The 188,832-nt window shown below is 64.4% G+C and carries 169 protein-coding genes, 2 tRNA genes and 1 pseudogene (1 of these 172 only partly in view); 58 read left to right on the top strand and 114 right to left on the bottom strand.

The genetic code is table 11. The features are described from left to right. Window positions 1–149 precede the first annotated feature (149 nt). The 4 genes from DXK93_RS15030 (at window position 150) to DXK93_RS15015 (ending at window position 5,418) form a co-directional block, all read left to right on the top strand. Entirely contained in the window at window positions 150–1,553 is a 1,404-nt protein-coding gene (locus DXK93_RS15030) for a DKNYY domain-containing protein (RefSeq protein ID WP_119450479.1), read from the top strand. A 172-nt stretch (window positions 1,554–1,725) separates the two neighbouring features. Continuing rightward, entirely contained in the window at window positions 1,726–3,624 is a 1,899-nt protein-coding gene (htpG, locus tag DXK93_RS15025) for a molecular chaperone HtpG (protein WP_119450478.1), read from the top strand. A gap of 262 nt (window positions 3,625–3,886) precedes the next feature. Beyond that, window positions 3,887–4,156 carry a helix-turn-helix domain-containing protein gene (locus DXK93_RS15020; RefSeq protein ID WP_119450477.1) on the top strand — a complete coding sequence of 90 codons (270 nt, stop codon included), beginning with the start codon at window positions 3,887–3,889 and terminating at the stop codon, window positions 4,154–4,156. After that, a complete protein-coding gene (locus DXK93_RS15015; protein WP_119450476.1) occupies window positions 4,153–5,418 on the top strand; it encodes a type II toxin-antitoxin system HipA family toxin in 1,266 nt (421 codons plus the stop codon). The genes DXK93_RS15020 and DXK93_RS15015 overlap by 4 nt, the downstream gene beginning before the upstream one ends. A gap of 39 nt (window positions 5,419–5,457) precedes the next feature. On the opposite strand, the gene DXK93_RS15010 is transcribed toward DXK93_RS15015, so the two are convergent. The 6 genes from DXK93_RS15010 to DXK93_RS14985 all read right to left on the bottom strand — a co-directional run bounded on the left by DXK93_RS15010 (window position 5,458) and on the right by DXK93_RS14985 (window position 12,977). Beyond that, window positions 5,458–7,575, bottom strand: coding sequence for an acetate--CoA ligase family protein (locus tag DXK93_RS15010; RefSeq protein WP_119450475.1), 2,118 nt, complete (start codon window positions 7,573–7,575; stop codon window positions 5,458–5,460). Between the two features lie 17 nt (window positions 7,576–7,592). Next, window positions 7,593–8,588: an acryloyl-CoA reductase gene (locus DXK93_RS15005; protein WP_054459308.1), complete on the bottom strand. Its 996-nt coding sequence runs from the start codon at window positions 8,586–8,588 to the stop codon at window positions 7,593–7,595. 18 nt (window positions 8,589–8,606) lie between these two features. Next, window positions 8,607–9,770, bottom strand: a complete 1,164-nt coding sequence (locus tag DXK93_RS15000; RefSeq protein ID WP_119450474.1) for an acyl-CoA dehydrogenase family protein — start codon at window positions 9,768–9,770, stop codon at window positions 8,607–8,609. Window positions 9,771–9,773: 3 nt separating this feature from the next. Continuing rightward, complete coding sequence (locus DXK93_RS14995) at window positions 9,774–10,745, bottom strand: tripartite tricarboxylate transporter substrate binding protein (RefSeq protein ID WP_119450473.1); 972 nt, start codon at window positions 10,743–10,745, stop codon at window positions 9,774–9,776. An 18-nt stretch (window positions 10,746–10,763) separates the two neighbouring features. After that, entirely contained in the window at window positions 10,764–11,747 is a 984-nt protein-coding gene (locus DXK93_RS14990; protein WP_119450472.1) for a tripartite tricarboxylate transporter substrate binding protein, read from the bottom strand. Between the two features lie 63 nt (window positions 11,748–11,810). After that, complete coding sequence (locus DXK93_RS14985) at window positions 11,811–12,977, bottom strand: acyl-CoA dehydrogenase family protein (protein WP_119450471.1); 1,167 nt, start codon at window positions 12,975–12,977, stop codon at window positions 11,811–11,813. A 184-nt stretch (window positions 12,978–13,161) separates the two neighbouring features. On the opposite strand from DXK93_RS14985, the gene DXK93_RS14980 reads away from it, so the two are divergent. The 4 genes from DXK93_RS14980 (at window position 13,162) to DXK93_RS14965 (ending at window position 17,484) form a co-directional block, all read left to right on the top strand. Then, complete coding sequence (locus tag DXK93_RS14980; protein WP_119450470.1) at window positions 13,162–13,959, top strand: IclR family transcriptional regulator; 798 nt, start codon at window positions 13,162–13,164, stop codon at window positions 13,957–13,959. Then, complete coding sequence (locus DXK93_RS14975; RefSeq protein WP_119450469.1) at window positions 13,949–14,722, top strand: IclR family transcriptional regulator; 774 nt, start codon at window positions 13,949–13,951, stop codon at window positions 14,720–14,722. The genes DXK93_RS14980 and DXK93_RS14975 overlap by 11 nt, the downstream gene beginning before the upstream one ends. 186 nt (window positions 14,723–14,908) lie before the next feature. After that, a complete protein-coding gene (locus tag DXK93_RS14970) occupies window positions 14,909–16,108 on the top strand; it encodes an MFS transporter (protein WP_119450468.1) in 1,200 nt (399 codons plus the stop codon). 260 nt (window positions 16,109–16,368) lie between these two features. After that, window positions 16,369–17,484: a hypothetical protein gene (locus tag DXK93_RS14965; protein ID WP_147400247.1), complete on the top strand. Its 1,116-nt coding sequence runs from the start codon at window positions 16,369–16,371 to the stop codon at window positions 17,482–17,484. 180 nt (window positions 17,485–17,664) lie between these two features. On the opposite strand, the gene DXK93_RS14960 is transcribed toward DXK93_RS14965, so the two are convergent. Genes DXK93_RS14960 through DXK93_RS14945 form a run of 4 tightly spaced genes read right to left on the bottom strand, consistent with a single transcriptional unit; the run spans window position 17,665 to window position 21,827 of the window. Beyond that, complete coding sequence (locus DXK93_RS14960) at window positions 17,665–18,975, bottom strand: MFS transporter (RefSeq protein ID WP_119450466.1); 1,311 nt, start codon at window positions 18,973–18,975, stop codon at window positions 17,665–17,667. Window positions 18,976–19,017: 42 nt separating this feature from the next. Next, the gene (gene dgoD / locus DXK93_RS14955) at window positions 19,018–20,166 is read right to left on the bottom strand and encodes a galactonate dehydratase (RefSeq protein WP_054459324.1); all 1,149 of its coding nucleotides are present in this window, start codon (window positions 20,164–20,166) and stop codon (window positions 19,018–19,020) included. Continuing rightward, window positions 20,163–20,816, bottom strand: coding sequence for a 2-dehydro-3-deoxy-6-phosphogalactonate aldolase (locus tag DXK93_RS14950; RefSeq protein WP_054459326.1), 654 nt, complete (start codon window positions 20,814–20,816; stop codon window positions 20,163–20,165). Before DXK93_RS14950 ends, dgoD begins: the two co-directional genes overlap by 4 nt. Before the next feature lie 9 nt (window positions 20,817–20,825). Next, entirely contained in the window at window positions 20,826–21,827 is a 1,002-nt protein-coding gene (locus DXK93_RS14945; protein ID WP_054459328.1) for a 2-dehydro-3-deoxygalactonokinase, read from the bottom strand. Between the two features lie 334 nt (window positions 21,828–22,161). On the opposite strand from DXK93_RS14945, the gene DXK93_RS14940 reads away from it, so the two are divergent. Next, window positions 22,162–22,980 carry an IclR family transcriptional regulator gene (locus DXK93_RS14940; protein ID WP_054459330.1) on the top strand — a complete coding sequence of 273 codons (819 nt, stop codon included), beginning with the start codon at window positions 22,162–22,164 and terminating at the stop codon, window positions 22,978–22,980. Between the two features lie 17 nt (window positions 22,981–22,997). On the opposite strand, the gene DXK93_RS14935 is transcribed toward DXK93_RS14940, so the two are convergent. The 4 genes from DXK93_RS14935 to DXK93_RS14925 form a co-directional block, all read right to left on the bottom strand. Then, window positions 22,998–23,618, bottom strand: a complete 621-nt coding sequence (locus DXK93_RS14935; RefSeq protein WP_054459332.1) for a glutathione S-transferase family protein — start codon at window positions 23,616–23,618, stop codon at window positions 22,998–23,000. A 16-nt stretch (window positions 23,619–23,634) separates the two neighbouring features. After that, the gene (gene ampD / locus DXK93_RS14930; protein ID WP_119450465.1) at window positions 23,635–24,213 is read right to left on the bottom strand and encodes a 1,6-anhydro-N-acetylmuramyl-L-alanine amidase AmpD; all 579 of its coding nucleotides are present in this window, start codon (window positions 24,211–24,213) and stop codon (window positions 23,635–23,637) included. A gap of 72 nt (window positions 24,214–24,285) precedes the next feature. Next, complete coding sequence (locus DXK93_RS32000) at window positions 24,286–24,549, bottom strand: PP0621 family protein (RefSeq protein WP_158598561.1); 264 nt, start codon at window positions 24,547–24,549, stop codon at window positions 24,286–24,288. A 1-nt stretch (window position 24,550) separates the two neighbouring features. Then, entirely contained in the window at window positions 24,551–25,393 is an 843-nt protein-coding gene (locus DXK93_RS14925) for an inner membrane protein YpjD (protein WP_054459338.1), read from the bottom strand. Between the two features lie 106 nt (window positions 25,394–25,499). Here DXK93_RS14925 and ffh point away from each other — a divergent pair, with 106 nt between their 5' ends. Continuing rightward, window positions 25,500–26,906 carry a signal recognition particle protein gene (gene ffh / locus DXK93_RS14920; protein WP_054459340.1) on the top strand — a complete coding sequence of 469 codons (1,407 nt, stop codon included), beginning with the start codon at window positions 25,500–25,502 and terminating at the stop codon, window positions 26,904–26,906. Between the two features lie 341 nt (window positions 26,907–27,247). Here the strand turns inward: ffh and lysM are convergent, their stop codons facing one another. The 5 genes from lysM to trmB form a co-directional block, all read right to left on the bottom strand. Beyond that, on the bottom strand, window positions 27,248–27,694 hold the full coding sequence (gene lysM, locus DXK93_RS14915; RefSeq protein WP_054459342.1) for a peptidoglycan-binding protein LysM: 447 nt from the start codon (window positions 27,692–27,694) through the stop codon (window positions 27,248–27,250). Between the two features lie 43 nt (window positions 27,695–27,737). Then, window positions 27,738–28,055 carry a hypothetical protein gene (locus DXK93_RS14910; protein WP_054459343.1) on the bottom strand — a complete coding sequence of 106 codons (318 nt, stop codon included), beginning with the start codon at window positions 28,053–28,055 and terminating at the stop codon, window positions 27,738–27,740. Window positions 28,056–28,337: 282 nt separating this feature from the next. Continuing rightward, window positions 28,338–28,538, bottom strand: coding sequence for a sulfur carrier protein ThiS (gene thiS / locus DXK93_RS14905; RefSeq protein WP_054459345.1), 201 nt, complete (start codon window positions 28,536–28,538; stop codon window positions 28,338–28,340). Between the two features lie 14 nt (window positions 28,539–28,552). Further along, complete coding sequence (gene pip, locus DXK93_RS14900; RefSeq protein ID WP_054459347.1) at window positions 28,553–29,491, bottom strand: prolyl aminopeptidase; 939 nt, start codon at window positions 29,489–29,491, stop codon at window positions 28,553–28,555. Beyond that, window positions 29,491–30,315, bottom strand: a complete 825-nt coding sequence (trmB, locus tag DXK93_RS14895; RefSeq protein ID WP_175180506.1) for a tRNA (guanosine(46)-N7)-methyltransferase TrmB — start codon at window positions 30,313–30,315, stop codon at window positions 29,491–29,493. Before trmB ends, pip begins: the two co-directional genes overlap by 1 nt. Window positions 30,316–30,500: 185 nt before the next feature. On the opposite strand from trmB, the gene DXK93_RS14890 reads away from it, so the two are divergent. From DXK93_RS14890 to DXK93_RS31845, 5 genes and pseudogenes are all read left to right on the top strand, one after another. Continuing rightward, window positions 30,501–30,574: transfer RNA gene (locus tag DXK93_RS14890), tRNA-Gly, on the top strand. 241 nt (window positions 30,575–30,815) lie between these two features. After that, window positions 30,816–32,099: pseudogene (locus DXK93_RS14885) on the top strand (tyrosine-type recombinase/integrase); the annotation flags it as partial. Window positions 32,100–32,436: 337 nt separating this feature from the next. Then, entirely contained in the window at window positions 32,437–33,549 is a 1,113-nt protein-coding gene (locus DXK93_RS14880; RefSeq protein ID WP_147400246.1) for a DUF2971 domain-containing protein, read from the top strand. Between the two features lie 325 nt (window positions 33,550–33,874). Beyond that, window positions 33,875–36,547 (top strand): TrlF family AAA-like ATPase, encoded by a 2,673-nt coding sequence (locus tag DXK93_RS14875; protein WP_119450462.1) that lies wholly within the window; start codon window positions 33,875–33,877, stop codon window positions 36,545–36,547. Between the two features lie 132 nt (window positions 36,548–36,679). Next, window positions 36,680–36,913, top strand: a complete 234-nt coding sequence (locus DXK93_RS31845; RefSeq protein ID WP_147400245.1) for a hypothetical protein — start codon at window positions 36,680–36,682, stop codon at window positions 36,911–36,913. Window positions 36,914–37,393: 480 nt separating this feature from the next. Here the strand turns inward: DXK93_RS31845 and DXK93_RS14870 are convergent, their stop codons facing one another. From DXK93_RS14870 to DXK93_RS14830, 9 genes are all read right to left on the bottom strand, one after another. After that, window positions 37,394–39,505, bottom strand: coding sequence for a 3-hydroxyacyl-CoA dehydrogenase NAD-binding domain-containing protein (locus DXK93_RS14870; protein ID WP_119450461.1), 2,112 nt, complete (start codon window positions 39,503–39,505; stop codon window positions 37,394–37,396). 40 nt (window positions 39,506–39,545) lie between these two features. Next, the gene (locus DXK93_RS14865) at window positions 39,546–40,727 is read right to left on the bottom strand and encodes an acyl-CoA dehydrogenase family protein (protein WP_119450460.1); all 1,182 of its coding nucleotides are present in this window, start codon (window positions 40,725–40,727) and stop codon (window positions 39,546–39,548) included. Between the two features lie 12 nt (window positions 40,728–40,739). Then, window positions 40,740–41,951 carry a CaiB/BaiF CoA-transferase family protein gene (locus DXK93_RS14860; protein ID WP_119450459.1) on the bottom strand — a complete coding sequence of 404 codons (1,212 nt, stop codon included), beginning with the start codon at window positions 41,949–41,951 and terminating at the stop codon, window positions 40,740–40,742. Window position 41,952: 1 nt separating this feature from the next. Continuing rightward, window positions 41,953–42,756 carry an oxepin-CoA hydrolase, alternative type gene (locus DXK93_RS14855; protein WP_119450458.1) on the bottom strand — a complete coding sequence of 268 codons (804 nt, stop codon included), beginning with the start codon at window positions 42,754–42,756 and terminating at the stop codon, window positions 41,953–41,955. 17 nt (window positions 42,757–42,773) lie between these two features. After that, window positions 42,774–43,955 carry an acetyl-CoA C-acyltransferase gene (locus DXK93_RS14850; RefSeq protein ID WP_119450457.1) on the bottom strand — a complete coding sequence of 394 codons (1,182 nt, stop codon included), beginning with the start codon at window positions 43,953–43,955 and terminating at the stop codon, window positions 42,774–42,776. A 142-nt stretch (window positions 43,956–44,097) separates the two neighbouring features. Further along, a complete protein-coding gene (locus DXK93_RS14845) occupies window positions 44,098–45,282 on the bottom strand; it encodes an acyl-CoA dehydrogenase family protein (protein ID WP_119450456.1) in 1,185 nt (394 codons plus the stop codon). A 44-nt stretch (window positions 45,283–45,326) separates the two neighbouring features. Beyond that, window positions 45,327–46,292: a nitronate monooxygenase family protein gene (locus DXK93_RS14840; protein WP_119450455.1), complete on the bottom strand. Its 966-nt coding sequence runs from the start codon at window positions 46,290–46,292 to the stop codon at window positions 45,327–45,329. 16 nt (window positions 46,293–46,308) lie between these two features. After that, window positions 46,309–47,295 (bottom strand): tripartite tricarboxylate transporter substrate binding protein, encoded by a 987-nt coding sequence (locus DXK93_RS14835; RefSeq protein ID WP_119450454.1) that lies wholly within the window; start codon window positions 47,293–47,295, stop codon window positions 46,309–46,311. Between the two features lie 25 nt (window positions 47,296–47,320). Then, on the bottom strand, window positions 47,321–48,460 hold the full coding sequence (locus DXK93_RS14830; RefSeq protein WP_119450453.1) for an acyl-CoA dehydrogenase: 1,140 nt from the start codon (window positions 48,458–48,460) through the stop codon (window positions 47,321–47,323). A 228-nt stretch (window positions 48,461–48,688) separates the two neighbouring features. On the opposite strand from DXK93_RS14830, the gene DXK93_RS14825 reads away from it, so the two are divergent. Next, on the top strand, window positions 48,689–49,618 hold the full coding sequence (locus DXK93_RS14825; protein WP_119450452.1) for a LysR family transcriptional regulator: 930 nt from the start codon (window positions 48,689–48,691) through the stop codon (window positions 49,616–49,618). A 341-nt stretch (window positions 49,619–49,959) separates the two neighbouring features. On the opposite strand, the gene DXK93_RS14820 is transcribed toward DXK93_RS14825, so the two are convergent. Further along, window positions 49,960–50,586, bottom strand: a complete 627-nt coding sequence (locus tag DXK93_RS14820) for a tyrosine-type recombinase/integrase (RefSeq protein ID WP_119450451.1) — start codon at window positions 50,584–50,586, stop codon at window positions 49,960–49,962. A gap of 241 nt (window positions 50,587–50,827) precedes the next feature. Here DXK93_RS14820 and DXK93_RS14815 point away from each other — a divergent pair, with 241 nt between their 5' ends. After that, window positions 50,828–53,812, top strand: coding sequence for an RNA-directed DNA polymerase (locus DXK93_RS14815; RefSeq protein ID WP_119450450.1), 2,985 nt, complete (start codon window positions 50,828–50,830; stop codon window positions 53,810–53,812). A 215-nt stretch (window positions 53,813–54,027) separates the two neighbouring features. Here the strand turns inward: DXK93_RS14815 and DXK93_RS14810 are convergent, their stop codons facing one another. The 3 genes from DXK93_RS14810 to DXK93_RS14800 all read right to left on the bottom strand — a co-directional run bounded on the left by DXK93_RS14810 (window position 54,028) and on the right by DXK93_RS14800 (window position 56,360). Continuing rightward, window positions 54,028–55,272 carry a type II toxin-antitoxin system HipA family toxin gene (locus DXK93_RS14810; protein WP_119450449.1) on the bottom strand — a complete coding sequence of 415 codons (1,245 nt, stop codon included), beginning with the start codon at window positions 55,270–55,272 and terminating at the stop codon, window positions 54,028–54,030. After that, window positions 55,269–55,634 carry a helix-turn-helix domain-containing protein gene (locus DXK93_RS14805; protein ID WP_119450448.1) on the bottom strand — a complete coding sequence of 122 codons (366 nt, stop codon included), beginning with the start codon at window positions 55,632–55,634 and terminating at the stop codon, window positions 55,269–55,271. The genes DXK93_RS14810 and DXK93_RS14805 overlap by 4 nt, the downstream gene beginning before the upstream one ends. Window positions 55,635–55,901: 267 nt before the next feature. Then, a complete protein-coding gene (locus tag DXK93_RS14800) occupies window positions 55,902–56,360 on the bottom strand; it encodes an Lrp/AsnC family transcriptional regulator (RefSeq protein ID WP_054459352.1) in 459 nt (152 codons plus the stop codon). A 179-nt stretch (window positions 56,361–56,539) separates the two neighbouring features. Between DXK93_RS14800 and DXK93_RS14795 the strand changes: the two genes are divergently transcribed. From DXK93_RS14795 to DXK93_RS14775, 5 genes are all read left to right on the top strand, one after another. Beyond that, window positions 56,540–57,499 carry a LysR family transcriptional regulator gene (locus tag DXK93_RS14795; protein WP_054459354.1) on the top strand — a complete coding sequence of 320 codons (960 nt, stop codon included), beginning with the start codon at window positions 56,540–56,542 and terminating at the stop codon, window positions 57,497–57,499. A gap of 217 nt (window positions 57,500–57,716) precedes the next feature. Beyond that, the gene (gene metC / locus DXK93_RS14790; RefSeq protein ID WP_119450447.1) at window positions 57,717–58,937 is read left to right on the top strand and encodes a cystathionine beta-lyase; all 1,221 of its coding nucleotides are present in this window, start codon (window positions 57,717–57,719) and stop codon (window positions 58,935–58,937) included. A gap of 40 nt (window positions 58,938–58,977) precedes the next feature. After that, the gene (locus DXK93_RS14785; protein WP_119450446.1) at window positions 58,978–59,913 is read left to right on the top strand and encodes a 4-hydroxy-tetrahydrodipicolinate synthase; all 936 of its coding nucleotides are present in this window, start codon (window positions 58,978–58,980) and stop codon (window positions 59,911–59,913) included. A 130-nt stretch (window positions 59,914–60,043) separates the two neighbouring features. Further along, window positions 60,044–60,823 (top strand): SDR family NAD(P)-dependent oxidoreductase, encoded by a 780-nt coding sequence (locus DXK93_RS14780; RefSeq protein ID WP_054452198.1) that lies wholly within the window; start codon window positions 60,044–60,046, stop codon window positions 60,821–60,823. Window positions 60,824–60,933: 110 nt separating this feature from the next. Beyond that, entirely contained in the window at window positions 60,934–61,953 is a 1,020-nt protein-coding gene (locus DXK93_RS14775; RefSeq protein ID WP_233564554.1) for a tripartite tricarboxylate transporter substrate binding protein, read from the top strand. An 84-nt stretch (window positions 61,954–62,037) separates the two neighbouring features. Here the strand turns inward: DXK93_RS14775 and DXK93_RS14770 are convergent, their stop codons facing one another. Continuing rightward, window positions 62,038–64,356, bottom strand: coding sequence for a molybdopterin-dependent oxidoreductase (locus tag DXK93_RS14770; RefSeq protein WP_119450444.1), 2,319 nt, complete (start codon window positions 64,354–64,356; stop codon window positions 62,038–62,040). Window positions 64,357–64,606: 250 nt separating this feature from the next. Here DXK93_RS14770 and DXK93_RS14765 point away from each other — a divergent pair, with 250 nt between their 5' ends. Beyond that, window positions 64,607–65,863: a D-amino acid dehydrogenase gene (locus DXK93_RS14765; RefSeq protein ID WP_119450443.1), complete on the top strand. Its 1,257-nt coding sequence runs from the start codon at window positions 64,607–64,609 to the stop codon at window positions 65,861–65,863. A gap of 67 nt (window positions 65,864–65,930) precedes the next feature. Here the strand turns inward: DXK93_RS14765 and DXK93_RS14760 are convergent, their stop codons facing one another. From DXK93_RS14760 to DXK93_RS14750, 3 genes are all read right to left on the bottom strand, one after another. Further along, window positions 65,931–66,893: a bifunctional GNAT family N-acetyltransferase/nucleoside diphosphate kinase regulator gene (locus tag DXK93_RS14760; protein ID WP_054452190.1), complete on the bottom strand. Its 963-nt coding sequence runs from the start codon at window positions 66,891–66,893 to the stop codon at window positions 65,931–65,933. A gap of 96 nt (window positions 66,894–66,989) precedes the next feature. Beyond that, window positions 66,990–67,508, bottom strand: a complete 519-nt coding sequence (locus DXK93_RS14755) for a hypothetical protein (protein WP_147400244.1) — start codon at window positions 67,506–67,508, stop codon at window positions 66,990–66,992. A 74-nt stretch (window positions 67,509–67,582) separates the two neighbouring features. Next, window positions 67,583–68,647: a GlxA family transcriptional regulator gene (locus tag DXK93_RS14750; protein WP_119450441.1), complete on the bottom strand. Its 1,065-nt coding sequence runs from the start codon at window positions 68,645–68,647 to the stop codon at window positions 67,583–67,585. A 91-nt stretch (window positions 68,648–68,738) separates the two neighbouring features. Here DXK93_RS14750 and DXK93_RS14745 point away from each other — a divergent pair, with 91 nt between their 5' ends. From DXK93_RS14745 to DXK93_RS14715, 7 genes are all read left to right on the top strand, one after another. Then, on the top strand, window positions 68,739–69,524 hold the full coding sequence (locus DXK93_RS14745) for an alpha/beta fold hydrolase (RefSeq protein ID WP_119450440.1): 786 nt from the start codon (window positions 68,739–68,741) through the stop codon (window positions 69,522–69,524). Between the two features lie 27 nt (window positions 69,525–69,551). Then, window positions 69,552–70,535, top strand: a complete 984-nt coding sequence (locus tag DXK93_RS14740; protein WP_119450439.1) for a tripartite tricarboxylate transporter substrate binding protein — start codon at window positions 69,552–69,554, stop codon at window positions 70,533–70,535. A 176-nt stretch (window positions 70,536–70,711) separates the two neighbouring features. Then, on the top strand, window positions 70,712–71,692 hold the full coding sequence (locus DXK93_RS14735; protein WP_119450438.1) for a tripartite tricarboxylate transporter substrate binding protein: 981 nt from the start codon (window positions 70,712–70,714) through the stop codon (window positions 71,690–71,692). Continuing rightward, the gene (locus DXK93_RS14730; RefSeq protein WP_119450437.1) at window positions 71,689–72,936 is read left to right on the top strand and encodes a CaiB/BaiF CoA-transferase family protein; all 1,248 of its coding nucleotides are present in this window, start codon (window positions 71,689–71,691) and stop codon (window positions 72,934–72,936) included. The genes DXK93_RS14735 and DXK93_RS14730 overlap by 4 nt, the downstream gene beginning before the upstream one ends. Beyond that, window positions 72,933–74,096: an acyl-CoA dehydrogenase family protein gene (locus DXK93_RS14725; RefSeq protein WP_119450436.1), complete on the top strand. Its 1,164-nt coding sequence runs from the start codon at window positions 72,933–72,935 to the stop codon at window positions 74,094–74,096. Before DXK93_RS14730 ends, DXK93_RS14725 begins: the two co-directional genes overlap by 4 nt. Window positions 74,097–74,107: 11 nt before the next feature. After that, complete coding sequence (locus DXK93_RS14720) at window positions 74,108–75,115, top strand: acyl-CoA dehydrogenase family protein (protein ID WP_119450435.1); 1,008 nt, start codon at window positions 74,108–74,110, stop codon at window positions 75,113–75,115. Window positions 75,116–75,139: 24 nt separating this feature from the next. Continuing rightward, on the top strand, window positions 75,140–75,925 hold the full coding sequence (locus DXK93_RS14715) for a crotonase/enoyl-CoA hydratase family protein (RefSeq protein WP_119450434.1): 786 nt from the start codon (window positions 75,140–75,142) through the stop codon (window positions 75,923–75,925). Between the two features lie 47 nt (window positions 75,926–75,972). Here the strand turns inward: DXK93_RS14715 and DXK93_RS14710 are convergent, their stop codons facing one another. From DXK93_RS14710 to DXK93_RS14665, 10 genes are read right to left on the bottom strand one after another with little or no spacing between them, the layout of a single operon-like run. Then, window positions 75,973–76,785: an SDR family NAD(P)-dependent oxidoreductase gene (locus DXK93_RS14710; protein WP_082400839.1), complete on the bottom strand. Its 813-nt coding sequence runs from the start codon at window positions 76,783–76,785 to the stop codon at window positions 75,973–75,975. A 23-nt stretch (window positions 76,786–76,808) separates the two neighbouring features. Further along, on the bottom strand, window positions 76,809–77,894 hold the full coding sequence (locus DXK93_RS14705; RefSeq protein WP_119450433.1) for a CoA transferase: 1,086 nt from the start codon (window positions 77,892–77,894) through the stop codon (window positions 76,809–76,811). Then, window positions 77,887–79,221 (bottom strand): phenylacetate--CoA ligase family protein, encoded by a 1,335-nt coding sequence (locus DXK93_RS14700; RefSeq protein WP_119450432.1) that lies wholly within the window; start codon window positions 79,219–79,221, stop codon window positions 77,887–77,889. Before DXK93_RS14700 ends, DXK93_RS14705 begins: the two co-directional genes overlap by 8 nt. Then, window positions 79,175–79,858, bottom strand: coding sequence for a TetR/AcrR family transcriptional regulator (locus DXK93_RS14695; protein ID WP_054452167.1), 684 nt, complete (start codon window positions 79,856–79,858; stop codon window positions 79,175–79,177). The genes DXK93_RS14700 and DXK93_RS14695 overlap by 47 nt, the downstream gene beginning before the upstream one ends. A gap of 23 nt (window positions 79,859–79,881) precedes the next feature. Then, the gene (locus DXK93_RS14690) at window positions 79,882–81,045 is read right to left on the bottom strand and encodes an acyl-CoA dehydrogenase family protein (protein WP_054452166.1); all 1,164 of its coding nucleotides are present in this window, start codon (window positions 81,043–81,045) and stop codon (window positions 79,882–79,884) included. Beyond that, window positions 81,042–82,025 carry a branched-chain amino acid ABC transporter permease gene (locus DXK93_RS14685; RefSeq protein WP_119450431.1) on the bottom strand — a complete coding sequence of 328 codons (984 nt, stop codon included), beginning with the start codon at window positions 82,023–82,025 and terminating at the stop codon, window positions 81,042–81,044. The genes DXK93_RS14690 and DXK93_RS14685 overlap by 4 nt, the downstream gene beginning before the upstream one ends. Continuing rightward, window positions 82,025–82,897 (bottom strand): branched-chain amino acid ABC transporter permease, encoded by an 873-nt coding sequence (locus DXK93_RS14680; RefSeq protein ID WP_054452164.1) that lies wholly within the window; start codon window positions 82,895–82,897, stop codon window positions 82,025–82,027. Before DXK93_RS14680 ends, DXK93_RS14685 begins: the two co-directional genes overlap by 1 nt. After that, window positions 82,894–83,634: an ABC transporter ATP-binding protein gene (locus tag DXK93_RS14675; protein ID WP_225590391.1), complete on the bottom strand. Its 741-nt coding sequence runs from the start codon at window positions 83,632–83,634 to the stop codon at window positions 82,894–82,896. The genes DXK93_RS14680 and DXK93_RS14675 overlap by 4 nt, the downstream gene beginning before the upstream one ends. After that, window positions 83,631–84,389 carry an ABC transporter ATP-binding protein gene (locus DXK93_RS14670; RefSeq protein WP_054452162.1) on the bottom strand — a complete coding sequence of 253 codons (759 nt, stop codon included), beginning with the start codon at window positions 84,387–84,389 and terminating at the stop codon, window positions 83,631–83,633. The genes DXK93_RS14675 and DXK93_RS14670 overlap by 4 nt, the downstream gene beginning before the upstream one ends. After that, complete coding sequence (locus tag DXK93_RS14665; protein ID WP_054452161.1) at window positions 84,386–85,543, bottom strand: ABC transporter substrate-binding protein; 1,158 nt, start codon at window positions 85,541–85,543, stop codon at window positions 84,386–84,388. Before DXK93_RS14665 ends, DXK93_RS14670 begins: the two co-directional genes overlap by 4 nt. 306 nt (window positions 85,544–85,849) lie before the next feature. Between DXK93_RS14665 and DXK93_RS14660 the strand changes: the two genes are divergently transcribed. From DXK93_RS14660 to DXK93_RS14635, 6 genes are read left to right on the top strand one after another with little or no spacing between them, the layout of a single operon-like run. Next, window positions 85,850–86,611: an SDR family NAD(P)-dependent oxidoreductase gene (locus DXK93_RS14660; RefSeq protein ID WP_119450491.1), complete on the top strand. Its 762-nt coding sequence runs from the start codon at window positions 85,850–85,852 to the stop codon at window positions 86,609–86,611. An 18-nt stretch (window positions 86,612–86,629) separates the two neighbouring features. Beyond that, window positions 86,630–87,412, top strand: coding sequence for a crotonase/enoyl-CoA hydratase family protein (locus tag DXK93_RS14655; protein ID WP_119450429.1), 783 nt, complete (start codon window positions 86,630–86,632; stop codon window positions 87,410–87,412). A 60-nt stretch (window positions 87,413–87,472) separates the two neighbouring features. After that, the gene (locus tag DXK93_RS14650) at window positions 87,473–87,799 is read left to right on the top strand and encodes a Zn-ribbon domain-containing OB-fold protein (protein ID WP_233564553.1); all 327 of its coding nucleotides are present in this window, start codon (window positions 87,473–87,475) and stop codon (window positions 87,797–87,799) included. Next, window positions 87,796–88,947 (top strand): thiolase, encoded by a 1,152-nt coding sequence (locus tag DXK93_RS14645; protein ID WP_054452158.1) that lies wholly within the window; start codon window positions 87,796–87,798, stop codon window positions 88,945–88,947. Before DXK93_RS14650 ends, DXK93_RS14645 begins: the two co-directional genes overlap by 4 nt. A gap of 7 nt (window positions 88,948–88,954) precedes the next feature. Next, window positions 88,955–89,824 carry a MaoC/PaaZ C-terminal domain-containing protein gene (locus DXK93_RS14640; protein WP_119450428.1) on the top strand — a complete coding sequence of 290 codons (870 nt, stop codon included), beginning with the start codon at window positions 88,955–88,957 and terminating at the stop codon, window positions 89,822–89,824. Then, entirely contained in the window at window positions 89,821–90,900 is a 1,080-nt protein-coding gene (locus tag DXK93_RS14635; RefSeq protein ID WP_119450427.1) for an NAD-dependent epimerase/dehydratase family protein, read from the top strand. Before DXK93_RS14640 ends, DXK93_RS14635 begins: the two co-directional genes overlap by 4 nt. A gap of 21 nt (window positions 90,901–90,921) precedes the next feature. Here DXK93_RS14635 and DXK93_RS14630 read toward each other — a convergent pair whose 3' ends face one another. The 14 genes from DXK93_RS14630 to DXK93_RS14565 all read right to left on the bottom strand — a co-directional run bounded on the left by DXK93_RS14630 (window position 90,922) and on the right by DXK93_RS14565 (window position 107,642). Further along, entirely contained in the window at window positions 90,922–91,896 is a 975-nt protein-coding gene (locus tag DXK93_RS14630) for a tripartite tricarboxylate transporter substrate binding protein (RefSeq protein WP_119450426.1), read from the bottom strand. A gap of 53 nt (window positions 91,897–91,949) precedes the next feature. After that, the gene (locus DXK93_RS14625; protein ID WP_119450425.1) at window positions 91,950–92,966 is read right to left on the bottom strand and encodes a cyclase family protein; all 1,017 of its coding nucleotides are present in this window, start codon (window positions 92,964–92,966) and stop codon (window positions 91,950–91,952) included. A 417-nt stretch (window positions 92,967–93,383) separates the two neighbouring features. Further along, complete coding sequence (locus tag DXK93_RS14620; protein ID WP_233564552.1) at window positions 93,384–94,715, bottom strand: M20 family metallopeptidase; 1,332 nt, start codon at window positions 94,713–94,715, stop codon at window positions 93,384–93,386. Between the two features lie 54 nt (window positions 94,716–94,769). After that, complete coding sequence (locus DXK93_RS14615; RefSeq protein ID WP_119450424.1) at window positions 94,770–95,972, bottom strand: amino acid aminotransferase; 1,203 nt, start codon at window positions 95,970–95,972, stop codon at window positions 94,770–94,772. 44 nt (window positions 95,973–96,016) lie between these two features. After that, complete coding sequence (locus tag DXK93_RS14610) at window positions 96,017–96,928, bottom strand: fumarylacetoacetate hydrolase family protein (protein ID WP_054452151.1); 912 nt, start codon at window positions 96,926–96,928, stop codon at window positions 96,017–96,019. A gap of 47 nt (window positions 96,929–96,975) precedes the next feature. Beyond that, window positions 96,976–97,959: a tripartite tricarboxylate transporter substrate binding protein gene (locus DXK93_RS14605; protein WP_119450423.1), complete on the bottom strand. Its 984-nt coding sequence runs from the start codon at window positions 97,957–97,959 to the stop codon at window positions 96,976–96,978. 176 nt (window positions 97,960–98,135) lie between these two features. Continuing rightward, a complete protein-coding gene (locus tag DXK93_RS14600) occupies window positions 98,136–99,776 on the bottom strand; it encodes a hydantoinase B/oxoprolinase family protein (RefSeq protein ID WP_119450422.1) in 1,641 nt (546 codons plus the stop codon). A 15-nt stretch (window positions 99,777–99,791) separates the two neighbouring features. Then, entirely contained in the window at window positions 99,792–101,810 is a 2,019-nt protein-coding gene (locus DXK93_RS14595; RefSeq protein WP_119450421.1) for a hydantoinase/oxoprolinase family protein, read from the bottom strand. After that, window positions 101,807–103,135, bottom strand: coding sequence for an aspartate aminotransferase family protein (locus DXK93_RS14590; RefSeq protein ID WP_119450420.1), 1,329 nt, complete (start codon window positions 103,133–103,135; stop codon window positions 101,807–101,809). The genes DXK93_RS14595 and DXK93_RS14590 overlap by 4 nt, the downstream gene beginning before the upstream one ends. Window positions 103,136–103,154: 19 nt before the next feature. Next, window positions 103,155–103,850, bottom strand: coding sequence for an ABC transporter ATP-binding protein (locus tag DXK93_RS14585; RefSeq protein ID WP_054452146.1), 696 nt, complete (start codon window positions 103,848–103,850; stop codon window positions 103,155–103,157). After that, window positions 103,837–104,616: an ABC transporter ATP-binding protein gene (locus DXK93_RS14580; RefSeq protein ID WP_054452145.1), complete on the bottom strand. Its 780-nt coding sequence runs from the start codon at window positions 104,614–104,616 to the stop codon at window positions 103,837–103,839. The genes DXK93_RS14585 and DXK93_RS14580 overlap by 14 nt, the downstream gene beginning before the upstream one ends. Then, window positions 104,613–105,593: a branched-chain amino acid ABC transporter permease gene (locus DXK93_RS14575; protein WP_054452144.1), complete on the bottom strand. Its 981-nt coding sequence runs from the start codon at window positions 105,591–105,593 to the stop codon at window positions 104,613–104,615. The genes DXK93_RS14580 and DXK93_RS14575 overlap by 4 nt, the downstream gene beginning before the upstream one ends. A 2-nt stretch (window positions 105,594–105,595) precedes the next feature. Further along, a complete protein-coding gene (locus DXK93_RS14570; protein WP_054452143.1) occupies window positions 105,596–106,471 on the bottom strand; it encodes a branched-chain amino acid ABC transporter permease in 876 nt (291 codons plus the stop codon). 28 nt (window positions 106,472–106,499) lie between these two features. Then, window positions 106,500–107,642, bottom strand: a complete 1,143-nt coding sequence (locus DXK93_RS14565; protein ID WP_119450419.1) for an ABC transporter substrate-binding protein — start codon at window positions 107,640–107,642, stop codon at window positions 106,500–106,502. 199 nt (window positions 107,643–107,841) lie between these two features. Between DXK93_RS14565 and DXK93_RS14560 the strand changes: the two genes are divergently transcribed. Next, window positions 107,842–108,627, top strand: a complete 786-nt coding sequence (locus DXK93_RS14560; RefSeq protein ID WP_119450418.1) for an IclR family transcriptional regulator — start codon at window positions 107,842–107,844, stop codon at window positions 108,625–108,627. Here DXK93_RS14560 and DXK93_RS14555 read toward each other — a convergent pair. Then, the gene (locus DXK93_RS14555; protein WP_119450417.1) at window positions 108,624–110,210 is read right to left on the bottom strand and encodes a diguanylate cyclase; all 1,587 of its coding nucleotides are present in this window, start codon (window positions 110,208–110,210) and stop codon (window positions 108,624–108,626) included. The two genes, DXK93_RS14560 and DXK93_RS14555, sit on opposite strands and share 4 nt — an antisense overlap. 108 nt (window positions 110,211–110,318) lie before the next feature. Beyond that, a complete protein-coding gene (locus DXK93_RS14550; RefSeq protein ID WP_119450416.1) occupies window positions 110,319–111,233 on the bottom strand; it encodes a LysR family transcriptional regulator in 915 nt (304 codons plus the stop codon). Window positions 111,234–111,375: 142 nt separating this feature from the next. Here DXK93_RS14550 and DXK93_RS14545 point away from each other — a divergent pair, with 142 nt between their 5' ends. Next, on the top strand, window positions 111,376–112,395 hold the full coding sequence (locus DXK93_RS14545) for a tripartite tricarboxylate transporter substrate binding protein (RefSeq protein WP_082400824.1): 1,020 nt from the start codon (window positions 111,376–111,378) through the stop codon (window positions 112,393–112,395). 66 nt (window positions 112,396–112,461) lie between these two features. Further along, window positions 112,462–114,066 carry a gamma-glutamyltransferase family protein gene (locus DXK93_RS14540; RefSeq protein WP_119450414.1) on the top strand — a complete coding sequence of 535 codons (1,605 nt, stop codon included), beginning with the start codon at window positions 112,462–112,464 and terminating at the stop codon, window positions 114,064–114,066. A 160-nt stretch (window positions 114,067–114,226) separates the two neighbouring features. Here the strand turns inward: DXK93_RS14540 and DXK93_RS14535 are convergent, their stop codons facing one another. Then, window positions 114,227–114,913, bottom strand: coding sequence for a LytTR family DNA-binding domain-containing protein (locus DXK93_RS14535; RefSeq protein WP_119450413.1), 687 nt, complete (start codon window positions 114,911–114,913; stop codon window positions 114,227–114,229). Between the two features lie 113 nt (window positions 114,914–115,026). On the opposite strand from DXK93_RS14535, the gene DXK93_RS14530 reads away from it, so the two are divergent. After that, window positions 115,027–116,106, top strand: coding sequence for a sensor histidine kinase (locus DXK93_RS14530; protein WP_054452137.1), 1,080 nt, complete (start codon window positions 115,027–115,029; stop codon window positions 116,104–116,106). Between the two features lie 10 nt (window positions 116,107–116,116). On the opposite strand, the gene DXK93_RS14525 is transcribed toward DXK93_RS14530, so the two are convergent. From DXK93_RS14525 to DXK93_RS14500, 6 genes are read right to left on the bottom strand one after another with little or no spacing between them, the layout of a single operon-like run. Next, complete coding sequence (locus DXK93_RS14525; protein WP_054452136.1) at window positions 116,117–116,536, bottom strand: Lrp/AsnC family transcriptional regulator; 420 nt, start codon at window positions 116,534–116,536, stop codon at window positions 116,117–116,119. A gap of 14 nt (window positions 116,537–116,550) precedes the next feature. Beyond that, window positions 116,551–117,291, bottom strand: coding sequence for an arylmalonate decarboxylase (locus tag DXK93_RS14520; RefSeq protein ID WP_119450412.1), 741 nt, complete (start codon window positions 117,289–117,291; stop codon window positions 116,551–116,553). After that, window positions 117,288–118,091 (bottom strand): ABC transporter ATP-binding protein, encoded by an 804-nt coding sequence (locus DXK93_RS14515; RefSeq protein ID WP_119450411.1) that lies wholly within the window; start codon window positions 118,089–118,091, stop codon window positions 117,288–117,290. Before DXK93_RS14515 ends, DXK93_RS14520 begins: the two co-directional genes overlap by 4 nt. 2 nt (window positions 118,092–118,093) lie before the next feature. Further along, a complete protein-coding gene (locus DXK93_RS14510; RefSeq protein ID WP_119450410.1) occupies window positions 118,094–119,071 on the bottom strand; it encodes an ABC transporter substrate-binding protein in 978 nt (325 codons plus the stop codon). A 22-nt stretch (window positions 119,072–119,093) separates the two neighbouring features. Continuing rightward, a complete protein-coding gene (locus DXK93_RS14505; RefSeq protein ID WP_054452132.1) occupies window positions 119,094–119,849 on the bottom strand; it encodes an ABC transporter permease in 756 nt (251 codons plus the stop codon). A gap of 54 nt (window positions 119,850–119,903) precedes the next feature. Then, window positions 119,904–121,064 carry a Xaa-Pro peptidase family protein gene (locus DXK93_RS14500; RefSeq protein ID WP_147400243.1) on the bottom strand — a complete coding sequence of 387 codons (1,161 nt, stop codon included), beginning with the start codon at window positions 121,062–121,064 and terminating at the stop codon, window positions 119,904–119,906. A gap of 110 nt (window positions 121,065–121,174) precedes the next feature. Between DXK93_RS14500 and DXK93_RS14495 the strand changes: the two genes are divergently transcribed. Next, a complete protein-coding gene (locus DXK93_RS14495) occupies window positions 121,175–122,059 on the top strand; it encodes a LysR family transcriptional regulator (RefSeq protein WP_158598560.1) in 885 nt (294 codons plus the stop codon). Window positions 122,060–122,085: 26 nt separating this feature from the next. Here DXK93_RS14495 and DXK93_RS14490 read toward each other — a convergent pair. Beyond that, window positions 122,086–122,160: transfer RNA gene (locus DXK93_RS14490), tRNA-Cys, on the bottom strand. Between the two features lie 82 nt (window positions 122,161–122,242). On the opposite strand from DXK93_RS14490, the gene DXK93_RS14485 reads away from it, so the two are divergent. Together DXK93_RS14485 and ptsJ are read left to right on the top strand one after the other, a co-directional pair. Beyond that, window positions 122,243–124,507 (top strand): Orn/Lys/Arg decarboxylase N-terminal domain-containing protein, encoded by a 2,265-nt coding sequence (locus DXK93_RS14485; protein WP_119450409.1) that lies wholly within the window; start codon window positions 122,243–122,245, stop codon window positions 124,505–124,507. Window positions 124,508–124,602: 95 nt separating this feature from the next. Next, window positions 124,603–125,898: a transcriptional regulator PtsJ gene (gene ptsJ / locus DXK93_RS14480; RefSeq protein ID WP_119450408.1), complete on the top strand. Its 1,296-nt coding sequence runs from the start codon at window positions 124,603–124,605 to the stop codon at window positions 125,896–125,898. Window positions 125,899–125,910: 12 nt separating this feature from the next. On the opposite strand, the gene asd is transcribed toward ptsJ, so the two are convergent. Further along, on the bottom strand, window positions 125,911–126,756 hold the full coding sequence (gene asd / locus DXK93_RS14475) for an archaetidylserine decarboxylase (RefSeq protein ID WP_119450407.1): 846 nt from the start codon (window positions 126,754–126,756) through the stop codon (window positions 125,911–125,913). 119 nt (window positions 126,757–126,875) lie between these two features. On the opposite strand from asd, the gene hisC reads away from it, so the two are divergent. After that, a complete protein-coding gene (gene hisC / locus DXK93_RS14470) occupies window positions 126,876–127,958 on the top strand; it encodes a histidinol-phosphate transaminase (protein ID WP_054452126.1) in 1,083 nt (360 codons plus the stop codon). A gap of 23 nt (window positions 127,959–127,981) precedes the next feature. On the opposite strand, the gene DXK93_RS14465 is transcribed toward hisC, so the two are convergent. Together DXK93_RS14465 and DXK93_RS14460 are read right to left on the bottom strand one after the other, a co-directional pair. Then, window positions 127,982–128,554 (bottom strand): redoxin domain-containing protein, encoded by a 573-nt coding sequence (locus DXK93_RS14465; RefSeq protein ID WP_119450406.1) that lies wholly within the window; start codon window positions 128,552–128,554, stop codon window positions 127,982–127,984. A gap of 61 nt (window positions 128,555–128,615) precedes the next feature. Next, the gene (locus tag DXK93_RS14460) at window positions 128,616–129,161 is read right to left on the bottom strand and encodes a carboxymuconolactone decarboxylase family protein (RefSeq protein WP_054452124.1); all 546 of its coding nucleotides are present in this window, start codon (window positions 129,159–129,161) and stop codon (window positions 128,616–128,618) included. Between the two features lie 122 nt (window positions 129,162–129,283). Here DXK93_RS14460 and DXK93_RS14455 point away from each other — a divergent pair, with 122 nt between their 5' ends. The 6 genes from DXK93_RS14455 to DXK93_RS14430 all read left to right on the top strand — a co-directional run bounded on the left by DXK93_RS14455 (window position 129,284) and on the right by DXK93_RS14430 (window position 134,212). After that, window positions 129,284–130,150 (top strand): AraC family transcriptional regulator, encoded by an 867-nt coding sequence (locus DXK93_RS14455; RefSeq protein ID WP_054452123.1) that lies wholly within the window; start codon window positions 129,284–129,286, stop codon window positions 130,148–130,150. 107 nt (window positions 130,151–130,257) lie between these two features. After that, window positions 130,258–131,100 (top strand): YggS family pyridoxal phosphate-dependent enzyme, encoded by an 843-nt coding sequence (locus DXK93_RS14450; protein ID WP_119450405.1) that lies wholly within the window; start codon window positions 130,258–130,260, stop codon window positions 131,098–131,100. A gap of 5 nt (window positions 131,101–131,105) precedes the next feature. Next, entirely contained in the window at window positions 131,106–131,378 is a 273-nt protein-coding gene (locus DXK93_RS14445; RefSeq protein ID WP_119450404.1) for a cytoplasmic protein, read from the top strand. An 11-nt stretch (window positions 131,379–131,389) separates the two neighbouring features. Continuing rightward, a complete protein-coding gene (locus tag DXK93_RS14440; RefSeq protein ID WP_054452120.1) occupies window positions 131,390–132,085 on the top strand; it encodes a glutamine amidotransferase in 696 nt (231 codons plus the stop codon). 261 nt (window positions 132,086–132,346) lie between these two features. After that, entirely contained in the window at window positions 132,347–132,832 is a 486-nt protein-coding gene (locus tag DXK93_RS14435; RefSeq protein WP_054452119.1) for a cupin domain-containing protein, read from the top strand. Between the two features lie 33 nt (window positions 132,833–132,865). Next, window positions 132,866–134,212, top strand: a complete 1,347-nt coding sequence (locus DXK93_RS14430; protein ID WP_119450403.1) for an MFS transporter — start codon at window positions 132,866–132,868, stop codon at window positions 134,210–134,212. Here DXK93_RS14430 and DXK93_RS14425 read toward each other — a convergent pair. The 4 genes from DXK93_RS14425 to DXK93_RS14410 form a co-directional block, all read right to left on the bottom strand. Then, a complete protein-coding gene (locus DXK93_RS14425; RefSeq protein ID WP_119450402.1) occupies window positions 134,184–134,861 on the bottom strand; it encodes a GntR family transcriptional regulator in 678 nt (225 codons plus the stop codon). The two genes, DXK93_RS14430 and DXK93_RS14425, sit on opposite strands and share 29 nt — an antisense overlap. Window positions 134,862–135,005: 144 nt before the next feature. Further along, window positions 135,006–135,749 carry a GntR family transcriptional regulator gene (locus tag DXK93_RS14420; RefSeq protein ID WP_119450401.1) on the bottom strand — a complete coding sequence of 248 codons (744 nt, stop codon included), beginning with the start codon at window positions 135,747–135,749 and terminating at the stop codon, window positions 135,006–135,008. Window positions 135,750–135,794: 45 nt separating this feature from the next. Further along, window positions 135,795–136,760: a tripartite tricarboxylate transporter substrate binding protein gene (locus tag DXK93_RS14415; protein WP_158598559.1), complete on the bottom strand. Its 966-nt coding sequence runs from the start codon at window positions 136,758–136,760 to the stop codon at window positions 135,795–135,797. A 104-nt stretch (window positions 136,761–136,864) separates the two neighbouring features. Next, the gene (locus tag DXK93_RS14410) at window positions 136,865–137,311 is read right to left on the bottom strand and encodes a cupin domain-containing protein (RefSeq protein WP_054452115.1); all 447 of its coding nucleotides are present in this window, start codon (window positions 137,309–137,311) and stop codon (window positions 136,865–136,867) included. Between the two features lie 173 nt (window positions 137,312–137,484). Here DXK93_RS14410 and DXK93_RS14405 point away from each other — a divergent pair, with 173 nt between their 5' ends. Both DXK93_RS14405 and DXK93_RS14400 read left to right on the top strand, forming a co-directional pair. Then, entirely contained in the window at window positions 137,485–138,366 is an 882-nt protein-coding gene (locus DXK93_RS14405; protein ID WP_119450399.1) for a dihydrodipicolinate synthase family protein, read from the top strand. Further along, complete coding sequence (locus DXK93_RS14400; protein WP_119450398.1) at window positions 138,363–139,328, top strand: tripartite tricarboxylate transporter substrate binding protein; 966 nt, start codon at window positions 138,363–138,365, stop codon at window positions 139,326–139,328. Before DXK93_RS14405 ends, DXK93_RS14400 begins: the two co-directional genes overlap by 4 nt. A 12-nt stretch (window positions 139,329–139,340) precedes the next feature. Here DXK93_RS14400 and DXK93_RS14395 read toward each other — a convergent pair whose 3' ends face one another. Both DXK93_RS14395 and serC read right to left on the bottom strand, forming a co-directional pair. Continuing rightward, a complete protein-coding gene (locus DXK93_RS14395) occupies window positions 139,341–140,246 on the bottom strand; it encodes a LysR family transcriptional regulator (protein WP_119450397.1) in 906 nt (301 codons plus the stop codon). A gap of 40 nt (window positions 140,247–140,286) precedes the next feature. Further along, window positions 140,287–141,369: a 3-phosphoserine/phosphohydroxythreonine transaminase gene (serC, locus tag DXK93_RS14390; protein ID WP_119450396.1), complete on the bottom strand. Its 1,083-nt coding sequence runs from the start codon at window positions 141,367–141,369 to the stop codon at window positions 140,287–140,289. Between the two features lie 131 nt (window positions 141,370–141,500). Here serC and DXK93_RS14385 point away from each other — a divergent pair, with 131 nt between their 5' ends. Then, complete coding sequence (locus tag DXK93_RS14385; RefSeq protein ID WP_119450395.1) at window positions 141,501–142,994, top strand: PLP-dependent aminotransferase family protein; 1,494 nt, start codon at window positions 141,501–141,503, stop codon at window positions 142,992–142,994. A gap of 6 nt (window positions 142,995–143,000) precedes the next feature. On the opposite strand, the gene DXK93_RS14380 is transcribed toward DXK93_RS14385, so the two are convergent. From DXK93_RS14380 to DXK93_RS14350, 7 genes are all read right to left on the bottom strand, one after another. Beyond that, entirely contained in the window at window positions 143,001–144,299 is a 1,299-nt protein-coding gene (locus DXK93_RS14380; protein WP_305000460.1) for a serine hydroxymethyltransferase, read from the bottom strand. Between the two features lie 39 nt (window positions 144,300–144,338). After that, window positions 144,339–145,538, bottom strand: a complete 1,200-nt coding sequence (locus tag DXK93_RS14375; RefSeq protein ID WP_054452108.1) for a benzoate/H(+) symporter BenE family transporter — start codon at window positions 145,536–145,538, stop codon at window positions 144,339–144,341. A gap of 157 nt (window positions 145,539–145,695) precedes the next feature. Then, window positions 145,696–146,556, bottom strand: a complete 861-nt coding sequence (locus DXK93_RS14370) for a patatin-like phospholipase family protein (protein ID WP_119450394.1) — start codon at window positions 146,554–146,556, stop codon at window positions 145,696–145,698. Continuing rightward, a complete protein-coding gene (locus DXK93_RS14365; protein WP_119450393.1) occupies window positions 146,557–148,554 on the bottom strand; it encodes an NAD(P)/FAD-dependent oxidoreductase in 1,998 nt (665 codons plus the stop codon). A 42-nt stretch (window positions 148,555–148,596) separates the two neighbouring features. Further along, the gene (locus tag DXK93_RS14360; protein WP_054452105.1) at window positions 148,597–149,562 is read right to left on the bottom strand and encodes a tripartite tricarboxylate transporter substrate binding protein; all 966 of its coding nucleotides are present in this window, start codon (window positions 149,560–149,562) and stop codon (window positions 148,597–148,599) included. A 34-nt stretch (window positions 149,563–149,596) separates the two neighbouring features. Beyond that, window positions 149,597–150,589 carry a ketopantoate reductase family protein gene (locus DXK93_RS14355; protein WP_119450392.1) on the bottom strand — a complete coding sequence of 331 codons (993 nt, stop codon included), beginning with the start codon at window positions 150,587–150,589 and terminating at the stop codon, window positions 149,597–149,599. Window positions 150,590–150,637: 48 nt separating this feature from the next. After that, the gene (locus DXK93_RS14350; protein WP_054452103.1) at window positions 150,638–151,396 is read right to left on the bottom strand and encodes a class II aldolase/adducin family protein; all 759 of its coding nucleotides are present in this window, start codon (window positions 151,394–151,396) and stop codon (window positions 150,638–150,640) included. A gap of 297 nt (window positions 151,397–151,693) precedes the next feature. Here DXK93_RS14350 and DXK93_RS14345 point away from each other — a divergent pair, with 297 nt between their 5' ends. Then, a complete protein-coding gene (locus DXK93_RS14345; protein WP_119450391.1) occupies window positions 151,694–153,232 on the top strand; it encodes a class I adenylate-forming enzyme family protein in 1,539 nt (512 codons plus the stop codon). A gap of 16 nt (window positions 153,233–153,248) precedes the next feature. Here the strand turns inward: DXK93_RS14345 and DXK93_RS14340 are convergent, their stop codons facing one another. Then, complete coding sequence (locus tag DXK93_RS14340; protein WP_119450390.1) at window positions 153,249–154,157, bottom strand: LysR family transcriptional regulator; 909 nt, start codon at window positions 154,155–154,157, stop codon at window positions 153,249–153,251. Window positions 154,158–154,292: 135 nt separating this feature from the next. Between DXK93_RS14340 and DXK93_RS14335 the strand changes: the two genes are divergently transcribed. Then, window positions 154,293–155,819: an argininosuccinate lyase gene (locus DXK93_RS14335; protein ID WP_054452100.1), complete on the top strand. Its 1,527-nt coding sequence runs from the start codon at window positions 154,293–154,295 to the stop codon at window positions 155,817–155,819. 19 nt (window positions 155,820–155,838) lie between these two features. Here the strand turns inward: DXK93_RS14335 and DXK93_RS14330 are convergent, their stop codons facing one another. The 16 genes from DXK93_RS14330 to DXK93_RS14255 form a co-directional block, all read right to left on the bottom strand. Continuing rightward, entirely contained in the window at window positions 155,839–158,319 is a 2,481-nt protein-coding gene (locus tag DXK93_RS14330) for a heavy metal translocating P-type ATPase (protein ID WP_119450389.1), read from the bottom strand. A gap of 102 nt (window positions 158,320–158,421) precedes the next feature. Continuing rightward, window positions 158,422–159,156 carry a cytochrome c biogenesis CcdA family protein gene (locus DXK93_RS14325; RefSeq protein WP_119450388.1) on the bottom strand — a complete coding sequence of 245 codons (735 nt, stop codon included), beginning with the start codon at window positions 159,154–159,156 and terminating at the stop codon, window positions 158,422–158,424. Window positions 159,157–159,171: 15 nt separating this feature from the next. Further along, a complete protein-coding gene (gene ccmI / locus DXK93_RS14320; protein ID WP_119450387.1) occupies window positions 159,172–160,026 on the bottom strand; it encodes a c-type cytochrome biogenesis protein CcmI in 855 nt (284 codons plus the stop codon). After that, a complete protein-coding gene (locus DXK93_RS14315) occupies window positions 160,023–160,481 on the bottom strand; it encodes a cytochrome c-type biogenesis protein (protein WP_082400815.1) in 459 nt (152 codons plus the stop codon). Before DXK93_RS14315 ends, ccmI begins: the two co-directional genes overlap by 4 nt. Beyond that, window positions 160,478–160,999 (bottom strand): DsbE family thiol:disulfide interchange protein, encoded by a 522-nt coding sequence (locus DXK93_RS14310; RefSeq protein ID WP_054452096.1) that lies wholly within the window; start codon window positions 160,997–160,999, stop codon window positions 160,478–160,480. The genes DXK93_RS14315 and DXK93_RS14310 overlap by 4 nt, the downstream gene beginning before the upstream one ends. After that, a complete protein-coding gene (locus DXK93_RS14305; RefSeq protein ID WP_119450386.1) occupies window positions 160,996–162,972 on the bottom strand; it encodes a heme lyase CcmF/NrfE family subunit in 1,977 nt (658 codons plus the stop codon). The genes DXK93_RS14310 and DXK93_RS14305 overlap by 4 nt, the downstream gene beginning before the upstream one ends. Beyond that, entirely contained in the window at window positions 162,969–163,436 is a 468-nt protein-coding gene (gene ccmE / locus DXK93_RS14300; RefSeq protein ID WP_054452094.1) for a cytochrome c maturation protein CcmE, read from the bottom strand. The genes DXK93_RS14305 and ccmE overlap by 4 nt, the downstream gene beginning before the upstream one ends. After that, window positions 163,429–163,611: a heme exporter protein CcmD gene (gene ccmD, locus DXK93_RS14295; protein WP_370126740.1), complete on the bottom strand. Its 183-nt coding sequence runs from the start codon at window positions 163,609–163,611 to the stop codon at window positions 163,429–163,431. The genes ccmE and ccmD overlap by 8 nt, the downstream gene beginning before the upstream one ends. After that, window positions 163,608–164,342: a heme ABC transporter permease CcmC gene (gene ccmC, locus DXK93_RS14290; RefSeq protein WP_042795263.1), complete on the bottom strand. Its 735-nt coding sequence runs from the start codon at window positions 164,340–164,342 to the stop codon at window positions 163,608–163,610. Before ccmC ends, ccmD begins: the two co-directional genes overlap by 4 nt. 7 nt (window positions 164,343–164,349) lie before the next feature. Continuing rightward, window positions 164,350–165,018 (bottom strand): heme exporter protein CcmB, encoded by a 669-nt coding sequence (gene ccmB / locus DXK93_RS14285; RefSeq protein WP_054452339.1) that lies wholly within the window; start codon window positions 165,016–165,018, stop codon window positions 164,350–164,352. A gap of 12 nt (window positions 165,019–165,030) precedes the next feature. Next, complete coding sequence (gene ccmA, locus DXK93_RS14280; RefSeq protein WP_054452093.1) at window positions 165,031–165,645, bottom strand: cytochrome c biogenesis heme-transporting ATPase CcmA; 615 nt, start codon at window positions 165,643–165,645, stop codon at window positions 165,031–165,033. 189 nt (window positions 165,646–165,834) lie between these two features. After that, complete coding sequence (locus DXK93_RS14275) at window positions 165,835–166,653, bottom strand: copper resistance protein B (RefSeq protein ID WP_370126803.1); 819 nt, start codon at window positions 166,651–166,653, stop codon at window positions 165,835–165,837. Between the two features lie 233 nt (window positions 166,654–166,886). After that, complete coding sequence (locus DXK93_RS14270) at window positions 166,887–168,722, bottom strand: copper resistance system multicopper oxidase (protein ID WP_119450385.1); 1,836 nt, start codon at window positions 168,720–168,722, stop codon at window positions 166,887–166,889. A 42-nt stretch (window positions 168,723–168,764) separates the two neighbouring features. Beyond that, window positions 168,765–169,256 (bottom strand): plastocyanin/azurin family copper-binding protein, encoded by a 492-nt coding sequence (locus DXK93_RS14265; protein WP_042795260.1) that lies wholly within the window; start codon window positions 169,254–169,256, stop codon window positions 168,765–168,767. A 78-nt stretch (window positions 169,257–169,334) separates the two neighbouring features. Continuing rightward, a complete protein-coding gene (locus DXK93_RS14260; RefSeq protein ID WP_119450384.1) occupies window positions 169,335–170,717 on the bottom strand; it encodes a heavy metal sensor histidine kinase in 1,383 nt (460 codons plus the stop codon). Next, window positions 170,714–171,388: a heavy metal response regulator transcription factor gene (locus tag DXK93_RS14255; RefSeq protein ID WP_119450383.1), complete on the bottom strand. Its 675-nt coding sequence runs from the start codon at window positions 171,386–171,388 to the stop codon at window positions 170,714–170,716. The genes DXK93_RS14260 and DXK93_RS14255 overlap by 4 nt, the downstream gene beginning before the upstream one ends. 286 nt (window positions 171,389–171,674) lie before the next feature. Between DXK93_RS14255 and DXK93_RS14250 the strand changes: the two genes are divergently transcribed. Continuing rightward, window positions 171,675–172,817 (top strand): glycosyltransferase, encoded by a 1,143-nt coding sequence (locus DXK93_RS14250; RefSeq protein ID WP_119450382.1) that lies wholly within the window; start codon window positions 171,675–171,677, stop codon window positions 172,815–172,817. A 25-nt stretch (window positions 172,818–172,842) separates the two neighbouring features. On the opposite strand, the gene DXK93_RS32310 is transcribed toward DXK93_RS14250, so the two are convergent. Together DXK93_RS32310 and DXK93_RS14245 are read right to left on the bottom strand one after the other, a co-directional pair. Then, a complete protein-coding gene (locus tag DXK93_RS32310; protein ID WP_233564551.1) occupies window positions 172,843–172,965 on the bottom strand; it encodes a putative transporter small subunit in 123 nt (40 codons plus the stop codon). A gap of 28 nt (window positions 172,966–172,993) precedes the next feature. Beyond that, window positions 172,994–174,685 carry a sodium:solute symporter family protein gene (locus DXK93_RS14245; RefSeq protein ID WP_119450381.1) on the bottom strand — a complete coding sequence of 564 codons (1,692 nt, stop codon included), beginning with the start codon at window positions 174,683–174,685 and terminating at the stop codon, window positions 172,994–172,996. Window positions 174,686–175,297: 612 nt separating this feature from the next. On the opposite strand from DXK93_RS14245, the gene DXK93_RS14240 reads away from it, so the two are divergent. After that, window positions 175,298–176,500, top strand: a complete 1,203-nt coding sequence (locus DXK93_RS14240) for an amidohydrolase family protein (protein ID WP_119450380.1) — start codon at window positions 175,298–175,300, stop codon at window positions 176,498–176,500. Here DXK93_RS14240 and DXK93_RS14235 read toward each other — a convergent pair. Continuing rightward, entirely contained in the window at window positions 176,484–177,356 is an 873-nt protein-coding gene (locus DXK93_RS14235; protein WP_119450379.1) for a LysR family transcriptional regulator, read from the bottom strand. The two genes, DXK93_RS14240 and DXK93_RS14235, sit on opposite strands and share 17 nt — an antisense overlap. Before the next feature lie 129 nt (window positions 177,357–177,485). Between DXK93_RS14235 and DXK93_RS14230 the strand changes: the two genes are divergently transcribed. After that, on the top strand, window positions 177,486–178,157 hold the full coding sequence (locus DXK93_RS14230) for an ankyrin repeat domain-containing protein (RefSeq protein ID WP_119450378.1): 672 nt from the start codon (window positions 177,486–177,488) through the stop codon (window positions 178,155–178,157). Window positions 178,158–178,227: 70 nt separating this feature from the next. Here the strand turns inward: DXK93_RS14230 and prpF are convergent, their stop codons facing one another. The 8 genes from prpF to DXK93_RS14190 all read right to left on the bottom strand — a co-directional run. Next, window positions 178,228–179,412, bottom strand: coding sequence for a 2-methylaconitate cis-trans isomerase PrpF (gene prpF / locus DXK93_RS14225; protein ID WP_119450377.1), 1,185 nt, complete (start codon window positions 179,410–179,412; stop codon window positions 178,228–178,230). A 62-nt stretch (window positions 179,413–179,474) separates the two neighbouring features. Then, window positions 179,475–182,084, bottom strand: a complete 2,610-nt coding sequence (gene acnD, locus DXK93_RS14220) for a Fe/S-dependent 2-methylisocitrate dehydratase AcnD (protein ID WP_054452082.1) — start codon at window positions 182,082–182,084, stop codon at window positions 179,475–179,477. Then, window positions 182,081–182,791 carry a GntR family transcriptional regulator gene (locus DXK93_RS14215; RefSeq protein WP_054452081.1) on the bottom strand — a complete coding sequence of 237 codons (711 nt, stop codon included), beginning with the start codon at window positions 182,789–182,791 and terminating at the stop codon, window positions 182,081–182,083. Before DXK93_RS14215 ends, acnD begins: the two co-directional genes overlap by 4 nt. A gap of 130 nt (window positions 182,792–182,921) precedes the next feature. Next, window positions 182,922–184,724: an NAD(P)/FAD-dependent oxidoreductase gene (locus tag DXK93_RS14210; protein ID WP_119450376.1), complete on the bottom strand. Its 1,803-nt coding sequence runs from the start codon at window positions 184,722–184,724 to the stop codon at window positions 182,922–182,924. A gap of 218 nt (window positions 184,725–184,942) precedes the next feature. Further along, the gene (locus tag DXK93_RS14205; RefSeq protein WP_119450375.1) at window positions 184,943–186,835 is read right to left on the bottom strand and encodes a sigma-54-dependent Fis family transcriptional regulator; all 1,893 of its coding nucleotides are present in this window, start codon (window positions 186,833–186,835) and stop codon (window positions 184,943–184,945) included. 107 nt (window positions 186,836–186,942) lie between these two features. Then, window positions 186,943–187,914, bottom strand: coding sequence for a tripartite tricarboxylate transporter substrate binding protein (locus DXK93_RS14200; RefSeq protein ID WP_054452078.1), 972 nt, complete (start codon window positions 187,912–187,914; stop codon window positions 186,943–186,945). A 31-nt stretch (window positions 187,915–187,945) separates the two neighbouring features. Beyond that, window positions 187,946–188,734: an alpha/beta fold hydrolase gene (locus DXK93_RS14195; RefSeq protein WP_054452077.1), complete on the bottom strand. Its 789-nt coding sequence runs from the start codon at window positions 188,732–188,734 to the stop codon at window positions 187,946–187,948. Beyond that, on the bottom strand, window positions 188,731–188,832 hold the 3' portion of the coding sequence (locus DXK93_RS14190) for an amino acid synthesis family protein (RefSeq protein WP_054452076.1). It continues 492 nt past the right edge of the window; the window shows 102 of its 594 coding nt (coding positions 493–594); the start codon falls outside the window, past its right edge; its stop codon occupies window positions 188,731–188,733. The genes DXK93_RS14195 and DXK93_RS14190 overlap by 4 nt, the downstream gene beginning before the upstream one ends.

Here is a 188,832-nt window from a genome sequence, read left to right as displayed (position 1 = left end):
GGGTAGGGGAGGAAAGTGCGGGATTTTAGCGGGGAAGGCCCCGTGCCGTCCGGGGACGGACCGGGAGGGGGCGCAGGCGCGGGCCGGGATCTCCGCCGCTGGTTAGAATCCCTGGTCGCCAATCAACGGCAGGTCAGCCCCGCCACTCCATGCAAAAACGCGCCAAATGGGCCTTGATCACGCTGGTTCTGATCATCGCCGCGCTGCCGATGTTCCTGTTGTTCTGGTTGATGGACGGCGACGACTTCGCGGCCGTCGACCGTGGGCAGTCTTACGGCAACAGCATCTATAAGAATTATCAGGGCGGCGTTTACGCCGCGGTCCCCAGCAACGGCTATTACCGCATGGACGAGGCCGATCCAGCCAGTTTCGCGGCCTTCGATACCGGGGCTTTCGATGGAAGGCAGGCGGCCAGGGACCAGCGGCACGTGTATTGCGGCAACCAGCTCCTGCCGGACATGAAGCCGGCGTCGGCACGCTACCTGGGCAACAGCTATTTCAGCGACGGCGCGGTTACGGTTTTTTGTTCGATGCACAGTGTGCGCAACGAGGAACTGGGCATGCTGGACGAGTTCTGGCAGAAGATCCAGTACCGGGCGGACGCCGGCCCCAAGCCGCAGACCTACCTGTATCCGTTCGTCGTCCTGCCGGCCAGCGCCCGGCCCTACCGGCCGTTGCTGGACCGCGAGCTGGCCACCGACGATGTACGCGTGTACTACCGCGGCCGCGAAATGCCGCAGGCGGCGCCCGCTTCGCTGCGCCGCCTGCCTGCAGGCCGGGATGGCGACGTGCGTTCCAGCGACGATTTCTTCGCCGATGGCCGCCGCGTCTATTTCCACGAACAGTTGCTGCCGCTGTCGGATGATCCCGCGCTGCACACCTTCATGGTGGGCGACCTGTACCGCCAGCCCTATCTGCAAGACCCCCGCGACGGCATGGTGTATGTGGGCGCGCAGCCCTTCGACGCGGCGCATGCGCCGTACCGCCTGCTCAACGAGCACGGCCGGCATGTGTACCAGGCGCTGTTCCGCAGCAAGGACGGCATCTTTTTCTACAACACGCAGACGCGGCAGGTGGAACGGGCTGGCGACGATCCCTTCGCCTCGGGATCCTTCACCGAGCTGTCGCCATACGTGTACACGGACGGCAAACAGACGTTGTTCCTGCAGGCGCAGGAAGTTTGGGCCCGCAACTCGCGGGGCGGGGGCGGCGGGCTGGTGTCCCGTTCCACGCTGGTCAACCAGCTGGCGGATGCGCCGGCTGGGGAATGGATCAAGCGCGGCGTGGTTTATCACAACTTCGGCACGGTCTGGCAGAAGGGAGAGAAGCTCTATTACCTGGATGAGCTTGGACCCTCGCAGCTGATTTCCCATTCGATCTATCAGATCATGGACCGCGGCGCGGCGGATTTCCTGCTGAGTTCGCAAGAAACACGGCAGATCACGGCTGCCGACATACGCAAGCTGGTCCGGGCCGGCAAGCTGGCAGTGCCGCAGTATGAAGCCGTGCTGGAAGCCAAGACACGTTACCGCAAGGTGTTCTCGATTTTCTGAGGCGCTGCCGCCACTCCCCAAAAGGGGAGGCTAGAACCTGCGGGGGTTTTTTTGCCCGCCCTTGAAAGTGCGCCATTGGCCCCCACATCAGTAGGGTTTCCCGGCGGCCGCGGGGGCCAGATGTCCCGGCAGCCAATAACCGTCCCTAATTTTTACCTAGCCACGTAGAACTATGAGCCAAACCGCCACGCCTTCCACGTCCGAAACCCTGGGGTTCCAGGCAGAGGTGAAGCAGCTGCTGCACCTGATGATCCATTCGCTGTACAGCAACAAGGAAATCTTCCTGCGCGAGCTGGTGTCGAACGCATCGGATGCCTGCGACAAGCTGCGCTTCGAGGCCATCGACCAGCCCGAACTGCTGGAAGGCAATGGCGAACTGGCCATCACGGTCAGCTACGACAAGGCCGCCCGCACCATCACGATTTCCGACAACGGCATTGGCCTGTCGCGTGAAGAAGCCGTGGCCAACCTGGGCACGATCGCGCGCTCCGGCACGCGGGAATTCTTCTCGCAGCTGACCGGCGACAAGCAGAAGGATGCGCAGCTGATCGGCCAGTTCGGCGTGGGCTTCTATTCGTCGTTCATCGTGGCCGACAAGGTCACGGTGGTCAGCCGCCGCGCCGGCGCCACGGACGCGATCCAGTGGGAATCCGACGGCCAGGGCGAATTCACCATCGCCGCTGCCGAGAAGGCCACGCGCGGCACGGACGTGACGCTGCACCTGCGCGCCGACGAAGACGAATTGCTCAACGGCTGGAAGCTGCGCGAGATCCTGCGCCGCTACTCGGACCACATCTCCCTGCCCATCCGCATGGCCAAGGAAGAGTGGGACCAGGAAAAGGGCGAGCAGGTCAAGACCGAAGAACTGGAAACGGTGAACCAGGCCAATGCGCTGTGGGCCCGCAGCAAGTCGGACGTCACGGAAGAGCAGTATCGCGAGTTCTACAAGACGGTGTCGCACGACTACGACGACCCGCTGGCCTGGACCCACAACCGCGTCGAAGGCCGCAGCGAATACACGCAGCTGCTGTACGTGCCCAAGCATGCGCCCATGGACATGTGGGACCGCGAAGGCCGCCACGGCGTGAAGCTGTACGTCAAGCGCGTCTTCATCATGGACGACGCCGACCAGCTGCTGCCGTCGTACCTGCGCTTCGTGCGCGGCGTGATCGACTCGGCCGACCTGCCGCTGAACGTGTCGCGTGAAATCCTGCAGGAAAGCCGCGACGTGCGCGCCATCCGCGAGGGTTCGGCCAAGCGCATCCTGTCGCTGCTGGAAGACATGGCGGAGAACAAGCCGGAAGACTACGCCACGTTCTGGTCCGAGTTCGGCCAGGTGCTGAAGGAAGGCGCGGGCGAGGACTCGGCCAACCTGGAACGCATCGCCAAGCTGATGCGCTTCGCCTCGACCCACACGGGCGACCAGGCCCAGACCGTGTCGTTCGCCGACTACGTGTCGCGCATGAAGGAAGGCCAGGACAAGATCTACTACGTCACGGCCGATACCTTCGCCGCGGCCAGCAACAGCCCGCATCTGGAAATCTTCCGCAAGAAGGGCATCGAAGTCCTGCTGTTGTCGGACCGCGTGGACGAATGGATGCTGTCCTATCTGCGTGAATTCGACGGCAAGTCGCTGGTGTCGGTGGCCAAGGGCGGCCTGGACCTGGCCGAGCTGGCCGACGAGGAAGAAAAGAAGCACCAGGCCGAAGTGGCCGAGGACTTCAAGCCGCTGGTCGAGCGCCTGCAGAAGACGTTGGAAGACCAGGTCAAGGAAGTGCGCGTGACGCTGCGCCTGGTGGACTCGCCGGCGTGCGTGGTGGTGGGCCAGAACGAACTCAGCCCGCACCTGCTGCGCATGCTCAAGGCCGCCGGCCAGGAAGCGCCCAACGTCAAGCCGGTGCTGGAAATCAACCCGGAGCACCCGCTGCTGGCCCGCATCCGCGCTGCCGAAGACGGCGAATTCGACCAGTGGGCGCGCCTGCTGCTGGATCAGGCGCTGCTGGCCGAAGGCGCGCAGATCGCCGACCCGGCCGCGTTCGTGAAGCGCTTGAATGCGTTGCTGCTGAAGTAAGCGGCGCATCCGCTTGAAGGAAGAAAGGCGCCCCTTGGCGCCTTTTTTCTTTTGGGAGACGTTTCACAAGCAGTGATTAAAAAATTACCGATCGGTAATTTTGTACAAAAAATCCGCTTGGATAGAAAAAATTATTCCCGTTCGGTAATTTTTTCACCGTAGAAAAATGTGCCGCGACAAATTTTTCCCGCTCGGTAATTTTTTTCCTGCGCCAATCAAATTTTTATCCTAAAATTACCGATCGGTAATTTTGGAGGCGGCCATGCCCTCGCAAGATATTCCTGCCGAGCTCGCAGGCGGGGCCGGCGTAACGATCCGCACATCGACCGAATTGGGCGAATTGGTGAAGGCCGTGCGGCGCTCGCAGGGCTTGCTGCAAGCGGACTTGGCTGGCCTGTCTGGCACCGGCAACCGCTATGTGGTGGATCTGGAGCGCGGCAAGCCCACGCTGCAATTGCAGAAGGTGCTGGACATGCTGGATCTGCTGGGCCTGGAAGTGCAGGTAGCGCCCAAGCGCCCGAGGCTGCCATGACCGTCGCTGACGCGCTGGACCTCTATCACGCTGACCGCAAGGTCGGCCGCTTGTTCGACGAGAGGCCGTTGCGCTTCGTGTACGAAGATGCCTGGCTGAATTGGTCTGGCGCGCATGCCATTTCGCCGTCGGTGCCTCTGCGCAGCGGCGATCATGCGGGCGATGCCGTGCATGCTTTTTTTGAAAACCTGTTGCCCGAAGGGCATGTACGCAAGTTTCTGCAGGTCAGCCGCCATGCCACCACGGTCTTCGGTCTGCTGCGCAGCGTGGGCGGGGATACCGCCAGCGGGTTGACGATACTGCCGCAAGGGGAGCGGCCCGCGCCGGCGCGCCACCGGGTTGCTACATGGCAGGACGTGACAAAGCGCCTGCAAAACGTGGCCGTGCCCGCGCTGGCGGCGGAGAACGCCGAGGGCGCCCGCATTTCTCTGGCCGGGGCGCAGGACAAGCTTCTATTGACGGTCATGCCCGATGGTTCGCCAGCGATACCCGAGGGGGCTGCGCCGTCCACGCATATTCTGAAGCCGGATATTCGCGGCCTCGATGGCGTATGGTCATCGGCCCTGAACGAAACGCTGGTCATGCAGTTGGCCGCCAGAATGGGCCTGGGCGTGGCGGAAGTCCGCTATCAGCCCGATACGCGCGCATGCCTGATTACCCGGTATGACCGCAAGCCTGACGGCAAGGGTGGTTTGCTGCGGCTGCATCAGTTGGATCTCTGCCAGCTGGCTGGCAAACCGTCCGACGTGAAGTATGAGTCCGATGGCGGTCCGTCGCTGCAGCAATGTCGGGAGCTGTTGGGAAGCATGGGCATCGGCGCGGCGGATTTGAAGCGATTCCTGCAATGGATATTCTTCAACTTGTGCGTCGGCAACAACGATAGCCATGCCAAGAACCTGTCCGTGCTGCAGACGCAAGATGGCCGATACCGGCTGGCGCCCTTTTATGACCTGATGTGCACGGGCATGTACTCCGGGCTTGCTCGCAATTTCGCGTTTGCGATCGGCGGTGAAGTGAAGCCGGGCAGCATCGGCGCGGAACATATCGCGACCATGGCTAGGGAGTTGGGTTTTGCCCTGCGCTACGTCAGGGCAGCAGGGGAGTCGCTGGTGGATGCGCTTCCCGTCGCCTTGGATGAGGTGCAGGCAGGACTGCTGGCGCAGGCGCCGGGGGGCGCGGAGCGCACGTTGATCGAGCGCTTGGGGCGTTGGATCAAGACCAACACCCGCAAGCATGCCAGGCGGTGGGGGATGGACGCGTAGCCGCCCGCGGCCGCATCGGCGCCACCGTCTGGGTGGCGCCTAGCCCCGCATCACCACCGCATCCAGTGCCACCACCCCTTGTCCCTCGGGCAGCGCCAGCAAGGGATTGATCTCCATTGAACTGAAGTCCTCCCGCCGCGCGTGGGCGTAGCGGGATAGCGCCGCCAGCGCGTCAGCCAGCGCATCGACGTCGCAAGGAGGCGCGCCGCGCGCGCCTTGCAGCAGCGCGTAGCCCTTGATCTCGCGGATCATCGCCAGGGCTTCCTCGCGATCGAAGGGGGCCAGGCGGAAGCTTACATCCTTGAGCACTTCGACGAAGACGCCGCCCAACCCGAACATGACGACCGGGCCGAACACCGGGTCGCAATGCACGCCGGCGATGCATTCCACGCCCTTGGGCGCCATGGGCGCGACGAGCACGCCGTCGATGCGGGCGTCGGGCCGGTGCTGGCGTACGGCGGCCATGATGTCGGCATAGGCCTGCCGCACGGCGGCTTCGCCGCGGATGTTGAGCTTCACGCCGCCTACGTCGCTCTTGTGCGTGATGTCGGGCGATACCACCTTGAGCACGACGGGAGCGGCGTCGCCGTCCGTAGCAGCCAGCTCGGCGACGGCGCGCACCGCCGCGTCCACGTCGGCGGCCAGCGTGCAGGGCGAGGCCGGCAAGCCGGCCTGGCGCAGCAGCGCCATGGCCTGGACTTCGTTGTAGGCGTCCAGCAATGGCGGTGTGTGCGCCGCGGGCATCGTGGGAGCATCGTCAACCACGTCGCTACCCGTATGAGCAGCCAGCCCGGCCACCGCGCCTATCGTGCGGATGGCGGCGCTGGGATCAGTGAACACCAGGCAGCCCAGTTGCTCCAGTTCCCGGCGGCGCGCGGGCGGGAACAGCGCGCTGATGGCCAACGGCACGTCCGGATGGCGGGCCTGCATCTGCCTTGCGAAAGCCTCGAAGGTAGGCCACAAGGCTTCGGAGGATCCAGCGGCGGCCAGGAAGACGGCCAGCGCGTCGTAGCGTCCATCGGCCAGCATGTCGTCGGCGGTGGCCAGCAGCAGCCCGGGTTCGGACACGGCCTGGCCGGTGACGTCGACGGGATTGCGGCCGCTGGCGAAGGGCACGCGCTCCAGCAGGCGGGCTTGCGCTTCGGCGGCGGGCTCGGGCAGCGCCAGGCCAGTGTCGTCGGCCTCGTCGGCCATCAAGGCGCCCACGCCGCCAGAGATGGTGAAGATCCCCAGCCGGCGGCCCTGCGGCGGCTGTTTCCAGGTGTCCAGCGCATAGCCCAGGTTGAAGAATTCCTCGATGGTGCGCGCGCGCAGGGCGCCGTATTGGCGGAACAGCGCGTCGTAGACGGCGTCATCGCCGGCCAGCGCAGCGGTATGCGAAGCTGCGGCTTGCGCGCCGGCCTGGGTACGGCCGATCTTCGTGACGACGACGGGTTTGCCAGCCGTGCGCGCCGCGGCCAGGGCGAGGCGCAGCTTGGCGCCGTCGCGGCAGCCTTCCATGTAGGCCATGATGACGCGCGTATCGGCGTCGCGAGCCAGCCATTCGATGCAGTCGGCCACGTCGATGTCGGCCTCGTTGCCGGTGCTGATCCAGTGCGACAGGCCCAGGCCGCGCTCGCGCGCCATGCTGTAGGCGTAGGCGCCGAATGCGCCGCTCTGCGACACCATGCCAATGCCGCCGGCGGCGACGATGCCGTTGGCGGGGGCGGGCGAGAACGTTGCGTAGACATTGCGCCGCACGTTCATGAAGCCCAGGCAATTCGGCCCCAGCAGGCGGATGCCGCGCTCGCGCGCGATGGCGCAGAGCCGTTCCTGTTGCGCGGCCCCTTGCGCGCCGGTCTCGGAAAAACCCGAGGTGAACACCACGGCGGCGCCTACCTGGCCGGGCCGGGCGCGTTCCAGCGCCTGCGCGGCATGAGCGGCCGGCACGGCCAGAATGGCCAGGTCCACCTCCGCGTCCAGCGCGTCCAGGCCGGGTACGGCCGGCAGGCCGGCGATTGCGTCTGCGCGCGGGTTGACGGGGATGATGCGGCCGCCGTAGCCGTGCTGGAGCAGCAGCTTCACCGGCATCGCGCCGATCTTGCCGGGCGTGGCCGAGGCGCCGACGATGGCGATGCCTTGCGGATTGAAGAGGCGGGACAGGGAAGAGTCAGTCATGATGTGGCGATGAAAAATCAGGAGTAGCGCACGACGCTGCGGCCCGTGCTGCCGCGTTCGAGCATGGCGGCCAGCGCTTGCGGCAGCTGGCGGGGTTCGATGACGCGCGCGATCAGGTCCAGGTGCGCGGGGCGGTATTCGGCGGCGAGCTTGTTCCATACCTGGCGCCGCAGCGGCATGGGGCTGTTGGCGTTGATGCCCAGCAGCTTGACGCCGCGCAAGATGAAAGGGATGACGGTGGTGGGCAGTTCCGCGCCGCCGGCGTTGCCGAAGGCGGCGGCCACGCCGTCCGGCTTCAGGCTGGCCAACGCGTGGGCCAGCAGCGGCCCGCCCACGGAGTCGACCACGCCGGCCCAGCGCGCGCTCATGAGCGGCTTGATGCCGGCCGACAGGTCGGGCGGGGCAATCACCTCTTGCGCGCCCAACGAGCGCAGATAGTCCGCCGCATCCGGCTTGCCGGACATGGCGCAGACGCGATAGCCGCGCTGGCTCAGGATGTCGATGGCGACGCCGGCAACGCCGCCGGTTGCGCCGGTGACCAGGACCTCGCCTTGTTCCGGCGTCAGTCCGCAATGCTCCATCCAGTGCAGCGAGAGCGCCGCGGTGTAGCCCGCAGCGCCCAGCACGGCCGCATCGCGCAGTCCAATGCCGGCGGGCAGCGGCAGCACCCAGTCGTGGCGCACCCGCGCATACTCGGCATAGCCGCCGTCGCAATCCACACCGATGCCGAAGCCATGCACCACGACCTCCTGGCCGGGCGCGAGCGCAGGGTCGGCGGAATGCACAACGGTGCCAGAAAGGTCAATGCCGCCGATGCGCGGATACTCGCGGATGATGCCACCGCGGCCGGCCTGGGCCAGCGCGTCCTTGTAGTTCAGGCCGGCATAGGCCACCTTGATGAGCGTGTCGCCCGCGGACAACTGGTCCGCGGTCAGCGTGTCGAAACGGCCCTGCGGCGGTTCGCCCGCCGCGCCTGCGTGCAGGCGGTAGGCCTGGAATTCGGGATTTTCCATGTTCGTCTCCTTAAGGGCTCAGGCCAGCAGCCGGCGCGCCAGCGTGGCGCGGTGCAATTCGTTGGCGCCGTCATAAATGCGGAAGGGGCGCATCTCCTGCCAGACCATGGATACGGGCGTGTCGTCCGACAGGCCCGATGCGCCCATCATCTGTACGGCGCGGTCGGCCACGCGGTTCACGGCCTCGGACACGAAGACCTTGGCCATGGCGCTGTGCTGTTTCACCGACAGGCCTTCGTCCATGCGGGCTGCGCAGTCCAGCGTCATGAGGCGGCTGGCATGCAGGTCGATGTGGGAGTCCGCGACCATGGCCTGGATCTGTTGCAGGTCCGCCAGGCGTGCGCCGAAGGATTCGCGCCGCACCACATAGGCCTGCGCCGTCTCCAGCGCGCGCCGGGCGCGGCCGATGTAGCGCATGCAATGGGACAGGCGGGCAGGCTCCAGCCGCAGCTGCGCATATTCCAGGCCGCAGCCGGGCTCGCCCAGCACGGCCTCGTCACCGACCTCGCAGTCTTGCAGCAGGATTTCGGCGTGGCCGCCGATCTGGTAGCCCGTCACCATGCCGATGTCGCGCACCACCTGGTAGCCCGGCGTGTCCGCCGGCACCAGGAACAGCGTGGCGCCGGTATCGGTGCGCGCCAGCACCAGCGCGAAATCCGCACCCACGCCGCCGCTGATGAATTGCTTATGGCCGTTGAGCACCCAGCGTCCGTTGCGCCTTTCGGCGCGCGTGCGCAGCATGGACGGATCGGAGCCGGCGCCGGGGGCGGGCTCGGTCATGGCGAAGCAGGCGCGCTGTTCGCCGCGCACCAGCGGCGCGAGGAAGCGCTCCTGCTGGGCGGTGTCGCCCAGGCGCAGCAATGTCAGCATGTTGGGCTGGTCGGGCGCGGCGCAGTTCAGCGCGGCGGGGCCCAGGAAGCCGCGCCCCGCTTCTTCCAGCACCTGGGCCAGGGCGCGCCAGCCCAAGCCCAGTCCGCCCCATTCCTGCGGCAACTGGGGCGCATACAGGCCGGCCTCGCGGGCCTGTATGCGCAATTGGGCGACGCAGCGATCCAACGCGGCCACGTCGCGGGCAATGGCGGGGGACTCGGCCGGTATCGCCACCTCGTCGACGAAGCGGCGCACGCGCGCGCACAGGTCTTGCAGGGCGTCGCCGCCGTTGCGTTCTGGCTTGGACTGCATGGTTTATTCCTCGATCTTGACGCCGGCCTGCTTGACCACGGCGCGCCATCTGTCGGTTTCGTCGGCGATGTGCCGGCCGAACGCTTCGGCCGTGCCGCCCGTGGCTTGCATGCCCAGCCCGTTGAAGTAGCTGCGCACTTCCGGATCGGCCAGCACGGCGTTGATCTGCCGGTTCAGCAGGGCGACCACGTCCTTGGGCGTACCGGCGGGCGCCATCACGCCCCACCAGGACGAGGCCGACATCGGCACGCCCAGTTCAGCCAGCGTGGGCACGTCGGGCAGCTCGGGATTGCGCGTTTGCGAGGCGATGGCGACGGCGCGCAGACGTCCCGCCTTGACCTGCGCATACACCGGCGGCAGGTTGTCGAAGCTCATCTGGACCTGGCCGCCGACCAGTGCGGTGGCGGCTTCGCTGCTGCCCTTGTACGGAATGTGCCGCAGCGCGATACCGGTCTGGTGCGCGAACTGTTCGCCCGCCAGATGGGGGATGCTGCCCGTTCCCGCGGTGGCGAAGGTCAGCCCCTGCTGTTGCGCGGCGGCGCGTTTCAAGTCTTCCAGGCTGCGTATCGGGCTGGCTGCGGGAAGCAGCAGGTAGACCGGTACGTCCGTGGCCCAGATCACGGGCGTCAGGTTCTTCTTCACGTCATAGGGCAGCTTGGCGTACAGCACACTGTTGGTCGCCAGGTTGGCGGTGCCCATCAGCAAGGTGTAGCCGTCGGGCGCGGCGCTGGCGACAAAGGCGGTGCCGATCTGCGTGGCGCCGCCGGGCTTGTTTTCCACCACCACGGGCCGGCCCAGCAAGGGGGCCAGCTTGCGGGCGATCATGCGCGCCGCGGTGTCGGTGCCGCCGCCGGCCGCGTAGGGCACGATCAGGCGCACCGGTTTGTCGGGGTAGGCGGCGGCCTGCGCCGCCCCGGCCGCGCCCAGCAGGGCCACGGCGCACAGTGCGCGCAGCGTTCGGATCAAGGCTTGCATGGCGGTCTCCCGGCGGGTTTACTGGATGCGGGTGCCGGTGGACTGCACCAGCTTGCCCCACCAGGCGGTTTCGTCGGCGATCTGCTTGGCGAACTCGGCGGGCGTGCTGGCCAGCGGTTCCGCGCCCAGCTCCTGGAAGCGGGTGCGCAGCTGCGGGTCTTGCAGCGCCTTGACCACGGCGGCGTGCAGCCGTTCGATCACCGCGGGGTCGGTGCCGGCAGGCGCCATCAATCCCTTCCAGGCCATCACCACAAAGCCCTTCTGGCCGGCTTCATCGAAGGTGGGGATGTCGGGCGCGGCGGTGGCGCGCTGGTCGCTGGGCACCGCCAGCGCGCGCAGGCCACCCGCCTTGACCTGCGGCAGCAGCGCCGGCATGTTGTCGATCATGAAATCGATGTGGCCGGCCACCAGGTCGGTGATGGCGGGGCCGGTGCCTTTGTAGGGCACGTGCTCGGCCTGGATGCCGGTCTGCTGCTTGAGCAGTTCGCCAGCCAGCTGCGCGGGCGAACCGTTGCCGGGAGAGCCGAACGACAGTTTGCCGGGGTTGTTGCGCGCGTACTGCAGGAACTCCTCTAGCGTCTTCACCGGCATGGACTTCGTCACCACCATCAGGTTGTGTTCGCGTTCCAGGCAGGTGATGGGCGCCAGGTCCTTGGCCGGATTGAACGGCATGTTGGCGTACAGGCTGGGATTGATGACGGTGGGACCGGCAGCGGCCAGCAGCAGTGTGTAGCCGTCGGGCGCGGCGCGGGCCACGAAATCGCCGCCGATGTTGCCGCCAGCGCCGGGCTTGTTCTCCACAATGACCGGCTGGCCCAGGATGGGATGCAGCGCCTCGGCCAGCAGGCGGCCCAGGATGTCGGTCGAGCCGCCCGGGGCGAAGGGCACGATCAGCCTCACGGGCTTGTCGGGATAGGCGGCCGCGGCTTGCGGCGGCAGCGCCGCGCAGGCGAAGGCGGCGGCCATGGCGCCGATCCACTTCGGCAGGTGCTTGTGCAGCATGATGGAAGTCTCCTTTGGTTTGGCGGGCCGCCGGCTTCTTGCGGCTGCGGTCCCTGTATTGCCCTAGCGGCCGGGCGTGTAGCCCGCCTGGCTCAGCGTATGGCGGGCGATGTTCAATTGATGGATCTGGCTGGTGCCCTCGTACAGGCGGAACAGGCGCACGTCGCGGTAGAAGCGTTCGATGCCGTGATCGGCGATGTAGCCGTACCCGCCATGCATCTGCACACATCGGTCCGCCACGCGGCCACACATCTCGGACGCGAAGTACTTGCAGATCGAGGCGTTCAGCGTCACGTCCTCGCCCGCATCGCGCTCTCGGGCGGTTTGCAGAACCAGCGCGCGGGCGGCCTGGATCTCGGTCTGGCAGTCGGCCAGCATGGCCTGGATCAACTGGAAGTCCATCAGCGGCTTGCCGAACTGCTGGCGCTCGGCCACGAAGCGCAACGTGTCGTCCAGCATGCGGATCGCCGGGCCGATGCACAGCGCGGCCAGATGGATGCGCTGCTTGTTCAGCACCTTCATGGCCGTCTTGAAGCCCACGCCTTCCTGGCCGCCGATGATGCAGTCTGCCGGCACGCGGCAGTCCTCGAAATGCACGGCGGAAACCGGCGATCCGGCCTGGCCCATCTTGTCGTAGGGCTGGCCGGTGGACAGGCCCGGCGTGCCGCGCTCCACGATGAATGCGGTGATGCCCTTGGCGCCCGGCGCATCGGGATCGGTGCGCGCCATGACGGTGAACAGGCCCGCCAGCGGGGCATTGGTGATGAAGCACTTCTCGCCGTTCAGCACGTAGTGGTCGCCGTCGCGCACGGCGGTGGTGCGCAGCGCAGTGGCGTCGGAACCCGCCTGCGGCTCGGTCAGGGCGAAGCAGCCGGTCAGTTCCCCGGAGGCCAGCCGCGGCAGGTAGCGGGCCTTCTGCGCGTCGGTGCCGTCCGCCACCAGCGCCTCGGAGCCGATGCCCGTGTTGGTGCCGACCCGGGCGCGAAACGCCACCGAGCATTGCGACAGTTCCATGGCCGCCAGGATCAGCTCCTCGGTCGTCATGCCGGCGCCGCCGTATTGCTCCGGGATGGAATAGCCGAACAGTCCCTGCGCGGCCATACTGGCGACCAGGTCCTGCGGCACCTCGTCCAGGCGGGCGACCTCGGCTTCGCGCGGCGCCAGTTGCTCTCGCACGTAGCGGCGCAGCGATTCGAGGAATTGCGGGAATCCGTCAGGGTCCCTGATCATGGCTAGTCTCCGTTTCATCATGGGCGCTGATGCGTGCCGCGCCGTGTTGAATCCAGGCTAGCAAAAGGCCGCGGGATTTGAGACAAGTGTTTTGATATCTTGAACGCATGGCGGGCCGTCGCTGCTCTATGATCGGCAGGGACAGACCGCGCATTCCGCGCGCGCCGCGCCCAGGACCTCCACCATGACCACCCGCCCCGGCGAGCGCCATGCCGACCCCGCCTTCGCCACCACGCTGGCGCACGGCTTGTCAGTGCTGCAGGCGTTCCGGCATGGCGAACCCGCGCTCAGCAACCGCGAACTGGCGGACCGCACCGGCCTGTCCAAGGCCACGATTTCACGCTTGACCACCACGCTGATGCAGCGCGGCTTGCTGCGCTACGACGGGGGCTTGCGGCGGTACCGGCTTGGTACGGCGGTGTTGTCGCTGAGCTATCCGCTTCTGGCCAGCATCAAGGTTCGCCAATTGGCGCGCCCGCTGATGAAGCGCCTGGCCGATGCGGCGGGCGGCTCGGCCTCGCTGGGCATGCATCACGGCCTGAACATGGTGTACGTGGAAACCTGTCGCGGCCATGACGCCGTGTCGTTCCGGCCGGACATCGGCGCCTTGCTGCCGCTGCTGCCTTCGGCCATGGGGCGCGCCTGGCTCGCGCAGGCGCCGGCGGACGAGGCTGAGCCCTTGCTGGCGGCGCTGCGGCGCCAGGATCCCGCCGTCTGGCGGCGTCACGCGCCGGACTGGGAGCAGGCTCAGCGCGACTACGCGGAGCATGGCTATTGCGTGGGCCAGGGCGACTGGCACTCGGACGTGCACGCGGTGGCGGTACCCATGCGCACGCGGGTCGACGGCCAGGCGCTGGTGTTCAACTGCGGCGTGCCCGTGACGCGGCTGCGGCCGGGCGACCTGCGTGGCCGCATCGCGCCGCGTCTGCTGACGCTGGTGGCGCGCGTGGAAAAAATGCTGGAGCGCCAGAATGACGCATGACCAGGACCGGGAATTCACCACCACGCTGGCGCGTGGTATCGACATCCTGGCGTGCTTTCGCGCCGACCGCCCGGTGCTGGCGAACAAGGACTTCGCGCAGCAGACCGGCCTGTCGCGCAGCGCTGTGGCGCGCTTGACGCATACGCTGGTTGAATTGGGTTTTCTGCAACGCGAGGGCGAGCCGGCGCGCTACCGGCTGGGCGCCTCGGTGCTGGCGCTGAGCTATCCCTTGCTCGCCAGCATGCAGATCCGGCAATTGGCGCGGCCGCTGATGAAGCAACTGGCCGACCACGCGCGCGGCGCCGTGTCGCTGGTGGTACGTGACCGCCTCCAGATGGTGTACGTGGAGACGGCCCGCTCCAACGAAGCCTTGCAGACGCGGCCCGACATAGGCGCGGCGCTGCCGCTGTTGTCCAGCGCCGCCGGCAAGGCTTGGCTGGCGCGGGTGTCGGATGAGGAGCGGGCGGTCGTCCTGAACCAGCTGCGCGTGGCGGATCCCCGGCACTACGATGCCCACTTCCCCAGCCTGGCGGCCGCGCGCCGCGATCTGGAGCGCAAGGGATATTGCGGCAACAACCTGGAGTGGCGGCCGGACGCCTATGGCTTTGCCGCGCCGCTGGGCAGGCCCTATCAGTCGTTGCTGTATGTCTTCAATTGCGGCGTGCCGGCGCAGGACGGGCCTTACCGCGAGCGCGCGGCCGACATCGGCCCGCGCCTGGTCGCCCTGGCGCGCGAGACGGAAAGGTTGCTGGGACTGGCCTGAGACGAATCGGCCCCTTTTCCGGATTCATGACTCCAGGTCAAAAGTGTTTCGCTGTTTCCTGCCTTTTTTCGCAAGGATGACGGCGGCATACTGGACGCCTGTCTTCCGATCCGGGTTTTCCCGCGTTCCGGCCCCTTTGCGCCGGCCCGCTCTCCCGGTCGGCGCAATCGAACCCAAGGAAACCAGATGAATCCCCAGGACTCCCAGCCGGTGAAGGCCGGCCTGCCATTGCTGGCGCTCGCCGTCGGTGCCTTCGGCATCGGCGTGACCGAGTTTTCTCCCATGGGCCTGTTGCCCGTCATCGCCGAAGGGGTGGACGTGTCCATACCCAGCGCCGGCATGCTGATCAGCGCCTACGCCATCGGCGTGATGGTGGGCGCGCCGCTGATGACGCTGGCGCTGTCGCGCTGGTCGCGCCGCAACGCCTTGCTGGTGCTGATGGCGATCTTCACGGTGGGCAACGTGCTGTCCGCGCTGTCGCCCAACTACACGACGCTGCTGTTGGCGCGCCTGGTCACCAGCCTGAACCACGGCGCCTTCTTCGGCCTGGGTTCGCTGGTGGCGGCCAGCGTGGTGCCGCGCCACAAGCAGGCCAGCGCCGTGGCCACCATGTTCCTGGGGCTGACCATCGCCAACGTCGGCGGGGTGCCCGCAGCCACGTGGCTGGGCCAGGTCATAGGCTGGCGCATGTCATTCGCCGCGACCTCGGTGCTGGGCCTGATCGCGATGCTGTCGCTGTGGTTCGCGCTGCCGGCCGGCGAGGCCGGACGCCGTCCCGACATCCGCCGCGAGCTGGCCGTGCTGAAGAGCCCGGTGGTGCTGGTGGCCCTGCTCACCACGGTGCTGGGCGCGGGCGCGATGTTCACGCTTTACACCTACGTGGCGCCGACCCTGGCCGAACTGACGGGCGCATCGCCCAACTTCGTCACGGCGATGCTGGTGCTGATCGGCATCGGCTTCACTATCGGCAATACGGTGGGCGGGCGTTTTGCCGACCGTTCGCTGGATGGCAGCCTGATCGCCTTCCTGGTGCTGATCATCGCCGACTTGCTGGCATTCCCGTGGCTCGCTACGACGCAGACCGGCGCCGCCATTGGGCTGCTGATCTTCGGTTTCGGCACGTTTGCGGTGGTGCCGCCGCTGCAGATGCGCGTCATGCGCGCCGCCACCGATGCGCCGGGGCTGGCGTCGTCAGTGAACGTGGGCGCCTTCAACCTGGGTAACGCGGTAGGCGCCGCAGCGGGCGGGGGCGTGATCTCGGCGGGCATGGGCTATGCCGCGGTGCCGGTCGCCGGCGCAATCATCGCCGCAGCGGGTCTGGGCCTGGTGCTGTGGCAGCGCGCCAGCAACCAGCGCCAACGCAAGCTGGCGATGCAGGGCTGCTGATGTGAAAGGCTGCTGGAAAAGGCGTCCGTATATTGGCCTATCGTTGAAAATCTGAGCAGAAATGAATGTTAAATCGGCGACCCTGTGGTCGCCGATTTAAAGGGATTTCGGGGGCGTGTAAGCCTTGTCCTTAATAGAACATTTAACATGCCGTAACCACAAGGAAAGCACGCTCCCACCAAAGAATGCCACGGTTGAAAAAATGGGATGGCTCAGCGCCATAGGGCGTCAAGTGGCTTGAACCCAACAACGGCCAAAAAATGTCAGAACATTCGACTATCGTGCTGCCCTCCAGCGCAATCTATTCGTCCCGCCCTAAGCCTCTCCTGCTGAAGCAGCTCGCGGATCTTTCAGCGCGCATTTGGGATTTTACTTGTGCACATCCCGCAATGGCCAGCGCCATTACTGGCACGGTGGGAGCCCTCACGCTGCTGACCTACTTTCTCCCGCTTGGCTTCCTTCCTGATTTCGACTTTAGCGACATAACAGGGCTCCTGGTCGTAGCGGCATTCTTCGGCATAACGCAACTTCTGTGGCTCGGTGCGATTTTGCTCTTACCCACCATACTGGGAATATCTAGCACCTTCGCATTTCGACGCTCGGGCAGTCGCCTTTCTTGGCGGACTTCGACGATTGCAGCAATTCTTAGCCAACTGCTCTGGCTTGCGATGCTCTGGTACAACGTCGCAAACGATGAAATTTGGATCGGTGGAGTCTTGATTGCAACGCTGATCTTGACGGTGATATGCGCAACATTTAGGAAATTGGAGGGCCTCGTAAGCATCCTCCTTGCCTTCAGCTTACAAGGGGGAATCTGCGCGCTTGGTGTGTTGCTGTTTCGTCCTTCGCCGGGTTCTTTCCTTTTCGAGCTCGAGGATTGGATGCAGTGGGTCGCACTTGGCATCTGGTGCATCGCGATTTCCGGTGCAAACGTGGTGCTAGCTAAAGATCCACGGCCAACGCTTCCAATGACCGTGGGTGTCGGGGCGTACTTGATCTACATGCTAATACTAACGACCCACAATCTAGGTTATGTGCATGGCCTTGCCATACGGGCACTCGGTCTTGGTGACATAAGGGGGGTGGTTGTCACCGTAAGCGACACGGGCGCCTCAGTACTGAAGGCCGCATGCCATATCAAGTCTGCTCCGCCGGCCTGTCAAGCAGAACTATTTACAGCAGGCGAAGTAACGGGGCATGCCTATTCAAACGTCACGATTCTCTCGCGCATGGGGCGACAGCAGTATCTTCAGCTGTGCAGTCTGACCGACAAGATCGGACCTTGTGCCACAACTGAGGGCTTGAGAGTAGTGTTAGATAAGAAGGAGATACTGGGCTGGTCGACGGCGGGCGTGGAGGATAGGAAAGGGGCGTAACGTGGAATCAATCTCAAGGGACACTGAAGTCCCGCCCACACATGCAGTAGCCGTTCACATTCGACATTCCGTAGCCATAGGATTGCGCAACTGGAAATTTCCAGGCGCGCGTGATCGATGTGCTCGCAGGAACGTGGCGCACCCACGACTTTAGTGCTGACCATTGGAATTTGAGGCGCTTCAAGCCTCGATCCGTTCCACCTTCCCCACCAGCAGGATGTACGACAGCGCACCCAGCAGGGCCAGCGACGACACGTACACGATGGCGGGCGCGAAGCTGTCCTTCGTCACCAGGAAGCCGATCACGATGGGCGTGCAGATCGACGACAGGTTGCCGACGAAATTGAACACCCCGCCCGTCAGGCCCAGGAGGCGCACCGGCGCCAGCGTGGACACCAACGACCAGGTGATCGACGCCAGGCCGTTGCCGAAGAAGGCTACGGCCAGGAAGAAGATCACCCAAGGCGTGGAGTCGGTGAAGTTGGCGCCGATCATGGACGTGGATATCAGCAGGCCCAGGATGATGGGCAGCTTGCGCGCCAGGCCGACGGTGGCGCCGCGGCGGATCAGGAAGTCGGACAGCACGCCCGAGCACAGCACGCCGATGAAGGCCGCCAGGAAGGGCACCGACGCCAGGAAGCCGGACTTGATGAAGTCCATGCCGCGGTACTTGACCAGGTAAGTGGGGAACCAGGTCAGGAAGAACCACAGCGTGGACGTCAGGCAGAACTGGCCCAGGTACACGCCCCACAGCTTGCGCTTGCTCATGACTAGGCCCAGGTCGTTCCAGTTGAACGGGGCCTTCTTTTCCTTGACGCTGCGGTCCAGGTCGACCACGCCGCCGCCTTGCTGGATCAGCTCGATTTCCGCCGCGTTCGCGCCCTTGAACTGCCGCGGCTCGCGGTAGATCATGAACCACAGCACGCCCCACACGATGCCCAGCAGGCCGGTGCTGACGAACACCATATGCCAACCGTAATGGTGCTGCAGCCAGGCCAGCACCGGCGTCAGGAACGCCAGGCCGACGAACTGGCCCGAGGTATAGAAGCCGATGGCGGTGGCGCGTTCGCGTTCCGGGAACCAGGTGGTGACGACGCGGTTGTTGATCGGATAGGCCGGGGCTTCCAATGCGCCCACGGCCAGGCGCAGCACGAACAGGATGACGAAGCTGCCGGCAAAGCCCATGAAGAACGTGGCTGCCGACCACAGGATCAGCGCGGCCGCGTACAGCACGCGCGGCGACACGCGGTCCACCAGCCAGCCGCCGGGGATCTGCATGGCGGCGTAAGTCCAGCCGAAGGCCGACAGGATCAGGCCTTCATGCACGGTGTCCAGGCCGAACTCGTCCTTGAGCGCGGGTGCTGCGATCGACAGGTTGCTGCGGTCCAGGTAGTTGATGACGACGGTGATGAACAGCATCACCATGATGAGGTACCGGCTGCGCGTGGGGCGCTGGGCGCCCTGCAGGCCGGCGTGGGTGGCAGTGGACAAGGGATGTCTCCTCTTTCTCTCTATCGGCTGATTTTTATCGGCTTACCATTCGGCGAAGCTGCCGTCGGCGTGGCGCCAGATCGGGTTGCGCCAGCGGTGGCCCACGGCGGCGCGTTCCTTCACGTATTCCTCGTTGACCTCGATGCCCAGGCCCGGGCCTTGCGGAATCGCGACCATGCCGTCTTCGTACGCGAAGACTTCGCGGTTGCTGACGTAGTCCAGCAGGTCATTGGCGGCGTTGTAGTGGATGCCCAGGCTTTGTTCCTGGATGAAGGCGTTGTAGCAACCGGCGTCGATCTGCAGGCAGGTGGCCAGCGCGATCGGGCCCAGCGGGCAGTGCAGCGCCAGCGCCACGTCATAGGCCTCGGCCATGGCCGCGATCTTGCGGGTCTCGGTGATGCCGCCGGCGTGCGACGGGTCAGGCTGGATAATGTCCACATAGCCTTCGGACAGCACGCGCTTGAAGTCCCAGCGCGAGAACAGGCGTTCGCCCAGCGCGATCGGGGTGGAGGTCAGCGGGGCCAGTTCCTTCAATGCTTCGTAGTGTTCGCTCAGCACGGGTTCTTCGATGAACATGAGCTTGAACGGGTCCAGCTCCTTCATCAGCACCTTGGCCATGGGCTTGTGCACGCGGCCATGGAAGTCCACGCCTATGCCTACGTTGGGGCCGACCGCGTCGCGCACGGCGGCCACGTTCTCCAGGCACTTCTCGACCTTGTCGAAGGAATCGATGTACTGCAGTTCCTCGGTGCCGTTCATCTTCACGGCGGTGAAGCCACGCTCCACGGCGCTCTTGGCGGCCGCGGCGGTGTCGGCCGGGCGGTCGCCGCCGATCCACGAGTACACGCGGATGCGGTCGCGCACGTTGCCGCCCAGCAGCTGCGACACGGGTACGCCCAGGTCCTTGCCCTTGATGTCCCACAGGGCCTGGTCGATGCCGGCCAGCGCGCTCATGTGGATGGCGCCGCCGCGGTAGAAGCCGCCGCGGTACAGCACGGTCCAGTGGTCTTCGATGTTGCGGGGGTCTTTGCCGATCAGGTAGTCGGATAGTTCCTCGACGGCGGCGGCGACCGAATGGGCGCGGCCTTCGACGACCGGTTCGCCCCAACCTACGATGCCGGCGTCCGTTTCAATCTTCAGGAAGCACCACCGCGGCGGCACGATGTAGGTGGTGAGCTTGGTGATCTTCATGCTTGGGTCTCCTGGGCGGGATAGGCGCGTTGCCAGGCCGCGATGAATGCGCGCGCGTTCTGGCCGACTTGGGCGGCCGACAGGCCGGGTTTGTACAAGGCGGAGCCCAGGCCGAAGCCGCTGGCGCCCGCCTGGGCGTAAATCGCGATGTTGTCGGGCGTGATGCCGCCCACGGGCGCCAGCGCGATCGGCGGGCGCAGCACGGCGCGCCAGGCCTTCAGCACGACGGGGCCGAGTTGTTCGGCCGGAAACATCTTCAGCACGTCGGCGCCGGCCGCCAGTGCGGCGTAGGCTTCGGTGGGCGTGGCCACGCCGGGGCAGGAGGCCATGCCTAGCGCCTTGGCCGCGCGGATCACTGCGGCGTCGCTGTGCGGCATGACGATCAGTTCGCCGCCGGCCTGCTGCACGCGGGCGCAGTCCTCGGGATCCAGCACGGTGCCCGCGCCGATCAGGCAGTCGGTGGGCAGCGCCGCGCGCATGGCGCGGATGCTGTCCAGCGGATCGGGCGAATTCAGCGGCACTTCGATCAGGCGAAAGCCCGCGGCATAGAGTTCCTGCCCTATGGCTTCGGCCTCGGCGGGCTTGATGCCGCGCAGGATGGCGATCAGGCCGCAATGGGCCATGGCGGTTTGCAGACCGGGATGGTTCATGTTTGGTTCCTATTCCGTGGGGGGCGAGGCGATCAGCCCGGCGCAGATGGCCAGGTGCCACAGGCCGCGCTCGGTGGCGTTCTGCGCCTGTTCGGGCGTGCCCAGGCCGTAGTGCTGCATGGCCTGGATGTAGCGCCGGCACAGCGCGGGGTCGCCGCAAAGCACGATGCGGGGCAGTTCGCCCTGCTGCTGCAGCATGTCGGCAAGCGCCGCGATTTCATGGCCGATGAGCAGGCCCGACAGATAGTCAGCCTGCGATTCGGGCGCCAGTTCGCCGGTCAGGCCGAGCGCGCGCGTGCTGAAGATGGTGGACAGCACGCCCGCGCGGCCGGCGGGCGCTCCGGCAACTTTCAGGCCGCGCTCGAAGGCGGCCATGTCGGCGCTGGCGGCGTCGGCCATGGTCCGGCCCAGGATGGTGTGGCCGCGCAGCGCCGCGTAGACCTCGCCGGTCATGAAGGTGTCGAAGTGGGTGACGCGGCCGCGGCGGGCGCTGACCCACTTCGAATGCGTGCCGGGCAGGCCTATCAGGACGCTGTCGGCGCTGCGGGTCGCCTGGTCCGCCATCACGCCGACGACCTGGGTTTCTTCGCCGCGTATGACGTTGGGCAGGCCATGGCGCTGGATCAGGCCGGGCACGATGTGCAGGGCAGGGCCGTCCTCGCGTTCGACCTTGGTCAGCAGCGTGCCGATGCGCTGCAGGTCGACCGGCACGTCCAGGTAGGCGGCTTCCTTCCAGCCCTGGGCGCTGCCGACCATGCCGCAGGCGATCACAGGCAGGGCCGGTTCGGCGCGCAGCCAATCGCCGCAAGCCTGTTCGAAGGCCAGCTCGAAGCCCGACAGGGCGGTGGTGGCGGCGCCGTCCTGCAGCGGCTGCGGCAGGCGCATGATGCCCCAGGGCAGATGGCGCGTATCCAGCGTGCGGCCGGCGGCATCCAGACGGTAGGCGCGCAGCGAGGAGGTGCCCCAATCCAGCGCGATAAGCGCCGCGCGGGCGGGAGATCCGGTAGTCATCAGAAGCTGTCTCGTTTCCGGCCGCAAACCGGGCTGCGGACGCGCGGTGAGGCTGGCGCGGGGGCAGGGCTCTGCGGACCTTGTTGTCTCAGGCCCGCCGGATGTTCGTGAGCACGCGGCGGGCGATGGGAAAAATTCTAGATCAGCGCTTGAAAAATCTCAAAATATAGAATTAAATCCCACATACAGGGAAAGAATGGTGATGAGACGCGCTCCCTGCGCCTGGAGCATCCTCCGGGCATATCGCCCGGAAAGCGCGCCTTTTCCCCGCATCTCGCTGCGATGGTGGCGGTTATGCTTGCAATCGTTCTCTTTGTCGCCCGGCCCCGCTTTCATGACCTCTACGCAGACTCCCGACCGTACGCCCACCCTGGACCCCGATGGCGCCGCGCCCGCCGGCACGCAGACGCTGATGCGCGGCCTGGCGGTGGTGCAGGCCGTGTCCGGCGGCGCGCGCGACCTGAAGGAAATCTGCGCCCGCATCGGCGTGGCGCGCAGCACCACGCACCGGCTGGCCAGCTGCCTGGTGCAGGAACGCTATCTGCGGTCCCTGCCCGGCGTGGGCTATGTGCTGGGGCCGAAGCTGATCGAACTGGGTTTCCAGGCGCGCGAAGCCTTTCCGATGGCGACGCTGGCGCGTCCTTATCTGGACAGCCTGGCGGAACAGACGGGCGACACCATCCACCTGGCCGTGCGCGACAACGACGAAGTCCTGTACCTGGAAAAGATCCCCGGCAAGAAGGGGCTGGAGATGCGCTCGCGCGTGGGGCACCGCATGCCGCTGGCCGCCACGGGCGTGGGCAAGGCCTTGCTGCTGGATACCGAAGAACCGCAGTGGAAAGCGCTGTACCGTGTCGGCGCGCCGGTGTCGTCGCGCGCGGGAGGCGGCAGCCAGACCTGGGAGGCCTTCCGCGACCGTATGCGCGACTATGCCGCCCACGGCTACGCGTTCGACCTGGAAGACAACGAACCGTCGATCCGCTGCGTGGCGGCGCCCGTGCGCGACGCGTCCAGCGGCATCGTCGCCGCCATCAGTGTGTCCAGCACGGTGCCCTATATGTCGCTGGATCGCATGCGCGACATGGTCGCCGTGGTGCAGGGCGCCGCAGCGGGGATTTCAGCGGAACTGGGATGGAAGGTGGACCGCGGCTGAGGCCGCGGCCCTGTGTCTTATTCCAGCGGCAGCGTCAGCACGCCCTGCGGGGCCGGACGCATCATGACGCGGCGGTACCAGGCCGACAGCGCCGGCGTGTCCGGTCGTTCGATCGGCAGGGCCAGCCAGCGGTGGGCGGAGCAGACCAGGGCGATATCACCCATGGTCAGTTGGCGGCCGGCGATGAACTCGCGGCCCTGCAGGGCCTGGTCCAGGATCAGGGCACGGGCATTCGAACGCTTGACCGAGTTTTCGATGGCGGCGCGGTCGCGCTTTTCCTCGGGTGTGCGGATCAGGCCCAGGAACGCCGGACCCATGACGCCCTGCCATTCGGTGGCCTGCCAGTCCATCCAGCGGTCGGCGTCGGCGCGCAGGCATACGTCTTCCGGCCACAGGCTGCCGACGCCGTAGCGCGCGGACAGATAGCGCACGATAGCGTTCGATTCCCACAGCACGAAGCCGCCGTCGTCGATGACAGGGACCGTACGGTTGGGATTCAGCTTGGCGAATTCGGGCGTATCGACCACGCCGAACGGACCGCCAGCCTGCGTGAAGGAGTGCGGCAGGGCCAGTTCGCGCACCGCCAGCATGACTTTCTGAACGTTGACGGAAGTCAGGCGTCCCCAGATCTTCAACATAACCATTCCTTTAGTGTCAGACGGGCGGCAGCTGCCGCCGTGCAAAGCCGCTGTCGCGCGAGAAGCGCGTCCAGTTGAAAGCGGGTCCGGGATCGGTCTTGCGGCCCGGGGCGATGTGTTCATGGCCCCAGGCGGCGGCCAGCGGATGGCGCGCGCGCAGAGCCGGCGTCAGCTTGCGCAGCGCCAGGTATTGCTCTTCGGCATAGGGCAGGGTATCCGTGCCCTCGAGCTCGATGCCGATGGAAAAGTCATTGCAGCGTTCGCGGCCGGCAAAACGCGACACGCCCGCATGCCAGGCGCGTTCGTCGGTGGACACGAACTGGATGATGCTGCCGTCGCGGCGGATGAAGAAATGCGCCGACACGCGCAGGCCGCGCAGCCGTTCCAGCCAGGGATGCGAACCGTAGTCCAGCGTATTCAGGAACAGCCCCGCGACTTCAGGGCCGCCGAATCGCCCCGGCGGCAGGCTGATGTTGTGCAGCACCAGCAGCGACGCCTGCGCGCCGGCAGGGCGCGCGTCGCAGTTGGGGGAGGGCATGAGCGAAACACCCGGGGCTGGCGCCAGCCAGCCATGACGATCCAGAAGCAAGGCCATGGGAAGAGAGCATGCGTGTGGTTTCCAACACGCATTATGCCGTGCAGGGCGGCAAGCCTCTAATCAGGCGGATCAGTGCCGGGCCGGGCCCAGGCGCGCGTGTTCCGAGCTGCACCAGGTCTGGCCGTTCTGCTGCAAGGCTTCGGACCGGGGCAGATGGATGCCACAGTGGGCGCAGCGCACCATGGACTCCAGCGGCTTGGGGCCGCGCGCATCGGCCTTGGGCTTTTTCGCGCCCTGCTGGCCGGCTTGCCGCGCCGCGGCCATGCGGCCCGCCAGACGGGCCACGAACAGCACCAGGATGATCAGAACAATCCAGAACAGCAACTTGCCCACGTCAACCTCGATGCAGAATCATTTCCAGCACGAACCGGCTGCCGGTATAGGCCAGAATCAGGAACCCGAAACCCGTCAGCGTCCAGCGCAGGGCGACGCGGCCGCGCCAGCCCCAGACGTGGCGGCCGGCCAGCAGCACGCCGAAGGTCAGCCATGACAGCAGCGTGAACACGGTCTTGTGGTCGAAGGGCAGGATCTTGCCCGTCAGCTTCATGGACGCCACGGAACCCGTGCCCACGGCCAGCGTCAGCACGATGAAGCCGATCCAGATGATGCGGAACAGCAGCTGTTCCTGCACCAGCAGCGGCGGCTGGGAGTCCAGCACGCGGCCGACGATGCTGCGTTCGGCGGGAGCTTCCAGCGGGCGATGCAGATGGCGGTCCAGCAGCGCCATCATCATGGCGTGCAGCGCGGCGATGGTGATCAGGCCGTAGGCCGCCAGGGCGATCAGCAGGTGGACGCGCAGCCACGCGTCGTTGGCATGGGGCACGAATTGGCCCTGGGGAAAGATTGCGGCCAGGCCGCTGGCGATGGTGGCTGCCGGCAGCAGCAGCAATTGCAGGCCGTCTATGCGCACCAGCAGGCTTTCCAGCCAGAACACCACCATGCCCAGCCAGATGGCCGCGGACAGGGCCAACGCCCACCCGATGAACAGATGCTGGGCCCCCAGCATCGATTGTTGCAGCCCGATTCCATGGAGAACCAGGGCACCCAGCAGGCACAGGCGGGCGATTTTGCCGGTCTGTTCCACGCCGCCGCCACGGGCCAGGCGGATCCAAAGCGACCCTCCCAGCACCGCGTACGCCAAGGCAGCCGCCGTGTGAAATACAATGCCTAGTGACATAGAAACCGTTGTCTGGATGGGGCCTTGGGGCGCATGCCGCCCGAAAGCGCAGAATCCGCGCCTGCGGCCACCGTTCAATCAACTAGTTTAAGCGGAAACGCCTCTCATGCTCGATAACCTAACTCAACGCCTGTCGCGCGTCGTCAAGACGCTGCGCGGGGAAGCCCGCCTGACCGAGGCCAACACCCAGGAGATGCTGCGCGAAGTGCGCATGGCGCTGCTGGAAGCCGACGTGGCACTGCCCGTCGTGCGCGAGTTCGTCGCGCGCGTGAAGGAAAAGGCGCTGGGCGAAGAAGTCGCCAGCAGCCTCAGCCCGGGCCAGGCCCTGGTGGGCGTGGTCCACAAGGAACTGACCGCCCTGATGGGCGGCGACCTGGGCGCCGACTCCGGCGAACTGTCGCTGGCGGTGCAGCCGCCTGCCGTCATCCTGATGGCAGGCCTGCAGGGCGCCGGCAAGACCACCACCACCGGCAAGCTGGCGCGCTGGCTCAGCGAAGGCCAGCACACCCAGCACGGCCGCAAGACCGGCAAGAAGAAAGTGCTGGTGGTGTCCGCCGACGTCTACCGCCCGGCCGCTATCGATCAGCTGAAGAGCGTGGCAGCACAGGTGGGCGTGGACTTCCTGCCGTCCGACCCCAGCCAGAAGCCCGAGGACATCGCCCGTAACGCGGTGGACCACGCGCGCCGCCATCACTATGACGTGCTGATCCTGGACACGGCCGGCCGTTTGGGCATCGACGAAGCCATGATGCGCGAAATCCGCGCGCTGCATGACCTGGTCAAGCCGGTGGAAACGCTGTTCGTGGTCGACGCCATGCAGGGCCAGGACGCGGTCAACACCGCGCGCGCCTTTGCCGAAGCGCTGCCCCTGACCGGCGTGGTGCTGACCAAGCTGGACGGCGACGCCCGCGGCGGCGCGGCCCTGTCGGTGCGCCACGTTACCGGCAAGCCCCTGAAGTTCGTCGGCGTCTCGGAAAAGCTCGATGGCCTGGAGCCGTTCTATCCCGAGCGCATGGCGCAGCGCGTGCTGGGCATGGGCGACATCGTCTCGCTGGTCGAACAGGCCCAGAAGAACATCGACATCGCCGAAGCCCAGAAGCTCGCCGCGAAGATCAAGTCGGGCAACAAGTTCGACCTGAACGACTTTCGCGACCAGCTTGGCCAGGTGAAGAAGCTGGGCGACATGGGCTCGCTGCTGGAAAAGCTGCCCGCCCAGTTTCAACAGGCTGCCGGCCAATTGCAGGGCGGCCAGGCTGAAAAGCAGCTGCGCCGCACCGAAGGCATCCTGAACTCCATGACGGCGGCCGAACGCGCCAAGCCCGAGCTCATCAAGGCCTCGCGCAAGCGTCGCATCGCGGCTGGCTCCGGCGTGCCGGTGCAGGAAGTCAACCGCCTGCTCGCGCAATTCGACCAGATGCAGGGCATGATGAAGCAGATGAAGAAGGGCGGCATGGCCAAGATGATGCGCGCCATGGGCGGCATGAAGGGCCTGGGCCGCTTTGGAATGAAATGATGCCCCACGGCGCGCGCACTGCGTGCGCTTCCTGCCCCCCCCGAGGGGGTTCTTTTTCCTTGGGGCGGCCCGGCGGGAAAAGATGCCCCCACGCTTCGCTCACTGCGTGAGCTCTCTGCCCCCCGAGGGGGTCTTTTTCCTTGGGGCGGCCCGGCGGAAAAAGGCCTTCTTGCATCGGACAGGAATGCCCCGAAAGGGGCATTTTTCATTGGAGACGCAGGCAAAAAAAATGGCCAGACATTGCGTCTGGCCAAGTAATCGCGGCTAGCAGGGGGCGCCTGCCGCGATGCAAGCCGGAAAGCGCATGGGTGCCTTCCAGCCTGTCCGATTTACGGCAATGATCAGGACAGGGGCGGGATACGCAGCACCTGGCCCGGGTAGATCTTGTCGGGGCTGGTCAGCATGGGCTTGTTGGCTTCGAAGATCAGGTTGTTCTTCGCGCCCTGGCCCTTGCCGTATTGCGCTTCGGCAATCTTCCACAGGTTGTCGCCCTTTTGCACCGTGTACATCTTGGCTTCCGGGGTGGCCTGCTTCACCTTCAGTTGGTTGTCCACCTGGGCCACGCCCACGGTGTTGCCCAGCGCCAGAGTGATTTTCTCCGCCGCTTCAGTGCTGAGGGCCTCGCCCGCCACCGTGACCTTGTCGCCATCGACCGAGATCTGCAAGCCGTCGGCATTCAGGCCGTGCTTATCGAGCTCTTTCTTCAATTCGTCCGCCGTCGCGGCCTTGGCCTCGCTGGCGCCGAAGAGCTTTTCTCCAACGTCCTTGATGAAATTGAGCAGACCCATAGTGTTTCCTTTATCTATGTTGCGGTGAGAGAAACAAGTGCCATCAGGGCTTTTGGCCCATGAACATTTTGCGCACGATGCCGGCGATCAAGGTCAGCACGGCGCCACCGACGCCGCCGCCGACCACGCTGCTGGCGATCGCGGAAAGATCCAGTCCCGTATTGCCTGCTGCAACCGCGTTCGCTCCGGCGGTGATCATCGGAGCCAGCCAGGAACCCCCTGCCAGGCCGCCGATGGCGCCTGCGATGGTATTGCCCAACGGACCCAGATTGAACTGCTGGAGCATCTTTCCCAAGCCATTGCCTGCGGCAGCGCCGGCGACAAGCTGGATGATCAGGTTGATGATGACTGCGGTGTTCATGATGCCTCCTCTGCCCCGCGAGGGCGATGTGCAACGCTAGAACAACAGCAAGACGAACGTACGAAACCAGCAGGAACGATTATGACTCGCACATTCCCCGGGCGACGAGGGGTTAACGTGTAACAGGTTGCTAGCCTGTCGGCAGACTACGCAAGAATGCTGGTCAGTTTGCAGGGAATGCGCCGCGATCGGTCTAAACCGCATCGGGCGCGCGGCTACATGCGACAAGGGCCGCTATCGCAGCGGCCCTTGTCTTGGCAGTGTTTCAGCGCGGCGCCGGTGTCAGCCGCCGCCCACGGCCACCACGATTTCGATCTGGTCGCCGTCCGTCAGCGCGGTCTGCGCGTGCTGGCTCTTGGGCACGATTTCGCCGTTGCGTTCCACGGCCACGCGCTTGCCGGCATAGCCCAGGGCTTCCAGCAGCTCGTTCACGGTCGTGTCCAGGGGAAACTCCCGTGCGTCTCCGTTCAGGGTGATGTGCATGCAGGTCTCCTCAGTTATCGCGCATAGCCGTCGGTGGCGGCGATCAGCCGCGCCAACGTGCCGGGTTCGTCAAACGCATGGCCCGCATCCGGGACCAGGTGGAATTCGGCTTCGGGCCAGGCGCGGTGCAGGTCCCAGGCGGTGCGCGCGGGCGTGCAGACGTCGTAGCGCCCCTGCACGATGGTGCCCGGAATGCCGCGCAGCTTGTGCGCATCGCGTATCAGCTGGCCTTCTTCCATGAAGCCGCGGTTCACGAAGTAGTGGTTCTCGATGCGCGCGAACGCCAGCGCGGCGCGGTCGGCGGCATGGCTTTGCTGGTGGCGCGGGCTGGGCAGCAGCGTGATGGTGCTGTCTTCCCATTTGCTCCAGGCCTTGGCGGCGCGCAACTGCTCGGCCGGGTCGTCGCCCGTCAGGCGCTTGTGATACGCCGCGACCAGGTCGCCGCGCTCATCTTCCGGAATCGGCGCAAGGTACTCTTCCCAGCGGTCGGGGAACAGCCACGACGCGCCTTCCTGGTAGAACCAGTGGATCTCCGCGCGCCGCAGCCCGAAAATGCCGCGCAGCACCAGTTCGCTGACGTGGGACACGTGCGTTTCCGCATAGGCCAGCGCCAGCGTCGAACCCCAGGACCCGCCGAACACCAGCCACTTTTCCGCGCCCATGACCTCGGTGCGCAGACGTTCGATGTCGGACACCAGATGCCAGGTCGTGTTGTTCTCCAGGCTGGCGTGGGGCTGCGAACGGCCGCAACCGCGCTGATCGAACAGCAGCACGTTGTAGCGCTGCGGATCGAACAGCTGCCGGTGCACGGGCGAGCAGCCGCTGCCGGGGCCGCCATGCAGGAACACGGCGGGCTTGCCCTGCGGATTGCCGCAGAGTTCCCAGTAGATCTGGTGGCCGTCGCCGGTGTCCAGCGTGCCTTGGCGGTAGGGTTCGATGGGCGGGTATAGCATCAGGCGACTCGCTTGAAGATCAGGTCCCAGACGCCGTGGCCCAGTCGCAGGCCGCGGTTCTCGAATTTGGTCAGCGGGCGGTAATCGGGGCGCGGAGCGTAGCCGTCCGCGGTATTCGCAAGCTGCGGCTCATTGCCCAGCACTTCCAGCATCTGCACCGCGTAGTCTTCCCAATCGGTGGCGCAATGGATGTAGCCGCCCGGCGCGATGCGGCTGGCCAGGAGCGCGATGAACGCGGGCTGGATCAGGCGGCGCTTGTGATGGCGCTTCTTCGGCCACGGATCGGGGAAATAGATATGCACGCCGGCCAGCGAATCGGGGGCGATCATGTCGCGCACCACTTCCACCGCGTCGTGCTGGATGATGCGCAGGTTCGGGATATTGGAGTCTTCAATGCGGCGCAGCAGCGAGCCCACGCCAGCGTTGAACACCTCCACGCCCAGGAAATTGTCGTCCGGGCGCGCCAGCGCGATCTTCTCGGTGGTCTCGCCCATGCCGAAGCCGATTTCCAGCACCGTCGGGGCCTGCCGGCCGAAGGCGGCGGCGGGATCCAGGCGGCGCGGCGCATAGGGAATGGACCATTGGCCCATCAGGCGCTCGAGCGCGGCCAACTGGCCCTGGGTGATGTGGCCGCGGCGGTGCACGAAACTGCGGATATGGGTCGCGCCCGGGCTGTTGGGCGCGTGGGCGGTACTGGCCAGCGCCGCCTGCGTTTCCGGGGAGACGGCGGCAGCCGAGGGCTCGCCGCCAGGCGTCGCGGGGGCGCTTGCGGCAGCCGGGGCCGAGGCGGCTGCGGGGTTGTTTTCGGGGGTGTTCGTATTCATAGCCCGAATTGTAGTGGCAGGTCCGGCATGCCGCTGTCGCCCAGATGCACTAAATTGGGGACATATTTACAACCTTGAGGCTGAGGGCCTGTTGCAGCAGGGCGGCGGCGGCCAGCGGCGATGAAAAAAGGCGCGCTATAATCGCCGCCTCTGCTTCGGCTTTGCGCCGAGGGCACGACACCCGAGCGGGTGTAGTTCAATGGTAGAACGGCGGCTTCCCAAGCCTCAAGCGTGGGTTCGATTCCCATCACCCGCTCCAAGTAGCGCTCCATACCCGGTTTGTCACTTTGGGAAGTGATTCCAAGTGATTGAATTACAATGATATTTTTTCATCCCTGATGCTGTCGGGATCGGAAAAATGCCTCTCTAGCACCCCTATTCAGGTACATTTTTTGGCCCATCAGTACGGGGGCCGGCATGTCGCATTGTTTCTGTCCGCCGCGCGACGCTGCGGCGACCATGGCTCCGATCCCGTCTAATTTGGGATTTGGGGAGCAGGCGTGGTGCTGACTGACGTACATATCCGAAACGCCAAGGCAACGGGGAAGGTCTACACACTGGGCGACTACGACGGCTTGTCGTTGTTCGTGTCGGCCCAGGGCAGCAAGGCCTGGCATTTCCGCTACCAGTGGCTCGGCAAGCGGTCACGGATGTCTTTCGGTACGTATCCCGAACTGAGCTTGCGTGAGGCGCGGGCCATGCGGGTAGAGGCGAGGGCGATGATCGCCAAAGGCATCAATCCCAGGCTTGCGCGAAAAAAGAAGCAGCAGGCTGCTCGGCTGGCGGGCGAGTACACCTTCATGCGGGTGTATGAGAAGTGGCTGGCGCATCGGATGCTGGTGCTGGAGGAGGGGCGGCAAAGCACATTGCAGCAGATCCGACGGGTGTTCCAGAAAGACGTGATCCCGGCGCTGCGCAGAATGACCATTCATGAAATTACGCAGCATCATCTGCTGGAGGTAATCGGGCGCATCGAGGCGCGGGGTTCGCTGTCAGTCGCAGAGAAGATGCGCACGTGGCTGCGGCAATTGTTCGAGTACGCCGTGGTGGTGGTACCCGACATGGAGAACAACCCTGCACGGGACTTGCACGTGGTGGCGGTCCCGCTGCCGCCGGTTCGGCACAATCCGTTCTTGATAATCAAAGAGTTGCCGTCGTTCTTGAGGGACTTGCGTGTCTACCAGGGAAGAAAGGTGACGCAAATGGCAGTTCGGCTGTTGCTGTTGACCGGCGTGCGTACGGGGGAGTTGCGGCTGGCCACGCCTGACCAGTTCGACCTGGCACGTGGCTTGTGGATCATACCTGCGGCCTCGCTCAAGCAACGCAACATGCTGACTAGACGGCGGCGTGTGCGGGTCGGTGATATTCCACCGTACATCGTGCCGTTATCTCTTCAGGCGCAGCAGGTTGTTCGTGAGGTGCTGGATGCGTTCAAGCCTGCACAGAAATATGTGTTCGCGGGCGTGGCACGGCTGACGGACCGCATGAGCGAGAATACCGTTAACTTTGCATTGAAGCGCATGGGGTACGACGGTCGCCTGACTGGACATGGACTGCGAGCCACGCTGTCGACAGCGTTAAATGAAATTGGCTATCCGCGGGTATGGGTGGATGCACAGTTGTCGCATGCCGATCCGAATCGGATCAGAGCGGTTTACAACCATGCGCAATACGTGGAGCAGAGAAGGGTGACGATGCAGGACTGGGCGAACCGGTTGGATTTGTTCGAACAGGGTGAGGTGGAGGCTGCGAGCCGGCATTTGATTGTGCATTTGCAGGGAGTGGCGGAGATGGCGTGGCGGGGTGATAAAACTCCACAGCGCTCGAAAATTTATGCGCCATATCCCATGGAGGCTTGTGGACAACAAACCATGCAGGACTCGACGGAGCGGATAAGTCTCGGATTGCTACGCATACGGGCTCCGACGTAACTGTCAGCCTCTGATGTCTAACCTTATTGGTTTGAGTAGTATGTTCTTGCCGTGAGCGGGATGTAGGTAGAGCAAGATGTATTCAATAATGAGCGTCTGCTAACGGCCAGGAGCAGTTATTCCATCAGTGGCCCTTGATGACTCATAATAAGTACTAGTCTCGAAACCTAAATTTAGTTAGACCTCACTCATGCACCGTATCAATTTAAGTCTGTTATCCACTAATAAGTGTGCCGAGCACGGCGTCATCGGCCAGCTTCCTTGTGCATTCCCTGGATGCACCAATGGAGTTCGTGAGGATGAATTTGAGGAGGAGCCTCTGATTGCAGGCAGTAAGGCAACGCGATGGAAGAGACGAGAGTGGCATTCTCCGTTGGGCAGCGCCTACTACAGCTGGGAAAGTAGCACTCTACCGAACTGGTTTCAGACAACTCGAATATTTTGGGATGAGGCTAGACGACTGAAGCTAGTTCCGAATTCCTTTCCGGCCACGGTCTACCATTACACCTCACTGGAAGGCTTTGTCGGCATCGTGAGTAACCGATCTGTCTGGATGACCGAGTTCGCTTACTTGAATGACCGTCGTGAGGTGCGCTATGGACTGGACCTTGTCCTTGAGACCGTGAGCGCCTTACTCGAGACTGAATCCGACGAAAGTGTCCGCGATCTCCTCTCGACTTGGAAGGAGCAGCTTGGCGGTGACAGACAGCGGATTTACATTACGTCATTCTCGGGCGAGGATGACAGCCTTAGTCAGTGGCGTGCGTACGGTCCTATTGCTGTTGGATTCCCAGTGCAATCTCTATCGCTCCACGTAAATCAGGGTTTGCTTCAAGCAGTTGAGTACGACCCAAGCACTCAAAAGAAGCTGGTAGAAATCTATGTTCACCACCTTGTTTCCGCGTTTCAAGCGGACTTGCGGGGGAACAGACTCGAACGCATTCCTGACGTGTATCACACGCTAGATAAGTTAGTTGAACTTGCCACTATCTTCAAAGATCCAGCCTTCCGAGCTGAAAACGAGTATCGACTCACGTTCATTGACATGCCTGAGCTCTTTAAAAAGCTCGGAGAGAAAAGCCCTAAACGCTCTTTTCGAGCTGCGCGCGGCAAGCTCATCCCTTACCTTCCTTCGACGCAGGTCCTCCCATCCGAGCATCGTGATTTCCCATTGGAAATCTCCGAAGTAGTGCTAGGTCCAGAAAGCGATGATTTGTTAGAACAAGGTGTACGAGAATTTCTCGACGAAAACGGACTGGAGCAGGTGCAGGTTCGTAGATCACTTGTACCTTTGCGCTCATAACCTCGACTTCTAACAGATCAGTCAACTCGGATACCTATGCTTCAGTGGTTTAGATGTCAGCTCAGGGTCGATTGGAGCCGGTCACGACGGGCTGCTACCGACCCAAAGTGGCCCTTCGAAACTTGTCACGTCGGGCGTCCCAGTTTCTAGACAGCTTCAAGTTGGATTTTCGTCTGGCCGATAGGCGTAGTGGTGTCGACAAAGGACGTTCCGAATAGCAGAACAGGGGGCTTTCAAACGTAATGGTCATCCAAGAGCGCCTGTAGCCAGACAAGCAGCATGAAGACTTGGTAACCTTCTGATACTTTCCAAGGGGGGAAAAGCCGTGTCCTTGCTACAAGAAATTCAGAAGGAATCCAACGGGGCGCTGTTTCGGCGCGCGGACCTTCACATCCATTCGTTCGGGCCCGAAGGTTCCTACGATGTTTCGGATGCACAGATGACGCCCGAAGCTATCGTGGACACGTCTATCGCTGAGCGGCTCGACGTTATCGCCATCACAGATCACAACCAGATCGGGAATGTTCGGTCGGCGCTGAATTACGCTCAGGGCAAAAACCTACTTGTTGTGCCCGGCGTCGAACTGTCCACGCCCCAGGGACACCTACTTGTCTACTTTGAAACTCCTGACCAGCTACAACGCTTCTATGGCAAGCTGACGATCTCGGATGACCGGAAGGTTTGCCACAACACCGTCCCGCAGTGCCTGCAATTTGCGGCCGAATTCAACGGCTTCGGCATTTGCGCGCACATTGAACTGGATAGCGGCCTGGAGAAGGCGGCTCCGAAATTCGATGCATTCAAGCAGGCAGTTTTCAACTGCGCCAACCTGCTGGGCTTGGAAATTGCCAACGCATCTAACAGCGCGATGTTCTCCCACGACGATGCCGACCCAAACCGAAGGAACTGCGCCGTCGCACGATGCGCGGCACTCGGTCTTGAGGAAGGGGTAGACTTAGCGAAGGTAATGTCGTCAGATGCGCACACACTCAACGCGCTCGGCCGCAACGCCAGCGGCAACAGGAAGCTGACCAGGTTGAAGATGGAGGCTCTAACCTTCGCCTCGCTGCGGATCGCCCTCAAGGACGCGACCGCGCGTGTGCGACTCGAAGATCTTATCCCCGCATCCGTACCGAGGTTCGTGGGGATAAAGCTGGAAGGTGGTTTCCTCAAGAATCAGGTTGTGCATTTCAGCCCGAATCTGACCTGCGTCATCGGTGGGCGTGGGGCGGGGAAGTCAACGCTCCTAGAATCACTTCGTGCGGCGTCTGGAAACGCCGCGGAAAGCTCGATCATTGACTCGGAGGTCTGGCCCGACGCCATCTCGCTCGTGTACGAGGACGAGGTGGGAGAACGCCATACGCTGACGCGCAACAAGCTTTGCGATGTGACGAATTCCGATCCGGAAGGACCGACGGCCGTTGCGATCGAAAGCTATGGACAAGGCGAAACGGCTGACACGATCCAGCACTGCGACACCGACCCGTCCATCCTCCTCCGATTCCTGGACGGATTTATCGACTTTGGTGAACTGCGCAAGCAAGACGAGTTGCTACGCGAGGCGATCCTAGCAAACCAGACGTTACTTGAGACGCTGCAGCAGAGCATCAACCAGATAGAGCCTACGGAAAAGGCCAAGGGTATTGCGGACACGCAGGTGGCGGCCTTGAAAAAGCAGAACGCAAGCGAGGTAGTGGAGCTGGAGGAGAAGCTGGCAAAGGAGCGGCGCTTCCGCGACGGCTTGAAGCGCAATCTGTCCGAGCTTCTCACCTCCATCACCGACAGCCTTGGAGGTGGGGGGCTGCGCAGATTAACGGCCGACATTGATGGCGAAGCCCTTGCTGTCGGCAAGGCAGAGTTTGACGTGGTCAAGGCGCTCGTTGACGGTCTTGCGACTGAAATCGACATGCTCGCTGGCGATCTTAAGCAGAAGGTCGTCGTCGCGAACGATAAGATCGCAGCGCAGCTTCAAGGCTGGGTCACGCGCGAAAAAGCGACCCAGGAAAGGATCGAAGAGATACGCCGCGATTTGGAGAAGCAGAATGTCAAGCTGGACATGGCATTCATCCGCAAGGTCACGAAGGATGCCGCCGATTTGCAAGCGCGACTGACCGAGCTTAAGAAGATCCAGCCTAAGCAACTGGAAGCCTTCAAGGAGCGCCGGCGCCTGATCCAGGAGCGCTCCACCCTCCGCGCCAGGATATTCAATGCTCGTCAGGCCTTCGCGACGACGATGAATGGAAACTTGGCCGCTGCAGTAGTCGATTACCGCGTCAAGTTCCAGTTCTACGAAGGCTTGCTCTCTCCCGATATGGAAGAGCTGATCAAGACCACGATGAACTGGCGAACTTCTCAGGTTCCACGTTCAGCGCTCATTGCCGCCATGATTTCGCCGGCTCAACTCCTTGTTGCCGTCAATGCGAAGGATGCATCGATACTCGAACAGTTGAATGATACTAACGGCAACCGTGTGTTCTCGAAGGCCGACGCTGGCGACATCATTGCGAGGCTATCAGAGTGGGAGGCCAAATGCGCATTGGAGCGCATCGCGTTTGAAGACCGACCAGAAATCAAAGTGACGCAGGTTGTCGAGAATGCCGACGGCACCAAAGGCTATCGGGTCCGCGACTTCGCCAAGCTTTCGCTCGGCCAACAGCAGGCAATCCTTTTGACGGTACTGCTGTTCTCCAAAAGCCGAGTGCCCTTGATCATCGATCAGCCGGAAGACAACCTCGATGGCGAGTTTATCTACAAAACGGTTGTTCGATCGCTGCGCAGCATCAAGGAGCATCGGCAGGTCATCATCGTGACGCACAATCCCAACATTGCAGTGCTTGGGGACGCTGAGCTAATCATTCCGCTGCGCGGTGCCAGCGACGTGTCGGTGGTCAGGGACCGTGGGTCAATCGACACCACTGAGACCAAAGATATTGTCTGCACTATTCTTGAAGGTAGCCAGAAGGCTTTCAAACGTCGACAAGAAGTCTATGGGTACTGACATTGCACCACAGTCGGTTTTTCATTAGCTGGAATCGGGACCTTTGAATGTACAGTTGGGACAACGAGTTGCGGAAGGGACTTAAACCCATACTTCTGGCAAATTGTTCTAGTCGGATCTTCGGGCGTGCTAATGAATCGATCCTATGCTTGGGTTTCGATCGGCGTAGAAGATGCGGCGAATGGAAATTTCATGACGAATGACTTTGCAACGAGCCGCACGACCATGAATGACTATGCCAGCGCCGACAAGGCAGACGCATTGCTTTGGGAAGTGCTAAATATTGCGCTTAACGAATGGGACGTCGATCCGGCAATTGCTGCCCTACATAAAGTTCGCAAAACGGTAAAGCCAGCCGGCCGCTAACCAAAGTCGAATGCAGGTCCATCGGTGGTGCTAACCCCTCAGCGACACTGTCCATGGACCTCGGCGTCCAGGTCCCGCCTTGCAAGAATCGGCATTAGCCGGGTTGGCCACGCGTCATTCGCACAGATCCTCGAACATTAACGGTTGTCGATAAAAGGACGCTGCCCGAGTCAACTCGACGCCGGATCGGGCTCATTTCCCGTCGCCTCATGGCGACTTAGTGTGCGAAGTTGGCATTCTATCTCGAGCATATAAGGATGATCGCTACGCGACCGCCCATCTTGCCGAGCTCGGCCCATGGACAACCCTGCTGGACAAACGGTGGACAGGCTACGCCTGGCCACGCGCTTGCCCACAGGGTATGCCCACCGGCTCCTGGGCTTCACCTACATACCCAACGGCCCTCATCAATTGTCAATTTGAAAAATTGACTTCACGACAAGCTTGCTTGTGGTCACTTCGCTTCAACTAGGCCACACCTCACAGCCTGTTTAAGCTCCCGAAGTCATGACCCCGAGCCACGAGCTGAACCAGCAGGTCGGCGGGCTTCCAGAATTCCGCATCTTCCCTTGCGTACGCTCGTAGATCATCCAGCACCCCGCCCAAGCCTTGCATATCCGCCCATTTCATCGGACCGCCACGATAGCGGGGGAATCCGTACCCATGGACGAATGCGACGTCGATATCCAAAGGACGCAGTGCGATGCCTTCTTGCAGCACCTTTGCTCCTTCGTTGACCATCGCCACCATGTATCGGCGAACGATCTCTTCGGGTTTGAATTTTCTCGGGACTATTCCCTTGCGGGTGCGTTCAGAGTCGATAATGGCCAGTACTTCCGGATCGGTCCAGCCCGAGCGAGAGCCGTTCGGATAAAGATACCAACCGCGCTGCGTCTTCTGCCCAAACCAGCCACGTTCGCACAGTCGGTCCGCCACTTCGACGTATCGGGCTTTCGGATCTCGCGTTAACGCCTTGCGTTTGCGCGTAGCCCAGCCTATATCACCGCCTGTCAGATCGGCCGTGCGATATGGGCCCATTGCATATCCGAATTCTTCGAGTGCGGCATCGATCTCATATGGCGAGGCGCCGTCTTCAAGCATGAAATTCGCGGCCTCGCGATAGACATATAGAATGCGGTTTCCGATGAAGCCATCGCAGACCCCGGCACGGACAGGAACTTTCTTGAGTCTTTTTGCCATTGAAAACGCCGCGGCGACCACTTGTGGCGACGTTTTGTCCGCCACGACGATCTCCAGCAATTTCATGATGTGGGCTGGGCTAAAGAAGTGAAGCCCGATCACGTCTTGTGGGCGGCTGGTCACGGCCGCAATATTATTAATGTCAAGATATGACGTATTCGTCGCGAGGATTGTGCCGGGGGGACAAACAAGGTCGAGTTTCTTGAATACGTCCGTCTTAACGTCCATGTTTTCGAACACGGCTTCGATAACCATATCCACGCCCGCGAGGTCCGCGTAGTGGGTGGTGGTTCCAAAGCGGCACATGATTTCGGCCTTGGCCGCAGCAGTCATCCTCTCTTTGTTGACAAGTCGGTCGTAGACCTGCTCAACGTTTTCCCTGCCTCGTTTAGCGCTCTCTTCATCACGCTCCAGCATGGTGACGTGCAGGCCGGCGTTCAGTGCGGCGACTGAAATGCCAGCGCCCATGGTTCCCCCGCCGATGACCGAAATACGATTTACGATGCGATTGGATCCTGCCCGCGCCTCGGGGACTTTCAACACCTCCCGTTCCGAAAAAAATGCATGGACCAAACCCTTGCGCTGCGGACTATCCATGCATTCAAGGAATAACTCTCGCTCGCGTCGCAAACCTTGGTCGAATGGCATTTCGACGGCAGCCCGCAGGCATTCGATGATCTTCCTCGGAGAGAATAGCCCGCGTGCTTGTTTCGACGTTTGCAGTTCCAGCGTTGCCAATTTGGTGGCCGCAGCCGCCTTATCGGCAACTTCGATATCCCGGGTTCGGCGAATCGGTGTATCGGAATTAAGGAGCCGCTTGGCATACGTTATGCCCACGGATTGTTGATTAGCCCCTTCGGCTATCTCGTCTATCAATCCCGCTCGTAGTGCTTCCCCGGCGGTCATCTGGCGGCCGCTGAGAATTACTTCGGCGGCGGCGACCACGCCCATCAATCGTGGCGCACGTTGGGTTCCGCCGGAGCCGGGTAGCAGACCGAGAGTCACTTCTGGTAGTCCGAACCGCGCTTCGCGGGTGGCGACACGGTAGTGAGCAGACATTGCTATCTCTAAGCCGCCACCCAACGTGGCACCGTGTAGAGCCGCTACGACCAGCTTTGTCGAGGATTCGAGCGCGTCACACACCTCGGGTAGCGAGGGTGCTGAAGGTGGGCTACCAAACTCACGAATGTCTGCACCCGCGATAAAGCACCCACCTTCTCCAACGATTACGACCGCGCGCACGGAATCATTAGTCTGGGCGTTCTGAATAGAATTCAGTAGACCAACACGCACGTCCAGGCTTAGTGCATTGACTGGGGGGTTATTGACATGAATGCACAGAATCTCTCCGTGCAATGAGGTCTGTACAGACGGACTTTTATCTTGGGGCATGAGTTTAGGAGTGCTTTTCAATGGATGGAAATGCAGCGAGTTACGGTAGTGCGTCAATGTCTTTGAGCAAGGTGCGTCCAATGATGACCTGCTGGATCTGCGTCGTGCCTTCGTACAGACGCAACAGGCGGACATCGCGGTAGAGGCGCTCAATTGCAAATTCGCTCATGTAGCCGCTCCCTCCATGGATCTGTACGCCGCGGTCAGCTACTCGGCCCGCCATTTCGGTTGCAAACATCTTGGCACTGGAGGTCATCACGCGCATTGCGGGGTCTGGACTTCCGAGAGGAAGCTCATCAAATCGCCGGGCCGTCTCCTGTACAAGCGCCCAGGCGGCCAGGAGCTCGGCCTGGCTGTCGGCGATCATCGCTTGAACCAGTTGAAAGTCGCCGATCGGCCTGCCGAACTGGCGCCGATCACGTGCATAGCTCACCGATTCGTCTAGCGCGCGTTTGGCCATGCCGCAGGCGACAGCAGCCAAATGCAACCGTGCGCGATTCAGGACTTTCATTGCCGTCTTGAATCCGAGGCCCGGCTCTCCGCCGATGATGTTCGATGCTGGTACACGAACTCCCTCGAGAATGACGTCGCAAGTCTTTGTCCCCCGCTGCCCCATTTTTTTATCTGGCTTTCCCAGAGACAAGCCGGGAGAGTCGGCAGGCACAAAAAATGCAGATATGCCGTCGTTTTGCACCCCGCCAGTACGGGCCATAAGCGTGAAGGCGTCAGCGTTTGGGGCATTTGAAATGAACCGTTTGGTACCCGTTAGCACATAGTAGTCGCCCTCGGCAACGGCGACAGTTTTTATGGCAGCTGCGTCCGTACCCGCATCGGGTTCCGTTAGGGCAAAGGCCATTTGAAGCTCGCCACTTGCGACGCGTGGCAGAATGGTCTCCCGTTGCTCTTGGGTGCCATCCATCAGGATCCCCTGAGAGCCGATTCCAATATTGGTCCCAAATACCGATCGAAACGCCAGCGAAGTCTGACCGATTTCGAATGCAACCTGGCATTCCTGGCTCATAGAGAGTCCGAGACCGCCATAGGACTCCGGGATAGACAACCCGAACATACCGAGTTCGCGCAGCTCCTGGATCACTTCCTGCGGAACGCTGTCGGTTTCTTCGACCAGATGTTCGAGCGGCATTAGACGCTCTCTGATGAAGCGATGCACTGAGTCGATGAAGATGCTGAACGACTGTTCGTCGATTCCGTTTTTCAACATGGCACTGTTCTCCTACAAAACTGCGGTATGACGCAGTTCAGCAATTCGCGCGGAATTCATGCCTAGGAGGGTCTCGAGAATGTGGTCCGTATCTTCGGCCAACATCGGTGGTGCGGCCCGTACAGGTGCGCGGTCTCCGTCGATTCGGTAGGGAGGCGCCATGACGGGGACAGTGCCTGCTTCGGGATGGGGCATGTCCTGAAAGAGTCCGGCGGATGTCGAACGTTCGGATTGCAATGCTTGCAAAAGCGTCTGCACCTTTCCGCAGGGAATTCCTACGCCAGAAAGTCGCTCCAAGAGTTCGTCTCGGCGGTGTCCTCGCAATACGTCATTCAACTGAGGAATCAGCACATCGCGATGTTGGGAGCGAGCAGTATTGGTCAGGAAGCGCGGATCACTAGCCCAATCCGGACGGTCTATGACGTCAACGCAAAATCGTTGGAACTGCGCGTTGTTGCCGACAGCGATCACGATCGGCCCGTCCTGAGCCTCGAATACACCATATGGAACGACAGAGGGATGCGCATTGCCGAACTTTTCGGGGTCCTGTTCTTGCAGGAGCGCTTCCATACTGAAATACGAAGTGATCATGACGCCGCAGTCGTATAGAGCCAACTCGACGTGTCGTCCTTTCCCGTTGCGTTGACTGTCGAACAGTGCTGCCAGTACAGCTTGAGCGGAATACATTCCGGTAAACATATCCACGGCAGCCACGCCGAACTTCAGCGGTCCCTGACCTTTATCCCCGTTTACCGCCATCAGTCCGGACTCTCCTTGTATGACGACGTCATATCCAGGGCGCGCGGCCTCCGGTCCGTCGGTGCGATAGCCGGTGATGGAGCAGTAGACTAGGCGTGGATTCACTTCCTTCAAGGTTTCATAATCAAGTCCCAACTTCTTCATGCCGCCAAATTTGAAATTCTGAATGAGCACATCGCTCTGCTTGGCCAGCTCCAGGACGATATTCCGCCCTTCCGCGGTTTGGAGGTTAACCCCAATAGAGCGCTTGTTTCGATTTGCGCTATTGAAGTATGCGGTGTTCGTGGAACCTATCCGCTTGCCCCAGTCGCGCGTGTCGTCGCCACGCTGCGGATGTTCTACTTTTATGACATCCGCTCCGAGATCGCCCAGCACCTGCGCACACAAGGGGCCGGCAAAGATCCGAGAGAGGTCCAATACTCTGACGCCGGACAGCGGTAGGTTGCTGGTTGAAGAATGCTTCATGTTAGACCCTCAAACTAGAAAAGTTCGGCGAACGCCTTTCGAAAAAGGCAGCTATTCCTTCGGCTGACTCGCTGCTGCCCTGTGCCTCCACCATAAAGCCTGCTTCCTTTTCTAATTGCTCATCCAGTAGAGCCGAGTCGGCAGTCCTGCATAAGAACTTGATCCTTTGCATGGCCCGAGCAGGGCCTGCCGCCAGCTTCGTGGCCAGTTCCACCGAGTCCTGCAATGCGCTTCCGGGCGCGGACAAGACATTGATTGCACCAAGCGCGGCTAGGCGTTGCGCTTGTATCGGCTCCCCAGTCAAGCAGAGTTGTGTGTACAGCTGCCGCGGAAGAATCTGAGCGAGCAAGCCCGTGATGCCACCGTCGGGAGTCAATCCGACTTTGACATAGGCGGCCGAAAAGCTAGCGTCATTCGCGGCCACAACTAGGTCGCACGCCAGAGCGAGTGACCATCCCGCGCCCGCTGCTCCACCTTCGATCGCGGCAACGATAGGCTTGTGAAAGTCACGCAGGGTTCGAACTACATGATTGAGTTCATCGAGGCGCTCCCTTCGCTGCTCTTCCGATTGCTCCCGACGTTGCATCAACTGCTTCAGATCGCCACCTGCGCAAAAGTAGTTGCCAGTACCGGTGAGCACGACTGCGCCGATGCTGCTGTCGGCGCCGGCTTGTTGTAACGAACTTGTCAGGCTCCGAAAAAGGCCGGCCGTAATGGCGTTGCGCCGAGCTGGATTGTTGATCGCGAGTACTAACACCTCACCGACGCGACTCTCCAGCAGGCCAGCATCTTGTAGCTGAGTCATGAATAGCCCCTTGGAGACTAAAAGATTTCGATCAGACCGGCTGCACCCATGCCCCCGGCGACGCACATAGTGACGACGCCCCACTTTGCTTTTCGGCGGCGCCCTTCCAGGAGGATGTGGCCAACGAGCCGGGATCCGGTCATGCCGAAGGGATGGCCAATTGAAATTGCCCCGCCATTGACATTCAGGAGTTCGGAGGGAATTCCAAGTCTTTGTTGACAATAGATCGCTTGCGATGCGAAGGCCTCGTTCAGTTCCCACAAGCCGATATCTTCGATGCGCAGCCCATGACGGGCTAGCAGCTTCGGTACGGCATACACGGGACCAATCCCCATCTCATCCGGCTCGCATCCGGCTATGGCAAGGCCCCGGAACGCGCCGAGGGCTTCGACGCCTTGCCGTTGCGCTTCGGCAGCCTCCATGAGCACACACGCACTTGCTCCGTCCGACAACTGGGAGGCATTTCCTGCTGTTACAAATTTTCCGGTACCTTTCACGGGTGCCAGCTGCGCCAATGACTCATAGGTTGTTGAAGGGCGGTTGCAGGTATCCTGATCCACCGTTACTTCGCGCAAACTGCTTTCGCCGGTGACGCGATCGGTGACGCGCATTGTCGTGGTGACAGGTACGATTTCTCCACTGAAGACGCCTTCCCGTTGAGCTTTGGCCGTGCGTTCCTGACTGAGCAGCGAGAATCGGTCTTGGGCCTCGCGCGTGATGCCATATCGGGCTGCCACGATATCGGCGGTCTCAATCATCGGCAAGTAGAGATCCGGTTTGTGCTCCGCAATCCACGGATCAATGCCGCTCTTTCCATCGTCGCGAGTGGAAATCCCGGAGATACTCTCCACACCGCCCGCGATCATGGCGGGCGCGCCATCAAGAACAATTCGACCGGCGGCGACGGCTATCGCCTGCAATCCAGACGCGCAGAATCGATTAATGGATGTGCCCCCAATAGTCAGCGGCAGTTGCGAACGGACGACGGTCTGTCGCGCGATGTTTCGGCCGGTTGTCCCTTCAGGATAACCACAGCCCAACACCATATCTTCAATGAGTTCGGGGTCTAGTCCAGCGCGTTGTACCGCCGCTCGCACGGCGAAACTTGCAAGGGTCGGACCGGGAGTAACGTTGAATTCGCCACGATGCGACTTAGTGAGTGGCGTTCGGGCGGTAGAAATGATCACTGCTTCGCGCATTTGAGTGCCTATATGAGTTGAAAATGTAATTGCAGGCTGACGGCCAGCAGCCAGCCGGCCCGAGCTGAGCACGGCGCCAGGCTTTTCATTTGAAAACTGAGCTATTGAAAGGGACCGTCGGACCGACGGCGAACAAAGGTAATCAGCGGCTTAGGCGTGCCACTATATTCTTGTGTACTTCAGTCGTCCCGCCGACGATGGTCAGCTTACGGTTGTAGAAATACTCTTGGGTGGCATGGAAGGCAGGGAATGATTGACCATAATCTGTTTGGTCGGAGCAGGGCTGCCCCGCAATGATTCGAGCCAACGTGGAGATTTGCTGCTGCAGCTCGGCGCCTCGAATCTTCAGTATCGACGTTTCCATATCCACTGGTTCTCCGGCGCAAAGGGCTTGTAGCATTGCCCAGTTGTTAGTTCTGAGATTGTTCAGATCGATTTCCAACTGTGCGAAGCGCTGCCATAGCATGCGAGACCGATTTGCATGCTGATTCGTTGCTCGGTGGTTTTGAGCTTTCAGCATCTTGCGGACTCTTTCTAGTGCTGCGGTGGCCGTCCCGATACCCGCAATGTTGCTGCGTTCATGTCCCAGAAGATGCTTCGCGCAGCGCCAACCTTCGTGCTCAGTGCCAACTAGGTTGGTTGCGGGAACGCGCACATCCGTGAAAAAGACTTCGTTAAGAACATGCGATCCTTCAAGCGTCTTGATTGGACGCACCTCCACTCCTGGACTTGCCATGTCCACAAGGAGGAAGCTGATGCCATGCTGTTGTTTGTCGGATTTCTTTGTACGGACAAGACAGAACATCATGTTGGCGTAGTGGGCATATGAGGTCCAAATCTTCTGCCCATTCAGCACGTACATCTCTTCGCCAGCGGTGCATTCGCGTACGGCATTCATCCGCAGCGATGACAAGTCGGACCCGGACCCTGGCTCCGAAAAGCCCTGGCACCACCAATCCGAGCCGTCTAGGATTCGGGGCAGCCACTGCAGCTTTTGCTCGCTGGTTCCATATCGCAGCAGAACGGGACCGAGCATATCGATACCGAATAGAAATGGAGTTACGCGTGGAGCGCCAGCCATCGCGCACTCCTCGTCGAACACGAATTTCTCAAAGACGGTCCAACCAGGACCTCCATGCTCTTTTGGCCAATGAGGGGCTAGCCATCCGTTCCGGGCAAGAAACTTCTGCCATAGAACAAAATCTTCTCTAGTCAGGGCTGCGCCGCAGTTGAACTTGTCGCGCAATCCGGGTAGCAATTCGGCTTGTAGCTTTTGCCGGATTTCCGCCCTGAACTCTTCTAGCCCGTTATGGATGGTATCTTTCATGCTTTCAGTCGCCGCTATGTAGCAGCTTCCTTTTCAATTTGCATTCATGCGAAGCGCTGCAGCGCTACTTCGAGGCTTTGGCGGCATTCCGTCATCACACGTTCGATCAGTTCCGAACATGTCGGTATGTCATCAATTAGCCCAATGCACATACCAGACGTAATGACTCCGTCGTCCACTTCCCCCGATTGAAGGGCGGCTTTGCCGCGGGTGCCAACGACCAAAGGACGGATTTCGTCAAATGTGGCACCCCTGTGTTCACGTTGCACCACCTCTTCAGAAACGGGGTTGCGGAATACGCGGGAAGTATTCTTCATGGTGCGAAGAATCAGCTTGGTGTCACGTTCGGTTGCGGCGACCAACGCCCGTTTGATGTCCATATGAACTGGTGCTTCTTGCGTAACCATGAAGCGCGTACCCATAGTGATACCTTCTGCGCCAAGTGACATGGCCGCGGCCAAGCTTCGGCCGCTCGCCATGCCGCCTGAAGCAATCAGTGGTATTTCCAGTGCCTTTGCGGCCAACGGGATAAGGATCAGTCCAGGGATATCGTCTTCACCGGGATGGCCCGCGCATTCGAAGCCGTCGATAGAGACAGCGTCTACGCCTGCCTTCTGGGCAGATACCGCATGACGAACTGCGGTGCACTTGTGGATGACTTTGATGCCAGCTTGCTTGAAACGCGTTACGAAATCGCGTGGACTGTTGCCTGCAGTCTCCACCACTGGCACCTTGCCTTCGATGATGGCATCGACATATTCGGCGTATGGCGGCGGGTTAATGGTTGGAAGAATCGTCAGATTCACGCCGAACGGCTTATCCGTCATTTCGCGCGTCTTCCGGATTTCATCCGCGAGATTTTGTGCGGTCGGTTGAGTGAGGGCCGTTAGGACGCCCAGTCCCCCTGCATTGGAGACTGCGCTTGCCAATTCAGCAAGACCCACCCATTGCATTCCTCCTTGGATGACGGGATACCGGATGTTCAATAGTTCGGTGACGCGAGTTTTCATAGCTGTCTCTTTCAGGTCAATCACCGGAGATGCCATTCTTGCGAATGACATCTCCCCACTTGTCGAAGTCGGTGCGCATGCGCAGTGTGGTGTCTGCAGAATTTTTGAAGTCCGCGACTACACCCATTTTCGCGAACGATTCCTGCACATCTGGCTCCGCCATGATCTGTTTAATCTCTCGCTCCAGCTTTGCAACTAGCGTCCGTGACGTGTTCGCTGGAGCAAGAATGCCACCCCATGACACCGCACTGAAACCGGAGAAACCTTGTTCGGAAATAGTTGGGACGTTCGGAAAGAAGTCGACGCGCTGAGGTGAGGCGACAGCGACGGCGCGCAGATTTCCCGCCTCGATCTGCGGTCGGGCCACTACGGCGTCGGCCATCATTACCGGAATCTGCCCACTAATGACATCCACCAAAGCGGCCGATCCACCGCGATATGGCACATGCTGCATATCGAACTTGGCCGTCGCTTTAAGTAGCTCCATGGATAGGTGTCCGAAGCTGCCTATCCCGGAACTCGTGTATGCGAGATCTCGTGGCTTCTTTTGTGCAACCGCAATCAAATCGGCTAGCGTGTTCACGTCTGGAAGTACCTTGGGGTTCACAACCAGGAAAAGGGGTAGATCGTAGAAGCTCGCTACCGGTACGAACCCGTTGATAACGTCGTATTGCGTACCGCGAATCATGTGCTGCGCGAGCAATCCAGGTGAAGCTAGCGTCATCAAGTTGTAGCCATCGGGAGGGCTCTTGGCGATAGCGATGCCAGCGATCGTCCCAGAAGCGCCGGTGCGGTTCTCAACCACGAATGGCTCTTTGAGCCGCTGCGCCAGCTTTGCCGCCAGCACGCGAGTCGTGGAATCTGCCGAACCGCCAGCACTAAACGGCACGACGATCTTGACTGGTTGGCTTGGGTAGCCGTCCTCTGGTTGCGCCGCGAACGACGCCGCTAGAGGCAGCGCGCCCGCTAACGTGCATCCGGCCAAGAATTTTCTTCTGTCCATGAGTCTTGTCTCCTTAGTTATTGAATTAGTACCCGCTCAACTGCATGTATTGCGACAGACTCCACGTCTCGTCGCCAAACTCATGTTCGATCATCACCAGCCTTTTCGCGTAATGGGATATTCCGGCCTCCCAGGTCATCCCAATTGCGCCGTGCAACTGAATGCAGTCCTCGGCGACGATTCTTCCAACGCGGCTGACGGTGTACCTAGCTGCTGCAAGCGCTCTGTCGCGCACTTGACTACTGCCTTGTTCCATCAATTGGGCGGCACGGTGGACGCTGCCGACGGCCTGAAAATATTCCACGTCAAGATCCGCTAGCCTATGCTGAAGCGCCTGGAATTCTTTTAGTGGGCGGCCAAACTGGTTTCTCGTTCCCAGATATGCCTTCGTCGCTTCGATTGAGGACTTCATAAGGCCCAATGATTCGCCGCAGAGCGCGAGCGTCTCTATCGATTGGATGTTGTCCATCAGCCCATCTGCAGCGCTAGAGCGTGCAATTAGACAGTGTTCTGGAATGAATACTTGATTGAGCGAAGTGTCGCTTGCTGTCCCTCCGGCCAGGCAGGGGCGTGGCTCGCTTTTGAGGCCAGGCAGGTCGGTGGCAACGATGGCAAGGGCCGACTCTATCGGACCGCTTGATTGCGCTTCCGATATGCGTACCGAGAGGAGGAGCCAGTCGGCACTGAATCCTTGGCGAACGAGTATCTTTGTTCCATTCAGAATCCAGCCGCCCTGGACTTTCTGGCAGGTTGTCTCCGGGAGGGTTTCGCAATCTACGTTCAATGCTTCTCGAGGCGCCCATGCGGCGACTGCACTGCCCTCGACGAGACTTTCGAGCAGCGGCACGTGCTTCGATTCGTTGATCGCCTTTAGTACGTGTGTAAGTATCAGATTTCCGAGGATGGGCTCTACCACTAGGGCGTATCCAAGCGACTCGAAGATTTTTGCAATTGCATTGCCTTGATTGCCGAAGTCCTCTTCAGTCGAGGTCATCGCCTCGACTACGCCCAACTGGCAAACTTCCGAATGCACGTCGCGACTGAATCCGATGCTTCCATAAGCGCCAGAGTTGCGATGGTCGAGTGTGTATCGCTCCCGCAGGTATCGATCGAGCGACTCGGTCAACATTTTCAGATAGTCGCTTTCGTTTGGCAGGGCCTTCATTTCTACTTCTCATTCCAAAGGTGCTTTGCCACGTTCGGGACGGGCGTCGCATGCGGGTCAAGGAAACGGTTGCGCTGGTACGGGCGGACCACTCGAACACGGCCGTGCGCGACATTGAGGTTGCATAGACAGCATTCTTGTGAACAAGCTCATCGAGATCAAATTTTCATTTGACATAGGAGCTATTAGAATTCGCTATAGCTGAAGAAAATTTCATATGGATGAGACATGAGCTTCGACATTCGTCCTCTGCGTTGTTTTGTGGTCGCAGCGACTACCGGTTCTGTGTCGAAAGCAGGCGAGGTTCTTCACCTGGCACAGCCTGCTGTAAGCCTGCAGATCAAGGGATTGGAGGAACGCCTCAATGTTCAGTTGCTGTATCGAACTGCCCGGGGAGTTCAACCCACAGAAGCAGGACTGCGCTTGTTAGAACATGGTCGGGAGATACTTAATCGAATCGACATTGCTTGGGAGGATGTCCGAGAAGCAGCGCGTAATCCCAGCGGCACCGTGACCATCGGTCTGCCACAGTCCATAGCGATACGCTTGACGGTCCCTTTGCTCAGCGCGGCGCTTCAACGCTGGCCGGATGTGCGTTTGAGAGTGTCTGAGCAGAGTAGCGGCTACATTGCAGGACAGCTCGTAGCCGGAGAGTTGGATATAGGCATCACCTATCAATTCGACGAGTCCCTGGGGCTATTTACGCAGCATGTGATGGATGAAGACTTGGTGTTGGTGGGCCCATCCGGAGCCTTGTCGACCGCTGGTGCCGAGTCAGGACTGATCTTGCGAAATGTCATGCTCGAGGAGTTGGTAGGCTACCCGCTGTTTCTTCCCGATCCGCGGCACGGAGCCCGCATGCTGCTCGACCAGTACTTCTCAAAGTATCAAGTCAAGGTAGACATTCGCGCTGAAGTGAATGTGTTGTCTCAACTCATTCAACTCGCCGCACGCGGCCTGGGGTACACAATCGTTGCTAGGAGCTCGGTCATGTTGGAATTGAAGCGTGGTGAGATCTCAGCGGCTAACATCATCGCGCCTAAGGTCGAACGGCCAATCTTCATTTCTAGGGTGGCGGGAAAACCGCCGACCATTGCAGCAGCTGCTGCCTTCGATTTGATTGTTTCGATGCTGCGGCTGGGGCTTGGGGAAAGCTAAACTCGAATCCCGTTTTGCCCATCGGGCTGCAGGCGTTCCTGACGGCAGAAGCTCGTCGTCCATATCACTAAAGTCTTGCTCGTCCAGTTTGGTGCGCCTGGGTTTAGGTTGGCCGAAAGTGCCGTCAGCGGGTCTTTGCCGCTCGAGGCTTTCAACTCGACCGGTCGAGCGTCTTCGCTGCGCCAACCTGCGTAGGAGCTTTGGCGGCAATTTGGCGGATTTGAATGTATCTAGTTGGACTATCAGCGAGTGAGGGCCGGCAGTCTAGGGCCTGGCATTCGCAACATCGCCCCGGACGACGGTTCATGGCCGGCAAGCGACCGCTTGCCGGCCAGGATGCATCAAACCTCTGTTTGTTCAGCCATCTCAAGAGCATCGTCGACCTCGATGCCAAGGTAGCGAACTGTGCTTTCCAGCTTCGTATGCCCGAGCAGCAGCTGTACCGCCCGAAGATTCTTGGTCCGACGATAGATCAGCGAGGCTTTAGTACGGCGCATAGTGTGGGTGCCATACGCGGTATCGTCGAGGCCAATCGATGCGACCCAGCGATGCACAATCCGGGCGTACTGCCGCGTCGACAGATGCGGCGACGTATGCAAACGGCTCGGAAACAGAAAATCCGCCGCCTTTAGCCCTCGTGCCTCGATCCATGTTTCAACGCTCCCACGGGTTTGCTCCGTGATCTCGAATTGCACCGGACGCTGGGTCTTTTGTTGCATGACGGTGGCTCTCGCGGCCACGTGGCTTCCGTGACGGATGTCCTGCACCTGCAACCGCGTGAGATCGCACGCTCGAAGCTTGCTATCGATTGCGAGATTGAACATTGCGAGTTCCCGGACGTTCGACGCCATCCGCAGTCTCGTTCTGATTGCCCAAATTTCTCCTAGCTTTAGAGGTGGCTTCTGCCCGGTGAGTTTGTCCTTGTTCCATGGCACACGACGGCCAACGGCGACATTCGCGGATTCCATGACAATCTCCTTTCGCGTAAAGGAAGATTCAGTGTGCTCCTACGGAGGGTCGTTATCCGACCCATTGCGGACGTTCGAGAAGATAAAATCAACACCCGCTGATGACTGTTTAGGCGCATGGAAACATGTCAGTGCCTGATTTGCAGCGCCAGGAATGAGAAGAAGTAGACCAGGGCCCGGCCACTATTAAGTAGCCTGTGGACCTCAGCAAGGGAGGCATATGCCAGCATCGCGGTCAGAAATGTTCAGTCTGGGGAATTTGTACATCGCATATCGAAAGGCGAAGGCAGAGGCGTTTTATGAGAACACGCACTTTCATGCCTTAGCCTTCACAAAGTATGAGCAGACTCTAGATGCCAATCTTCGCCGGCTCCGGTCGCGCCTGTTGGAACGCCCTGTTACGTGGTCGACAGACCTGGATTTCATTGGTGATCATGCGTATTTGCCGAAGTCGGTAGATTGCAGTGCATGGGACGCGAACAATGATGGACACTTCCGTGCGCTTGATCCCAGGAAGGATTGGCAGCACCGCTTCGACGAGTCAGGAGAGAGAGCTCATGCCGCACTTCGGCTTGTCATTAGGCCGACGGTCGATTTCCAGATTGTGTCCGCTCTGTGGATCATTTTCGTAGGACATCTTTTTGATGCCGCATTGGATCGAACAACCTCTTTTGGCAATCGGCTTAGGAGATCAAGCAGCGGGCTTCCCGACGAGAGAATCAGTGATCCTGGGGTAAACCTCTCCACCCCAGGGCTGTTCATTCCATACTTCTCTGCTTATCGAGATTGGCGTGAGCGCGGGCTGTCGTCCATGGACATTGCCCTTGAGGCTGGTAAGAGCATTCTGGCCATCACGATGGATATCGAGAAGTTCTATCACCGCGTTTCGCCGAAATTCCTGCTGAGAAAGGCCTTCCTGGAATTCATCGGACTGGAACTGACGACAGCGGAGAAGCGATTCACTGAGCGATTGCTTGAGGCCATCGAAACTTGGTATCAGAGCACACCGGATTACCATCATCGGCCAGCCGGCGCAATCCCGGTTGGGCTGTCTGCTTCGAAGATTATCGCGAATGTCTTGCTGGCTGAGTTTGATCAGACAATTGCCGCCAACCTCCAACCCCTCTACTACGGGCGATACGTTGATGACATTTTTCTGGTGTTGGACTCAACAGATGAAGACCACGGCGCTCAACGCGTAACCGCGCGCATTGCAGAAATACTGACCCCACTTGTGTCAGTCATGAAGGGCGAGGGAGGCCCTGATTCGCTAACTTTAAAGTTGCCATATGCGAAGGATTCCGAGCTGGTTTTCACAGGTCCGAAGCAGAAGATTTTTGCACTCTCGTCCGCGCATGGCTCAGACCTCGTCCATCACATTAGAGATCAAATCCGGCAGCAGTCAAGCGAGTACAGGTTGTTGCCATCGGTGCCCGAGTCGGGAATTGCAATGGCATCTCGGGCCTTGCTTGCTACTCCGAATGCTGCATTGCAGGCCGATGCGTTAAGAAGAGCCGATGTGGTTTCCGTGCGGCGACTTGGCTTTTCTCTTCTTCTTAGTGACATTGAAACGTACGGTGCAGACTTGGCGCCGAGTTCATGGAAATCGCTACGTGAGGAGTTCTATGGTCTCGTAAGTCGACACGTGGTGACACCCGTAGGGTTCTTTGACTACTTCGGCTATATCCCGCGCATTTTTGGCTTGATGTTGAGCTGTGGCGACATTCAACGAGCCAAGACGTTAATTCTTGATCTCGCCGCGATTTCTGCGCTCCTTCAATCGACAACTACGTTCGGCCAATCGGATCAGAAAGCCGGATTCCAACTCTGCCTTCAGCAGTACGCACTTGCCTTGCTGCAGGCGGGGCTGCAGGCTGGCACACTCAGGTCTGTAAATTTGACTCCTGGGTACCTAGGTGTTCTTCGGAAGCTCAAACTGTTGAGCAGCAGCGTCAGAGTTCCATCTACCGTTCGGTCACTTGAGTCTTTGGTGAACCAGGTGCTGCTTTCGGACTGGGGGCGCCGACCATACAAAGAGCACTGGTTCCAACATCAGCAGGTCGATGAGGAGGGCCCGAAGGTTCCACGCGAAATGGAAGTGCGACGGCAGCTGCGACTCGGCGCAATACGACGATTCCGGCTAGACGCTACGGATCTCAAAGTTCCGCATTGGCCCGCACTGGCATTTCCTACGCGGCCGCTTCGTATCGACGAGATCGGGCTTGTGGCGCCGGCTGTCCTATCTGACTCGGCTCTCTTCCGGAACGTCATTCGTTTCCTTCGTGGCGCAGAGGTGGTCACTGCCAGTTCGATAGGGTTTTCGCACGATAAAGGCTCGCCAATTGCTCACTTCATTGCCCCAGGCCGACCAAGGGAACGTGTTCGAGTTGCAGTAACAAGTCTGGAGACGTCTGATGCCCAGTGGGCTGCAGCCGCGCGCGGAAAGCAGGACAGGTCAGCAAGCCGATATGTTGCCTTCAACGGATTGATCAACCGAATATTGAAGGAGCAGAAGAGGCCTGATTACATTGTTATGCCGGAGCTAAGTATTCCGTTGCGATGGGCACTACGTGCCGCGCGCAAGCTAGCGGCCAACGGGGTCTCGATGCTGGCAGGAGTCGAATACCACCGTGATCGGGTGACCAAGAAGCTGAGGAACGATAGCCTGGTGTCACTGACGACCTATTGGCCCGGGTATGCAAGCAGCGTTGTGGTTCTGCAACCCAAGTTCGAGCCAGCGCACGGCGAGCGACAGGAGCTGAAGAGGTTGCTTGGAAAGACGGGGGTAATTTACAAGCCAACTGGCGCGAAAGCGAAGCCGACATTGTACGTGCATCGCGACTTCCACTTTTCGCTGCTCATTTGCAGCGACCTCACAAATATCTCGCATCGTAATTGGCTGCGAGGAGAGATAGACGCACTATTTGCTTTGGAATGGAACCCAGACACAAAGACCTTTTCTGCCCTTGTTGAATCAACTGCCAACGACCTGCATGCCTTCGTTGTACAGGCCAACAATCGCAAGTTCGGCGATAGTCGGATCAGAGCACCTGCGATTCAGGAATACGCCCGAGATGTAGTGCAAGTGAAGGGTGGTATCAGCGACTACTACGTGCTGGGAGAGATCGACTACGAGCAACTTCGGGGCGAGCAACGTCGTAAGGTGAAGAACCGGCAATTCAAGCCTGTGCCAATTGGCTACGTGATGTCGCGGTCCAGGAAATAGTTGAGCACCCTCTCTCAGAGCGCGGCGTCCAATATTTATTCTTGTTGATGACGACGTCTAGCGTTGCTGCTTCGACATACGCTTTCAGCGTTATCGGTGCGAAGATGTGTGCCTGAACTTTGGCCTACCGCTAGATTGGGAGCGGTCATTCGAACCTGCTCCATCGAACGACTGCTCCTGGCCGAAAGCAGACGCCCGTCAGGCAGCCTTCTTCCCTATGCTTTATTTACCGAGAACGCCCCTGCGGTCAAATCAATATCCGCACCACTAATACGCATCCGACGAGCAGCGTCCTGCCAATGATTCACAGCCGCGACTACCCCATCCACAATTTGCCTAGCCTGCACGTCGCCCAGCCCATAAAAAGCGGCCGTGCTGAGAACAGTCTCTAGGCTAGGTCGATTGTCGACATCGTCAATATTCAAAACATGCTCCGCCTTGTCGATATTCGGATTGACGTCAAACGCGGGTGCAAGTCTCCATCCTGTCTTGCCAAGCACGAATCCGTGATTGCGAAGGTGGTCGTCGCGGTTGCCAACCGCGACGTTGAATGCCGCTCGCCGGAATAGTTGTTCCAAGTCTGCATCCGCATGCTCGGCATCGCCCTGAGCGCGAATGAACTGCGCCAATTCCAAATAGCTCGTACCTTCACTTTGAGTTTTGCGAAGCAATGTCATTGCCGAGGCATAGAAGCGTCGCGAACCGTTGGTGCGATCGAAGCGTTGGACGCAGAAGGTATGGAAGTCGTTGTTTAACTTGATGAGCTTCGCAGGCGGTACGTCTATCCCCGCTGCTTGTGCGAGTTGGTGTACAACATACTCCCAAGCTCCGACGTCTCGATCGTCATCTCGGGACGGAAACTTGCCGATCCAGAGTGACCCGTCGGCTTCGGTAAAGTTGGCCTTTGGCCTTGCTCCACCCAAAGACGCGCCAGGTGCGACGAGCACGGCGAGCCATTTTCGTAGTGCATCTAGATCGTCGATACGCCGGTTGCTGAGTTGGTAGGCCACGGCTTCCAATTCTCGTAGCGTCGTCACCGGCGGAGCCGCCATTTTCTCTTCGCCGAGAAACGCCTCCGTACCTGGCCGGCGAAAGCGCAGGGCGCCTTGACGAGTGAGGTCTTGCACGCCGATCAGGAAGTCCCAGGCGTACAGCGTACGGGGAGAGCGCTGCTCATCCTTTGCCTGTAGGGCCTCTCGCCGCTTCATCAGTGTTTGTCCCCATCGGTCTGGTGACGAATCCAGGAAGATGCCGAAGTTGCCTAGCTCAGGCTTGGGAAAGAAGGGGTGTTCGTCCAGAGAGAGGTCGGGGTCCAGCGCGAAGGCGCGAGGGTCTTGTAGCCAATCGCGTTCGTAATGGAAGCGGATCTGGCCGCGGTCATGGGCGAGTGTGCCGACCTGAAGTGCAGGGCCGCGGTCGTCGTCAAGCCACACCTCCAGGGTGTTGTCCGGCGTGCTCATGTGGGCTCCTCATCGTTCGAGGCTGATGAGGGCTTGACCGTCTTGGCGCGGGTAGCGGTGCGGCGATTGGGCGCTGGCTCCAGCGCCAGATCCTGCAGTTTCCGACCAACTCTGTCGTCGGCCCCAAGCTGATTGAGGTCGCCCTCAAGACCTAGCACGGCCAGAACCCGAACATAGGACCCCAGGGTGGCCCCAGGATCACCCGCCTCAACCTTGTACAAGGTGGTCCTTGAAATTCCTGCTCGTTGCGCTACGACGGCATTGCTTAGCTTGCGTCGCTTACGGGCAAGGCGCAGCCGCTCTCCCAGGGCGGACAGGAGACGCTGTTCTTGAGGGAAGACGATAGGCGGTTTGCGTGGCATGTTCGCTATTATGGTCTATATAAGTCCAATTTGTCCATAATAGCGTGAAACACAATTTTTGTGTTAGCGCCTAAGGAGAGTGGACAGCAGCCGCCAAACTGGTCCAGAATGCGGTACATCCTCGCTTCCAAGGCGGTGGTGTCACCTTATTAATCAAAGAGTTGGATGCTAAGTTCTGTTCCCATCACCCGCTCCAATTACGCGCCACGTCCAATTCCTCGGTTTGGGATGCAATTCCCTCAGACTGGGGCTTGTCGCGCCTGCGCATCAAAGATGGTCAAGTGGCAACGCCGTGGTGTACTTGAGTTCCTCCATCGCAAAACTCGAACTGACGTCAAACAGTTCAGCGACCTGGATGAGCTTCTTGTAGACGAAATCGAACCCGGCGATATCGGGCACCACCACCTTGAGAAGGTAGTCGGTGTCGCCGGTCATCCGATAGAACTCCATGACCTCCGGCATATCCTTGACGCCGAGCGAGAATTTCTCGAGCCAATTCAGGTCATGGCGGTTCGTCTTTATCGACACGAACACAGTCACGCCCAGCCCCGCCTTGTTGTTGTCCAACAGGCAAACCTGGCGGCGAATAAGGCCGGACGCCTGCAGATGCTGAATCCGCTTCCAGCATGCGGTCGGGGACAGGTGGACCCGTTCGGCGATTTCATTGTTCGAGAGGCGCGCATCAGTCTGAAGCAACGCGAGGATGCAGCGATCTTTCTTGTCCATGGCTCACTCAACTTACCCTCCCTTTTGCGCAGCGTACATACCTGTATGCCGTTGCCGCCGCGCGGTTCGGAGGCCAAACCTGAGGTCGATGTTATAGGCCGCTACCCCCGGGGGCGATACAATTCATCGAGCCAAACCTACAAGAAATTTTATATTTGAGCCGGCGAGCCGGAGGCGCGATGCAAGAGGTGGACCTTACTCTCACGCAGACTTTTTTCCTTGTCGCACAGGAGGGCACGTATTCCGCCGCGGCGCGCCGGCTGAACATCACCTACCAGTCGGTGGCCAATCACATCCGGCGCCTCGAGCAGCGCGTCGGCGAGAAGCTGGTGGTGGCTGGGCGCGGCGCCAAGTCGATCAAGCTCACTCCGCGCGGCACCAGCCTTTACCGGCTGCTGGCGCCGGAATTCGACGTCATGCTGACGCGCCTGGGCAACCTGATCGACAAGGAACGGCCAGTCATCCGTATCGGGATGCCGCACGCGATCTTCTACTACCTGCTGCCGCCGGTGCTGACGAAGTTTCGGCGCATGTATCCCAACGTCGAGATCGTCGGCTACGAAAAGGACGTCTCGCTGCCGGAGCTGATTCGCAACGGCTCGCTGGATGTCTGTTTGAGCGAGCGCTATTTCGGCGACACCGTGATTCCGCAGCGCGTTATCTGCCACTACCAGCCGGCGCTGGCGTTCCCGTCGAGCTGGCCGGCGCCAGCCGATGAGACGGCTGTTCCGGAATGGGCGCTTGGACGGCCGCTGGTGACATATGAACCGGGCCAGATGCTCCGCAATATCGCACTGGACTATTTGTCGGTCGGCAACGAGCAGCCCAAGGTCGCGGTGTCTACTTCGACCAGCATGAGCGTCAAGCGTTGCGTCGATGAAGGCCTGGGTTTCGCATTGCTTCCCACGTGGTGCATCGACGAGTCGGATCGGCGCCTGAGCTGCATCGCGCTTCCCAACGCGCCGAGGATTCCCATCTATTTCGGCGAAGCCATGTTCCTGAAATCGAATCCATTCGTGCGTTCGCTTCACAAGCTTTGCCTGGAGATTTTTCCCTCCACCATCGAAGAACGCGCGGGCCGGTGGAATTCCCTTGACGCAAGCAGGCCGAGACGCGCGCGCGCCGCTGCCCGAAGCTGAGGCCTTTCCTCCCCCGGGTCTGAGCTGACCCGGCTTAGCCAGTCCGCCTTCGCCAGATTGTCAGGATTCGGCGGTGATTATTTTTCTCTTTTTGCCTCCGGAAGGGGTAAAAAATCGAAGAGTTTTCACCCACTCTCCTCATAGACTTGATCACGTCATCAGTGGTCATCGACTTCCCCTGGAAGCGCTGGCCGTGCATCCACGGAGATTGAAGTTCATGAGGCAAAGCACTCAACTCGTCAGCGCAGGCCGGCATCCGGAACGTTTTGGCGGCCTGGTGAATACCCCCATCTGCAGGGCATCGACGATACTCGCGGGCAGCATGGCGGAATGGGAAGGAATGAAGCGCGCCCGCGCCGCGCAAGAGCCGGGCGCCACCACCTATGGCCGCTATGGAACCGCCACCACCCACGCGTTCGAGGAGGCCATGGCCACCCTGGAAGGCGGACACCGCTCCCTGGTCTTTCCCTCGGGCCTGGCGGCCATCGCCACGACGCTCACCGCTTTGCTCAAGGCCGGCGACCATATCCTGGTTTCGTATAGCGCCTATTCCCCGACCCGCTCCTTCCTCGATCGCGTGCTCAGCCGCTTCGGGGTTGAGGTACAGGTCTACGACCCTGCTTGCGGCAAGCGCATCGAATCGCTCATGCAGCCCAATACGCGCGTCGTATTTGTCGAATCGCCGGGTTCCGAAACGCTCGAAATCCAGGATATTCCCGCCATCGCGGCGGCCGCGCACGCGCACGGCGCCTTTGTCGTCATGGACAACACCTGGGCCACGCCATTGTTCTTCAAGGCTTTCGACCATGGCGTCGATGTGTCCATCCATGCCGCGACCAAGTACATCGTGGGTCATTCGGATGCCATGCTGGGCGTGGTGACCTGCAACCAAGCCACCTGGCCCAAGGTCAGGGAGACGACGCAGGAAATGGGCCAGACGGCCAGTCCCGACGATATCTTCCTGGCATTGCGCGGGCTGCGCACCATGGACGTGCGGCTGCAGAAGCATATGGCGTCGGGAATCCGCGTGGCCCAGTGGCTGGAACAACAAGCCGAGGTCGAGGCCGTGGTGCATCCCGCGCTGCCGTCGCATCCGGGCCATGCCATCTGGAAGCGTGATTTCAAGGGGGCAAGCGGCCTGTTCACGGTAGTCCTGCGCGCCAGCGACGACGAATCAGTCGCCGCCTTTGTCGATGCCTTGCATCATTTCGGAATCGGCGTGTCCTGGGGCGGATATGAAAGCCTGGCCATACCGTTCACTCCGGGAAAGCACCATGGTGATCGCTGGCCTCACAAGGGCAAGGCAGTACGCATGCATGTGGGACTGGAAGACCCGGAAGACCTGATCGCCGACTTGAAGCAAGGTTTGGCTGCGATGGTTGCCTGCCAGGACGCGCAGCAGCAAGATACTCAGAAAGAAGTCGCCCGCTCGGTTTGAGCTTCCACCATTTTTGACTCGTCCATTACTGGAGATACACATGAGCAAGATGAAGATCACCGGGTCCTTCGTGGCCCTGATTACGCCCTTCAACAAGGATGGCAGTCCCGATTACGAAGCCTTCCGCGAACTGCTGAAGTTCCAGGAAGACAACGGCACCAGCGCCGTGCTCATCATGGGATCCACGGGCGAGGTTTCCATGCTGTCACAAAAAGAGCGCCAGGACATCATCGTGGAAACCGCGAAGATGAAGACCGGCAAGATGAAGCTCTTCTATGGCTGCACCGGCAACAACACCGAGGCCACCATGGATTACCTGCGCTTTGCGCGGGCCAACGGCGCCGATGGCGCCATTCTGGCAGCGCCTGCCTACATCTGCGCCTCCGAAGCGGACATCGAAAGCTATTTCCTCGAGATAGCCGACGCCACCGATCTGCCGCTGGGCATCTACAACAATCCGCCGCGGGTCAAGAGCGATCTGCACTGGGATCAGCTGCTGCGCATCTTCAAGCACCCGAACTACGTGGTCCACAAGGAATCCACCACGCGCGTGGGCCAGGTGGCGCAGGTGCTATACGGCGCGCCCGACGTATCCGTGATGTGCTGCGATTCGCCCAATCTGGGCCTGGTCGTGCCGACCATGAGCCTGGGTGGCCATGGCACGGCCAACATGACCGGCAATATCGCGCCGGCAGAGTTGACGGAAATTTCCCAGCCCTGGACCTCGCCCGAGGTCAGCTTCAGCTTCCGCGAATCCTATTTGCGCAATCTGCAATTGCTGCACTACTCGTACTCGGCCATCAACCCCGTGGCCATCAAATCGCTGATGAAGGCCGTGGGCCTGCCGGCAGGCGAACTGCGCAAGCCGCTGCGCGCACTGGAAGGAGAGCCTCTGCTCAAGGGCCTGCGCGCGGTCAAGGCGCTGGGGCTGGACAAGAAGTACGGCTGGAATTCGCTGCAACTGAAGGCCGCCTGATCCCTTGCAGGATGGGGCCGGAAAGAACGCGCGTTGGGAGATTGTCCGCCTTGCGGCTTCCTGCTGACTGAATTCCTTTCCGGCCATTTCATGTCATGGATCCGGCTGCGCCTTTGCAATAGGAAACGCTATGGATTTGGGAATTCGAGGCCGCCACGCGCTGGTTTTCGGCGGCAGCAAGGGAATGGGCCGCGCCTGCGCCCATCAGTTGGCAAGCGAAGGCGTCAACGTGACCATCGCGGCGCGCACGGAAAGCACGCTGGCCCAGGCCGCTGAGGAAATCACGGCGGCCACGGGAACCCGGGTCCGATACGCAGTTGCCAATATCACCACGGATGAAGGGCGGGAGGCGGCGCTTGCGGCGTGTCCCGCGCCCGATATTCTGGTCAATAACGCAGACGGCGCGCCGCCCGGCGACTTCCGCCAGTGGACCCAGTCCGACTGGCATGCGGCCCTTGATGCCATGGCCCTCGGGCCGATCGACATGATCCGGCGGGTCGTCGACGGCATGATGGAACGCCGCTTCGGCCGCATCGTGAACATCGTTTCACGCAGCGTCAAAACCCCGCAGCTTGAACTCGGCCTTTCCAATGGTGCGCGCTCCTGCCTGGTGGGCTTTGTTGCGGGCCTGGCCCGCCAGACGGTGCGGCACAACGTCACCATCAACAACCTGCTTCCGGGCGTCTTCGCCACCGATGCGCAGCGGCATCACATAGAAGGAATGCTGGAGCCAGGCGGCAAGAGTTTTGAACAGCTGTGGACGGAGCGCGGATCCAACAATCCTGCCGGCCGCTACGGCGAGCCCGAGGAATTGGGCGCGCTTTGCGCATATGTCTGCGCGGCCCAATCCGGCTATATATGCGGCCAGAATATCTTAATAGACGGCGCAGCCTATCCAGGCACCTACTGATTCGCCTACGATCATCCCCGCTTTCCACGCCGGCCTTTTTTCATGTATTGCGGGGCCGAAGAGGGGGGGCGGTATTCGTTGCCCAACCATTTTCAATGAGATCGTTCGTCATGCGTAATACCCCTATTCGTTCTCGCCGCCTTTGCATGAAAGGCATTGCGGCAGTTGTCGGTGGATTGGCCGTGCTGGGTTCGGTACAGGCGCAGTCGAAGGCGGATGCCTCCTATCCCAGCCGCCCGATTACCATCGTGGTGCCTCATCCTCCTGGCGGCTCCGTCGACGGCCTCGCCCGCATATTTGCCGTGAAGCTGGGCGAGGAGCTGAAGCAATCGGTCATCATCGACAACAGGGCAGGCGCGTCCGGGATGGTGGGCGCAGGCGTGGTCGCCCGTTCGGCGGCAGATGGCTATACGTTGTACCTGAATGCCTCGATCCACAACATCAACCCGCTGCTCTATGGGAAGAAGATGACCTTCGATGCGGTGAAGGATTTCACCCCCATCAGCGGTCTGGCGCAAGGCGCATTGATATTCAGCGTGAACAACGATGTCCCCGCGAAGACCGTGCAGGAGTTCGTCGGTGTGGTGAAGGCAGCTCCCAACAAATACAATTTTGCAACCACGGGCTTTGGCTCGGCGGGGCACCTCGCCATCGCGCAGTTTGCATATGAAGGCGGTCTTTCCGATCTGAAGATCCCGATCGTCCTCTATAAAGGCGGCGGTCCCGCCTTGACTGATCTGATCGGCGGACAGGTTCACGCGCTGGCCGATCCAATGCTCTCCTCGCTGCCGATGGTCAAGTCAGGCAAGATACGCGCGCTGGCGGTAACCGGCGACAAGCGCAGCCCCTTGCTTCCGGACGTTCCCACGATGCGCGAAGCCGGGCTGAAGAATTTCGAGTTTTATTCCTGGTATGGCTTGTGGGCGCCAGCCAAGTTGCCGGAGCCGATACTCAGGAAGCTGGAAGTCGCCACGCAGAAAGTCATGACGTCCGCCAGCATGAAGGAGCAACTCGACAACCTCGGCTTTGAAAGCTCCTACCGGAACAGCGCGGACTTCGCGCAGTACATCCAGGCCGAGACGGACAAATACAGCGCCATCATCAAGCAGGCCAATATCACCGCGGAATAAGGCGTTTTCCCAAGAACCAGAGCGCCCCATCGAGGGGCGCTCCGGGCGCTTGGGAAAAGCCGTGTCCGGACCCGGGCCAGACGGCTATGCGGCACGATCCAATTTGGCAATTGCCGGCACCTCCAGGGCCCGGACCGAAGGCGCGGCTTCTTCCCAGCGCATTACCTCCACCAGCGCGGACTGGGCACTGCTTCCCTGAGTCAAGCGGGAAGTGCCCACGTCGATCGTCAATACGTTGGGGTTGCCGTGTATCTCCAGCTCCTCGTCGGCAGCGTCAAACCATGCTCCCGTAGGCAGCGCCACCACGCCAGGCTTGAGGTCGGCGTCGATAAGCGCGGTGGCAAGGCACGCGCCACGGTCGTTGTAAATCTTGACGAGATCATGCTGGCCGATGCGGCGCGCTTGCGCATCCAACGGCGAAATGCGCAGGGCCTCCCGGCCATTGACCTTGAGGTCCACCGATGCCTTGCCGCCATCCATTTGGGAATGGAGCTTGCCCGCGGGCTGCGGCGTGAGCAGATGCAGCGGCCACCTTGCAGCCTTGGGTGATCCAAGCCATTCGTCCGGCGTCAGCCAGCTGGGGTGGGGCGGGCAATCGGCGTAACCGAATCCGGCGATTTTTTCCGAATACAGCTCGATGCGTCCGGACGGTGTACGCAGTGGATGTTCCTCGGGGTCGCGACGGAACTCTTCGAACAGCACGAATGGCTTTTCAGGCTCGGGAATTTCCACGAACCCGCGGCTCCAGAATGCATCGAAATCAGGGGCCATATGGCCGCAGTCGCGCCATTCCTTGGCCATTGATTCGTAGATATGCCGTACCCACTCCATCTCGCCTCGGCCTTCGGTAAAACCATGCTCGTAGCCGCCCAGCGCGGCCAGTTCCCGGTATATGTCGAAGTCATTGCGGCTGGAGCCGATCGGCGCCAGGGCCTGATGCATGGCGAACACGTGACGATCGCGCGTCGATCCGCCGATGTCATTTCTTTCCAGCGTGGTGGTGGCCGGCAGCACAATGTCCGAGCGCCGAGCCATGGGTGTCCACCAGATCTCATGGGCGACTATCGTTTGCGGCCGGCTCCACGCCCGGCTGAAGCGGTTCAGGTCCTGCTGGTGATGGAAAGGGTTGCCGCCGGCCCAGTACACCATCTTGATGTCTGGATAAGTACCTTCCCGCCCATTGAATTCATAGTGCTGGCCAGGATGCAGCAGCATGTCGGTGACCCGGGCAACAGGAATCACCGAGCCGGTCGGGTTGCGTCCCGATTCCATGGCCGGTCCCGCGATCTCCATGCGCGGGTTTCCCGCGCCATTCATGGACGCATGCCCAAACGCAAAGCCCCCGCCAGGCAGCCCGATATGCCCCAACGCAGCGGCTAGCGCAATGCTTGCCCAATACGGTTGTTCGCCGCGATGAGCCCGTTGCAACGACCACGCGCAAGTCAGCATCGTGCGAGTGTTGCGTGCCTGACGCGCGAGTGCGCGGATAGTCTCGGCCGGCACATCGCAGATCGCCTGGGCCCATTCCGGCGTCTTCGGGATTCCGTCCGTACTGCCTTCGAGATAATCGCGCAAGGCCGGAAATCCAACGCAGTGGGTCTGGAGGAACGCTTCGTCGTGGACGCCATCAACGATCAGCGCCTGGATCATTGCCAGCATCAAGGCCGCGTCCGTGTTGGGACGAATGGGAATCCAGCGCGCACGCACGCCGGCAGGGACATCTCCCCGGGTCGGGCTGATGACCACAAGCTCCATGCCAGCGGCTACCGCCCGTTCGAGCTGCCCGGGCACGGGATGGTCCCCGGCGCCGCCCGATGTGATCTGCGTGTTGCGCAACGGCATGCCGCCGAATGCGATCAGCAGCCGCGTATGACTGGTGACACTGTTCCAGTCCGTCACACGGCCGGTAACCGGCGTATAGGTGCCGATCACATGGGGCAGCAGGAACTGCGCGGTGCCCCAGCTATAGTTGCCCGCTTGATTCGTAAAGCCGCCGCCGGCGTTCAGGAAACGGTGCGTCTGGGTGCGCGCATGGTGCAAACGGCCCGCCGATGACCAGCCATACGAGCCGCCAAAGATGGCCTCGCTGCCATGCTCTGTCCTCACTCGCTGGAGTTCCGAATGGACCGCCGCAAGGGCCTCGTCCCAACTGACCTCAACGTAGTCGTCACGTCCGCGTTCGCTCCCGTCGCACAAGTGCCGGTCGCGCAGCCATCCCTTCCGGATGGCTGGCCGGTTCACCCGTAGCGGCGAGTGGACCATGGCAGGCATCGATTGCAGGATGCCCGAGGGAGCGCTGTCGCGGGCGAACGGTTCGCAATCGATCAGCTGGCCGCCTTGCGTGACCGCGGTGAATGCGCCCCAATGAGAGAGCGAGGGGAAGCGGCGAATCTGTTCAGACATGATTTGACGAGGTTCCGGCCCAAGGCCGCGCATATCAAAGGCGCGGACCGATTGCGAATGTTCAGCACGCCATTAATGCTAGCAATACAGCTGGTGAATTTTCTTTCCATTCGCGCGGATTGGCGTCAAAACAATGAAATAAATTTCACTCCGGCACCCTTTATTCTTGAATCCGGTCCGGCCTGGCATCGCCGGGCAGCGCCTTCCGGCTACGCCGCAGACATCACGATCGACCAAGACAACCACGCCCATGAAAGTTCTCATCCTCGGATCCGGCGTAGTCGGCGCCACAACGGCCTACTATCTCTGCCGCGAAGGCCATGACGTCGAAGTTGTGGAACGCCACTCGGCGGCGGGAATGGAAACCAGCTTCGGCAATGCGGGCGGTCTGTGCCCGAGCTTTGCGGCGCCATGGGCCGCGCCGGGAATGCCGATCAAGGTATTGAAGATGGCGTTGCAAGCCGATGCCCCGGTGCGCTTTTCGCTTTGGCCCGAATTTGAAAGGCTCCGTTGGACCAGGCGATGGCTGATGGAATGCAATGCGCCGCGGTTTCGCGTCAACAAACTGCGCATGCAGCGCGTGGCTCACTACAGTCTCGCTTGCCTGAAGCAGCTCATGGCCGAGACGCCGATCGCGTTCGATTTTCATGCGGGCGGCGTGTTGCAGCTGTTCCAGACCGTAGCGGAGTGCCGGTATGGCGATATTGCCGCCAGCGCACTGAGGGAATTCGGCATTCGCCACAGTGTGTTGAACGGGCGCGATGCGCTGGCGGTCGAGCCGGCCTTGCGAGACGCCACCGCCAGGATCGCGGGCGGCCTTCATTTGCCGTCCGATGCCTCGGGCGATAGCCACATTTTCTGCCAGGCATTGACCGCCTGGCTTCAGCATGCGGGCGTGAAGTTTCGCTTCGACACCGATGTGCGGCGATTGCTGCATGAGGGCGGTCGGGTGGTGGGCGCAGAGACCTCTGGCGGCATACTGAAGGCCGATGCCACGGTTGTCGCCTTGGGCAACCAGGCTCCGGCACTGCTTGCGCCGCTGGGGATCAAGCTTCCCGTATATCCGCTCAAGGGCTATTCGATTACCGCGCGGGTGACCAATGCCGATCAAGCGCCCAATATGTCGGTCATGGATGAACACAACAAGGTCATGATTTCACGGCTGGGCAATAGAATCCGCGCGGCGGGCATGGCCGAACTGGTCGGCCACGACTTGTCATTGAAGGCGGCCCGCAAGGATGTGCTGGTCCGGACGGTGCGCAGCCTGTTCCCACATGGTATCGACTACGCCAACGCTACCTTCTGGGCGGGTCTGCGCCCCATGACGCCAGACGGCCCCCCGATTCTCGGCGTCTCTGGTTGGGGCGGGCTGTTTCTCAACAGCGGGCATGGCTCGAACGGCTGGACCCAGGCTTGCGGAACGTCCCGGATCGTGGCGGATCTGGTCTGCGGCCGCAAGCCTGAAATCGACCTCGAGGGACTCACGATCGAGCGTTTTCGAAGGTAGCATTGACGGCACGCGAAGTTTCGCCATCCCTGTCGAGGTTGTTCGCGCCAGACAGACGAACGCCGATCTAGAGATGGAAATCGCCCGCGGCTTCCGGCTGGTAAAGCACTTTCCTGATCCCGATCCGGCGGGTCCGGTCCGAAATCCGCCAATCGATGGAATCCCCCTCCTGGTAGCCCAGGATGGCGGCCCCGACATCGGAACAGACAGAGAGCTTTCCTGCGCTGCTGTCGGCGTCTTCAGGGTAGACCAGGGCCACTTCCATCTCTTCGTCGTCCAGCTGCAGCAAGGCACGGGAGTTCATCGTGACCACGTCCCGCGCCACTTGCTGCGGCTTGACGACGATGGCGCGCTCCAGCTCGTGCTCGAGCTCGACAATAGTCGGACCCTGCTCGAGTTCTATCAGGCTCTTGAGCCGGGCCTTGTCGATTTCAGTGATGTAGATATCGGTGGAGTCGACAACGGCGCCTTCGCGCAACAGTCGTAGATAACGCCCCGCAGTCATGGAAAACGACTTCAGCGTCGGTGTTTCGTTTTCAAGCAGAAAGCCGCTGCGCAGAAAGGTCTTCAGCGAACGCGCGTTGTCCGGGTGGATCTTGGCGATGAGCTTTTCGGCCCGCATGTCGAGGAAGGCCAGCTTCATGCCTTCGCGGATCGTGCTGGCGCCCAGGTTCCGGCCCCAGTTGTCGCAGTCTCCGATCACCAGGACGATCTCGCAATCTGGGCCGGTCTTGACGAGGCGCACGAAGCCCACCGGGGCGTCATGCCTGTCATAGGCCATGAAGAACCGGCCGCCCTGGTTGAACAGATGGGTCAGGATCGGCAGCTGGGTCCGATCGATGGCTTGCTCGATGAAACGGGAGACATTGCGCGAATCGCTCAGATAGCAGGTCACGCGCTCATCTTCCAACCAATCCATCAGCGTCAGCGCGTGCGTCCGGGTGATTTCCGGGCACAGCGAAATGAAAGGCTTGTTCATCTTCACCACACTCATTCGTAAAGGATGAAAGCCCTTCATGGCGATGGCCATGACGGTTCTTTCGGCAAACCGCGCATTTTAGGATGGAATGCGGATGAGTGCAGGGCAGGCCGGGAACGGGCGCCGCTTGCAAGGCCCGGGGCCGTGTCAGATCGGATGAACCCTGCGCCTGCGCATGAGCCACTGCCAGAAATCCGCGAACAGCTTTGCTGACACGGAAAAAGCGATCAGCACGGCCGCGCCAGCAAGCGTGGGCCATCGATCAGCCCAGGCCTGCTCGAATACCAGGAGGACAAACATATGCCCCAGCGCGGCCATCAATGGCGCGCCGATCAACCATCCCGCGACAAACCAACAATCGTGGCGGGTAAAGACCTTCGTGAAACTGAGGTGATAGGCCGCGCGTGCCACGTAATAGGACAGCACCAGGGTCAGGAAAATGAGTGCGATGCCAGCAAGCGTAAAGTCTTCGGATACGCGGACCTTGTGCCAGCTTTGAAGTATCGGGTCGCCGATCAGAATCCACTGGTCTATCGGCGGATCGTAGTGCGCGATCGGAATGATTCCGACACCGCGTGCAAGCCACGACAATCCGTGGAAGCAATACCAGGCAAAGATGATCGAAGCTGCTGCGCCGAACAGCATACGCAGCTTGTGGCTAGCCATTGCAGTAATTCCCATCGCGCTCGAAGTTCCCTGAGTATTCCACGCATGTTCCTGGCGTTCTCGGCAGCCAGTCTCTAAACCTCTCTTCCATACTGCTCCATTTTCCACCGAGCCCGCGGCCCCCGCTGCGTGTACTCGCGCCGGTAATCCGCCGGCGTTACGCCGAACTTGCGCTTGAAGGCGCGACGGAAGGCCGCCACGTCCAGATAGCCGCAGTCATTGGCTATGTCCTCCACGGAGCGCAGCGTCACTTCCAGCCACATCTGGCTCTTTCTCATCCGTATATCGGTGAGGAATTCATGCGGTGTGATCGCCAAGTGCGTCCGGAAAAGGCGTGCCAAGGTTCTTTCGCTGACGGCCGCATGTTGTGCGGCGTCGCCTATCGTTATCGCTTCCTGGGCATGTGCCAGCAACCACTGGACGGCCCTGTACAGCGGGCTGTCGCGTGTGAGACCGCTGACCTTCTCTATGGGCAGCGTCGAAGCGATGATCTGCCGCGCGGGATCGAAGACGAGCTTGTCGCGCGATGCGCCGGCCAGTCCGGCGATGCCCGTGCGGTCCATCAGATCGAGCACGCAGTCATAGGCCAATGAAGGCGTCCCGGCAAGCAGGATGCGCTCGCTGGCCCAGACAATCGGATCGTTGGCGATGGCCAGGTCCGGATGGGTCCGCGCGAAGCCCGACTGGTACGCCCATTGCACCGGCGTCTGCATCTTGTCCAGTACGCCTGCCGCCGCGACCAGCCAGACGCCGGTGCCCACCGCGCAGACGTAGCGCCTGTCCGCCACGGCGCTGCGGATTTCGTGCAGCACGGCGTCGTTGTTTGCCACGCTGGCGCGCAGTTGCGGCACCGAGACCGTTTCCAGGGGCGGAACAAAGACGGCGCGCTCCATTGCCGAATCCGGCGCGCCGGGCGGCATGAAGCTCAGATGTTCGGACGCCGAGTCCGTTTCCGCCGAAAGGGCTGCGCCCACGCAGCGCCACGTCACCACATGGCCGCTCGCTTGCCCGCTGCGGCTGCGGGCAATGCCGTTGGCGGTGCGGAACGTATCGATCGCGGCATGGATGGGGCCGTTCAACCTGCCAGCGGGCAGCAGCAGTTCCACATGCAGAGGGTAGTTGTCTGGAGCGGCACCCATGATGTCTGTTTGGAGCGCGGTCTTTCCGCAGAGGATCGAACAAAATCAACACGCAAATATTAGATCAACCGCGCCCTCCAAGGAGCCATCCGTGCCATACGCAACCGCGTCCGACGACACCCGCATCTACTACGAAACCTATGGCGACGGCGCGCCCGTCCTGTTCATCCATGGCGGCGGCGGCAACACCATATGCTGGTATCAGCAGGTGCCTTTCTTCGCCAGCAAGTACAAGGTCATCGTGATGGACTTGAGGGGCTTCAAGAACTCTCCCTGCGTGCCGGAACGCAACCATCCGCGCCACTACCCCGCCGATGTGCTGGCCATACTGGAACAGGAAGGCATAGGAAAAGTAAACCTCGTGTGCCAGTCGCTGGGCGCATGGGCAGGCTTGCCGCTGGCCGTGAAGCATCCGGAGCGCGTCCAGACGCTCTTCATCAGCGGCTCGCCGACGCCGGCCTATTCGCCCGAGACCTGGGAAATTCTGCGCAAGGCCGGCAAGACCTTCGATGACGGCCGCCACGATCTGCGTAGCAAGAGTATCGGCTGGAACCGCAAGAATGTCGAAGCCCGGCCCGAGATGCTGCATCTGTACGGCTGCATCAAAGCGCTCAATCCCAAGGGCTTCCTGGCGCTGACCATGCAGGCCGACGACGTCAAGATCCATCCCGCCGAGTTCGAGGGCTACCGCGTGCCGACCTTGATGACCGGCGGCAGCCACGACGATTTCCTGACCCCGGAAAGCCACCATCTGGTCGCGAAGCTGCTGCCGGGCAGCCTCAAGTACACCTTTGAAGATTCGGGCCATTCTCCTTATTTCGAAACGCCGGACGAATTCAACCGCGTGGTGCTTGAGTTCCTGGACACGCACAACTAGTTCCTGATCCTGCAAGAAGGAGACAACATGGCCGCCATCAAAAAAACACTGGCGTTCGGGCTGGCTGGCGTCATGGCGCTGGCCAGCGTCGCCGCCATGGCGCAAACCGATTATCCGAACCGGCCCATCCGCTGGATCGTTCCCTCGCCGGCGGGCGCGCCTATCGACGCCATCGGACGCAAGCTGGGCGAACTCATGTCCGCGCGGCTCGGCGCGCCCGTCGTGATAGAAAACAAGCCCGGCGCCGGCAGCACCATCGGCGCCACCGAGGTCGCGCGGGCCAAGCCCGACGGCTATACCTTGATGCTGAGCGTGGGCGACGCGCTCATCTCTTCGGTCGTGACCATGAAGGTGCCTTATGACCCGCAGCGCGACTTCACGTTGATCAGCAAGATAGCCGCGTCAGGTCCCGTGCTCATCGCAAACAGGTCGATGCCGGCCGGCGACCTGGCCGGGGCGGTCAAGGAGGCCCGGGCGGCGCAGGTTCCTCTGGCCTATGGGTCGTATGGTCCGGGCTCGTACCCGCAACTGATCATGGAGAGCCTGGCCACGCAGTCTTCGGTGAAGTTCATCGAAGTCCCCTACAAGGGATCTCCGCCGGCGATGACCGACCTGCTGGGCGGGCAGTTGGCATTTACCTTCACATCAACCAGCATTGCGGCGCCCATGATCGCGGACGGCAAGGTCAAGGCCATCGCCGTTATCGGCGACAAGCGCTCGGCGCTGCTGCCTGGGGTCCAGACCTTCGCCGAAGCGGGATACGACGCCTTCATATTCAAGAACAAGGCCTGGGTCGGCCTGAGCGGCCCCGCCGGCATGCCTGCGGACGTGGTGCAGAAGCTTGCGGCGGCGGCTCAGCAGGTGGTGCGGGATCCGGAGTTCGGCAAGTATCTGGAGAACATCGGCTTCGACGCGGTGGGCAATACGCCGGAGGAGTTCCTGAAGGAGTATCGGGAGGAGTATTCGGTCGTGCCGGGGCTGATCAAGGAGCTGGGCGTGGCGGCGCATTGATCAGCGGGCTTATTTGATGGCGGGTGGAAATCGATGGTTCCTGATATTCATTCGATATCAAATCTCAAATTCTTAATATTAGACAGCCCCATCAAGCACGCCTAAAGTCATCCGCTGGACCATATGGCCAGGACCGCCGCCTAGAGCGGCCGGCCATCCACGCAAAGGAGACTTCCATGCAACACCGCAGAAAGATGCTGACGGCCATGTTGGCCGTGGCCTTGCTTGGCGCCGCCGGCCATCAGGCCGTCGCGCACGCCGAGACCTTCCCCGCCCGCCCGATCAAGTTCGTGGTGCCGTTCGGCCCAGGCAGCGGCACCGATACCTCGGCCCGCTATTTCGCCCGCCAGCTGCAGGAACTTACCGGCCAGCCGGTAGTAGTGGAGAACAAGCCGGGCGCCAATGGTTTCATCGCGGTGAAGAACGTGTTGTCGGCGCCGGCGGATGGCTACACGGTGTTCATCGGCAGCAATTCGACGCTGGCGGTCAATGCGGCGCTGTTCAAGGCGCTGCCCTACGATCCCGTCAAGGATTTCGCGCCGCTGACCATGATGATGCGCTCACCCGCCATGCTGGCAGTCAGTCCGCAGGCGCCGTACGGCACCCTGAAGGATCTGATCGCCTACGCCCAGGCCAATCCCGGCAAGGTGAATTTCGGCGCGGGCTCTGCCGGCTACCAATTGATGGGGGAGTTGCTGAACGACAGCGCCGGTCTGAAGACGGTACATGTGCCGTTCAAGGGCGCCGGCGATGCCATCATGGCTGTGGCCGGCGGCACGGTGGACTACACGTTCGCCGAGGTGACAGCGGTGCAGGAGCTGGCCAAGGACGGCCGCGTGAAGGTGGTGGCGGTGGCGTCGGACCAGCGTGTCGGGACTTCACCCGATGTGCCGACGGCGACCGAGGCCGGCCTGCCCGGATTCGAAGCCTATACCTGGGTGGGCGCGATGGTCAGCGCCAAGACGCCGGCCGAACAGACCGAGCGCCTGGCCGAGCTGTTCACGCGCATCTCCAAGATGCCCGAAACCCGCGCCTTCTATGAACGCCTGGGCGCCACGCCGATGACGGGCGGTCCTGCGCAGATGCACGAATTCCAGCAGAAGGAAATCGCGCTGTGGCAGCGCATCGTCAAGAAGGCGAACGTTCCCCAACAATGAAGGAAGAGGCGAGCATGACGTCGCAAGCCCTGCAGAATGTGAAGGTGCTCGATCTGTCGCGCGTGCTGGCCGGCCCCTGGGCCGCCCAGACGCTGGGCGACCTGGGCGCTGAAGTGATCAAGGTGGAGCGGCCGGGCACGGGCGACGATACGCGCGCCTGGGGGCCGCCCTACGTGACCGATCCGGCGGGGCAGCCCACGGGCGAGTCCGCCTATTACATGTGCGCCAACCGCAACAAGCAGTCGGTCAGCATCGATTTCACCAAGCCCGAGGGGCAGGAACTGGTGCGGCAGCTGGCGCGGCAATGCGATGTGCTGATCGAGAACTTCAAGACCGGGGGCCTTGCGCAATACGGGCTGGACTATGCGTCGCTGAGCGAGCTGAATCCCAGGCTGGTGTATTGCTCGGTCACCGGCTTCGGCCAGGACGGTCCGTATGCGCATCGCGCCGGCTACGACTTTTTGATCCAGGGCATGGGCGGCTTGATGAGCATCACGGGGCATCCCGACGGCATGCCCGGCGGCGGTCCCATGAAAGTGGGCGTGGCGTTGACCGACATCCTGACGGGACTGTATGCCAGTACCGCCATCCTGGCAGCGCTGCAGGCGCGTGCGCACACCGGGCGCGGCCAGCATATTGATCTGGCCTTGCTTGACGTGGGCGTCGCCTGCCTGGGCAATCAGGCGATGAACTATCTGTACGGCCAGCAGGCGCCGCGCCGCATGGGCAACGCGCATCCGAATACGCTGCCGTATCAGGATTTTCCGACCGCCGACGGGCATATGATCCTGGCCGTCGGCAACGATGGGCAATTCGCCCGGCTGTGCGTCGCCATAGAACGGCCGCAATGGGCCGAGGACGAGCGCTTTGCGCGCAATGCGGCGCGGATTGCCCATCGTGAGGAACTGATCGAAGGCTTGCGCGCCATCACCGTCACCCGCAGCACGCGCGACTGGGTCGCGCTGCTGGAGCAGCACGGCGTGCCTTGCGGACCCATCAACACCGTCGCGGACGTATTCGAGGATCCGCAGGTCCAGGCGCGCGGCCTGCGCATGAGCATGCAGCACCCGAAGGCGGGCGAAGTGCCGCTGGTCGCCAGCCCCATCCGCCTGTCGGACACGCCGGTGAGCTACCGCCACGCGCCGCCGCAACTGGGCCAGCATACCGACGCAGTCCTGGCCCGCCTGCTGGGCTTGAGTGCGGAGACCCTGCATACACATCGAATCAATGGAGTCCTGGGATGAGCAGTCTGAATTCACTGGCGTTGCCGCTGACGCGCATTCCTCCCGAGGACGAGGCCCTGCGTCCCGCCGTGCGCGCCTTCCTGCAGGAAGCCGTGCGCGACATGCCGGCGCATATCCGGGCGCGTTCCTGGGGCGGCTACGACACCGCGTTCAGTCGCCGCGTGGGCGAGCTCGGCTGGATCGGCCTGACGCTGCCGCGCGAATACGGCGGGGGCGGACGCAGCGCCTTTGCGCGCTATGTGCTGGTAGAGGAATTCCTCAATGCCGGCGCGCCGGTCGGGTCGCACTGGATCGCGGACCGGCAGAGTGCGCCGCTCATCCTCAAGTACGGCACGGAAGCGCAGAAACGCTTTCATGTTCCCCGGATCTGCCGCGGCGAGTCTTTCTTCTGCATAGGCATGAGCGAGCCCAACTCGGGGTCGGACCTGGCCAGCGTGCGCACGCGCGCGGCGCCGAACGACCGCGGCTGGCTGCTCAACGGTCAGAAGATCTGGACCACCAACGCCCATCACTGCCAGTACATGATTGCGCTGGTGCGCACCTCGGGCGGGCCGGAGGATCGCCACAAGGGCCTGTCGCAGGTGATCGTCGACCTGTCCCTGCCCGGCGTGACGGTGCGGCCGATCGAGGACCTGTCGGGAGACAGCCACTTCTGCGAAGTGTTCTTCGATAACGTGCAGTTGGACGCCGATGCGCTGGTGGGCGACGAAGGGCAGGGCTGGGAGCAGGTCACGGCCGAACTGGCGTTCGAGCGCAGCGGCCCGGAACGGCTGTATTCCAGCATCGTGCTGTTCGATCAATGGCTGGACTATGCGCGCCTGCCCGCCAATCGCACGCCCTCGTCCCGGCGGCTGGCCGGCAAGGTGCTCGGCCAGCTGACGCCGTTGCGGGCCATGTCGCTGTCGGTGCAGGAGAAGCTGACGCGCGGCGCCAGCCCCATCGTGGAGGCGGCGCTGGTCAAGGAGCTGGGCACCACGCTGGAACAGATGATTCCGGCCTGGATTGCGGAAGACCTGTACTCGCGCGAGGCCGAGGACATTCCGGTGGAACTGCTGATGACCTTGAAGTACGTGACGGAGGCCTCGCCCTCGTTTTCCCTGCGGGGCGGCACCCGCGAGATTCTGCGCGGCATGATCGCGCGCGGCCTGGGCCTGCGCTGAAGGAGCATGACATGAGCGATAACGATCTTTACGCCGATGCCGCGCGCCAGGTGCTGGCGGACCATTGCACGCCGCAGGCGGTGCGCGATATCGAAGCGGGCGGCGACGCCGCCGGCAGGCTCTGGCAACAGCTGGAGGACACCGGCCTGGCCGACGCGCTGGTCGGCGAGGAAGAGGGCGGTTCCGGGCTGAGCCTGGAGCAGGTGTTCGGCGTGCTGGAGCAATGCGGCGCTCATGCGCTGCCCTTGTTGCTGGGCGAGACCATGATCGCGCGCGCGCTGCTGCCGGCGGCGCAGCGGCCTGCTGGCAGCATTGCATTGGCACGCGGCGTGCAACAGGCGGATGGCGCCTGGCATTGCGCGCTGGTGCGCGGCGGCGCGGTGGCTGACAGTGTGCTTGTGCAGACGGGCGATGCCTGGCGCCTGCTGGACGCCGCGCAGGCGCATAGGGAGCCGCAGGCGCTGGCATTGGACGCCGCCCTGAGCTGGACCCCGGCCCAGGTCGCGGCTGCGCCGTTGGCGCCGATGGACGCGGCTACCGACGTCCGCACCATGCAGGCCTGCGTGGTCGCGCCGCAGATGGCGGGCGCGCTGGGCAGCGTGCTGGAGCGCACCCTGCAATACGCCAATGAGCGCCAGCAGTTCGGCCGGCCCATCGGCAAGTTCCAAGCCATCCAGCATCAGCTGGCCGTCATGAGCGAGCATGTCTGCGCCGCACGCATGGCGGCGCAGCTCGGCTGCCATGCCGACGGCGTGGCGCCGGACCGGCTGCGGGTGGCGGTCGCCAAGGCGCGCTGCAGCGAGGCGGCGCTGGTGGTGTCCGAGCTGGCGCACGCCGTGCATGGCGCGATCGGCTTTACGGAAGAATACGATTTGCAACTCTACACGCGCCGCCTGCATGCCTGGCGTCAGACCGCAGGCAGCGAAGCCTACTGGCATGACGTGGCGGGCGAGGCGCTGCTCGCGCATGCAGGGCCGACGCTGGACCTGGTGCGTACGATTACCGACGTCCCGGCGTAAGCCCGGCTCTCAGGAGAAACTTGCATGGCTTTTCTGCAGATAGAACGCGAGGACGGCATCGTCGTCGCCACCATGAACCAGCCGGAGACTCGCAATGCGCTGACCGGCAACACCGCCGTCGAAGAGATCGTGCAGCTATGCGCGGACATCCGCCAGGACGCCAGCGTGAAGGTGCTGATCCTGACCGCCGCCGGGCCCATTTTCAGCTCGGGCGGCAACGTCAAGGACATGCGCCGCTTTTTCGACGATGCGCTGACTCCCGAGCGCATCTGCGAGGAATACCGGCAGGGCATCCAGCGCATTCCACTTGCGCTGCATGGCCTGGACGTGCCCGTCATCTGCGCCGTCAACGGTCCGGCCATCGGGGCGGGACTGGACATCGCCTGCATGTGCGACATCCGCATCGCGGCCGACACGGCCACGTTCGCCGAGAGCTTCGTGCGTGTGGGCATCGTGCCGGGCGACGGCGGCGCCTGGCTGCTGCCGCGCGCCGTGGGCATGGCCCGCGCCAGCGAAATGGCCTACACGGGCGAGGCCATCAGCGCGCAGGACGCGCTGGCGTGGGGCCTGGTCAGCCGGGTGGTGCCGGCGGCGGACCTGCTGCCGACCGCCATGACCCTGGCCGCAAAGATCGCCGCCAATCCCGGCGGCGTCATGCGCATGACCAAGCGCCTGCTGCGCGAAGGCCAGCACAGCAGCCTGGCGTCCTTGCTGGAGCTGTCGGCCAGTTATCAGGCGCTGGCCCACAAGACTGCTGAGCACCGCGAGGCGGTCACCGCGTTCATCGAGAAGCGCGCGCCGAAGTTTTGAAGGGCGGCGCTGCGGATGCATTTGCGCATCGGCAGCGCCGGATGGCGTCAGTGCGCGTCCATCATGTGCAGGCCGCTGCCCAGATGCGCAGCGCCATCGATCTGGAGCAGCTGGCCCGTCATCAGGTGGCCAGCCGGCGTGGCCAGGAAGGCAACCAGCTCCGCGACTTCTTCGATCGATGTGGCCCGGCCCATGGGCGTGGCGGCGACCAGGCGGTCCAGCATGGCCTGCGCAGCCTCGCCGGCCAGTCCTGGCGTGATCACCGCTCCGGGGCCGATGCAATTGAGCGCGATGTCATCAGCAGCCCATTCCAGGGCCAGGGTCCGAGTCAGGCCCAGCACGCCGGCGCGTGCGGCGATGGAATGGGCAATTCCCATGGAGCCGCGGTCCACGCCCGAGAGCGAGATGTTCACCACCGTGCCTTGGCGAGCCTTGAGGAAGGGGTAAGCTGCCTTGGTTACGACGAACACGGCGTTCAGATTGGTGTCGATCACCGCATCCCAACCTTTGCGGCTGATCTGCGCGGCGGGCGCGAAGAATTGGCCGCCGGCATTATTCACCAGCAGGTCGATGCCCTGGCGTTCGCCCACTTCGGCGATCAGCGCCTCGATGGCGGCGGTGTCGCGGATGTTGGCGCAGGCATAGCTGAAGTCGCCGGTCAGTTTTTCTGCCATTCCGGCGGTCTCCGCCAAGGGATCTTCGCGCCGTCCCACCCCGAACACGTCCATGCCCAGCGCCAGCAAACGCAGGGCGATGCCACGACCGATGCCAGAGCCGGCGCCAGTGACCAGTGCGCTGCGGCCGACCAGAACGCCGGGCCGCATGACCTGGGTGGATTCCATGCAAGTTTCAGATTTCATGAGGTTCACCTGGAAGTAGGAATTCAAGAGACCTGCCGCCGCCCGCCGCCGATGGCCGGCGTGGGGCTGCGGGGGATGCGTTGACCGTCGAACAGGGCGGGAAAGGCCGGCACGTGTTCGCCGTTGGCGAGTTCCTGCGATACGGCCCCAGGCCGCAGGCCGCGGATGAGCGTCAGCGCTTCGGCCGGCGCCCGGACGTTGCCGGCCGGGATCTGCATATCCCGCATCTGCCGGAGCACGGCTTCGCGGGTCTGCGGTAGGGTCCAGGCTTCCACCTGGGCGTCGAAGTGCGCCGCGCGGCGAATGCGTTCCTTGATGGGCGCATCGTCCGCGCCGATCAGCGGGCGCAGGCGCGCCCAATAGCTGTCCAGCCCGCCCAGGATGTAGACATGGCCGTCTGCGCAGCGATATATGCTGGAAGGCGCCGACGCGCGGTCGCGGTTGCCCATGGGCGGATCCAGTGTTTCGCCTTCGCTTAGCGCCAGCGCCGCCGGCCCCAGCAGCATTGCGGACGCCACCTCCATCATGGAGAGATCGATCAAGCGCCCGCGGCCTTCGAGCATCGCCATCGCGCAGGACAGTCCCGCGTACATGCCGCTGAACATGTCCACGGGCCAGCTCGTGGTCAGGCGCGGCGAGCCGTCCTCGTCGCCGTTCAAGAGGGCGAAGCCGGATTCGCATTGCGCAATGGTGTCCATGCAGATGCGGTCGTCCTGCTGTCCATAGCCGGAGATGAGCACGACGGTCAGGCGGGGATGGCGTGCGCATAACGCCGGGCCTTGCAGGTCCAGACGGGCGAGCGATCCCGGGGCCAGATTGCAGATGAAGGCGTCGGCCTGCGCCAGCAGCGTCTCCAGTGCTTCTCGTCCGTCCGGCGCGGCCAGGTCCAGCACCTGGCTGCGCTTGCCGGTGTTGAAGCTGCGAGCGTAGAAGCTGCCGAAGCTATTTCCCGGCAAGGTACGCACGCCATCGCCGCGCGGCGGCTCCACCTTGACCACGTCGGCGCCGAAATCCGCCAGGTACTGCGCGGCGGTAGGGCCGGCGATGAACTGCGACAGCTCGATGACGCGCTTGCCGGCAAGGGGGCGTGGAGTGTCGGCCTCAGGCATGGATCACCCGCTTGGCTTTGTGGACGGTGCGCGGCAGAGTGCCGTTTTCCACCACTTCCACGTGAAAGCGCACCTGCAGGCGATCGCGCAGCAGTTGCGACAGCCTTTCGCCGAGGTCGGCGCTGGCGCCGGGTTCGCGTTCGACGCGCAGCTTCACGCCGGTCAGGAAGCCCGTGCTCGGATCCTTGACGCTGTCGTCGATGATGATCACGTATTCATTGCTGACGCCGGCAAAGCTACGGACCACGTCTTCGATGGCGGACGGGAACAGATTCACGCCGCGCACGATCAGCATGTCATCGGCGCGGCCGAGCACGCCGCCAGGCAGGCGGGCATGGGTGCGGCCATCGGGGCCCGGGCGGCTGTCGCGCACCACGATGTCGCCAGTCCACCAGCGCACCAGCGGGCAGGCCTGCTTGTCCAGATGGGTGAGCACCAGCACGCCGCGTTCGCCGTCGGCCACCGGCTCATGCGTGTCGGGGTGCAGGATTTCGACGTAGATGAAATCCTCGGCCAACGTGGGGCCGAGCTGCGCGGCGGTATCCCAGCCTATGGGTTGGCATTCCAGGGCGCCGTAGCAGTCGAACATCTTGGCGCCCCACAGGCGCTCGATGCGTTCGCGCGTGCCGGCCACGCTGGCGCCGGGCTCGCCGCCGACGCAGACCATGCGCACGCGGGATTCGCGCAGGTCGCGTCCCATGGATTGGGCGGTCTCGGCCATGTGGGCCATGAAGGACGGGGTGCCGATGACGCAGTCCGTGCCGTACTGGAAGATGGTTTCCACCTGGCGTTGCGTGTCGCCGGAGGAGCCCGGAATCACCAGCGCGCCGACCCGCTGCGCGGCCAGGGTGGCGCCCAGGCCGCCGACGAACCAGGCGTAATTGAACATGCATTGGAAGACATCGCCGCGGCGCAGCCCCTGGCCGTAGAGATAGCGTGCGTACAGCTCGGCCCAGCGGTCCACGTCATGCTGGGTCCAGAGCACGGGAGCGGGCTGCGCCGTGGTGCCGGAGGAAAAGTGCACCCGCACGGCCTCGCCGGGCTGGACCGCGGCCAGCGTGCCGAAGGGCGGCGCGGCGCGCAGGCCTTCGAGATAGTCGCGCTTGTGGGTGAAAGGCAGGCGTCTCAGGTCTGCCAGGGTCTTGAGGTCTTCTGGAACGAAGCCCGCGTCCGCGAACACCTTGCGGTAGTGCTCGCTGGTATCCGCGACGCGCCGCAACTGCCGGCGCAAGGCTTCGAGCTGGAAGGTCTCGATGCGGTCGCGCGACCAGGTTTCGACCTCATCCCAGATGGTACTGGAATAGGGGAGTTGCTCTTGCTGCTTCATTGTTGGAGTCCTTGAGTAGCCCCCGCAGCGCATAGGCCGCGAGGGTGTGCGCGATATCGTCTATCGCCGCGTCGCTCTGCAGACGCCGCTGGCTGTACCACACGGTGGCCCAGTTCAGCGCGCCAAAGAAGGGTTTGCTCAACATCCTGGCGGGAAGGTCCACGAAGTCACGTTCGCGGATGCCGTCATCGATCACCTCGACGAACATCTGCTCGTAGTCATCGCGCATCTTCACCACGGACCGCAGCCGCTTGGCGGCCGCGGACGCCTCGAGCAGGTGACGCTCCAGCCCCTGCACCGCCACCTTCTGCATCGGCAATTCCTTGAGCAGGATCTGGGTATGGCGCAGCGCCATGGCCGACAGGCGTTCGACCGCCTTGCCGCCGCCGCGGGCGATGGGGTCGATCTCGTCCGTCAGCCGGGTCATTGCCGCCACCTGCACGTCGAAGAACAGGTCGGCCTTGCTCCGGTAGTGGTGATAGATGCGGCCCTTGGTGGCGCCCAGGCGTTGGGCGACCGCGTCGATGGAAGTGGCCGCATAGCCGAACTCCATGAAGAGTTCCGCGGCCGCCTGCAGGATTTCCTCGCGCGACTCGCCGCCGCCCACTTCTGCCGGGTTCTGTTGTGCACTCACCATTGCTACCTCTTTTCGGAATCGGGTCAAATAGCCAGCTCTTCCGCCTCCTTGCGTACCGCGCGCGACAAGACCAGCCGCTGGATTTCGGAAGAGCCCTCATAGATCTCGAGTATGCGCTGGTCGCGGTACAGCCGCTCGGCCACCGTAGGCTTGCAGTAGCCCAGCCCGCCCCAGATCTGAACGGTATTGTCCACTACCCGGTGCGAAACCTCCGAGGCGAACAGCTTGGTCATGGCGCCCAGGTTGGAGACGTCTTCCTGGCGGTCATAGGCTTGGGCAGCCTGGTACAGCATCATGCGGGCAGCCGAGATTTCCGTGGCCATGTCGGCAAGGCGAAAGCCGATGGCCTGGTTGTCCCCGATGGGTTGGCCAAAAGTCCGGCGCGCCACGGCGCGGGCGGCGGCCTCGCGGTAGCTCGCCAGCGCCACGCCCAGGGACTGGGCGGCGACCATGATGCGGCCGACATTCAACGTCTGCAACGCCAGGCGCAGCGCGCGGTTGAGTTCACCGACCTGGGCGCTTTCGGGCACGACCAGGTCGAGTTTCAGGTTCGAGGTCTGGGTGCCGCGGATGCCCATCTTGTCGGAGAGTTCGTCAATGACCGCGCCCGGCTGCTCCTTGTCGACCATGAAGGCGCTGATGCCGCGTCCTCCTGCCGCCGGGTCGGTCTTGGCAAAGACCACGTAGTAACGAGACGCGCCGCCATTGCCGATCCAGTATTTCTCCCCGCGCAGGCGCCAGCCGCCGCCTTCGCGCACGGCCGTGGCCTCGATGGCCGCGGCATCCGAACCGGCGATGCGCTCGGAAAGCGCAAAGCTGGTGGCGCGGCCCTCGGCCATTTCGCGCAGATAGAAGGATTTCTGCTCGTCCGTGCCGGCCAGCAGCAGGGGGAACGCGCCCAACTGATAGGCGCACATGATGGCGGCGGTCGAAGCGCAGTGCGTGCCCAGGGCTTCGACCGCCGCCACGGTGGCGACCAGGTTGGCGCCCTGGCCGCCCCATTGCGTGGGTAGGAACAGGCCGGTGAACTTGTTTTCCACCAGGGCGGCGATGGTCTCCCAGGGATAGCGTTGTTCACGGTCCAGTTCGGGGGCGAGCGGCGCGAAGCGCTCGGAGCCCAGCTTATGGGCCAGGGCCTGCCAGCGGGTGGCGGTATCGTCCAGTGTGGGATTCCAGATAACAGTCACTTCGAGTTCTCCAGTGTGGTCGCCATGGCCTTGGGACGCTTGCGACGTGTCGCCAGCAGGCCCATCAGCCCTTGCGGAAAGAAAGCCAGAACAAGGATCAGCAGGCTGCCGAGCACGATTTTGTCGACATAGCCTCCGAACGAGAAAAACTTTTCCTGGATCAGGATCAACGCGGTGGCCAACAGCGGCCCGAGCAACTGGCGGCGGCCGACCAGTACGACGGCGGTCAGCATCAGGATGAGGAAGTAGGTTTCAAGGATGTCGGCGCTGACGTAGGCGCGCTGATAGGCATACAGCCAGCCCGCGCAGGCCGTGATGGGCGCCGAGAACAGGAAGACCTGCAGGCGCACCCTGAGCGGATCGATGCCGTTCATGGTGGCCAGGCGGGGATTCAGGTGCACCATCAGCGCCGCCTGGCCCAGGCGCGAGTGGCGGAAGCGGTCCACCAGGTAGAGCGTGATCGCCAGCAGCGTGAACGCGTAGGGCCAGAGCGTCTGGTCATTGCCGGCACTGAGCGTCCAGCCGCCGATGGACACGTCCAGCGTGGGCAGGCCGCGGATGCCATCCGAGCCGCCCAGGAAGGCCCAGTTGGCTGCCAGGGTCATGGCGACCACGGCGACCGCGTACGTCACCAGCGAAAAGACGAACTCGCGCAAGCGCAGGGTGGCCAATCCGATTACTGCCGCCAATCCCAGGGCGACCGCAATCGACGCGGCCAGCGTCAACCAGGCGCTGGCGCCGGAGCGGGTAGCCAGCAACGCCGTCACATAAGCTCCCGCGGCGAAGAAGACAGTATGTCCCAGGCTCACCTCGCCCAGGTCCGAGACGATGACATCCAGCCCGTAGGCCATGACGGCCATGATGGCGATCAGCACGGCGGCGCTGTAGAGAGCCTGGCTGCCGCCCAGCCAGGAAGGCAGGAAGAATACGATGACGGCGCCCGGTAGCAGCGCGAGACGCGAGGCGGAAAGCGTGGCCATCAATGGACTCCTTTCATCGAGCCGGCGGTCAGGCCGCCAGGGCGCAGCACCAGCACGCCAATCAGTACGACGAAGGCCGCGGCGGTTGCGTATGCGGGCGACACCAGGGCGCTGAACAGCGCGGTGAAGACGCCCAGTGCGACACCCGCGACGTAACTGCCGGTCACGCTGCCGATGCCCCCCAGCACGACCACCACGAAAGTGATGATCACCTCTTCGAAACCCATGGAGGTCAGGATCGGCGTGCGCGGGGCCACCAGCCCGGCGGCCAGGGCGACCGCCGCGCCTTCGAAGGCGAACACGCCGTAGTAGACCTGCCGTACGTTGATACCCGCCAGTTGGGCCAGCTTGGGATCCTCGGCCACCATGCGCACCAGCCTTCCGGCGCGGCTGCCGTCGAGCACGCGCTTGAGCAGCAGGAACAGCAGGATGGCGGCGGCGACGATGGCGGCATCCTGCCAGGTCAGCCACAGGTCGCCGATCTCGATATCGCGCTGCGACCAGGCGGTATCCAGAATTTGTCCTGTCGAGCCGAAGGCCAACGACGCTGCGCCGTGCATGACATAGCCAAAGCCGAGCGTCATGATCATGATCGACACAAGGTTCTGTTCGAACGTGGCGCGCAGCATGATGCGCTGCATGATGATGCCGATCAGCGCGCCGGCCGCCATGGCCAGCGGCAAGGCCAGCAGATAGGGCAGGCCGGCGGTGGTGGTCGCCCACCAGGTGACGAAGGCGCCCAGCATGTACATCTGGCCGTGGCCGAAGTTGACCAGCCGGGCAACGCCCAGCAACAAGGTCCAGCCGATGGCGATCAGCGCGTAGGCATGGCCCAGCACCAGGCCATTTATCAACTGTTGCAGCAGGCTCATGTCGTATGTGCTCCCAGATAGGCTTGCGCGATGCGTGGATCCGCGCCGACCTCTGCTGCGGGGCCTTGCAGCACCAGCCGGCCGCGCTCGAGCAGCAGCAGACGATCGACCACCTGCAAGGCGGCGCGTACGTTCTGTTCCACCAGCAGGATGGCCAGGCCGGCGCTGGCGAGCGAGCGCAGGCTTTGCAGCACTTGCGTCACCAGCATGGGCGCGAGCCCGATGGAAGGTTCATCCAGCAGCAGGGCGCGCGGCCCCATCATGAGCGAGCGGCCGATGCCCAGCATCTGCCGCTCGCCGCCGGAGAGCTGACCGCCCAGGTGCAGGCGGCGTTCGCGCAGACGGGGGAATAGATCGTAGACATCGTCGCGCTTGTAATAGCGGCGCGACGAGTCCTCGGCGGGCGTGATGGCGGGGGCGAGATTCTCTTCCACCGTCATGCGTGAAAAAACCAGGCGAGACTCCGGCACCAGCAACAGTCCCGCGCGTACGCGCTCATGTGTCGGCAGGCCGTCGATGGGCCGTCCCGAAAGCTGGACCTCGCCGCTGACCGCGGGCTGACCGCGCGACCAGCCCAGCAGGGCGTTGACCAGCGTCGACTTGCCTGCTCCATTGGCGCCTATCACCCCGACGATCTCTCCGGCCCGCAGGTCCAGCTGGTCAAGCTGGAGCACGCGATTGCCGGCATAGGCGACATCGAGACGCCGCGCGCTGAGTACGTGTGGCGTGGACATCATGAATCGCCTCCGAGATAGGCCTGGAGCACGCGCGGGTCGCGCTGGATCTCTGCCGGCGTGCCGCAGGCCAAAGTCTTGCCGAGGTTGAGGACGCAGATGCGGTCGGCGACGGACATGATGAGGTCCATGTGATGCTCGATCACCACCACGGCCACGCCTTCGGCCTTGAGCGAGCGCAACAGCGAGGTCAGGGCTGCCATGTCGGCGCCGCCCAGCCCCGCGGCGGGTTCGTCCAGCAGCAGCACGTCGGCGCCCGAGCCGTAGGCCAGCGCGATCGACAGCATGCGCTGCATGCCGTACGAGATTTCATGCGGCTTCAGATCGTGGCAATCGGGCGGCAGGCCGAAGCGCTCCAGGCGCTTGGCGGCCTGGTCGCGCAGGGCCTGCGCCTGCCGGCCCGCCGTCAGCGGGCGCAGGATGCAGGCGCCGAGGCCGGCCGTGCCGCCCAACGCCGCCACCATGTTGTCGCGCACGCTCAACTGGTCAAAGAAGGCGTTTTGCTGGAACGCGCGTTTGATGCCCAGCCGCGCCAGCCCGTGGGCCGGCACGGCGCTGATGTTGCGCCCGCGCAGATGCACGCTGCCGCCGCGGGGGACCAGCGCAGACACGGCGTCGTAGCACGAGCTCTTGCCGGCGCCGTTGGGGCCGATGATGCCCAGCAATTCGCCGGCGCTGACTTCCCAGCTGACGTCTTCCAGGGCGACCAGCGCGCCGTAGCGCACGGCCAGGCTGTCCACGCGCAAGGCGGCAGTCATGGCTTGACCACGATCTTTCGGTCTTTGACCGTGAACAGGTAATAGTGCGACTGCAGCTGGCCGTTGGGCTCGAACGTGACGTCGCCCATGAGCGTGCCCTTGAAACTGCCGCCGCGTATGCGCTTGGCCACAGGTTCGCGATCGAGCGTCTTGAGCTCGTTGACCGCCTGGGCCCAAACCTGCAGCGAGGTCGCGCCCAGCGCCATGAACTTGTCCGGCGTGTACTTGAACATCTCCTGCGTCTTGGCGACGAAGCGCTTGTTGGCGCTGTTCGAGGCGAAGGGCTCGACGTCGGGGAAGTAGATGTCCGCGCCTATCAGGCCGTCCGAGGCATCGCCCGCTACGTTGATGACGCTGGGGGCCACGGTGCCGACCGCGCTCACCAGTTGGCCCGGCAGGCGTGATTGGCGGGCCTGGCGGATGATGGCGGGCATGCCCAGGCCTTCGTTGGCGTTAATGGCGACGGTGATGTCTGGCTTGGCGGCGCGCACGTTGGTCATGGCGACGCGGAAGTCGGCTTGGGTGAAGGGGAATTTCTCCTCGGCCACTTTTTCATAGGTGTGCCCGAGAGCCTTCAGCGCCTTCTCGATGGATTCCTGCGCACCGTTGCCGTAGGCGTCGTTCTCGGTAAGAAAGGCGACGCGCTTGGCGCCGGCGGTCTTGGCGATGTATTCGGCGATGACCGTGCCGTCCTGTGCGTTCGAGCTGTTCAGCCGGATCGCCAGCGGATTGCCTTCGCCGGAAAGAATGGGGTCTGCCTTGGAGATTGCGGTGATGTCCAGCACGCCGGCGCGGGCGATCACGGGCTGCATCGCCAACGTCACCGGGCTGTTCCAGCCTTCGATGATGACCGACACGCCGGCGCTGATGAGTTCGGTGGCGCGTGACACGCCGACCGCCGGCGTGGATTCGTCGTCGCGCGACACGATCTCGATCGGACGGCCGAGCACGCCGCCGTCTTCATTGATCACCGCCGCCATGGCCTGAATCGCTTGCGTGACGTGCTGGCCTTGCGGACCCGCGCCGCCCGACAACGGGAAGATGACGCCTACCTTGATGGGCGCGGGGGCCGCCCCGACGGGTGCGCACAAGGCCATCGAGGCCGCCAGCGCCAGGGGCGATGCCATGCGCAATAACTGTTGTATCCGCTTCATGCCTGTCTCCTGATTTTTGTGACACCGGTCTGCGCCGGCGCTGCGGCGGCCATGGCCGCCGTGCTGCATAAATGGGGACTGCGTGGTGCAACGGTTGACGGAGGCCGCGGGCCGGTAGGTCTCCGGCACTCTGAATCGGCTGTCGGAGTAAACATACCATTCGGTATTTTGATAGGTCAACGGCGTAAATAAAGTTTGATTCTAGGCATTTTCCCTAGGTAAAAAATCAGTTTTTTGGTTTTTATTGATCAGATACTCATTGGTATGTACTATGAAATTTCCTTTTTCGTCACTGAGGGCTTTGGCATGAAGACAGAAGGCAACAGCGCGCTGGTGACAGGCGGCGCATCCGGGCTGGGCCTGGCGACGGCGCAACGCCTGGTCGCGCAGGGCATGAAGGTGGTGATCGCGGATCTGCCTGGTTCAGCGGGGGAGATAGCCGCCCGCGATATCGGGGCGCTGTTCGCTCCCACGGATGTCACCCGGGAGGCCGACGTGCAGGCCGCGTGCGAACTGGCGGCCACGCTCGGCCCCTTGCGGGTGCTGGTGCATTGCGCGGGCCGCGGCGGGCCGGTGCGTCTCATCGACAAAGAAGGAAATCCCGGCTCGCTGGAAACCTATACGGACATCGTCCGCATCAATCTGATCGGCACTTTCAACACCCTGCGCGTGGCGGCGGCCCATATGGCGCGCAACCCGGTGGACGACGAAGGCGAACGGGGCGTCTGCATCCTGACCGCTTCGGTGGCGGCGTACGAAGGCCAGATCGGCCAGATCGGCTATGCCTCTTCCAAGGCCGGCGTGGTGGGCATGACCATCGTGGCCGCGCGCGACCTGGCCAGCAAGGCGATACGCGTCTGCACCATCGCGCCTGGAATTTTCGATACGCCCATGCTGGCTCGCGTTTCTGACGATGCCCGCAAGACCTTGTCAGCCTCGGTGCCGCACCCGGCGCGCCTGGGCATGCCCGCGGAATACGCCCTGCTGGCGGATCACATCATTGCCAACCCCATGCTCAACGGCGAAACCATCCGTCTGGATGGCGCCTTGCGCATGGCCCCCCGCTGACGTGTAGAGGAGATAACGATGACCGAGAACAAGACGGAAAGCGACGAGGTATTGCTGGAGAGCAGCGACGGAATCCTGACGATCACCATCAACCGGCCGCAAGCGCGCAATGCGGTGACCCTTGCCGTGGCGCGGGCCATCGCCGCAGCCGTGGATGAACTGGATGACCGCGAGGACCTGCGCATAGGCATCCTGACCGGCGCCGGCGGTTCGTTCTGCGCCGGCATGGACCTGAAAGGCTTTCTACGCGGCGAACGGCCCAGCATAGATGGGCGAGGATTCGGCGGGCTGACCATGCGCCCGCCGAAAAAGCCGCTCATCGCGGCGGTCGAGGGATATGCGCTGGCGGGCGGCTTCGAGCTGGTGCTGGCTTGCGATCTGGTGGTGGCGGCCGAGAATGCGCAGTTCGGCGTTCCGGAGGTCAAGCGCGGGCTTGCGGCCACAGCCGGCGGCCTGGTCCGCCTGCCGCGGCAGTTGCCTTGCCGGGTGGCGATGGAGCTGGCGTTGACCGGCGACATGTTTCCCGCAGCGCGTGCCTTGAGCTACGGCCTGATCAACCAGGTGACTGCGCCCGGAGAGGCCCTGCAGGGCGCGCGGGAGCTGGCGCGCCGCATCGTCGCCAACGGGCCCCTGGCCGTGGCAGCCAGCAAACGCGTCGTCGCCGAGTCGCAAGGCTGGCCGGCCGACGAGATCTGGAGCCGCCAGGCCGAACTGACCGAGCATGTCTTCACGTCGGCCGATGCCCGCGAAGGTTCCGCGGCGTTTGCCGAGAAGCGCGCGCCCGTCTGGCAGGGGAGGTGAGGTATGGCTGGCGATGCGCGTTTTGACGGGCCCGGACCCGACGTCCGCCATCAGGCGGGTTTGCGGGAGGGCCGTATCCTGTTGCAGCACTGCGACGACTGCGCCAGCGTGCGCTTTCCTCCGGCGCTGGTCTGCCGGGCCTGCGGCAGCCCCCGGCTGACCTGGCGCGAGTCGCCGGGCGCGGGCGTGGTCTATTCAACCACGACGGTGCGCGACCGCGCCGGAGACTACAACGTCTCGCTGGTCGAAGTGGAAGGCGGGGCGCGGATGATGACCCGCGTCGAGGGCGTGGACGCGCCTGCCATCGGTTCAAAAGTGCGCGCGCGCATCGTCGCGGGCGACGACGGGGCCTACGTCGTATTCGACGCCCCGGGAGAACGCTCATGAGCGCCCGCTTGCGAGGCCGTTGCGCCATTGCCGGCATAGGCAATACGCGGCGCTGGAATGCGCCCGGCCGTTCTCCCTTCGATCAGCTGCAGGAGGCGGCGATCCTTGCGCTGGAAGATTGCGGCCTGGGGATGAAGGATGTAGATGGTCTGTACTGCGCCATGTCCACATCCGGCCTGCCGGTGCTGAACGTGGCGGAACGGCTGGGCATACAGCCGCGCCAGGCCGATGGCACGATGGTCGGCGGTGCGTCGTTCCTGTTCCATCTGCAATCGGCGATGGCTGCGCTGGAAACCGGGCTTTGCGATGTCGCGCTGATCTGCTACGGGTCGAACCAGTTGACCGCAGGCGGCAAGCTGGCATCCATGCCTGACCCGCAGCCCTACGAGACGCCGTTCGCGCCGCGTTATCCGATCTCGAGCTATGCGTTGGCCGCGGCGCGGCACATGCATCGGTATGGGACCACGCGCGAGCAGCTGGCGGACGTGGCGGTGGCGGCGCGCCTGTGGGCGCAGCGCAATCCGGATGCCTATGTGCGCGGCGAGTTGACGCGCGCGGATGTGCTGGCCTCGCGCATGGTCAGCGACCCGCTCAGCAAGGCGGATTGCTGCCTGGTGACCGACGGCGGCGCCGCCGTGGTGCTGGTCAGCGCGGATCGCGCGCGCGACCTGCGCAGGCCGCCGGTCTATGTGCTGGGCACCGGCGTGGCGACGAGCCACAGGCAGATATCCTGCATGCCGGATCTGGCTACCACCTGCGCGGTCGAGTCAGGGCAACGCGCCTACGCCATGGCCGGGCTGTCGCCGCGCGACATTGGCCATCTCATGGTCTATGACGCGTTCACCATCAACACGATCCTGTTCCTGGAGGACCTGGGCTTCTGCGCCAAGGGGGAAGGGGGCGCCTTCGTCGCCAGTGGCGCCATCGCGCCTGGGGGCTCCCTGCCGGTCAATACCAACGGCGGCGGGCTCTCCTGCAACCATCCTGGCATGTACGGCCTGTACACCTTGCTGGAGTCGGTGCAGCAGTTGCGCGGCGAGGCGGGCGAGCGGCAGGTGCCCGACGTGCAGGTGTCGCTCGCCCATGCCAATGGCGGCGTGCTGTCCAGCCAGGCCACGGCCATACTCGGCACCGCCGACGTTTTGTGAGGTTCGCATGCCCATCGATCCGGCAACACTGTTGGCTGCGCGCATCCCCGAGCGCATCCAGGAATACGACTGGCGCGACTGCGCGCTCTACGCCCTCGCGCTCGGCGCGGGCATGAATCCCGTCGACGAGGAGGAGCTGTCCTACGTCGATGAAACCCGGCTGAAGGTCCAGCCGACCCTGGTCAACGTGTTGGCGGACCCGGGCTTCTGGCTGCGCGATCTGCCGCTGGGGCTGGATTGGCGCCGCACGGTGCATGGCGAACAGTCCATACGCCTGCACCGGCCCCTTGCCCCCAAGGGGCGGGTAAGAGGCGTGACTCGCATCGTCGACCTGGCGGACAAGGGCGCCGGCAAGGGCGCCTTGCTGTACGTCGAGCGTGAACTGTTCGATGCCGCGGACGGTGCCTTGCTGGCCACCCTGCAGCAGACCGTGTTCTGCCGTGGCGATGGCGGTTTCGGCGGGCGGGCGTCGGCGCGGCCGGCGCCGCCGGCGATGCCGGCGCGCGAACCCGATGCGGCTGTCGATTGCCCTACTTCGCCGCAGGCCGCCCTGGTCTACCGGTTGTCGGCAGACCTGAACCCGCTGCATATCGATCCCGCGGCCGCGCGGCTGGCGGGCTTCAAGCGGCCGATCCTGCATGGCATGGCCAGCTTTGGCGTGGCCGGTCTGGGCCTGGCGCGCCTTTGCTGTCCGGGAGAGCCCGAGCGGGTGCGCGCCATGAGCGGGCGTTTTCGCGCGCCGGTCTATCCGGGCGAGAGGCTGCGGGTCGATGTCTGGCGGGAGCAGCCGGGACTGGCGCGCTTTCGCGCCGTGGTTGTGGAGCGCGGCGAGATCGCCATCGACAACGGCGCATTCGAGTTCGGAGAGTCGCAATGACAACAAAAAAGGTGCTGGTGGTGGGCGCGTTGGGCGTGGTGGGGCGGGCGGTGATGGAGCATCTGCATGGCCGGCCGGACGTGCTGTGCGCAGGCTTGTCGCGACGGTGGGCCGACTTTGCCAGGGATGCGATATGGATTGCGGCCGACCTGCGCGATGCGCAGGCAACGCGGCAGGCCTTGGCCGAGCACGGCGATGTGACGCATCTGGTCTATGCCGCCTTGAACGAGCAGCCGGATTTGCTCAAGGGGTGGCGGGATCCGGAGAACGTCGCCATCAATACGCGGATGCTGGCCAATACGTTGGCGGCATTGGACGGCGCGCCGCTGGCGCATGTGACCCTGATGCAGGGGACCAAGGCCTACGGCGTGCATACGGGGCGGGCCATGCGCATCCCCGCGCGCGAGCAGGACGCCGTGCGCGACCATGCCAATTTCTATTTCGACCAGCAAGACATGCTGGAACAACAGGCGCGGCGGCAAGGGTTCGGATGGACCATATTCCGCCCGCAGATCGTGCTTGGCGTTGCCCTGGGTAGCGCCATGAATCCGGTGGCGACGCTGGGCGCCTACGCCGCGCTGTTGCGGGAATCGGGCCAGCCGCTGGCCTATCCCGGACATCCGGAGCTGTTGACGGAATGCACGGATGCGCGTCTGATCGCTCGCGCGGTCGAGTGGGCCTGGGATGCGCCGCAAGCCTGGGGTGAGGTCTTCAATATCGCCAATGGCGATGTGATGGCCTGGCGCCATCTGTTTGAGCGCCTGGCCGAATTCTTCGGCATGCCTGCAGGGGAGTTGGTGCAGACCCGTATGCGGCAGGCCATGCCCGCCGAAGCCCAGGTCTGGCGCGAGATGGCGCGGCGGGAGGGCTTGCATGTGAACGAGCTGTCGGACCTGATCGGGCTGTCATGGCAGTACGCGGACGCGACCTGGTCGGCGCAACACCCCTTGCCGTTCCCGCCGCTGGTATCCACTATCAAGCTGCGCCAGGCCGGCTTCGGCGATTGCATCGACAGCGAGCTGTCGGTGCTGGAAAATCTGCGCAGGATGCAGGCGCTCGGCTACTTGCCGCGCTGAGCCGGGCGCCCGCGATCCCGCCTATTGCACGGGCGGGATCTTCAACTTCTCGATCAGCGCGCCCCAGCGCTGACTCTCCCGCAACGTGATATCGTGCAGTTCCGCCGGACTGCTGCTGCGCGGTTCATTGCCGATCTGCTGCATGGTGCGCACGAACTGTGGCGAAGCCGTGATCTTGCGCAGTGCGGCGTTGAGCTTGTCGACCACTGGCGCCGGGGTCCCGGCCGGAGCGAACACGGCGTACCAGGTTTCGCCGACCACGTCCGGATAGCCCAGCTCGGCGAATGTGGGCACGTCGGGCAACAGCGGTTGACGCTGCGGACTCAGCACGGCCAGCGCCCGGTACTGCCCGGCGCGCACATTGGGAACGGCGCTGGTAAGCGCCTCCACGTTGGAGTCGACCACGCCGCCTATCATGTCCACGGTGGCGGGCGCCGCGCCCTTGTAGTGGACCTGCGTCACGTCCACGCCCATGCCCGCTGCAGCCAGCTCGCCCAGCAAATGGACCATGCTGCCGAGACCGTTGGTGGCGTTGTTGACCTTGCCGGGATGAGCTTTGGCATAGGCGGCGTATTCGGCCACGTTTTTTGCGGGAAAGTCCTTCTTCACCACAAAGGCGAACGGCACGGTGGCGACAGCGGAAACCGGCGCGAAGTCGTCCAGCGTGTACGACATCTGGGTCATCAAATGAGGCGTGACGGTGAAGGTGCTGCCGGAGGAAAGCAGCAGGGTGTATCCGTCCTTGGGTGCGCGCGCCACGAAGGTGGCGCCTATCATGCTGGATGCGCCGGCCTTGTTGTTGACGACAAAGGTCCCTCCCAGCTCCTCGCCCAACTGCATGGCGAGTTGCCGGCCCACCACATCGCTGGTGCCGCCGGGGGGAAAGGGAATGACGAGCGTGACGGGCTTGTCTGGGTAGCTGGGTGGGGCGGCCTGCGCAAGTGGGGCGAGGCTGGCCAGGGCCAAGGCGGCCCAGGCCGGAATGCGATTCAGCATTGCGGTCTCCGGCAAAGAGGTGAGAGCCGCGGGCGTCGCGCCCGCGGCCGGCTTCAGACGGTGGCGACGGGAGTGACGGGCGAACCTACCGCGCCGGGCAGGCGCAGCGGCGGCGCCGTCAGCAGGAAAGTGCTGCGGCCATGCTCGCGCAGCCATTGCGCCAGCTCTGCGAAGTACCAGAGTTCGCCGAGATGCAGCCCAAGCTTGAAGAGGCAATGCGCGTGCAGGGGCAGGCCGGGATAGTGCCCACCCTTGCCTGGCGTGGCCGGATAGGCTTCCACCGCGAAGTTGTCGGCGCAGATTGCCACGATGCCGGAGTCGGTGATCCATTGCAGCAGGCGTTCGTCGCGGCCGTCCAGCACGGCGCACGAGCGCGCCAGGACCTCGCCGTCCGGCTGCTTGTTCATTTCCAGGATCAGGTCGGCAAAGCCCGTATAGAGGCAGAGAAAATCGCCGGGCAGTACCGCGACGCCGTCCAGGGCTGCCATCAGCTCGTCATAGCCGATCAGCGCGCGTTCGCGCCCGTAGCGGCGTTCCAGGTCGATCAGCACGCCACGCCCCTGGACGCCGGCGGTGGCCATGCGTTCGATACCGATGGCCTTGGCGCCCAGGCCGCTCTTTGCGTCATCGGGCCCGATCACGTCCAGGCCGCCGCGATAGCCGTTGTAGTAGACCTTTTCGGGCAGCCCGTCGCCGTTCGCATCGAACATCTGTCCAACATGCCCCAGTCCGTCCCATTGGGTCGAGTACTGCAGGAACATGAGGACGGCGTCGTCCGAAACGACGTCGTTGAAGCAGGGGCAGACCTGCGACAGCCGATAGTTGTAGTTGTGGCCGTCGCCGCGCTTGTCGTAGGAGAACTGCGGTTCCCGGCGATGCTGGAACAAAGTGTTCCCGCCTGGATAGTCCAGCGGCAGGCTGAGGCAGAACGCCCGGCCTTCCTGCACCTCGCGGAACGCGCGCAAGCGCGTTTGCGGGGTTAGCAGATTCATGCGCCCGATCTGATCGTCAGGGCCGAAGTCTCCCCAATTCGATCCTTCCGGGCGCTGCTTCCAACGTGGGGTATCCATATTCTTAGACATCCTTGCCATGGGTTGGTGAGCCTGCGTGCAGACCGTCCGCCGATTGTCTCCTTCAGCGGCGGGCTGCATTCTTTGGGCAAACATACCATTCGGTATGTTTTTATGTCAATCGCGTTTTCCCATATAAAAAATCCCGGTTTTTAATGCTGAGATTTTTGTTTTTTATGAGCAATGAAAAATACCAATCGGTATCTTTATGGGGGTTGGGAGCAAGGAAAGACCCTGCCGCGCCACGCTCGTGCGAGCACGAGCGTGCTAGGGGACGGTCGGAAGGCTGGGATGGAAGACATGGTCCGTTCGGGAACAGAACGAACAGGGCACGATCAGCTCCCCGTATCGGGGGCATTGGAAGGAACGCCCGGTGCGCGTAGCGGCGCCGGGCGGGATCGGGATGTGGGGGGCGGCCTACTGCTTGTCCATGTACGTCAGCGCGGAAGCCACCAGCGCGCGTACACCCACGCGCAGCGCGTTTTCGTCGATGGCGAACTCCGGCGAATGGTTGGGCGCGCCGCTTTTGTCGCCCAATGGCGAGGCATTAATGAACCAGAAGACCGAGGGCACCTTGCCGCTGACGCCATATGCGCCGAAGTCCTCGCTGCCGGTGGATGGCGCGGGCATTTCAACTGTCTTGCCGGCGCCGGCCGCTTCCTGCCATGCAGGTATCAAGCTGCCGGTCAGGGATTTATCGTTGTCGACGACCTCGTAGCCGGTGTAGATGTTCACCTTGGAGCTCAGGCCATAGGCCTGCGCAATATGCTCGGCGCGTGCGCGGATGGCCTCGTGGACGATGCGTTGGTTGTGCGACGAAAGCGAGCGTACCGTGCCCGCCAGTTCGGCGCTTTCGGGCAGGATGTTTGCGCGCCGTCCGCTCTGCAACATGCCGATGGACAGTACGGTGACGCCGTCGGATTGATCCACCTTGCTGCTGGTGATGCCCTGCAGCGCCAATGTCAGTTCTGCCGCGGGTACGAGCGCGGGATTCGCGGTCCATGGGCGTCCGCCGTGTCCGCCCTTGCCGTGCAGTGAGATCTCGAAGCGGTCGCCGCTGGCCATGGTAGGGCCGGCGCGATAGGCGATGGTGCCGGAGGGGGCGCCGGCGCTGATGTGCTGGCCGAAGACCACGTCCACTTTGGGATTCTCCAGCACTCCCTGCGCGATCATGGCCCTGGCGCCGCTGGGCTCTTTGTCGGGTCCCCATTCTTCGACGGGCTGGAATAGGAAGACTATCGTGCCGGGCAGGTCGTCCTGCATCGCCGACAAGGCCTTGGCCGCGCCCAGCAGCATTGCGACATGAGTGTCGTGGCCGCAGGCGTGGGAAACCGATACCTGTTCTCCGCGCCAGACGGCCTTGGCCTGCGAGCGGAATGGCAGGTCATTGCGTTCCTCGACGGGCAGGGCGTCCATGTCGGCGCGCAACGCCACCACCGGTCCTGGCTTGCCGCCCTTGAGCACGGCCTTTACGCCTGTGCGCGCTATCCCGGTCTCGACGGTGATGCCGGGCATGGCGCGCAAGGCGTCGGCGATGTACTTCGCGGTTTCGGTCTCCTGGTACGACAGCTCAGGATGCTGGTGTATGTGGCGTCTCCATGCGATCACTTCAGACTCGGTCTGGTCCGCCCGTTGCAGGGCCTCCTGCAGCAGGCCGGCATCGGAGGCGGCCTTGGCCACCGGCAGTGTCAGTCCCAGGGCCAGCATCAATCCGGAACTCGCGGCCATAAGCCGGTTGGGTAGGGCCATTGCCTTGCTCCTATCAGTGGGGCGCCTCGGACTTGCGGGCGCAGGGAGAAATGTTCAGCGCTGCGCGCAAGCGGCGATGGCGCGTGCGACATAATCGATGTTGCCGTCGGTCAGGCCGGCAACGCAGAGTCTGCCGGACTTCAGCAGATACACGGCATGTTCGCGGCGCAGCGATTCGACCTGCTGGGGGCTCAACCGCATGTAGGAGAACAGTCCTTGCTGTCGCTCGATATAGTCCCAGGCTTCGCGCGCGCCGGTCAATTGCGTCAGCGCGTTGGACAAGCGGGCGCGCAGGCTGACGAGCCGTGTCCGCATCTGCTCCAGTTCATCGGTCCAGACTTGCCGCAACGCGTCATCGCTCAGAATGGCGGCAACCAGGGCGGCGCCAAACGTGGGAGGCGTGGAGTAGTTTCCACGTATCAGCAGCTTGAGCTGGCCCAGCGCGCGGTCGGCGGCGGTTTCGTCGCGGCACACGATATTCAGGGCGCCGCAGCGTTCGCCGTACAGGGAGAAGTTCTTCGAGAAGGAACTGGCGACCAGGCATTCCACGCCCGCCCGCGCCATTGCCCGGATTGGTTCGGCGTCCGCATCCAGACCTAGTCCGAACCCCTGGTACGCCAGGTCAAAAAAGGGAATCAGGCCCTGGCGCGCAAACAGTTCGGTCAGTGCCTCCCACTGATCTGCAGACAGGTCCACGCCAGTTGGGTTGTGGCAGCTGGCGTGCAGCACGACGATGGACCCTGCCGGCAGAGCCTGCAACGCGTCATGCATCTGCGCAAAGCGCACGGTGGCAGTTTGGGCGTCGTAGTAGGGATACTCATGCACCGCGAAGCCCGCCTGGCGGAAGATCTGAGCATGGTTCTCCCATGTCGGATCGCTGACCCAGACCGTCGCTTTGGGGCAGATATGGCGCAGCAAGTCCGCGCCCAGCTTCAAGGCGCCGGTGCCGCCGACACTTTGGGTCGTCACCACGCGCTCAGGCTCGGGGCCATTGGCTCCGAAGATCAACGATCTGGCTGCGTTGCGGTATGAGGCCGAGCCGGGGATGGGCAAGTAGGGATGCGGCTTTCCCGCCTGCACAAGCATGTCGCGGGCCTGGCGCACGGCGCGCATCACAGGGATGCTGCCGTCTTCGGCAAAGTAGGTGCCGATGCTGAGACTGACTTTGTGTGGCGCAGGGTCGTTCTGAAAGGCTTCAACCAGCGCGAAGATGGTGTCGCCGGCTGTAGCGGGCAGGGGAGAGAAAAGAGACTGCATGGAACTGCCTCATTGGAAAGGTGCGGCCGGGGCCGGCCAGGATGTCAGCGCGATGCCTGGATCTGTACCGCCAGCGTGCCGATGTCCTCGATCGTTGCGCTGATTTCGTCACCGATCTTGAGGAACGTGCCTTGTGGCGCGCCCACGCCGGCGGGCGTGCCCGTCAGTACTAGATCTCCGGGTTCCAGCGTCATGATGCGACTCAGGATTGCCAGCTGCTCACGGATGTCGAAGACCATGCCGCTGGTACGGGCGTTTTGCTTGATCTGGCCGTTGACGCTGAGCTTCAGGCCCAGGTCCATGGGGTCGCGGATGAACGCCGCCGGTACCAGCCTGGGTCCGAGCGGGCAGCTGGTGTCATGCGCCTTGCCGGCCACCCAGTCCAGCTTGTAGAAGGTGTCGGGCGCCTTGTTGAGGTCGCGCGCCGACATGTCGACCGCGACGGTGTACGCCGCCACGTGGTCCAGCGCATTTTCCGGCAGCACATTCCTGGCCGTCTTTCCTATCACCAGCGCCAGTTCGATCTCCCAGTCCAGGCGCTGGCAGCCTATGGGCATGTGTACCGTGGCACCCTCGCCGACCACGGCCTGGCGGGGCGGCTTGAAGAAAAAGAACAGGCGCTGTGCGGACTTGTCCTCGGCGTTCGGGACGTTCATTTCCGCCAGGTGGTCATGGTAGTTGGCCCCGGCGCAAAGCACCTTGCCGGGATACTGCAGCGGAGCCATGTGGCGCACCGGTCCGGAGACCTCATGGCCGTCGAGCGCGGAGCGGCGGGCGGCTGCCTGCTCAAGCAGCGCCAGCGAGCGCGGCCAGTCTTCGAAGAGATCGCGGACGGAGGTATCCAGGGCGGGCTGGTCCAACACCTGGGCACAGGTGGCCAGCGGATAATTCCGCCCTTCGATTTCCAGGCAGGCAACGGGACGAGAGGCGATGTCGAGGGTGGTCAATGCGAACATGGGACTTGATCCAGTGAGATCAGAAAATGGGTGGCGGGCGGCGCAGCTCAATCGACCACGAAGCCGGACTGGGCCACGGTATCGCGCCACTGCTCGAGCTGCTGGCGCGCCAGCGCGTCGACCGCCTGCGGTGTGCCGCCGGCCGGCCGCATGCCCAGCTCGGAAAGACGCTTGGCGACGTCGGGAAGGGCGAGGATGTCGTTTACCGCCGAATTCAGCTTGCGGATGGCTGGCTCTGGGGTGCCGGCCGGTGCATACAGCCCAGCCCAGCCCGAGGTCTCGAGTTCGCCCAGCCCGAGTTCGCGCATGGTCGGCGTTTGCGGCAGCGCCGGTTCGCGTTGTGCGCTGAAGGTCGCCAGAACGCGCAGCTTGCCAGCCTGCGCCAGCGGGACCACTTCGCCCGCATCCATAACGATGGCATTGATGTGTCCGCCCAGGAGCGCGGTCACGGCGTCCTTGCCGCCCTTGAACGCGATGTGCTCCAGCGGCGTACCTAGGCGCCTGGCCAGTGAAACGCCCAGGAAATGCTGCAGGCTGCCGGTGCCGGATGTACCGTAGAACGCCTTGTCCGGATTCTGCCTGGCCCAGGTCTGGAACTCGTTGAACGAGGTGACGGGGCTATCGGCCGCGACGGCGAGCACGATGTCCCAGCTCACCAGCTGCGTCACCGGCTTAAGGTCGGCGAAGGGATCGTAATTGAGCTGTCGGAACAGGTGCGGGTAGAGGAAGATAGCCACGCCCGGCGCCACCAGCAAGCTGCTTCCGTCGGGCGCGGCGCCCTTGACCGCCTGAATGGCAATGCGCGTCTGCGCGCCGGGGCGGTTCTCCACCACCACGGGCCGCTCCAGATGATTGGGAAGCTTCTCCGCCACGATCCTGGCCACGGTATCGAACGATCCGCCGGCCGGTAAGCCGACGACCAGCTTTGCCGGCTGCTGCGCGTGGCCGGAGGCCGCCATGAACAGGCCGGCCAATGCCAGGTACTTGAGTCGGGTGAGAACGGAGGTCCCGCCAGGAACGGCTGTCTTCATCTTGTCTCCACGGTCTTTTTATTTGAGTTGACCCTGGCGAGGATTGTAGGCGCGTGGTGAAAACCGTCTAATGAAGATTAGTCATCGGATGAAAGCCAATAGGAATTACAGAAATAGGAACGGCGCCGCGGACCGAAGTCCGTGGGCGCCACGGCCGTCCCGTGCGGGACGGCGCGTCAGCCGGGGTAGTAGCCCTGCCGTATATCGTTCTCGCGGGCGAGTGTCGAGCGCCGCGCGGGATCGCCATAGCCGCCGCCGCCGGGCGTGTAGACCTCGATGACGTCGCCGGCCTGCATGACGATCCCCTGATCCTTGGATACATGGGCTGGCACATAGGCTGCGCCGTCGCGATAGACCGTGACGCGGGTACGGCCGCCTTCCTGCCCACCCGCCGCGCCGGGGGGACCGAATTTTCCGTGGTCCATGACCATGGAAGCGCGCGCCGAGCCTGCCCTGAGACGGATCCGGTAATGGATGCCCATGCCGCCGCGGAACTCGCCCAGTCCGCCGGATCCTTCGTGGATGGCGTAGCGCTCGAAGAGCACCGGATACAACTGTTCCTGGACCTCCACCGGCGCGGCCTTGGAGATGCCGATGGTGGAGCAGCCGTTGGTCAGTCCATCGCCTGCGGGATGGCCTCCGTAGCCGCCGCCCGAGATGACGTACATGACATAGGAGCGCCCATGCATGGGGTCATCGCCGCCGATGGCAAGATTGGCGGTGGTGCCGGCGGGCGCCGCGAACAAGCGCTGGGGGATTGCTTTCTGCAAGGCGTCGAATACGGCTTCGGCGATGCGCTGGCTGACCTCCGCGGCGCAGCCCGATACCGGCCGGGGATACTTCGCATAAAGGAAGGTGCCGTCGGGATCCTCGATGCGCAGCGGTTCGAACAGGCCCGCATTGATGGGCAGTTCGGGGAAAACATGCTTGATCGCCAGGTAGATGGATGAGCGCGTCGTGGCGATGACGCTGTTCATCGGGCCGGCGCAGGGCGGGCTGGATTCGCTGAGGTCGAAGTGCATGAGCTCGCCTTTCTTGCGGATGCGCACCGCCACCTTCAGCGGCTGGTCCTGCACGCCGTCGGAATCCAGGAAGGCTTGTCCAAGATACTCACCGTCAGGAATCGCGGCGATCACGGCGCGGGTCTGGACGGAGGCCTGGCGTTTGAGTTCTTCGATGGCGGTGTCGACGGTGTCCTGGCCGTAGCGGTCCAACAGCTGGGTCAGCCGTCGTTCGCCGATGGCCAGCGCGGCCGCCTGGGCCTTGATGTCGCCGATGCGTTGCTCGGAGATGCGGATGTTCGACATCAGGATGGACAGGATTTCCGGATCCAGCTCCCCCTTCTTGTAGAGCTTGACTGGAGGAAGACGCAGTCCTTCCTGCTCGATTTCGGTGGCGTGGGCAGAGAATCCGCCGGGCACCATGCCGCCCATATCGGGCCAGTGGCCGGTGTTGGCGAGCCAGGCGTACAGCTTGCCGCGATAGAAGTAGGGTTTGACGAAGCGCACGTCCATCAGGTGGGTACCGCCCAGGTAGGGATCGTTGACCATGAAGATATCGCCGGGGGCGATGTCCTTGGCCCGTTCGATCACGGCCTGGGTGGAGAACTGCATGGTGCCCACGAAGATGGGCAGGCCCAGCTCTCCCTGGGCGATCAGTTCGCCGCTGTCGCGGTGGTAGATGCCGTTGGAGCGGTCCTGAGATTCCGAAATGATGGGTGAGAACGCCGCGCGGCAATGCGCCAGGTCCATTTCATTGCATACCTGATGCAGCCCGCTCTGGATGACGGTCAGCGTGACGGGGTCGATGTGGGTCATGGGAGTGCATCTGCCCTAGAGAGTGATGATGAGGTTGCCGTAGCCGTCGCCGCGGGCGTGCGCGCCGGGGTCGATGACGGTGGTGGCGTCCAGTTGTTCGATGATCGCGGGCCCGTTCAGGCCTTCGGCGGGGATGTGCTCGCGTGGGTAGATGGGCGTGTCGGTCCAGCCCGTTTCCGCGAACCACACCGGACGCCGCCGTGGCGGCGCAGCGGCCGTTCCTGTGCTGCGCAGCGAGTCCAGCGATATGGCGTGGCGCTTGCCGACGAGGCTGGTGTCCAGCGTCACCAGAACCGGTCGCAACTCGGAGAGTTCGACCTGGAACCGTTGCCAATAGGCGCGGGCGAAAGCCTCCTGCAGCTGCGCGACGGTGGCGGCGCCGGTTTCGACGGCCACTGTCAACAGATGGCTTTGGCCCTGGAACTGCATCTGCGCGTGATGGAAGATTTCGATGTCGGAGACGGCGATGCCGTCGCGCTCGATGGCGGCATGCCCCAGGGCGATCTGGTCATGCAGGCAGGCCTGCAGATCGGCGTCCGTCAGATCCTTGAGCGGCCGGTTGAAAGACTTTACGAAGTCATGCCGCACATCCGCCACCAGGCAACCCAGGGCGTTGGTCAGTCCGGGGCGCACCGGAATGAGGACGGTCGGTATGGCGAGTTCGCGCGCCAGCGCGACGGCGTGCAGCGGCCCCGCGCCGCCGAAGGCGAAGAGCGCGAAATCGCGGGGATCGTAGCCGCGGGCCAGGCTGACCAAGCGCACGGCGCCGGCCATGTTGTTGTTGCCGATCTGCAGAATGGCCGCCGCAGCCTGCACCGCGTCCAGGCCCAGCGGGCGACCGATGTGCTCCTCGATGCGCGCGGCCACTTCGTCCACGGTGACCGCGCGATCCACGGAGAGCAGGCGATCGGGGTCGAGCCGCCCCAGCACCAGATTGGCGTCGGTCAGCGTCGGCAGTTCGCCGCCGCGTCCGTAGCAGATGGGGCCGGGGCGCGCGCCCGCGCTGTCGGGGCCGACGCGCAGCATGCCGCCGGCCTGCACCCGGGCGATGGAGCCGCCGCCCGCGCCGACGGTATGCACATCGACCATCGGCACGTGCAGGGGCATGCCGTACTCCAGCTCCAGCTCGCTGGATACCTTGGGCACGCTGTTCTCGATGAGCGCGACGTCGGAAGACGTGCCGCCCATGTCATAGGTGATCAGATTCGGGTACCCGGACATCCGGCCGGAATAGGCCGCGGCCATGACGCCCGACGCCGGCCCGGACATGACGGTGTTGATGGCGGCGCGCGCGATGGTGCGCGCCGATACGGTGCCGCCGTTGCCTTGCATCACCAGCAGGTCGTTGCGAAAGCCCGCCGCGGTGAGGCTGCTCTGCAAGCGGTCGATGTAGCGGTCCAGGATGGGCTGGACTGAGGCGTTGACGGCGGCGGCGGTTCCGCGCTCGAACTCGCGGAACTCGGAAATGATGGTGTGGCCGGCGGTGATGTAGTCGTTCGGCCAGTGTTGGCGCGCCAGTTCCAGGGCGCGCAGCTCGTGGGCGGGATTGGCGTAGCTGTGCAGGAAATGTATGACCAGGGCTTCCGCGCCGGTCTGTGCCAGTTCCCGGACCCGGGCTACGAATGCCTCCTCGTCCAGCGCAGTCAGCACCTTGCCTTGGGCGTCCATGCGCTCGGGAACTTCACGCCGCAGCTCGCGGGGGATGAGCGGCACGAAACTGCCCGTCAGTCCGTAGGCGTGCGGCCGGGTGCGCCGGCCGAGTTCGAGCACGTCGCGGAAGCCGTCGGTGGTGATCAGCCCGACCTTGGCGAGCTTGCGTTCGAGTACGGCGTTGGTGGTGGTGGTAGTGCCGTGGACGATGCTGTCCACCCGTTCCAGGGGGACCTCGGTGCGGCGCAATGCCTCGAGCACGCCGAAAGCCTGATTCTCCAGCGTGCTGGGGACCTTGGAGATGCGCACGGCGCCGGATTCGTCATCGACCAGAATCAGATCGGTGAAGGTGCCGCCTACGTCTATGCCTACGGTGACAGTCATGCCAACACCTCTTCGCGGCGCAAGACGTTGAGCGCTGCATGCGCGGTCTCGACGATCTGGGCGATGTCCTGATCCCGCATGGGCGTGGACAGGGCAATGAGTCCATAGCTGGCCATCAGCACGCCGCGGTTCAGCATTTCGCGATTGAAGCGTGCCATGGCCTGAGCCTGTTCCGGACTGGGATAGGCATCGCGGTAGCTGGTCAGCGTCTGCGCCTTCAGATGCAGCTTGACGAGCGATCCCAGCCCGGTGGCCTGGCCTGCGATGCCGGCGTCGGCAAAGGCCTGGTTCAATCCCTGCCGCAGCATGTCGCCGTGACGGTCGAGCTGGGCATAGGCTGCGTTATCCAATAATTGCATGGCGGCCAGTCCGCTCACCATGCTGACGGGGTTGGCCGAGAAGGTGCCGCCGTGGGGTACCGCCGGACGGCCGGCGCTGGGATCGAATACCGCCATCACGTCCGCGCGTCCGGCCACGCCTCCGACGGGAAAGCCGCCGCCCATGATCTTGCCGACGGTAGTCAGGTCCGGCGTGACGCCCAGCCGCGTTTGCGCACCGCCTGGCGCCAGGCGCAGCGTAATGACTTCGTCGACGATCAGCAGGATGCCCAGCTCCGTCGTGACTCGCCGCAGCATGCGCAGATACTCGGGGCTGGCGGGAATCAACCCAACCCGGTTGGGCAGCAGGTCGATCAGCACGCCGGCCAGGCTGGCGGCGTGCGCGCGCAGCAGGGCTTCGGTGGCCTGGCAGTCGTTGAAGGGCAGGATCACGACGTCCGCCGTCACGCCTGCCGGCGTTCCCTGCGAGTGCGCCACCGAGGCGGGCGCGGTTGCCTCACCCCAGTTCGCGGGGCTGGCGTCCAGGCTGGTTTCGGCATGGTCATAGGAGCCGTGGTAGGCCCCCTCGACCTTGGCGATCTTGGGGCGACCGGTATAGGCGCGAGCGGCCTTCAGCGCCATCATCACGGCTTCAGTGCCGGAGTTGGTGAAGCGGATGTGTTCAATGCCCGGCACGCGTTCGGCCAGCAATTCGGCCAGCGCGATTTCGCTCTCGGTCGGCATGCCGAAGGCGGTGCCCAGGTCGATCTGGCGGTGCGCCGCCGCGGCCAGCGCCGGGTGCGCATGGCCGTGGATGAGTGCCGTGAAGTTGTTGATGCAGTCGATCAGCTCGTTGCCGTCGACGTCGCGGACGCGGCAGCCGGCGCCCTGCGCCGCGTAGACGGGGTAGGGCGAAAGATAGACGGTCGTGCGCGTGTTGCCGCCGGGCAGGCTGCGCTTGGCGCGCGTGTGCAGCGCCTGTGAACGGGAGGAAGGATCGGGATACATGGTTTCTCTCAAGCAGGAATTAGCGGCCCAGGTAGGCGTCCCGGACCCGCGGGTGCAGACGTAAGGTCTCGGCCGTGTCGGTCAAGACGATGCTGCCGTTTTCGATGACATAACCGCGGTCGGCCACGCCGAGTGCGAGCACGGTGTTTTGTTCGACCAGCAGGACGGTCATGCCGCCCTCATTGATGCGGGCGATGCGGGCATAGACTTCTTCGGCCAGGCGCGGCGCCAGGCCAAGCGAAGGCTCATCGAGCAGGAGCAGGCGGGGGCGCGCCATCAAGGCGCGGCCGATCGCCAGCATTTGCTGTTCGCCGCCAGACAGGGACCAGCCCAGCTGGCTGGCGCGCTCCTTCAGCCGGGGGAAGAGGTCGTAGACGCGGTCGAAGTCATCGCTGCTGCCGCCACCGCGCACCGAGCCCCCGACTTCCAGGTTCTCCTTCACGGTTAGGCCCGGAAATATTCTGCGGCCTTCCGGGACATGGGCGATGCCCGCCTTTACGCGGCGCTGGATCGGCAGCGTGTCCAGGGAACTGCCGTCGAAGTTCAGTTCACCGGTGGTGGGAAGCAAGCCGGAGATCGCGCGCAGCAGCGTGGTTTTTCCGGCGCCGTTGACGCCAATCAGCGCCACGGCCTCGCCAGCGCGCACATCCAGATCGATGCCGCGCAATGCGACGATGTCGCCGTAGGCCGCGCCCAGGTTTCTACACTGCAACATGCTGGTAGCCTCCTCCAAGATAGGCTTCGAGCACCGCGGGATCGGACTGCACCTCGGCGGGGGTGCCTTCGGCCAGCTTGGCGCCGAAGTTGAGCACCGCCACGTTCTCGGCCAGCCGCATCACCATGCCCATGTTGTGCTCGATCAGCACGACCGATAGCCGGTGCTGTTCGCGCAGGCGCCGCAACAGGTCCATCAGTTGTTCGACCTCGCCGGAATTCAGACCGGCCGCAGGCTCGTCCAGCAGCAACAGCCGCGGCCGCGCGACCATGACTCTGGCCATCTCGACCAGGCGGCGGTTGCCGTAGGACAGCGAACCTATGCTGCGGTCGGCCAGCGTATGCAGGTCGAACTGGCGCAGGGTGTCGTAGGCGGCATCACGGGCGGCGCGTTCGCGCTCCCGCGTGGATCGGGGGCGCAGCAGCAGCGCGCTCAGCGAGCGCGGGTCGCGCATGGCGGCGCCCAGCATGACGTTTTCCAGGACGCTGAGGCGCGTGAACAGGCGGCCGCTTTGGAAAATCCGGCCTATGCCCGCGTGGATGATCGCGTGCGTGGGCAGTCCGGTCAGCACTTTGCCGTCGAAGCTGACCTGTCCGGATGTGGGGGGAACCAGGCCGGTCATCACATTGAGCAGGGTGCTTTTGCCGGCGCCGTTCGGGCCGATGATGGCGTAGAACTGGTTGGCGCCGATCTCCAGGCTGACGTTCGACAGCGCCTGCACGCCGCCGTAATGCTTGCTGATGTTCTGTACTTGCATGAGGCTCATGACAGGCTGCCTCCATGGACCACGCCGCGCCGGCCGCTGCGTTTGGCGCGCCGGCGGTAGGTGGCCGGGTCGACCAGGCTGATCAGGCCGCGGGGCAGCACGATCAGGATGACCAGCACCAGAACGCCGAAAACCAGCAGATAGGCGTTGCCGACGCCGCGCAGCAGTTCGGGCAGCAGGGTCACGCTTACCGCGCCCAGGATCGCGCCGACGATGCTGCCTTCGCCGCCCACGACCAGCATGGCCAGGTAGATGATGGAGTGGGAGAAGTTGAAGTCCTCGGGCGAGACAAAGCGGATGTGGAAGGCGAACAGGCAGCCGGCCACGGCCGCGTAGGCGGCGCCCAGCGTGAAGGCCGCCACCTTGACCTCGGTGACCGGCAGTCCCGTCATGGCCGAGGCCAGCTCATCGTCGCGCACCGCCATCAGCGTGCGGCCCGCATGCGAATGGCGGATGCGCGCGGCCAGCAGGGCCAGCAAGGTCAGCACCGCCAGCGAGAACAGGTAGAAGCTGGGTTCGTCGTCGAGCTTGATGGCGCCCAGCGAGAGCGGCGCAATGCCGGAGATGCCGTTCGTGCCCCCTGTGACGTCGATCCAGTTGGAAACGACGATGGTGAAGCTGACGTTCAGCCCCAAGGTTGCCAGCGCCAGGTAATGCCCCTTCAGGCGCAGCAGGATACGGCCGGTGACATAGGCGGTCAGGCAGGTGGCGGCAATGGCGAGCAGCGCCGCCAGCCAGGGATTCCAGCCGTGGGACGTGGTCAGGACGGCCACCAGGTACGCGGCCACGCCCATGAAGGCGGCGTGCGCAAGCGAGATGAGGCCGGCATAACCGAACACGAAGTTCAAGCCGATGACGGCAATGGCCGAGATGACGGCGGTATTGGCAAGACGGTTGCCGTAGCCCTGGGTATAGAGGGGCAGGGCGGCGGCCAACGCCAGGACGGCCAGACCGCAGAGCAGATGGGATCGTTTCATGGTCAGCCCCGATCGGCGATGCGTTCGCCGAAGATGCCCTGCGGCCGCAGCAGCAGGAAGAGAATCATGATTCCAAAGGCCAGCAGGTCCTTGTAGGTGGAGGACAGGTATGCCGCGCCAAGAATTTCTATCAAGCCCACCACCAGCCCGCCCGCGATCGCGCCGGGTACGCTGCCGAATCCGCCGATGATGGTGGCGGCGAAGGCCTTCAGCGCGACGGCATCGCCCATGTTGACGTCGGCGAACCACATGGGCCCCACCAGCAGGCCGGCAAAGCCCGCGAACACGGCCGCCAGCAGCCAGGCGAAGCCCAGCAGCAGGCGCACCGGCAGGCCCATCAGTCTCGCGGTCTCGACGTCCTGCGCCACCGCTCGCATCGAGCGGCCGATGGAAGTACGGTGCAGCAGCGCGTAGAGACCGGCGATCAACAGCAGCGTGATGATGATGGTGGCCAGGGCGTGCACCGTGATGACGCCGCCGGCCAGGCTGATGGTGCCGTCGCCGAAAGGCGACGGCATGCGGAAGGGCCAGGCGTCCCAGATCAGCAACGCGCCGTTCTGCATGGCGATGCCGGCGGCCACCGTGCCGATGATGACCGTCACGACGGGACGGTTCTGCAGCGGCAAGTGGACCAGGGCATAGAACAACAGGCCGAAGACCGCCATCATCGCGATGGCCACGGGATAGGCCAGGGCTGCGGGCCACTGGGCCTGGATGATGGTGCTGACCCCGAAGAAAGTGCCCAGCATGACGAACTGGCCGGCGGCGAAGTTCACCACGCTGGTGGCCGAATACACGATGACGAAGCCCAGCGCGGCCAGGGCGTAGACGCTGCCGAGCGCGACGCCGTTGACCAGCAGTTGGATCATTTCCTGCATGGAGTTCCCCTTGTGGCGCCGGCCATGCTCAGTCGACCTTGATGGTGCTGATGAACTGCATGTCCTTGCTTCCCTTGGCGAACTTCACGATCGCGACATCGTGCACGCCGTTGCCTTTGGCATCGAAGCTGTAGACGTGCGAAACGCCCTGATAACCCTTCAGGTCCTTGAGATAGGCCTGGAGCTTTTGCGGTTCGGCGCCGACGGCGTTGATGGCCTGGGCCATCAGCATCGCGCCGTCGTAGTACGCGGCGCCATAGGGATCGGCGTCCATGGAGAAGCGTTGCTTGAAGCGTTCCGCGTAGTTCTTGCCCTTGTCGGTCGCGGGCAGATAGGTGTCGATCACGCCCCAGACGTTGTCCAGATCGGCTGGCGACAACAGTTGCATGGCGGCCGGGACAAAGGCAGCCGACGAGGCCACCACGGGCTGCTTCAGACCCAGCATCTTGATCTGGCGCAGCACCATCGCGCCGTCCTGCGGGTAGACGAAGGCGAGGATGACGTCGGCGCCCTTGTTCTTCAGGCTGAGAATCTGCGCCGACATGTCCTTGTCGTTCTGGCCATAGGCTTCCGTGCCGACGGGGGTGATGCCCTGATCCTTCAGGAAGGCCGCCGCGGCATTGGCGCCGCCCTGGCCGAAATCATTCTGGATGTAGAGGATGCCGGGCTTGGACAGCTTGAGCTCATCCTTGACGAAGCGCGCCATGGCGACGGCCGCCGTGCTGTCCTGCGGGCGGATGCGGAACAGCCAGGGATTGCGCAGATCCGCGACGGCATCGGCGCCGCCGGCGTACATGGCAGGAATGCCGGCCTTCGCCACTTCCGGCGCGACGGCCATGTTCTGGGTGCTGTAGCTGGTGAGAAAGGTGAAGGCGGGCTTGTTCTCCTGCGCCAGCTTCACGTAGGCATTGACGGCCGTGCCGTTGGACGCCTGGGCGTCCTCGAACACGAACTTGACCGGCTTGCCTTGCAGGCCGCCCGCCTTGTTGATGTCGTCCTCGGCCAGCTTGAGGGAATTGAAGTATTGCTTGCCGGTCAGCGACAAGGGGCCGGTGAGGGGCACGGTGGCGCCTACCACCACGTTCTGGGCGTAGGCCGCGTTGGCAAGGCTTGCCAGGGCGACGGCCGGTAGAACGCGGCGGGCAAGGGTGAGGATGTTCTTGAAAGACATGATGCTGCGCTCCTGTAACGATCAACGTTGAAGGCGGGGCGGCTTTCCCCAGGGTTTTTGATGGCTTTCTCGTCGTTCCGAAAATCGGTACAACGTTCCTTTTTTCGGTATAATAAAAAACAGCCGGCAAGGACAGCAAGACCGGGTTTTCCCGGCATGGGCGTTCGGCCGCCCTACAATGCGCGTCCAAGGAACGCCTATGAGCCAAGATTCCAAACTCCCCCCCCTAGAGCGCTACACCCGCATCCTCGAACTGCTCGCCTCCTTTCCCGACGGCCTGGCCCTCACGGAAATCGCGCGCATGCTGGCTTTACCCAAGACCAGCGCGCATCGACTGCTGGGCACCATGCAGGACTCACAACTGGTGGATCTGGCCGCAAGCACCTATGTGCTGGGTGCGCGGGTGAAGCGGCTGGCATACGCCAGCGCAGATACGGAGTGGATAGGCGCGGTGGTGCGCCCGCACCTGGCCGACCTGGCGGCCGAGACCGATGAAACCTGCTACCTGGCGAAGCTGCACAGCGGTCACCAGGTGTCATCCGTGCTGATGGAAGCGCCCGATACACCCTGGCGCGGATTCGTATTGCCCGGCAAGGGCATGGCGCCGCATGCGGCCGCATCGGCCAAAGCCATTCTTGCGTTTCAAGCGCCCAAGGTCATCGATGCCGCGCTGGCGGAACCGCTACCGCGCTTGACCGCGCATACCTGCGTGGATAGCCGCCGCATCAGAGACGAGTACGCCCAGGTCCGTCAGCAGGGCTACGCGACCTGCATCGGCGAAATCGATGAGGGCCTGGCGGCGTTGGGCGTGCCGGTGCATCTGCCGCATCTGGGCGTGATCTACAGCCTTGGCGTTACGGGGCCTTTGCAGCGCCTGAAGTCGAAGAACCTCGAGGCGTTGGCGGCCATCATGCAGCGCTACGCAGAAAGGGTCGCGCATGCTTTGGCCGCGGGGTATACGCGGCGTCCTGCGGACGAAGGCTAGGCCTGCGGACTCCCCGCCGACCAGACCTCCACCCGATCACGTCCCGCATTCTTCGCCCGGTACAAGGCCTCATCCGCCTTCGCCATGACCTTGTCGATGTCGGCATCATCCGACGGCCACAGCGCGATGCCGATGGACACCGTGACACGCCCCACCGCTTGCGGCATGGCATGGCTTGCCGTCGCAGCCCGGATGCGTCCGGCGACCATCTCCGCCGTGTCACGCGAGGCGTTGGGCATCACGATCAGGAACTCTTCGCCGCCGACGCGGCACGGCGCGTCTTCCCCTCGCACACAGGTCTTGAGGATGGCGGCCAGCGCGATCAGCACCTGATCGCCGGCCGCGTGCCCGTAGGTGTCGTTCACGCGCTTGAAGTGGTCCAGGTCCAGCGCGAGCGCCGCGAAAGGCTGCTGGGTCTGGCGCAGGGTGGCGATCTGCAGCGCCAGGCCCCTGCGGTTGAAGAGGCCCGTCATCGGATCGGTGATGGTGTCCGTGTTCAGCTTGTCGAGCCGCCGGGTTTGGGAGCTTTGGCTCATCGTCACGGCGTTCCGCAGGCGGGCAGCTTCGTAGTACCAGCCCTTGACCCTGTCCAGATCTCCAGCGGATGCGCCCGGCTGGTCCCGTTCGATGATCTGCGCCAGTTCCTCCAGCGGCCGCGAGATCCAGCGGCCCAACAGATAGATGACCAGGAACATGATCAGCCCCACCGGCAAAGCGTAGAGCACGATCCTGTCGGTCAGGCTCCGCAGCGGGCGCAGCGTTTCGTCCAGCGGGCGTTGCGCCACGACGCCCCATCCGCCGTTCTTGAGCGCGGCGTAGCCGGCCAGGAGGTGCGCGCCGCGGGTGTTGACCACGGGCATCGCACCCGTCTCGCCGCGCAGCACGGCTTCGACCACGGCGTTGCTTCTTTCGCTGGTGCCGATGCGATCCTTGTCCTTGTGGTAAATGATGGTGCCGTTGCCGTCGACGACATACAGGTAGGATCCGTCGCGGTAGAAGTGCTCGCCTACCAGTTTGTCGAACTCGTTGCCTTGCCGAAGGTGGATGGCCGTGAGAATCGTGCCGGCATAGTTGCCCTTGGCATCACGGAAAGGCTCGGAAAACGCCAGTATCAGCTGGCCCTCCATACCCACGTAGGGGGTCGATATCTGGCCCTTCAGATGTTGGGCGCCCGTCGCCAATTGTTGGCGCACCAGCGTCCTGCCTTCGAAGCCCGCGTCGGCGGGAGCGGTGGCGAGGATGGTGCCGCTACTGTCGGCGATGGCGGCCGTCATGACGCCGTCGCTCTGATGGACGAGGCGCGCGAGTTCGTCTTCCATGGCGGGTTTCGAACCCAGCAGGCCAGGCGCTCGCTCGGCTGACAGGAGCAATTGCCGCTGTATGGATTCGATGTAGATGTCGGTGACTTCCGCCAGCTTGACCGCATAGGCCCGGTTGGCCTCGAGGGTGTTGGCAATCAACTGCTCGCGCTGCACCAGGTAGGCCGCGTACAGGGTGTTGACGAAGGCGATGATTCCGCTCGCGAGCGCCAGCACGGTGACAAGGCGGCGCAGTTTCAGTCTGGGCATCGCGGCAGTGGTCAATGCGGAGCTCCTTCAATCATTCACTCTGACCATTGAATCGGGGCCTTCCGCGCCTGGCCGAGCCTGCGCGCGTGTAGAACTTCAGTTTTGCGGCAAGCCTGCGCCAAGTCAAGAATCGCGTGAACGGGCGCCTGTGGATAGCGCTTCGATCAGGTGCTCGATGAACGCGGCCGTCGCTTCGGGCAGCCGGGCGTGGCTGGCGGTCTGCACTTGCAGCGTGCGTTCGGCGAAGACGGCTTGCTGCAAGGACACGGCCACCAGCGCGCCGCTGCGCAGCGGTTCGGCGAGCGTGATCTCGCCGGCCAGCGTGACGGCATGGCCGGCCTCGACGATGGCGCGAATGACCGATGACGAGTTGCTCGAATAGGCGATGTCGAAAGGCGGCCCGTCGCCGCCCGCCGCCGAGCTGTCGAACAACAGGCGCACGGTGGTGCCCGAGTCGGTCAGCGCGATCGGGTAGCGGCGCAGGTCGTCCAAGGACACGCTGGCGCGCTTGGCGAGAGGATGGTCCGGGACCATGATGGCGCGAACGGGCGAGACGATTTCGTAGCGCACGGCGATGCCGTTGCCCGCGTTCAGGCTGAAGGCCAGGCCCACGTCGATGCTGTTGTCGCGCAGGCGCTGCGTCACGACGCCGGGCGAGCCGATGTGCACCTGGAACGCTACATCGGGATGCAGGGCGCGGTACGCGCCCAGGATGGGCGGCAGCACGTTGCGCGCCACGGCTTCGTTGGAGCCTATGCGGATGGTCGTCAGCTCCGCATGACGCAGGCTGCGGATATCGCGCAGCACGTGTTCGGCATCCATGGCGACGCGGCGCGCATAGTCGGCCAGCATTTCGCCGGCCCGGGTCAGCTCCATGCCATGCGGGCGCCGTTCAAACAGGGCCGCGCCGCAGTCATCCTCCAGTTTGGCGACCTGCCGGCTGATGGCGGAGGGCGCTACGTGGAGGCTCGTGGCCGCGTCCTTGATGCTGCCTGCGCGTACGACCTCGAGGAAATAGCGGTGCGCGGTGCTGAGCATGTCGTGATTCTCAAAATAGCAATTGGCATGCTAATTATTGATATTGATTGCCACAAAAGCAATTCATAGAATGGGCCGACCAGGGCCGCCAGGATACAAGGGCAACAGACCCGCCTACGGCGCTTCAACCAAGGGGAATCGCATGGCTAGTGTTGTATGTAAATCGGGCCGCGCCGCCGCGCGCCCGCAGGGACTCGGCATTCTGAAGCGCGCCTTTGCCGCGCTGGCGTTGTCGGCGGCTACCGGCGCGGGGGCGGCTGATTTTCCGCAGCGTTCGCTTCAGCTTATCCTGTCGTTTCCACCGGGCGGAGCGACGGACGTGCTCGCTCGCGAGCTCAGCCAGAAGCTGGGCGACACGCTGGGCCAGTCGGTGGTGGTGTTGAACCGCCCCGGCGCTGGCGGCTTGATCGGCATGCAGGCGGCGGCGCGTTCCGAAGCCGACGGCTACACGCTGTACATCTCGTCGGTGATGTCCAACTCCATTTACGAAGCGCTCAATGGCAAGCAGCAGGTGTCGCTGGACGGCGACTTCGATGCGGTGGGCGCGATCGCCAGCGCCCCGCACATCCTGGTCACCCCCGCGACGCTGGGCATCAAGGACTATGCCAGCCTGGTGGCCTATCTGAAGGCAGCGCCGGGCAAGTACAACTACGCGTCGATGGGCGCGGGCACCCTGTCCAACCTGGAGGGCGAGATCTTCAAGGAGCAGGCGGGCGTGGACGCATTGCAGATCCCGTACAAAGGCAGCAGCCAGGCCTTGCCCGAAGTCATCTCGGGCGCGTCGGTCTTCATGTTCGACAGCGTGACCAGCTCGCTGCCGCATAAACAGGGCGGCCGCATCGACGTGCTGGGCGTGGCCTCGGCCAAGCGTCTGCCGGTCATGCCTGACGTACCCACGCTCAAGGAGCTGGGCGTGCAGGGCCTGGAGGCGGAGAACCTGTTCGCGTTGATGGCGCCCAAGGGAACGCCCAAGGACCGCCTGGACATCGTGGCCCGCGCGCTGGCCAAGGCGCAGGGCGACGCGGGATTCCGCAAGGCCATCGAGGCGCAGGGCTTCCAGATCAGCGAGATTCCGGCTCAGACCCTGCCCAAGTTCATCCTGGACCAGCAGGCGTTCTGGCGCGACAAGGTCAAGGCCCTGAACATTACTGCGGGCAAATAGCGGCCGTCCCGGCTTTCTTGCTGGCCGCCCGCGGGCGGCCAGCCCCTAACTTCCGACCCGACTCCCATGCCCATTCCGAACGATCCCTTCTGGCAGCTTCCTTATGCATCGCAACGCATGCCCCTGCTTGCGGACAACGTGGTCAGCACGTCGCAGCCACTGGCCAGCGCTGCCGGCCTGCAGATGTACGCGCGGGGCGGCAACGCGATCGACGCGGCACTCGCCACTGCCATTGCGCTGACCGTCGTGGAGCCATGCATGAACGGGATCGGCGGCGACATGTTCGCCATCGTCTGGCATGGCGGGCGCCTGCATGGGCTGAATGCGTCGGGGCGCGCGCCGGCCGCCTGGGAAACGGCCAGGTTCGCGCATCTGGATGGCATGGACCCGATAGGCTGGGGCAGCGTGACGGTACCCGGTGTCGTGTCGGGTTGGCGCGCGATCTGGGAGAAATTCGGTTCGCTGCCGTTCGAGGACTTGTTCGAGCCCGCCATACGCTATGCGCGGGACGGCTATCTGGTTTCGCCCACGGTGCATCGCCAGTGGCAGAAGCAGGTGCCGCGCCTGAGCGGGCAGCCGGGCTTTGCCGAGTCCTTTGCGCCCGGGGGCCGCGCGCCCTTGCCCGGCGAGCGCTTCTCCAGCCCTGGCCAGGCCGCCACGCTGGAGAGCATCGCCCGCAGCAAGGGCGAGAGCTTCTACCGCGGCGAACTGGCCGCCGCGATAGCCGCCCACGCGCGCAATACGGGCGGCTATATCACCGAGGCCGACATGGCGGGCCATGCGGCTGACTGGGTGGAGCCGATAGGCATGCGCTACCGCGACCTGGAGCTCTACGAGATTGGTCCCAATGGCCAGGGCATCGGCGCATTGATGGCCTTGGGCATGCTGGAACGTTTCGACCTGGCGGATTGCGGGCGCGACAGCGGCCGCGCGCTGCATCTGCAGATCGAGGCCATGCGCCTGGCGTTCGCGGACCTGTACGAACATGTGGGCGATCCGGCCCACATGCAGGTGTCGAGCGCGCAGTTGCTGGAACCCGCCTATCTGGCGGAACGGGCAAAGCTCATCGATCCGGATCGCGCGGGCGAACCCCGGGCCGGCAATCCGCACAGCGGCGGGACGGTGTATCTGACCGCGGCAGACCGGCACGGCACCATGGTGTCGTTCATCCAATCCAACTTCAAGGGATTCGGTTCCGGCGTGGTGGTGCCGGGAACGGGTATCGCCATGCAGAACCGGGGCTGGGGCTTTTCAACGAAGGCCGGGCATCCCAATGTGGTGGCGCCAGGCAAGCGGCCGTTCCACACCATCATTCCAGGCTTCCTGATGAAGGGCGGGCAGCCTTTGATGAGCTTTGGCGTCATGGGCGGCTCCATGCAGGCGCAGGGCCATCTTCAAGTGACGAGCCGGCTGGCCGACTTCGGCCAGAATCCCCAGGCAGCGAGCGACGCGCCACGCTGGCGCATCAAGGATGACAACGTGGGCGTGGCGGTGGAGTGGAACGTCCCGCCGGATGCTGTCGAGCATCTGCGCGCATGCGGCCACAAGGTCGATGTGGCGCCGCGCTTTGATCTGGAGTTCGGCAGTGCGCAGATGGCCTACCGGCTGGAGCAGGGAGGCTATCTGGCGGCGTCGGATCATCGCAAGGACGGCTACCCCATAGGCTATTGACGCCGTCTTCCTGGGGCATGTTTGGTCGAGGAAAATCCCCGTTTCGTCGAAAACTGCGTGATGTCTCGTGGCCGGCCGATGACAATCGGCACATTTCCGGCCCGAACCGATGCGGCAACGGTCCTATCCCGACGCTGGCCACAATGGCCGACCCGTCGCGTCAGCGCTGCGCCACCGCGCGCCGCAGGCGCTGCGACGCGACCCGTCCCAGCACCACGGGCGCAACACCGTTGTTGAACGCGACCTCGGTCTGCGCGCCGGGCAGCTGCGACAGGTGGGAGACATGTTCCAGATTCATGATGACCGACCGCGACAAGGCGCAGAAGGGCGGACTGGGCAGCTGGGCCGCCAGGCGCTTGAAGGTGATGTGCATCAGCTCGTTGGCGTGCGCGGCGCTGCAAAGCATCACGTAGTCGCCTTGCGCCTGCGCCATGGTCAGTTCATGGATCTTGATGATCTTGGTGCCGTTGCGCGTTCGCAGCGTCAGGTGGCCGCCAGCGCGCGGGCGCAGCCGCGCCAGCGCCTGTTCAAGCCGGCCCGGACGCACGGGCTTGAGCAGGTAGTCGACGGCCTGTACGTCGAAGGCGCGGGCGGCGTAGTCGCTGTGCGCGGTGACGAAGACGACGGCGGGTGGGACTTCCAGCTGGTCCAGCAGGTCGAAACCCGTGGCGGCAGTGAGTTCGATGTCCAGGAACAGGGCATCCGGACGATGCTCGCGGATCAGCGTTCGCGCCAATTCCAGGCTGTCGGCTTCGCCCGCGACATGGACGTCGGGCGAGGCTTCGAGCAGCCGGCGCAGGTAGCGCCGCGCCGGGGCTTCATCGTCGATGACAAGCACACGCAGCATTTTCCTCCCTGGCGCCATGGTGTGGCGGGTATAGTCGTCCGGTCTGGCACGCGGGTAAATATAAGGCCTATGCAGTTTCCAGAGAACCCTTTGCCCGTCCGGGGGGCGCATCCATGAAGTTCGCATCGATCGGCCAGGGTTTGAGTCCAGGGGAGTCCTCGCTTGGCTTCTGGCGGGCGCAGACGCTGGGATGGCTCTTTCTCGCGATCGTGGGCTTCTTCATCCGGTTGGCGGTGTTCGGCAATGCCACCGCAGCCTTCTGGCTTACCGTGGCGCTGGAACCCCTGGCATTCGTCCTGACCAGCGGGGCGGCCGTGCTGCATGGCCGCCGTGCGGGCAAAGGCGATCCGCCCTTGCTGGTGCTGGTCTGCGCGGTGTTGTTCTGCCTGACCGCCTCGGCCTTGCTGGCGTCGATCGCCTATGGCATCCACAGCCTGTTTCTGCCTGGCGCAATCCGCGTGCTGCCGGGCAACCAGTACCGGCTGGGCTTTCTCTACTACATGGGCATGCTCTCGATCTGGACGCTGATCTATTTCGGCGTCTCGGCCGAGCTGAACGCACGCAGCGAGCGCCTGTCCAAGATGAAGGCGGAGACGCGCTCCTTGAGACTGGAGCTTGAGCATCTGCAGCTGCAGATCGAGCCGCACTTCCTGTTCAACTCGCTGAACACCATCGTGGCCGAGATCGCCGATCGGCCTGCCATCGCAGAGGAAATGACGCGCAGCCTGGCCGAGTACCTGCGCTATTCGCTGGACCGGCGCGGACGAGGCTTGTCCAGGCTGGAGGAGGAGATCGAGGCCGCCGAAGCCTATGTGCGCATCCAGGCGCTGCGCTTTGACAAGCGGCTTGAATTGCGCAGCCAGATCGATCCTGCCACGCTACGGATCAGTGTTCCGCGCATGACGCTGCAGGGACTGGTGGAAAACGCGATCAAGCACGGCATGCGTTCGGAACACGCGCATTTCCCGATCAGCATACGCACGCGTTTGCAGGGCGATGAACTGCTCATCGAAGTGGACAATCCCGGCCGGCTGCACGCGCCCTTCGATCTGGCCAGCGGCGGGGGCGGACTAGGGAATCTGTGCAGGCGGTTGACGCTGAGGTATCCGGACAGGCATCAGTTCGTGCTGGAGCAGCGCGGGGAAAGAACCGTCGCGCAGATAAGGCTGCGGGGCGAGCCGCTGCCGGCCTAGCGCGCCGGTTTCAGCGGTACGTCGCGAGCAGGATGCTGGTTTCGGTGGCCGCGATGCCCTTGATCAGGCGCACGCGTTCCAGCACCTTGGACAGATCTGCAGTGGAATCTGCGCGTATTTCGGCCAGCAAGTCCCAACGGCCGTTGGTGTCGTGCAGCTGCTCGACGCTCGGCTCGCCCAGCAGGCTGGCCAGCACGGCGCGCGTCTGGTTGCCGTCGACGGTGATGCCCATCCAGGCGCGCAGGCCGTCCTGGTCGGAGTCAGGGCGCAGCTTGAGCGTATACCCGGCGATGAGCCCGTCCTCCTCCAGCTTGCGCAGGCGGTTGGAGACCGTGCCGCGCGACACGCCGGCCTTGCTGGCCAAAACGGAAAGCGGCGTGCGCGCGTCGCGCCGCAGAATGCCGATCAGTCGGGTATCGATTTCATCCATGACGGGTCCGGATTTCAATGTTCCCGGAACAGCCGGCCATAGCCGTCCATCCGGTCGTGGATCCCCGCCAGCCGCAGGCAATGCCACATGCTGGCCTGATTGCTGCCGATCACGGGCTTGCCCAGCCTGTCTTCCAGACGTCCGAGGATGGCGGTGGAGCGCAGCGCGCCGCAGCTGATGAAGACGGCGTCGGCATCGGGCCGGTCCACGGCACAGGCGAATTCGTACAGATAGTCGGGCGAGACCCGGTTCATGGTTTCGTCGTCGGGCAGGGCCAGGCCCTGCAGCGAGACGACTTCGTGGCCGATGCTTTCGAAGTAAGCGCGCTCCAGTTCGTTGACGGCATCGTCATAGGCGGTGGCAACCGCCAGGCGGCGCGCGCCGACCGCGTCCAGCGCCTGCGTGACGCCGTCCAGCAGCGTGGCCACGGCCGCGCCGGGGCGGGCCTGCGCGAGCAGCGCTCGTACCTTGTCGTTGCCGATCACGAAGCTGCCCGCGGTGCAGTTGTAGCAGACCACGTCGATATCGCGACGCCCTGGCGCCAGGCCGTCCAGGGCCTGAAGCAGTCCGCCCTCCATACCGGCCAGGCTTTGCACGGTGCAGGCCGTTGCCATGGGCACGCGGGCAAAGCTCAGGCCCACGCCGTCGGGAGCCATGGCGTGCATTTCGCCCTCGGTCAGGCCGGCATTGGCCACGCACAGGAAAGCCAGGCGGGCCCGGGGGTAGGGGCCGGCGTCGTAGCGGACGGGATTCATTCCGTCATCCCCGCGGCGTCGAAGCACTCGCGTATGACCGTGGCCGCCTTGACGAAGTTGGGGTGCCCGACCATGGCGTAGTTGCGCGGACGCGGCAGATCGATGTCGACGGTCAGCGCCACGCGGCCCGGCCGCTTGCTCATCACCACCACGCGGTCGGACAGGAACACCGCTTCGGAGATGCTGTGGGTAATGAACATGACGGTCTTCTTGCTTTCCAGCCATACCCGTTGCAGCTCCAGGTTCATGGCTTCGCGCGTCATCGCGTCCAGGGCGCCGAAGGGTTCGTCCATCAGCAGGATGTCGGGGTCGTGGATCAGCGCGCGGCACAGCGCCACGCGTTGCTGCATGCCGCCGGACAATTGGTGCGGCAGGCATTTTTCAAAACCTTCCAGTCCGCTCAGCTTGATCAGTTCTCGCAGCCGGGCCTCATGACGCGCCGCGGGCAGTTTGCGCATCTCCAGCTGCAGCGAGATGTTCCCGACGACGTCGCGCCATGGCAGGAGCGCCGCACGCTGGAACACGATCCCCACGTTGGCGCCCGGCTCGGTCACGCGCTCGCCAAGCACGCGGATCTCGCCGGCGGTGGGCGGCGTCAGGCCGGCGACCGCCCGCATCAAGGTGCTCTTGCCGCAGCCGGAGGGGCCGAGCACGGAGAGGAACTGGCCTTCGGGTATGGCAAGGTCGATGCCGTCGACCGCGACATAGGAGCCAAAGCGCTGGACCATGCCGCGGATGTCGATCGCGGTATCGGGCGCGCCCGCTGCGGGAGCGAGCGTCAAGGCTGCGTGCTGTGCCATATCTAGTCCCTGTTGTAGTCGTTGGTGTAGAGCGTGCTGGTCGGGACCGGGCTGGCGATCTGATTCGATTGCACGAACTGGTCGACCATGGACTGCCAGTCCTTCTCCGCAGAGACGCCGAACGGCAATCCCTTGGTGTTGGGCGTGCCGGCGGCCTGCAGCGAAAGCTGCAGCTGGCGCACCAGTTGCTCGCGATTGCGCGCCTGTTCCGGACGTTGGCGCACCAGGGCGTCGACCGAGGCGGCCGGGTCGGCCAGGGCCGCCTCGTAGGCCTTGCGCGTGGCGCGCAGGAAGCGCCGAGCCGTTTCGGGATTGGCCTCCAGCCATTTGGTATTGGCCGCCAGCCCGCCTTCCAGCGCGTTGACGCCGAAGTCGGCATAGAAAAAGTAATGCACCTTTGCGCCCTGCGCTTCCAGCGGCGGGATATGGAAGTAGGTGACGCCCGTGATGGCGTCCGCGCGGCGTTGCAGGAACAGGGCGGTCTTGGTGCCCACGGCGGGCGCGATGACATTGATCTTCTTCTGGTCCACGCCGTTCAGGGCGGCCAGCACTGGGAACATCTGAGCCGTCGACTCGGATGCGCTCATGCCCAGCACCTTGCCTTCCAGGTCCTTGGGCGCGCGCACCGGAGCGTCCGCGTGGCTGATGATGACCATGGGAGAGCGTTGGTGCACGGCGAAGACGGCCTTCAGCGGCATGCCTGCGGCGACGCCCTTGAGCATGGTGCCGTAGTCCATGAAGCCGATGGGATCGATGCCCTGCGCCACCAGTTTCGCGGTGTTGCTGGAGCCGCTGCCTTCGCCGATGCTCAGGTCTATGCCTTCGGCCTTGTAGAGGCCTTTGTCTATGCCGTAGTACAGCGGCGCGTGCGTGCCGTAGATGCTGTAGTCCAGGCGCAGGCTCAGCTTCTCCTGCGCGCCGGCCGCGCCTGCGGCCAGCAGGCAAGCCAGGGTCCAGCCAAGTCGAGTCGTGAATTTCATGATGGAGTCTCCGGAGGACGGGTCAGACAGAGGGCAGGGCGTCGCTGCGCACGCTGATGTGCCAGGGAATCAGGAATCGTTCGGAAAACTCGACCAGGTAGTAGAAGACCAGGCCGATGAGCATGAGCGCGACCAGCACCGCGAACAGCAACGTCGTGTCGAGGTTGGCGTTGGCGGACAGCAGCACGTAGCCCAGGCCGCTTTCGGCGCCCACCCATTCCCCCACCACCGCGCCGACCGTGGCGAAAGCAATGGCGACCTTCAGGCCGGAGAAGATCTGCGGCAACGCATAAGGCAGCCGGATGCGCAGAAAGGTCCGCAGGGCGCCCGCTCGCATCGAGCGGGCCAGGTCGTTGAGGTCCGCGTCCACGGAACGCATGCCCGCCACCGTGCTGACCACGATGGGGAAGAAGGCCACCGAGAATGCGATCAGGATCTTGGGAAACAGGCCCAGGCCGAACCAGATGATGATGAGCGGCGCGACCGCTACCTTGGGAAACGCCTGCGACACCACCAGCAGCGGCATGATGGCGCGCTCCAGCGGGCGCGACCACACCAGCAGGATGCCCAGCGGTATGCCGACGGCGATGCTCAGCAGGAAGCCGCCCAGCGTCTCGACGGACGTGACCCAGGAGTGATGTCCCAGGAACGCCGAGTCAGTCCACAGCCGTTCGAGCACGCTTAGCGGCGGCGGCAACAGGTAGGCTGGCAGGCCGAACAGCGGTATCGCGAAATGCCACAGAAGCAGCACTCCCATGACCGCGATGGTTGGATACATCCAGTTCTTCAACACGGCAATTCCCCTTGTATGTTGTTGGAGCCGGTCTTGTTGTCAGACGTCGATTTCGATCAGCTCGCGCGGATAGCGGGTGAGCACTTCGCAGCCGTCCTCGGAGACGGCCACGCTTTCGCTGGCCATGAAGCCGCCTTCGGGCATGAAGAGGGAAGGCACCAGGTGAAAGGTCATGCCGGGCTCAAGCACCGTGGGGTCGTCCGGACGCAGCGCGAGGAAGCGGCCCTCGGCCCAGTTGGGCGGAAAGCCGATGCCTATGCCGTAGGCCGTGCGGTGATCGAAGTAATGCCCCAGCCCGGCCCGTTCGAAGACCGCGCGGCAGGCCTGGTCCACCTGGGCGGAGGTGACGCCGGGGCGGATGGCGTCGATGGCGGCGTCCAGCGCGGCGATGACGGTGCCGGCCAGGAAGCGCTGCCGCTCGGTGGCGCGCCCGACCACGCAATTGCGCGAGATCATGGCGTGATAGCGGTTGATGTTGGCCGCGGCCTCCAGGAACACCAGGTCGCCCCGTTTGAGCTCCCGGCGCTGCCAGGTGGTGAAGCAGACGCCGCTGGCGCGCCCCACGGCCACCAGCGGCACGCGGGTGTATTCGCTGCCGGCCTTGGTGGCGCCGTGCAGCATGGCGGCGGCAAGATCGTTTTCGGTGGCGCCGACTGCGATCGCGCGCACTGCGGCGTCGATGCCGGCGACCGCCGCGTGCGCGGCCTGGCGCATGAAGCCCAGCTGCGCCGGGGTCTTGATCTTGCGCGCCTCTTCCATCGGGCCTTGCCAGTCGGCCAGCCGTGGGCTCAGGCGGGCTTGCAGCTGCTTGTAGGCGGCCACGCTGAGGTAGCCAGAAGCCGTTTCCAGGCCAATGCGGCCGCTGGGCAGGATGTCCTTCAGGTAGCTCGCCAATACATCGACCGGGTCGCTGATGTCATCGATGGCGACAAAGCGTGCGATGTTGCGGTTGCCGGTCGCCACGGCGTGGTTGACCTGGCGCGAGACCATGGCGATGCCGCCGTCGGGCGAGACCACCAGGCACTGGAAGGTGAAGTAGCCAATGGAACGGTAGCCGGTCAGCCAGTAGATATTCTCGGGGTCGAACAGGATGGCGGCTGACAGGCCCTGAGCCTGGATGTCCTGTGCCAGCAGCGAGAGGTTCGCGGCATAGGTTTCCGGGCCGAACGGCAATTCCATGGTTGCGTAGTTTTCCGACACGATGGGTCCTGGATGAAAGTCGAGCGTTCATCCTAGGAACAATCTGCATAACTGCCTAATACCAATAATTGCCATCCCTATAGCTAAATAGTTATAGTCGGCGCATGAACGTGCGAGAGATAGAAATCTTCAGGGCGGTGATGCGCGAAGGCTCGGTGTCCCGGGCGGCGCAGGTGCTGCTGATTTCACAGCCTGCCGCCAGCAAGTACATCGCCCAGCTGGAGCGCCGCGTGGGCGTGGCGCTGTTCGTGCGCAAGGGAGGGCGTCTGCTGCCCACGCCCGAAGGCAGGGCGCTTTATGGCCAGGTCGACCGGCTGTTCTCCGGCCTTTCGCAACTGGATAGCTTCATCAAGGACCTGGGCAGCGAAAAGCAAGGCCACTTGACCGTGGCGTCCTTGCCCTTGCTGTCCTTGACCGTCATGCCGGACGTGCTGGCCAGTTTCATGGCGGACCGGCCCAATATCTCCGTGGCTTTGCAGACGCGCAGTTCGGCGCGCATCGTCGAATGGGTGGCAGCGCGCCAGGTGGATATGGGGGTGTGCTTCTACGGGGGGCAGCACCCGGGCGTGGTGGCCGAGCCACTAGTGAGCCTGCAGCTATATTGCGCCATTCCTCCCGGCGACCCGCTGGAAAAGTTCGACACCATCCGTGTGGAACAACTGGCTGGCCGCGACCTCATCATCTACGACAACCTGGACCACACCCGCTTCTGGCTGGAAGCGCTGCTGGAGCAGCAGAAGGTCTACGCGCGGCGTCGCGTGCAGGTGTTCTGGACCTCGGTGGCGATGGAACTGGTGATGCGTGGCGTGGGCATCGCGCTGGTAGACCGGCTGACCGCCGCGCGCATCCCGGGCGGGCTGGATCAGCTGCGGCCGCTGGAGCCGGGCGCCTCGTTTGATCTCAGCCTGGTATGGCCAGAGCATTGGCCGTCGTCGGTCATCGCGCTTTCATTCGCTGACGCGTTGCGCGAACATCTGCGCGACCACGCAACCTAGCGCACCGCGCCCGCGGCCAGGAAAACTGGAGGCGCGGGCTGGAATCGAACCAACCTTCGCGGATTTGCAATCCTGCTGCATAGCCACTCTGCCACCGCGCCGTTTATTTTGTCCTAGGACAGATATAATTATGTTCGAGTACAAACTAAAACGCAAGCGGCAACCCATAGACAGAGGACAGCAATGCAGTTCCAGTTTCCCATCGTCATCATCGACGAGGACTTCCGCTCGGAAAACACGTCCGGCCTGAGCATCCGGGTATTGGCCGAGGCCATCAAGGCCGAAGGCTTCGATGTGCTGGGAACGACCAGCTACGGCGATCTCAGCCTGTTCGCGCAGCAGCAAAGCCGAGCCAGCGCCTTTATCCTGTCCATCGACGACGAGGAACTCGCGCACGGCGAGGGCGTCGCGCCCGCGCTGCTGGCATTGCGGGAATTCATCAGTGAAGTTCGGCGGCGCAATGCCGACGTGCCGATCTATGTGTACGGCGAAACCAAGACCGCGCGGCACATTCCGAACGACATCCTGCGCGAACTCCAGGGTGTTATCCATATGTACGAGGACACGCCCGAATTCGTGGCGCGACACTTGATCCGCGAGGCCCGGGCCTATCTGGAGGGCGTAAAGCCACCGTTCCTGAAGGCGTTGCTGGACTACGCCGAGGACGGATCCTATTCCTGGCACTGCCCGGGCCATTCGGGCGGCGTGGCGTTCCTGAAGAGTCCCGTGGGTCAGATGTTTCATCAGTTCTTTGGCGAGAACATGTTGCGCGCGGACGTCTGCAACGCTGTGGAGGAACTGGGGCAGCTGCTGGATCACAACGGCGCCATCGGTGCGAGCGAGCGCAATGCCGCGCGCATTTTCAATGCGGACCACTGCTATTTCGTGACGAACGGCACCAGCACCAGCAACAAGATCGTGTGGCACCACATGGTGGCGCCGGGCGATGTGGTGCTGGTGGACCGCAACTGCCACAAGTCCATCCTGCACAGCATCGTCATGACGGGAGCGATACCCGTCTTTCTACGCCCCACACGCAACCATTTCGGCATCATCGGCCCGATTCCGCGCAGCGAGTTCGATATCCAGGCCATCCGGGAGAAGATCCGCGCCCATCCGCTGCTCAAGCACCTGGACGCCGACGCGGTCCGCCCGCGGGTGATGGCGCTGACGCAGTCGACCTACGACGGCATCATCTACCAGACCGAGGAGATCAAGGCAGCGCTGGATGGCTACGTGGACGCCTTGCACTTTGACGAGGCCTGGATGCCGCACGCGGTGTTCCACCCGTTCTACGGCGCCTACCACTGCATGGGCAAGCAGCGCGCGCGGCCCAGGGAATCGCTGGTTTTCTCTACGCAATCGACGCACAAGCTGCTGGCCGGAATCAGCCAGGCCAGCCACGTGCTGGCGCAAGACTCCATGACGCGGCGGCTGGATCGGCATCTCTTCAACGAAGCCTATCTGATGCACACCAGTACCAGTCCCCAGTACGCCATCATCGCCAGCTGCGACGTGGCCGCGGCCATGATGGAGCCGCCCGGCGGCACGGTGCTGGTGGAGGAGAGCATCGCCGAGGCCCTGGACTTCCGGCGCGCGATGAAGGAGGTCGGCACGCATTTCGCCGATGGCGACTGGTGGTTCAAGGTCTGGGGACCGGAGACGCTGGCGCCGGAGGGCATAGGCTCGCCCGAGGACTGGATCATCCGCGGCGGGGACGGCGAGTCGTCCTGGCACGGATTCGGGGCGCTGGCGGACGGTTTCAACATGCTGGATCCGATCAAGTCCACCATCGTGACGCCAGGGCTGGATCTGGACGGCAACTTCGCGGACAGCGGCATTCCGGCCTCCATCGTCACCAAGTTCCTGGCGGAGCATGGCGTGATTGTGGAGAAGACCGGGCTGTACAGCTTCTTCATCATGTTCACGATAGGGATCACCAAGGGCCGCTGGAGTTCGCTCTTGACCGCGTTGCAGCAGTTCAAGGACGACTACGAACGCAACCAGCCCATGTGGCGGATCCTGCCGGAGTTCTGCCGCAAGCATCCTCGCTACGAGAACATGGGCTTGCGCGACCTGTGCCAGCATGTCCATGCGACCTATGCCAGGCATGACATCGCCCGGCTGACCACGGACATGTACCTGACTGACGTCACCCCCGCGATGAAGCCCTGCGATGCCTATGCGTGCATCGCCCAACGCCGCACCGAGAGGGTGGAGATCGACCATCTGGAAGGCCGCGTCACCACCAGCCTGATCACGCCCTATCCCCCGGGCATACCGTTGCTGGTCCCGGGCGAGGCGTTCAACCGGACCATCGTCGATTACCTGAAGTTCTCGCGCGAGCTGAACCGCGAGTGTCCCGGGTTCGGCACGGACATCCATGGCTTCGTGGAGCTGCGCGACGCGGACGGAAACCTGCGCTACTACGTGGATTGCGTGCGGTAAGCCCGCTTTATGCGGACTGGGAATCCATGTCAAACTTACGCCGGGAGTCGGCGCGGCCGCTGCCCATGCCAGGAACGGAATTGTCTTAGGACGCTATGAAAATACAAGGAAAGACCGCCGCTGAGATCTTCGATTGCGTGCGCGGGCTGGCTCAGTCGGGCCAGTTGCCGCCGGGCCAGGCGTTGCCGCCGGTGCGCGATCTGGCGGTCGAACTGGATATCAACCGCAATACGGTCGCCGCCGCCTATAAGCGCTTGGTGACGGCCGGCATCGCGCTGACCCAGGGTCGCCTGGGCACCATCGTCCGCGACCAGTCCGGACCGGGCGAACAGGAAGGCGCGCTATCGGACTCGCCATTGGCCGATCTGGCCAGCGGTAATCCCAATCCGGCCTGGCTGCCGGATCTGAGCGCGGCCCTCGCGATCCGGCCCTATCAGCCGCGGCTCTACGGCGAACCCACGGTCAACGCGGGGCTGGAAAGCTATGCCCGCGCCTGGTTCGCGCGGGACTGCCCGGCGCCTTTCGAGATCAACCTCACCCACGGGGCTGTGGACGCCATCGAACGGCTGCTCAGCTCGCACCTGGTGGCTGGGGATAAGGTGGCGGTCGAGAATCCCTGCTTCCTGAGCAGCATCAACATGCTGCGCATCGCCGGCCTGCAGGCGCTGGGCGTACCGGTCGACGCCGAAGGTATGCAGGCGGCGGCCCTGGAAGCGGCACTGGCCAAGGGCGCGCAGGCCGTGATCCTGACGCCGCGCGCCCACAACCCCACGGGCTGCAGCCTGAGCGAAAAGCGGGCGAAGGCGCTGGCGCGGGTGCTGGCCAAGTATCCCCATGCCATGGTCATCGTGGACGATCACTACGCCTTGCTGTCAGGAAAGGAATACCACTCGGTGCTGCCTTCGGGCATCCAGCGGTGGGCGCTGGTGCGCTCGTTCTCCAAGACGCTGGGCCCCGACGTGCGCCTGGCCATGGTGGCCAGCGATACCGCGACGTCGCGCCAGCTTCGTTTGCGGCTGGCTTCCGGCACCAGCTGGGTCAGCCATCTGTTGCAGGACATGGTCGAGGTCACGCTGGGCCGGCCCGAGGTGGCCAAGCAGATGGCCCAGGCCCGCAAGGACTACGCCCAGCGGCGCAAGGCCTTGGAAGGCGCCTTGTCCGAGCAAGGCGTGCCATACGCCGCGGACGGCGACGGCCTGAACCTGTGGGTACCGCTGGATACCGACGACCAGGCGGTCGCGCTGGCCCTGGCCCATCGCGGCTGGTTGGTGCGCCATGGAGATGCCTTCGGGGTCCAGGAGCCGGTCAGGGGCCTGCGCATCACCGTCTCTGCGATCGAACCCGGGCAGTGCCGCAAGCTGGCGCGGGATATCCGGGAAAGCATGGTCTAGCCACGGCCGGCGTCAACGCCGGTCGGCCATGGCTTGTCCCAATCTGACGGCGCGCCCTGTCTTCCAGCCGGGATGGAACCGCCAGGCGTTGCCCGGCATCAGCAATACCACGGTCGACCCCAACTGGAAATGTCCCATTTCGGCGCCTTGCGGCAAGCGCAAAGGGGCCTGGCCGCCGTAGTCCCATTGCTGGATACGCCGGCCCCGCGGCGCCACCTGGCCATGCCAGGCCGTGGCTATGCTGCCAACGATGGCGGCGCCTACCAGCACCATGGCGTAGACGCCATGGAGTGGATGCTCGAACCAGCAGACCAGCCGCTCATTGCGCGCCAGCAGGCCATCCATGTGCTGCACGATCTCCGGCCGGACGGAATACAGAGTCCCCGGCACATGGCGCATGCCCAGCAGGCGTCCCTCGCAGGGCATGTGCACCCGATGGTAATCGCGCGGACTGAGATAGATCGTGGTGAACCAGCCGCCTTCCAATGCGTGCGCCAGGTCCGCATCGGCCAGCAGCGCGGCCGCGCTGTACCGACGCTGCTTGGCCTGGATCATCTGCCCCAGGCTGATGCGGCCGAACTGGCTGACGATGCCGTCGGCAGGACTGGTCCAGTCCGCATCGGCCAGCTTGCGGGCGCCAGGGCGCAGGGCGCGCGTGAAGAAGGCATTGAAACTGTCATAGGCCCTGGGGTCGGCGTGCAGGGCTTCGGCGAGATCGATGCCGTACCACTTGGCATAGCCGCGTATCAGCGGCTGGGCCACCCATGGCTGGCGGCATGCGGCCAGCCAGCCGGCGCAACGTGTCAACCAGCGCCTGGGCGTAATGCGGTGGATAAACAGGGAAAGAGAGGTAGACATGACACTCGCGTTCGCTCGATGGCGGTTATTGTCCTGAATCATAGTGTAGTATGGCATAGGACAAAATTTACGATAAGAATGCCGTAGATCGATTACCGAGAGGCCGCAGCCGCAACAACATGGTTTCCCTACATAGCCCGCGCGTTGAAACCTTGTCGCCCTATGTGCCTGGAGAGCAGGCTCCCGGCAATGGATGGATCAAGCTCAACACCAACGAGAATCCCTATCCGCCGTCCCCCGCCGCGATAGCAGCCATCGCCGCTGCGGCTGCTGACGGTCTGGAGCGTTATCCGGACCCGCAGGCCGGGCATTTGCGCGAGGTCATCGCGCAGTATCACGGGGTGCCGGTAGCGCAGGTCTTTGCTGGCAACGGCTCCGACGAAGTGCTGGCGCTGGCGTTCTGCGCGTTCTTCCAGCACGGCGTCCAACCCTTGCTGATGGCGGATGTGACCTACGGCTTTTATGAGGTGTATTGCCGCCTGTTCGGCATACGCTGCGCGCAGATCTCCGTGGACGAGCGCTTGAGGCTGGACCTGGACGGATTCGCGGCGCTGGGCGCCGCGGATGCGGGCATAGCCGGCATCGTGATCGCCAACCCGAACGCGCCCACGGGAGAGTGCCTGCCGCTGGACCGCGTGCAGCGGCTGCTGGAGATCCAGCCTCGCCGGCTGGTGCTGGTGGACGAGGCCTACGTGGACTTCGGCGGGCGCTCCGCCATTGCGTTGGTCGAGCAGTATCCGAACCTGCTGGTGGTCCAGACGCTATCGAAGTCCAGGGCGTTGGCCGGCCTGCGCGTGGGGTTTGCAATCGGGCAGACGTCGTTGATCGCCACGCTGGAGCGGGTGAAGAACAGCTTCAACTCCTATCCGCTCGGGCGACTGGCCCAGGCAGGCGCTGCAGCGGCCTTTCAGGACCGCGCCTATTTCGAGGAGACGCGGCAGGCCATCATCGGCACCCGTACCTTGCTCTGCGCGCATTTGCGCCTGATGGGCTTTGATGTCTTACCGTCACAGGCGAACTTCCTGTTTGTCCGTCATCCGCGCTTCGACGCGCGCTTGCTCGCCGCCGGCCTGCGAGACGCGAAAATACTGGTGCGCCATTTCGCGCGGCCACGCGTGGAGCAATACCTGCGCATTTCCGTGGGCACCGAGGAGCAGGCGGCCTGCCTGGTGCGCGCGCTGCGCGCCCTGGTTCAGCCATAGCGGCACCGGAGGACCCGCGGCGTCTAGCGCGGACGCGGCGCGGGGCAGCTTAGCGCGTCGCACTCGTCGCGGGCGGGATCATCGGATGCGGCCGCGTGTGCCGCAGGAACATCGTTCTCCGCCAGCAGCCTCCCTATGGCTGCGCCCAGGGCCAGGTCGTCGATGCTGCCAAAGTGCTGCAGGCGCACGCGTCCCTGGCGGTCCAACAAGACCAGGCTGGGCGTGCCGCGCAAACCGTAGGCTTGCATGGTCATCGGGATGGCGCCCGTCGCCGCTGGCCGGTCTATGCCGATGGGAAAACTCCACCGGTACTCGTGATTGAAGGCCCGCAGCGCGGCGGGCCCCATGACGTCGTGGTGTTCGAACACGGTGTGCAGGCCGATGACCGCGACCTCCTGGCCGCGGAACAGTCTGTGCACGCGTTCGGCCTGCGGCAACCCATGCGACAGGCACCCGGGGCATAGCATCTGGAACGCATGCAGCAGCACGACCTTGCCGCGCAGGGCGGCGAGTTCGATGGGACCGTCCGCATTCAGCCATTCGTCCGCCAGCAAGGGCGGGGGCAGTGCGTCGGCCAGGGTGTCTGATCGGGACATCTGAATGCTCCTCTGATGCGGCCGGCGGGGCGATGACGCCCCGCCGGCCGCTGTGGTCGTGCTATGCGGCGCGGCGCAGCTTCACGGCCGGGAAATCCACCGGCACGGCAAACGCCACGTTGACGTAGTTGGTGAACAGGTTGAGCGCGACGTGCGCCAGGATCTCGACGATCTCCTGGTCGCTGTAGCCAGCCGCGCGTACGGCCTGCACGTCGGCTTCGCCCACTTGCCCGCGCGCTTCCACCAGCTTGAGCGCAAAGCGCAGCGCCGCAGCTGTCTTGGGATCGGCGGCGTCACCGCCTTGCGCGGCCGCCATTTCTTCGGCGCTGGCGCCTGCCTTGCGGCCCAGGGCCGTGTGGGCCGCAAGGCAGTATTCGCAAGCGTTGCGGTCGGCCACCGCCACCGCGATCTGTTCGCCCAGCTTGGCGGGAATGACCCCGCCGCCCAGCGCGCCGAAGGCGCCCCACATGCTCTGCAGCGCAGCCGGCGAATTGGCCACGGCCTTGAACATGTTCGGCGTTGCGCCAAAGGCGCCGTGGATCTGCGTGAGCAGCGCCTTGCGGTCCGCGCTGGCGCTGCTGGCATCGATAAGAGGAACTCGGGACATGTCGGTAACTCCTGGAAATGAAAAAAAGGCCGCCGATATCGGACGGGCTGGAGAAATCGTACGTAGAATGCCTGGACGTATGGTGTTATTTAATCCATGAAAAATGTCATTTCGTCCAAGATATGAGCAATCCTCTTCCCATCCAGGTTGACCGGCTGTCGGCGCTGCTGGACCGTTTCCGGGTGCGCGCCACGCTGTTTCACACGGGGGCGCTATGCGGCACCCAGGCCTTCGAAGCCGTGCCGGGGCGCGGCTTTCTGCACGTGCTGCGCCGGGGCGAGATGGAGGTGAGGCATCGCCCGGGCGAGACCGCTACGCCGCGCCTGCGCCTGGCCGAGCCGACCCTGCTGTTCTACCCGCGCGCCGTGCATCACGAATTCGTGAACCCGCCGCGGGACGGCTCGGATTTCACCTGCGCGGCGTTGGATTTCGATGGCGGCGAACGCAATCCCATCGTCCAGTCGCTGCCGTCCGTGGTGCGGATCCCGCTGGACGCGGTCGAAGGCTTGCGGCCGGCGCTGGACCTGCTGTTCGCCGAGGCGGATCAGGTGCGCTGCGGTTCACGCCTGTTGGCCGACCGCCTGTTCGAGGTGGTCTTGATCCAGCTGCTCAGGTGGATACTCGACCATCCGGAGGAAGTGGGTGTGACCAGCGGTCTGGTGATGGGCCTGTCCGATCCGCGTCTGGCCAGGGCGTTGGTGGCGCTGCACCGCTCGCCCTATGAAGACTGGTCGCTTGCGCGGATGGCGGCGATGGCGGGCATGTCGCGCAGCGCCTTTGCAGCGGCCTTCAAGGATGCTACCGGCGCCACGCCCGCGGCCTACCTGACCGATTGGCGCTTGAGCCTGGCGGCGTCCATGATGCGGTCCGGCCGCGCGGTCAAGCTGGTGGCGGCGGAGCTGGGATTTGCCAGCGCCTCGTCCTTGTCCAAAGCGTTCCGGCAGCGGATGGGTGTTTCGCCGCGCGAGTGGCTGGCGGCCAACGCGTAGCATCGGCCGCCTGCGCGACGGCGTGATAATATTGACCTATGACAAAACTTTAAACGGCATAAGCGTAATGGAAAGCGCCCGCCGTTGTTCCTCCGCGAGGTTCAGGCATGAGCGAGCAAGACCCAGGGCAAGACAAGGGCACCCAGACACAGCATGACCAGCATGGCCGCTGGCCGCAGGCGCAGTCGGTCGAAGACTTCCGCCACAACCTGGCCACGGTCAACGGACGCATCGCCGATGCCGCGCGCCGCGCCGGGCGCGATCCGGCCACGGTGCGCCTGCTGCCCGTGAGCAAGACGGTGGAGGAAGCGCGCATCCGGCTGGCCTACGAGGCTGGCTGCCGCTACCTGGGCGAGAACAAGCTGCAGGAAGTTTCGAGGAAATGGGAAGCCATGGCCGACCTGACCGATCTGCGATGGTCGGTCATCGGCCACCTGCAGACCAACAAGGCCAAGCTCGTGGCCCGCTATGCGGCCGAGTTCCAGGCGCTCGACAGCCTGCGGGTCGCTGAGGCGCTCGACCGCCGGCTGCAAGCGGAAGGGCGCCAGCTGGACGTTTTCGTGCAGGTCAACACCTCGGGCGAAGCCAGCAAGTATGGGCTGCAGCCGGACGAGACGGCGGCCTTTCTGCGCGAATTGCCCGCGTTTTCGGGACTGCGGGTGCGCGGTCTGATGACCCTGGCGCTGTTTTCGGCCGAAGCCGCGCGCGTGCGCGAGTGCTTCGTGCTGTTGCGCACGCTGCGCGACCAATTGCGCCAGGACGCGCCCGCGGGCATCGGCCTGGAAGATTTGTCCATGGGCATGTCGGGCGACTACGAGATCGCCATCGAGGAAGGGGCCACCGTGGTCCGCGTCGGTCAAGCCATCTTCGGCGCGCGCAACACGCCGGATTCCTACTACTGGCCGACCGACAACGGCGCGGAATCGCGCGCGTCCGGCTCTCAGGAGTAGCGCGCATGCCGGTGTACCGACTCATCATCAAGCGCGACGGCCGCCTGATCGGTCATTTCGAATCCACTGCGGCGTCCGCGCTGGACGACAGCCGCGACATCGCGGCGCGCCTGCCGGCCAAGGACGGCTATCAGCTCAGCCTGCAGGTCGCCGAGGGCGAACGGCGCCTGCTGGAAAGCACGCCGCAAGGCATACGGTTGCTGGCATCGGAAAACCTGTTCGTCTCAACCCCCGAAGGCTTGCTGGGCGAGCTGGACCGCCATCCGAGCCCGCAATAGGAGTTCCTGGAATGAGCCTCAGCGCTTTGGCGATCCGCCACGTTCCCTTTGAAGACCTGGGCATATTGGCGCCGGTCTTGGCCGATCGCGGCTACAGCGTGCGATACCTGGAGGCCGGCGTCGACGCCATCGACTCCGCCACCGTGGCTAACGCCGACCTCGTCGTGATCCTGGGCGGCCCCATCGGCGTCTATGAAACCGGCCGCTATCCCTTCCTGGAGCCGGAGCTGCGCGCCATCGCGCAACGCCTGCGCCAGGACAAACCGACCCTGGGCATATGTCTGGGCGCGCAACTCATGGCGGCAGCGTTGGGCGCGGACGTGGTGTCCACCGGCCGCGCCGAGATCGGCTATGCGCCGTTGACCCTTACGCAACAAGGGCAGGATTCCGTGCTGAGCGCGGTCGGGTCGGTGCCGGTGCTGCATTGGCATGGGGACCAGTTCGCGATCCCCGAAGGTGCGGCGCGCCTGGCCGAAACGCCGGGCTTCCCGAACCAGGCGTTTGCGCTGGGACCCAGGATACTGGGCCTGCAGTTCCATCTGGAGGCGGATTCCGCACAGATCGAACGTTGGCTCATCGGCCATGCCTGCGAACTGAGCCTGCGCCAGATTGATCCCGCGGTGATCCGCGAGGACGCGCGGCGTTATGGTCCCCAGCTTGAACACGTCGCGCGCCAGGCGATCGAGCAATGGTTGGACCAGATCTGAGTCTGTCCTATGCCCTGGCGCGTCCTGGCGACGAGGACGCTGCGCAACCATAGCCTTGCATAGGCGCAAGGGGCGCGCTGCGCCCCGTTCCAATTCGCCGCGGCCTGCGGCTCTCGGCGCTTCTTCCGCTCGCCATTTCTACCGCTGAATCTAAGGGTTAAACCCAGTAGCCGCTTCGATGTCCGATGAATAGGATCCCGTTTCATACAAATGGGATCCCATTTGTGTTTGTCACTTTTCTTTCTTCAGGACGGACAGCACATGACCAGCATCGACACCATCACAGGCAAGAAGATCATCAACGAGGGCGGCCGCGGCGGTCCGCTGACCGAGGACCACCAGGGCATGCGCGCCCGCCACGAGGACGACCTCGAGTGGACCAACCTGCGCTACGAAGGCCAGTTCGCAAAGATGATGTTCCATCCGACGGCGGAGGATCCGACCATTCCGAACGCCGGCATCGTGCGCTACGAAAAGGGTTCGGGACACCCGCTGCACAACCATTACTTCGCGCAGATCTGGTACATCCTGGACGGCAAGTTCCTCATCGAAGGCAAGCTCCACGGCAAGGGTTCGATGATCTTCCATCCGGATCCCCATTTCGAAAGCAAGCTGGAAACCATCGAGGCCGGCACGATTCTGTATGTGCAGTACGTCGGCCCGCACACCCGCCAGGGCGCGATCTACGAAGGCCGCTTCAACGTCAGCGAGCGCAAGAGCCTGGCGGAAGAGACCACCGCCGTGTAGTCGGGCGAAAAAAAGAAAACAAGGGAGACCGGGATGAACGCCATCTCACAACAGCCGTCCTCGCGCTCGAAGAAGCATTACGTGACCGCGGGACTGTCCAGCATGATCGGGACCACCATCGAGTGGTATGACTTCTTTCTATACGGCATTGCGGCAGCGCTGATTTTCAACAAGATCTACTTTCCCGCGATCGATCCCATCAGCGGGACGCTGGCGGCCTTCGGCACCTATGCGGTCGGTTTCATTGCGCGGCCGCTGGGCGGCATCGTGTTCGGCCATTTCGGCGACCGCGTCGGCCGCAAGTCGATGCTGATGATCAGCCTGATGCTGATGGGCGTGCCCACCATCCTGATCGGACTGACGCCCAGCTACGAGACGATCGGCTACTGGGGCGCAGTGGCCCTGGTCTTCTTCCGTTTCCTGCAAGGCCTGGCGGTGGGCGGCGAGTGGGGCGGAGCCGTGTTGATGGCGGTAGAGCATGCCCCCGAAGGCAAGAAGGGCCTGTTCGGCAGCCTGCCGCAAGTCGGGGTCGCGCCCGGCCTGATCCTGTCGTCGCTGGCGATGGGCGCGGTCTCCAGGCTACCGGAGGCGGATATGCTGAGCTGGGGCTGGCGGCTGCCATTCCTTGCAAGCGTGTTCCTGCTGCTGGTCGGTTGGTACATCCGGGCCAAGGTCAGCGAATCGCCGGAATTCAAGCAGGCGCAGGCCCAGCCGAAACCGGACGCGCTGCCCTTGAAGACGGTGCTCCGAGAGCACAAGGTTCCCGTGTTGACCGCACTGGTGGCCTGCATCTCCGAAAAGACCTGGTTCTATACGCTGGCGACGTTTTCATTGACCTATGCCGTGGGTACGCTGGGGCTGCCGCGTGAAACCATATTGACGGGTGTCATTTGGGGAGCGGTCGGTGCATTGTTCACCATCCCGCTGTTCGGGTTGCTGGGCGACATGATCAGCAAGCGGGCGATATTCATCGCCGGCGCGCTGGGGATCTCGCTGTTCAGCGCGACATTCTTCTCGCTGCTGGATGAGAAGACGGCTTATCACACGAACATCGCGATGCTGGTGGCGTTCGGCTTGGTATACGCCGCGATGTATGCGCAGGAATCCAGCCTCTTTTCCAGCATGTTCCCGCCGGACGTCCGCTATACCGGCATCTCGCTGGCCGTGCAGATAGGCGGGGCGATAGGCGGCGGCACCGCGCCGCTGGTGGCGACGTACCTGCTGTCCCTGGGCGGAGGGTCGCCGCGGTTCATCGTGCTGTATCTGGCGGGGCTGGGATTGATCGCGGCAGCCTGCGGCGTGTTGATGCGTCCCTATGGGAAGCCGCAAGGCGCGAGCGGCGCAAAGCTGGCTAGCGCCGCGACTCCATCCATTCGATGACGAGTTCAGTCGTCCGGGATATGTGCGTGGCCATCGCTTCGCGAGCGGCGGGGCCATTGCGCAAGGTCAGCGCCGTGATGATGTCCTCGTGCTGTTTGATGTTCTCTTCCATCAGGCGGGGTGGCATCTTGGAGGCGAACCCCAGCACGTTGGAAACGATGCTGCCCTGCAACTCGGCGACCAGCTCGTGCAGACGTTCGTTGTGGCTGGCCTGGGTGATCAGGCTGTGGAATTTGGCGTTGAACTTCAGCCAGTCGGAACCGCTTTCGCTGCGCACGCGCGAGCGCAGGGCGTCGGCGTAGTGCTTCTGGTGCTGCGCCAGCAGTTCCAGGTCATGGTCGTCGATCCAGTCCACCGCCAGTTGCGCGGCCAGCCCTTCGAGTTCGGCGCGGATCTGGAAGGCTTCGCGGATGGCGCGGATGGATGGCACGGTGACCACGGCGCGGCCGGTACTGGTCAGCGTAATGGCGCGCCGCGCTTCGAGAAACCGCAAGGCCTCGCGGATGGGCGTGCGGCTGGTTTCGAACTCGGTCGCCAGCTCGTACTGGCTCAAGGCATCGCCGGGCAGGTATTGCCCGTTCCTGATCCGCCGCAGAATTTCTTCCGAAATCTCGATCGAGGATCTAGACGTGTTCCTGGTCTCGCTCATGCTCGAATCCGTGTCGCTTCCTGTGCGGGTCGGCAGGCGCTCCACGGCTTGCGAGTGGCCAGGCTGATCCATGTCCCTGGCGTCTGCGTTGCGCCCTTCCGCCGGCATGGTAGCACGTGGCTTTCGGCCGAATCGGGGCCGCGGCTACCGTGGCGGCTTGCGGCCTTCAGGACGCTTTTGCAGCCAGTCCACCACGAACTCCCCGGACTCATGGATATGCGCGCGCATGGCGGCGCGCGACGCCGCGGTGTCGCGCGCCGTCAGCGCTTCGACGACGGCCGCATGATGTTCGATGTTCTTCTTCATGCGGGCCTCGTACATGCCCAGCACGGTCATGTTGAGAATGTTCTTGGTGTAGTCCGTGTGCAGGTCCTTGATGATGCGCTCCAGCGACGGATTGCCGGCGGCGCGGAAGATCAGGGCATGAAACTCCTGGTTCTTGACGACCCAATGCCGCATGGGCGCGGCGGCCTGGCGCGGCGCGGCCGAGCCGCCCGCGTTGACCTCGGCGTAGAGCGCGGCGACCGCCTCGGCGCATTCGGCGTGCGCGGCCTGCAGTCTTTGCAGGTCGGCGTCGGAGATCCAGCGTGCCGCCAGTTCCGCCGCCATGCCTTCCAGCTCGCCGCGCAGCCAGTAGTTCGCGCCTATGTCCTTGAGGGTCGGCGCCACCACCGTGGCGCCGTAGCGCGGCTGCTGCACGATCAGGCCCTTGGTCTCCAGCTGCCGGAACGCTTCGCGCACCGGCGTGCGGCTGACGTCGTATTCTTCGGCCAGGGTCTCCTGCCGCAGCTTCTGTCCGGGCGCATATGCGCCATTGAAGATCTTCGCGGAGATCGAATCCACCAGATGCTGCACCAGCTCTTCCGCGGCGGGATAAATGCGATCCATGGCCTGACTCCCCTGTTCTTGACGGCTGCGGCGATCCTCCGCGGGCTATTTTCCGGGCTCCGCGGAGAATACCAGTCGCCACTTCTGCTGTTCCTGGCGCATGCGCTCCAGAAAGACCTGCGACCCCGCGGGCATGGGCTGGCTGCCTTGCGCATGGAGCTGCGCCATGCCCTCGCTCTGCGCCACCGCCTGCATCGCTTGTTCCAGCTTGTCGAGGATGCTCTGGGGCGTGGCGGCAGGCGCTACGAGTCCGGATATCGAGCCCACATCGAAATCGCCGCCCAGGGCTTCGCGGGCGGCGGGAACGTCAGCCAAATTTGACACCCGCTGTGCCGAGGTTACGCCCAGCGCCCGCATCCGTCCGGACTGTATGAATGGTCCGACCACCACGGTCTCTACCGCCGTCACGTCCACCACGCCCGAAAGCAGGGCGGTGGCGGCTTCCGCGCCGCTCTTGTAGGGCACATGCATGAGCGTGGCGCCGGTCTGTCGCTGCATCAGGGCGAATACCTGGTGTATCGAGGTGCCTTGTCCGGAGCTGGCGAAGGAGACGGCATCCGGCTTGCTGCGGGCCCGCGTCACCAGCGCCGGCAGGTCCTGGATCGGGGAGTCTTGTGGCACGACCAGGGCCAGCGGCGTGTTGGCGATCATGGAGACGTAGGCGAAATCCTTGAGCGCGTCGTAGTTCAGCTGCTTGTGGATGAGCGGATTGACCGCGACCATGCCGTTGGTGATCACCATCAACGTGTAGCCGTCGGGCTTGGCACGGGCCACGATGTCGGCGGCGATATTGCCGCCGGCGCCCGGCTTGTTCTCTACGACCACCGGCTTGCCGAGCTCGGCTTGAAGCTGTTTGGCCACGGTGCGGGCGGTGAGGTCGGTGATGCCGCCGGCGCCGAACGGCACGACCAGCGTGATGGGGCGTTCGGGCCAGTCGGTGGCGGCTTGGGCCAGGCCGCCAAGCGCCAGCGTCAAGCACACGAGGCAGGCGCGCAGAAGAGGGGCGTGCATGAGGGTTGTCTCCTTGGAATTTTCTATTTCTTGGTATGCCGGCCGGTCCATGCCGGCCATGGACGGCCGCCGATCATGGCTGCCGCCCGGGGAACCGCGGGGAATCAGTGTTCGAGGTCCTGCTCGGTGATCGCGGGCGGCTCGCCCTTGATGTTCATGCGGCCTTCGTACACCGGCCGGCCGCCGGTCGTTGGGCCTTGGTACTGGACGAAGAACAAGGTGCCGCCCGTTTCGGTGCTGAGCGCTTCCTCGATGTGCGGGTCCGGATGGAACACCACGGTGCCGGGGCCGTACATCTTTCCGCCCATGTTGAATTCCCCTTCGATCACGTACCAGACCTGGGCGAAGTCGTGCTTGTGCAGGCGGAAGCCCGCGCCGGGTTCATAGCGGAGAAATCCTGCGTTGGGCTCGGTGAGGCGTTCCGCCCGCGTATGGAAAAGGAACTTCGTCTTGTTCTTGAACCGGCCCATTTCCCATTCCATGTCCTCCGGCCTGCGGTACTCGGGCATGTGATGGGTCTGCGCCTGGTCGAGAACGTCATTGCTGCTCATGGCTTGCTCCTTGGTGATAGACCGGGAAAGTCTATCGGCCTTGTGCGGGAATTACTGGATACAAGATTTGCCTGTACTGCAGTGTGGGCGGGAGGTATCAGGCGCCCTGGAAATAGGTATTGGACCGGCCTGGGCGGCGTCCCTAGACTGCAAGCCAACATGGAGAACGAGCGATGCACTTGAAGGGAATCATCGGCTATCTGCTGACGCCTTGCGATGAACGCGGGCGGGTGGACCATGCGCTCTTGGAAGCGCACGTCGAGCGGCTGATCGGCGAGGGCGTGCATGCGCTGGCGCCGCTGGGCAGCGTCGGCTGCCTGCCTTACCTGGACGACGGCGAGCGCGAGGCCGTCATCGACACGGTCATCCGCGCGGCAAGCGGGCGGCTGCCCGTGCTCGCGGGCGTGTCCAGCCTGAGTACCGCCAGCACGGTGCGTCACGCGCGCTACGCCGAACGCGCGGGCGCCGCAGCCTTGCAGCTATTGCCTAGCACCTACTGGAAGTTGACCCAGGACGAAATCCACGCCTACTACCGCGAGGTCTGCCAGTCGGTCTCCACACCGGTGATGGTCTACAACAATCCGTTCACGACGGGCATGGATCTGCCCGTCGAGTTCCTGGCCCGGCTGGCCGAGCTACCCAACGTCACCATGATCAAGGAAAGCAGTCCGGACCCGACGAAGATCGCGCGGCTGCGCGCGGCCTGCCCGGACCGGACCGCGGTGTACATCGGCCTGAATTGCATGGCGCGGACCGGGTTTGCGGAAGGGGCGGCGGGTTGGTGCACGGCGTCGGCCAACGTCAGCGCGTCGTTTGCCCTGAACCTGTATCGCTGCGCCATGGCCGGCGACGCGCGCGGCGCGGACGAATGGTTCGGCCGCCAGATCGATCTCTTGAACTTTCTCATGGACCATGGCTTGCCGCGGACCGTGGCCGCGGGCTTGCGCTTGCGCGGCCTGGACAGCGGCCATCTGCGCGCGCCCCTCGCGCCGTTGGCCCCGGACCTGGAACAACGGCTTCTTGAAATCCTCAAAAAAATGGAGATCGCGCGATGAATAAGGGATTGCGCCGCTGCATGGCGGCTTTGTTGGGTGTAGTGCTTCCCGCTGCGGCGGCATGGGCGGGGTCGTATCCCGACCAGCCCATACGCCTGATCGTGCCGTTCGGCGCCGGCGGCGTGACCGACACCACGGCGCGGGTGTTCGCCGAGGGCCTCACGCGCGAGCTGGGCCAGCCGGTGGTGGTGGAGAACCGCGGCGGCGCGGGCGGCTCGATCGCCGCGGGCGCGGTGGCGAAGTCGCCGGCCGACGGCTATACGCTGCTGGTGATCACCAACGGCATGGTCGCGGTCAATCCGCTGATCTACAAGAAGCTGCCCTATGATCCGAACAAGGACTTCACCTACGTCGCGATGCTGGCCAATACGCCGACGGTGCTGGCGGTGGGTGCGGACAGTCCATATGCATCGTTGCCGGAAATCATCAAGGCCGCCTCGGCCAAGGCTGACAATATCGCGTTCTCCACGGCCGGCGAGGGCTCCGACAACTATCAAGTTCTGGAGCTGCTGCAACAGGCGACCGGCGTGAAGATGCTGCACGTGCCTTACAAGAGCGGATCGGAGTCCATGACGGCCGTGATGAGCCGCAACACGGATCTGACGGCCGTTTCCGCCGTCACCGCGGTGGGTTTCGTCGAGGCCAAGCAGATTCGTCCTTACGCGGTGACGTCGTCGCGACGCCTGGCCAATCTGCCTGACATTCCCACGGTCAAGGAAGTGCTGGGCAAGGACGTGGAAGGCGGGTCGCTGTCGGGTATTGCCGTTCCCAAAGGCACGCCGGCCGATGTGGTTGAGCGCCTGAACATGGCCATTGCCGTGGTGGCAAAAAGCCCATCGGTGCAGGACAAGATCTACGCGCGTGGCAGCGAACCCGTGGATGGATCGCAAGCGGCGTTCGAGCAGCGGGTCGTGGCCGAACAGAAAAAATGGGCGGGCATTCTTTCGCGTCCGGCGCAGTAAGCCCCGGGGGCGTCAGGCGGCTGGCGCGCCCAGCACCTCGCGCGCCGTGTCGATGAACCAGCGGACTGCCGGATTCATGGACTGGGCGGGCGCTGCCAACGCCATGGCGTAGGTCAGGGGCGCGCCCTCCACGTCCATGAGGTCCACATATGCCACGTTGTCGATGGCGATCCGGCGCAGCGCCGCCGGCACGATGGCGACCCCCAGGCCCGCGGCGATGAGCGGCAGGCTGATGAGGGCGTGGGACGATTCCTGCAGAACCCGGGGATGAAACCCCGCGCGCTGGCAGGCCGCGACGATCTCTCCCGCGAACCCGGGGCTGTCGGAGTGCGCCAGGGTCACCAGCGTTTCATCCGACAGGTCCGAGAGCCTGGCGCTTTTCATGCCTGCCACCCGATGGCCCGCAGGCACGGCCAGCGCCAGCCGTTCGCGCTGCAAGCCCGTGATTGCGATGCCCGGCATCCCGGACGCGGGCGGCACCAGGAATGCCGCGTCCAGCTCGCCGCGCTGCAATCCTGCCAGGATGCCGACGGTGCTGCCGCTGGTCAGTCGCAGGCGTATGTGCGGAAAGCGCTGCGTAAACTCGGGCAGGATGCGCGGCAGCAGGTTCAACGCGGCGCTGGGCACCGCGCATACCCGCAGCGTGCCCATACGTCCTTCGGCCGCATCGCGTGCACTCTGCAGCGCGGCATCGGCGCCTTCCAGCAGGCGCTTCGCTTCGCGCAGAAAAGCGCCGCCGGCGACCGTGAGGCGCACGCCCAGGCGGTCCCGTTCGAAGAGGTCTGCACCAATCTCGGTTTCGAGCCGTTTGATTGCGACGCTGAGCGGAGGCTGGGTCATGTGCAGCCGGGCGGCCGCCTTGCGATAGTTCAATTCCGTGGCCAGAACCACGAACTGCCTGAGCTGCCTGAAATCCATGCTGGTCTCCCCGTGCTTTCTTAGGGCCGTCGCGCCGGCTTCAGCCCCGCGTGCGCTGGAAGTCTGTCATGAAATCGGCCAGCGCGGCCGCAGCGGGCAGCTCCACCGCGTTGTACAGACTGGCTCGGATGCCGCCGGTGTGGGCGTGTCCTTTCAACCCCATGAGCCCGGCGCTCTCGGCCTGGCGCAGAAACAAGGGCTCCAGCGCGGAATCGGCCAGGAAGAACGGCACGTTGTTGATGGACCGGAATTCCGGCCGGACCTTGTTGAAGTAGAAGCCGTCGCTGGCGTCGATGGCGCGGTACAGCAGCCCGGCCTTGGCCTGATTGGCCTGATGGATGCGTTCCACGCCGCCGGTCCGGCGGATCCAACGCAGCGTCAGTCCGGTCAGATACCAGGAGAAGGTGGCGGGCGTGTTGAGCATCGAGTCCGCCCGCGCCGCGTGCGCATAGTTCAGCACGTCGGGCGTGATGGGCAGCGCGCCGTCCAGCAGGGCTTCGTCCAACACCACGACCGTGACGCCGGCGGGCCCCATGTTTTTCTGCGCGGCGGCGTAGATCAGACCGTGCCGGGACACGTCGATGGGCTTGGACAGCAGGCTGGAGCAGGCATCGCACACCAGCGGGACGGGCGCGTCCGGCGCGGCGGGGAACTGCACGCCATGCACCGTCTCGTTCTCCGTGTAGTGCAGATAGGCCGCATCGGCGTCGAGCTGCCATTCGCCGGGCGCAGGGATGCGGTCGAAGCCCGATGCCTCGCTGCTGGCCGCGACGCGGACCTTGCAGTAGCGCCGGGCCGCATCGATGGCCTTGCCGGACCAGAGCCCCGTGTGAAGGTAATCCGCCGACGCCTTGCCGCGCAGCAGGTTCATCGGCACCTGCGAGAACTGCAACGAAGCACCACCTTGCAGGAACAGCACCTTGTAGCGGTCGGGGATCTGCAGGATGGCCCGCAGGTCCGATTCCGCCTGGCGTGCGATATCGATGAACACGCGCGAGCGATGGCTGATTTCCATTACCGACATGCCGGTGCCCGCGAAATCGAAGAACTCTTCGTGCGCCTCCTGCAGCACTTCCAGCGGCAGCGCGGCCGGACCAGCGCTGAAGTTGTATGACCTTGCCATATTTTCCGATTCTGCCCCGCCTGGCGCGGGCTCCTGCATGGTTACGCCCGCGGTTGCCGTGGCGATCGGGTGAGTCTACGGATAGAATGGCTGGCCCGGACAGGCCAGTTTTCTTCTTGTGAGCAGACCACATGCCTAAGACCTTCGAGCTGGATACGCTGAGGATGCGCATGAACGATGCGGAGCTCCAGCGCCTGGAGCTGCATCAGAGAATTCAGCGGGCGCTGCGCGCCCTGATCCTCGACGGTGCGCTGGGGCCTGGCCTCAGGCTGCCCGCCACCCGCGGGCTGGCCAAGTCGCTGGGGGTGGCGCGCGATACAGTGGAGAATGCCTATGTGCATTTGCACCGCGATGGCTACATCGTGCGGCGCGAGGGCTCGGGCAGCTACGTGTCGCAGACCGTGAGCACCGAACTGCGCGGCGCCGCGCGTAGGCGCGCGAAGCTGGACAACAAGCTGGGCGCACTACCGCCGGGGGCAGGCCTGAGCCGGCGCGGGCGCATGATCCTGGACAGCGGCGGGGTCGCGGACCAGCAGGTCATCAAGGCGTTCGCCACGGGCCTGCCGGAAACCCGCAGCTTTCCCACCGACGTCTGGGAACGGCTGCAGCGCCAGGTCTTGAAGGACTACCGCAGCCATGTGCTGCTGCATGGCGACCCGCAGGGCGCCGAGCCCTTGCGCCGCGCCATCGCCGCCTACCTGAACCTGGAGCGCGGGGCCAAGGTCTTGCCCGAGCAGGTGCTGGTGTTGAGCAGCACCCGCCAGGCCTTGTTTCTGTGCGCGCAATTGCTGACGGACGCCGGCAAGCCCATTCTGATGGAAAACCCCGGCTACTTCGGCGCCCGCAAGGCCTTCGAATCCGCGGAAACGCGGATCGTGCCCATCGACGTCGACGCGCAGGGCATACGCACGGACCTGCTGCGCGCGGACCGCAGCGGCGCCAACTGCGTGTACGTGACGCCGTCGCACCAATACCCCACCGGCGTGACGCTATCGCTTGAGCGCAGGCTGGATCTGATCGGCTGGGCGGCGGAGCACGGCAAATGGATCATCGAGGACGACTACGACAGCGAATTCCACTACGACGGCCTGCCTACGGCCTGCGTGCAGGGGCTGGACATGCACCAGCGCACACTCTACCTGGGTACGTTCAGCAAGACGCTTTATCCGGGTCTCAGGATGGGATATATGGCGCTGCCGCCCGGCCTGGTCGATGCTTTTGCCCGTGCGCGCAGCATCATGGACGGGCATACGCCGCAGATCCTGCAGCTGACGCTGGCGCGCTTCATGGACGACGGCCACTACAACTCGCATGTGCGGGCCATGCGCAAGCTGTACGCGGGACGGCGGCAGGTATTGCTGGAGTCGCTAGGCAAGCAGCTGGGCGGCATCGTGCAGGCCTACAGGCCTCCTGGAGGCTTGCAGATCCCATGCTTGCTTGAGCGCGGATGGTCCGAGGAACAGACCATCCGCCAGGCCGAGGCCGCAGGCCTGCGGCTGCCCGGACTGAGCCGGCTCTATGCGGGCGATCACAAGCAGCAAGGATGGCTGCTGGGCTATGCGTCGTTGACGGCCTACGAGATCGACGCCGCGGTGCTGCGGCTGTCGAATGCACTGAAGCGCTAGGGCGCTTCAGTACGGCAGCGGGAAGCGCCTGGCCAGCCCGGCCACGCCTTCGCGGATGGCGCTTTCCGTGCGGGCGTCGACGGCCCCGGCGCGCACGCCGCCCAGCAAGGCCAGGATCATGTCGCCGATTTCCTGGAATTCGGCGGGTCCCATGCCGCGCGACGTGCAGGCGGCGCTGCCCACGCGTATGCCGGAGGTAACGGCCGGCTTGGCGGGGTCGTTGGGGACGGCGTTCTTGTTCAAGGTGATGCCAACCTGTTCCAGCGCTTGCTCCGCCGTATTACCGGTCAGTCCCCAGGGTCGCAGATCGACCACGCCCAGATGGCAGTCGGTGCCGCCCGACACGATGGACAGGCCGCCTTCGGCCAGCCGGCGGCACAGGACGCGCGCATTCTCGACCACGGCGTGGGCGTAGGTGCGGAAGGCGGGCTGCAGCGCTTCGCCCAGGGCCACGGCCTTGGCGGCGATGATGTGCATCAGCGGACCGCCCTGCAGGCCCGGGAATACGGCCGAATCGATCTTGCGGGCGAGTTCGGCGTCATCGGTCAGGATCATGCCCCCGCGCGGGCCGCGCAAGGTCTTGTGGGTGGTGGTGGTCGTGACGTGCGCATGCGGCACCGGCGAGGGATACGCGCCGGCCGCGGCCAGGCCGGCGAAATGCGCCATGTCCGCCATGAAGATCGCGCCCGTCTCATCGGCAATGGCGCGAAAACGCGCGAAGTCCAACGTGCGCGAGTAGGCCGAGCCGCCGGCGATGATGAGCTTGGGTCTTTCCTGGCGCGCGATGCGCTCGACCTCGTCCATGTCCACCCGATGCGTGGCCGGATCGACGCTGTAGCTCAGCGCCTGCAGCCAGCGTCCCGACATGTTGACCTTGGAGCCATGGGTCAGGTGTCCGCCCGCCCTCAGGTCCAGGCCCAGGATCTTGTCGCCGGGGGCCAGCAGCGCCAGGTAGACCGCCTGGTTGGCCTGGCTGCCCGAGTGGGGCTGTACGTTGGCGTAGCGGGCGCCGAACAGACGCGTGGCGCGCTCGATGGCGATCTCCTCGGTCACGTCCACGTTGACGCAGCCGCCATAGTAGCGGCGGCCAGGGTAGCCCTCTGCGTACTTGTTCGTCAGCACGGAGCCCTGGACTTCCAGCACCGCGCGGCTGACGAAGTTTTCGGAAGCGATGAGTTCTATCGAGTGCCTCTGCCGGCGCCGTTCGGCGTCGATGGCGCCCCAGATGCCGGGGTCGGCCTGCGCCAAGGGCAGGGCGCTGACGCAAGGCAGTGCGAGGCTGTCGGGAAGGTTGGGGTTCGTCACGGTGGTTCCTGTTTCGATGAACGTATGGAGATGAAGAGGTCAGGAATTGGCGGCCAGCGCCCGCTGGCCGCCATGGATGAGCAGGTGCGCGGTCAGGCCGGCGACCAGCCCCCAGAACGCGCCGCCCACGCCCAGCAGGGTGACGTTGGCGGCGGTGGCCAGAAAGGTGATGAGCGCGGTCTCCCGGGTGCGGGCGTCGGCCATCGCATTGGCCAGGCTGCCGCCGATCGCGCCCAGCAAGGCAAGGCCGGCCAGCGTGGTGATGAATGCCTTGGGCAGCACCATGAACAAGGTCGCCAGCGTGACGCCGAAGGTGCCCACCAGGATGTAGAACACGCCGCAGGCCAGGCCCGCGAGGTAGCGTTTGGCGGGATCCGGATGCGCATCCCGGCCGGTGCAGATCGCCGCGGTGATCGCCGCCACGTTGAAGGCGTGCGCGCCGAAGGGCGCCATGAGGAGCGAACCCAGGCCCGTCACGGTGAGGATCGGGTTCGCGCTGGTCTGATAGCCGTCGTTGCGCAGCACCAGCATGCCGGGCATGTATTGCCCCGTCAGCGTGATGATGAAGAGCGGCAGGGCGACGCCCAGCAAGGCCTGCAGCGAGAACTGCGGCATTTCGAAGACCGGCGCTGCGAGGCTGAGGTGGACTGCCGAGAAGTCGATGCGGCCTTGTGCGATGAGCAGCGCAAGGCCGATGACCAGGATGCCGACCACCGCAAAGCGCGAGGTATAGCGCTTGAGCAGCGCATAGGAGATGACCAGCACGATTACCAGCAGCGGATCGGCGCTGGCCCCGCCGAAGGCATTGACGCCGAATTGCAGCAGGATGCCGGCCAGCAGGCCGGCGGCAATGCCGCCCGGAATCATGCGCACCAGCTTCTCGAATGCGCCGGACAGGCCGAGCACGACGAAGCCCAGCGCCGACAGGACGTACGCGCCGATGACCTCGCCGTAGGGCGTGAAGGGCATCACGGTCGCCAGAAACGCCACGCCGGGCGTGGACCAGGCCGTAATGACGGGTGCCTTGTAGCGCCAGCTCAACAGTGTGCCGGTGATGCCGACGCCGATGGAAACCGCCCATACCCAGGACGCGGTCTGGGCAGGAGTCAGCCTGGCCAGCTCCGCCGCCTGGAACACCAGCACGAAGGTGCCGCCGTAGTTCACCAGCACCGAGATCAGGGCGGCGACGGTGGGGGAAAAGAAGTCGGCGGGTCTGAGGCCAGCCGGTGATGCGTTCATGATCAACTCCGCGTTCGTGGTGGGGCCAGGCCGCGCGGCGGCCGGGCTTGAACGGGGAGTCTAGGGTGCTGGCGGTATGTCGATACCTGCCACATTCATGAAAGTGGGCAGACCGCTTTCCTGACGGGAACAGCGCTGGGCGGAATGCGGGACAGGCTCAGCGCCACGCTTGCCGCAGGGTTTGCGCAAGCGCCGATGCCTGGCGCAGCCCGGCCTCGGCGGCGTCGGCGCGGCGCGCCGGGTCCAGCACGTTGTCGCCGATGGCCTGTTCGCTGGTCGCGTCCGGCAGCACGGCATGGACCTGGCTGCCGGCGTCGCGCAGGGCCTGCAGTTCGCGCCGCAGATGGCCGCTGACCGGATTCCCTTCCCGATAACCCAGCGGCGCCAGCACCACGACCTGCTGATAGCCGGCCGCCATATCGGCATTGCTCATGGAGCGGATGCCGCCGTCCATGTAGGTCGCGCCGCCGATGGGCACGGCCGGCCAGGCGCCCGGCACGGCGCAGCTGGCGGCGATGGCATCGACGAAATCGACCTGGTCGGCGGCGCTGAAACCGCGCCCTTCGCCGGTGGTCGTGTCGACCGCGACCACCAGCAATGGACGGGAGGGCCAGTCGCTTGCGCCCAGACGGGCGGCGATGATGGCGCGGCGTTCCGCCAGTGTGGGCGTGGCGGAACGCCGCGCATAGGCGCCGATGCGCTGCCGCGCTTGCTGCAGGTCCGCGCCCACTTTGCCGTACAGCTCGCGGTTCTTTTCGTCCGCGGCCTGTTGCGAGTACGGACGGTACTGTTCGGCGCCCGTCCCTCCCAGCTGCGTCGCCAGCAGCTGCATGGGCGGGACGCCCAGCGCCAGTTGCGCGCCGGCGACGGAGCCGGCGGAGCAACCGATGAACAGGTCCGCCGCGGTGAGGTCGACCTCCTGGCGTGCCAAGCCCGCCAGGATGCCGATCTCCCAGGCCAGCCCGGTCACGCCGCCGCAGCCCAGTACCAGGCAGCGCTTCTTCTGCGGATGCGCCATTCAGGCTGTCTCGACGCGAGTGGCGGCGGACGGCTCGGTTTCGCCCTCGCCGGACGCCGGACGATAGTGATAGTCGCCCATGTCCGTCTTGCGCAGCATGTGCCAGTAGTCGTCGTTGCGGAAAGGCGTGGGCGCCACCACCTTGCCATGCGCGTTGCGGTACCAGTTGCTCATGCCCTTGTGGGTCCAGATCATGCGGTCATGGGCGGCCTGGACGCGGGCGTTATAGGCGTCGTGCCTGTCCCTGCGGACTTCGATCTCGAAGCGTCCGCCGGCCTTGTCCAGACCTTGCTGCAATAGGCCCATGACATAGCGCACCTGGGTCTCCAGCAGGGCGACGACGCTGCCGCCGTGGCCCAGGGCGGTGTTGGGGCCGGCCAGGATGAACAGGTTGGGGAAGCCCGGCGCCGCGACGCCCATGAAGGCCTCGGCCCCTTTTTCGTCCCAGGCTTCGCGGATCGAGCGCCCGCCGCGGCCATAGAGCTTGAACGAGGACAACAGGTTGATCGCGTCGAAACCGGTGGCGACCACCAGCACGTCCAGTTCGTGCGCCTGGCCGTTGTCGCTCACCACCGCGTTTTCCGTGACCCGGGCGATGCCGCCCGTGACCAGTTCGACATGGTCCCGCGCCATGGTTCGGAACCAGCCGTTGTCCATCAGCATGCGTTTGCCGAAGGGAGGGTAGTCGGGCAGAACGTCCGGCAGCAGGTCCTGGCGGTCGCCGAGTTCCGCCTTGATGTAGCTGGTGAAGTGTTCGCGGTGCCTGTCGTTGATCTGATTGATGGCGCGCTCGGGGTGCGGCCATTGCGGATCGATCTGCAGCGTGGCGTGGACGCGGTCGTTGAAGATCCAGGCTAGCCGTTGGCGATACCACTCCTGGTAGTACGGCACCTCGCGCAGCAGGAAGCGGACGTCCTCCGGCACCGGTTTCTGGAATTTCTCGAAGGGCGCGGCCCATTGCTTGGAGCGCTGGAACACGGTCAGGGAGCGGACCTGGTCGGCGATTGCGGGAACGACCTGCATGGAGCTGGCGCCGTTGCCGATGATGCCCACGTTCTTGCCGCGCAGGTCCAGGCCTTCCGGCCAGTTGGCCGTATGGAAGCAGGGGCCCTTGAAACTCTCCAGGCCGGGTATGGGGGGCAGCTTGGGCACGTTCAGCAGGCCCACCGCGCTAATGAGGATGTCCGCCACATAGTCCTGGACCTGGCCGTCCTGCCCGACCGTGCGTATGTTCCAGCACAGCGCGTCTTCGTCGTAGCGGGCGGACTCCACGCGCGTGTTGAAGCGGATGTTGGGGCGCACGCAATGCTGGTCGGCGACGCTTTCGAAATAGCCCTGGATCTCGCCTTGCAGGGCGAAGTAGCGGGACCAGTCGTGCTTGGCGAACGAGTACGAGTAGATGTGGTTAGGGGTGTCCACGCCCGCGCCAGGGTAGCGGTTCTCGTACCAGGTGCCGCCGACTTCGGCGTTCTTCTCGATCACCACATACGGAATGCCCGCGCCTTGCAGGCGGATCGCGGCGCACAGGCCTGCCACGCCGGCGCCGATGACCAGCACCCGATAGCCTTGCGGCACCTGGAACGCATCGTGTTGCTCCAGCGCGAAGTCCGGGTCCAGGCCCAGCCAGGCGGCGATCATGGGGCCGTACGAGTCGGGCACATCTTCCCCGATGCTGGTGCGCAGCATGGCGACCAGCTGTTCATGCGCAGGCGCCGGCAGCTTGGGCTGCTGGCCGCGGCGGGTCAGCAGGATGGCCGAGTACGCGGCCTCGCGGATCTCTTCCTGCACGGCGTCCGGCAACCCGCCAGGGTCGTTGTCTTCCAGGCCGCGAATGCGCGAGCACTGGTAGCGCTCGGACAGCCATTGCGTGTCGCCCGTCAGGTGCACCAGCACCATGAGCAAGGTGGGGATGTTGGCGCTGGCCAGCGCGCGCTTGAGCGTGGCCTCCCACAGGTCGTTGCCGAACGGTGTTGCCGGAGCCGGGGTATCGCGATGCATGTAAGGGTCCTTCCAGGAGTGGCGTGGGGGGTGGGTTGCGGCCTACTCGGCGGTTGCGCCGGACTTCTTGATCAGCTCGGCCCATTTGGCGCTGTCGCTGACGATGAAGGCGCCGAAATCGCCCGGCTTGGTGAACAGGGCGTCCAGGCCCATTTTCTTGAACTGCTCCTGCACGTCGGGCGCCGTCTTCATCTTCTGCAGGGATGCCTGCAGCCTTTCGACGACCGCGGACGGCGTGCCGGCCGGGGCCACTATGCCCAGCCAGGGCATGGCGTCGTAGCCGGGCAGGCCGGACTCCTCGACCGTGGGCAGGTCGGGCAGCACCGAGGACCGCGTCTTGGTGGTGACGGCGAGCGGCCGTACCTTGCCGCTATCGAGGAAAGGCTGGGCGGCCGCGATGTCCACGAACAGCATGTCGACTTCGCCGCCAGCCAGGGAGGTCAACGCCGGAACGCTGCCCTTGTAGGGGATGTGGGTCATCTTCAGGCCGGTCAGCGCGGCGAACAGCTCGCCCTCCAGATGGTTGGACGTGCCGTTGCCGGAAGAGGCGAAGGTCGCCGATTTGCCGTCTTTCTTGAGCGCGGCGATCAGTTCCTTGACGCTGGACGCCTGCACCTGCTTGCCCGTCACCAGGACGTGCGGCACGCTGGCGATGAGCGAAACGGGCTGGAAGTCCTTGACCGGGTCGTAGTTCGCGGTGTTCTTGTACAGGCTGGGAGCGATGCCCAGGGACGATGCCGCCATCAACAGCGTGTAGCCGTCGGCCGGCGCCTTGGCCACGTAGGCCGAGGCGATCATGGTGCCGGCGCCGGGCTTGTTGACCACCACCACCGGCTGGCCCAGATCTGCCTGCAGCTTGGCCGCGACCTGTCGGGTCATCACGTCCGTGACGCCGCCGGGCGTGAAGGGCACCACGATGTTGATGGGCTTGTTGGGATAGTCCTGGGCGTGGGCGGCTGCGCCCGTGCAGATCAGGGTTGCGGCCAGGCAATGCGATAGCCATTTCATGAGTTTGTCTCCTGTGGTTTTCTAGGTGTGGCGTTCAGATGGAGCCTGCGCTGAGGCTCCGGTGCCGGATCAAGCCCCAGACCGTGTTGGCGTGGGGCATGTCCAGGTTCAACTTTGCTGCGATCTCGATCATGGCGCCGACCAGGGCGTCGGTTTCCAGCGGCTTGCCTTGCAGCGCGTCCTGCAGCATCGAGGTCTGGGCGGCGCCGGCGCTGGCGGCTGCCTGCATGCGTTGTTCCACGGTGACCGGCAGCTCGAGCCCGAGCGCCTGGCCCAGCGCCAGGTACTCGCCGAGCATGGCGCGCGCCAGTTTTCCGAGATATGGATCCTGGACCATGGCTTCCATGGTGGCGCGGGCCAGCACGCTCAAGGGGTTGAAGGTGGCGTTGCCCATCGCCTTGATCCAGACGGCTTGGTGGATGTCGCCGCTGACCTCGCATTGCAGGCCTGAAGCTTGCAACAGCCCGGCGAGCCGATTGGCCCGCGCAGACATGGAGCCGTCCGGTTCGCCGAGGATGAGATTGTTGCGGGCGTTCTGGGCCGCGATGCCAGGCGCGGTGGCGTTCGCCGCGATGTACACCACGGCGCCCAGCACCCGCTCCAAAGGCAGCGCTCGCCTGAGGGCGCCGCGGCCATCCACCGATTGCAGCGGCGTGTCGCCCAGGGGACTGCCCAGCGTGGGCAGATACCACCAGGGGATGCCGTTTACGGCCGGCACCACGGCGCCCAGCGGCGCGAGCATCGGCGCCAGGTGCGCGGAGATATCGTCCAGCGCCTGTTGCTTGACCGCAAGAATAAGGTAGTCCGCGTCGCGCACCTGGCGCGGTTCGTCGGTGGCGCGCACCGGGTAGTGGCGCGTGACGCCGTCGACCGTCAAGCCGACGCCGTGCTGGCGCAAGGCGGCCAGCGTCTTTCCGCGGGCGATCATGGTCACCTCGCAGCCTGCCTGGGCCAGGCGCGCGGCGAGCAGACAGCCGATCGCGCCCGCACCATATACCGCGACGCGGCATTGATGAGCATCTTTCATTTCTACTCTGCGAAAAAATGGGCCGCCGGGATGGCGGCGCGGTTGCCGCTATTCCTGGTATTCGGGCCGGATGCGTTGCAGCAGCCGGAGCAGGGGGGGCCAGTGCTTGTGGCGGGACGGGCGGTCCAGACGGTCGAACTGGCGGCCGACCTTCTCGGCAACTTCGGCTCCGGGCACAACCAGCGGCAGGCCGCCGGCCAGCGCCGCGACCTGCGCCTGGCAGGCGCGCTCCAGATAGAACATGGCGTCGAAGGCGTCCGGCACGCTGGCGCCGCAGACCAGCAGGCCGTGGTTGCGCAGGATCATCGCGCTGTGGGAGCCGAGATCGGCGATCAGGCGCTGCTGCTCGTCCATGTCGAGCGCGACGCCTTCGTAGTCGTGATAGCCGATGCGGTTGTGAAAGCGCATGGCATGCTGCGAAATCATGAGCAGGCCAGCCTCTTGCGCGGACACCGCGATGCCGGCCGCGGTATGCGTATGCATGACGCAGGCCGCGTCGTGGCGGACGCGATGGATGGCGCTATGGATGACGAAGCCGGCGGGGTTGATGCCCAGGCCGGTCTGGTCCAGCAGGATGCCGCCGTCGATGTCCACCTTGACCAGGTTGGAGGCGGTGATCTCGTTGAACATCAGGCCGTAGGCATTGATCAGGAAGTGCGGCTGGGCGCCGGGAACCCGGGCCGAGATATGCGTATAGATGTGGTCGGTCATGCGCATTTCGACAGCCAGGTTGTAGGCCGCGGCGAGATCCACGCGCACTGCCCATTCCTCGGCCGAAACCTGGTCCTTGATCGATGCCTCTTGCACGGCAGCTCCTCCGGTTTTGCATTCTTCTTGGTCTGGCCGGCGCCTCTGCTGCGTGGCCTCTTTCAAACGGAGTATAGGTTTTCCAGCCGCTGTCGACTAAGCAAACGTTTTGATGGAAACGCATAAATTCCATCAATCATTCGGCCATGCCGGCAGGCATGAAAAACCTTGATGGATATGCATAAAAACGTTTAGCTAGTGCGGCGAAATTCCGCTACCTATACTGATTTTCCTACCCATGGGCGCGGCGGCAAGGAGCCGGCGCGCCCTTGAAAAATCAGAATAGCCGGAGGCTGGATGGACGCTGCAGGAAACCGCGGGATCACGGATTTGCTCGATGAACAGGCGCTGTGCCACGGGCATAAGCTGGCGATCGTGCATGAGTACCACAACGGCGACATCAGCCAGTTGAGTTTCATCCAATTACGCGAAGCGGCCCGCGCATTTGCCGCGGGCTTGCAGGCGCGCGGCGTGAAGCCGGGCGACCGCGTATTCGTATTCATGGGCAACACGGCGGAGTACGTGCCGCTGTGGATGGGCCTGATGCTGGCGGGCGCCGTCATCGTGGCGGGCAACATCCATCTCACTGCGCCGGAAGTGGCCTATCAGCTTGAGCATTGCCAGCCCGCGCTGGCGCTGGTCGAGCCCGCGCATGAAGCGCTGGTTCGCGAAGTGTGCGCCGGGATGGACCAGGCGCCGGATATCGTGCCGGTGGCGCGCGGCAGCCTGGGGCAGGAAGGATTGAGCGGTGCGCTGGCTGCGGAATCCGCGGATTACCGGGCTCCCGATCTATGCAGCGACGACCTTGCACAGATCCTGTACACCTCGGGCACGTCGGCGCGGCCCAAGGGCGTGATGCTCACCCACGCCAATCTGCTCTGGTGTGGCCAGGCGGGCGCAGCCAACAGCGGCATTGGCCGCGCTGACCGCGTGTTCAACAACAAGCCGCTGTTCCACGCCAACTGCCAGGAAACCGTGCTGTCCTGCCTGACCGCGGGCGCCACCGCGGTGATCGGGGAACGCTATAGCGCCACGCGCTACCTGCGCCAGCTCATCGAACACCGCATCACGATCTGCAGCCTGTCCGGCATGCTGTGCCGAACCTTGTTGAACCAGCCGCCCACGCCTTTCGATACGGCGCATCAGGTGCGGTACGCGGGCTATGCCATCAATATTTCGGAAGCCGAGATCGCGGCGTTCATCGAGCGTTTCCGCATCCCGCTGCGCAATGGCTATGGGCAGTCGGAGACCATGCTCTACATCACCTTGCAGCCGCATGCATCGCCGTCCGCCTATCCGTCCATCGGGCGCGCCACGCCCGACCGCGAAGTGTTCGTGGTCGACGACGACAACCGGCCGGTCGCCGTAGGCGCAGTGGGCGAGATCGTGGTGCGCGGACGTCCTGGGCGCACGCTGACCCTGGGCTACTACCGCGACCCGGCTGCGACGCAGGCCGTGTTCGAGGGCGGCTGGCTGCACACGGGGGATCTCGGCTACCAGGACGCCAAGGGCAACTTCTTTTTCTTCGGCCGCAAGAAGGAGGTGATCAAGCGGGCCGGCGAGAACATCTCAGCCGCGGAAGTGGAAGAGGCCCTGATGGGGCATCCGGCCGTGCGCGACGTGGCCGTGGTGGGCATACCCGATCCGGTGCGCGACCAGTCTGTCAAGGCTTTCGTCGTGCTGCACGCAGGGCACCAGGCGGATGCGGATGCCATCAAGACCTATTGCGCCGGGCGGCTGGCGTACTTCAAGGTTCCCGAGCACGTGCAGTTCATGGCTGAGCTGCCGCGCAACGCCAGCGGCAAGGTGCAGAAGCGCGCGCTGCTCGACGCCTGAACGCGGCCGCGAGTTCTCAGGCGTGGCCGGTAGCCGCCTTGCCCAGCCGGGCAAGGGCTTCGGCGACCTGATGGACGACGGACTGGCCCTGGTTGCGGTGGATGGCGATGGTGAACTCCAGCGTCAGCGGCGTCAGCGCCGGGTCCACCAGCACCAGGGTGCCGGCGCGAACTTGTTCGGCCACCATCATTTCCGGCAACTGCGCGATGCCGCCGCCCGCCTCGACGACTTCGATCAGGCTGTTCAGGCGATTGCAGCTGCAGATGTTGTCCAGGTTGGCGCCCATGTCGCGCAACTCGTCCTGCGCCGGGCCAAAGAAGCCCGACGGACGCGATACGCACCACAGCGGCTCGGTTTGCAGTAGCGATTGCATGCTGCGGGGCTTGCCTTCCGCGTCGCTGAGCAGCCGGGACGAGACCATCCACGACATGCGGGTCGTGCCCAGCGATTCGCAGATGAACTGGTCGTCGCGCAGATGATTGGCCATGATGGCAATGTCCAGCGCGCCGGACGTCAGGTGCTCCTGCAGCTTGATCGCCAGGTCCAGCTCGATCTCGTAGGAAACGCGCGGCAGGGCGCGGCGCAGCTCGGGCACCACGCGTGAAAACCAGGTCGTGGAAATCTCGCCCATGCCGATGCGCACCGTGCCGGCCGCATTGTTGACGGCCTCCGCGTCGGTGAAGGCGTCTTCCACCGCCAGCAGCAGCGGTTCCACGCGTTCGACGAAACGGCGCGCGGGCACCGTCAGTTCCAGCCGGCGGCCGCGCTTTTCGAAGAGCGGAAAGCCCAGCGACTGCTCCAGCTCTTTCATGCGCGCCGAGACGGCGGGTTGGGAAGTGTGCAGCCGTTCGGCCGCAGCGCGGAAGCTGCCCAGCTTGGCGATCTGGCACAGGGTTTCGGCGTTGGTCAGATTCGGACGGGACATGGGCGAATGTCGTGGTTTTTGCGCGGTATGTTAAAGGAAATCGTCAGGAAATCCCGCCTGGCTCGGTGAAATCCGCCATTTCCCCCCGTCAGGCCCGTCGATACACTGGCCGCTCGCCATCCTAACGAGACAGCCATGAGACATCTACTTCCCGCCCTGAGCGCCGCGCTTGCCTTGACGCTCGGCGCGCAGGCATCGGCCCAGCAAGCCCAGCCCGCGGCCTCCGTGCCGCGCGATCCGTTCTTCTGGCTGGGCGAGATCAACAAGGCCACTGCCGTCATCAACACGGACGAGGGGCTGCTGGACAAGTCCATGGCGCCGCGACTGGCGGCCGGCGTGGCCAAGGTGATCAACGACGGCAACCAGCCGGGCGCCAAGCGCCCGGCCAGCGTCATCACCTTCGAGCCGCTGCTGATCAAGGCGGCGGGCGAGGATGTGACGCTGCTGCACGCGGGGCGCTCCAGCCAGGACATGCACGCGACCTACCGCAGCGCCATCCTGCGCGACAAGCTGCTGGACCTGGCGGCCCAGCTGAACGCCACCTCCACCACGCTGGTGGAACTGGCGGGCAAGCATGCAGCTACCATCGTGCCGAACTACACCAATGGCGTGGCGGCGCAGCCTAACAGCTATGGGCACTATCTGCTGGGGCAGGCCGCCGGCCTGGCCCGCGACGCCCAGCGCATCCGTGAGGCCTACGTGCGCATCGACCGTTCGCCGATGGGCACGACGGTGCTCAACGGCACCAGCTGGCCGCTGGACCGCAAGCGCATGGCGCAGTACCTGGGCTTCGCCGCACTGGTGGACAACGCCTATGACGCCTCGCAGATCTCGTCCATGGATCAGCCGGTGGAAGTCGCCTCCATCGTCACCAGCATTGCGCTGCGCACGGGCAATTTCGTCGAGGACGTAATGACCCAGTACGCCCAGCCGCGTCCCTGGATCCTGCTGGAAGAGGGGGGCGGCAACACCTACGTGTCCAGCGCCATGCCGCAGAAGCGCAATCCCGGCCTGCTCAACGATACCCGCAGCGATGCCTCCACGGCCGTGACGCTGGCCATGGGGCCGGTGGTGCAGACGCACAACATCACGCCAGGCATGAGCGATCCGAAGGACGTGAAGCAGAATTCCGCCATGGTGGATGCCGGGATTTCGGCGCTCAAGCGCTGGGACCGGGTGTTGAAGGCCATGGTCCTCAGCCCCGACCGCGCGCTGGAAGAACTGAACAGCGACTGGACGGCCTCGCAGGAACTGGCCGACGTGCTGATGCGCAAGTACAAGCTGCCGTTCCGCGACGGCCACCACTTTGCGTCCGAGGTCGTCAGCTACGCCAAGGCCAACAACATCAAGCCGCTGGACTTCCCGTATGAGCAGGCGCGCCGTATCTATGCGGACGCCATGAAGGACTCGAAGTACGGCAACGAACTGCCGATGAGCGAGGCGGAGTTCCGCTCCACGCTGGATCCCGTGGCCATCGTCAAGAACCGCGCCACTTCGGGCGGTCCGCAGCCGGCGGAAATGGAGCGCATGCTGAAGGAAGCGCGCGCGCAGCTGGCTGAGCAGGACGCCTGGATCAAGGCGCGCCGCGCCCACATCAACGATGCGCTGGCGGAGCTGGACAAGAAATTCGGCGCGCTGGTGGCCAGCGCGCCGAAGCAGTAGAACCTGCGGGAAGCCCCGCTCAGCCGCGGGCCGGGAAGGGCGCGGCGAAGCGGCGCAGCCGCAACGCGTTGCTCAGCACGAACACGCTGGACAAGGCCATCGCGCCCGCCGCGAACACCGGAGACAGCAGGCTGCCGTTGACCGGATACAGCAAGCCAGCCGCTACCGGGATCAGCGCCACGTTGTAGGCAAACGCCCAGAACAGGTTCTGCTTGATGTTGCGGATGGTGGCCTTGGACAGCGCGATGGCGTTGGGCACGCCGCCCAGGTCTCCCGACATCAGCACCACGTCGGCGGCTTCGATGGCGATGTCCGTGCCGGTGCCGATGGCCAGGCCCACGTCCGCTTCGGCCAGGGCCGGCGCATCGTTGATGCCGTCGCCCACGTAGGCGATGGGACCGTACTGCTGCTTCAGGCGCTGCACCGCCGCGACCTTGCCGTCGGGCAGCACTTCGGCGACGACTTCGTCGATGCCGAGCTGGCGGGCGATGGCCTCGCCGGTGCGGCGGTTGTCGCCGGTGATCATTGCGACCTTCAGACCCAGGTCATGCAGGGCGCGGATCGCGGCGGCCGTGGTTTCCTTGATGGGGTCAGCCACGGCGATCATGGCGGCCAGCCGGCCGTTGATGGCGGCGTACAGCGGCGTCTTGCCTTCGTCGCCCAGGCGCGCGGCGTCCGAACCGAAGGACTCGACGCTCAGGCCCAGTTCGCGCATGAAGCGGTCGGCGCCGATCTCGACCAGGTCGCCGTCGACCCGGGCGCTGACGCCAAAGCCGGTGATCGATTCGAATTGCGAAATCGAGCCCAGCGCAATGTTCTCGGCGCGCGCCGCATCCACGATGGCTTGGGCGATCGGGTGTTCCGACTTGGCCTCGACGGTGGCAACCTTGCCCAGCACCGCAGCGCGGTCGAAGCCCTGTGCAACGATCAGGTCGGTCAGCTCGGGACGGCCCTTGGTCAGCGTGCCGGTCTTGTCCACGGCCACGACCTGCGCGTCCTTCAGCGATTGCAGCGCTTCGCCCTTGCGGAACAGCACGCCCATCTGCGCGGCGCGGCCCGTGCCCACCATGATGGAGGTCGGCGTGGCCAGGCCCATGGCGCAGGGGCAGGCGATGATCAGCACGGCCACGGCATTGACCAGCGCGAAGGTCAGGGCGGGTTCGGGGCCGAACGTCAGCCAGATGATGAAGGTCACGACGGCCGCCGCCATGACGGCAGGCACGAACCACATGGTGATGCGGTCCACCAGGGCCTGGATCGGCAGCTTGGAGCCTTGCGCCTGTTCGACCATGCGGATGATCTGCGCCAGCAGCGTGTCGCCGCCGACCTTGGTGGCGCGGAACGTCAGCGCGCCGTTCTGGTTGACGGTGCCGCCGACCACTTCGGAGCCGGGCTGCTTTTCGACGGGCACGGGCTCGCCGCTGATCATGGACTCGTCGATGAAGCTGTTGCCTTCCACCACCTCGCCATCCACCGGGATGCGTTCGCCGGGGCGGACTTCGATCAGGTCGCCCGCCACCACTTCCTCGATGGCGAGTTCCAGCGTCGCGCCGTTGCGCACGACGCGCGCGGTCTTGGCCTGCAGGCCGAGCAGGCGCTTGATGGCCTCGGACGTATTGCCCTTGGCGCGTGCCTCCATGTAACGGCCCAGCAGGATCAGCGCCACGATGACCGCGGCGGCCTCGTAATAGACGTTGACGGTGCCGGCGGGCAGCAGTCCGGCCGCGAAGGTGGCGACCACCGAATAGGCATAGGCGGCGGACGTGCCCACCGCCACCAGCGAGTTCATGTCGGGCGCGCCGCGCAGCAGCGCGGGGATACCTTTCTTGAAGAAGCGCAGGCCGGGGCCGAACAGCACGATGCTGGCCAGCACGAATTGCAGGTACCAGCTGTTCTGCGTGCCGATGGTTTCGGCGATGACGTGGTGGAACGCCGGCACGATGTGCGCGCCCATTTCCAGGATGAACACCGGCAGCGCGAAGATCGTGGCGACGGTCAGCGCGCGCTTCAGTGACTTCAGCTCGGCGGCCTGGCGTTCGGCCACGGCGTCGGTGTCGCTGGCTTCGGCGGCCAGGGGCTTGGCTTCGTAGCCGGCCTTGGCCACCGCCTGGATCAGGGCGCTGGCGGGCACGCCGCCGGCCGCGGTGATGCTGGCGCGCTCGGTGGCGAGGTTGACGCTGGCGCTGCTGACGCCGGGCACCGCCTTCAGGGCTTTTTCGACGCGGCCCACGCAGGAGGCGCAGGTCATGCCGGTGACCGACAGTTCGATCGTGGTTTCGGCGACGGCGTAACCCGCCTTCTGCACCGCCTGCACGGCGGCGGCGACGTCCGGCGCCCCTGCAAACGTGATGTCGGCGCGTTCGGTCGCCAGGTTGACGCTGGCCTGGTTGACGCCCGGCACGGCCTTCAAGGCCTTTTCGACCCGGCCCACGCACGAGGCGCAGGTCATGCCTTCGATAGGCAGGCTGACCGCGACGCTGTCTGCTGGGATGGCACTCATATCCGCTCCTTGAAAACTTGGAATTTCCTGCTGATGGGTGTCACTATAAAGATTCCAATGATGTCAAGGTCAAGCGTTTGATCGGACGAGTTTTGACCTGGCTCAGCCCAGCCTGCCCAAGGCGGGGAAGGTCAGCAGCATCCAGATGGCGAAACGGGCCAATTGGCCGGTGGCGATGGCCCAGCCCATCACGATCAGGATCAGCCCGGTCAGGATCCGCAGGATCCGGCCGGCGCGTTGCAGGCCCTGCATGCGGCGCAGGAAGGGGCTCATGAACCAGGCTGCCGCTAAAAAGGGGACGCCCAGTCCCAGTGCGTAGACGCCCAGCAGGGCCACGCCCTGGCCCACACTGGCCGAGGCCGCGCCCAGCGCCAGGATGCCGGCCAGGATCGGGCCGATGCAAGGCGTCCAGCCGAATCCGAACGCGGCGCCCAGGATCGCGGCGCTGCCGGGGCTGCCCTGGCCCGCCGGATCGAACCGGTAGTAGCGCTGCGCCCAGGCGGGCAGGCGCAGGACGCCCAGCAACATCAAGCCCGCCAGCGCGATGATGGCGCCTGCGGCCAGGTTCAGTTCGTAGCGGTAGGACAGCAGCAGGCGGCTCAGCGCCGTGACGCTGGCCCCGAAGATGACAAAGACAGTAGAGAAGCCGGCGACGAAGCTGGCCGCCAGCCCCAGCATGCGCCAGCGCAGCGCACGGCCATCATCCGCGGACGCGCCGGATCCGCCCGCGATGTAAGACAGATAGCCTGGCACCAGCGGCAGCACGCAAGGCGACAGAAACGATGCGGTCCCCGCGATGAAAGCGGTGGCCAAGCCGATGAGGGACAGGTCAAGCATGACGGGCCGCCGCGATCATGGCGCAGCGCCTTCGCGCTGGCGCTGGCGGGCCAGCGTGATGCCCTCATTGACGGTGCGCGCCATGTCGCTGCCGGCAGGCAGCCTGGCCAGCAGGCGTTGCCAGAAATCGATGGCCGCCGGGAAATCGCGCTGGTCAAAGCGGCTTGCGCCCGCCAGCATCAGGGCCAGCGGCTCCTCGGGGTTGAGGTCCAACGCGCGCCGCAACAGCTGGTCAGGCTGTCCGCCGAAACCCCGGTTGGCGCTGAGCACCAGCGATTCGGCGTACTCGGCCAGGGCTGCCGGGTTGCTGTCCACCACCGGCGCGGCCCGGGCAAAGGACTGGACCGCGTCGGCGTGCCGGCCGAAGTAGCGGTGGGAACGGGCCAGCATCAGCCACCCCTGATAGTCGTCGGGATTGCTCGCCAGGCGGGTCTCAAGTTTGGCCACCATGGCCCGGATGTCGGCGGCGGTGACCTCGGGTTGTGCGACAGGCGCCTGAGGCGGGGCGATGGCGGCGGGGTTGCCCAGCGCCACATAGGCAATTATGGCGGCCAGAGGCAGCGCGAGGGCCAGGCTCGCAGGCAGCAGCCGGCCGGGGTTCGTCGCCGTGGCACGGTCTTGCGTTTCGCCGGCTTCTTCCAGCGCCAGCCGCTGTAGCTCGGTGCGCGCTTCGGCGAAGGCGTCTTGCGAGAGGATGCCGTTGGCGCGGTCCCGCTCCAGCTCGCGCAGCTGGTCGCGCAGCACCGCCACGTTCGCCGCCCGGCGCTTGTTGGCGGCGCTGGCGGCGGGCGCACGCCGCAGGGCGGCGATCAGCCATAGGGTGACGACGGCGGCCATCAACGCGGCCGACAGATAGAAGAGCTGAGTCATGTTCCAGATCCTTTTTCAGCGTCGACGCCCAGCAGGGCGTCGGCAGTCCGGCGCTCGGCAGGCGTCAGCGCGGGGCGGCGCTGGCGCAGCCTGCGCCGGCGCAAGGTCAGGGCCAGCGCGGCCAGCCCGGCGGCCAGCAGCGCGGCGGGGCCGAACCAGAGCAGCAGCGTGGAGGCTTTCAGGCGCGGCCGGTAGAGGATGAAGTCGCCGTACCTGGCCTCCATATAGGCCAGGATGTCGGCCTCGGATTTTCCGGCGTCCAGCTGCTGACGGATCTCGCGGCGCAGATCGACGGCGAGGTCGGCGCGCGAGGCGGCAATGGATTCGTTCTGGCAGACCAGGCAGCGCAGTTCCGAGGCGATCTCGGTGACGCGGCGGTCGTCAGTCGAGCCTTGGGCGCCCGCGCCGTAGCCCAACGCCAGCGATAGCGCGAATACGCGCAGGAGTATCTTCATTGCAGCCCCCGGATCAGCGGAAGCAGGGTGTCGCGCAGCGATTCGCGCGTCACCGGGCCGATGTGCTTGTAGCGGATGGTCCCGGCCTGGTCGATGACGAAGGTCTCCGGCACGCCGTAGACGCCGTAGTCGATGCCGACCTTGCCGTCGGTGTCGGACACGGACGCCTCGTAGGAATCGCCGTTGCGCGCCAGCCAGGCGATGGCTTCGTCCCGTATGTCCTTGTAGTTCAAGCCTATGACAGGCACGCCGTGCTGCGACGACAACTCCTGGATATAGGGGTGTTCCGTCAGGCAGGCATAGCACCAGGACGCCCAGACGTTCAGCACCCATACCCGGCCTTTCATGCTCTCAGGCGTGAAGGTCTTCTGGGGCTCATGCAGTTCGGGCAGGGCAAACGCGGGCGCGGGCTTGTCGATCAGCGGCGACGGCACTTCGGACGGGTTTAGGGTCAGGCCTATTCCTAGAAAGAACACCAGCACCACGAAGCCCGCCAGGGGCCAGATGTAGCGGCTCATGGCCGGGCCTCCGCCGGCGCCTGCGGTACTGCGCGTTGCGGCTGTTTTTTCTCGCGGCGCTTCAGGCGGTAGCGCGGATCGCTGATCGCCAGCAGCCCGCCCAGGGCCATGAGGATGCAGCCGCCCCAGATCCAGTCGACGAACGGCTTGTAGTACAGGCGCACGCTCCAGGCGCCTTGCTCCATGGGTTCGCCCAGGGCGATGTAGACATGGCGCAGGCCGTTGGCGGCGATGGCCGCCTCCGTCATCGGCAGCGCCGAGGACGCATAAGTGCGCTTTTCTGGATGCAAGTCGCGCAGGCGCTTTTCGCCGCGGTAGAGCGCGAAGGTGCCCATATCGGATTCGTAGTTCGGGCCGCGCACGCGCGCCACGCCCTTGAATTCGACGCGATACGAAGCCACTGGCGCGCTTTGCCCGGGCTGCATCAGCAGATCCTGTTCGGTCTCGTAGCTGCCCACCAGCGTAACCCCGGTGACGAACACCGCCACGCCCAGGTGAGCCAGATGCATGCCCAGCCAGCTGCGTGGCTGGCGCCACCAGCGGTCGCGGGTCGCGCGGATGCGCTTGACGACGTCCACGGCGATGGCGGTCGCCAACCACGCGGCCAGTCCCAGCCCTAGCGCCGTGCCCCCGGACCAACGCTCGAAGAGCAGGGGAACGCCCACGCCCGCCAGCACGGCCAGCGCCGCGGGAATCGACAGGCGTTTGAGCAGGCTGCCAGCATCGGCCGATTTCCAGTTGGCCATGGGCCCCACCGCCATGAGCAGCAGCGCGGGCACCATCAGCGGCACGAAGACCGCGTTGAAGTAGGGTGGTCCGACCGACAGCTTGCCCAGGCCCAGCGCGTCGATGAGCAGCGGATATAGCGTGCCCAGCAACACGCTCGCGGCGGCAACCGCCAGCAGCACGTTGTTGACCAGCAATAGCGATTCGCGCGATACGAACGTGAACTGGCCGCCGTGGCCGATCCGGGGCGCGCGCAGGGCATACAGGAACAGGGAGCTGCCGACCGTGGCGGTGAACAGCGCCAGGATGAATACGCCGCGCGCCGGGTCCGTCGCGAACGCATGCACCGAGGTCAGCACGCCCGAACGCACCAGGAACGCGCCCAGCAAGGCCAGCGCAAACGTGCCGATCGCCAGCAGCACGGTCCAGCTCTTGAAGCTGCCGCGCTTTTCGGTCACGGCCAGCGAGTGGATCAGCGCCGTGCCGGCCAGCCAGGGGATGAAGGAGGCGTTTTCCACCGGGTCCCAGAACCACCAGCCGCCCCAACCCAGCTCGTAGTAGGCCCACCAGCTGCCGACCGCGATGCCCAGCGTCAGGAACAGCCAGGCCGCAGTGGTCCATGGGCGCGACCAGCGGGCCCAGACCGCGTCCAGATTGCCCGACAGCAGCGCGGCGATGGCGAACGCAAACGCCACCGAGAACCCGACATAGCCCATGTACAGCAGCGGCGGGTGGAAGATCAGGCCGATGTCCTGCAGCAGCGTGTTCAGGTCCAATCCGTCAGCCGGGGCCGGGACCAGGCGTTCGAACGGATTCGACGTCAGCAGCACGAACAGCAGGAAGCCCGCGCTGATCAGGCCCAGCACGCCGAGCACGCGCGCGACCATGGCGTCGGGCAACTGCCGCGAAAACAGGCTGACCGCGCCGGCCCAGCCCGTCTGCATGAACATCCATAGCAGCAGCGAGCCTTCATGCCCGCCCCAGGTCGCCGCGATGCGGTAGAACAAGGGCAATTGGGAGTTCGAGTTGTAGGCCACATAGGCCACCGAATAGTCCTTGGCCGCGAAAGACCAGATCAGCGCCCCAAGGCTGAACGAAACCAGCAGGAACTGGATCTGCGCGGCGGGCCGCGCAATGGCGATCCAGTCCGCGCGGTCCAGGGCCGCGCCGCGCAGCGCGAGCGCACCTTGCACCAGCGCCACGAACAGCGTCAGGATCAGGGCGAAATGAGCGAGTTCCGGAATCATCGGGAGCGGGCCTCCTGGGGGGCGGTCTTCGGTGCGGCCTGCGATACGGCCTGATCGATCGCGTGCTGCGCCTCGGGGGGCATGTAGTTCTCGTCATGCTTGGCCAGCACCTCGTCGGCGCGGAACAGGCCATCGCCGTCCAGCCGGCCCTGCGCCACGACGCCCTTTCCTTCGCTGAACAGGTCCGGCAGGATGCCTTCATAGGCCACGCGGACGGTGTGGGCCGTATCGGTCACGACGAAACGGACGGTGAGCGAGCCCGGCGTGCGCTGCACGCTGCCGCCTTCGACCATGCCGCCCACGCGGAAGGCGCGTCCAGCCGGCGCTTCGTTATTGCTGACGTGGGTGGGCGTGTAGAAGAACACCAGATTGCTCTGGAAGGCGTTGAGCACCAGCGCGCTGGCCACGCCCACCGAGGCCAGCCCGCCCAGGACGAGCCACAAGCGACGTGTCCGCTTACTCATCGCCGCCCTCCCGCCATTGAACGGGGGGCGGCCCCGCCAGGATTGCGCGGCGGCGGCGCGCCAGCAGCAGCTGTTCGCTGCCCAGCAGGAACGCCGTCATCAGCAGCGATCCCCACACGTAAAGCGCATAACCGCCCATGGCGAGGAACTCGCCCAGACTGGACCAGTGCATCATTCGCTACTCCATTGTTCGCGGATCCAGGCCGCGTGCCGCTCGCGCTCGAGCACGATGCAGCGCAGGCGCGCCAGCGCCGTTGCGATGCTGTACATCCACGCGGCCAGGGACATCAGCAGCATGCCGGCGAGCATGATGCCGGCCATGCTTGGTGCGGCGGTCAGCGAGACCGAAGCGCCCTGGTGCAAGGTGCTCCACCATTGCACCGAGAAATAGATGATGGGAATGTTGACCACGCCGGCCAGCACCAGCACCGATCCGGCGCGGTCGGCACGCTGCGGATCGTCGATGGCGGCCCTCAACGCGATATAGCCCGCGTACAGGAACAGCAGGATCAATTCCGAGGTCAGCCGCGCATCCCAGACCCACCAGGCGCCCCACATGGGCTTGCCCCATAGCGCGCCGGTCCACAGCGAAAGAAACGTGAACAACGCGCCGGTGGGTGCCAGCGCGGCGATCATCATGGCTGACAGCCTGCTGTTGAAAACCAGATGGACCAACGCCCAGAACGCCATCACCAGATAAACGAACATCGACATCCAGGAGACCGGGACATGGACGAAGATGATGCGGTAGCCCTGGCCCTGCTGAAAATCGGCGGGCGCGGCGATAAAGCCGATATAGAGGCCGGCCGCGGCCAGCAGGACCGCGGCCGTGGCGAACCAGGGGATTGCTTTTCCGGCCAGGGGATAGAAGGCCTTGGGCGAGGCATAGTGAAACCAGCGGATCATGGGTTCCTCATTCAAGCGAGATGCGTAGGGCGGCGGCCGCGCCCAGCGGCGCGAGGAACAGGGACAAGGCCAGCACGGCGCCCAACAGCGACAGGTGCGCATTCGCGCCCAGGCCGCTTTGCGCTGCCTGCACAGCGCCCGCGCCGAATACCAGAATGGGAATGAAGAGGGGCAGCACCAGCAGGGCCAGCAGCGCGCCGCCGCCGCGCGCGGTCAGGGTGAGCGCCGCGCCTATGGCGCCGATCAGGCCAAGCGCGGGCGTGCCGATGGCCAGGCCCAGCGTCAGGATCAGAAGGGCGGCGGCATCCAGGCCGAATTGCAGGCCCAGCACGGGCGCAAGCAAGGTCAGCGGCAAACCGGACAGCAGCCAGTGGGCCGCTACCTTGCCCAGCACGATCACCGGCAAGGGCGCGGCGGACAGTATCAACTGCTCCAGTGAACCGTCGCGATGGTCTGCCTCGAACAGGCGGCCCAGCGACATCAGGCAGGACAGCAAGGCCGTCACCCAGAGCACGCCTGGCGCAATGACGCGCAGCGTTTCCCGTTCGGGGCCGACCGCCAGGGGAAACAGGCTGGCAGCCACCAGGAAGAAGGCCAGCGGCGTCAGCGTGTCGCTGGCGCGCCGTTGGGCGATGCGCAGGTCGCGCAGCGCAATGGCTGCGAGCAATTTCGGCATGGAACTCATGCGCTAGGAGCCAAGCCGGATCTGCTTGTGCGCATGGTCCAGCGCGATCGCCTGATGGCTCGTCGCCACGATCGCGCCGCCATCGCGCAGATGGCGATCCATGGCGCGCGCCAGCCACGCGTGAGCGGTGGCGTCCAGGGCGGTCACGGGTTCGTCGAGAATCCAGAGGGGGCGGAATTCGGCAAGCAGGCGGGCGAGGGCCGCCCGCCGCCTCTGGCCAGCCGACAGGGTGCGGATAGGAAGATGCTGCTTGTCGTCGAGTCCTGCCTCGTGCAGCGCGGAGGCAATCGCCGCGGGACGCTCCGCGTGTCCGCTTGCGGCCTGTAGCGCCCGCAGATTCTGGATAGCGCTGAGTTCACCATTGAGGCCGTCGGCATGCCCCAAATAGAAGAACTGGCTGCGATAGTTGCTGCCAAGTTGCGAAATGCCGAGTCCCTGCCACAGCACCTTGCCGCGAGCGGGCTGCGCCAAGCCCGCCAGAATGCGCAGCAGGCTGGTCTTGCCGCTGCCGTTGCGTCCGTGGACGAAGAGGCATTCGCCGGGCGCCACCTGCAAGGCCAGTTGCTTGAACAGCGGGCGCTCCGCGCGCATGCAACCAAGATCCATCGCTTCAAGCATTGCCGCTCCGCCGCTGTGTGGACAAAGGGGCCACTATAGGGAGGCGCGTCTGACCGTCACATTGCTGGCGGTTTACATTCCTGTAATGTTCGGACGGAAACGGCCGTGTTTCAGCACAGATCGCGCGGATGCGGGCGTAGCAGTTGAAAAAGTTCTGGCCGGCGCCGAGAGTTGCGGCGCCGGCGATACTTAGAACCAGATGCGCACGCCGGCCAGGATCGCGCGTTCGGAACGGCTTTCTCCGGCTTCGCTGGCGTAGCTGGCGGTCTTGCCGAACTTGCGTCCGAACGACACGCCGACATACGGGGCGAATTCGCGCGTGACCTCGTAGCGCAGCCGCAAGGAGAACGATGCGTCCGACAGCCCGGAACCCACGCCGCGCGCCTCGTCATTCTTGCCGTTCAGGCTGGCTTCGATTTCAGGCGTCAGGATCAGGCGCTGCGTGAGCAGCAGGTCGTATTCCGCCTTCAGCGCCAGCGCGGTTCTGCTGGATCCGCCGACGTAGCCGGTGATTTCGGTTTCGATGCCGTAGGGCGCCACGCCTTGCACGCCGAACGCCGCCCAGTTGCGCTTCGGTCCCGTGCCGAAATCGCGCCGCGCACCGAGTTGCAGGTCCCAGAACGGCGAGATCGTGTGGCTCCAGAAGGCCTCGATCTTGGCGTCCGTGCTGCCGTTCAGGCGATCGCCTTCGCTTTTGATCCACAGCTTGTTCAGATCGCGGCCGATCCAGAACTGGCCGTCCCATTGCAGGCTGGTCTGTTCGTTGCGGTCGTAGGCGACGCCGAGCTTGTCGAACAGCAGGTGGCTGGTGACGACGTTGTCCATCATGTGCGGATGGATGCGGTAGGCGGCGTAGCGCTGCTCCGTGCTGCCGTCGCTGGAGGGCAGGGATCCCACCGGCGGGCCTTTGGGCGGGGATTCGTCCATGCCGGGCATGGCGCCGTGATCCATGCCCGGCATCGAACTGTGATCCATGCCTTGCATCGAGCCGTGGTCCATGCCTTTCATTGAACCGGGGGCCATGCTCTTCGTCGAGGTCGGATTCTGACCCTGCGTCGATCCATGGTTCATGCCAGGCATCGAGCTGTGGTCCATGCCTTGCATCGAGCCATGGTCCATGCCGTCCATCGTTCCGGCCGGCGCCTGCGCCTGGGCCAGTCCGGATGCGGCCGTAAGAAGGGCGGCGCCCGCGACGAGCCCGGACCAGTGCATTCTGGATGTCGTTGTTCTCATTATTCCCCCTATTCCACGACGACCGCGCGGAACATGCCGGCCTCCATGTGGAACAGCAAGTGGCAGTGATAGGCCCAGTTGCCGCGCGCGTCCGCGCTGACGCGGTAAGTGAGGCGCTGCGCCGGGTTCAGGCTGATCGTGTGCTTGCGCACCTGGAAATTGCCGTCGGCGGATTCGAGGTCGCTCCACAAGCCATGCAGGTGGATGGGGTGCGTCATCATGGTGTCGTTGACCAGCACGAAGCGCACGCGCTCGCCATACTTGAGCACGATGGGCTTGGCCTCGGTGAACTTCAGCCCGTTGAACGACCACATGTAGCGGTCCATGTTGCCGGTCAGGTGCAGTTCGATCTCGCGGGTCGGCGGGCGGTTGTCCGCGGGTTCGACCATGGAGTGCAGGTCCGCATAGGTCAGCACGCGGCGGCCGTTGTTGCGCAGGCCCACGCCTGGATCGTCCAGCCGGGTCGAAACGATGTCAGGCACCATGGAGTTGGCGGGACTGTACTCGGCGGGGTAGGGATGCTTGACCTCGACCATGCCGCCTTCGTTGCCGCCCGCGCCATGGTTCATGCCTGCCATTCCTGCCATGCCGGCGTGGTCCATGCCGGCCATGGAGCCGTGATTCATGCCGCCCTGAGCGCCATGGTTCATCGCACCCTGAGCGCCGTGGTCCATTCCCCCCGCTTGCGAGCCGCCCAGGTCCATGCCGGGCATGTCGTGCGCCATGCCCATGTCCATCATGGTCAGCACCTGCACCGGGTCCAGCGCCGGGATCTCGGCCTGCATGCCCTCGCGCGGGGCCAGCGTGCCGCGCGCATAGCCGGAGCGGTCCATGGCCTGCGAAAAGATCGTGTAGGCGCGCTCGTCCTGCGGTTCGACGATGACGTCATAGGTCTCGGCCACGGCGATGCGGAACTCTTCCACCTCCACGGGCCGCACGGCCAGGCCGTCGGCGGCCACCACCGTCATCTTCAGGCCGGGGATGCGCACGTCGAAGTAGGTCATGGCCGACCCGTTGATGAAGCGCAGGCGGATCCGTTCGCCCGGACGGAACAGGCCGGTCCAGTTGCCGGCCGGCGATTTGCCGTTGGTAAGGAAGGTATAGGTTGCGCCCGAGACGTCGGCCAGGTCGGTCTGGTTCATGCGCATCTTCTGCCACATGAGCCGCTCGTTCAGCGCATTCTTCCAGCCGGATTTTTCGGCGTCGTCGATCAGGCTGCCGACGGTGGGCTGGATGTAGTTGTAGTAGTCGGGCATCACCTTGAGCTTGCGGAACACGCTCATGGGATCCTCGTCGGTCCAGTCGGACAACAGCACCACATAGTCGCGGTCCGCGCGCACCGGGTCCGGGCGCTTGGGATCGATGACGATGGCGCCGTACAGTCCCGTTTGTTCCTGGAAGCCGGAATGGCTGTGATACCAGTACGTGCCGCTTTGCCCCACGTCGAACTGGTACGTGAAGGTTTCGCCGGGCGCGATGCCGGGAAAGCTCAGGCCGGGCACGCCGTCCATGCCGGTGGGCAGGATGATGCCGTGCCAGTGGATCGAGGTGTCTTCGCGCAGGCGGTTGGTGACGCGCAGCGTGACGCGGTCGCCTTCGCGCCAACGCAGCGTGGGCGCGGGCAGCATGCCGTTGACCGTGGTTGCGATGCGGGGAGCGCCAGTGAAATTGGCGGGACTCTCGCCGATCTCCAGGTTGAACTCGGTCCCCGACAGCACGCTCTGCCGGGCGGCGCCGGCCTGCGCCCAAGAAGACGGGCTCCACAGACCCATGCCGGCCAGCGCGCCGCCCGTGGCCAGGCCCTGCACAAACCGGCGGCGCGGATTCGAAACTGCTCTACTCATGCTCTATCTCCCCGGTAGCCGGACCGGCATCCCGGCAGTGGATTACTTGACGGAAACCGCGCCCTTCATGCCGGCGGGATAGTGTCCGGGCTCCAGGCAGGCGAAGGCGACGGTTCCCGCCTTGTCGAAGGTCCAGACGATGTCGCCGGCCTTGCCCGCTTCCAGGGACACGGAGTTCGGCTCCTCGTGGCGCATGCCCGGGTCCTTGAGCATCATCTGGTAGTGGCTGTTCAGGTCTGCCGTGGTGCCCAGCACCATTTCGTGGCGGATCTTGCCGGAGTTGGTGACCTTGAAACGGATGGTCTCGCCCGCCTTGACGTCGATCTTGTCCGGCGTGAAGCGCATTGCATCCGTCATGTCGACCACGATCGTGCGCGAGACCTTGGCGGGGTTGCCGGGCTTGCCGATGGGGGCGGCGGCGTCATGGCCGCCGCCGTGGCCCGCGCCGTGGCCGGGGGCAGCCATGGCGCCGAAGGAAAGCAAAAAGACGCCCGCGGCCACGGCGCCTTGTGCGAGTTTCACCAGTTTCTTCATGCGTATCCTCTAGACTCGAATTGGGGGTAGGAGGCGCCACTTTAGTGACGCGCTCCACACCGCAACCTGTCGGGAGGATTACTTTCCTGTAATGTTCGGCGTCCGGGACAGCGTGAAGCCGACCTCGGTGCCCTGACCGCCGCAGCGCGCGAACGCGTTGCCGCCGTGCATGCGGGCAATGGCGCGGACGATGGCCAGGCCCAGGCCGTGCCCGTCGGCGCGCCGGCTGCGGGCATCGTCGCCGCGATAGAAGCGGTCGAAGATGCGCGGCAGCGCCTCGGCTGCGATCGGCGCGCCGGGGTTCCTGACCCTGATCTCGATCTCCTCTTGCCGGGTGATGCAATAGAGGTCGATGCCGCGTCCCCGTGGCGTGGCCCGGATGGCGTTGCTGAGCAGGTTGGCGATGGCGCGCCGCAACAGCCGCGGGTTGGCCATCAGGATGGCGGCGCCGTGCGCGGTCAGGGACACGCCGGCTTCGTCCAGCGCGGCTTCGTAGTACTCGGCCACGCGGGCGACCTCGCGGCGCACGTCCACTTCCTGCAGGTCCCCCGCTGGTTCGCCGCCGTCGGCGCGGGCCAGGAACAGCATGTCGTTGACCAGCGCCTTCAGCCCTTCCAGCTCCTCCAGGTTGGATTCCAGCATCTCTCGCAGCTCCTGCTCGGAACGGGGGGACGACAGGATGACCTCGGCGCCGCTGATCAGCGTGGCCAGGGGCGTGCGCAGTTCGTGCGCCACGTCGGCGTTGAAGCCTTCCATCTGCTGGTAGGCCGTTTGCACCCGGCCCAGCATGCCGTTGAAGGTATGGGTGAATTCGCGCAGCTCGCGGTCTATGCCCTGTTCCGGCAGGCGCACGGCAAGATTGTCCGGCTGGATCCGGGCGGCCTGCTGGGACAGGCGGCGGATGGGCGACAGTGAGCGCCGCACCGCCCATGCCGACAGCACCAGCGTGGCGCCGACCCAGGTGGCGCAGATCAGGACCAGCGCGGTGGCGAAGGCATACAGGAACTGCGTGCCAGGGCGCAGGTTAACGGCCACGGTGAGCTCGGCCCCCGGCAGCAGCGTGCCTTCCAGCGGCACGCGCAGCCCGCGCATGTTCCAGCCGTCCTGCGAGTGCAGCCTGATCTCGCGCCCGGACAGCGGCCGCACGTCCACGGGCGGCGCCTCGCCGTAGAACACGCTGCCGTCGGCGAGCGTGATCCAGGTCTTGAGATTGCCGTGACCGACCATGATGTTGTCCAGGGCGCCACGCAGATCCTGCATCTGCGCCAGCGTGGTCTGCATGCCGATGAGGTGGTTGATGAGCTCCAGCTTGCCGGCCACCTCGGTGATCTCCTGGCGCTGCACCTCGCGCTTCAAGGCCCAAAACAAGGTGTAGCCGGCGATGCTGGACACCACCAGCGCAATGATGCCGAGCAGCAGCGTGAGGCGGATTTCCATCGACGCGATGCGCGGCAGCTTCATTTTTCGCGCAGCTCCAGCACGTAGCCCATGCCGCGCACGGTATGCAGCAGCTTGGTTTCGAACGGGTCGTCTATTTTGGCCCGCAGGCGCCGCACGGCGACTTCGATGACGTTGGTGTCGCTGTCGAAGTTCATGTCCCAGACTTGCTCGGCCAGCACCGTCCGGGACAGCACCTGGCCGTGGCGGCGCAGCATCAGCGTCAGCAGCGTGAATTCCTTGGCGGTCAGGTCCAGGCGCATGCCGCCGCGTTGCGCCTTGCGCCGCGCCAGGTCCATCTCCAGGTCGGCAAGCTTGAGCAGCGTCGACTCCTGCCCGCGGCCGCGGCGCAGCAGGGCCTGGATCCGCGCCAGCAGCTCGGAAAAGGCGAAAGGCTTGACGAGGTAATCGTCCGCGCCGCCTTCCAGGCCGCGCACGCGGTCTTCCACCTTGTCGCGGGCGGTCAGCATCAGGACCGGCGTTTCCTTGTGCTTGCGCAGGTCCGCCAGCACGCCGAAACCGTCGACGCCGGGCAGCATTACGTCCAGCACCACCACGTCGTAATCGCCCTCGATGGCGGCGTGCCGTCCGTCGATACCGTCGCGGGCGATGTCGACCACGTAGTTGTGCTCGGTCAATCCTTTGCGGACGTAGTCCGCGAGCTTTCTTTCATCTTCGATCAAGAGGATACGCATGGGGCGCCTCGCATTCCTTGCACAAATGTAATGAGTCGGTCCGGCTTCTGTAATTGCCGACTGCGTAGAGTTCAGCGTGTCTGCCAAGTTCCCGCTTGGCGGCGCTGAAACACAAGGAGCGATCCGTGAGTGCTCGAAAATCTGTCTCGAAGAGCTTTGAAACGGCCAACGATGAAATTGCCGTTGCGGCGCATTATGCACCTTGCGCGCCGAAACGTGCACGGGGATATGCGCGGATGCCGGCCGCGGGGACCGGTCCGTCCAGGGCCTGAACCGGCGTTGCTCGATGAAGATCCTGTACACCAATTTCCATCGCGGCGATGGGGGCGGGCATACCACGTATGTGCTGTCGCTGGCCGGCGCGCTGCGCGGCGCGCACGATATCGTCGTGGCGGCGCCGCCAGACAGCCGGCTGTTCAAGACGGCCCGGGCGATGCCGGGCGTGCGGGTCGAAGCGCTGGATTTCCGCGGCGGCCTGCTGGCCGCGCTGCCCAATGCACGGCGCCTGCGGCGACTGCTGGTGCAGGAACGCTTCGACATCGCGCACGTCAACGGTTCTGCCGACCATCGTGTGTGCATGCTGGCAGGCTTGGGGCTGGGGGCGGACAGCCCTGCGGTGGTGTATACGCAGCACAACGACCGGATCGCCAGCAGCCTGGGCGCGACGCTGCGCGCCCGGCTGGCGACGGACCGCGTCATCTGTGTGTGCGAGCACACGCGCCGCAAGCTGGCGGGCAGCGCATTCGGGCGCTGCGGCCTGCGCACCGTGCGCAATGGCGTGGACGTGGAGCGGTTCATGCCCCCCGCGCCGCAGGCGAGGGCTGAAGCCCGCCGCCGTTGGCTGCCGGCTGCGCACGCGGGCCGGCTGGTGGTCGGCAGCAATGCGGGCACCGCGGACTACAAGCGCTGGCCGGACATGGTCGAGGCCCTGTCCTTGCTGCCTGTAGAGCTGCGGGCGCGTATCGTCATCATGATCGCTGGCGAGCCTCCCGGCGAACCTCAGCGCCGGCGGGTGCGCGAATTGGGCATGGAAGACCAGGTGATCTTCTCGGGCCTGCTGGACGACGTGCGGTCCTTCGTGGCCGCGCTGGACGTGGGTTTTGTGCTGTCCTCGGAGATGGAGACCATCTCGTTCGCGTGCCGCGAGATGATGGCCATGGGTGTGCCGGTCATCGTCAGCAATGCCGGCGGGCTGGCCGAGAATGTGTATCCCGGGCTGGACGGCTGGGTGGTCCCGGCGCGCACGCCCGAGGCCGTGGCAGGCGTGCTGCGCGAGATCCTGGCGCAACCGCAGCTACTGGGTCCCATGGGGCGCGCGGCGCGGGAAAAGGCAGTGCGGGACTTCGCCCTGTCCCGCTTCGTGGCGGACACGCACGCGGTCTACCTTGAAGCGCAGTCGCAGGCCCAGCGTCCGTTGCGGCTGGCGTGAACGCAACGGCCCCCAGCGTACGGCCTCAGACCATCGCTTGGCCGCTGCGCCTGGCAGCGCGGATGTCCCGCCATAGCGTCACGCACAGCAGCGCCAGGATGAGGGCGGAAATGCCGGGCCACACCAGGAAGTAGAACGTCAACCACATATCAGTCTCCTTGTTGCTTGATGGATGCTCAGCCTTGCGCCGGCTGGATTTCGGGGCGTTGCACGGCGGGTGCGGAAAGGGCGTCCTGGGCTTCCTGGAAGGAAGTCACGCGGTCCGCCAACAGGCTGAAATCGAAGCGCTGCTGGTTGCGCAGGCTGAGACCGGCGCAGACCGTGGCGCTGACGCCGTAGGCGGTCAGCGAGCCCAGCAGGACGATGTACTCGCGCAAGGTGCCTACGAACACGGGCAGCATGACCAGCATGCCCAGGGCGCCCACCGCGAGCGCCGCGGGGCGGCCGAAGAAGCCGAACGTCATGAGGCCCAGCACCACGCCGCCGCCGATGGCCGAGCAGATCTCGAAGAACACGGCGACCGCGCCGGTGATGGGTAGCAATTCAAAGCGCACGACGGTGAACAGGATCACGGCGCTGAGCACGGCGCTGACGAAGGCGCGGTTGTCGACGCGGTCCCAGTAGAAGCTGGCGATGACGGGGAAAACGATGGCGCCCCACAGCGCGCCGACGAACACCAGCATGACCAGGATATCCAGGCGCAGGCTGGCGAATATCACGCCTATCATCGTGGCGACGATCATGGTGATACGGCCCCACCACAGCATGCGGCGCGGATCGGGGCGGCCGCCGGCCAGGTTCTTGGCGTAAACATCAGTCATGACGATGGCAGACAGCGCGGCCAGGTCGGAGTCGGCGGTCGAAGACAGCGAGCCCACCACCAGCAGGAAGAACAGCGCAATGCCGAAGGGCGGCAGGTAGGTCGAGGCCATCTGCGGGATGATGTTGTTCATGTCGCCGTTGGCGGGCTCCAGGCCGACGAAAAGCGCCAGCAGCCCCAGCATGCCCAGTCCGATCACGACGGCGCCATATCCCGCCGTGGCTGTCAGGAACGTGGGCTTGATCAGGTCTTCGCGCACCGCGAACAGGCGCTGGGCGATGGTCTGGTTGCCGATGGCGTAGGCCAGCACGGCCACGAAATAGGGCGCGCCCTGTTCCAGGATGGCGCGGGTGGAATAGAAGTCCGCCTGGTCGGCGCTCAGACGCCACATGTTTTCCGACAGCACGTCGGGTCCGCCCGCGTTGAAGAAGATGAGCGGGATGATGACGACCGCGGCGATGATCATGGCGGCCAGCTGCGCAAAATCCGTCATTACGGAAGTGCGGAATCCCGACCACAGCGTGTACGACAGCACGCCCAGGCCGGCGATGAGCACGCCCTGGATGAAGGTGAGCGGGCTCAGGATCGAGACCAGCGCGCCCGCCGCCGTGAAGTTCACCATCAGGCTGATGCAGCTGCCCACGATGTTCGACACCGCCATGATCATCTGGCTGGAGGTGCCGTGGCGCGCGTGTATGACTTCGGCCAGCGTATGCGCCTTGGGCGCCAGCTTGCGGAAGCGCTTGCCGAAGGGATAGATGAAGAGAATCATCAGCGCGCCCCAGAAGCCGTAGTGCAAGGGGCCCGACAGGCCGTACTTGTAGCCCGAGGTGGCGCTGGCGTAGAACGATGCGGCCCAGATCCAGGTTGCGATCATGCTGGCGGTGGACAGGCCGAAGCCGACCGCGTTGTTCGACACCATGTAGCCATCGACGTTTTCGTTCTTCTGGCCGATAAGCAGCGACATGAGGAACGTCGCGCCATAGAACCCGACCAGCAGCAGGATGGCGGTGGTGGCGGATAGCTGAAAGAATTCTGTCTCTTGCATCGTCTTCGTCCTTTCTCCTTGACAGCGTATTCATGACGGACAGTCATGGCTGCATGAAGGCCGTTTCCGCGGGATGCGATGGGCGGCAAACCCCTTTGACGCAGCCGAAACACCAGGCGAGCGGCCGTAGGCGCGATCGCATGCCTGCCCGGCGCGGACGTGACTGGACACGCCCGCGGACGGACAGCAATAAGGCACACCGTATAGGTGTCTTGCTGCCGCATTGCGCAGAACGCTGGTTGCTATTTACGTTGCCCGATGCGGCGAGCGATGGTCCTGCCTGGTAAGCAGGAGTTTTGTTCCGCAGCCTTGACGGCTGGGTTTGGGTGTTTCGGCGTTACACGCCGGGCCGCTGTGCGCGGCCGTGTGATGGATGCTTCCAGCGATGTGCATCGTCTGGCTGCATGCGTAATGAACTTACAACAGGCGCCAAGTATAGGGACATACCCCGCTCGAGTCCAGCTTGCGTCCGCCAGGCGTGCATGCGCGGGTATCGCGAATCGCATTGGCGAGTATCGCGACACTTAATTGGCCGCCGTGCGCGCCATCCGATAAGGTGTACGCAAGCCTGGGCCATGCGTATGACATGGCCGCGCAAGACCGAGACGACACATGACAGACCGCGTATACCTCAATGCCGTGGGAGCAGACGGCAATCCCCTATACATGCACGTGCGCGATGGCCGCATCCTGGCGCTGGGCGCCGAGCCGCCCGTCCTGGGCGCGGCGCAGGTGACCGACCTGCGCGGACACCTGGTGCTGCCGGGCTTTGTCGACGGCCATATCCATCTGGACAAGAGTTTCGTCGGCGACCGCTGGCGGCCGCACCGGCCCGCGGACAGCCTGCGCGAACGGCTGGCCATCGAGAAAGAAGAGCTTGCGGCCGCGCCGCCCATCGAGGGGCGCGCCGATGCCCTTATCGCGCAGGCCGCGGCGTTCGGCACGGTGGCGATGCGCTGCCACGTGGACGTAGACGCCACGACCGGCTTGGCGAATCTGCATGCCGTCATGGCGGCGCGAGAGAAATGGCGCGGCATTGTCGATATCGAACTGGTGGCGTTCCCGCAGGCCGGCGTGATGTCCTGTCCGGGTACGCCGCAATGGCTGGAAGCGGCCGTGCGCGAAGGCGCCGGGGTAGTGGGCGGCATCGATCCCTCCACGCTGGACGGCGATGCCGAAGGCCAGCTGGATTGCGTGTTCGGCATCGCCGAGCGGCTGGGCGCCAAGATCGATATCCACCTGCATGAGCCGGGCGAGCAGGGCGTTGCGCAGATTGCGCGCATTGCCGCGCGCGCGCAGGCGCTGGGCCTGGCGGGTCGGGTCGCCATCAGCCACGCCTATGCACTGGGCGACGTCGGCCAGGGGGCGCTGCAGGACGTGGCGCGCAAGCTGGCCGACGCTGGCGTGGCGATCATGACGAACGCGCCAGGCGACCGGGCCTTTCCGCCGGTATTGGCGCTGCGCGCGGCGGGCGTGCGCGTATTCACGGGCAATGACAACATCCAGGATTGCTGGTGGCCCTATGGCAATGGCGACATGCTGCAGCGTGCGATGCTGATCGGCTACCGCTCGGGCTTCTACACGGACGACGATTTGTTGACGGCCTTGCACATGGCGTCGCATGCGGGCGCGGCGGTGCTGGGCCTGGGCGGGTACGGCCTGCAGGTGGGCAATGAGGCGACCTTCGTGGTGCTGCCCGTGCCCAACGGCGCCGCCGCGGTTGCCGCGGTGCCGAGCCAGCGCGCTTTGTTCCGCAAGGGCGAACCCGTGGGCGAGGCGGCTCGGACATACGCTGGCGTCACGCCGGCGGTGTGACCTGCGCGGCGCGTTGCGTGCAGAAGTCCTGCAATGCGCGCCGCAGCGCGTGACCCGCATCGCTGAGCCGCGAGCGCGCATACAGCGACAAGTGCAGGCCGCGCGGCGCCGGAAATCCTTCTTCGGGCGTGAGCAGCCGGTGTTCGGCGCTGGCGCAGGCGGCAGGCAGCAGGCTGATCCCCAGTCCTGCAGCGACGGCAGCGCTCAGGCTGGGCAGGCTGGGGCTGGAAAAGCGCACATGCCAGGGCTTGCCGCCGGTTTCCAGCATGGCGGTCATTTCCTGGCGGTACAGCGCGCCGGACGGAAAGGCCACCAGCGGCACGGCGGTGTCGGGCGCGGGCGGCGGCGCATCGCGGGCGGTGATCCAGCACAGGGGTTCGGGCCAGTGCGCATCGCAATCGGCGTCCACTTCCCATTGCTTGACCAGCAGCAGGTCCAGTTCGCCGTCGCGGTAGCGCCGCAGCAGCTGATGGCTGAGACCGCCTTCGACTTCCACGCGCAGGCGCGGATAGGCCGCTTCCACGGCGGCCAGGGTAGGCATCAGCGTGGCGCCCATGAAATCCTCGGGCGCGCCCACGCGCACCACGGCGCTGGCCTGGGCTGTGGCCACGTTTTCGCGCGCCTCCTCAGCCAGCCGCAGGATGCTGCGCGCATAGCCCAGCAGGCGCTCGCCCTCCTCGGTGGGCAGGACATGGCGCTGCGTGCGGTCCAGCAGGCGGCAGCCCAGGTTCTCTTCCAGCCGGATGACGTGCTGGCTGACGGTGGATTGCGTCAGGTGCAGGTGTTCGCTGGCGCGGGTGAAGTTGCCCGTGTCCACGACGGTAAGAAAACTGCGCAGCAGGACGGGATCTAGCATTGGGATGTCCACTCGAATCTATCAAGCCAATTAATTTCATAATACTTGGGCCGGCCGCCATACTTGGAATCTCACGAGGCCGCGAGTCGATTCGGCTTGCCTCAAGCTGTTGATCTGGAGGAAATACCAATGTCTATCTTTCGTGCGGGCCGTCTTTGGCTGGCGGCATTCCTGTTGGGCATGGGGGGCGCGGCCGCGGCCGCGGGCCCGGACACCGCGCTGTTGGCTGCTGCGGGCAATGGCGACGCGGCCCGCGTCAAGCAGCTGCTGGGGCAGGGCGCTGCCGTGGATACGCGCGATGCGGACGGCAATACGCCGTTGCTGCGCGCGACGCAGGGCAATCATGTCGAAGCGGCACGCGTTCTGATCGAGGCCGGCGCCAACGTCAATGCGCAGAACTCGATCCGCGACAGCGCCTACCTGCTGGCCGGCGCCCGCGGCTATCGCGAGATCCTGGCGCTGACGCTGGCGCACGGCGCTGACCTGAAAAGCACCAACCGCTACGGCGGCACTGCCCTCATTCCCGCATGCGAGCGCGGCCACGTCGAAGTGGTGGACATGCTGCTGCGCGCCGGCGTGGACGCGGACCATGTGAACAACCTGGGTTGGACCGGCCTGCTGGAAGCCGTGATCCTGGGCGATGGCGGCGCGCGTCACCAGGCGATCGTCAAGCGGCTGATCGAAGCCGGCGCCGACGTCAACCTGGCGGACGGCAAGGGCGTGACGCCGCTGCGTCATGCGCGTGAGCGCGGACAGACCGAAGTCGTGCGCCTGCTGGAGGCGGCGGGAGCGAAGGGCTGAGGCGCTGGCGCTGCGAAAAAAAAACGGGGCTTGCAAGCCCCGTTCTTCATGCTGGAAACGGCAAGCCGGATCAGAAGCCCTCGTGCGGCACGTGCACCCGGCCTTCCATCAGCACGCGGGCGCTGCGGCTCATGATGGCCTTGGTGACCTTCCATTCGCCGTCGACCAGCTTGGCCTCGGCGCCGACGCGCAAGGTGCCGGACGGATGGCCGAAGCAGACGTTGTCGCGTTCGCCGCCGCCCGCGGCCAGGTTGACCAGCGTGCCCGGCACCGCCGCCGCGGTGGCAATGGCGACGGACGCGGTGCCCATCATGGCGTGGTGCAGCTTGCCCATGGAGAGCGCGCGCACCAGCACGTCGATGTCGCCCGCGCCGATCTTCTTGCCGCTGGAGGACACGTATTCCTTGGGCACCGCCACGAAGGCGACCTTGGGCGTGTGCTGGCGGCTGGCGGCCTCTTCCAGTGTCTTGATCAGGCCCATGCGCAGCGCGCCGTGGGCGCGGATGGTCTCGAAGCGCGCCAGCGCGGCGGCGTCGCCGTTGATGTCGTCCTGCAGTTCGGTGCCGCGGTAGCCCAAGGCTTCGGCGTCCAGGAAGATCGTGGGGATGCCGGAGTTGATCATGGTGGCCTTGAACGTGCCGATGCCAGGCACTTCCAGGTCGTCCACCAGCTTGCCGGTGGGGAACATGGAACCACCGTCGCCTTCCTCGGCCGGGTCCATGAATTCCAGGCGCAGTTCAGCCGCCGGGAAGGTTACGCCGTCCAGTTCGAAGTCGCCGGTTTCCTGCACCGCGCCGCCCGTCATGGGGACGTGCGCGATTATGGTTTTCTGGATGTTGGCCTGCCAGATGCGCACGACGGCGACGCCGTCCTGCGGCACGCGGGCGGGGTCGACCAGGCCGTTGGTGATGGCGAACGGCCCGACGGCGGCGGACAGGTTGCCGCAATTGCCGCTCCAGTCCACGAAGGGCTGGTCGATGGAGACCTGGCCGAACAGGTAGTCCACGTCATGGTCGGGGCGCGTGCTTTTGCCGATGATGACGGTCTTGCTGGTGCTGGAGGTGGCCGCGCCCATGCCGTCGATCTGCTTGCCATAGGGATCGGGGCTGCCGATCACGCGCATGAGCAGCGCGTCGCGCGCGGCGCCGGGCACGCGCGCGGACTCGGGCAGGTCGTCGAGCTTGAAGAACACGCCTTTGCTGGTGCCGCCGCGCATGTAGGTGGCGGCTATCTTGGTCTGGGGAGCATGGGTCATGGGGCAGTCCTGATGATGGGTGTTGGGGCGGGCGCCGCGGCGCCCGTCCCGCCTATGGCGGATCAGCCGGCTTTCTTGTCGGCGCCGGAAGCTTCCAGGAAGTCCTGGGCAAAGCGCTGCAGCACGCCGCCGGCTTCGTAGATCGAGACCTCTTCGGCCGTGTCCAGGCGGCAGGTCACGGGGACTTCGACGGTTTCGCCGTTGCGGCGGTGGATCACCAGCGTCAGGTCGGCGCGCGGCTTGCGCTCGCCGATGACGTCATAGCTTTCGGTGCCGTCCAGGGCCAGCGTCTTGCGGTTCACGCCCGCCTTGAATTCCAGGGGCAGTACGCCCATGCCGATGAGGTTGGTGCGGTGGATGCGTTCGAAGCCTTCGGCGACGATGGCTTCCACGCCAGCCAGGCGCACGCCCTTGGCGGCCCAGTCGCGCGACGAGCCCTGGCCGTAGTCGGCGCCGGCCACGATGATCAGCGGCTGCTTGCGGTCCATGTAGGTTTCGATGGCTTCCCACATGCGCATGACCTTGCCTTCAGGTTCCACGCGGGCCAGCGAGCCTTGCTTCACCGTGCCGTCCGCGTTCTTCACCATTTCGTTGAAGAGCTTGGGGTTGGCAAAGGTGGCGCGTTGCGCGGTGAGGTGGTCGCCGCGGTGGGTGGCGTAGGAGTTGAAGTCCTCTTCGGGCAGGCCCATCTTGTGCAGGTATTCGCCCGCGGCGCTGTCCATCAGGATGGCGTTGGATGGCGACAGGTGGTCGGTGGTGATGTTGTCGCCCAGCACGGCCAGCGGCAGCATGCCGCGCAGCGTGCGCTCGCCTGCCAGCGCGCCTTCCCAGTATGGCGGGCGGCGGATGTAGGTGCTCTGCGCACGCCAGTCGTACAACGGGCTGACGGCGGCCTTGCGGTCGTCCTGGATGCCGAACATGGGGGCGTAGACCTTGCGGAACTGCTCGGGCTTGACCGCCGACTTCACCACGGCGTCGATCTCTTCGTCGCTGGGCCAGATGTCCTTGAGACGGATCTCGCGGCCGGCGGCGTCCGTGCCGAGCACGTCGCGCTCGATGTCGAAGCGGATGGTGCCGGCAATGGCATAGGCCACGACCAGCGGCGGCGAGGCCAGGAAGGCCTGCTTGGCATAGGGATGGATGCGGCCGTCGAAGTTGCGGTTACCGGACAGCACGGCGGTGGCGTAGAGGTCGCGATCGATGATTTCCTGCTGGATGACCGGGTCCAGCGCGCCCGACATGCCGTTGCAAGTGGTACAGGCGAAGGCCACGACGCCGAAGCCCAGCTGTTCCAGTTCCGGCGTCAGGCCGGCTTCGTCCAGGTACAGCGAGACGGCCTTGGATCCCGGCGCCAGCGAGCTCTTGACCCAGGGCTTGCGGGTCAGGCCCGCGCGGTTGGCGTTGCGCGCCAACAGGCCGGCGGCGATGACGTTGCGCGGATTGCTGGTGTTGGTGCAGCTGGTGATGGCGGCGATGATCACGGCGCCGTCGGGCATCTGGCCGGGATTGTTTTCCACCACGCCGGAGATGCCGCGCTCTGCCAGGTCGCTGACCGGCAGGCGGCGGTGCGGATTGGACGGACCGGCCAGGGTGCGCACCACGCTGGACAGGTCGAAGCGCAGCACGCGTTCGTATTCGGCCTGCTTCAGGCTGTCGGACCACAGGCCCGTGGTCTTGGCGTAGTTCTCGACCAAGGCGATCTGCTCGTCCTCGCGGCCGGTCAGGCGCAGGTAGTCGATGGTCTGCTGGTCAATCGAGAACATCGCGGCGGTGGCGCCGTACTCGGGCGCCATGTTCGAGATGGTGGCGCGGTCGCCCAGCGTGAGGCTGGCGGCGCCTGCGCCGTAGAACTCCAGGTAGGCGCCCACGACCTTCTCCTTGCGCAGGAATTCGGTCAGGGTCAGCACGATGTCGGTGGCGGTGATGCCGGGCTGCGCGCGGCCGGTGAGTTCCACGCCGATGATGTCGGGCAGGCGCATCCACGAGGCGCGGCCCAGCATGACGTTCTCGGCTTCCAGGCCGCCCACGCCGATGGCGATCACGCCCAGCGCGTCCACGTGCGGCGTGTGGCTGTCGGTGCCGACCAGCGTGTCGGGGAATGCCACGCCGTCCTGCGTGTAGATGACGGGCGACATGCGTTCCAGGTTGATCTGGTGCATGATGCCGTTGCCCGGCGGCACGACTTCGATGTTGCGGAAGGCCTGCTTGGTCCAGTCGATGAAATGGAAGCGGTCTTCGTTGCGGCGGTCTTCCACGGCGCGGTTCTTGGCGAAGGCGTCGGGGTCGTCGCCGCCGTATTCCACGGCCAGCGAGTGGTCGACGATCAGCTGCACCGGCACCACCGGATTGACCTTGGCGGGGTCGCCGCCCTTGTCGGCAATGGCGTCGCGCAGGCCGGCCAGGTCGACCAGCGCGGTCTGGCCGAGAATGTCGTGACAGACCACGCGCGCCGGGAACCACGGGAAGTCCAGATCGCGGCGGCGCTCGATCAGCTGCTTCAACGCGTCGGTCAGCATGGCCGGATCGCAACGGCGCACCAGGTTTTCCGCCAGCACGCGCGAGGTGTAGGGCAGGCGGTCGTAGGCCCCGGGCGAGATCGCCTCGACGGCGGCGCGGGTGTCGAAGTAGTCCAGGCGGGTGCCGGGCAGGGGCTTGCGGTAGTTTTGGTTCATGCCTCGGTGCGCTGCAGGTTGCCCTGCGCGATCTGCTGTTCGATGTTGATACGGGATGCGCGGATGTGGCGGCGCATCAGGATTTCAGCCAACTCGCCATCGCCGTCGGCGATGGCATCCAGAATGCGGTGGTGTTCGGCGTAGGCCTGCCGGGGGCGGTTGGGGGTGGTCGAATACTGGATGCGGTACATGCGCGCCAGCTGGTAGAGCTCGTCGCACAGCATGCGGAACAGCATCTGGTTGCCGCTGCCCTTGACGATGCGGTAGTGGAAATCGTAGTCGCCTTCCTGCTGGTAATAGCCCAGCCCGGCCTGGAAGGCTTCATCGCGTTCGTGCGCTTCCAGCACGGCGCGCAGCTCGGCGATTTCCGAGGGCGGCATGCGTTCGGCGGCCAGGCGGCAGGCCATGCCTTCCAGCGATTCGCGGATTTCATAGAGTTCGGACAGTTCCTGCTGCGACAGCGACACCACGCGGGCGCCGGCGTGGGGCACGCGCACCAGCAGCTTCTGGCCTTCCAGGCGGTGCAGGGCCTCGCGCAGCGGGCCGCGGCTGACGCCATGGATGCGGGCCAGCTCGGGCTCGGAAATCTTGCTGCCGGGGGCGATTTCACCCTTGACGATGGCGGACTGGATCTTGCGGAATATGTGTTCCGCAAGCGTCTCGTTGTCGCCGGGGGCGGCGCCGGGCAGGGTCAGCACCTTGCTCATTGTGTTGACAATCTTTCCGCTATGGGAAGAAAAATTCGGAAAAAAGCGCCGTGTGACGCAAGATTGTCAACAATTTACCTCGGCGGCGGGGCGGGCGCAAGCCCGCCCCAATGGGACGCAGGGCGGGCGCCTAGCGCTTGTGGTGCACTTCCTGCAAGCCATAGACCTGCACCGGCACGCCCACCTGCCGCGCCTTCAGCTGCAAGGACAGGTACTGCGAGTAGTGCCGCGACTGGTGCAGGTTGCCGCCATGGAACCAGAGCGCTTCCTGCTGCGTGGGCTTCCACATGTTGCGCTGCTCGCCCTCCCATGGGCCGGGGTCCTTGGTGGTGTCCGAGCCCAGGCCCCAGCACTTGCCGACCTTGTCCGCGACCTCGCGGTTGATCAGGTCGGCGGCCCAGCCGTTCATCGAGCCGTAGCCGGTGGCATAGACCACCAGGTCAGCCGGCAGGCTGACGCCGGACTTCAGCACCACGGCGTCGCGTGTCAGGTGGCTGACGTCGGTGCGTGACTGCAGCTTGACGCTGCCGTCGATGATCAGATCGCAGGCGCCGACGTCGATGTAGTAGCCGGAGCCGCGCCGCAGGTACTTCATGAACAGGCCCGAACCGTCGTCGCCCCAGTCCAGCATGAAGCCGGCCTCTTCGAGCTTGGCGTAGAACCCGGCGTCGCGTTCGCGCATCTGGTCGTAGAGCGGGATCTGGAACTGCGCCATGATCTTGTAGGGCAGGGACGCGAAAGTCAGGTCGGCCTTGCGGGTGGTCATGCCATTGGCCAGCGCCTGCTCTGAATACAGGCCGCCCAGGCCGATGTCCATCAGCGTGTCGGAACGCACGATGTGGGTGGACGAGCGCTGCACCATGGTGACGTTGGCCCCGCCTTCCCACAGCGCCGCGCAGATGTCGTGCGCGGAGTTGTTGGCGCCGATGACGACCACGTTCTTGCCGCGGTAGGCGTCGGGACCGGGGTGTTGCGAGGAATGCTGCTGTTCGCCCTGGAATTCGTCCTGGCCGGGGAAGGTGGGGACATTGGGCTTGCCGGACATGCCGGTGGCCAGCACCAGCTGCTTGGGCCGCAGCACCACGGGCTTGCCCTCGCGCAGCACCGTGACCTCCCATTCCTGTTTCTGCTCGTCGTAACGGGCCGACTGGCAGACGCTGGAGGTCCAGTAGTTGAGCTCCATGATCTTGGTGTACATCTCCAGCCAGTCGCCGATCTTGTCCTTGGGCGCGAAGACGGGCCAGTTCTCGGGAAAGGGGATGTAGGGCAGATGGTCGTACCAGACCGGGTCGTGCAGGCACAGGGACTTATAACGCTTTCTCCAGCTGTCGCCGGCGCGTTCGTTCTTTTCGATGATGATGGTCGGCACGTCCAGTTGGCGCAGGCGTGCGCCCAGCGCGATGCCGCCTTGGCCGCCGCCGATGATGAGCACGTAGGGCTGGGTCTGGTAGCCCAGTTCGGCGGCTTCCTGCTCGCGCTTTTCCAGCCAGGTCTGGCGCGTGCGGCTGCTGCCGTGTTCGGCGCCCTTGGGACGGCGCAGGCCGCTGGGTTCCTCGTGCCCCTTGAGTTCGGACATGGTGGTCAGCAGCGTCCAGATCTTGCCGTCCTGGACGCGGATGTGGCCATAGCCGCGCGCGCGGTTGGTCTCGATCTCGATCCAGCCTTGCAGCAGGCCGGCCTCCTGCGACACGGTTTCCTTCGGATCCAGGCTGAAGCGCACCGGCTCCACTTGCGACAGCTGGTGCTGCAGCATGTCGCGGATCTGGCCATGGCCTTCGAGCGTGCGGATGTTCCAGGTGAACAGCACCAGGTCGCGCCAGTAGCAGTCATCCTGGAACAGGGCCGCGACGCCGTCGATGTCCTTGTTGCCCAGCGCCGTGTTCAGGCGCGTGAGTACGGCGTCCAGGGCGGCGCCGGCTTGATCGGTCTGCATGTCTAGTCTCCTTGCCCGTGGCGGGCGATCGTTGTCGTGGCGGACCGGGACATGGTCCGCTGGCGGCCCCGGCCTGTGCCGGCCGGTGGGCGTCGATAACGATCAAGCAATCGGCATGCCAGCCCTGGCGCGCAGGAGAGCTGGACTGGATGCCGTGGCGCCGCGCCACACCTGTGGCGCAAGGGTGTGGCGCCTGGGGTGGCGCCCGGCCGTGGGCCTCAGGAGCGCGAGGAGACGCCGTGGCGCCGCATCTGGCGATGCACGGTGGAGCGGTCCACGCCCAGGCGCCGCGCCGCTTCGGAGACGTTGCCGCCGCAACTGGCCAGCACGGCGCGCAAGGCGGCTTCTGCCGGGCTGGCGGCGGCCGCCGCGGGCGCCAGTGCGTCGGGCAGGTCGGCGGGTTCGATCACGCCGTTCTCGCACAGCGCGGCGGCGACCGCGATGGCGTTGGCGAGTTCACGGATATTGCCGGGCCAGGCATGCGCCTTCAACGCCATCAGCGCGGCGGGCGCCAGCACGGGGGCGCCGGACTCGTCCTGGTGGCGCGCCAGCAGGCGGGCGATGAGCCATTCCAGGTCCGCACGTTCACGCAGCGGCGGCACGGTCAGCGTGGCGGCATTGATGCGGTAATAGAGGTCTTCGCGGAAGCGCCCCTCGCGCACCAGGGCGGCCAGGTCGCGGTGCGAGGCCGACACCAGGCACAGGCGCACGGCGCGCGGGGCGTTGGCGCCGATGGGTGTGACCTCGGATTCGGCCAGCACGCGCAAGAGGCGGCTTTGCAGCGCCAGCGGCATGTCGCCGATCTCGTCCAGGAACAGGGTGCCGCCGTCGGATTCCTCGATCAGGCCCTTGCGGCCCTTGGCCGCCGCGCCGGTGTAGGCGCCGGGCAGGTAGCCGAACAGCTCGCTTTCGATCAGCGATTCGGGAATCGCCGCGCAATTCACGGCGACGAAGCGCCCGGCGCGCTGGCTGCTGTCGTGGATGGCGCGGGCCAGGTATTCCTTGCCGACTCCGGTTTCGCCTTGCAGCAGGAGGGGCAGCCCCTGCCGGGCCAGTTTGGCTACGCGCGTCAGCATGGCCGCCATGCGAGCATCGCCGCCATCCAGACCGCGCAGCGCGGACGGCGCGCCGCGCACGGCGACCGAGGTTCTGCGCGCGTGCCGGTTGGGTTCGATGGCATGCGCGAACAGCGCATTGCCGTCGCGGGCCGCGATCAGGCGTTGCTGCGGCGCATGGGCGCGGGTGTAGCGCGGCAGGTCATCGAGCTGCACGTCGAAGAAACGGGTGACGGGCTGGCCGATCAGGGCGGCCGGGTTGCGCCAGTCCAGGCCTGCCGCGCGCGCCAGCAGCTTGGCGCCGGTATGCGTCATGCCCAGGATGCGGCCGGAGCCGTCCAGCGAGATCGCGGCCTCCGGGTCCACGTCCAGGAATTCCGGCGAGCGCGCGAAGCGCAGCACCCATTCGTTGCTGGTGCGCGCCATCAGGTTGGCCATCTCGATGCGCCGCGTGGTGCTAGTGACCAGGTGCAGCGCCAGGTTCTGGCTGGCTTTCAGGATGGGCGAGCTCAGCAGCGAGATGTCCAGCACGGCCGCGAGTTCGCCGTCGGCGTTGTAGATCGGCGCGGCGGTGCAGGACAGCGGCGTATGGGTGTTGTCGAAGTGGTCGGTCTGGTGGATGGTAAGGGCTTCGCCGCTTTCCAGGCAGGCGCCGACGGCGCAGGTGCCGGCGCGACGCTCCGACCATTCCGACCCCAGATACAGTCCGGCCTTGCGCAGGCTGGCGGTCTGCTGCGCGTCGCCCAGGAATTCCACGGTGACGCCCTGGCGATCGGCCAGCAGCAGCACGTAGTTCTGGCCGGCGACCTGGCGGAACAGATGGTCCAGGCCGGACCTTGCAATGGAAATCAGCGCTTCGGACTGCTGGCGGTGTTCGCGCAGCCGGCCATCCGGCACGATATAGGCCTCGCAGGCCTGGGCGGGATCCAGCCGGTACTGGTCCAGGCAGCGCAGCCAGCTGCTGACCACGTGCGCGTCGCGCTGGGTGGGGCGGCCCTGGCCGACTTGTTCGATCTCGCGGATATGGGCGGAGTGCAGGGATTCCTGACTAGGCATGTCGTCTCCATGTTGCGCCCGATCTGCGCCGGATCAACGGCCAGCATGCACAGAGGACGACACGCCTGTAAATGCTGGTTATCCAGCATCGGGACGTATGGGGGACGCTACAGGTCGACCTTGACCTTGCCGGCCTGCACCAGCCCCGCCACGTCGCGGATTTCCGCCAGCAACGCCTGTTGCAGCTGCGCGGGCGTGCCGCCGGTGGGCTGGAAGCCCTGTTCGCCCAGCTTGGCGCGCACCGTCTCGGTCTGCAACGCGCGGTTGATGCCCTGGTTCAGCGCCGCGATGGCGGCTTCCGGAGTGCCGGCCGCGCAATAGGTGCCGAACTGGATCTGCGCCGAGAAGCCGGGGTAACCGCCTTCCGCCACCGTGGGAATGTCGGGGTACTTGGGCAGGCGTTCCGGGCTGGTCACGGCCAGCACGCGCAGGCGTCCGCCTTGCAGATACGGTTCCACCGCTGCGACGGTGGCGACCACCACCTGGATCTGTCCGCCCAGCAGGTCCGTCATCATCGGACCCGTGCCGCGGTAGGGCACGTGCAGCATGTCGATGCCGCAGGCGGCCTGCAGCAATTCGGTGGCCAGATGTTGCGGCGTGGCGTTGCCGGGGGAGCCGAAGGTCAGCCCCTTGGGCTCGCGCTTGGCCTGGGCGACGAGTTCGCCCAGGGTCTTGGCAGGCAGGTCCGCATTGACCGCCACCATGTAGGGCGAACGCGCAATCGGGCAGACCGGCGCCAGTTGCTTGAGCACGTCCTCGGGCGGCTTGGCGTAGTAGCGCACCGACGGCACCAGGCCGGCAAACAGCAGCACGCTGCCATCCTTGGCGCCGTTGGCGGTGTAGTCGGCGCCCAGCATGCCGCTGGCGCCGGGTTTGTTCTCGACCACTACCGGGCGGTCCAGCGCGCCTTCCAGCGTGGCGGCGATCACTCGGCCCAGCACGTCGGTGCCGCCGCCGGGCGGGAAGGGCACGATGACGCGCAAAGGGGCTTCGCGCGCGCTGGCGGCGCCGCCGAGCGCTGCGCCCAGCGGCGTGAGCGCCAGGGCCGCCATGTTCTTCAGGATGGTTCTGCGATTCATATTGTTTGTCTCCGTATCCACTCTACGCGGGCTAGGCCGCGCTTGGCGCGCCGGCAGCCGGCAGAAAAAATCCATGCAGCGCCGCCGCCACGATGGCCGGTTCCTCCACCGGCAGCATGTGTCGCTGGCCTGGCACCACCTGCGCCTGCGCATGGGGCAGCGCTTCGGCCAGTTCCCGTGTCATGCGCGGGGTCGAGCCGACGTCCAGTTCGCCGGTCAGCGCCAGCGCGGGACAGGCGATGTCTGGCGCGGCCTGCGCCAGGATCGGGTCGCCCTGCGCGAACACGCGGTAAGCGGCCAGGAAGCTGGCGCGGTCGTTGTCCAGCAGGCGCTGGCCGATGCTGGCCACGCGCTCGGGACGCCGGGCCTGGAACGCGGGCGTGAACCAGCGCTGCAGCGAGACCTGGGCCGCGGCTGCGGGATCCTGCGTGGCAGCTGCTTCCAGCCGCGCCAGCACGGCGCGCGTTTCGTCCGCGCTGCGGCGGAACACCGTGCTCAGCAAGGCCAGGCGCGTGACGCGTTGCGGGCGTGCGGCGGCATAGGCGCCCGCGATCAGGCCGCCCATGGAATAGCCCAGCAGATTGGCGCTTTGCCAGCCGGCGCGATCCAGTTCCGCGTCCAGCTGCGCGATGTAGTCCTGCACCGTCACTCCATCGGCGACGGCGGGGGCGCGGCCATGGCCCAGCATGTCGTAGCGCAGCACCTCGAAATGCGGCTCCAGCAGCGGCGCCAGATCGTCCCACAAGGTGTGGTCCAGGCCGACGCCATGCAGCAGCACTAGCGGTACGCCGCGGCCCGAACGGCGAAAATGCGCGCTCATTTGGCCTGCGCCTCGCGTTCCAGTTCCTGCAGGTCGGAATAGCGGTTGCCGATCCGATGATGCGGACGGCCCGAGGTCGCCGCGCCCAGGGCGATCAC

It is taken from the genome of Achromobacter sp. K91 (assembly GCF_003576205.1).
In the GTDB taxonomy this organism is placed as follows: Bacteria; Pseudomonadota; Gammaproteobacteria; order Burkholderiales; family Burkholderiaceae_B; genus Achromobacter; species Achromobacter aegrifaciens.
This window is presented reverse-complemented; position numbering and strand designations above follow the sequence as displayed.

Bases quoted from the DNA above. Each gene is read 5' to 3' on its own strand.
- DXK93_RS15030 (WP_119450479.1), top strand. From the start codon at position 150: ATGCAAAAACGCGCCAAATGGGCCTTGATCACGCTGGTTCTGATCATC.
- htpG (WP_119450478.1), top strand. From the start codon at position 1,726: ATGAGCCAAACCGCCACGCCTTCCACGTCCGAAACCCTGGGGTTCCAG.
- DXK93_RS15020 (WP_119450477.1), top strand. From the start codon at position 3,887: ATGCCCTCGCAAGATATTCCTGCCGAGCTCGCAGGCGGGGCCGGCGTA.
- DXK93_RS15015 (WP_119450476.1), top strand. From the start codon at position 4,153: ATGACCGTCGCTGACGCGCTGGACCTCTATCACGCTGACCGCAAGGTC.
- DXK93_RS15010 (WP_119450475.1), bottom strand. From the start codon at position 7,575: ATGACTGACTCTTCCCTGTCCCGCCTCTTCAATCCGCAAGGCATCGCC.
- DXK93_RS15005 (WP_054459308.1), bottom strand. From the start codon at position 8,588: ATGGAAAATCCCGAATTCCAGGCCTACCGCCTGCACGCAGGCGCGGCG.
- DXK93_RS15000 (WP_119450474.1), bottom strand. From the start codon at position 9,770: ATGCAGTCCAAGCCAGAACGCAACGGCGGCGACGCCCTGCAAGACCTG.
- DXK93_RS14995 (WP_119450473.1), bottom strand. From the start codon at position 10,745: ATGCAAGCCTTGATCCGAACGCTGCGCGCACTGTGCGCCGTGGCCCTG.
- DXK93_RS14990 (WP_119450472.1), bottom strand. From the start codon at position 11,747: ATGCTGCACAAGCACCTGCCGAAGTGGATCGGCGCCATGGCCGCCGCC.
- DXK93_RS14985 (WP_119450471.1), bottom strand. From the start codon at position 12,977: ATGATCAGGGACCCTGACGGATTCCCGCAATTCCTCGAATCGCTGCGC.
- DXK93_RS14980 (WP_119450470.1), top strand. From the start codon at position 13,162: ATGACCACCCGCCCCGGCGAGCGCCATGCCGACCCCGCCTTCGCCACC.
- DXK93_RS14975 (WP_119450469.1), top strand. From the start codon at position 13,949: ATGACGCATGACCAGGACCGGGAATTCACCACCACGCTGGCGCGTGGT.
- DXK93_RS14970 (WP_119450468.1), top strand. From the start codon at position 14,909: ATGAATCCCCAGGACTCCCAGCCGGTGAAGGCCGGCCTGCCATTGCTG.
- DXK93_RS14965 (WP_147400247.1), top strand. From the start codon at position 16,369: ATGTCAGAACATTCGACTATCGTGCTGCCCTCCAGCGCAATCTATTCG.
- dgoD (WP_054459324.1), bottom strand. From the start codon at position 20,166: ATGAAGATCACCAAGCTCACCACCTACATCGTGCCGCCGCGGTGGTGC.
- DXK93_RS14950 (WP_054459326.1), bottom strand. From the start codon at position 20,816: ATGAACCATCCCGGTCTGCAAACCGCCATGGCCCATTGCGGCCTGATC.
- DXK93_RS14945 (WP_054459328.1), bottom strand. From the start codon at position 21,827: ATGACTACCGGATCTCCCGCCCGCGCGGCGCTTATCGCGCTGGATTGG.
- DXK93_RS14940 (WP_054459330.1), top strand. From the start codon at position 22,162: ATGACCTCTACGCAGACTCCCGACCGTACGCCCACCCTGGACCCCGAT.
- DXK93_RS14935 (WP_054459332.1), bottom strand. From the start codon at position 23,618: ATGTTGAAGATCTGGGGACGCCTGACTTCCGTCAACGTTCAGAAAGTC.
- ampD (WP_119450465.1), bottom strand. From the start codon at position 24,213: ATGGCCTTGCTTCTGGATCGTCATGGCTGGCTGGCGCCAGCCCCGGGT.
- DXK93_RS14925 (WP_054459338.1), bottom strand. From the start codon at position 25,393: ATGTCACTAGGCATTGTATTTCACACGGCGGCTGCCTTGGCGTACGCG.
- ffh (WP_054459340.1), top strand. From the start codon at position 25,500: ATGCTCGATAACCTAACTCAACGCCTGTCGCGCGTCGTCAAGACGCTG.
- lysM (WP_054459342.1), bottom strand. From the start codon at position 27,694: ATGGGTCTGCTCAATTTCATCAAGGACGTTGGAGAAAAGCTCTTCGGC.
- DXK93_RS14910 (WP_054459343.1), bottom strand. From the start codon at position 28,055: ATGAACACCGCAGTCATCATCAACCTGATCATCCAGCTTGTCGCCGGC.
- thiS (WP_054459345.1), bottom strand. From the start codon at position 28,538: ATGCACATCACCCTGAACGGAGACGCACGGGAGTTTCCCCTGGACACG.
- pip (WP_054459347.1), bottom strand. From the start codon at position 29,491: ATGCTATACCCGCCCATCGAACCCTACCGCCAAGGCACGCTGGACACC.
- trmB (WP_175180506.1), bottom strand. From the start codon at position 30,315: ATGAATACGAACACCCCCGAAAACAACCCCGCAGCCGCCTCGGCCCCG.
- DXK93_RS14880 (WP_147400246.1), top strand. From the start codon at position 32,437: ATGCACCGTATCAATTTAAGTCTGTTATCCACTAATAAGTGTGCCGAG.
- DXK93_RS31845 (WP_147400245.1), top strand. From the start codon at position 36,680: ATGAATCGATCCTATGCTTGGGTTTCGATCGGCGTAGAAGATGCGGCG.
- DXK93_RS14870 (WP_119450461.1), bottom strand. From the start codon at position 39,505: ATGCCCCAAGATAAAAGTCCGTCTGTACAGACCTCATTGCACGGAGAG.
- DXK93_RS14865 (WP_119450460.1), bottom strand. From the start codon at position 40,727: ATGTTGAAAAACGGAATCGACGAACAGTCGTTCAGCATCTTCATCGAC.
- DXK93_RS14860 (WP_119450459.1), bottom strand. From the start codon at position 41,951: ATGAAGCATTCTTCAACCAGCAACCTACCGCTGTCCGGCGTCAGAGTA.
- DXK93_RS14855 (WP_119450458.1), bottom strand. From the start codon at position 42,756: ATGACTCAGCTACAAGATGCTGGCCTGCTGGAGAGTCGCGTCGGTGAG.
- DXK93_RS14850 (WP_119450457.1), bottom strand. From the start codon at position 43,955: ATGCGCGAAGCAGTGATCATTTCTACCGCCCGAACGCCACTCACTAAG.
- DXK93_RS14845 (WP_119450456.1), bottom strand. From the start codon at position 45,282: ATGAAAGATACCATCCATAACGGGCTAGAAGAGTTCAGGGCGGAAATC.
- DXK93_RS14840 (WP_119450455.1), bottom strand. From the start codon at position 46,292: ATGAAAACTCGCGTCACCGAACTATTGAACATCCGGTATCCCGTCATC.
- DXK93_RS14835 (WP_119450454.1), bottom strand. From the start codon at position 47,295: ATGGACAGAAGAAAATTCTTGGCCGGATGCACGTTAGCGGGCGCGCTG.
- DXK93_RS14830 (WP_119450453.1), bottom strand. From the start codon at position 48,460: ATGAAGGCCCTGCCAAACGAAAGCGACTATCTGAAAATGTTGACCGAG.
- DXK93_RS14825 (WP_119450452.1), top strand. From the start codon at position 48,689: ATGAGCTTCGACATTCGTCCTCTGCGTTGTTTTGTGGTCGCAGCGACT.
- DXK93_RS14820 (WP_119450451.1), bottom strand. From the start codon at position 50,586: ATGGAATCCGCGAATGTCGCCGTTGGCCGTCGTGTGCCATGGAACAAG.
- DXK93_RS14815 (WP_119450450.1), top strand. From the start codon at position 50,828: ATGTTCAGTCTGGGGAATTTGTACATCGCATATCGAAAGGCGAAGGCA.
- DXK93_RS14810 (WP_119450449.1), bottom strand. From the start codon at position 55,272: ATGAGCACGCCGGACAACACCCTGGAGGTGTGGCTTGACGACGACCGC.
- DXK93_RS14805 (WP_119450448.1), bottom strand. From the start codon at position 55,634: ATGCCACGCAAACCGCCTATCGTCTTCCCTCAAGAACAGCGTCTCCTG.
- DXK93_RS14800 (WP_054459352.1), bottom strand. From the start codon at position 56,360: ATGGACAAGAAAGATCGCTGCATCCTCGCGTTGCTTCAGACTGATGCG.
- DXK93_RS14795 (WP_054459354.1), top strand. From the start codon at position 56,540: ATGCAAGAGGTGGACCTTACTCTCACGCAGACTTTTTTCCTTGTCGCA.
- metC (WP_119450447.1), top strand. From the start codon at position 57,717: ATGAGGCAAAGCACTCAACTCGTCAGCGCAGGCCGGCATCCGGAACGT.
- DXK93_RS14785 (WP_119450446.1), top strand. From the start codon at position 58,978: ATGAGCAAGATGAAGATCACCGGGTCCTTCGTGGCCCTGATTACGCCC.
- DXK93_RS14780 (WP_054452198.1), top strand. From the start codon at position 60,044: ATGGATTTGGGAATTCGAGGCCGCCACGCGCTGGTTTTCGGCGGCAGC.
- DXK93_RS14775 (WP_233564554.1), top strand. From the start codon at position 60,934: ATGCGTAATACCCCTATTCGTTCTCGCCGCCTTTGCATGAAAGGCATT.
- DXK93_RS14770 (WP_119450444.1), bottom strand. From the start codon at position 64,356: ATGTCTGAACAGATTCGCCGCTTCCCCTCGCTCTCTCATTGGGGCGCA.
- DXK93_RS14765 (WP_119450443.1), top strand. From the start codon at position 64,607: ATGAAAGTTCTCATCCTCGGATCCGGCGTAGTCGGCGCCACAACGGCC.
- DXK93_RS14760 (WP_054452190.1), bottom strand. From the start codon at position 66,893: ATGGCCATCGCCATGAAGGGCTTTCATCCTTTACGAATGAGTGTGGTG.
- DXK93_RS14755 (WP_147400244.1), bottom strand. From the start codon at position 67,508: ATGGCTAGCCACAAGCTGCGTATGCTGTTCGGCGCAGCAGCTTCGATC.
- DXK93_RS14750 (WP_119450441.1), bottom strand. From the start codon at position 68,647: ATGGGTGCCGCTCCAGACAACTACCCTCTGCATGTGGAACTGCTGCTG.
- DXK93_RS14740 (WP_119450439.1), top strand. From the start codon at position 69,552: ATGGCCGCCATCAAAAAAACACTGGCGTTCGGGCTGGCTGGCGTCATG.
- DXK93_RS14735 (WP_119450438.1), top strand. From the start codon at position 70,712: ATGCAACACCGCAGAAAGATGCTGACGGCCATGTTGGCCGTGGCCTTG.
- DXK93_RS14730 (WP_119450437.1), top strand. From the start codon at position 71,689: ATGAAGGAAGAGGCGAGCATGACGTCGCAAGCCCTGCAGAATGTGAAG.
- DXK93_RS14725 (WP_119450436.1), top strand. From the start codon at position 72,933: ATGAGCAGTCTGAATTCACTGGCGTTGCCGCTGACGCGCATTCCTCCC.
- DXK93_RS14720 (WP_119450435.1), top strand. From the start codon at position 74,108: ATGAGCGATAACGATCTTTACGCCGATGCCGCGCGCCAGGTGCTGGCG.
- DXK93_RS14715 (WP_119450434.1), top strand. From the start codon at position 75,140: ATGGCTTTTCTGCAGATAGAACGCGAGGACGGCATCGTCGTCGCCACC.
- DXK93_RS14710 (WP_082400839.1), bottom strand. From the start codon at position 76,785: ATGAAATCTGAAACTTGCATGGAATCCACCCAGGTCATGCGGCCCGGC.
- DXK93_RS14705 (WP_119450433.1), bottom strand. From the start codon at position 77,894: ATGCCTGAGGCCGACACTCCACGCCCCCTTGCCGGCAAGCGCGTCATC.
- DXK93_RS14700 (WP_119450432.1), bottom strand. From the start codon at position 79,221: ATGAAGCAGCAAGAGCAACTCCCCTATTCCAGTACCATCTGGGATGAG.
- DXK93_RS14695 (WP_054452167.1), bottom strand. From the start codon at position 79,858: ATGGTGAGTGCACAACAGAACCCGGCAGAAGTGGGCGGCGGCGAGTCG.
- DXK93_RS14685 (WP_119450431.1), bottom strand. From the start codon at position 82,025: ATGGCCACGCTTTCCGCCTCGCGTCTCGCGCTGCTACCGGGCGCCGTC.
- DXK93_RS14680 (WP_054452164.1), bottom strand. From the start codon at position 82,897: ATGAGCCTGCTGCAACAGTTGATAAATGGCCTGGTGCTGGGCCATGCC.
- DXK93_RS14675 (WP_225590391.1), bottom strand. From the start codon at position 83,634: ATGATGTCCACGCCACACGTACTCAGCGCGCGGCGTCTCGATGTCGCC.
- DXK93_RS14670 (WP_054452162.1), bottom strand. From the start codon at position 84,389: ATGACTGCCGCCTTGCGCGTGGACAGCCTGGCCGTGCGCTACGGCGCG.
- DXK93_RS14665 (WP_054452161.1), bottom strand. From the start codon at position 85,543: ATGAAGCGGATACAACAGTTATTGCGCATGGCATCGCCCCTGGCGCTG.
- DXK93_RS14660 (WP_119450491.1), top strand. From the start codon at position 85,850: ATGAAGACAGAAGGCAACAGCGCGCTGGTGACAGGCGGCGCATCCGGG.
- DXK93_RS14655 (WP_119450429.1), top strand. From the start codon at position 86,630: ATGACCGAGAACAAGACGGAAAGCGACGAGGTATTGCTGGAGAGCAGC.
- DXK93_RS14645 (WP_054452158.1), top strand. From the start codon at position 87,796: ATGAGCGCCCGCTTGCGAGGCCGTTGCGCCATTGCCGGCATAGGCAAT.
- DXK93_RS14640 (WP_119450428.1), top strand. From the start codon at position 88,955: ATGCCCATCGATCCGGCAACACTGTTGGCTGCGCGCATCCCCGAGCGC.
- DXK93_RS14635 (WP_119450427.1), top strand. From the start codon at position 89,821: ATGACAACAAAAAAGGTGCTGGTGGTGGGCGCGTTGGGCGTGGTGGGG.
- DXK93_RS14630 (WP_119450426.1), bottom strand. From the start codon at position 91,896: ATGCTGAATCGCATTCCGGCCTGGGCCGCCTTGGCCCTGGCCAGCCTC.
- DXK93_RS14625 (WP_119450425.1), bottom strand. From the start codon at position 92,966: ATGGATACCCCACGTTGGAAGCAGCGCCCGGAAGGATCGAATTGGGGA.
- DXK93_RS14620 (WP_233564552.1), bottom strand. From the start codon at position 94,715: ATGGCCCTACCCAACCGGCTTATGGCCGCGAGTTCCGGATTGATGCTG.
- DXK93_RS14615 (WP_119450424.1), bottom strand. From the start codon at position 95,972: ATGCAGTCTCTTTTCTCTCCCCTGCCCGCTACAGCCGGCGACACCATC.
- DXK93_RS14610 (WP_054452151.1), bottom strand. From the start codon at position 96,928: ATGTTCGCATTGACCACCCTCGACATCGCCTCTCGTCCCGTTGCCTGC.
- DXK93_RS14605 (WP_119450423.1), bottom strand. From the start codon at position 97,959: ATGAAGACAGCCGTTCCTGGCGGGACCTCCGTTCTCACCCGACTCAAG.
- DXK93_RS14600 (WP_119450422.1), bottom strand. From the start codon at position 99,776: ATGACCCACATCGACCCCGTCACGCTGACCGTCATCCAGAGCGGGCTG.
- DXK93_RS14595 (WP_119450421.1), bottom strand. From the start codon at position 101,810: ATGACTGTCACCGTAGGCATAGACGTAGGCGGCACCTTCACCGATCTG.
- DXK93_RS14590 (WP_119450420.1), bottom strand. From the start codon at position 103,135: ATGTATCCCGATCCTTCCTCCCGTTCACAGGCGCTGCACACGCGCGCC.
- DXK93_RS14585 (WP_054452146.1), bottom strand. From the start codon at position 103,850: ATGTTGCAGTGTAGAAACCTGGGCGCGGCCTACGGCGACATCGTCGCA.
- DXK93_RS14580 (WP_054452145.1), bottom strand. From the start codon at position 104,616: ATGAGCCTCATGCAAGTACAGAACATCAGCAAGCATTACGGCGGCGTG.
- DXK93_RS14575 (WP_054452144.1), bottom strand. From the start codon at position 105,593: ATGAAACGATCCCATCTGCTCTGCGGTCTGGCCGTCCTGGCGTTGGCC.
- DXK93_RS14570 (WP_054452143.1), bottom strand. From the start codon at position 106,471: ATGCAGGAAATGATCCAACTGCTGGTCAACGGCGTCGCGCTCGGCAGC.
- DXK93_RS14565 (WP_119450419.1), bottom strand. From the start codon at position 107,642: ATGTCTTTCAAGAACATCCTCACCCTTGCCCGCCGCGTTCTACCGGCC.
- DXK93_RS14560 (WP_119450418.1), top strand. From the start codon at position 107,842: ATGAGCCAAGATTCCAAACTCCCCCCCCTAGAGCGCTACACCCGCATC.
- DXK93_RS14550 (WP_119450416.1), bottom strand. From the start codon at position 111,233: ATGCTCAGCACCGCGCACCGCTATTTCCTCGAGGTCGTACGCGCAGGC.
- DXK93_RS14545 (WP_082400824.1), top strand. From the start codon at position 111,376: ATGGCTAGTGTTGTATGTAAATCGGGCCGCGCCGCCGCGCGCCCGCAG.
- DXK93_RS14540 (WP_119450414.1), top strand. From the start codon at position 112,462: ATGCCCATTCCGAACGATCCCTTCTGGCAGCTTCCTTATGCATCGCAA.
- DXK93_RS14535 (WP_119450413.1), bottom strand. From the start codon at position 114,913: ATGCTGCGTGTGCTTGTCATCGACGATGAAGCCCCGGCGCGGCGCTAC.
- DXK93_RS14530 (WP_054452137.1), top strand. From the start codon at position 115,027: ATGAAGTTCGCATCGATCGGCCAGGGTTTGAGTCCAGGGGAGTCCTCG.
- DXK93_RS14525 (WP_054452136.1), bottom strand. From the start codon at position 116,536: ATGGATGAAATCGATACCCGACTGATCGGCATTCTGCGGCGCGACGCG.
- DXK93_RS14520 (WP_119450412.1), bottom strand. From the start codon at position 117,291: ATGAATCCCGTCCGCTACGACGCCGGCCCCTACCCCCGGGCCCGCCTG.
- DXK93_RS14515 (WP_119450411.1), bottom strand. From the start codon at position 118,091: ATGGCACAGCACGCAGCCTTGACGCTCGCTCCCGCAGCGGGCGCGCCC.
- DXK93_RS14510 (WP_119450410.1), bottom strand. From the start codon at position 119,071: ATGAAATTCACGACTCGACTTGGCTGGACCCTGGCTTGCCTGCTGGCC.
- DXK93_RS14505 (WP_054452132.1), bottom strand. From the start codon at position 119,849: ATGTATCCAACCATCGCGGTCATGGGAGTGCTGCTTCTGTGGCATTTC.
- DXK93_RS14485 (WP_119450409.1), top strand. From the start codon at position 122,243: ATGCAGTTCCAGTTTCCCATCGTCATCATCGACGAGGACTTCCGCTCG.
- ptsJ (WP_119450408.1), top strand. From the start codon at position 124,603: ATGAAAATACAAGGAAAGACCGCCGCTGAGATCTTCGATTGCGTGCGC.
- asd (WP_119450407.1), bottom strand. From the start codon at position 126,756: ATGTCTACCTCTCTTTCCCTGTTTATCCACCGCATTACGCCCAGGCGC.
- hisC (WP_054452126.1), top strand. From the start codon at position 126,876: ATGGTTTCCCTACATAGCCCGCGCGTTGAAACCTTGTCGCCCTATGTG.
- DXK93_RS14465 (WP_119450406.1), bottom strand. From the start codon at position 128,554: ATGTCCCGATCAGACACCCTGGCCGACGCACTGCCCCCGCCCTTGCTG.
- DXK93_RS14460 (WP_054452124.1), bottom strand. From the start codon at position 129,161: ATGTCCCGAGTTCCTCTTATCGATGCCAGCAGCGCCAGCGCGGACCGC.
- DXK93_RS14455 (WP_054452123.1), top strand. From the start codon at position 129,284: ATGAGCAATCCTCTTCCCATCCAGGTTGACCGGCTGTCGGCGCTGCTG.
- DXK93_RS14450 (WP_119450405.1), top strand. From the start codon at position 130,258: ATGAGCGAGCAAGACCCAGGGCAAGACAAGGGCACCCAGACACAGCAT.
- DXK93_RS14445 (WP_119450404.1), top strand. From the start codon at position 131,106: ATGCCGGTGTACCGACTCATCATCAAGCGCGACGGCCGCCTGATCGGT.
- DXK93_RS14440 (WP_054452120.1), top strand. From the start codon at position 131,390: ATGAGCCTCAGCGCTTTGGCGATCCGCCACGTTCCCTTTGAAGACCTG.
- DXK93_RS14435 (WP_054452119.1), top strand. From the start codon at position 132,347: ATGACCAGCATCGACACCATCACAGGCAAGAAGATCATCAACGAGGGC.
- DXK93_RS14430 (WP_119450403.1), top strand. From the start codon at position 132,866: ATGAACGCCATCTCACAACAGCCGTCCTCGCGCTCGAAGAAGCATTAC.
- DXK93_RS14425 (WP_119450402.1), bottom strand. From the start codon at position 134,861: ATGAGCGAGACCAGGAACACGTCTAGATCCTCGATCGAGATTTCGGAA.
- DXK93_RS14420 (WP_119450401.1), bottom strand. From the start codon at position 135,749: ATGGATCGCATTTATCCCGCCGCGGAAGAGCTGGTGCAGCATCTGGTG.
- DXK93_RS14415 (WP_158598559.1), bottom strand. From the start codon at position 136,760: ATGCACGCCCCTCTTCTGCGCGCCTGCCTCGTGTGCTTGACGCTGGCG.
- DXK93_RS14410 (WP_054452115.1), bottom strand. From the start codon at position 137,311: ATGAGCAGCAATGACGTTCTCGACCAGGCGCAGACCCATCACATGCCC.
- DXK93_RS14405 (WP_119450399.1), top strand. From the start codon at position 137,485: ATGCACTTGAAGGGAATCATCGGCTATCTGCTGACGCCTTGCGATGAA.
- DXK93_RS14400 (WP_119450398.1), top strand. From the start codon at position 138,363: ATGAATAAGGGATTGCGCCGCTGCATGGCGGCTTTGTTGGGTGTAGTG.
- DXK93_RS14395 (WP_119450397.1), bottom strand. From the start codon at position 140,246: ATGGATTTCAGGCAGCTCAGGCAGTTCGTGGTTCTGGCCACGGAATTG.
- serC (WP_119450396.1), bottom strand. From the start codon at position 141,369: ATGGCAAGGTCATACAACTTCAGCGCTGGTCCGGCCGCGCTGCCGCTG.
- DXK93_RS14385 (WP_119450395.1), top strand. From the start codon at position 141,501: ATGCCTAAGACCTTCGAGCTGGATACGCTGAGGATGCGCATGAACGAT.
- DXK93_RS14375 (WP_054452108.1), bottom strand. From the start codon at position 145,538: ATGAACGCATCACCGGCTGGCCTCAGACCCGCCGACTTCTTTTCCCCC.
- DXK93_RS14370 (WP_119450394.1), bottom strand. From the start codon at position 146,556: ATGGCGCATCCGCAGAAGAAGCGCTGCCTGGTACTGGGCTGCGGCGGC.
- DXK93_RS14365 (WP_119450393.1), bottom strand. From the start codon at position 148,554: ATGCATCGCGATACCCCGGCTCCGGCAACACCGTTCGGCAACGACCTG.
- DXK93_RS14360 (WP_054452105.1), bottom strand. From the start codon at position 149,562: ATGAAATGGCTATCGCATTGCCTGGCCGCAACCCTGATCTGCACGGGC.
- DXK93_RS14355 (WP_119450392.1), bottom strand. From the start codon at position 150,589: ATGAAAGATGCTCATCAATGCCGCGTCGCGGTATATGGTGCGGGCGCG.
- DXK93_RS14345 (WP_119450391.1), top strand. From the start codon at position 151,694: ATGGACGCTGCAGGAAACCGCGGGATCACGGATTTGCTCGATGAACAG.
- DXK93_RS14340 (WP_119450390.1), bottom strand. From the start codon at position 154,157: ATGTCCCGTCCGAATCTGACCAACGCCGAAACCCTGTGCCAGATCGCC.
- DXK93_RS14335 (WP_054452100.1), top strand. From the start codon at position 154,293: ATGAGACATCTACTTCCCGCCCTGAGCGCCGCGCTTGCCTTGACGCTC.
- DXK93_RS14330 (WP_119450389.1), bottom strand. From the start codon at position 158,319: ATGAGTGCCATCCCAGCAGACAGCGTCGCGGTCAGCCTGCCTATCGAA.
- DXK93_RS14325 (WP_119450388.1), bottom strand. From the start codon at position 159,156: ATGCTTGACCTGTCCCTCATCGGCTTGGCCACCGCTTTCATCGCGGGG.
- ccmI (WP_119450387.1), bottom strand. From the start codon at position 160,026: ATGACTCAGCTCTTCTATCTGTCGGCCGCGTTGATGGCCGCCGTCGTC.
- DXK93_RS14315 (WP_082400815.1), bottom strand. From the start codon at position 160,481: ATGAAGATACTCCTGCGCGTATTCGCGCTATCGCTGGCGTTGGGCTAC.
- DXK93_RS14310 (WP_054452096.1), bottom strand. From the start codon at position 160,999: ATGAGCCGCTACATCTGGCCCCTGGCGGGCTTCGTGGTGCTGGTGTTC.
- DXK93_RS14305 (WP_119450386.1), bottom strand. From the start codon at position 162,972: ATGATTCCGGAACTCGCTCATTTCGCCCTGATCCTGACGCTGTTCGTG.
- ccmE (WP_054452094.1), bottom strand. From the start codon at position 163,436: ATGAGTAAGCGGACACGTCGCTTGTGGCTCGTCCTGGGCGGGCTGGCC.
- ccmD (WP_370126740.1), bottom strand. From the start codon at position 163,611: ATGATGCACTGGTCCAGTCTGGGCGAGTTCCTCGCCATGGGCGGTTAT.
- ccmC (WP_042795263.1), bottom strand. From the start codon at position 164,342: ATGATCCGCTGGTTTCACTATGCCTCGCCCAAGGCCTTCTATCCCCTG.
- ccmB (WP_054452339.1), bottom strand. From the start codon at position 165,018: ATGCCGAAATTGCTCGCAGCCATTGCGCTGCGCGACCTGCGCATCGCC.
- ccmA (WP_054452093.1), bottom strand. From the start codon at position 165,645: ATGCTTGAAGCGATGGATCTTGGTTGCATGCGCGCGGAGCGCCCGCTG.
- DXK93_RS14275 (WP_370126803.1), bottom strand. From the start codon at position 166,653: ATGAAAGGCATGGACCACGGCTCGATGCAAGGCATGGATCACAGTTCG.
- DXK93_RS14270 (WP_119450385.1), bottom strand. From the start codon at position 168,722: ATGAGTAGAGCAGTTTCGAATCCGCGCCGCCGGTTTGTGCAGGGCCTG.
- DXK93_RS14265 (WP_042795260.1), bottom strand. From the start codon at position 169,256: ATGAAGAAACTGGTGAAACTCGCACAAGGCGCCGTGGCCGCGGGCGTC.
- DXK93_RS14260 (WP_119450384.1), bottom strand. From the start codon at position 170,717: ATGAAGCTGCCGCGCATCGCGTCGATGGAAATCCGCCTCACGCTGCTG.
- DXK93_RS14255 (WP_119450383.1), bottom strand. From the start codon at position 171,388: ATGCGTATCCTCTTGATCGAAGATGAAAGAAAGCTCGCGGACTACGTC.
- DXK93_RS14250 (WP_119450382.1), top strand. From the start codon at position 171,675: ATGAAGATCCTGTACACCAATTTCCATCGCGGCGATGGGGGCGGGCAT.
- DXK93_RS32310 (WP_233564551.1), bottom strand. From the start codon at position 172,965: ATGTGGTTGACGTTCTACTTCCTGGTGTGGCCCGGCATTTCCGCCCTC.
- DXK93_RS14245 (WP_119450381.1), bottom strand. From the start codon at position 174,685: ATGCAAGAGACAGAATTCTTTCAGCTATCCGCCACCACCGCCATCCTG.
- DXK93_RS14240 (WP_119450380.1), top strand. From the start codon at position 175,298: ATGACAGACCGCGTATACCTCAATGCCGTGGGAGCAGACGGCAATCCC.
- DXK93_RS14235 (WP_119450379.1), bottom strand. From the start codon at position 177,356: ATGCTAGATCCCGTCCTGCTGCGCAGTTTTCTTACCGTCGTGGACACG.
- DXK93_RS14230 (WP_119450378.1), top strand. From the start codon at position 177,486: ATGTCTATCTTTCGTGCGGGCCGTCTTTGGCTGGCGGCATTCCTGTTG.
- prpF (WP_119450377.1), bottom strand. From the start codon at position 179,412: ATGACCCATGCTCCCCAGACCAAGATAGCCGCCACCTACATGCGCGGC.
- acnD (WP_054452082.1), bottom strand. From the start codon at position 182,084: ATGAACCAAAACTACCGCAAGCCCCTGCCCGGCACCCGCCTGGACTAC.
- DXK93_RS14215 (WP_054452081.1), bottom strand. From the start codon at position 182,791: ATGAGCAAGGTGCTGACCCTGCCCGGCGCCGCCCCCGGCGACAACGAG.
- DXK93_RS14210 (WP_119450376.1), bottom strand. From the start codon at position 184,724: ATGCAGACCGATCAAGCCGGCGCCGCCCTGGACGCCGTACTCACGCGC.
- DXK93_RS14205 (WP_119450375.1), bottom strand. From the start codon at position 186,835: ATGCCTAGTCAGGAATCCCTGCACTCCGCCCATATCCGCGAGATCGAA.
- DXK93_RS14200 (WP_054452078.1), bottom strand. From the start codon at position 187,914: ATGAATCGCAGAACCATCCTGAAGAACATGGCGGCCCTGGCGCTCACG.
- DXK93_RS14195 (WP_054452077.1), bottom strand. From the start codon at position 188,734: ATGAGCGCGCATTTTCGCCGTTCGGGCCGCGGCGTACCGCTAGTGCTG.